This is a genomic window from Roseivirga sp. YIW32 (genome assembly GCF_057219245.1).
On the sequence record NZ_JBXVVG010000001.1, the window covers coordinates 1148598 to 1379283 of the forward strand.

General features: G+C 44.0%; 212 protein-coding genes, 1 tRNA gene and 1 riboswitch (2 of these 214 only partly in view). Of the genes, 139 read left to right on the top strand and 74 right to left on the bottom strand.

Features of this window, described 5'->3' with window-relative positions; all coding sequences use genetic code 11:
* Positions 1 to 161, top strand: partial view of a sterol desaturase family protein gene (locus tag AC2D6U_RS05565; protein WP_484719958.1) — the 3' portion only. 1081 nt of this gene lie to the left of the window's left edge; only the last 161 of its 1242 coding nucleotides appear in the window; the start codon falls outside the window, past its left edge; it ends in the stop codon at positions 159 to 161.
* Positions 158 to 520 (top strand): hypothetical protein, encoded by a 363-nt coding sequence (locus tag AC2D6U_RS05570; protein ID WP_484719959.1) that lies wholly within the window; start codon positions 158 to 160, stop codon positions 518 to 520. The genes AC2D6U_RS05565 and AC2D6U_RS05570 overlap by 4 nt, the downstream gene beginning before the upstream one ends.
* A gap of 253 nt (positions 521 to 773) precedes the next feature.
* Here the strand turns inward: AC2D6U_RS05570 and AC2D6U_RS05575 are convergent, their stop codons facing one another.
* Positions 774 to 1616 carry a CvfB family protein gene (locus tag AC2D6U_RS05575; RefSeq protein ID WP_484719960.1) on the bottom strand — a complete coding sequence of 281 codons (843 nt, stop codon included), beginning with the start codon at positions 1614 to 1616 and terminating at the stop codon, positions 774 to 776.
* Between the two features lie 44 nt (positions 1617 to 1660).
* Between AC2D6U_RS05575 and AC2D6U_RS05580 the strand changes: the two genes are divergently transcribed.
* Positions 1661 to 2725, top strand: a complete 1065-nt coding sequence (locus tag AC2D6U_RS05580) for an endonuclease/exonuclease/phosphatase family protein (RefSeq protein WP_484719961.1) — start codon at positions 1661 to 1663, stop codon at positions 2723 to 2725.
* On the opposite strand, the gene AC2D6U_RS05585 is transcribed toward AC2D6U_RS05580, so the two are convergent.
* Positions 2693 to 3388: a copper homeostasis protein CutC gene (locus AC2D6U_RS05585; protein ID WP_484719962.1), complete on the bottom strand. Its 696-nt coding sequence runs from the start codon at positions 3386 to 3388 to the stop codon at positions 2693 to 2695. The genes AC2D6U_RS05580 and AC2D6U_RS05585 overlap by 33 nt on opposite strands.
* Before the next feature lie 190 nt (positions 3389 to 3578).
* Between AC2D6U_RS05585 and AC2D6U_RS05590 the strand changes: the two genes are divergently transcribed.
* Together AC2D6U_RS05590 and AC2D6U_RS05595 are read left to right on the top strand one after the other, a co-directional pair.
* The gene (locus AC2D6U_RS05590) at positions 3579 to 4469 is read left to right on the top strand and encodes a 3-hydroxyacyl-CoA dehydrogenase family protein (RefSeq protein ID WP_484720583.1); all 891 of its coding nucleotides are present in this window, start codon (positions 3579 to 3581) and stop codon (positions 4467 to 4469) included.
* Between the two features lie 171 nt (positions 4470 to 4640).
* Positions 4641 to 5171, top strand: coding sequence for a hypothetical protein (locus AC2D6U_RS05595; protein WP_484719963.1), 531 nt, complete (start codon positions 4641 to 4643; stop codon positions 5169 to 5171).
* Between the two features lie 55 nt (positions 5172 to 5226).
* On the opposite strand, the gene AC2D6U_RS05600 is transcribed toward AC2D6U_RS05595, so the two are convergent.
* A complete protein-coding gene (locus AC2D6U_RS05600) occupies positions 5227 to 5829 on the bottom strand; it encodes a porin family protein (RefSeq protein WP_484719964.1) in 603 nt (200 codons plus the stop codon).
* A gap of 55 nt (positions 5830 to 5884) precedes the next feature.
* On the opposite strand from AC2D6U_RS05600, the gene AC2D6U_RS05605 reads away from it, so the two are divergent.
* A complete protein-coding gene (locus AC2D6U_RS05605; RefSeq protein WP_484719965.1) occupies positions 5885 to 6139 on the top strand; it encodes an acyl-CoA-binding protein in 255 nt (84 codons plus the stop codon).
* Between the two features lie 105 nt (positions 6140 to 6244).
* Positions 6245 to 6709 (top strand): hypothetical protein, encoded by a 465-nt coding sequence (locus tag AC2D6U_RS05610; RefSeq protein WP_484719966.1) that lies wholly within the window; start codon positions 6245 to 6247, stop codon positions 6707 to 6709.
* Between the two features lie 52 nt (positions 6710 to 6761).
* On the opposite strand, the gene AC2D6U_RS05615 is transcribed toward AC2D6U_RS05610, so the two are convergent.
* The gene (locus AC2D6U_RS05615) at positions 6762 to 8243 is read right to left on the bottom strand and encodes a hypothetical protein (RefSeq protein ID WP_484719967.1); all 1482 of its coding nucleotides are present in this window, start codon (positions 8241 to 8243) and stop codon (positions 6762 to 6764) included.
* Positions 8244 to 8293: 50 nt separating this feature from the next.
* Between AC2D6U_RS05615 and AC2D6U_RS05620 the strand changes: the two genes are divergently transcribed.
* The 6 genes from AC2D6U_RS05620 (at position 8294) to AC2D6U_RS05645 (ending at position 16055) form a co-directional block, all read left to right on the top strand.
* The gene (locus tag AC2D6U_RS05620; RefSeq protein WP_484719968.1) at positions 8294 to 8992 is read left to right on the top strand and encodes a 16S rRNA (uracil(1498)-N(3))-methyltransferase; all 699 of its coding nucleotides are present in this window, start codon (positions 8294 to 8296) and stop codon (positions 8990 to 8992) included.
* A gap of 14 nt (positions 8993 to 9006) precedes the next feature.
* The gene (locus tag AC2D6U_RS05625; protein ID WP_484719969.1) at positions 9007 to 10242 is read left to right on the top strand and encodes a nucleoside recognition domain-containing protein; all 1236 of its coding nucleotides are present in this window, start codon (positions 9007 to 9009) and stop codon (positions 10240 to 10242) included.
* Positions 10243 to 10300: 58 nt separating this feature from the next.
* Positions 10301 to 10864 carry a DUF2911 domain-containing protein gene (locus AC2D6U_RS05630; RefSeq protein ID WP_484719970.1) on the top strand — a complete coding sequence of 188 codons (564 nt, stop codon included), beginning with the start codon at positions 10301 to 10303 and terminating at the stop codon, positions 10862 to 10864.
* A gap of 140 nt (positions 10865 to 11004) precedes the next feature.
* Positions 11005 to 13335, top strand: a complete 2331-nt coding sequence (locus AC2D6U_RS05635) for a S9 family peptidase (RefSeq protein ID WP_484719971.1) — start codon at positions 11005 to 11007, stop codon at positions 13333 to 13335.
* 143 nt (positions 13336 to 13478) lie between these two features.
* Positions 13479 to 13625: a PLD nuclease N-terminal domain-containing protein gene (locus AC2D6U_RS05640; RefSeq protein ID WP_484720584.1), complete on the top strand. Its 147-nt coding sequence runs from the start codon at positions 13479 to 13481 to the stop codon at positions 13623 to 13625.
* A 54-nt stretch (positions 13626 to 13679) separates the two neighbouring features.
* The gene (locus tag AC2D6U_RS05645) at positions 13680 to 16055 is read left to right on the top strand and encodes a penicillin acylase family protein (RefSeq protein WP_484719972.1); all 2376 of its coding nucleotides are present in this window, start codon (positions 13680 to 13682) and stop codon (positions 16053 to 16055) included.
* 62 nt (positions 16056 to 16117) lie between these two features.
* On the opposite strand, the gene AC2D6U_RS05650 is transcribed toward AC2D6U_RS05645, so the two are convergent.
* Complete coding sequence (locus AC2D6U_RS05650; protein ID WP_484719973.1) at positions 16118 to 16528, bottom strand: DUF4399 domain-containing protein; 411 nt, start codon at positions 16526 to 16528, stop codon at positions 16118 to 16120.
* A 161-nt stretch (positions 16529 to 16689) separates the two neighbouring features.
* Here AC2D6U_RS05650 and AC2D6U_RS05655 point away from each other — a divergent pair, with 161 nt between their 5' ends.
* Positions 16690 to 17286 (top strand): TlpA family protein disulfide reductase, encoded by a 597-nt coding sequence (locus AC2D6U_RS05655; protein WP_484719974.1) that lies wholly within the window; start codon positions 16690 to 16692, stop codon positions 17284 to 17286.
* On the opposite strand, the gene AC2D6U_RS05660 is transcribed toward AC2D6U_RS05655, so the two are convergent.
* The 4 genes from AC2D6U_RS05660 to AC2D6U_RS05675 form a co-directional block, all read right to left on the bottom strand.
* The gene (locus AC2D6U_RS05660; protein WP_484719975.1) at positions 17283 to 18698 is read right to left on the bottom strand and encodes an alanine/glycine:cation symporter family protein; all 1416 of its coding nucleotides are present in this window, start codon (positions 18696 to 18698) and stop codon (positions 17283 to 17285) included. The two genes, AC2D6U_RS05655 and AC2D6U_RS05660, sit on opposite strands and share 4 nt — an antisense overlap.
* 159 nt (positions 18699 to 18857) lie before the next feature.
* Entirely contained in the window at positions 18858 to 19868 is a 1011-nt protein-coding gene (locus AC2D6U_RS05665; RefSeq protein ID WP_484719976.1) for an agmatinase family protein, read from the bottom strand.
* Positions 19868 to 21142 (bottom strand): polyamine aminopropyltransferase, encoded by a 1275-nt coding sequence (gene speE, locus AC2D6U_RS05670; RefSeq protein ID WP_484719977.1) that lies wholly within the window; start codon positions 21140 to 21142, stop codon positions 19868 to 19870. Before speE ends, AC2D6U_RS05665 begins: the two co-directional genes overlap by 1 nt.
* A gap of 59 nt (positions 21143 to 21201) precedes the next feature.
* On the bottom strand, positions 21202 to 21681 hold the full coding sequence (locus AC2D6U_RS05675; RefSeq protein WP_484719978.1) for a SixA phosphatase family protein: 480 nt from the start codon (positions 21679 to 21681) through the stop codon (positions 21202 to 21204).
* Between the two features lie 145 nt (positions 21682 to 21826).
* On the opposite strand from AC2D6U_RS05675, the gene topA reads away from it, so the two are divergent.
* The 5 genes from topA (at position 21827) to AC2D6U_RS05700 (ending at position 27271) form a co-directional block, all read left to right on the top strand.
* Positions 21827 to 24307, top strand: coding sequence for a type I DNA topoisomerase (gene topA, locus AC2D6U_RS05680; protein ID WP_484719979.1), 2481 nt, complete (start codon positions 21827 to 21829; stop codon positions 24305 to 24307).
* A gap of 75 nt (positions 24308 to 24382) precedes the next feature.
* Complete coding sequence (locus AC2D6U_RS05685; RefSeq protein WP_484719980.1) at positions 24383 to 25351, top strand: alpha/beta hydrolase family protein; 969 nt, start codon at positions 24383 to 24385, stop codon at positions 25349 to 25351.
* On the top strand, positions 25348 to 25887 hold the full coding sequence (locus AC2D6U_RS05690) for an HD domain-containing protein (protein WP_484719981.1): 540 nt from the start codon (positions 25348 to 25350) through the stop codon (positions 25885 to 25887). The genes AC2D6U_RS05685 and AC2D6U_RS05690 overlap by 4 nt, the downstream gene beginning before the upstream one ends.
* A gap of 117 nt (positions 25888 to 26004) precedes the next feature.
* Positions 26005 to 26694, top strand: a complete 690-nt coding sequence (locus tag AC2D6U_RS05695) for an SIR2 family NAD-dependent protein deacylase (protein ID WP_484719982.1) — start codon at positions 26005 to 26007, stop codon at positions 26692 to 26694.
* A 241-nt stretch (positions 26695 to 26935) separates the two neighbouring features.
* On the top strand, positions 26936 to 27271 hold the full coding sequence (locus AC2D6U_RS05700; RefSeq protein ID WP_484719983.1) for a hypothetical protein: 336 nt from the start codon (positions 26936 to 26938) through the stop codon (positions 27269 to 27271).
* 105 nt (positions 27272 to 27376) lie between these two features.
* Here AC2D6U_RS05700 and AC2D6U_RS05705 read toward each other — a convergent pair whose 3' ends face one another.
* On the bottom strand, positions 27377 to 28462 hold the full coding sequence (locus AC2D6U_RS05705) for an o-succinylbenzoate synthase (RefSeq protein ID WP_484719984.1): 1086 nt from the start codon (positions 28460 to 28462) through the stop codon (positions 27377 to 27379).
* A complete protein-coding gene (locus AC2D6U_RS05710) occupies positions 28462 to 29046 on the bottom strand; it encodes a riboflavin synthase (RefSeq protein WP_484719985.1) in 585 nt (194 codons plus the stop codon). The genes AC2D6U_RS05705 and AC2D6U_RS05710 overlap by 1 nt, the downstream gene beginning before the upstream one ends.
* 107 nt (positions 29047 to 29153) lie before the next feature.
* Here AC2D6U_RS05710 and AC2D6U_RS05715 point away from each other — a divergent pair, with 107 nt between their 5' ends.
* The 3 genes from AC2D6U_RS05715 (at position 29154) to AC2D6U_RS05725 (ending at position 31033) form a co-directional block, all read left to right on the top strand.
* The gene (locus AC2D6U_RS05715) at positions 29154 to 29798 is read left to right on the top strand and encodes a protein-L-isoaspartate(D-aspartate) O-methyltransferase (RefSeq protein ID WP_484720585.1); all 645 of its coding nucleotides are present in this window, start codon (positions 29154 to 29156) and stop codon (positions 29796 to 29798) included.
* A 115-nt stretch (positions 29799 to 29913) separates the two neighbouring features.
* Positions 29914 to 30444: an acyl-CoA thioesterase gene (locus AC2D6U_RS05720; RefSeq protein ID WP_484719986.1), complete on the top strand. Its 531-nt coding sequence runs from the start codon at positions 29914 to 29916 to the stop codon at positions 30442 to 30444.
* A 49-nt stretch (positions 30445 to 30493) separates the two neighbouring features.
* Entirely contained in the window at positions 30494 to 31033 is a 540-nt protein-coding gene (locus AC2D6U_RS05725; RefSeq protein WP_484719987.1) for a DNA polymerase III subunit psi, read from the top strand.
* Here the strand turns inward: AC2D6U_RS05725 and AC2D6U_RS05730 are convergent.
* From AC2D6U_RS05730 to alaS, 3 genes are read right to left on the bottom strand one after another with little or no spacing between them, the layout of a single operon-like run.
* The gene (locus AC2D6U_RS05730; protein ID WP_484719988.1) at positions 31030 to 32163 is read right to left on the bottom strand and encodes a redoxin domain-containing protein; all 1134 of its coding nucleotides are present in this window, start codon (positions 32161 to 32163) and stop codon (positions 31030 to 31032) included. The genes AC2D6U_RS05725 and AC2D6U_RS05730 overlap by 4 nt on opposite strands.
* On the bottom strand, positions 32160 to 33620 hold the full coding sequence (gene gatB / locus AC2D6U_RS05735) for an Asp-tRNA(Asn)/Glu-tRNA(Gln) amidotransferase subunit GatB (protein WP_484719989.1): 1461 nt from the start codon (positions 33618 to 33620) through the stop codon (positions 32160 to 32162). Before gatB ends, AC2D6U_RS05730 begins: the two co-directional genes overlap by 4 nt.
* Complete coding sequence (gene alaS, locus AC2D6U_RS05740) at positions 33617 to 36301, bottom strand: alanine--tRNA ligase (protein WP_484719990.1); 2685 nt, start codon at positions 36299 to 36301, stop codon at positions 33617 to 33619. Before alaS ends, gatB begins: the two co-directional genes overlap by 4 nt.
* A gap of 110 nt (positions 36302 to 36411) precedes the next feature.
* Here alaS and AC2D6U_RS05745 point away from each other — a divergent pair, with 110 nt between their 5' ends.
* The 3 genes from AC2D6U_RS05745 (at position 36412) to dprA (ending at position 38907) form a co-directional block, all read left to right on the top strand.
* Complete coding sequence (locus tag AC2D6U_RS05745) at positions 36412 to 37404, top strand: peptidoglycan DD-metalloendopeptidase family protein (RefSeq protein ID WP_484719991.1); 993 nt, start codon at positions 36412 to 36414, stop codon at positions 37402 to 37404.
* A 64-nt stretch (positions 37405 to 37468) separates the two neighbouring features.
* A complete protein-coding gene (locus AC2D6U_RS05750; protein ID WP_484719992.1) occupies positions 37469 to 37807 on the top strand; it encodes a MerR family transcriptional regulator in 339 nt (112 codons plus the stop codon).
* Complete coding sequence (dprA, locus tag AC2D6U_RS05755; RefSeq protein WP_484719993.1) at positions 37804 to 38907, top strand: DNA-processing protein DprA; 1104 nt, start codon at positions 37804 to 37806, stop codon at positions 38905 to 38907. The genes AC2D6U_RS05750 and dprA overlap by 4 nt, the downstream gene beginning before the upstream one ends.
* On the opposite strand, the gene AC2D6U_RS05760 is transcribed toward dprA, so the two are convergent.
* The 5 genes from AC2D6U_RS05760 to AC2D6U_RS05780 all read right to left on the bottom strand — a co-directional run bounded on the left by AC2D6U_RS05760 (position 38904) and on the right by AC2D6U_RS05780 (position 43206).
* On the bottom strand, positions 38904 to 40280 hold the full coding sequence (locus tag AC2D6U_RS05760) for a serine hydrolase domain-containing protein (protein ID WP_484719994.1): 1377 nt from the start codon (positions 40278 to 40280) through the stop codon (positions 38904 to 38906). The two genes, dprA and AC2D6U_RS05760, sit on opposite strands and share 4 nt — an antisense overlap.
* Positions 40281 to 40284: 4 nt before the next feature.
* A complete protein-coding gene (locus AC2D6U_RS05765) occupies positions 40285 to 41136 on the bottom strand; it encodes a hydroxymethylglutaryl-CoA lyase (protein WP_484719995.1) in 852 nt (283 codons plus the stop codon).
* Positions 41137 to 41243: 107 nt separating this feature from the next.
* Positions 41244 to 41693 carry a fasciclin domain-containing protein gene (locus AC2D6U_RS05770; RefSeq protein WP_484719996.1) on the bottom strand — a complete coding sequence of 150 codons (450 nt, stop codon included), beginning with the start codon at positions 41691 to 41693 and terminating at the stop codon, positions 41244 to 41246.
* Positions 41694 to 41806: 113 nt separating this feature from the next.
* The gene (locus AC2D6U_RS05775; RefSeq protein WP_484719997.1) at positions 41807 to 42649 is read right to left on the bottom strand and encodes an anti-sigma factor; all 843 of its coding nucleotides are present in this window, start codon (positions 42647 to 42649) and stop codon (positions 41807 to 41809) included.
* Positions 42649 to 43206 (bottom strand): RNA polymerase sigma factor, encoded by a 558-nt coding sequence (locus AC2D6U_RS05780; RefSeq protein WP_484719998.1) that lies wholly within the window; start codon positions 43204 to 43206, stop codon positions 42649 to 42651. The genes AC2D6U_RS05775 and AC2D6U_RS05780 overlap by 1 nt, the downstream gene beginning before the upstream one ends.
* 97 nt (positions 43207 to 43303) lie before the next feature.
* Between AC2D6U_RS05780 and AC2D6U_RS05785 the strand changes: the two genes are divergently transcribed.
* Entirely contained in the window at positions 43304 to 44563 is a 1260-nt protein-coding gene (locus AC2D6U_RS05785; protein WP_484719999.1) for an aminotransferase class V-fold PLP-dependent enzyme, read from the top strand.
* A 25-nt stretch (positions 44564 to 44588) separates the two neighbouring features.
* Here the strand turns inward: AC2D6U_RS05785 and AC2D6U_RS05790 are convergent, their stop codons facing one another.
* A complete protein-coding gene (locus tag AC2D6U_RS05790) occupies positions 44589 to 45413 on the bottom strand; it encodes a dienelactone hydrolase family protein (protein WP_484720000.1) in 825 nt (274 codons plus the stop codon).
* 160 nt (positions 45414 to 45573) lie between these two features.
* Between AC2D6U_RS05790 and AC2D6U_RS05795 the strand changes: the two genes are divergently transcribed.
* Positions 45574 to 47322 (top strand): DUF885 family protein, encoded by a 1749-nt coding sequence (locus AC2D6U_RS05795; protein ID WP_484720001.1) that lies wholly within the window; start codon positions 45574 to 45576, stop codon positions 47320 to 47322.
* Between the two features lie 55 nt (positions 47323 to 47377).
* Here AC2D6U_RS05795 and metF read toward each other — a convergent pair whose 3' ends face one another.
* The 3 genes from metF to AC2D6U_RS05810 are packed head-to-tail and all read right to left on the bottom strand — an operon-like array spanning position 47378 to position 52072.
* A complete protein-coding gene (metF, locus tag AC2D6U_RS05800; RefSeq protein ID WP_484720002.1) occupies positions 47378 to 48331 on the bottom strand; it encodes a methylenetetrahydrofolate reductase [NAD(P)H] in 954 nt (317 codons plus the stop codon).
* Between the two features lie 41 nt (positions 48332 to 48372).
* Positions 48373 to 51063 carry a methionine synthase gene (gene metH / locus AC2D6U_RS05805; RefSeq protein WP_484720003.1) on the bottom strand — a complete coding sequence of 897 codons (2691 nt, stop codon included), beginning with the start codon at positions 51061 to 51063 and terminating at the stop codon, positions 48373 to 48375.
* Positions 51056 to 52072, bottom strand: a complete 1017-nt coding sequence (locus AC2D6U_RS05810) for a homocysteine S-methyltransferase family protein (protein WP_484720004.1) — start codon at positions 52070 to 52072, stop codon at positions 51056 to 51058. The genes metH and AC2D6U_RS05810 overlap by 8 nt, the downstream gene beginning before the upstream one ends.
* A 42-nt stretch (positions 52073 to 52114) precedes the next feature.
* Positions 52115 to 52219, bottom strand: a riboswitch (SAM riboswitch).
* A 113-nt stretch (positions 52220 to 52332) separates the two neighbouring features.
* Between AC2D6U_RS05810 and AC2D6U_RS05815 the strand changes: the two genes are divergently transcribed.
* A complete protein-coding gene (locus AC2D6U_RS05815; protein ID WP_484720005.1) occupies positions 52333 to 53229 on the top strand; it encodes a Ppx/GppA phosphatase family protein in 897 nt (298 codons plus the stop codon).
* Between the two features lie 42 nt (positions 53230 to 53271).
* On the opposite strand, the gene gyrB is transcribed toward AC2D6U_RS05815, so the two are convergent.
* The gene (gene gyrB / locus AC2D6U_RS05820; RefSeq protein WP_484720006.1) at positions 53272 to 55230 is read right to left on the bottom strand and encodes a DNA topoisomerase (ATP-hydrolyzing) subunit B; all 1959 of its coding nucleotides are present in this window, start codon (positions 55228 to 55230) and stop codon (positions 53272 to 53274) included.
* A gap of 107 nt (positions 55231 to 55337) precedes the next feature.
* Positions 55338 to 55703, bottom strand: coding sequence for a CoA-binding protein (locus AC2D6U_RS05825; protein ID WP_484720007.1), 366 nt, complete (start codon positions 55701 to 55703; stop codon positions 55338 to 55340).
* A 96-nt stretch (positions 55704 to 55799) separates the two neighbouring features.
* Here AC2D6U_RS05825 and AC2D6U_RS05830 point away from each other — a divergent pair, with 96 nt between their 5' ends.
* A complete protein-coding gene (locus AC2D6U_RS05830) occupies positions 55800 to 57011 on the top strand; it encodes a thioredoxin family protein (protein ID WP_484720008.1) in 1212 nt (403 codons plus the stop codon).
* Here AC2D6U_RS05830 and AC2D6U_RS05835 read toward each other — a convergent pair.
* The gene (locus AC2D6U_RS05835; protein WP_484720009.1) at positions 56998 to 58581 is read right to left on the bottom strand and encodes an NAD(P)/FAD-dependent oxidoreductase; all 1584 of its coding nucleotides are present in this window, start codon (positions 58579 to 58581) and stop codon (positions 56998 to 57000) included. The genes AC2D6U_RS05830 and AC2D6U_RS05835 overlap by 14 nt on opposite strands.
* A gap of 54 nt (positions 58582 to 58635) precedes the next feature.
* Positions 58636 to 59601: a tryptophan 2,3-dioxygenase family protein gene (locus tag AC2D6U_RS05840; protein WP_484720010.1), complete on the bottom strand. Its 966-nt coding sequence runs from the start codon at positions 59599 to 59601 to the stop codon at positions 58636 to 58638.
* Positions 59602 to 59666: 65 nt separating this feature from the next.
* Between AC2D6U_RS05840 and AC2D6U_RS05845 the strand changes: the two genes are divergently transcribed.
* The 11 genes from AC2D6U_RS05845 to AC2D6U_RS05895 all read left to right on the top strand — a co-directional run bounded on the left by AC2D6U_RS05845 (position 59667) and on the right by AC2D6U_RS05895 (position 69361).
* Positions 59667 to 60881, top strand: coding sequence for an acyl-CoA dehydrogenase family protein (locus AC2D6U_RS05845; RefSeq protein WP_484720011.1), 1215 nt, complete (start codon positions 59667 to 59669; stop codon positions 60879 to 60881).
* An 11-nt stretch (positions 60882 to 60892) separates the two neighbouring features.
* On the top strand, positions 60893 to 61969 hold the full coding sequence (locus AC2D6U_RS05850) for a DUF4421 family protein (protein WP_484720012.1): 1077 nt from the start codon (positions 60893 to 60895) through the stop codon (positions 61967 to 61969).
* 94 nt (positions 61970 to 62063) lie between these two features.
* Entirely contained in the window at positions 62064 to 63422 is a 1359-nt protein-coding gene (locus AC2D6U_RS05855; RefSeq protein ID WP_484720013.1) for an MATE family efflux transporter, read from the top strand.
* 130 nt (positions 63423 to 63552) lie between these two features.
* On the top strand, positions 63553 to 65232 hold the full coding sequence (locus tag AC2D6U_RS05860; RefSeq protein ID WP_484720014.1) for a formate--tetrahydrofolate ligase: 1680 nt from the start codon (positions 63553 to 63555) through the stop codon (positions 65230 to 65232).
* 90 nt (positions 65233 to 65322) lie between these two features.
* Positions 65323 to 65637 (top strand): DUF7009 family protein, encoded by a 315-nt coding sequence (locus tag AC2D6U_RS05865; protein ID WP_484720015.1) that lies wholly within the window; start codon positions 65323 to 65325, stop codon positions 65635 to 65637.
* 36 nt (positions 65638 to 65673) lie between these two features.
* On the top strand, positions 65674 to 66495 hold the full coding sequence (fdhD, locus tag AC2D6U_RS05870) for a formate dehydrogenase accessory sulfurtransferase FdhD (RefSeq protein WP_484720016.1): 822 nt from the start codon (positions 65674 to 65676) through the stop codon (positions 66493 to 66495).
* The gene (gene mobA, locus AC2D6U_RS05875; RefSeq protein ID WP_484720017.1) at positions 66440 to 67021 is read left to right on the top strand and encodes a molybdenum cofactor guanylyltransferase; all 582 of its coding nucleotides are present in this window, start codon (positions 66440 to 66442) and stop codon (positions 67019 to 67021) included. Before fdhD ends, mobA begins: the two co-directional genes overlap by 56 nt.
* Positions 67022 to 67061: 40 nt before the next feature.
* Positions 67062 to 67451: a hypothetical protein gene (locus tag AC2D6U_RS05880; RefSeq protein WP_484720018.1), complete on the top strand. Its 390-nt coding sequence runs from the start codon at positions 67062 to 67064 to the stop codon at positions 67449 to 67451.
* 141 nt (positions 67452 to 67592) lie between these two features.
* Positions 67593 to 67766: a hypothetical protein gene (locus tag AC2D6U_RS05885; protein WP_484720019.1), complete on the top strand. Its 174-nt coding sequence runs from the start codon at positions 67593 to 67595 to the stop codon at positions 67764 to 67766.
* Between the two features lie 44 nt (positions 67767 to 67810).
* Positions 67811 to 68548 carry a 3-keto-disaccharide hydrolase gene (locus AC2D6U_RS05890; protein WP_484720020.1) on the top strand — a complete coding sequence of 246 codons (738 nt, stop codon included), beginning with the start codon at positions 67811 to 67813 and terminating at the stop codon, positions 68546 to 68548.
* 36 nt (positions 68549 to 68584) lie between these two features.
* Positions 68585 to 69361: a tRNA pseudouridine synthase A gene (locus AC2D6U_RS05895; protein ID WP_484720021.1), complete on the top strand. Its 777-nt coding sequence runs from the start codon at positions 68585 to 68587 to the stop codon at positions 69359 to 69361.
* A 96-nt stretch (positions 69362 to 69457) separates the two neighbouring features.
* Here the strand turns inward: AC2D6U_RS05895 and AC2D6U_RS05900 are convergent, their stop codons facing one another.
* Positions 69458 to 70927, bottom strand: coding sequence for a YfcC family protein (locus AC2D6U_RS05900; protein ID WP_484720022.1), 1470 nt, complete (start codon positions 70925 to 70927; stop codon positions 69458 to 69460).
* A gap of 126 nt (positions 70928 to 71053) precedes the next feature.
* Between AC2D6U_RS05900 and AC2D6U_RS05905 the strand changes: the two genes are divergently transcribed.
* The 7 genes from AC2D6U_RS05905 (at position 71054) to AC2D6U_RS05935 (ending at position 77805) form a co-directional block, all read left to right on the top strand.
* Positions 71054 to 72193 (top strand): Re/Si-specific NAD(P)(+) transhydrogenase subunit alpha, encoded by a 1140-nt coding sequence (locus AC2D6U_RS05905; RefSeq protein ID WP_484720023.1) that lies wholly within the window; start codon positions 71054 to 71056, stop codon positions 72191 to 72193.
* Positions 72194 to 72505, top strand: coding sequence for an NAD(P) transhydrogenase subunit alpha part 2 (locus AC2D6U_RS05910; RefSeq protein ID WP_484720024.1), 312 nt, complete (start codon positions 72194 to 72196; stop codon positions 72503 to 72505). It begins immediately after the preceding gene.
* A 3-nt stretch (positions 72506 to 72508) separates the two neighbouring features.
* On the top strand, positions 72509 to 73915 hold the full coding sequence (locus AC2D6U_RS05915) for an NAD(P)(+) transhydrogenase (Re/Si-specific) subunit beta (RefSeq protein WP_484720025.1): 1407 nt from the start codon (positions 72509 to 72511) through the stop codon (positions 73913 to 73915).
* 124 nt (positions 73916 to 74039) lie between these two features.
* Entirely contained in the window at positions 74040 to 74630 is a 591-nt protein-coding gene (locus AC2D6U_RS05920) for a hypothetical protein (RefSeq protein ID WP_484720026.1), read from the top strand.
* Positions 74627 to 75796: an acyloxyacyl hydrolase gene (locus AC2D6U_RS05925; RefSeq protein ID WP_484720027.1), complete on the top strand. Its 1170-nt coding sequence runs from the start codon at positions 74627 to 74629 to the stop codon at positions 75794 to 75796. Before AC2D6U_RS05920 ends, AC2D6U_RS05925 begins: the two co-directional genes overlap by 4 nt.
* Positions 75797 to 75944: 148 nt before the next feature.
* Entirely contained in the window at positions 75945 to 77084 is a 1140-nt protein-coding gene (locus tag AC2D6U_RS05930) for an acyloxyacyl hydrolase (protein ID WP_484720028.1), read from the top strand.
* A 4-nt stretch (positions 77085 to 77088) separates the two neighbouring features.
* Positions 77089 to 77805 carry a pseudouridine synthase gene (locus AC2D6U_RS05935; RefSeq protein ID WP_484720029.1) on the top strand — a complete coding sequence of 239 codons (717 nt, stop codon included), beginning with the start codon at positions 77089 to 77091 and terminating at the stop codon, positions 77803 to 77805.
* On the opposite strand, the gene ppk2 (AC2D6U_RS05940) is transcribed toward AC2D6U_RS05935, so the two are convergent.
* Positions 77762 to 78553, bottom strand: coding sequence for a polyphosphate kinase 2 (gene ppk2 / locus AC2D6U_RS05940; protein ID WP_484720030.1), 792 nt, complete (start codon positions 78551 to 78553; stop codon positions 77762 to 77764). The two genes, AC2D6U_RS05935 and ppk2 (AC2D6U_RS05940), sit on opposite strands and share 44 nt — an antisense overlap.
* Positions 78554 to 79453: a polyphosphate kinase 2 gene (gene ppk2, locus AC2D6U_RS05945; RefSeq protein WP_484720031.1), complete on the bottom strand. Its 900-nt coding sequence runs from the start codon at positions 79451 to 79453 to the stop codon at positions 78554 to 78556.
* Between the two features lie 131 nt (positions 79454 to 79584).
* Between ppk2 (AC2D6U_RS05945) and AC2D6U_RS05950 the strand changes: the two genes are divergently transcribed.
* Positions 79585 to 80361, top strand: a complete 777-nt coding sequence (locus tag AC2D6U_RS05950) for a hypothetical protein (protein WP_484720032.1) — start codon at positions 79585 to 79587, stop codon at positions 80359 to 80361.
* Here AC2D6U_RS05950 and AC2D6U_RS05955 read toward each other — a convergent pair whose 3' ends face one another.
* Positions 80362 to 81384 (bottom strand): DUF1573 domain-containing protein, encoded by a 1023-nt coding sequence (locus tag AC2D6U_RS05955; protein WP_484720033.1) that lies wholly within the window; start codon positions 81382 to 81384, stop codon positions 80362 to 80364.
* A gap of 89 nt (positions 81385 to 81473) precedes the next feature.
* Between AC2D6U_RS05955 and trpS the strand changes: the two genes are divergently transcribed.
* Together trpS and AC2D6U_RS05965 are read left to right on the top strand one after the other, a co-directional pair.
* Entirely contained in the window at positions 81474 to 82445 is a 972-nt protein-coding gene (gene trpS, locus AC2D6U_RS05960) for a tryptophan--tRNA ligase (protein ID WP_484720034.1), read from the top strand.
* A gap of 38 nt (positions 82446 to 82483) precedes the next feature.
* A complete protein-coding gene (locus AC2D6U_RS05965; RefSeq protein ID WP_484720035.1) occupies positions 82484 to 83011 on the top strand; it encodes a hypothetical protein in 528 nt (175 codons plus the stop codon).
* A 75-nt stretch (positions 83012 to 83086) separates the two neighbouring features.
* Here the strand turns inward: AC2D6U_RS05965 and AC2D6U_RS05970 are convergent, their stop codons facing one another.
* A complete protein-coding gene (locus AC2D6U_RS05970) occupies positions 83087 to 85303 on the bottom strand; it encodes a translocation/assembly module TamB domain-containing protein (protein WP_484720036.1) in 2217 nt (738 codons plus the stop codon).
* A gap of 119 nt (positions 85304 to 85422) precedes the next feature.
* Positions 85423 to 85767, bottom strand: a complete 345-nt coding sequence (locus AC2D6U_RS05975) for a hypothetical protein (protein ID WP_484720037.1) — start codon at positions 85765 to 85767, stop codon at positions 85423 to 85425.
* 412 nt (positions 85768 to 86179) lie between these two features.
* On the opposite strand from AC2D6U_RS05975, the gene AC2D6U_RS05980 reads away from it, so the two are divergent.
* The 3 genes from AC2D6U_RS05980 (at position 86180) to AC2D6U_RS05990 (ending at position 91176) form a co-directional block, all read left to right on the top strand.
* A complete protein-coding gene (locus tag AC2D6U_RS05980; protein ID WP_484720038.1) occupies positions 86180 to 88222 on the top strand; it encodes a M3 family metallopeptidase in 2043 nt (680 codons plus the stop codon).
* Positions 88219 to 89391, top strand: a complete 1173-nt coding sequence (locus tag AC2D6U_RS05985; RefSeq protein WP_484720039.1) for an MFS transporter — start codon at positions 88219 to 88221, stop codon at positions 89389 to 89391. Before AC2D6U_RS05980 ends, AC2D6U_RS05985 begins: the two co-directional genes overlap by 4 nt.
* A gap of 108 nt (positions 89392 to 89499) precedes the next feature.
* Positions 89500 to 91176 carry a hypothetical protein gene (locus AC2D6U_RS05990; protein WP_484720040.1) on the top strand — a complete coding sequence of 559 codons (1677 nt, stop codon included), beginning with the start codon at positions 89500 to 89502 and terminating at the stop codon, positions 91174 to 91176.
* Here the strand turns inward: AC2D6U_RS05990 and AC2D6U_RS05995 are convergent.
* A complete protein-coding gene (locus AC2D6U_RS05995; RefSeq protein WP_484720041.1) occupies positions 91173 to 91763 on the bottom strand; it encodes a peptidylprolyl isomerase in 591 nt (196 codons plus the stop codon). The two genes, AC2D6U_RS05990 and AC2D6U_RS05995, sit on opposite strands and share 4 nt — an antisense overlap.
* A 54-nt stretch (positions 91764 to 91817) precedes the next feature.
* On the opposite strand from AC2D6U_RS05995, the gene mog reads away from it, so the two are divergent.
* A complete protein-coding gene (gene mog / locus AC2D6U_RS06000; RefSeq protein ID WP_484720042.1) occupies positions 91818 to 92366 on the top strand; it encodes a molybdopterin adenylyltransferase in 549 nt (182 codons plus the stop codon).
* 93 nt (positions 92367 to 92459) lie between these two features.
* Here the strand turns inward: mog and AC2D6U_RS06005 are convergent, their stop codons facing one another.
* Complete coding sequence (locus AC2D6U_RS06005; protein ID WP_484720043.1) at positions 92460 to 93341, bottom strand: TolB family protein; 882 nt, start codon at positions 93339 to 93341, stop codon at positions 92460 to 92462.
* A gap of 86 nt (positions 93342 to 93427) precedes the next feature.
* Between AC2D6U_RS06005 and AC2D6U_RS06010 the strand changes: the two genes are divergently transcribed.
* Entirely contained in the window at positions 93428 to 94438 is a 1011-nt protein-coding gene (locus tag AC2D6U_RS06010) for a pirin family protein (protein ID WP_484720044.1), read from the top strand.
* On the opposite strand, the gene AC2D6U_RS06015 is transcribed toward AC2D6U_RS06010, so the two are convergent.
* From AC2D6U_RS06015 to AC2D6U_RS06025, 3 genes are all read right to left on the bottom strand, one after another.
* The gene (locus AC2D6U_RS06015; RefSeq protein ID WP_484720045.1) at positions 94439 to 95356 is read right to left on the bottom strand and encodes a class I SAM-dependent methyltransferase; all 918 of its coding nucleotides are present in this window, start codon (positions 95354 to 95356) and stop codon (positions 94439 to 94441) included.
* A complete protein-coding gene (locus tag AC2D6U_RS06020; RefSeq protein ID WP_484720046.1) occupies positions 95353 to 96666 on the bottom strand; it encodes a M20/M25/M40 family metallo-hydrolase in 1314 nt (437 codons plus the stop codon). The genes AC2D6U_RS06015 and AC2D6U_RS06020 overlap by 4 nt, the downstream gene beginning before the upstream one ends.
* 83 nt (positions 96667 to 96749) lie before the next feature.
* Positions 96750 to 97172 (bottom strand): hypothetical protein, encoded by a 423-nt coding sequence (locus AC2D6U_RS06025; protein ID WP_484720047.1) that lies wholly within the window; start codon positions 97170 to 97172, stop codon positions 96750 to 96752.
* Positions 97173 to 97347: 175 nt separating this feature from the next.
* On the opposite strand from AC2D6U_RS06025, the gene AC2D6U_RS06030 reads away from it, so the two are divergent.
* From AC2D6U_RS06030 to AC2D6U_RS06050, 5 genes are read left to right on the top strand one after another with little or no spacing between them, the layout of a single operon-like run.
* On the top strand, positions 97348 to 99066 hold the full coding sequence (locus AC2D6U_RS06030) for a phospho-sugar mutase (RefSeq protein WP_484720048.1): 1719 nt from the start codon (positions 97348 to 97350) through the stop codon (positions 99064 to 99066).
* Positions 99063 to 99512, top strand: coding sequence for a DinB family protein (locus AC2D6U_RS06035; protein WP_484720049.1), 450 nt, complete (start codon positions 99063 to 99065; stop codon positions 99510 to 99512). The genes AC2D6U_RS06030 and AC2D6U_RS06035 overlap by 4 nt, the downstream gene beginning before the upstream one ends.
* Complete coding sequence (gene murB / locus AC2D6U_RS06040; protein WP_484720050.1) at positions 99509 to 100522, top strand: UDP-N-acetylmuramate dehydrogenase; 1014 nt, start codon at positions 99509 to 99511, stop codon at positions 100520 to 100522. The genes AC2D6U_RS06035 and murB overlap by 4 nt, the downstream gene beginning before the upstream one ends.
* Before the next feature lie 21 nt (positions 100523 to 100543).
* Positions 100544 to 101773 carry a TCR/Tet family MFS transporter gene (locus AC2D6U_RS06045; protein WP_484720051.1) on the top strand — a complete coding sequence of 410 codons (1230 nt, stop codon included), beginning with the start codon at positions 100544 to 100546 and terminating at the stop codon, positions 101771 to 101773.
* A gap of 15 nt (positions 101774 to 101788) precedes the next feature.
* Positions 101789 to 102658 (top strand): dimethylarginine dimethylaminohydrolase family protein, encoded by an 870-nt coding sequence (locus tag AC2D6U_RS06050; RefSeq protein WP_484720052.1) that lies wholly within the window; start codon positions 101789 to 101791, stop codon positions 102656 to 102658.
* A gap of 2 nt (positions 102659 to 102660) precedes the next feature.
* Here AC2D6U_RS06050 and AC2D6U_RS06055 read toward each other — a convergent pair whose 3' ends face one another.
* The 4 genes from AC2D6U_RS06055 to AC2D6U_RS06070 form a co-directional block, all read right to left on the bottom strand.
* Positions 102661 to 103659 (bottom strand): OmpA family protein, encoded by a 999-nt coding sequence (locus tag AC2D6U_RS06055; RefSeq protein WP_484720053.1) that lies wholly within the window; start codon positions 103657 to 103659, stop codon positions 102661 to 102663.
* Entirely contained in the window at positions 103617 to 104708 is a 1092-nt protein-coding gene (locus AC2D6U_RS06060; protein ID WP_484720054.1) for a tetratricopeptide repeat protein, read from the bottom strand. The genes AC2D6U_RS06055 and AC2D6U_RS06060 overlap by 43 nt, the downstream gene beginning before the upstream one ends.
* A 77-nt stretch (positions 104709 to 104785) precedes the next feature.
* Entirely contained in the window at positions 104786 to 105784 is a 999-nt protein-coding gene (locus AC2D6U_RS06065) for an ABC transporter ATP-binding protein (protein ID WP_484720055.1), read from the bottom strand.
* Positions 105785 to 105796: 12 nt separating this feature from the next.
* Positions 105797 to 106951 carry a PQQ-dependent sugar dehydrogenase gene (locus AC2D6U_RS06070; protein WP_484720056.1) on the bottom strand — a complete coding sequence of 385 codons (1155 nt, stop codon included), beginning with the start codon at positions 106949 to 106951 and terminating at the stop codon, positions 105797 to 105799.
* A 103-nt stretch (positions 106952 to 107054) separates the two neighbouring features.
* On the opposite strand from AC2D6U_RS06070, the gene AC2D6U_RS06075 reads away from it, so the two are divergent.
* Positions 107055 to 108947 (top strand): ABC-F family ATP-binding cassette domain-containing protein, encoded by a 1893-nt coding sequence (locus AC2D6U_RS06075; protein WP_484720057.1) that lies wholly within the window; start codon positions 107055 to 107057, stop codon positions 108945 to 108947.
* A 30-nt stretch (positions 108948 to 108977) separates the two neighbouring features.
* The gene (locus tag AC2D6U_RS06080) at positions 108978 to 110228 is read left to right on the top strand and encodes a type IX secretion system plug protein (RefSeq protein ID WP_484720058.1); all 1251 of its coding nucleotides are present in this window, start codon (positions 108978 to 108980) and stop codon (positions 110226 to 110228) included.
* Here AC2D6U_RS06080 and AC2D6U_RS06085 read toward each other — a convergent pair.
* From AC2D6U_RS06085 to AC2D6U_RS06095, 3 genes are all read right to left on the bottom strand, one after another.
* Positions 110225 to 111037 carry a CRISPR-associated endoribonuclease Cas6 gene (locus tag AC2D6U_RS06085; RefSeq protein ID WP_484720059.1) on the bottom strand — a complete coding sequence of 271 codons (813 nt, stop codon included), beginning with the start codon at positions 111035 to 111037 and terminating at the stop codon, positions 110225 to 110227. The genes AC2D6U_RS06080 and AC2D6U_RS06085 overlap by 4 nt on opposite strands.
* Positions 111038 to 111164: 127 nt before the next feature.
* Positions 111165 to 112262, bottom strand: coding sequence for a redox-regulated ATPase YchF (gene ychF, locus AC2D6U_RS06090; RefSeq protein WP_484720060.1), 1098 nt, complete (start codon positions 112260 to 112262; stop codon positions 111165 to 111167).
* Positions 112263 to 112359: 97 nt separating this feature from the next.
* The gene (locus tag AC2D6U_RS06095) at positions 112360 to 112698 is read right to left on the bottom strand and encodes a DUF3276 family protein (protein ID WP_484720061.1); all 339 of its coding nucleotides are present in this window, start codon (positions 112696 to 112698) and stop codon (positions 112360 to 112362) included.
* Positions 112699 to 112864: 166 nt separating this feature from the next.
* Between AC2D6U_RS06095 and AC2D6U_RS06100 the strand changes: the two genes are divergently transcribed.
* Complete coding sequence (locus tag AC2D6U_RS06100; protein ID WP_484720062.1) at positions 112865 to 113770, top strand: DUF58 domain-containing protein; 906 nt, start codon at positions 112865 to 112867, stop codon at positions 113768 to 113770.
* A gap of 40 nt (positions 113771 to 113810) precedes the next feature.
* On the top strand, positions 113811 to 114536 hold the full coding sequence (locus AC2D6U_RS06105; protein WP_484720063.1) for a hypothetical protein: 726 nt from the start codon (positions 113811 to 113813) through the stop codon (positions 114534 to 114536).
* A 57-nt stretch (positions 114537 to 114593) separates the two neighbouring features.
* On the opposite strand, the gene AC2D6U_RS06110 is transcribed toward AC2D6U_RS06105, so the two are convergent.
* Positions 114594 to 114938 carry a 4Fe-4S dicluster domain-containing protein gene (locus AC2D6U_RS06110; protein ID WP_484720064.1) on the bottom strand — a complete coding sequence of 115 codons (345 nt, stop codon included), beginning with the start codon at positions 114936 to 114938 and terminating at the stop codon, positions 114594 to 114596.
* A 141-nt stretch (positions 114939 to 115079) separates the two neighbouring features.
* On the opposite strand from AC2D6U_RS06110, the gene AC2D6U_RS06115 reads away from it, so the two are divergent.
* On the top strand, positions 115080 to 116093 hold the full coding sequence (locus tag AC2D6U_RS06115) for an acyl-CoA reductase (RefSeq protein WP_484720065.1): 1014 nt from the start codon (positions 115080 to 115082) through the stop codon (positions 116091 to 116093).
* Here AC2D6U_RS06115 and AC2D6U_RS06120 read toward each other — a convergent pair.
* On the bottom strand, positions 116086 to 116811 hold the full coding sequence (locus AC2D6U_RS06120; protein WP_484720066.1) for a hypothetical protein: 726 nt from the start codon (positions 116809 to 116811) through the stop codon (positions 116086 to 116088). The two genes, AC2D6U_RS06115 and AC2D6U_RS06120, sit on opposite strands and share 8 nt — an antisense overlap.
* A 69-nt stretch (positions 116812 to 116880) precedes the next feature.
* Here AC2D6U_RS06120 and AC2D6U_RS06125 point away from each other — a divergent pair, with 69 nt between their 5' ends.
* The 5 genes from AC2D6U_RS06125 (at position 116881) to AC2D6U_RS06145 (ending at position 122537) form a co-directional block, all read left to right on the top strand.
* Positions 116881 to 118212, top strand: a complete 1332-nt coding sequence (locus AC2D6U_RS06125; protein WP_484720067.1) for a short-chain fatty acid transporter — start codon at positions 116881 to 116883, stop codon at positions 118210 to 118212.
* Position 118213: 1 nt separating this feature from the next.
* The gene (locus AC2D6U_RS06130; protein WP_484720068.1) at positions 118214 to 118957 is read left to right on the top strand and encodes a hypothetical protein; all 744 of its coding nucleotides are present in this window, start codon (positions 118214 to 118216) and stop codon (positions 118955 to 118957) included.
* A 122-nt stretch (positions 118958 to 119079) separates the two neighbouring features.
* Positions 119080 to 121341 carry an aconitate hydratase gene (locus tag AC2D6U_RS06135; RefSeq protein WP_484720069.1) on the top strand — a complete coding sequence of 754 codons (2262 nt, stop codon included), beginning with the start codon at positions 119080 to 119082 and terminating at the stop codon, positions 121339 to 121341.
* Between the two features lie 171 nt (positions 121342 to 121512).
* A complete protein-coding gene (locus AC2D6U_RS06140; protein ID WP_484720070.1) occupies positions 121513 to 122283 on the top strand; it encodes an FkbM family methyltransferase in 771 nt (256 codons plus the stop codon).
* Between the two features lie 131 nt (positions 122284 to 122414).
* Positions 122415 to 122537: a hypothetical protein gene (locus AC2D6U_RS06145; RefSeq protein ID WP_484720071.1), complete on the top strand. Its 123-nt coding sequence runs from the start codon at positions 122415 to 122417 to the stop codon at positions 122535 to 122537.
* A gap of 2 nt (positions 122538 to 122539) precedes the next feature.
* Here AC2D6U_RS06145 and AC2D6U_RS06150 read toward each other — a convergent pair whose 3' ends face one another.
* The 3 genes from AC2D6U_RS06150 to AC2D6U_RS06160 form a co-directional block, all read right to left on the bottom strand.
* A complete protein-coding gene (locus tag AC2D6U_RS06150; protein ID WP_484720072.1) occupies positions 122540 to 124570 on the bottom strand; it encodes a prolyl oligopeptidase family serine peptidase in 2031 nt (676 codons plus the stop codon).
* A 60-nt stretch (positions 124571 to 124630) separates the two neighbouring features.
* On the bottom strand, positions 124631 to 125071 hold the full coding sequence (locus AC2D6U_RS06155) for an energy transducer TonB (protein ID WP_484720073.1): 441 nt from the start codon (positions 125069 to 125071) through the stop codon (positions 124631 to 124633).
* A 514-nt stretch (positions 125072 to 125585) separates the two neighbouring features.
* Complete coding sequence (locus AC2D6U_RS06160) at positions 125586 to 126848, bottom strand: hypothetical protein (RefSeq protein WP_484720074.1); 1263 nt, start codon at positions 126846 to 126848, stop codon at positions 125586 to 125588.
* Positions 126849 to 127058: 210 nt separating this feature from the next.
* Between AC2D6U_RS06160 and AC2D6U_RS06165 the strand changes: the two genes are divergently transcribed.
* The 9 genes from AC2D6U_RS06165 (at position 127059) to AC2D6U_RS06205 (ending at position 138298) form a co-directional block, all read left to right on the top strand.
* Entirely contained in the window at positions 127059 to 129767 is a 2709-nt protein-coding gene (locus AC2D6U_RS06165) for a WD40/YVTN/BNR-like repeat-containing protein (RefSeq protein ID WP_484720075.1), read from the top strand.
* A gap of 233 nt (positions 129768 to 130000) precedes the next feature.
* On the top strand, positions 130001 to 130534 hold the full coding sequence (locus tag AC2D6U_RS06170; protein WP_484720076.1) for a hypothetical protein: 534 nt from the start codon (positions 130001 to 130003) through the stop codon (positions 130532 to 130534).
* Positions 130535 to 130572: 38 nt separating this feature from the next.
* Positions 130573 to 133014: a ligase-associated DNA damage response DEXH box helicase gene (locus AC2D6U_RS06175; protein ID WP_484720077.1), complete on the top strand. Its 2442-nt coding sequence runs from the start codon at positions 130573 to 130575 to the stop codon at positions 133012 to 133014.
* 216 nt (positions 133015 to 133230) lie between these two features.
* Positions 133231 to 133605 carry a hypothetical protein gene (locus AC2D6U_RS06180; RefSeq protein WP_484720078.1) on the top strand — a complete coding sequence of 125 codons (375 nt, stop codon included), beginning with the start codon at positions 133231 to 133233 and terminating at the stop codon, positions 133603 to 133605.
* Between the two features lie 30 nt (positions 133606 to 133635).
* Entirely contained in the window at positions 133636 to 134442 is an 807-nt protein-coding gene (locus AC2D6U_RS06185) for a CHRD domain-containing protein (protein WP_484720079.1), read from the top strand.
* A 102-nt stretch (positions 134443 to 134544) separates the two neighbouring features.
* Positions 134545 to 134823, top strand: coding sequence for a DUF3817 domain-containing protein (locus AC2D6U_RS06190; protein WP_484720080.1), 279 nt, complete (start codon positions 134545 to 134547; stop codon positions 134821 to 134823).
* Between the two features lie 64 nt (positions 134824 to 134887).
* Entirely contained in the window at positions 134888 to 137254 is a 2367-nt protein-coding gene (locus tag AC2D6U_RS06195; protein ID WP_484720081.1) for a TonB-dependent receptor, read from the top strand.
* A gap of 1 nt (position 137255) precedes the next feature.
* Complete coding sequence (locus AC2D6U_RS06200) at positions 137256 to 138083, top strand: alpha/beta fold hydrolase (RefSeq protein ID WP_484720082.1); 828 nt, start codon at positions 137256 to 137258, stop codon at positions 138081 to 138083.
* Positions 138080 to 138298 carry a hypothetical protein gene (locus tag AC2D6U_RS06205; protein ID WP_484720083.1) on the top strand — a complete coding sequence of 73 codons (219 nt, stop codon included), beginning with the start codon at positions 138080 to 138082 and terminating at the stop codon, positions 138296 to 138298. The genes AC2D6U_RS06200 and AC2D6U_RS06205 overlap by 4 nt, the downstream gene beginning before the upstream one ends.
* A 1-nt stretch (position 138299) precedes the next feature.
* Here AC2D6U_RS06205 and AC2D6U_RS06210 read toward each other — a convergent pair whose 3' ends face one another.
* A complete protein-coding gene (locus tag AC2D6U_RS06210) occupies positions 138300 to 138725 on the bottom strand; it encodes a DUF2147 domain-containing protein (protein WP_484720084.1) in 426 nt (141 codons plus the stop codon).
* 42 nt (positions 138726 to 138767) lie between these two features.
* Between AC2D6U_RS06210 and pdeM the strand changes: the two genes are divergently transcribed.
* The 28 genes from pdeM (at position 138768) to AC2D6U_RS06350 (ending at position 164923) form a co-directional block, all read left to right on the top strand.
* Positions 138768 to 139412, top strand: coding sequence for a ligase-associated DNA damage response endonuclease PdeM (gene pdeM, locus AC2D6U_RS06215; protein ID WP_484720085.1), 645 nt, complete (start codon positions 138768 to 138770; stop codon positions 139410 to 139412).
* Between the two features lie 82 nt (positions 139413 to 139494).
* The gene (locus AC2D6U_RS06220; RefSeq protein ID WP_484720086.1) at positions 139495 to 140400 is read left to right on the top strand and encodes a cell division protein FtsX; all 906 of its coding nucleotides are present in this window, start codon (positions 139495 to 139497) and stop codon (positions 140398 to 140400) included.
* A gap of 1 nt (position 140401) precedes the next feature.
* Complete coding sequence (locus AC2D6U_RS06225; RefSeq protein ID WP_484720087.1) at positions 140402 to 140620, top strand: DUF3098 domain-containing protein; 219 nt, start codon at positions 140402 to 140404, stop codon at positions 140618 to 140620.
* Positions 140617 to 141411, top strand: coding sequence for an undecaprenyl-diphosphate phosphatase (locus AC2D6U_RS06230; protein WP_484720088.1), 795 nt, complete (start codon positions 140617 to 140619; stop codon positions 141409 to 141411). The genes AC2D6U_RS06225 and AC2D6U_RS06230 overlap by 4 nt, the downstream gene beginning before the upstream one ends.
* Positions 141411 to 142130: a tRNA pseudouridine(55) synthase TruB gene (gene truB, locus AC2D6U_RS06235; protein ID WP_484720089.1), complete on the top strand. Its 720-nt coding sequence runs from the start codon at positions 141411 to 141413 to the stop codon at positions 142128 to 142130. The genes AC2D6U_RS06230 and truB overlap by 1 nt, the downstream gene beginning before the upstream one ends.
* Positions 142108 to 143052, top strand: coding sequence for a bifunctional riboflavin kinase/FAD synthetase (locus AC2D6U_RS06240; RefSeq protein ID WP_484720090.1), 945 nt, complete (start codon positions 142108 to 142110; stop codon positions 143050 to 143052). The genes truB and AC2D6U_RS06240 overlap by 23 nt, the downstream gene beginning before the upstream one ends.
* On the top strand, positions 143049 to 143747 hold the full coding sequence (locus tag AC2D6U_RS06245; protein WP_484720091.1) for a CoA transferase subunit A: 699 nt from the start codon (positions 143049 to 143051) through the stop codon (positions 143745 to 143747). Before AC2D6U_RS06240 ends, AC2D6U_RS06245 begins: the two co-directional genes overlap by 4 nt.
* A 91-nt stretch (positions 143748 to 143838) precedes the next feature.
* A complete protein-coding gene (locus AC2D6U_RS06250; protein WP_484720092.1) occupies positions 143839 to 144498 on the top strand; it encodes a 3-oxoacid CoA-transferase subunit B in 660 nt (219 codons plus the stop codon).
* A 1-nt stretch (position 144499) separates the two neighbouring features.
* Positions 144500 to 144838, top strand: a complete 339-nt coding sequence (gene gldC / locus AC2D6U_RS06255) for a gliding motility protein GldC (RefSeq protein ID WP_484720093.1) — start codon at positions 144500 to 144502, stop codon at positions 144836 to 144838.
* Positions 144839 to 145086: 248 nt separating this feature from the next.
* Entirely contained in the window at positions 145087 to 147810 is a 2724-nt protein-coding gene (locus AC2D6U_RS06260) for a TonB-dependent receptor (RefSeq protein ID WP_484720094.1), read from the top strand.
* A 14-nt stretch (positions 147811 to 147824) separates the two neighbouring features.
* Positions 147825 to 149495 (top strand): hypothetical protein, encoded by a 1671-nt coding sequence (locus AC2D6U_RS06265; RefSeq protein WP_484720095.1) that lies wholly within the window; start codon positions 147825 to 147827, stop codon positions 149493 to 149495.
* A gap of 475 nt (positions 149496 to 149970) precedes the next feature.
* Positions 149971 to 150711, top strand: a complete 741-nt coding sequence (kdsB, locus tag AC2D6U_RS06270; protein ID WP_484720096.1) for a 3-deoxy-manno-octulosonate cytidylyltransferase — start codon at positions 149971 to 149973, stop codon at positions 150709 to 150711.
* A gap of 10 nt (positions 150712 to 150721) precedes the next feature.
* Complete coding sequence (locus AC2D6U_RS06275; RefSeq protein ID WP_484720097.1) at positions 150722 to 152548, top strand: sialate O-acetylesterase; 1827 nt, start codon at positions 150722 to 150724, stop codon at positions 152546 to 152548.
* Positions 152549 to 152627: 79 nt separating this feature from the next.
* The gene (locus AC2D6U_RS06280) at positions 152628 to 153512 is read left to right on the top strand and encodes a sugar phosphate isomerase/epimerase family protein (RefSeq protein WP_484720098.1); all 885 of its coding nucleotides are present in this window, start codon (positions 152628 to 152630) and stop codon (positions 153510 to 153512) included.
* Between the two features lie 8 nt (positions 153513 to 153520).
* On the top strand, positions 153521 to 153964 hold the full coding sequence (locus AC2D6U_RS06285) for a GNAT family N-acetyltransferase (RefSeq protein ID WP_484720099.1): 444 nt from the start codon (positions 153521 to 153523) through the stop codon (positions 153962 to 153964).
* A gap of 36 nt (positions 153965 to 154000) precedes the next feature.
* The gene (locus AC2D6U_RS06290; RefSeq protein WP_484720100.1) at positions 154001 to 155347 is read left to right on the top strand and encodes a sugar porter family MFS transporter; all 1347 of its coding nucleotides are present in this window, start codon (positions 154001 to 154003) and stop codon (positions 155345 to 155347) included.
* Between the two features lie 94 nt (positions 155348 to 155441).
* Positions 155442 to 157400 (top strand): LVIVD repeat-containing protein, encoded by a 1959-nt coding sequence (locus AC2D6U_RS06295; protein WP_484720101.1) that lies wholly within the window; start codon positions 155442 to 155444, stop codon positions 157398 to 157400.
* 24 nt (positions 157401 to 157424) lie between these two features.
* Complete coding sequence (locus AC2D6U_RS06300; protein ID WP_484720102.1) at positions 157425 to 158579, top strand: YncE family protein; 1155 nt, start codon at positions 157425 to 157427, stop codon at positions 158577 to 158579.
* 73 nt (positions 158580 to 158652) lie between these two features.
* Positions 158653 to 158725, top strand: a tRNA-Gln gene (locus tag AC2D6U_RS06305).
* A gap of 219 nt (positions 158726 to 158944) precedes the next feature.
* Complete coding sequence (locus AC2D6U_RS06310; RefSeq protein WP_484720103.1) at positions 158945 to 159649, top strand: SIMPL domain-containing protein; 705 nt, start codon at positions 158945 to 158947, stop codon at positions 159647 to 159649.
* Positions 159650 to 159712: 63 nt separating this feature from the next.
* Complete coding sequence (locus AC2D6U_RS06315) at positions 159713 to 160648, top strand: ribose-phosphate pyrophosphokinase (RefSeq protein WP_484720104.1); 936 nt, start codon at positions 159713 to 159715, stop codon at positions 160646 to 160648.
* A gap of 10 nt (positions 160649 to 160658) precedes the next feature.
* Positions 160659 to 161285: a 50S ribosomal protein L25/general stress protein Ctc gene (locus AC2D6U_RS06320; protein ID WP_484720105.1), complete on the top strand. Its 627-nt coding sequence runs from the start codon at positions 160659 to 160661 to the stop codon at positions 161283 to 161285.
* Positions 161286 to 161354: 69 nt separating this feature from the next.
* Positions 161355 to 161915: an aminoacyl-tRNA hydrolase gene (pth, locus tag AC2D6U_RS06325; RefSeq protein WP_484720106.1), complete on the top strand. Its 561-nt coding sequence runs from the start codon at positions 161355 to 161357 to the stop codon at positions 161913 to 161915.
* Between the two features lie 239 nt (positions 161916 to 162154).
* Complete coding sequence (locus AC2D6U_RS06330) at positions 162155 to 162721, top strand: class I SAM-dependent methyltransferase (RefSeq protein WP_484720107.1); 567 nt, start codon at positions 162155 to 162157, stop codon at positions 162719 to 162721.
* 144 nt (positions 162722 to 162865) lie between these two features.
* Positions 162866 to 163150, top strand: a complete 285-nt coding sequence (locus AC2D6U_RS06335) for a thiamine-binding protein (RefSeq protein WP_484720108.1) — start codon at positions 162866 to 162868, stop codon at positions 163148 to 163150.
* Between the two features lie 77 nt (positions 163151 to 163227).
* Positions 163228 to 163566: a PadR family transcriptional regulator gene (locus AC2D6U_RS06340; protein ID WP_484720109.1), complete on the top strand. Its 339-nt coding sequence runs from the start codon at positions 163228 to 163230 to the stop codon at positions 163564 to 163566.
* Positions 163563 to 164255 carry a hypothetical protein gene (locus AC2D6U_RS06345; RefSeq protein ID WP_484720110.1) on the top strand — a complete coding sequence of 231 codons (693 nt, stop codon included), beginning with the start codon at positions 163563 to 163565 and terminating at the stop codon, positions 164253 to 164255. Before AC2D6U_RS06340 ends, AC2D6U_RS06345 begins: the two co-directional genes overlap by 4 nt.
* Positions 164252 to 164923, top strand: coding sequence for a hypothetical protein (locus tag AC2D6U_RS06350; protein ID WP_484720111.1), 672 nt, complete (start codon positions 164252 to 164254; stop codon positions 164921 to 164923). The genes AC2D6U_RS06345 and AC2D6U_RS06350 overlap by 4 nt, the downstream gene beginning before the upstream one ends.
* Positions 164924 to 165078: 155 nt before the next feature.
* Here AC2D6U_RS06350 and AC2D6U_RS06355 read toward each other — a convergent pair whose 3' ends face one another.
* Both AC2D6U_RS06355 and metG read right to left on the bottom strand, forming a co-directional pair.
* Complete coding sequence (locus AC2D6U_RS06355; protein WP_484720112.1) at positions 165079 to 166311, bottom strand: M20 family metallo-hydrolase; 1233 nt, start codon at positions 166309 to 166311, stop codon at positions 165079 to 165081.
* A 106-nt stretch (positions 166312 to 166417) separates the two neighbouring features.
* On the bottom strand, positions 166418 to 168478 hold the full coding sequence (metG, locus tag AC2D6U_RS06360; RefSeq protein ID WP_484720113.1) for a methionine--tRNA ligase: 2061 nt from the start codon (positions 168476 to 168478) through the stop codon (positions 166418 to 166420).
* An 88-nt stretch (positions 168479 to 168566) separates the two neighbouring features.
* Between metG and AC2D6U_RS06365 the strand changes: the two genes are divergently transcribed.
* The gene (locus AC2D6U_RS06365) at positions 168567 to 169001 is read left to right on the top strand and encodes an SRPBCC family protein (protein ID WP_484720114.1); all 435 of its coding nucleotides are present in this window, start codon (positions 168567 to 168569) and stop codon (positions 168999 to 169001) included.
* A 21-nt stretch (positions 169002 to 169022) separates the two neighbouring features.
* Complete coding sequence (locus AC2D6U_RS06370) at positions 169023 to 169595, top strand: carbonic anhydrase (RefSeq protein ID WP_484720115.1); 573 nt, start codon at positions 169023 to 169025, stop codon at positions 169593 to 169595.
* Positions 169596 to 169603: 8 nt separating this feature from the next.
* On the opposite strand, the gene AC2D6U_RS06375 is transcribed toward AC2D6U_RS06370, so the two are convergent.
* Both AC2D6U_RS06375 and AC2D6U_RS06380 read right to left on the bottom strand, forming a co-directional pair.
* The gene (locus tag AC2D6U_RS06375) at positions 169604 to 170545 is read right to left on the bottom strand and encodes a universal stress protein (RefSeq protein ID WP_484720116.1); all 942 of its coding nucleotides are present in this window, start codon (positions 170543 to 170545) and stop codon (positions 169604 to 169606) included.
* A gap of 3 nt (positions 170546 to 170548) precedes the next feature.
* The gene (locus AC2D6U_RS06380) at positions 170549 to 171508 is read right to left on the bottom strand and encodes a sodium-dependent bicarbonate transport family permease (RefSeq protein ID WP_484720117.1); all 960 of its coding nucleotides are present in this window, start codon (positions 171506 to 171508) and stop codon (positions 170549 to 170551) included.
* 89 nt (positions 171509 to 171597) lie between these two features.
* On the opposite strand from AC2D6U_RS06380, the gene AC2D6U_RS06385 reads away from it, so the two are divergent.
* From AC2D6U_RS06385 to AC2D6U_RS06400, 4 genes are all read left to right on the top strand, one after another.
* Positions 171598 to 172524 (top strand): LysR family transcriptional regulator, encoded by a 927-nt coding sequence (locus tag AC2D6U_RS06385; RefSeq protein WP_484720118.1) that lies wholly within the window; start codon positions 171598 to 171600, stop codon positions 172522 to 172524.
* A 39-nt stretch (positions 172525 to 172563) separates the two neighbouring features.
* On the top strand, positions 172564 to 173481 hold the full coding sequence (locus AC2D6U_RS06390) for a DUF6268 family outer membrane beta-barrel protein (RefSeq protein WP_484720119.1): 918 nt from the start codon (positions 172564 to 172566) through the stop codon (positions 173479 to 173481).
* A gap of 535 nt (positions 173482 to 174016) precedes the next feature.
* On the top strand, positions 174017 to 175822 hold the full coding sequence (typA, locus tag AC2D6U_RS06395; RefSeq protein ID WP_484720120.1) for a translational GTPase TypA: 1806 nt from the start codon (positions 174017 to 174019) through the stop codon (positions 175820 to 175822).
* A gap of 129 nt (positions 175823 to 175951) precedes the next feature.
* Positions 175952 to 177043: a 6-phosphofructokinase gene (locus tag AC2D6U_RS06400; protein ID WP_484720121.1), complete on the top strand. Its 1092-nt coding sequence runs from the start codon at positions 175952 to 175954 to the stop codon at positions 177041 to 177043.
* A gap of 39 nt (positions 177044 to 177082) precedes the next feature.
* Here the strand turns inward: AC2D6U_RS06400 and AC2D6U_RS06405 are convergent, their stop codons facing one another.
* The 4 genes from AC2D6U_RS06405 to AC2D6U_RS06420 all read right to left on the bottom strand — a co-directional run bounded on the left by AC2D6U_RS06405 (position 177083) and on the right by AC2D6U_RS06420 (position 182729).
* Positions 177083 to 178138 carry a phytase gene (locus AC2D6U_RS06405; RefSeq protein WP_484720122.1) on the bottom strand — a complete coding sequence of 352 codons (1056 nt, stop codon included), beginning with the start codon at positions 178136 to 178138 and terminating at the stop codon, positions 177083 to 177085.
* A gap of 47 nt (positions 178139 to 178185) precedes the next feature.
* Complete coding sequence (locus AC2D6U_RS06410) at positions 178186 to 180918, bottom strand: TonB-dependent receptor (protein ID WP_484720123.1); 2733 nt, start codon at positions 180916 to 180918, stop codon at positions 178186 to 178188.
* Positions 180919 to 181261: 343 nt separating this feature from the next.
* Entirely contained in the window at positions 181262 to 182131 is an 870-nt protein-coding gene (locus AC2D6U_RS06415) for an SDR family oxidoreductase (protein WP_484720124.1), read from the bottom strand.
* A 142-nt stretch (positions 182132 to 182273) separates the two neighbouring features.
* Positions 182274 to 182729, bottom strand: a complete 456-nt coding sequence (locus tag AC2D6U_RS06420) for a hypothetical protein (protein ID WP_484720125.1) — start codon at positions 182727 to 182729, stop codon at positions 182274 to 182276.
* Positions 182730 to 183029: 300 nt separating this feature from the next.
* Here AC2D6U_RS06420 and AC2D6U_RS06425 point away from each other — a divergent pair, with 300 nt between their 5' ends.
* From AC2D6U_RS06425 to AC2D6U_RS06435, 3 genes are all read left to right on the top strand, one after another.
* On the top strand, positions 183030 to 183443 hold the full coding sequence (locus tag AC2D6U_RS06425) for a hypothetical protein (protein WP_484720126.1): 414 nt from the start codon (positions 183030 to 183032) through the stop codon (positions 183441 to 183443).
* Positions 183444 to 183610: 167 nt separating this feature from the next.
* The gene (locus AC2D6U_RS06430; RefSeq protein ID WP_484720127.1) at positions 183611 to 184567 is read left to right on the top strand and encodes an OmpA family protein; all 957 of its coding nucleotides are present in this window, start codon (positions 183611 to 183613) and stop codon (positions 184565 to 184567) included.
* A gap of 31 nt (positions 184568 to 184598) precedes the next feature.
* Positions 184599 to 184862: a hypothetical protein gene (locus AC2D6U_RS06435; RefSeq protein WP_484720128.1), complete on the top strand. Its 264-nt coding sequence runs from the start codon at positions 184599 to 184601 to the stop codon at positions 184860 to 184862.
* Here the strand turns inward: AC2D6U_RS06435 and AC2D6U_RS06440 are convergent.
* Positions 184859 to 186112: a DUF819 family protein gene (locus AC2D6U_RS06440; protein WP_484720129.1), complete on the bottom strand. Its 1254-nt coding sequence runs from the start codon at positions 186110 to 186112 to the stop codon at positions 184859 to 184861. The genes AC2D6U_RS06435 and AC2D6U_RS06440 overlap by 4 nt on opposite strands.
* A gap of 178 nt (positions 186113 to 186290) precedes the next feature.
* Between AC2D6U_RS06440 and AC2D6U_RS06445 the strand changes: the two genes are divergently transcribed.
* From AC2D6U_RS06445 to AC2D6U_RS06455, 3 genes are read left to right on the top strand one after another with little or no spacing between them, the layout of a single operon-like run.
* The gene (locus AC2D6U_RS06445) at positions 186291 to 187688 is read left to right on the top strand and encodes a sodium-dependent transporter (RefSeq protein WP_484720130.1); all 1398 of its coding nucleotides are present in this window, start codon (positions 186291 to 186293) and stop codon (positions 187686 to 187688) included.
* Between the two features lie 53 nt (positions 187689 to 187741).
* Positions 187742 to 188827, top strand: a complete 1086-nt coding sequence (locus AC2D6U_RS06450; protein ID WP_484720131.1) for a carbohydrate-binding family 9-like protein — start codon at positions 187742 to 187744, stop codon at positions 188825 to 188827.
* The gene (locus tag AC2D6U_RS06455; protein ID WP_484720132.1) at positions 188824 to 189900 is read left to right on the top strand and encodes a family 10 glycosylhydrolase; all 1077 of its coding nucleotides are present in this window, start codon (positions 188824 to 188826) and stop codon (positions 189898 to 189900) included. The genes AC2D6U_RS06450 and AC2D6U_RS06455 overlap by 4 nt, the downstream gene beginning before the upstream one ends.
* A gap of 45 nt (positions 189901 to 189945) precedes the next feature.
* On the opposite strand, the gene AC2D6U_RS06460 is transcribed toward AC2D6U_RS06455, so the two are convergent.
* The 6 genes from AC2D6U_RS06460 to AC2D6U_RS06485 all read right to left on the bottom strand — a co-directional run bounded on the left by AC2D6U_RS06460 (position 189946) and on the right by AC2D6U_RS06485 (position 199714).
* On the bottom strand, positions 189946 to 193125 hold the full coding sequence (locus AC2D6U_RS06460) for a WD40/YVTN/BNR-like repeat-containing protein (protein ID WP_484720133.1): 3180 nt from the start codon (positions 193123 to 193125) through the stop codon (positions 189946 to 189948).
* Between the two features lie 159 nt (positions 193126 to 193284).
* Positions 193285 to 193629 carry a hypothetical protein gene (locus AC2D6U_RS06465; RefSeq protein WP_484720134.1) on the bottom strand — a complete coding sequence of 115 codons (345 nt, stop codon included), beginning with the start codon at positions 193627 to 193629 and terminating at the stop codon, positions 193285 to 193287.
* 179 nt (positions 193630 to 193808) lie between these two features.
* Entirely contained in the window at positions 193809 to 194177 is a 369-nt protein-coding gene (locus tag AC2D6U_RS06470) for a hypothetical protein (RefSeq protein WP_484720135.1), read from the bottom strand.
* A gap of 236 nt (positions 194178 to 194413) precedes the next feature.
* Entirely contained in the window at positions 194414 to 195556 is a 1143-nt protein-coding gene (locus AC2D6U_RS06475) for a cystathionine gamma-synthase (protein WP_484720136.1), read from the bottom strand.
* A 3-nt stretch (positions 195557 to 195559) separates the two neighbouring features.
* Positions 195560 to 197170: a mechanosensitive ion channel family protein gene (locus AC2D6U_RS06480; RefSeq protein ID WP_484720137.1), complete on the bottom strand. Its 1611-nt coding sequence runs from the start codon at positions 197168 to 197170 to the stop codon at positions 195560 to 195562.
* Positions 197171 to 199714 carry a hypothetical protein gene (locus tag AC2D6U_RS06485; RefSeq protein WP_484720138.1) on the bottom strand — a complete coding sequence of 848 codons (2544 nt, stop codon included), beginning with the start codon at positions 199712 to 199714 and terminating at the stop codon, positions 197171 to 197173.
* Positions 199715 to 199964: 250 nt separating this feature from the next.
* Here AC2D6U_RS06485 and AC2D6U_RS06490 point away from each other — a divergent pair, with 250 nt between their 5' ends.
* Positions 199965 to 200483 (top strand): toxin-antitoxin system YwqK family antitoxin, encoded by a 519-nt coding sequence (locus AC2D6U_RS06490; RefSeq protein ID WP_484720139.1) that lies wholly within the window; start codon positions 199965 to 199967, stop codon positions 200481 to 200483.
* A 44-nt stretch (positions 200484 to 200527) separates the two neighbouring features.
* Here the strand turns inward: AC2D6U_RS06490 and mdh are convergent, their stop codons facing one another.
* Both mdh and tilS read right to left on the bottom strand, forming a co-directional pair.
* Positions 200528 to 201448 (bottom strand): malate dehydrogenase, encoded by a 921-nt coding sequence (gene mdh / locus AC2D6U_RS06495; protein WP_484720140.1) that lies wholly within the window; start codon positions 201446 to 201448, stop codon positions 200528 to 200530.
* Positions 201449 to 201531: 83 nt separating this feature from the next.
* On the bottom strand, positions 201532 to 202872 hold the full coding sequence (gene tilS, locus AC2D6U_RS06500) for a tRNA lysidine(34) synthetase TilS (RefSeq protein ID WP_484720141.1): 1341 nt from the start codon (positions 202870 to 202872) through the stop codon (positions 201532 to 201534).
* On the opposite strand from tilS, the gene AC2D6U_RS06505 reads away from it, so the two are divergent.
* The 12 genes from AC2D6U_RS06505 (at position 202871) to secG (ending at position 215004) form a co-directional block, all read left to right on the top strand.
* The gene (locus tag AC2D6U_RS06505; RefSeq protein WP_484720142.1) at positions 202871 to 204418 is read left to right on the top strand and encodes an OstA-like protein; all 1548 of its coding nucleotides are present in this window, start codon (positions 202871 to 202873) and stop codon (positions 204416 to 204418) included. The genes tilS and AC2D6U_RS06505 overlap by 2 nt on opposite strands.
* A gap of 105 nt (positions 204419 to 204523) precedes the next feature.
* Positions 204524 to 205357 (top strand): outer membrane protein assembly factor BamD, encoded by an 834-nt coding sequence (locus AC2D6U_RS06510; RefSeq protein ID WP_484720143.1) that lies wholly within the window; start codon positions 204524 to 204526, stop codon positions 205355 to 205357.
* Between the two features lie 2 nt (positions 205358 to 205359).
* Positions 205360 to 205686, top strand: a complete 327-nt coding sequence (locus tag AC2D6U_RS06515; RefSeq protein WP_484720144.1) for a DNA-directed RNA polymerase subunit omega — start codon at positions 205360 to 205362, stop codon at positions 205684 to 205686.
* Positions 205687 to 205691: 5 nt separating this feature from the next.
* A complete protein-coding gene (coaBC, locus tag AC2D6U_RS06520; RefSeq protein WP_484720145.1) occupies positions 205692 to 206885 on the top strand; it encodes a bifunctional phosphopantothenoylcysteine decarboxylase/phosphopantothenate--cysteine ligase CoaBC in 1194 nt (397 codons plus the stop codon).
* Positions 206872 to 207774: a type IX secretion system protein PorD gene (gene porD, locus AC2D6U_RS06525; RefSeq protein WP_484720146.1), complete on the top strand. Its 903-nt coding sequence runs from the start codon at positions 206872 to 206874 to the stop codon at positions 207772 to 207774. The genes coaBC and porD overlap by 14 nt, the downstream gene beginning before the upstream one ends.
* 37 nt (positions 207775 to 207811) lie before the next feature.
* The gene (recN, locus tag AC2D6U_RS06530; RefSeq protein ID WP_484720147.1) at positions 207812 to 209464 is read left to right on the top strand and encodes a DNA repair protein RecN; all 1653 of its coding nucleotides are present in this window, start codon (positions 207812 to 207814) and stop codon (positions 209462 to 209464) included.
* Positions 209465 to 209745: 281 nt separating this feature from the next.
* Entirely contained in the window at positions 209746 to 210249 is a 504-nt protein-coding gene (locus AC2D6U_RS06535; protein ID WP_484720148.1) for a pyridoxal-phosphate dependent enzyme, read from the top strand.
* Between the two features lie 257 nt (positions 210250 to 210506).
* The gene (gene miaB, locus AC2D6U_RS06540) at positions 210507 to 211976 is read left to right on the top strand and encodes a tRNA (N6-isopentenyl adenosine(37)-C2)-methylthiotransferase MiaB (RefSeq protein WP_484720149.1); all 1470 of its coding nucleotides are present in this window, start codon (positions 210507 to 210509) and stop codon (positions 211974 to 211976) included.
* A gap of 11 nt (positions 211977 to 211987) precedes the next feature.
* Positions 211988 to 213253: a sigma-54 interaction domain-containing protein gene (locus AC2D6U_RS06545; RefSeq protein WP_484720150.1), complete on the top strand. Its 1266-nt coding sequence runs from the start codon at positions 211988 to 211990 to the stop codon at positions 213251 to 213253.
* Positions 213240 to 213767, top strand: coding sequence for an LPS assembly lipoprotein LptE (gene lptE, locus AC2D6U_RS06550; RefSeq protein ID WP_484720151.1), 528 nt, complete (start codon positions 213240 to 213242; stop codon positions 213765 to 213767). The genes AC2D6U_RS06545 and lptE overlap by 14 nt, the downstream gene beginning before the upstream one ends.
* 36 nt (positions 213768 to 213803) lie before the next feature.
* Complete coding sequence (locus AC2D6U_RS06555; protein WP_484720152.1) at positions 213804 to 214634, top strand: hypothetical protein; 831 nt, start codon at positions 213804 to 213806, stop codon at positions 214632 to 214634.
* Positions 214627 to 215004 carry a preprotein translocase subunit SecG gene (gene secG, locus AC2D6U_RS06560; RefSeq protein ID WP_484720153.1) on the top strand — a complete coding sequence of 126 codons (378 nt, stop codon included), beginning with the start codon at positions 214627 to 214629 and terminating at the stop codon, positions 215002 to 215004. Before AC2D6U_RS06555 ends, secG begins: the two co-directional genes overlap by 8 nt.
* A 44-nt stretch (positions 215005 to 215048) precedes the next feature.
* Here secG and AC2D6U_RS06565 read toward each other — a convergent pair whose 3' ends face one another.
* Positions 215049 to 215765: a hypothetical protein gene (locus AC2D6U_RS06565; RefSeq protein ID WP_484720154.1), complete on the bottom strand. Its 717-nt coding sequence runs from the start codon at positions 215763 to 215765 to the stop codon at positions 215049 to 215051.
* Between the two features lie 226 nt (positions 215766 to 215991).
* Between AC2D6U_RS06565 and AC2D6U_RS06570 the strand changes: the two genes are divergently transcribed.
* The 5 genes from AC2D6U_RS06570 to AC2D6U_RS06590 all read left to right on the top strand — a co-directional run bounded on the left by AC2D6U_RS06570 (position 215992) and on the right by AC2D6U_RS06590 (position 220258).
* On the top strand, positions 215992 to 216276 hold the full coding sequence (locus tag AC2D6U_RS06570; RefSeq protein WP_484720155.1) for a co-chaperone GroES: 285 nt from the start codon (positions 215992 to 215994) through the stop codon (positions 216274 to 216276).
* Positions 216277 to 216306: 30 nt separating this feature from the next.
* Positions 216307 to 217941 (top strand): chaperonin GroEL, encoded by a 1635-nt coding sequence (groL, locus tag AC2D6U_RS06575; protein ID WP_484720156.1) that lies wholly within the window; start codon positions 216307 to 216309, stop codon positions 217939 to 217941.
* A gap of 193 nt (positions 217942 to 218134) precedes the next feature.
* Positions 218135 to 218734: a porin family protein gene (locus AC2D6U_RS06580; RefSeq protein WP_484720157.1), complete on the top strand. Its 600-nt coding sequence runs from the start codon at positions 218135 to 218137 to the stop codon at positions 218732 to 218734.
* A complete protein-coding gene (locus AC2D6U_RS06585) occupies positions 218734 to 219687 on the top strand; it encodes a hypothetical protein (protein WP_484720158.1) in 954 nt (317 codons plus the stop codon). The genes AC2D6U_RS06580 and AC2D6U_RS06585 overlap by 1 nt, the downstream gene beginning before the upstream one ends.
* Before the next feature lie 220 nt (positions 219688 to 219907).
* Entirely contained in the window at positions 219908 to 220258 is a 351-nt protein-coding gene (locus AC2D6U_RS06590) for an alpha/beta hydrolase family protein (protein WP_484720159.1), read from the top strand.
* A gap of 69 nt (positions 220259 to 220327) precedes the next feature.
* Here the strand turns inward: AC2D6U_RS06590 and AC2D6U_RS06595 are convergent, their stop codons facing one another.
* Together AC2D6U_RS06595 and AC2D6U_RS06600 are read right to left on the bottom strand one after the other, a co-directional pair.
* Positions 220328 to 222532, bottom strand: a complete 2205-nt coding sequence (locus AC2D6U_RS06595) for a xanthine dehydrogenase family protein molybdopterin-binding subunit (RefSeq protein ID WP_484720160.1) — start codon at positions 222530 to 222532, stop codon at positions 220328 to 220330.
* Between the two features lie 11 nt (positions 222533 to 222543).
* Positions 222544 to 222999: a (2Fe-2S)-binding protein gene (locus AC2D6U_RS06600; RefSeq protein WP_484720161.1), complete on the bottom strand. Its 456-nt coding sequence runs from the start codon at positions 222997 to 222999 to the stop codon at positions 222544 to 222546.
* 201 nt (positions 223000 to 223200) lie between these two features.
* Here AC2D6U_RS06600 and AC2D6U_RS06605 point away from each other — a divergent pair, with 201 nt between their 5' ends.
* On the top strand, positions 223201 to 224841 hold the full coding sequence (locus AC2D6U_RS06605; protein WP_484720162.1) for an AMP-binding protein: 1641 nt from the start codon (positions 223201 to 223203) through the stop codon (positions 224839 to 224841).
* Between the two features lie 2 nt (positions 224842 to 224843).
* On the opposite strand, the gene AC2D6U_RS06610 is transcribed toward AC2D6U_RS06605, so the two are convergent.
* From AC2D6U_RS06610 to AC2D6U_RS06620, 3 genes are all read right to left on the bottom strand, one after another.
* Positions 224844 to 225464 (bottom strand): trimeric intracellular cation channel family protein, encoded by a 621-nt coding sequence (locus tag AC2D6U_RS06610; protein WP_484720163.1) that lies wholly within the window; start codon positions 225462 to 225464, stop codon positions 224844 to 224846.
* Between the two features lie 360 nt (positions 225465 to 225824).
* A complete protein-coding gene (locus AC2D6U_RS06615; RefSeq protein ID WP_484720164.1) occupies positions 225825 to 228668 on the bottom strand; it encodes a M16 family metallopeptidase in 2844 nt (947 codons plus the stop codon).
* Between the two features lie 90 nt (positions 228669 to 228758).
* Entirely contained in the window at positions 228759 to 230297 is a 1539-nt protein-coding gene (locus AC2D6U_RS06620) for a peptide MFS transporter (RefSeq protein WP_484720165.1), read from the bottom strand.
* Positions 230298 to 230521: 224 nt separating this feature from the next.
* Between AC2D6U_RS06620 and pckA the strand changes: the two genes are divergently transcribed.
* Positions 230522 to 230686 carry the start of a phosphoenolpyruvate carboxykinase (ATP) gene (pckA, locus tag AC2D6U_RS06625; RefSeq protein WP_484720166.1) on the top strand. It continues 1455 nt past the right edge of the window, so the window shows 165 of its 1620 coding nt (coding positions 1-165); its start codon is at positions 230522 to 230524; its stop codon lies off the right edge, out of view.

Below are 230686 nucleotides of genomic sequence, written 5' to 3' on the forward strand. Positions count from 1 at the left end.
CCTTACGGCAGATTGCACTCGTAGGACTTACCCTATACCTGACCATTGGCTTTAATGAACTTTCAGTTGTTGTTATATCGGGCAGTATTTCTTATATCCTTTTCTCGATTTTATGGTTATACAGGTCAACAGAAAAAAGGGTGACTCCTTCAACAACATGAGAAATCTAACGTATTTGGTTTTCATTATTCTCTTTCTCTCCGGATGTTTGAAAAAAGTGGATGTAGGCTCTTTCGACACTGAAGTCTGGAAAAAAGACCCCAAAGGTTGCCTCGTCCAGCGCCCATCGCTGATCGAAGAGCTGAACAAGAATAAAAAAGGCTTGCTCGGACTATATCAAAAAGATGTGCTGAAAGTGCTCGGGCCACCAGAAGAGCAAGAGCTATACAAGAGAAGCCAAACCTATTACATTTACTACATAGATGCGGCGGACAATTGTGACATGCCTGTTGAAAACCCTCGAAAATTATACATTCGATTTACCTCTCTTGGCATCGCCAATGAAGTGACGATCAGGTGATTGGCTGGGCCAAAATCCATTAAATAAGTCATTAACCCTTACTTTTAGAACAATGTTCGTTCAAAATTCAATTAACTAGAATAAAATTTCCTTATTCCGAAATTTGACCTAAATTAAAGTATCGATTCAGATCTAGCGAAACGTTAGCTTCCTTGACATTGCAATCGATTTACATCGATGCAGTCAATGATCATAATGTTAGCTTAGGTTAGTTTTAGTTTTATAGGTAGTTTAGGTGAAGGTTGGCTATTCCTCAGGCCGACCTTCCGCTTTTTAGGGCTATTTGGAAATCGTTGATCTCAATCTCTCCTGCCTTATAGAGTCCTCCCAGTATTTTCTTGAAATTCTTCTTACTCATATTGAAGTGTTCCTTGATTTCCTCAGGACTGCTCTTATCGCCAATAGGCAATACACCACCTGCGTCTTTGATCGCATTCAAGACAAGGTCCGTAGAATCAATAACTGCTTGATAGCCCATTTTATTGAGCGTTATATCAATTTTACCATCCGGTCTTACCTGTTTGATATAGCCCTTTCGCGTATCACCGGCAAAAAGCGGTTCATACACCTCATTGGCATAAAGCAAGCCTAAATATTCCTGATCGATAATGGCTTTGAATCCCAACTCTGTCGGATGCCAAATGAGTAAATCTACTTCATCTCCTGGTGCGTAAGGTGGCTCCTCCTGCGAAAGAAATGCCCCGAGTTTGGTCGAACCAATGATGCGCTCTGTCATGTGATCCATCACAAGCTTTACCGCATAGCGTCTACCCACTTGCATGGGCTTACTTTGTTCTTTATTGGGGACCAGTACATCTTTTTCTAATCCAATACTGACAAACGCCCCAAAATCCGTCGTATGTGTGACTTCAACCCCCACAATATCGCCCAATTCTCCTACCGGCATCTTCGTTACAGCAACGGGTCTGTTCAAATGATCTTTGTAAACGAAAACCTCTAATTCATCCCCGATCTGAGTGCCTTCTGGAATGTATTTCTGCGGCAAAAGTACTTCTTCTTCTCCCTGATGGAGGTAAAGTCCAAAATCGACTTCCCGTTTCACCCTTAAAAGTTGTCTCTTACCGATCGCTATCATTTTCTTGAAATCTTAGTATTTTGATGCAAAGAACACACAAAAAAATGGCACGCACAGCATTTGCGCTCATTATTCTGAAACGTTTAGTATTCAGTGTAGCGCTTGTTTTTATTACAAGTCACGTCCGAGGACAGTCTTCACCCTTTCTGGCGAGTGCGGGGTATATCGATCAAGCAAGGGGCAAGCAAGCGCTTCGCATGGTCAGTTACAACGTGGAGAATCTCTTTGACTACTACGACGACAGCGTGACACAGGACGATGAATTTCTCCCCCATAAAGGCCGCTATTGGAACAAAACCAAGTACCAAAAGAAAACCCATCAGATCGCCCAAGTGATCATGGCCATTGGTGGATGGGAAGCACCGGCTGTGGTTGGCCTTTGTGAAATTGAAAATCGCTATGTCCTTCAAACGCTGACACGATTTACAGTACTCAAATCTGTTGGTTATGAGATCATTCATAAGGATTCACCGGATGCGAGAGGGATTGATGTCGCCCTACTCTATCGACCGGAGAAATTCCAATTGATCGACTATCAATTCATTGGAGTTGAACATCCGCAAGACACCACGTTTAGCACACGGGAAATACTCTATGCGAAAGGCATTGTATCCAATGGAGACACCTTGCATGTATTTATGAATCATTGGCCGTCAAAATATGGGGGTGAATTCGAAACCGCCGAAAAAAGACAAATTGCTGCTCAACAACTCAAGCTGAAAATGGATTCACTTGGTCAGATTCATGAAAAAGCCAAGATCATTGCAATGGGTGACTTTAATGATACACCAAGGTCCGAAAGTATGCTTTTCCTTACCAAAGATGGTGATTACGTGAATTTACTTGAAGAAGCTATGTATCAATATGGTACGCACAGCTTTGCGAACGAATGGACGATGATTGACCAATTCGTGGTGTCCAAAACTTTGCTAAACCGCACGGAACCTACCTTCATCAACGAGGCTTCGGTCAAGATCTTCAATGCTGACTTCCTTCTGACAGAAGGCGCCTTGGGTAATAATCGGCCTTTCAGAACCTATCAGGGACCAGCGTACTTAGGTGGCTTTAGTGATCACCTACCAATTGTCCTTGACCTCATCCTCAAATAACGCAATGGTCCTTTTCATTAGACGAATCTGTTCCAGGTCTGGGCATGACTGATCCTCTTTAAGACAAGAACTGTGGACCTCCTGAATACCAAGACGTAGAAAATCAGTAACTGTTTCCGGTCGGATTCCACCACCAGGCATGATGAGCATTTCATCTCCTGCTTCTTCGATCAATTCGCTCAGTAATTCTACATGATCCATCGCCTTTCCAATACCTCCTGAAGTAAGGACCCGTTGCACACCCAATTCCTTCAATGCGTCGAGTGCTTCAAAAGGATTCGTGACTGCGTCAAAGGCTCGATGGAAGGTTACATCCATATAATTGGCCGCCTCCATCAGCTCAGCCACCATGCGTTCGTTTACAGTTCTTTCACTCGTTAACGCACCAATCACAACACCATCGATCCGTTCCTGAGCACAAAACATGATATCTTCCTTCATTTGCTCAAGCTCTAGGAGATTGTAATTAAAGTCACCAGAGCGTGGCCTTATGAGCACATAAATTGGAATATTGACCAACTCTCTGGCCAGTTTGATCATGCCATAACTTGGCGTTAAGCCACCAACAGACAACTCGGTACACAGCTCTATCCTATCCGCGCCGGCATTCTGCGCATTTATGGCACTTTCCATATTTCCAGCACATACTTCTAGCTTTACCATGTTATCCTGTGGTCAATTGTTTACCCTTAAAGAAAAAGAACCTTTACGTCTTTCGAGAAACTGATATCGAAAAACCATGTCTCTCATGTAAAATTCAAGTATTTGAGCTGAAATATGTAGAATTGGACGCAAACAATTTCAAGCTAATTATCTTTGTTGAGAACGTAGAACTATAAACTGAAGAGAAATGATAAAGCAAGTTGCCGTGATCGGATCAGGTACCATGGGTAATGGTATTGCACATGTTTTCGCCCAAAGTGGATTTAAAGTGAATTTGGTAGACATCTCCCAAGATACTCTCGACCGCGCGATGAAAACAATCGAAAAGAACTTAGACAGGATGTTGGTGAAAGAAAAGATCAATGAAGCCACCAAAAGCTCAACGCTCAGCAACATTACGACTTTCACAGATATGAAGACGGGTGTTTCTTCCGTCGACCTGGTCGTCGAAGCAGCAACCGAAAACATTGACATTAAGTTGAAGATCTTTGCCGACCTGGACACATTTACGAAACCCACGTGTATTCTTTCTTCAAACACCTCCTCTATCCCAATCACAAAGATCGGTGCTGCTACGAAAAGAGCCAATCAAGTCATTGGCATGCATTTCATGAACCCAGTACCCGTGATGAAGCTAGTTGAGGTAATCCGAGGTTATGCCACCTCCGATGATGTAACCAACTTGATCATGGAAACTTCTAAGCAATTGGGAAAAGTGCCTGTCGAAGTGAATGATTATCCTGGCTTTATTTCCAATCGCATCTTAATGCCAATGATCAACGAAGCCATCATCTCACTCTTTGAGGGAGTTGCAGGAGTTGAAGAGATCGACACCGTCATGAAATTGGGAATGGCACATCCTATGGGACCATTGCAGCTTGCCGATTTTATTGGGCTCGATGTCTGTCTCTCCATCATGAATGTGCTTTATGATGGCTTTGGTAATCCAAAATATGCCCCTTGTCCTTTACTCGTCAATATGGTGACCGCAGGTTATCTGGGTGTTAAATCGGGCGAAGGGTTCTATAGTTGGTCGCATGGCTCCAAAGAACTTGTGGTTTCTGACCAGTTTAAAAAGTAATCGTTAATAACCTAGCATTTCATTGGAAAGCCACCCTAGCGGTGGCTTTTTTCATGATTTTAAGACTTCATATCGGTTTAGCCTCTTTTTGAGTGACAAAAGTTACATCACGGCGAATTTCTTCAGCTTAATCTTGTTCCATCAATTTGACCTGAAGTGTTATTGTCGACTATGAAAACTGTTGTCCTTATTCTGACTTTTTTTATCAGTGCGCAGCTGATTGGACAAGATCATCATCAAGAAACAAGCGGGAAATCACTTGACGGACTGCATTTCACTTTGGTGATCTCGCACACCTTCCTGCCCGAAAGTACGGTTGATGGAAAATCAACTGTCGCCATTCCTTCCATCGGGTTTGATATTGAATACTTCCTTAACAAACGAGTGGGAATAGGCCTGCATAATGACCTTGAACTACTTGTCTATGAAGTAAAAGAGAACAAAAGTACTTACCTCAAAAGAGAGTTTCCCATCTTATTAACTGCTGATCTGCTCTACAGTGTTACACCTGAATTAATTCTTTTTGCAGGACCCGGCATAGAGTTGGAAACGGAACGCAACATTCCGGTGGTGAGAATGGGCCTTGAATACATGGCACATATAGGTAAAACGCTCACATTCTCCCCTATTCTTTCTTATGACCATCGCATCGACGCTTTCGATTCTTTCTCTATTGGCATCGGCATAGGTTTTGGATTATAGCTTATAGTGACGGCAAACGCTATTCCCGAATTAAATTAAGCCCGACAGCTATGACTCATTGCCGCTGTCTGGGAATAAATTCCGTTCCAATTAGGTTACTTAAACTCTCACCTGTTTTGCTCAAACCAAATTCGTACCTCAGGTCCAATGAGATAGGATCAAAAACACGCCCTAGACCGAAGTGCCATAGCATATTGAGGCTATTGTATTCTTCAGTGACTTTTTCTACCTGATTGAGAAAGGCTCTTTGGCCAGAGATCAAAAAGCTAAAGCTCGGCCCAGTATTGATTCTCAGTTGACCAAAGCGCATGCCAATATCTATCGGCAATTCCAAGGTATTGAATTCAAAACTGGCCACAGGATCAAAGCCCGAAACCTGACCAAAATCTTTAAAAACCAATTGCGTCTTGATTGTTGAAAATAAGAGTTGAGGCTCTACATAAATGTTGTCGACATTGATACGAAAAAAGCCACCAAATTGATAGCCTATCTCAGCTTCCATATCAGATGTGGCGACCAAATCACTCGTTATGGTCATGCGTGCACTGACCACTTTTGCAGTTAATCCACCCTGAAACCATGTGTCATAGTCTTGACCGATTAAGGAAAATGGCACAAGCATCAGTAAAATCAGGGTGTTTTTAAGTTTTCTTAACATGTAATTCTACTGAAATGGATTAGATTCGCACACATCAATCTTTAAAAGTAAACCGATGACATTAGAAGAACAATTTAAAAAAGCTTCTGCAGATGTAAATGGTCTTTCGGAAAGACCTAGCAATGAAGACCTTTTGACACTTTATGCGCTGTATAAGCAGGCAACAGAAGGCGACAACACAACTGAAAGGCCGGGTGGTTTTGACTTTAAAGCAGCGGCGAAATATAATGCCTGGGAAAAGCTAAAAGGGACATCAAAAGATCAGGCAATGGAACAGTATATCGCACTGGTCGACCGTTTAGCGAATTAATGCATCTTTCCAATGCAACTTTCGTTCAGTTTAGGGGTCTATGTTTTGAACTCTTTTTCGTAGGTTTTTAGCATATTGCAATAGGTTAACTCAAAATACAACAGCATGGGATTATTTAGTTTCGGTAAAAAGAAAAAGAAACCGGTCAAAGCGTGTGACCTTGAAGGTTCACGATTAGAATTTGGAGAAGGCTATTTGCTCACTTCAGCTCAGATCATTAAGTCTAAACGTTTTTGGGACAATAAGATGATTGAACCGGAAACGCTCGCCTACTCCAAGGCGCATTTTGAGAAAAAGGACGAGATGGGTACGAAAATGCGTACCATGATCTTTCAAAAGTACGCTACGAAAGAACAGCCTTGGCTGATCGGTGATGGTCAAGTCAATCAGTTTGAAGTCAATAAGGAAGAAGCCAGAGAACACGCCAGGCTATGGTGGGAATCTGATTTTACCTTTGCGCCACCACAATTGGGAGCTGCAGAACAAGTATTAGATGCCGCTGAGTATGCCCAATGGAAGGAATATGCCATTATGAAAGCCGGAGAAGAGCAATTGAGAAAGTTGGGCTGATCATCCTGATTGAAAGAGAACTTCTAAGCCACACCTGAGCGTGTGGTTTTTTTTATGGTGTAATTCTACACAACTGCACCTGGCCCTCTGCTTGACAATTCAGAGACCAGCCCGATCGACTAATGAAGGACTTCAGCTTTTCAATGTGTTCAACGTCTTGATACCTGTTATTCAGAAAAGCAGGATTGATCAAAAGATAATCTCCCACCTTTGCTTGAGACAAGTCTGCCTCAAACCACCAGGCATAGCTTAGGTTCGATCGCTTAAAGTCATAAAAGTATGGATAACCGTAACTTATCAATCCGTCTGTAAAAACCGTATGCCGTTCCGTTGGGTTCAGGGCCACCAGTTGTTCTTGGAAGATCAATTCGAGTGAGTCAAAATGACGGTCATTTGCTTTCGACAGTTTGAAAAGTGGTATGGCAAAAAGGAGGGTGAATAAAAATAGTGGCCATTTTTTATTGACTAGTCCTTGGAACAAAGTGGTTTGTTGCCACCAGTAAAGTCCTGCCAGGATGAACAAGGGAATAAGCAAGGTAATGTGTCGAGTGTCTACTGGCATTGGACTATAGTATTTCCAATTCGTACTCATGAACCACCAGGATGTCAAAATTAGCAATGCCGAAACGGCCCACAGTTTTGAGGGATCATCTAAGCGCCAGTCTCTTTTTTTAATGGTTAGCATAGCGGGTAAAGCCAACAAAAAAGGAATGAAAAAACCACCCCGTAAAAATCCCAAAAATGGAAGGTAGGTCAATCTTTTTAGGGTGTCTTGCCACGGTTTATCGAAGAATGTCTTTACTGTAGCTTCATGGTTACTGGATATGTTGTTAAGTCTAAAAAATGCATCTCCAGTTGTTTCATAATAATGCAACAAATTCAGTACTAGGAAGAAGAATAAACAGCTAATGGTTATGGTCCAATAAGAACCATTTCTTCTCCTTCGTAATCTATCATTAAAGAAGAGATACAGAAAAAGTGGAATCAGCAGAAAGACGGTTGTCTTGATCAAAAATGCTGCAAACAACGACAAGGCAGTCAAAAGGGCTAAAAAACGATGGTCCCCTTCTTTCCTGTTCATGAGGTCGTAACTCATGAGTGCTAAGAGCGTGCAAAAGGCAACAGGTAACTCCGGAAAAAGGTGGGTAGCAAAATGTAGAAAGTGATAATCGCAGATCAAAAACAGCCCCCCTAGAACACCGACTAAAAGCGCCGCACGTTTACCATACCACATCAGCAGATTAAGTGAAAACAAGGCCGTTAGCAAAGGAACGATCGTAATGGTGAGTGCATTGATCCCTGTCCACCGTATGATCCAAGCAACAGGGTAAATCAGGCCAACGCGACTCGTAAAGTGGTTTCTAGTGACCTCGAATAGGTCGTAGTTCACCTGATTAGCGAAATTGAGGTAGGTGAAATCATCCCAAAACGCGAGACCATCGTTCGAAAAGTACCAAAACCCGATAAACAACAAATTGAACAGCAACTGTATCCAATTGTAATAAGGGTAAATAGTCTTTTCTAGTTGGTTCATTTCAACGAAGATAGCTTTTTAGCAGAATCAATTCTTATTTTAGCGAAGAGATGGCATTGTTTTATCAAGAAGACTTTCATAAGGAATCCACAGCGCTGGATGCATCTGAATCTCAGCACCTCGCCAAGGTATTACGAATCAAAAATGGCGAGATGATCGAAGTCACCGATGGAAAAGGGAGTCTGTATCGTTGTGAAGTAATCTCTGTGAGTCCAAAGCTGACAACCGTCAAAGTAGTTGAGCAGGATTTTTTCGAAAAATCAGCTACCCTTAAGCATTTGGCTATCGCCCCTACTAAGAACCTCGACCGCATCGAGTGGTTTGTGGAGAAATCGGTGGAGTTCGGAGTGGATGAATTGAGCTTTCTACTTTGCCAGAACTCAGAACGGCGCGTTTTAAAAACGGATCGCTTGAAGAAAAAGGCGATCAGTGCCATGAAACAGTCGGGCAACCTGCATTTACCAAAAATCAATGAGCTCACAAAGTTCGCGACATTTTTGACGGAACAAGAAGCCGAGAACCAATGCATCGCCTACGTTGATTTTCAGAACACTACCTTTTTCAAAGATGTGCTTGTTTCCCATCAATCCCATTTGATCCTCATTGGACCTGAGGGTGATTTTTCAGAAGAGGAAGTAAAACAAGCAGAGCAAAGTGGGTATAAGAAAGTTTCCTTAGGAAGTACTAGATTACGAACAGAAACGGCGGGCATCGCGGCTGTTCATCTCATGAATATATTTTGCGATTAGAACATCATGATTAAATGGCATTAAACTACATCTGGATCGGTTTCTTCATCATTGCCTTTGTCGTGGCACTGGTCAAACTTGTTTTCTTTGGAGACACAGGGGTGTTCCCGGCCATCATGGAAAGCACTTTTGCCATGGCCAAAACAGGCTTTGAGATCTCCTTGGGTCTAACGGGTGCACTCACCTTGTGGATGGGCATTATGCGCGTTGGTGAAAAGGGAGGCGTTGTTGCCCTTATTGCGAAAGGCATCTCCCCACTCTTCACCAAGATCTTCCCTGATATTCCAAAGAATCACCCCGTTTTTGGTCCGATGTTGATGAATTTCTCAATGAATTTTTTAGGCCTCGACAATGCCGCCACTCCTCTTGGGCTGAAAACCATGGAAGGGCTACAGGAGTTGAACCCGGAAAAAAAGACGGCCTCCAATGCGCAGATCATGTTTTTGGTGCTGAATACCTCTGGTCTGACGCTGATTCCCGTTTCCATTATGGCCTACAGGGCTACTGAAGGGGCGGCTAACCCGGCAGATATCTTTATCCCGATTTTGCTGGCTACCTATTTTTCAACACTTGCAGGGCTTATCACAGTAGCGCTTTTTCAAAAGATCAACTTGCTGAACAAAGTGGTCTTGGCTTATTTGGGTAGTCTTACCTTACTCATTTTGACGGCACTTTGGTATTTCCAGACCATTTCACAAGAACAGGTTGAGGTCATTTCAAATGTTGCATCCGCCATGATCCTGCTGACCATTATCATGGGGTTTATATTGCTCGCCGTTAAGAATAAAGTCAACGTCTACGATGCCATGATAGAAGGTGGTAAAGATGGCTTTAATGTCGCCATCAAGATCATCCCATACCTTGTCGCCATCTTGGTGGCCATCGGTGTTTTTAGAGCATCCGGCGCCCTAGACTACATCAACGACCTCTTCCGTCTGCTATTTGGAGCGCTCGGCTTTAATACCTCGTTCGTCGATGCCTTACCTGTTGCTTGGATGAAACCCCTAAGTGGTTCCGGTGCAAGGGCCGCTATGCTAGAAACCTATACCACCTTTGGAGTTGACTCCTTCCCTGCCCGTGTTGCTTCCGTTCTTCAGGGATCAACAGAAACCACATTTTACGTGCTTGCCGTCTATTTTGGCTCCGTCAAGATCAAAAACATACGCTATGCCGCGACTGCAGGTTTGATCGCAGATGGCGTTGGCATCATTGCGGCCATTATCATTTCTTATATTTTTTTCTATCAGTAAACTGAACCAAACCCAGCGTGTAGCGGTTTGACTTGGTGGTTTAACCATTAACAAAACCATGAAAAGAACATTATTCACATTGGCGCTTACTTTTTTCGCCATCCTTGCGCAAGCACAAAGCTTTCCCGGATTAGATGCTAGTCCTTTAGATGCCGCTTACTTCCCAGATCAGCAACCTCTAGACGAGTTAATGGGCAGACCGGTAAGGGACTTAAAAATCAAATTATACTACAGCAGACCTCAGTTGAAGGGTAGAAAAATGTTGGGAGAAAAGGCCGCACCTTATGGCCAAGTATGGCGTCTTGGCGCTAATGAGGCACCTGAAATCACCTTTTACCAAAGCGTGAACTTCGGAGGTGTCGACATTGCCGCTGGTACGTATGCCTTATTTGCTGTTCCTGGAGAAAAGGAATGGGAGTTTATTTTGAGCTCTAAACTGAACACTTGGGGAAACTACACCACCAAAGAAAATCAGTTCGTAGCCAGAGTTAAGACCAGCGTAATAAGTTCTCCGGATGAGCCCATTGAAGCACTTTCAATCATGTTCAAAGAAGTTGAAGGCGGTGCTCACCTAATGGTAGGATGGGAAAACACCGTTGTAGAATTACCGATAAAGATGTAATTCACACCACAGAAAGACAAAAGCCACTTTTCCAAGTGGCTTTTTTTGTTTCCGCCCATCCCTGCATTTAGCTGATTATCAAATCAAATTGTTTTGTGCCTTGCTGTCGATTATTTTCAACTCGCCAAACAAATCTAATTATGAAGAAAATCCTATGCTTAGCACTCGGCATGATGCTTCTTTTTCCTGCCTTAGGACAAGAGCACAAAGCCAACTTTAAAGCTGCTGAAAAATTCAAATCGAGCAACATTCGAAAAATGCTCAAAAGCACGAGAGTCAATCCGATCTGGTTTAAGGACTCTGACAAATTCTGGTACAGCTATACCACTACAGAAGGCAAAAAATTCTATGTGGTCGATCCGGCAAAGAAGACCAAACAGCCGCTCTTCGACAACAAGGACTTTGCGGCACAATTGAGTGAATTAACGGCTAAACCCTGGAATCACAACGACTTAGATCTTAAGGATTTAGAACTTGAAGACGACAACAAAACACTAACGTTCACAGTCGACGATTTTGACTTCCATTTCGACCTGCAAACCAAAAGAATCACCAAAGGTGACTCGACTGAGAAAGAGGATGAAAGAACCAATTGGGCGTACTACTCTCCTGACAGTACCTACATCGCCTTCGCTAAAAACCACAATTTGTATTTGATGCGCAGCGATGATGCTGACTCCACTGAAATACAGCTGACCACGGATGGCGAAGCCTATTTCAGCTTTGCTGCAGGCCGTGATGCTCAGACTGAGAATGATACAACCAAAAGGTATCGTCCGGTAGCGCGATGGTTCAAAGATGGCACGAAACTTTATTCCAATCGAAGTGATTCAAGAAAGGTAAGCGAACTATGGGTTATCGATGAGCTTGCTAACCCAAGACCTGAACTCGAGTCCTACAAATACGCCATGCCAGGCGACCAAGAGGTGCCTCAAGAACACCTTAGCATTTTTCATGTCGAAACACAAGAGCGACTAGATATCGCAATCGATAAATACACCGACCAAACGATCAGCACCTATTTACCGGGAGAAACATCTGACAAGCTGTTTTTTACCAGAATGAACAGGACAAGCGACACACTCGATGTTGCTGTGATCAATACATCAAATGGTGAAGTAAAAACACTTTTCACAGATGTCAACCACCCCTACTTCAACTGGGAATGGCAAGGCTTATGGATCCTGAACGAGGGTGAAGAATTGGTCTATTGGTCTGAAAAGAGCGGTTGGGGACAATTGTATCTGTATGACGGCCAAACAGGCGCACTCAAAAATAAAATCACCAACGGAGGCTACTTCGTTACGGGTAGTGTCCAACGTATCGATACGGCGGCGAGAAAAGTATTCTTCGAAGGTTATGGAAGAGAAGAAGGACAAGATCCCTACCATGCCAAGATCTACCGAGCGAATCTCGATGGATCTGATTTCCGCATGGTCGCTGGTGAAGAGGGCAATCACACCACACGCTTTTCAGAATCCTCAAAGTATTTCGTCGATAATTACTCTGCATCCAATGTAGTACCTAGGTCGGTGGTTAAGGATGCCAATGGCGTCGTACTCATTGATCTCGAAACGGCAGACATTTCCTTATTGGAACATGCCGGATGGCAAATGCCAGAGAAATTCACCGTGAAAGCGGACGACGGCATCACTGATCTGCATGGTATCATGTTCAAACCCTTTGATTTTGATTCCACCAGGAAGTATCCCATCATCTCGTATGTTTATCCCGGACCTCAAGTAGAATCCTTTGGCGGTAGTAAAGAATTCACGATTACTGGTGGGTACAACACAGCACTGGCTCAACTTGGCTTTATTGTGGTAAGCATGGGTCATAGAGGCGGTTCTCCAAAGCGATCTAAATACTATCATACCTATGGCTATGAAAATTTGAGAGACTATGCTCTCGCGGATGACAAGCGCGCCTTGGAGCAATTGGCCGAACGCCACGACTTCATCGACCTTGATAACATCGGCATCTTCGGTCATTCCGGTGGTGGATTCATGTCCTCAGCTGCCCTATTGAGCTATCCTGATTTCTACAAAGCGGCCGCTTCCTCGGCTGGTAACCACGACAACAACGTGTATAACAAATGGTGGAGTGAAACCCACAACGGGGTCAAGCGTGTTGAGAAAAAGAAGAAGGATGACGATGGAAATGAGACGACTGAGATCTCTTGGGATGCTCGTATCAAAACCAATGCTTCGTTGGCCAAGAATTTAAAGGGGCATTTGTTGTTGACTCATGGTACGCGAGACAACAACGTTCACCCGGCAAACTCCATGCGATTGGCAGATGAGCTAATGAAAGCTGGTAAACGATTTGATTACATGCCAATTCCAGGTTCAAGACATGGTTATGGCAGTAAGCGCGATTATTATGAACAAATGATGTGGTATTTCTTCTCTGAGCATTTGCTGGGGGATTATCGCAATAATGTTGATATCGATCTACCGGATAACAACTAGATCAGTTTTTGAAATCAATAGAAAAGGTGTACTTTAAAGTGCACCTTTTTTGTAACACACATATGAACTATTTTCTCGCTTCAGACATACCTGGAGGCCCTGAACTTCTCATACTTCTATTCATTTTTGGTCTTCCCTTTCTCATGCTCATTATTGCATTGGTCGACATTCTTAGAAGTGAGTTTGAAGAGCCTAACAATAAAATCGTATGGTTATTAGTAGCCATTCTATTACCCTTCATTGGAAGCCTGCTCTATTTTTTAATTGGCCGCGGACAAAAAGCTCGATAGACTTAGCTTCGATTCTCTGATGTTTTATTAGTTTGAGGGGCTAATACAAACCCTATGAAGATCCTTAAAAGAGTACTCGTCGCTCTGTTCGTGCTTTGCACTTTCCTTTTTCTAATTGCCTATTTCTATACGCAATCCATTGTTCCTCAGTATGAAGGAGATCTGCAGCTTGATGGACTAAAAGACAAGGTCGAAGTGTATTTTGATGATTACGGTATTCCTCATGTCTATGCAACCAATGATGAAGACCTGTACTTAGCTTTCGGGTATTTGCATGCACAAGAGCGTCTTTGGCAAATGGACCTTTTGAGAAGAATAGCCCCAGGTCGTCTTTCTGAATTTTTTGGTCCTGAAATGCTCGAAATTGACAAATTCTTCAGAACACTTTCCATCGATCAGTACTCGGAAAAAATGGCGCAACAGCTGCAGAGACAAAAGGGATCACCGGTCCTTCAATTGAGTGAGCAATACCTTAAAGGAGTCAATTTATTTGTTGAACAGGGCTACACTCCAATTGAATACACCTTAGCTGGACTTGAAAAAAGTCCTTTTGACTTAAAGGATATCTACAATGTGATCGGTTACATGTCTTTCAGTTTCGCACATGCCCATAAGCTTGACCCTTGGGCAACTACCATGATGGATAAACTGGGACCTGAGTACCTGGCAGATTTAAGTCTATCTGTCGATCCTAAGACCACATTGATTCGCAATTATCCCAACGCCGATGCCTATATGGCCTTAAGCACTCATACCCAGAACCTACTTGAACAGCTCCCGGTACCAAAATGGCTGGGTAGTAACAGTTGGGTCATTTCTCCTGAGCGATCTGCCACTGGTGAAGTACTCTTTGCTAACGACCCCCACATTGATTATGCGGCTCCTTCTGTCTGGTACGAAGCACACCTCAACAGTCCTACCCTAGAAGTCTATGGATATTTTGTTGCCGGACTGCCCTTTGGTTTACTTGTGCATAATCAAGAAATGGCCATGGGCCTCACCATGTTTGAAAACGACGACATCGATTTCTTTCAGGAACAAATAGACCCAAATGACCCGAATGCCTATCTATTCAACAAGCAATCAAAGCCTATTACCCGCAGAGAAGAGCTGATCAAAGTCAAAGATGCCGAAACGGTCACCATAACAGTGAGAAGTACGCACCATGGCCCAATTGTGAATGATGTGGTCGATGGCCTCGAGAGTGCACCACCGACTAGTATGTGGTGGGCCTTAACTGCGTTTGACAATTCCATGCTCGATGTGGCCTTCGAATTCAACAGGGCAAAAGGAATGGACGATGTGCGCAATGCTGCCGCTAAGATTCATGCCGCCGGCTTAAACGTCATGTATGGTGACAAGGCAGGCAACGTGGCTTGGTGGGCGTCTGCGAAATTGCCGAAGCGTCCTGCTCAAGTAAATTCCAAATTGATCTTGGATGGCTCAGGTCCTGATGAATACGAAGGATTCCTAGACTTCAGTCAAAACCCACAAGCGGAGAATCCACCTTGGGGCTACGTCTACAGTGCGAATAATCAGCCTGACTCGATCGATAGCGGACTTTATCCGGGTTACTACTTGCCTGAAGACAGAGGGCGCAGAATAGTCGATTTAATTGAAAACAAAGACAAAATCGATTTGAGGTACATGGAACAAATGCTAACAGATGATATTAATCCTGTCAGCATCGAACTAAAATCCATTTTGGTCAATCAATCAGAGCCTACAACAGAATTTGAGCGGAATCTTTTGACGACTCTAGAGCAATGGGATGGTTCACATGGATTAGAAGCTAATGCCCCTGTGATTTACAATGCGTTCATCTATCAAGTGATGAAAATGACCCTGGCAGATGAAATGGGCGTCGACAATTTTGAAGCGTTTACCAACACCAATGCTTACAAGAGAAGTATGGCCCAATTACTTGAAAATGAATCCTCTATTTGGTGGGACAATATCAACACAGAGAAAGAAGAAACACGATCGGAGACGATCAATCGTGCCTTGAAACAAACAGCAGAACTGATCAACGGTACCTTTGGAGAAGACATCGAATTGATCGAATGGGGAAATCAACACTTATTGGAGCATGATCATCCTTTTGGTCAAATAGAACTTCTGCGGCCCTATTTTAATGTCGGCCCTTTGAAAGCACCGAGCGGTTCTGAAGTACTGAATAACATTGGATTCCCTTTGGATGGAGACCTCACCTACCATGCGACTTTTGGACCTTCTACCAGAAGGATCATCGACTTTTCGGATCAAAGTAACAGCCGCAGCATTTTGCCTACCGGGAATTCAGGCAACATCTTTAGCCCCCATTACAAGGATCAGGCAGAAATGTACGTCAAAGGAGCATTCAGACCGATGCACTTAGATCAGCAAATGATCCATAGTTTTAAGCGAAAACTCGTGCTCAGGTCGAAGTAGCGCTTTAAAAGAAAAGGCTCCTTTTGGAGCCTTTTCTTGTTTATCGCTTATATTCTAATGCGTTATTGAACATTCACAGTAATGGTCTTGCTCCACGCCTCTCCATAAGATTGGTGCAAGCCATTGGCAAATTGTAGAGTAATGGTATGTTCTCCCGGAGTTGTGATATTCTCCTCTGTCAATGTCACTTCCGTTTGACCCTTTCCATAGTGAATTACCGTGTTACTGGCCCCTACGGTCTCACCTGTTTTCAACCAAGAACCATCAATAATGATGTGATGATGTCCTTTGTCCTTATTCATTTCACCTGCCGGCTCAACTTCCATTCCGACGACACCCATTTGCACCGTTAATGGAAGACTTACCGTTTGGCCATCTTCTAGGTTTTCAAAATATACACCCTCGGCAGGACCGCAGGCATTGAGTGTGACTAAAAATGTGAGTACTACGACTAGTTGTAAGAATTTCTTCATGTTTTGTTAAAAGTTTAGCCCAAGTTAAAGGGCTAACAAGAAAACACCATGAGTAGTTTTGCAAATGGTCGGATTTCACCAAAGAAGGTACTGAATGCAACACAAGTCACAGAGAAGGGAAACGAAATGAACTTATTTCCAGTAAATTTGGTCCATTAACCATGAAGGAAAGATTTAAAGTCAAAAAAAGAGACCTCATTGAGTTCAGCATTGTGGTGGTCATCTTCGCCGTGATCTTTTTGACCAATTCTCAAGCTGAGGTATTTGGCAGAGTGCAGGGTGTTGTGCTAAAAACAGGCCTTCTCAATGCAGGAAGTTTAGAAGAAAACGAATACCTCAACGCAGTTTATAACTTCAAACTTCGCAATGAAAATGACCAAATCATCGACGTTGAAACCTTAAGGGGTAAAACCATTTTTATCAATATTTGGGCAACTTGGTGCCCTCCATGCGTAGCTGAAATGCCCAGCATTGATGCGCTCTATCAAGATTTTAAAGAAAATGATGAAATTGTTTTCTTAATGATTTCAGAGGATAGAGACTTTTCAAAGGCTAAAGAGTGGATGGCAAACAAGGGACTTGACCTACCGATCTTTCAATTGGCAAGTCCTTTACCTGACTTGTATGAAACGGGTTTTGTTCCTTCCACCTTTGTCATCTCACCAAAGGAAAAAGTAGTGGTCCGAAAAACAGGCATGGCCAACTATGACACCAAGCGCTTTCGCAAACTACTCAAGCGATTGGACGCTCAACGCTAATTGAACTCTCCCTTTTTGTACCTGGCGAAATAATCTTTAGAGGCTGCCAATGCTTTTGGCGCTAGTAGAATCGCTGAGACCATGGTAGGAATGGCCATTAAGGCAAAGCTGCTATCGATCAAGTTGACCACAAAGCCCAAAGAGGTCACAGAGCCCAAAATGATCGTCCCGATATAAATGTAATTGTAGATCCCTCCTCTTTTCACACCCAGCATGAATGACATGCTCTTCACTCCGTAATAGGAATACGAAAGCAGTGAACTAACGGCAAACACCAAAATACATAGACCAAGTAAATATCCTCCAACTCCAGGAATGGCTGCGTTAAATGCTTCCAAGGTTAAGGTCACTCCTAGCAATCCAGTGTCTTCGGCACCAAGGTATGCCTCGTGAACACCGGTACCCAAAATAACCAATGCCGTTAAGGTACAGACCACTAAGGTGTCGATGGCCGGTCCGAGCATGGCAACCAAGCCCTCTCTGACAGGTTCATCCGTTCTAGAATCTCCATGCACCAATGGTGCAGTACCGATACCAGCTTCATTTGAAAAAGCTGCTCGTTTTGCTCCCACAATGATGACAGCACCCAAGCCTCCTCCTAAAACAGCACTACCGGTAAAGGCTTCTTCCAATATCGAAGCAAAAATGGCCGGAACTTCAGTAACGTTCTGAAGGAGAATATAGACAACCAATAAGAAATAGAGCACAACCATTGATGGCACCATGCGTGAAGCCACCTTGGCGATCTTTTGAATCCCGCCGAAAATAACCGTAGATACAAGTACCGTCAAGATCAAACCAATGAGCGCAGAAGCGTAGGAAATATTGGTACCCAACAGCATAAAGGAATTGGTTGGGTCATAGCCAAGGCTCGGACCAAGTACCACGTTCAGCGCAGCGGTCAATTGGTTTGCCTGAAAAATAGGCAGCGCTCCGATCAGGGCGAAAATACAGAAGAATACAGCGAGTGGTCGCCATTTTTGGCCTAAACCTTCCGTGATGACATACATAGGTCCGCCTCGCACTTCACCATCTTCTTCACGCTTTCGGTACATCACGGCTAAGGTACAGGTATAAAACTTCGTGGCGATACCAAAAAAAGCCGAGACCCACATCCAAAAGATAGCCCCTGGGCCTCCCATCGTAATGGCTACGGCTACACCAGAAATATTCCCCATACCGACTGTTGCCGCAAGTGCCGTAGAAAGGGCTTCGTAATGACTGATCTGACCTTCTTTATCATGTTCATCGTACTTGCCCATCAACACGCGAATCGCGTGTCTGAAGTAAAGAAATGGCATAAAACGGCTATAAACTATGAAAAAGAGCCCTCCGCCCATCACTAAGATGAGTAAAGGAAAACCCCAGATCCAACCGGCAAAATCACCTACTGCGTCGTATAGAAAATTCAATTTGCTGTTCGTTAAGAAAGGTCAATAATACAGCAAAGGGGTTTAGGCATCAAATGGTATCGCCATTTTCTGATCATTGGCAGACGAATGGTCTTAAAAGTTGAGGAATCTTCTCGAATAAGTGCATGCCCTTTTGCTGCAATAACCCCTTCCATGAGATCATTTCATCAATTGAATAAGTTGCCACAAGACCCTCGCCCCAACATTAGCATCCCATTCATTGGCACCTACCTCTACTAAATCGGCACCGACGATTTCTTTTCCTGAGGCCTTCAATTGATTGAAAAGAAAAACAACTTGTTCAAAGCTAAAGCCTCCAGGTACAGGAGTACCGGTGTTTGGACAATACTGAGCCTCTAAACCATCGATATCCACACTGATGTAGACTTTCTGTGGCAATGCATTGATGATCTCTTTGCAGAGAATTGACCAATATTCCCCATTGAAAAGTCGTTCTTTCAATCGTTGGTCGTAAAAACAGGTGATACGGTCTTGTTCCTGAATGAGTTGCGCCTCCGCTTCGCATAGGTCCCTGATCCCTACTTGCACCAAATGAGCATTCTCAATTTGATCGAGCACATTCCACATAATGCTGGCATGAGAGTAGGTGAACCCTTCATAGGCTTTCCTTAGGTCAGCATGGGCATCGATCTGCAAAATACCGACCGAGTCGGTCTCTGTAGCGAGAACGGATTGGATATGCCCTAAAGGCGTGCTATGGTCTCCTCCAAGCAATATCGTCTTTTTACCTTCCTGGTGATAGTAGGCGGTTTCTTGTGCCACATACTCCATCAATTGAGAAGTTTCTTCATTTATGGCTCGCAGCACCTTGGCCATCTCTTCTTGCTGTTCGCGTGGACTACCCTCTTCGAGCCAAGCGATATAGTCTTCTGCTTTGATTCTCAGTTCTAGACCTAATGCATCCCAAACTTCAGGAATATCTGCCATGGCAACCTTCATTTGCCAGGCCTTTGGATTGTCTAATAGAAAATAATCTAGTTGACTTGATGCCTCTAGGATCGCTTCCGGTGCTTTGGAAGTACCCGCCTGATAAGAAACCGTCACGTCCCAAGGAACTGGCAACACGACAATGTCCGCATCATCTAGGGAATAAGGTAAACCAAACAAGCTTCCTTTTACGCCTACGCCATTGGGATCAAAACCGCTCATTAGATCATTTCTTTTACGAAGGAAGGTAGAGCGAAAGCGGCCCTATGGATTCCTTCATTGTAGTATTTCAACTTATTCTGATTGGTAAACGTCATTGCAGCTTCTTCATTGAGGTCCTTTAAAGGATGTGCGTTTCCTTTTGATGAATAAGAGAATGACCACATGCCCGTTGGATAGGTAGGAATATAGGCTAAGTAACAATGCACATTCTCTTGACCAAAAATTCCTCGGTAGGTCTGGTAGATCTCTTTAAACACCTGACTATTAAAGCGAGGAGATTCACTTTGTGTCACCATGATCCCATCAGCGCTCAGGATCCTGTGCACCTCTTTGTAGAACTCCACGGTAAATAAGCCTTCAGCCGGTCCCACCGGGTCTGTTGAGTCAACGATCACCAGATCAAAGCTGCCATCAGCCGATTCGTTGACGTATTTGATGCCATCATCAATGATCAGGTTAAGTTTCGGATGATCTAAAGCCGAGGCAATGGAAGGTAAATGCATTCTGCTGGCTTCAATCACTTTTTCATCGATCTCCACCATCACTACTTCATCCAACCCGTCGTGCCGAAGTAACTCCCGAGCAGTTCCTCCATCTCCACCACCAATGATGAGTGCTCTTTTAGGTTTGGGATGAGTCAACATGGGAACATGCGTGATCATCTCATGATAAACGTATTCGTCCTTTTCGGTAGTCATGACCATGCCATCTAAGGTCAGCATGTTGCCGTAAGCTTGTGTCTTGAAGACCGAAACCTTCTGAAAATCCGACTGTACATCGTAGAGCTTGCCGTCATGTTTCAATGATAAAGCGATTTGATCATCCCGTTCAGTGAACCAAACATCTCGTGTTCTGATCGGATCGCCTTCTATGGCACTCTTCTCATCCCTCATCGCTTGTAGATTGAAGTTCTTTCGTTTCAACAAGGCCATTTCTCCTCGCGATAGCTCTACAGCAGAACCATGCCCTGCTTGAAAGGCTTCTTTTAATGCCTGATAAGAAACCCAAGGATTCACTGTATCTCCACAGGTGAACAAATCCACCGAAGCATAACCATATTCGGGCCAGGTATGAATGGCCAAATGACTTTCTTGTATGACCACCACTCCTGAAACTCCATAGGGAGAAAAATGATGAAAAGTAGAGTTTATTATTGTAGCGCCTGCCTCTTCAGCAGCACTTTCCATGCTTTTTTCAATGCCCACAACGTCGTTGAGCAATTCAGGAGTACAGTCGTAATACTCCACGATAATGTGTCTTCCTAATGATGCCATTGTACGAAATTAGCGCATTATGACATATTTCAGTCACCCTTGCGTTAATTATTGAAAATTTAAGGTTCGAAAATGCCGTGGACCTTTCCACTATTGCTTGAAATCTCTTGCCAATCGTCGACTTCAAAACTCATCCATGCACATGTGCCGGGGGTAAAAGAACAGAAATCCGTACTGAGGTAATTAAAGAGTCCACTGACCGATGGATTGTGGCCAATCAAAGCGACCGCATTAAACTCTTGATCAAAGCGATTTACCACCGCTTTCAATACATTTTCTGTGGCTTCGTACAATTCTTCTGCGTCCATCAAGCGAGGGGAAGCTGTTAAGGCTTGCATTAGTAAGGATGCCGTCTGCATGGTTCGTTTTGCCGGACTGACATACAGCGCATCGAGCTCTAGCGATAAGCCCTCTACGTGTTCGCCCAGGCGCTTGGCTTGCGCTTCACCTTTCTTGGAAAGCAGTCTGTCAAAATCTCTTCTGGAAGATGAGTCCATCTCTGCTTCACAGTGTCTTATAATCAAAATATTTTTAACCATCTCGTTCTATTCTCAGTTGAACAACCACTGACTTGAAGAAAGACAAATCGTCTACCTTTCAAAAGGGTCGGCGTGAAGATATTTGTTTTTTTGAAAGTTTTATAGCCATCTTTGGGGCACCTTAGTACAACATCAAACAGCACTTATGTCAAAAAATCTAGTCATTGTAGAGTCTCCTGCTAAAGCCAAAACCATTGAAGGATATCTGGGTAAAGACTTCAAGGTGGTCTCTAGCTACGGCCATGTGAGAGACCTACCTAAGGGTGATAAAGCAATTGATTTTGACAATAATTTTGAACCCACGTACGAGGTAACGGCAGACAAAAGAGATGTCATCAAACAGCTGAGAAAACTAGCCAAAGATGCAGAACTTATTTACCTGGCCAGTGATGATGACCGTGAAGGAGAGGCAATCAGTTGGCATTTAAAAGAGGCTTTAAAACTAGACCCCGCACAGACCAAACGGATCGTCTTTCGAGAGATCACTAAATCGGCGATTCAGAAGGCATTGAATAATCCACGTGAAATCGACATCGACCTGGTCAATGCGCAGCAGGCGCGACGTATCCTAGACCGTATCGTAGGGTATGAATTATCGCCTGTACTTTGGAGAAAGGTCGCCCCTAAATTATCGGCCGGACGTGTACAATCGGTTGCTGTTCGTTTGGTTGTCGAAAGAGAACGCGAAATTGATCAGTTCACCGCAGAGAGCAGCTTTAAGGTCACCGCTTTCTTTGAATTAGAAGGCAGAACACTGAAAGCTGAGCTACCCAAAAAACTCAATACGAGAGCAGAAGCGGAAGCGTTTTTAAATTCTTGTATTGATGCAAGTTTCAGCATCGATAATTTGGTCACCAAACCGGCAAAAAGAACACCTGCGCCCCCATTTACTACTTCCACGCTTCAGCAAGAGGCGAGCCGTAAACTGGGGTATTCTGTATCAAGAACCATGAGTTTAGCTCAGAAACTGTACGAAGCAGGTAAGATATCCTACATGAGGACTGACTCGGTCAATCTTTCTGACGAAGCCATTCAAGGTGCGAATAATGAAATCAAAAGTGCCTACGGCCAAGAATACATTCAAAACAGAAAATTCAAAACGAAAAGTCAAAGTGCGCAAGAGGCGCACGAAGCCATTCGACCCACCAACTTTGCGGTGCATTCGACAGGTGCCAATTACGACGAGTCAAGACTTTACGAATTGATCTGGAAAAGAGCTGCTGCTTCGCAAATGGCGGATGCTCAACTAGAAAAGACCACGGCTACCATTGGCATCTCAACAACGAGCGAAACCTTAGTTGCCCATGGTGAGGTGATCAAGTTTGATGGGTTCTTAAAGGTATACATGGAATCATCCGATGATGATGGCGAAGAAGAAGCTAAGGACATGCTCCCTCCAATGACCATTGGACAAGAGATCCATTTGGATAGAATCTACTCAAGGGAAACATTTTCTCGTCCACCGGCAAGATACACCGAAGCCAGCTTGGTAAAGAAATTAGAAGAAATGGGAATAGGTAGACCATCAACCTATGCACCCACCATTTCTACTATTCAAAAAAGACAATACGTACTAAAAGAGAACAGAGAAGGTGTAGAGCGTCCGTATGAGGAATTAATTCTCAAAAACAATCAAATCAGGACTAATACGAACATAGAAACTACAGGGACGGAGAAATCGAAGTTATTTCCGACCAACATTGCCATGGTGGTGAACGACTACCTCACGGAGCATTTCGAAGATGTATTGGAGTACTCATTCACGGCAAATGTGGAAGAACGCTTCGACGGAATCGCACATCACAAAGAGAACTGGCAGGAAATGATCAAGTCATTCTATGATCCTTTTCATTCTTTAGTTGAAAAAGCGCTCGAAGATGATCGACCGGATACGGGAAGAGTCTTAGGAAAAGATCCTAAAACAGGCAAACCCGTTTCTGTTCGTTTGGGTAAATACGGTCCCTTTGCCCAATTGGGTGAAACAAGTGAGGAAGAGGACGCGCCTAAACCACAATACGCCAGCCTAAAACATGGGCAGTTTCTAGAAAGCATTTCACTCGAAGAGGCACTTGACCTTTTCAAATTACCGAGAGAGGTTGGAGATTATCGCGAAGCCACAGTAGTTGTTGCCGATGGACGATATGGGCCTTACATCAAATACGATGGAAACTTTGTTTCTCTACCAAAAGGTGCTGACCCCCTCAGCATTAGCTTAGAGGATTGCGTCGATCTTATTCGTCAAAAAGAAGAAGCTGACGCTCCCATCTACACCTACAAAGAAAAACCTGTGACCAAGGGCAAGGGTAGATTTGGTCCTTTCATCAAGTGGGACAATATGTTCATCAATGTGAACAAGAAATACGATTGGGACAACCTATCCAATGATGATATTGAGGAACTCATTGAAGAAAAGCTCCAAAAAGAGCGCGACAAACTCATCCATCATTGGGAAGATGCTGAAATCCGTGTAGAAAAAGCGCGTTGGGGAAGGCACCATGTCATCAAAGGCAAAACGAAAGTAGAATTGCCTAAAACGGTCGACGTGACTGAGATGACCTTGGAAGAGGCACAGGCACATATTGAAAGCAAAGCTCCAAAGAAAAAGAGCAAAGCAAAGAAGAAGTAAGCCCTGACTTCTTCATGATAGACTTTGCGGTTGAAGACTATTTTGTTTCCATCGATTTCATTAGATTTCGCTCATATGCAGCGAAAAATAGCTCTTCTGACAGTGCTTGTACTTATGAGTTTGTCTCTTTCGGCACAGTCATATCAAGAAGAAAATATTGAGATCTCCATGTCCTATGGAACCCTAGGAGGTGTATTGACCTATCCTACAGGTGTGAAGAAAATGCCGGCGGTCTTGATCATTCAGGGCTCTGGTCCAACCGACAAAGACGGCAATTCAGCCATGCTTCAAGGGAAGAACAATTCATTAAAACTACTGGCAGAATCATTGGCAAAACAGGGAATTGCCTCTTTGCGCTATGATAAACGTGGAATGGGAATGAGTGCCCAGGCTAAAGTTGTAGAAGCTGAACTTAGTTTTGAGGATTTCGTCCAAGATGCTGAGCAATTCCTACAGTACCTCTTAGCCGATAAACGCTTCAAACGAATCGGAGTAGCCGGACATAGCCAAGGCTCACTAATCGGCATGCTGATCAGTCAAAAACATCCGGTCGATGCTTTCGCTTCAATTGCGGGACCTTCTTTTTCTATCGATGAAACGCTAATGACTCAATTCAAGGCCAATCCATACAACCCTCCGAGGTTGTTAGAGGAAGCTGAAACGATTCTTTCCTCATTAAAAAAGGGTGTTCCAAAGGATACCGTCTCCCCTTTCCTACAGAACATTTTTCGACCAAGTATTCAGCCCTTTATGATGTCATGGATGAAGTACGATCCAACCGATGAGATCAGTAAGCTCAAAATGCCGATTCTGGTTATCAATGGATCAACCGATCTACAAGTAAGTGTTGAAGATGCACAGCGCCTGCATATTTCGAATGACAAGTCTCAATTGGTGATCATCAAAGGCATGAATCATGTATTGAAAGATGCCACCGCTAACCCGGTGGAGAATAATGCGACCTATGGGAACCCAAACTTGCTGCTGAATCAGCAATTCGAACAAGAGATCACTTCCTTTTTTATTCAACAGTTAAAGAAATGACAAAGCCTGAAGCCCAAGAGATCCTGCGATTAATGACAAAAGGAGAAAGTTTGCTTAGGCACGCCAGAACCGTAGAATTGGTCATGGAAGCCTATGCTGAACATTTTGGAGAAGACCAACAAGAATGGGCCATCACAGGCTTATTGCACGATGCCGATTATGAGGCCTTTCCGGAAGAACACCCCAATCGGATTGTAAATTTAATGAAAGAAAGGGGTGAAGAAAAGATAGCGCATGCCATATCGGCCCACTACACCAAGTGGAACGTTTCATACGAGACACTGTTGGACAAAGCACTTCTTGCCTGCGATGAGCTGACCGGTTTCGTCGTTGCCTGCTGCCAGGTAAGACCTGATGGAATAGAAAGTTTGACTCCAAAATCGGTGAAAAAGAAGCTCAAATCGAAAGGCTTTGCGGCAAAGGTCGAGCGAGATGAAATTGATAAGGGAATTGAGCTATTGGGAGTAGATCAAACTGCACACATACAATTCATTATTGATGTATTGAGGAAAAACCGGGAGGAATTAGGCATTTAACCAAACCGAATTAAAACCAAAGGCATCTAAGAAAAGGGCTTATCATCATGCGCACAGAGGATTTAGATTCGTGCAATAGGTTGATGACGACAAAGAACTGAATTACCTTAAACAGAAATGAAAAAACTGGTTGTGTTAACAGGAGCTGGCATCAGTGCCGAAAGTGGCTTAAGCACTTTTAGGGATGCGAATGGCCTTTGGGAAGGACATGATGTCACCGAAGTAGCCTCTCCTATCGGATGGCAACAAAACCCTTCCATGGTCCTCGAATTTTACAACCAACGAAGAAAACAAGCATTAAGCGCATCGCCAAACAGCGCACATCAACTGATGGCATCGCTGGAAAAGGAGTTCGATGTTCAAGTCATCACACAAAATGTAGATCATTTACACGAGGAAGCAGGGTCCACTAATGTCCTTCATCTTCATGGAAAGTTGTTTGAATCGAGAAGTACCTTGAATGAAAACTTGGTTTATCCCATCAAGGGTTGGGAATTGAAACTTGGCGATACTTGCGAACTTGGTGGTCAACTGCGACCGAACATCGTGTGGTTTGGAGAAGCTGTGCCGGCCATGGAACAAGCCATTGAACATGCAGCCGAAGCTGATCTCTTCCTGGTGGTAGGAACTTCTCTTCAAGTGTATCCTGCAGCAAGCTTATTGGCCTATACACCGGCAGATTGCTCAATCTACTTAATTGACCCAAAGGAAGTAAGCTATCCGGCCAACAGAGAAGTGACGATCATTAGAGCAAAGGCCACAGAGGGTATGGCTCACTTCATTAATGAGCTATCGAAGCTAACCTGAAGCTACGTTGTCCTGAATATTCTGTGTAGATATGAATGAATATTTATGCATCCGCTCTCAATGAATACATTAGATTTTGTATAATTGAATCATGAAACCTTTGACTATGAAAAAAATACCAAGTACCCTTTTCGTGCTACTGTTGGTTGCATCATCTGCAATGGCATAACATGAGTCTGAGATCGCTGCTATTCAAGCGCATTTCAAAGACAACAGCAAAAAGAACATCATTCGAAAGTACATGAGGCTCGAAGGCGAGACCGCAATCAAATTTTGGGCGATTTACGACGAGTATGAAGCTGCAAGACACAAATATGTTGAGGTTCAACAGGAAACGCTTGTTAAATATGTAAAGGAGTTTGATACCATGACGGATGTTCAAGCAGAAGAAATTCTTGATGCCGTAATGGAAAGAAGAGTTGCCGAAACGGCACTTCGACAGAAATACTTGAGAAGAATGGAGCGTGAACTTGGGGGACTAATTTCTTTGAAGTTTGCTGAAATAGACCATTATGTTGATTTGGTGACCGAAAAAGCATTTTCCGAATCCATTCCATTTATTGGAGAAGCTTGGTGAAATCCCATACCATCTAAAAAAAGCAGTCAATGACTGCTTTTTTTTTGCGCTCTCCTTCTACAACGATCATTAGGATAGTCCGAATAATGAATACTTATAGGGTATTCAAGAAACCAATTCACCGATCTGAGCCCAGCTAACGGGTTTATTATAACGCAACTGGCCGTTCTTGATCTCTAAAGGAGAAGGCCAATTATTATGATATAATTGTCCTGTCCCTAATCCTTGGGGCAAGGTGGGACGATATTGAGCTGTAAATTGCGCTATGGCATTCAATCCGATGTTGGATTCAAGCATGGAGGTCATCCACCAACCAATACCTCTGGACTCGGCCAGTTGAATCCACTCCTTTGTTGATAAGATCCCTCCCAACAATGAGGGCTTCAACACGAGAAACTGTGGTTTTATGTGATCCAATAAAGCTTTGCGCTCCTCAAAGGAGTGAACGCCAATTAATTCTTCATCCAAAGCGATGGGAAGGATTTCTTCTGCACAGAGTTCAGCCATTACATCCGTGAGTCCTTTTTTAACGGGTTGCTCAATGGAATGGATCTCCAATGCCGCTAAGGCCAATAACTTATCGCGGACTTCATCAGGCCCAAAAGCTCCATTGGCATCCACTCGAAGCGTGATTTCATTGGCCCCATAATGTTGTCTAATGTTCTCTAAAAGCTGTATTTCTCTGTTAAAACCAATGGCACCGATCTTCATTTTGATGGTACTGAACCCTGCCTTGAGTTTTTCATCGATTTGTTGCTGCATGAACTCTTCATCACCCATCCAGATCAACCCGTTGATGGGCATACGATATCGTCCGTCAAAAAAATCGCTTCGGAAAATACATTTGTCTCCCCCATTGATCAGATCTAAAAGCGCCACCTCAATTCCAAACAAGACAGAAGGTAAGTCTACCGGCACATGCTCTTTTAAGTACAAGAGGATTTCCTGTGCCGTCTCTGGTAGTTCTAGCGCCTCAAGTCTGTCTAAATGCATTCTCAAACCTTGGCCATAGGTTTCCTTATAATCAATGCTTAAGCCTTTCAAAGGACTTGCTTCCCCAATTCCCTGTCGACCGTGCTGATCACTGGCGATAATATACCAGGTAGGCTTTTCCGTGAAACTACCTCGAGACGTACCCGCCTCAAACCGAAAAGTTAACACATGAGGTACTATTGTAAATTTGACCTTCATTATTTACCTAACAGGCGTTTCACATACTTGCCGATAATGTCAAATTCTAAGTTTACCTCATCCCCTACTTTCAACTGATGAAATGAGGTGTGCTCATAGGTATAAGGAATGATGGCCACTCGAAATTTTCCTTCCGCTGAGTTAAAGCAGGTTAAACTTGTGCCATTGATGCAAATGGATCCTTTCTCAACCGTCACATTACCATATTGGGGGGCGTAGCTAAAATCAAATAACCAGCTCCCTCCTTGTTCCTGAATCGCTTCTACTGTACCAATCTGATCAACATGCCCTTGTACAACGTGGCCGTCAAAACGACCGTTGGCTACCATGCAACGCTCCAGATTGACCTTAAAGCCGGCATTCCACTGCGCCAAGTCGGTCTTCTTTAAGGTTTCGTCAATCGCCGTGACCGTGTGTTTTCCCTGATCAACTGCCACAACCGTTAGGCAAACCCCGTTATGTGCGACCGATTGATCTACTTTTAACTCATCGCTAATGGCGCTTTTGATGTCAAAATGAATGTTGCCTTGTTCTCTTGTCACTTGAACTACTTCTCCAAGTGTCTCAATAATCCCTGTAAACATGTTTCAATGTTAATTAATATCAGGGAGTAAATAGAATAGCACTCGGATTTGTTTGCTTGAAAATTCACTATGCCGAACTAAGGGAAAAAGCTATCTTCGAACCCAACATGGAAGACAGCTATAGACATAAGGGCATGCGCCGACAATTGGTGAAAACTGTCGCCGATAAGGGGATTCAAGACCAACGGGTGCTTGAAGCCATTGGAAAAATTCCACGCCATTTCTTTTTCGAAAATGCCTTGGTTGAACATGCCTATCAAGACAAAGCTTTTCCCATTGGTTCCGGGCAAACCATTTCGCAGCCTTACACTGTAGCTTTTCAAACGGAATTATTGCAGATAAAACCAGGAGATAAAGTCTTGGAGATTGGCACAGGGTCAGGTTATCAATCCATTGTCCTGCTAGAATTAGGCGCTCGCGTATACACGATCGAGTATCAAAAAGCACTCTATCAACAAACCAAAAGGCTCTTGCCTCAAATGGGTTATTCGCCACAGTTTTTTTACGGTGATGGATCGAAAGGTCTACCTCTTCACTCCCCTTATGACAAGATCATCGTCACTGCAGGTGCACCTGGCGTACCCGATAGTCTGATCGACCAACTGGCCATTGGTGGCATTTTGGTGATTCCTGTTGGTGATGAAAAAACACAACAAATGTTGCGCATCACGAAGTTGTCAGAGCAGAAAGTGCGTTCAGAAAAATTTCAGAACTTCCGATTTGTCCCACTCCTTGGACAAAAAGGATGGTAAATTTTTATATTTATATATGTTTATTTATTCATGCAAATTTTATTCTAAGTAGAGAGCTATATCCTGACAAACATCTCGTTTTCATTGCTTACCTTTGCCGATAAAAGAATATAATATGGCAAAACAAAGCAAAACTCCTCAGGCCTCTTGCGTCACAATGACGGAATTGGTCCTACCTAACGACACCAACACATTGAATAATTTAATGGGTGGTAGACTAATGCACTGGATGGATGTTGTGTCTGCCATAGCAGCTCAAAAGCATTCGAACCGCATCGTGGTCACCGCATCTGCTGATAACATTTCGTTTAAAAACCCCATTCAACTAGGAGATGTGGTCACCCTAGAGGCAAAAGTCACTAGAGCATTTAGTTCTTCTATGGAGGTGTACGTAGAAGTCTTTGCAGAGAATATTCCGTCCGGCACCAAATTCAAGAGCCATAGTGCCTTTTTCACTTTTGTAGCCGTTGACCAGGGCGGTAGGCCAATAGATGTTCCTCAGTTAGTACCTCAAACGGAAGAAGAAAAGGAACTCTATGCAGGGGCCTTGAGGAGACGACAATTGCGTCTAGTCTTGGCTAAACGAATGAAAGCAGAAGATGCCACTGAACTGAAGAGTTTATTTTTCGACCCCACCAGAAGATAAATCCTCCAATGGCAATGGTCTTTCGTCTTTCACTAGCTATTTTCACTTTATGGAAGAAGGAAGTGCATACCTCCCCTATTTAATCGATGAGCCCATTTATGTGATCGCTGAGGACTCGATCAAGAGTCAAGCGACCGTTTCATCAAAGGAAGCTGACTTACCAAGTGAGCCGACTCAACAAAGAGAAAAAGAAACCGAAGAGATAACCCTTAATCCCATTGTCACCTTCGGCGAGAATTTAAAGCATTGCATTGTGCTCTTCAGCGCAGAGGGTAAGATCTCGGCAGACTCAAAAGCGTTGTTGTTTAAAATTCTGGAGGCCATTAATCGAAAACCAAAAGATGCGTTAATGGCAAATGTTTATGGATGCTCTCCCGAACAGTTTAATGCCCTACTAGCAGAGCATCAGCATAGACACCTTATCAGTTTTGGGGTACGCACGATAGAGCCATTAGCGCAAAGTGCAGTCTATGCTCCAATAGAACTCAAAGGAAAGCACTACATACTTTCGGATCATTTAGAGGCTGTCGCCACAGATATGGATAAAAAAAGAGCGCTTTGGAAAGCGCTCAAGGAAGTTTTTCACTAAGGAACGGAAGGCTCCCCGAATATACTCTCCAGCTTTTTACGTAATCGAATACCCCTTAGGTTCTTTCCGATCACTCTTCCCTCAGGATCCAAAAGCAAGGCGTACGGAATAGCATTTACTTTGTATTTCACTGCTGCTGCTGATTGAAAGTACTTCAAGTCAGAAACATGTGTTGGCCAGATCAGGCCATCTTTGGCAATAGCATCAACCCAGCGGTCTCTTGTTCTGTCCAAACTCACTGAAAAAACCGTGAAACCGTCGTCGTTGTACTCCTTGTAAAGACTTACCACATTTGGGTTTTCTTTTCGACATGGACCGCACCAGCCGGCCCAAAAATCTAAGAGTACGTATTGTCCTCGGAGATCCGACAAGCTCATTGGCTCGCCTTGTGGGTTAGGTAATGTAATGTCTGGCGCAATATCACCGATGCTTACCGCAGGTCTGAAATTGTCGAGCTGAGCAGCAAAGAATTGCACATCCTTGGCCTCCGGCATTTGTTTCTGGAGTTTATTAATCAACGAGTCAAGGAAATTGAACTCATCCTCCTTGTCGGGGATATAATCCAGCACAAGCAAAGACACCAGGCTATTTTCATAGCTCCATGCCTTCTCTTTTAATTTTTTGATCTTTTGCTCTTCGAGCATCATCCCTTCATTGGTTAGCTCTTCCACCTTTTGAGCATCTCCGCTGTTACGCGCTGCGATGTAGCGCTGATTGAAATCGGTTACCACTTGTTGGTAGCCTTCCATGTAGCTGTAGAGATCGTCGAGGTATTTCATGTCATCTGAGCCCGTAACGGTCACTGGCGCTCCTTCAACACCTGTTGCTTTTACTTGAAGATCTTCATCTGATAAAACAATGGTCTCGAACTGTTTGCCGTACACATTGAGACGATAAAACCCTGGTCCATCAATTTCCGCTTCAATTTCAAAATTGCCCTCATGATCAGAATAGGCAGTCTTCACTGGGCTGATCTGGCCTCTTTCGTAGCGCTCCAGAATCACTTCACCTTGAGGAATGGCCTCATCGATCTTACCTGTTATAGTAATGAGGTTATCATTTTTAACACTACTGCATGCCCATGTGCCAATGGCAAAGAGTAGGAATAGACTTAAGGTTCTTTTATTCATTTCGATAGTTCTTTACGCAAAGCTTCTAGAATTAGTTTGGGATCAAGTGTTTTCCCTCCCCGTTTCATCACTTCACCCATGAAAAGACCGAAGAGTTGTTGTTTGCCCTTGCGGTATTTTTCTACTTCATCCGGTAAAGATAACAACACCTCCGATACAATCCGTTCCAATTTATTTGTATCCTTAGTTATCAGCCATCCACCCTCTTGGGCAATGTCCCATGCTTTTTGGGTAGACGCCATCAGATGTCCGAAGATTTGATGAGCAGAAGCTCTTGTCACTTGCCCTTCCTCTTCCATTCGAATCAATTCAGCAATTGCTTTTGCCGATCGTGGCAATTCGTTAAACGTGCGATTGTTATCATTACAGTATACCTTAAGGGGGCCTTTCAGCCATTTAGTAGCCTCTGCCGCTTTGTTGACATGCTCGATCAATTCAAGAGCAAAATTCGCTGTCTGGATGTCTTCACTTAAAAAAGCAAGATCTTCTTCTTTCAAGCTAAATTGATCCCGAAACATTCCTCTGACTTGTGCAGGAGTCCGATCTAACCCTTGTGCTATTGCTTGAATTTGTTCCGAACTGATGGCGAGTGGTGGCAGATCAGGGCATGGAAAATACCTGTAATCATTTAGTTCCTCCTTGAACCGCATGCTTTGCGTTATTCCTTTATCTGGGTCAAAGGTTCTCGTTTCACCGATCACCTTGTTACCTCGCTTTAGTTCATGCAATTGTCTTTTTAATTCATGATCAATGGCCCTTTTGACATGATTGAAAGAATTCATGTTCTTGATCTCCACTCGAGTACCAAGTTCTGTACTACCCTCCTTTTTGATCGAGACGTTAGCATCACAACGAAGCTCACCCTTTTCCAAATTGGCATCGCTTATACCCAAAAAACGAACGATACGGCGGATCTCCTGCAAAAAAGCTGCTGCTACCTGTCCCGATTTGATACAAGGGGTGGTGACTATTTCGATCAGCGGCGAACCCGCTCTATTCAAATCAATACCGGTTATTTCCGAGGCATCATGAAGCGATTTGCCGGCATCTTCTTCCAGATGTGTATGATGCAATTGAACCAACGTCCCTGCGGTTCCTTTTGCATAAGCTTCAACTACGCCTCCCAAACAGATCGGAGCGCGATCTTGGGTGGTTTGATAGCCTTTCGGTAAATCTGGATAGAAGTAGCTCTTCCTGTCGAAATATATACGTTCATTGATCTCGCTACCTACGGCGATTCCAAATTGAATGGCTTTGTTTACGACTTCCTCATTCAAGACAGGCAAAGTGCCCGGAAGGCCTAAGGAAACAGGTCCGATGTTGGAATTGGCCATCGTTGCCTGTCCATTCGCTTCAGAAGAAAATATTTTTGTTTTCGTATTGAGTTGCACGTGGACCTCAAGGCCTATTGTGGCTTCAAACCCAGCCTCCTTCAATATGGCAGTGCTATCTGTCAAAGAGCTGCAATTAGCTGCTTCGCTTGCTTCACTACCTCGTCCAGACCTCCTAAGTCTTTTCCTCCAGCTGTAGCAAAAAATGGCTGGCCTCCGCCTCCACCTTTGATATGCTTGGCCAACTCTCTGACGATATTTCCTGCATTTGCTTTTTTGGTTGTCACCAATTCGTCATCGACGATCACCGCGATTTGTGGTTTCCCTTGTATATCTGCGGCCAACACACCAAAAAATCCGTTGACTTCATTTTTCAATTCGAAAGCTAACTTCTTTAAGGCATCTGCATTGGGTAGCACCACCTTTTCAATAAGGACATTCATATCCCCAACCTGCTGTAGTTTATTCAAAAGCCCTTCTTTGACTTGATTGGCTTGTTTTGCATGTAAAGACTCTATCTCCTTGGTTAGCCTTTTTTGCTCCTCAAGAAGTGACTGAATGGCCTTTTCGATGTCTTTGGGGTTCTTCAAAAGGTCTTTCACTGCCGACAGTGACCTTTCTTGGTCTTGCACGTAGTCGAAGGCTTTCGGACCAGTATAGGCCTCTATCCTACGCACTCCGGCCGCGACGGCACTTTCTGCAATGATCTTGAAGGTTCCGATAACACCAGTGGCCGGCACATGTATTCCACCACACAATTCAACCGAATTCTCCGGATCGAAGGTGATCACTCGAACAAAATCGCCGTATTTTTCTCCGAATAAAGCTGTGGCCCCTAATTTTTTCGCCTCGTCAATCGGAACATTCCTTTTTTCATCTAAGGCGATGTTCTGTCTAACCCGTTGATTCACAAGCTGCTCGATCTGTTCGATCTCCTCAGCTGTAACCTTCTGAAAATGTGAAAAATCAAACCTGAGCACCTCGTCCGACACCAACGAACCCTTTTGTTGCACATGGTCACCTAATACTGCTCTCAATGCGGCATGCAAAAGATGTGTTGCTGAGTGGTTGTTCTTGATCAAATCTCGACGAGCAGTATTCACAGAAGCAGTAAAATCTGCCTCAACATCTTGAGGAAGTTTTTTGGTGAAGTGAACGATCAAATCATTCTCCTTTTGCGTATCGTAAATGAATACTTCATCCTTGGCTGATCTTAAGAATCCCTGATCCCCAATTTGACCACCACTTTCTCCGTAAAAAGGGGTCTTATCAAGTATGATCTGGTAAACCTTTCCCTTTTTATCCAATACCTCTCTGTATTTTAAGATCTTTGCGGAAGACTCGACATGATCATAGCCAACGAATTCGGAAATGTCATCATTGAGCACTACCCAATCCCCTTTATCAGAGGCAGCATCAGCTTTAGAACGTTCCTTTTGTGCTTTCATCGCCTGCTGGAAACCTTCAGCATCTACCCCCAGGCCATTCTCTCTGGCGATCAGTTCTGTAAGATCTAGTGGGAATCCGAAGGTATCGGATAATTCAAAGGCAACTTTACCGTCTAGTTGAAATTGCGCTCGTTCCGAAGAGTCCTGAGTCTCGTTTAAAAGTGCTTGCGCATTCTTTATTGCTTCCTTGACCTCTGGCTTTTCAAACTCTTCACTTAGTCTTTTCAAGCCTTTCTCCAACGTGCGTAAAAAGGCCAATTCTTCTTCTTTGATGACTTTTGTAATAAACTCTCGCTGACTTACCAATTCATCAAAAAAGCCTTCGTATTGCTCCGCCAATACATCAACCAATTGATGGATAAAAGGCGATTTCAGCTGTAAGAACGTATAGCCATAACGTACTGCTCTTCTCAAGATCCTTCTGATCACATAGCCTGCCTTGTTATTGCTTGGCAATTGGCCATCAGCGATGGCAAAAGCAATGGCTCTGACATGATCTACGATCACACGTATGGCGATATCCGTTTTTTCAGACTCACCGTACGCTACTCCAGAGTATTCCTCTATCTTGGCAATAAGAGGGCTAAATACATCCGTATCGTAATTCGACAATTTCCCTTGCAAGGCCATTGCCAAGCGCTCAAAGCCCATTCCGGTATCGATATGTTGGGCGGGAAGGTCTTCCAAATGACCATCGGCTTTCCGATCATATTGCATGAACACCAAATTCCAGATCTCCACCACTTGCGGATGGTCTTGGTTGACCAGGTCTTTACCCGGAACTTTCGCTTGCTCCTCTGCTGACCGAAGGTCGATATGGATCTCGGAACAGGGCCCGCAAGGTCCTGTGTCTCCCATTTCCCAAAAATTATCCTTTTTGTCTCCGTTGAGAATGCGTTCTTCTTCGATCAGCTCTTTCCAATGATCAAAGGCCTCTTGATCAAAAGCTAAATTGTCGGATTGATCTCCTTCAAAAACCGTTACATACAACCGGTCTTTCGGTAATTGGTAAACTTCTGTCAACAGTTCCCAGGCCCATGAAATGGCCTCTTTTTTGAAATAATCGCCAAAGGACCAGTTGCCCAGCATCTCGAACATGGTATGGTGATAGGTATCTATTCCAACCTCTTCCAGGTCGTTGTGCTTGCCAGAAACACGCAGACATTTTTGTGAGTTTACTGCGCGCTTGTAGTCTACTGCTGCATTTCCAAGAAATAAATCTTTGAATTGATTCATCCCCGCATTAGTAAACATCAACGTAGGGTCGTTTTTAAGCACCATCGGTGCAGAAGGAACATAGCGATGTCCTTTTGCCTCGAAAAACTTGATGAACTGCTTCCTGATCTCTTTTGACTGCATGTTGGGAACCCTAGTTAGGTCGTGAACGTTTGACTAATTTTATTACTTTTGTTTTGCTATCGATGCTAACAAGTGGACAAAATTAGGAGAATTTCAAAAAAGGACTCCCAATGAGTAAGATAAAATATTACTACGATACCGAGACCTGTAAATACGAACGGGTAAGAGTTAAAAAACGCGATGTGGTGATCAATGCACTGGGTTTTCTCTCTCTTTCGATCGTTCTGGCCGTTAGCATAATTCTGGTTCTCAGCCAGTATTTCGACTCTCCTAAAGAAGCGGCCTTAAAACAAGAAAATGCTGACTTGCGCCAGTATTACGGCCTAATGGAATCTCAATTGAACAACATGGAAGACATGTTAGAGGTATTGCAGGCGAAAGATGATAAGGTCTACCGCGCTATTTTCGAAGCAGAACCTATTCCAACCACTGTCCGGGAAGCTGGATCAGGCGGTGTATTGAAATACAAAAACCTGTTAGAAAGTAAGCTGGAGAACAAGGAACTCATCATTGGTAATTTGAATAAGTTGGATAAGGTCAAAAAGAAAATTTATATCCAAACCAAGTCATACGATGAGATCTTGGCTCTTGCCAATAGCAAAGAAGAGTATTATGCAGCGATGCCAGCCATCCAACCGATCAAGAACGACGACCTAAGACGTTTTGCTTCTGGCTTTGGCTATCGAACTGACCCTATTTTGAAAGTAAAGAAGATGCATTACGGTGCGGATTTTTCGGCTGAACAAGGGACACCAATCTATGCCACAGCAGATGGCGTCATTTCACGCACAAGAAAGTCCGTAACGGGGCTGGGCTGGAACATTAAGATCGATCATGGTTTTGGAATGGAGACGCTCTATGGTCACATGAGTCGTTTTGCAGTGAAAGCTGGTGAGAAAGTTAAACGTGGGCAAATCATTGGTTACGTAGGCAACACGGGGAAATCTACTGCACCTCACTTGCATTACGAAGTACACATCAACGGGCAAGCGAGAAACCCGGTTTATTATTTTTATCAAGACCTGAATGCTGATGAATTCGATGAGATCCTTAGGTTATCGTCCATTGAAAATCAATCGTTAGGATCTTATTCAAATCGTTAATGTTTGAAGCAAGAATTAAAAATAGTTAAAGTAATTGTTTTAATATTTTTTCTAACTTGTTGATATGCCGTATAAAGAGAAGCCAATTGTAAAAAAATACTTCACCATAGGTGAGGTCGCCAAGGAGCTGGGTGTGGCCACATCTTTGATTCGTTTTTGGGAATCTCAATTCGATTTCATTCGCCCAAAAAAGAATGCCAAAGGCAACCGTAAATTCACACAAGAAGACCTCAAGAAACTTAAGTTGGTTTATCATCTGGTCAAAGAAAAAGGCTTCACCTTAAGTGGTGCACAAGAGCACATAAAACACAGTAAGGGAAGTATTGACGATAAAGCCGAAATGGTAAACTCACTGAAGAAGATACGTTCATTTCTAGAGGAGATGAAACGTAATCTTCCATGACAACAACACAGCACTACCTCCTCTCCCTTAGTTTAATTCCTAAAATCGGACCTGTTGCCGCAAGGCAATTGATCAAGCATTTCGGATCGGCAGAAGAGATCTTCAAAACCCCCAAGACCAAACTCGCCAAGCTACCCGGCATTGGTCCAAAATTAAGTGAATCCTTGCATGCCAATCAGGTAGAAAAACAAGCTGAACAGATCATTCAAAATAGCGCGAAAAGCGGAATCCGAATTCATTACTTCACAGATGAGACCTACCCCAAAAGACTAAAGGAGGTGAATGATGCACCCATTGTGCTTTATAGCAAAGGGAACATAGAGCTCAATCCCAAAAAGAGCATCGGAATTGTGGGCACTAGGCGGGCTACGCGCTATGGACTGCAGACCACCTCTACCATTGTCGCAGAAGCCCTACCAAGTCAGCCTACGATCATTTCAGGCCTGGCCTTTGGCATTGATGTCAAAGCACATGAGGAAGCGCTCAAGCAGTCTCTACCTACTATTGCAGTATTGGCTTGTGGGTTAGACACCGTATACCCTTCTACGCACCGGCATATCGCGCGCCAACTTGTCCACAACGGTGGGCTGATCAGTGAGTATCCTGTGGGAGTCAAGGCCGATCCACGCCATTTCCCAGCCCGCAACCGGATCATTGCAGCCTTATCAGATGCCGTTATTGTTGTTGAGGCTGCTAAAACAGGGGGCGCGCTGATCACGGCGAACATTGCGCATAGTTACGACAGACCCGTATTTGCTGTACCCGGTGAATTGGCGAAAAAAAGCTCTGAGGGCTGCAATCTATTGATAAGAAACATGAAAGGTGCCATTTACACTAGTTTCGATGACGTGGTCAGAGAATTGAATTGGGACCTTGCTCGAGAGAACCGCCAGCAAGAGTTGTTTACTGAGCTCGCCTCGCTCAAAGGAATGGAAAAACGCGTCATGGAAGTACTGATAAAAAACCACCACCAACTGCATATCGACGAATTAGCTTATCAAACTCAATTCACGCATACCGATCTTGCTGGACTGCTCTTGCAATTAGAGTTCAAAGGCTTGATCAAACCCCTGCCCGGAAAGGAATTCAAGGTTGTTTAATTTTCTTCCCGATAACCTATCGAGTAAGTACCTCTCCCTGCTTTAAGCAACTCATAAACAGCATTATGGATAGCCGGTCTTACACCTAAGGTATAGATCTCACTATTGTTTCTTGTTGGATGAACACGGTTGGAGAGGAAAATAAAAAGCAAGTCGTTTTCAGGGTCTGCCCATACCAAGGTACCCGTGTAGCCACTATGCCCAAAACTAGCCGGCGATGCTTCACGAGCCACACTACTCAACCATTCATCATAGGTCAATAATGGTTTGTCAAACCCCAGGCCTCTCCTATTGTCATTTTCAGGAAACTGCACTCGCGTAAATTCCGCAATTGTCTCTGGACTTAAATACCGACGCCCTCCGTAAACCCCGTCATTCAATAACATCTGGTAGACTTTAGCCAGATCTCGCGCATTGGCGAATAAACCTGCATTTCCAGAAACCCCAAGCATCATGGCTGCTCCTTCATCATGAACGACACCGTGTAGGGTTTGCATTCTGAAAAAAGTATCTTCCTCGGTGGGGACGATGCGGTCTAAAGGAAACTTCTCACCCGCATTAAAGCCAAGGGTTCTCGCGCCTAGCGGGCTGTAGAATTCTTTGGCCAAGTACACATCAAACGGCTGTCCCGTTGTGCGCTCCACGAACTCAGGAATCAAATAAAAAGCAAGTCCTGAATACAGGTATTTCTTCTCATCACTAACCTTTGTCCGCTTGATCATGCGGTAGATCTTTTTTTCCTTAAAATCCTTGTGCATCCAGAGTCCTGCATCTGATAATTTATAGGGGAAGCGCCTGCTCGAATCAGACTTCACCGTATTCCAACGATACTTTCCATTCCTTCTTTGTGATTCGCTCCAATACGGAATCCATGCCTTTAAACCCGCTTGATGCGCAAGCACATCACGCATGACCAAGTCATCCTTGCCTCTCTTTGCAATTTTCGGCCAATAGTCTCCCATCGTCTTTTCCAAATCAAACTGACCGTTTTCGTAGAGTTTCATTAAGGCCAGGGTCGCAGCCGTTGTTTTGGTGACAGACGCTAAATCGTAGATATCTGTGGCATCTACGCTGTTTTCAGCTGCATAGGTGTGATAACCGTAGGCTTTCTCGAAAAACACCTTTCCATCTTTCGCCAAAAGTACAACAGCACCAGGAAAAGCAGCCGAGTCAAGGGCCTGCCTCATGATACGATCGATATTCAAATGTAAAAGTGCAGAATCAATCCCTACGTCTTTTGGACTGGCATCCATCAAGCGATCGCTCCTTTGTTTTAACCCGAGGTCCTGGCTAGAATGATTAAGCGGAATGTCTTGTGAAATGCCATGACGAACAATTGAAATGAATAAAAGAAATGACAATAAATGCTTCATTGATCTAGCCTTGAGGAAAAACGTTCAAACTTTTGTGCATGGACTCAGCAAATGCCTGACGATCTAAGGATGTTTTTTCATTAATGGAATCTAAGTAAGCCAGTAGCGTTTCCGTAGCCAAGTTACCGGTCAAGTCATCTTTGGCCATGGGGCACCCACCGAAGCCCTTAATTGCTGCATCGAACCGCCTGCATCCGACCTGGTACGCCGCTTCAATTTTTTCCATTGCTTTGTCGGGTGTAGAATGGAAATGTGCTCCAATTTCCGTAGTTGGATAAGCAGTTATGCTAGTATTAAAAATCTTCTTAATTATCTCTGGTTCAGCTACTCCTATTGTGTCAGCTAAACTAATAGTTTTGATTCCTAGTCCAACTAAGCGATCCACGAATTCGGCAACGATCTCATCATTAAATGCCTCTCCGTAAGGGTTACCAAAGCCCATAGATATGTAGACCACCTGCTCTTTTCCCTTCGCTGTGACCATCTCTTGTATATCGCTGACCACACTCATGGCGTCTGCAATTGACTTGTTGGTGTTCCTCTTTTGGAACTCTTCAGAAATACTCAATGGAAAACCCAAGTAATTGATCTCCTCATACGCGACGGCTTCCTCTGCTCCTCTTTTGTTAGCAACTATCGCCAGTAGCTTCGAATTGGATTTATCAAGATCCAATGCGGCCAACACTTCAGCGGTGTCCCGCAATTGGGGAATTGCCTTGGGAGAAACGAAACTCCCAAAATCAATCGTATCAAAACCAACTTTTAACAGTTGATTGATGTACGCTATCTTTACTTTCGTTGGAATAAAGTCATGCAACCCCTGCATGGCATCTCTTGGACATTCAATGATCTTCACAATACAATCTTACTACTCTATCTTCGGATTAAAAATGCCACTAACAAAAAACCCCCAACTTCATCTCAGAGAAGTCGAGGGTTTCAACAACCAAAATCAAAACACTATTATTGCATGTTAGGCGGCAATATCACTTTGTCGATCACATGCACAACACCATTTGATGCCATCACATTTGCAGCAACTACTTTTGCACCACTGATCGTTACATTGCCGTAAGAAATGGCCACTTTCACGTTTTCGCCTTGCACTGTTTTCGCCATCTGACCATTTGATAAATCTGATGACATCACTTTACCTGCCACTACGTGATAGGTCAAAATGGCCACCAACTTATCCTTATTCTCTGGCTTCAATAGCATTTCGAGAGTACCAGCCGGTAGGGCTGCAAAGGCTTCATTTGTTGGTGCAAATACAGTAAATGGTCCTTTACCTTGCAATGTTTCAACCAGCCCTCCTGCTTTTACGGCAGCCACTAAGGTGGAAAGGTTTTCGTTGCCAGCAGCAAGACCTACGATGTCTTTCGACTGTGCATTAACTGATAGATTTACGAACATTGCCAAGGCAATGCTTAAACATACTTTGAAAAGATTTTTCATTTTTTGGATAGTTTTTTTGAGTTACAACTATCCTAGATACGACCGCTAAGATCTGTTTGGATTTTTGCTGTTTAACTTTTTTTCAAAAATCCTTTAACAAAGGTCTTTTCCACTGTGGCAATTGGACTACCACCTTCTTTTTCGAGTGTAACGGCAAATGCGGCAACATCTCCTTTGATCACCTTTAGTTCTTGGACCCGTTGGTTGTAATCAAACACGCCTGCATCAATAGGTGCTTGACCTGGCTTGATTGCCCAAAGCTGATACTGATGCCCATGAGGAGGCTCAGGTAGATTGTCCACACTTATGAATACTGCATTGCTCTTCGTGTTCCAAAAGACATTGGCATAAGCGTCTGGAGAGATCGGTAATCCATCCATTCGGACATGCACATTTTCCTTATTCAAAAAATGTGCTATCCTCAGGTTGGCATATTCGAGATTCACCTGCTGATCTTTCGTCCGCTCAGCCAAGATCATTTGATCCTGCTTTAGTGACTCCATGTTAGCCCGTAGCTCGTTTACCTGATCTTTTGCCTTTTTAAATTCTATGAAGAATAAAAAGTTAAAGCCCGCGCTAACCACCAGTAAGATACTCGCTGCAATACTCCATACGGGCACCACATTGACTCGCTTCAACACAACTTCCTTTTGTTCGTCTTCCAGGCTTTCAATGAAGCGATCCTTATCAGATTCATTAATTTTTTGTGCTGCCTGCGCTAAAACACTTGCGTTCGGTGCTTGATTAGTCAGTTTAGCGAATTCTTGAACCGCTTTCCGAATGTCATCTAACTCCGCCTTAATGATTGGATGCAATTCGGCCATTCGATCCACTTCTTGCATCCCCTCACTAGTTAATTCCCCTGCCCAATAAGCCTCAAGAATTCCTGACTCTATGTATTCCCTTGTATTCACTAAACTACTGACCTTAAATGTTTTATGGCTAACCTGATCCTTGTCTTGACAGTCCCAAGTGGCATATTAAGCTTCTGAGCGATCTCTTGATGTGTGTAACCGCCAAAATAAGAAAGATCGATTAATTTCTTCTGCACATTCGGTAACTGATTCAACAACTGCTTGACGTACATTTTTTCAAGCTCATCGTTTTCATCAGATTTGTTATAAATAGATACGAGCTCAAGACTCCTTTCAGATTCTTTGGTTAGTCTAAAATCTTTCGTCCGTGTTTGGTCTATTGCCGCATTTCTGCTGATGCTTACTAACCAGGTAAAAAGTGACCCTTTGGCATGGTCATAGGCGTCCGCATTCCTCCAGATCTTGAGCAATACTTTCTGCAAAACCTCTTCTGCCATCATGGGGTCATTAATTACTCGCTTAATGATATTTAGCAATAGCGACCCATAGTTATCAAAAATGAGGGTAATCGCCTTTCTATCTCTGTCGTTGAGTAAATAAACAATGCGTTCCTCAACAGAACTCTTGGCAGATAAGTATGGAAGTGGCTCTGACACAATTTGAAGAACAGGCTTTTCGGTGAATTGTTTCTTTGGTGACAGCTTCTATTTGAACTAAGCCTTTATCTTTTTACTTTGAAGAAAAGCTCCTCCAATGAATAAACGTGACTTCTTAAAAACAGCTGCATTAGGCTCTTTTGGTACTTTCCCCTTTCTGAGCCAATTGGAAAACCTCATTGAAACTTCAGAAAAAAATCAACCCCTCACCCATTCAAATGAAGACTTTTGGGCAAAAATTCGGCAAGATTATCTATTAAAAGAAGATTACATCAATCTTGAAGGAGGTTATTACTGCATGACTCCACAGCCCACCTTAGAGCGTCAGATCGAACATATTCGAATGCTGAACAAGGAGGCCTCCTACTACATGCGAACTGTTCAGTGGGAAAACAAGAAGAAGGTCACCGAGGCACTTGCTCAGGTCTTGGACGCCTCTGCAAAAGAAATATGCATTACACGGAATACGACCGAATCGCTCGACCTGATCATTGGTGGTTATCCATGGCAACCGGGTGACGAGGCTTTAATGGCCAATCAGGACTATGGGGCCATGTTGAATCAATTCAAAATGGCCGAAAAGCGTTTTGGCATTAAAGCCAATACGATCGACGTGCCGATGAATCCGTCAACCGACGAAGAAGTGGTTGAAGCCTATGAAAATGCTTTAACACCCAACACAAAGCTGTTGATGATCTGCCATATCATCAATATCACGGGCCATATTCTACCCGTTCAAAAAATTTGTGAGATGGCACACCGCAAAGGAGTTGAGGTCATGGTCGATGGAGCACATGCTGTTGGTCATTTTGAGTTCTCGCTTCAAGAGCTCAACTGTGATTATTACGGATGCAGTTTACACAAATGGCTCAGCGTACCTCTGGGAGCGGGTTTACTATATGTAAAACAGGATAAGATTGATAAAATTTGGCCCCTGATGGCTGAGGGCGAGACAAGAGCTGGAGATATTAGGCGTTTGAATCATATCGGCACACACCCCTGCTCAACCGACTTGACCATCTTAGATGCAATCGATTACTATAAGGTTCTCGGTCCTAGAAGAAAAGAAGAACGGTTAAGGTACTTACAGAATTACTGGGTTAATCAAGTGAAAGAGCTAGACCATGTGGTGTTAAACACCCCTACCGACCCCAAACGTTCGTGCGCTATCGCCAATGTTGGTATCAAGGGCATGAAACCTGCCGACATGTCGAAGAGGTTGTTAGAAGAATATAAGATCTGGACAGTTGCTATTGACAGAGGTCCTATCAAAGGTTGCAGGATCACTCCTAATGTGTACACGTCAATGGAAGAACTGGATCAATTTGTTGAGGCGCTAAAACAATTAAAGGCATAAAAAAAGAGGCTCTCGCCTCTTTTTCTTAGTTAAAAACATTATTGAATAGCTTTTTCATTTCTTCCCATGAAGCTTTGTCCGCGGACTCGTTGTACTTCAATGGTAAATCAAATTTTTCTCCCAGCGCGTCAGCCCCTTTGGACGTAAACGCGTGAACGGCCCCTGGATAATCAATGTAGGTATAATCAGCACCTACCTCATCCATGCTCTTTTTGTAGGCCACTACGGACTCGGGTGAAACAAAAGGGTCGTCAGCGCCATTGGCTACTAGGATTTTGGCTTTTATATTCTCTGATGGAGGCACGGGCAATTGAACGCCTGAATGAAATGCCACTGCGGCATCCAAATCGTAGCCAGCATTTGCCATTGACAAGACCACGCTTCCTCCAAAGCAATAACCGATCGCTGCAATTTGTTCCTGATCGACATAAGGATTATTCTTAAGTGTTGCCAGCGCAGCATCAAATCGCGCTTTTGTTTCATCGATGTTCGACATCACCATGCTTGAGAACTTACCCGCATCTTCTGGATGCATGGCTTGCTTTCCGTCTCCATACATATCTACGGCCAAAGCCACATAACCCAATTCGGCTAGCATGTCTGCGCGCTCACGGGTATACTCATTATGTCCCCACCATTCATGCACAACAATGATGCCTGGCCTTTTGCCTTCTTGCGCATCATCATACGCGATGTAACCCTTCATTTCCGTAGTTGGAGAAGAATAAGTGACCATTTCACCTTTAATATTCACCTCCTCTTCAATGGTTACCTGCTCATTAGCCCCTTTATTTCCTCCACAAGCACTAACCAGTGCAACGAGTAGAACAACAATAACATGCTTTTTCATATTCTTTCCGTTTTAAGTATTTCAAATTCAACAGTAAAACACACCAAAAAACTGAAGGTTTCATAAAAACCGACCAACCTTCAATGATTGTGTTCGTCCATCAAATTTTGCGTTAAAAGTTCAGAATAGCTTATAAATTGAATAAAAATCATTCTTCAGCATGAAAAGACTTTGCATAATCCTGACTTTATGTTTGACCCAACAAAGCATTTCCGCTTTTCAACTAACTCCGACACAAGCACAAGTAAGCGAGCTTTATGAGCTGGCCACACAATTACGTGCTGATTACGGTAGTCTGGCTAGATTTTACGCCATCCGCAATTCTCCGGAACGAAGGGAAAGAATGGAAACCTTTTTCACTAACTATTTGAAACGACTTGAATCGCTCAATTTCAACCAACTCTCTAAAGCGGGTCAAGTCGATTATATTTTAACCAAACAGTACATCAACGATAACCTTTACCAACTTCAACAAGAAAAGCAAGAATATGAATCAATGAGTAAATGGGTGGGGTTTGCCACACCCATTTACGAAATAGAGAAGCTGAGAAGACGTGGAAAGCAACTCGATTCCGAAGCTACCGCAGCACAATTGAATGAGCTATTGGAACGGCTCAATGCACTTAGTGATGAATTAAATTCAGGAGATCACCGTTTTCCAAAAAACCTTACCGATCGAGCATATGGCATTATCAGAGGGCACAGACAGGCCTTACAAATTGTTTACGAATTCTATAATGGGTATGACCCTAGCTTTAGCTGGTGGGTCACAAAACCCTATCAAAAGTTGGATGAAGCGCTTGATCAATACGCTCGCCTGATCAGATCAAAGGTCGATCGGGCCACACAACCGGAAGATGATGGCAGCGGTATCATTGGAAATCCGATCGGACGGGTTGAACTCATTCGGCAACTGGAAAATGAAATGATCCCCTATTCTCCTGAAGAACTGATCGACTTGGCCATGAAAGAATTTGCTTGGTGCGATGAAGAACTCCTAAAAGCATCAAATGAAATGGGTTTCGGTGACGATTGGAGGACAGCACAAGAAAAAGTAAAAATGTCCTTTGTTCCACCAGGGCAACAGCCAGAAGCCATGCTGGAACTGTACGATCAATCTGTTCAGTTTCTTAAAGACAACGATCTGATCTCCATCCCACCCATTGCCGAAGAAACCTGGCGTATGACGATGATCTCACCAGAAAGACAATTGATCAGCCCCTTCTTTTTAGGTGGAGAGGTTCTACAGATCTCCTATCCCACCGATGGTATGGAGCATGAGGATAAACTTATGAGCATGCGCGGAAATAATCCGCATTTTTCCAGATCAACCGTTCACCATGAACTGATCGCTGGGCACCATTTGCAGCGTTTTATGAATAACCGATACAAGGATTATCGCTTTTTTGGTACACCCTTTTGGACAGAAGGTTGGGCTCTTTATTGGGAACTGTTGCTTTGGGATCTTGACTTTCCGCGATCTGCAGAAGACAGAATCGGTATGTTATTCTGGAGAATGCACCGATGTGCAAGGATCATTTTCTCTCTCAACTACCACCTTGGTAATTGGACTCCCCAGGAGTGCATTGACTTTTTGGTAGAGCGGGTTGGTTTTGAACGAGCGAACGCCGAAGCGGAAGTGAGACGATCGTTTACCGGAAATTACGGTCCTCTCTATCAGATCGCCTATATGGTCGGTGGGCAACAATTCTATGCGCTTAAAAGAGAACTTGTCGACAGCGGCAAAATGACCTACAAAGAATTTCATGACGCCGTCATGAGAGAGAATGCAATGCCTGTAGAAATGGTGCGCGCACTGCTGACTGACCAAAAACTCAACAAAGACTTCAAAACAACTTGGAAGTTCTACAGCAATGAAATGAATATGAAGAGCATGAAAAAGTATTAAAAAAAGCCCTGAGCGCTGCAAAGAACTCAGGGCTTCTGTATTGACTTCAGCTCATTTAAAAAAGCGCTTCAGCGACTCGTTTTACGATCTTAGATTTACTCATTGTGTAATAGTGCAATACAGGAGCACCATTCTCCATCAATTCTTTTGATTGGTGGATGGCCCATTCTACTCCAACCTCTCTTACATCGTCGTTCGACTTGCATTTCTCCAGCGCTTCCACCAATTCATCAGGTAAATCAACATGGAAAATACTCGGCAGGATGGTCATATGTTTTAGCGTGGTAATCGGCTTTAATCCTGGTATAATGGGAACATTGATGTCCATTGCACGACATTTCTCCACAAAGTCAAAGTACTTCTGATTGTCGAAAAACATTTGAGTCACAATATAATCGGCACCCAAATCCACCTTTTGCTTCAGGTATTTCATGTCTGAGTTAAGCGAAGGTGCCTCAAAATGCTTTTCTGGATAGCCTGCAACTCCCATGGAAAAGTTTGTTGGGTGTCGTGTCACCTCATCATGCAGGTAGATGCCATTATTGAGCTCATTGACCTGGCCCATTAACTCTGTTGCGTAAGAATGACCCTCTGGATCAGCTTCAAAGCGTCCTTCCGATTTGATGGCATCACCTCTGAGCACCAAAATGTTGTCAACACCGAGGAAATCGAGGTCGATCAAGGCATTCTCCGTCTCTTCTTTGTTAAATCCTCCACAGATGATATGCGGTACCGGATCCACATGGTACTTGTTCATTATAGCCGCACAAATACCAACAGTACCCGGTCTCTTTCTTGTGGTTACCCGCTCTAAAAGACCATTCTCCCGCTTCTTATAGATATATTCTTCTCGATGGTAAGTAACATCGATGAAGGGCGGCTTAAATTCCATCAAAGGATCAATCGCATTAAAAATATTTTGCACGCTCTCTCCCTTCACTGGTGGCAATATTTCAAAGCTGAATAAGGTTTTTCCTTTTGCTGCTTTAATATGTTCGGTGACTTTCATGATCTTCTGTCGTCTCGATTGGGGTTCAACTATTTTGGGAACTAAATGTCATAACTTAGGTTAGGCGCTAACCATTTTTCTGCCTCGTTCAGGCTTTGCCCTTTTCTATTCGCGTAATTTTCAACTTGGTCTTTTTCAATCTTACCCAAACCGAAGTATTTCGCTTCTTCGTGCATGAAGTAAAAACCAGAAACAGAAGAAGCCGGATACATAGCAAATGATTCAGTCAAACTGATTCCGGTGTGTTTTTCGGCTTCTAACAAATTGAAGAGTGTTTCTTTCTCCGTATGGTCAGGACATGCCGGGTATCCTGGTGCCGGACGAATGCCTTGGTACTTTTCTTTGATCAAGCTATCGTTATCGAACGCCTCGTCCTTGGCATATCCCCACAGCTCTTTTCTAATCTTTTCATGCATCAATTCGGCAAAAGCTTCTGCCAATCGATCAGCAACTGCCTTTAACATGATGCTGTTATAGTCGTCATGGTCTTTCTCGAACTTCTCGATCATCGATTCAATACCGATTCCCGCTGTGACGGCAAAAGCACCAACATAATCAGGCTTTCCGGAGCTTACGGGAGCCACAAAGTCTGCTAAGGAAAGGTTAGGTAACCCGCTTCCTTTCTTCCCTTGCTGCCTCAGCATGTGGAAGACCGTTTTGATCTCATTTCGATCTTCGTCTTCGTAGATGATCAAGTCGTCTCCATCCGAATTTGCTGGATAAAGCCCCACAACCCCATTCGCATAGAGCAAATCACCCTCTACTACCTCCCTGAGCATTTGTTGCGCATCATTGAAGAGCTTTTGTGCTTCCTCGCCAACTACATCATGCATCAAAATCTGTGGGTATTTACCTTTCAGCATCCAGGTATTGAAGAAGGGCGTCCAGTCAATGTATTTGGCAATCTCTTCTATTGAATAGGCATTAAAGACCTTATTGCCAATAAAACTTGGTTTCACGAAGTCCTTCTCTTCCCAATTTACTTGAAGTCGATTTTCAAGTGCTTTTTGATATGGGATGAATGCTTTTGTCTGTTTTCTATTGGCGTGGTCTTCGCGTAATTGGATGTATTCGTTCTTTGTACGTAAGAAAATATCCTCATAGCTGTCTTTGCCGATCAACTCCCCTGCTACAGGTACAGACTTGGAGGCATCTAACACATGAATTACTGCACCTGAATACTCCGGGTCTATCTTTACCGCCGTATGAATTCTAGAGGTTGTTGCACCACCGATCATCAATGGAATCTTCAAGCCTCTACGCTCCATTTCCTTCGCAACATTGACCATTTCGTCCAAAGAAGGAGTAATTAAACCACTCAATCCGATGGCATCCACTTGATGTTCTACTGCCGCATCTAAAATTTTCTCGGCAGGCACCATCACTCCCAGATCAACGATATCAAAATTATTACAGGCCAAAACTACACCTACGATGTTCTTACCGATATCGTGTACGTCACCTTTTACTGTTGCCATCAAAATCTTTGCGGCGGAGCTTGTGTCTTGATTGGCTGCTTTCTCAGCTTCTAAGTAAGGAAATAAATAGGCGACAGCCTTCTTCATTACCCGAGCACTTTTCACCACTTGAGGCAAGAACATCTTACCGCTTCCGAAAAGATCTCCCACCACGTTCATGCCATCCATGAGAGGCCCTTCTATGACATGAAGCGGTTTCTCATGCTGCTGCCGAGCTTCTTCAGTGTCTTCTTCTATGAACTCAATGATTCCCTTCACCAAAGCATGCTCCAATCGCTTCTCTACCGGACCTTTTCTCCAGGCATCATCCTTTAACTGAATCTTACCTGATGCTTTGTAGGTTTCTGCAAAATCTAAAAGTCTCTCGGTTGAGTCGTCTCTTCGGTTCAACAAGACATCCTCAACACGCTCCAAAAGCTCTTTTGGAATATCATCATAGACCTCCAGCATGGTCGGGTTAACGATTCCCATGTCCATTCCATTCTTGATGGCGTGGTATAGAAAAGCAGAATGCATCGCCTCACGTACCGGATTATTCCCACGAAACGAAAACGATACGTTACTCACACCTCCGCTTACGTGTGCGCCCGGAAGGTTCTCCCTTATCCATTTCGTAGCTCTAAAAAAGTCTAGCGCATTGTTATTGTGTTCTTCAATACCCGTGGCAACAGGGAAAATATTCGGATCGAAAATGATATCCTCCTTAGGAAACTTCACTTTATCCACTAGAATACGATACGAGCGCTCACAGATCTCAATTCTGCGTTCATACGAATCGGCTTGTCCTTTCTCATCAAAAGCCATGACAATCACAGCAGCACCATATCGTTTGACCTTGGTAGCTTGTTCTATAAAAATCTCATCGCCTTCCTTTAAGGAAATAGAATTCACTACCCCTTTTCCTTGAATACACTTCAATCCGGCCTCAATGATCTCCCATTTCGAGGAATCGATCATAATCGGAATCCGCGCAATGTCTGGTTCCGCCGCAATGAGGTTAAGAAACTTCACCATGGCTTCTTTGCCATCGAGCATCCCTTCGTCCATGTTGACGTCAAGAATTTGCGCACCGCCTTCAACTTGATTGCGAGCCACCTCTAAGGCCTCTTCATACTGTTCCTCTTTGATCAATCGAGCAAAACGCTTCGAACCGGTCACATTGGTTCGCTCTCCCACATTGACAAATGGAATCTCAGGTGTCACAATTAATGGCTCCAATCCGGAAAGCCTTAGTCTAACCTCCTGCTTACTCATTGATTACCTCCTCTTGATTAATTTTTCTTGGATTGATCTTAGCTGCTGCTTCGGCGATCTTCTTGATGTGTTCGGGTGTCGTTCCACAGCAGCCACCTACAATATTCAAGAACCCATCATTTAAAAAACTCTCGATTTGGGTGGCCATTTCTTCTGGTGTTTGATCGTATTCGCCAAACTCATTAGGCAAGCCTGCATTGGGGTGAGCACTGGTGTAGAAAGGTGCTTTTTCCGCAAGCGTTTTTAAATAAGGTCTTAATTGCTCGGCTCCCAATGCACAATTCAATCCAATAGACATAATGGGCATGTGTGAAACAGATATCAAGAAGGCTTCCGTGGTTTGACCGGAAAGGGTTCTCCCGCTCGCGTCGGTAATTGTTCCTGAAACCATGATTGGCATCCTTAACTGTTTTTCATCGAAGGCCAATTCGATCGCAAACAAGGCTGCCTTTGCATTCAAGGTATCAAAAACGGTTTCAACTAATAAAAGGTCTACGCCACCTTCGATCAAGGCAATGGTTTGCTGTTTGTAGGCTTCAACTAAATCGTCAAAGGTAACTGCGCGATAGCCTGGGTCGTTCACATCAGGAGAAAGTGAGGCTGTTCTATTGGTAGGCCCCATTGAACCTGCTACGAACCGAGGTTTCTCAGGTTCTATTTCCGTAAACGCGATAGCGACTTCTTTGGCTATTCTGGCCGACTCAAAATTGATGTCATAAACCGCCTTTTGGAGATCATAATCCGCCTGAGCGATCGTCGTACCACTAAACGTGTTGGTTTCTACAATATCAGCGCCCGCAGCAAAGTATTGCTCATGAATATCTTTGATAATATCTGGACGAGTAATCGACAACAGATCGTTATTGCCTTTCAGGGGCTTGTGATGGTCCTGAAACCTATCTCCCCTGAAGTCCTCTTCTTCCAGTGTATGTCGTTGAATCATGGTGCCCATGGCCCCATCAAGAACAAGCACTCGTTCTTTTAGTAAATCTTCTATGTTAACTGCCATATGATCAATCTATGGCCTATCGAGAAAGTGGAAAGGGTTTCATTCTCATCTTTTCTCCGATAGCTCGGAGCTAGGAATTAGCACCTGGTCCCACCCAGGTTGCTAAGGCATCTAAGGGCCTAGTCCCTCCGCCTTTCTTGATAAGCAGTGCAAAGATGTGCATAAATGAATTAAAGTCTTAATCCAACGGTAAATTTTTAACATCGCGACACACCAAGTAACATTGCTTAAGACCTTATTAAAGACTAAATTCCATCGATTTGATATTAGCAGCAATAGACATCGGCTCAAATGCCATTCGCTTTCTCGTTTACCGTGTGGTGAGTTATCAAGGCATTGACCGCTTCAAGAAGGTAGAATATGTCAGGTTCCCCCTACGCTTGGGACATGATGTATTTACTGAAGGGAAAATCAAGGTAAAGAACAAGAAGAAGTTCTATCGCTTAATGAACGCCTTTAAACTCCTCATTGACCTATATGAAGTAGATGCCTATTATGCCTGTGCTACCTCTGCCCTTCGGGAAAGCGAAAACGGTCGAAGTATCATTAAAGAAGTACATCAATTATACGACCTAAAGATCCATTTGATCAGTGGTGAGGAGGAAGCTCGACTCATCAATTCTGTGGTGATTGGTCAATTGGACGTTGGCCAATTCTTACATATCGATGTTGGAGGCGGAAGTACTGAGCTCAATATTATTCAAGACGGCAAAGTCAACCATTCCACCTCCTATAAGCTTGGCTCAGTTAGAGGACTAGAGCTTAAAAATTCAGGTGAAAAACTCAGAGATATGTTTGAATGGATTCAAAAGCATATTGATCAGAGTAGCCCCATAAAAGCGGTAGGTACAGGCGGAAATATTGCCAAGCTTTATGAGTTATCTACTGATGCCGGACAACGCGTTCTCTCATTAGAGCAGCTTTACAAAACCCAACAGATGATCGATCGATTAAGCATCGATGAACGTATTTATCAGCTTGACCTGAATCCTGATCGTGCCGATGTCATCGTGCCTGCGGCTAAATTATATGCCCATGCCATGGAGTCGGCGAACGCCGCAGAAATTACCGTTCCAGACGTAGGACTCAAAGATGGCATCATCCACATGCTTTACCAAAAGCAAAGACCCCAAAGCAAGCTCATCTTAGGGAAATAAAAAAGGGGCAAAAGCCCCTTCTAAAATTGTAACCCGTAGGTCTTAAATATCCACTTTGGCGTACTTGGCATTACGCTCAATGAATTCTCTTCTTGGAGCTACCTCATCACCCATCAGCATAGAGAACAAATGATCTGCCTCAGCAGCTGATTCTACACTGACTCTTTTCATACTTCTCGATTCTGGATTCATGGTCGTTTCCCAAAGTTGTTCGGGATTCATTTCTCCAAGTCCTTTATAGCGCTGAATATTCACTGAATCTTCCTTGCCATCTTTGGCCATTTCTTGAATAAGCTGAGCACGCTGGGTCTCGTTCCAGCAATAGCGTTGATCCTTTCCTTTCTTTAATAAATAAAGTGGTGGCTGAGCGATGTACAAATATCCTTGATCGATCAGCGGTCTCATATAACGGAAGAAGAAGGTCAGAATCAAAGTACGGATGTGACTTCCGTCAACGTCCGCATCTGTCATGATCACGATCTTGTGATAACGCAACTTCGTCATGTTGAGGGCTTTGTCATCGTCCTCCGTACCAAAGGTCACACCCAAGGCGGTGATCATGTTCTTGATCTCATCATTATCATAGATCTTATGCTCTTGCGCCTTCTCTACGTTCAAGATTTTCCCTCTTAACGGAAGGATTGCTTGGAAATTCCGATCCCTTCCCTGTTTAGCGGATCCTCCTGCCGAATCACCCTCTACGAGATAGAGTTCACATTCCATCGGATCTTTAGAGGAGCAATCGGCTAGTTTACCGGGAAGACCGGTTCCTGACAGCACATTCTTTCTTTGCACCATTTCGCGCGCTTTGCGAGCGGCATGACGTGCCTGGGCAGCGAGGATAACCTTCTGTACGATCTGCTTGGCATTTTTCGGATTCTCTTCCAAATAGGTATTCAAAACTTCACCAACTGCAGTTTCAACCGCGCCTGTAACTTCTGAATTACCGAGTTTGGTCTTGGTTTGGCCTTCGAACTGCGGCTCAGCTACCTTTACGGAGATTACTGCCGTAAGCCCTTCTCTAAAGTCATCGCCGGAAACCTCAATTTTCACCTTATCCAATTGACCAGATCGCTCAGCATAGGATTTTAAAGTTCTGGTTAGTGCCCTTCTAAAACCTGACACATGGGTTCCGCCTTCAATGGTGTTGATGTTGTTCACATAACTCACCACATGCTCAGCGTAAGACGTATTGTAGCTCATCGCAACTTGAACAGGTACACCATTCTTTTCGCCTTCAACAAAAATGGTTTTATCGATCAATGTCTCCCTGGAATCATCTAGGTATTCAACAAACTCAACCAAACCTCCTTCAGAATGAAAGTCTTCGGACAAATCGTTGCCATTTTCATCCTGCTCACGTCGATCCGTCAACTTAATGGTAATACCTGCATTCAGATAAGCCAACTCTCTTAATCGACCCGCAACTGTTTCGTATCTGTATTCACTCACAGTAAAAATGTCAGTGTCTGGCAAAAAGTGAACTTTGGTTCCAGTCTCTTCTGATTTCCCAATTTCTTTTACAGGGTACTTCGGCGCTCCTCGAGAATACTCTTGTTCAAATACTTTTCCTTCTCTTTTTACTGTTACATGAAGCATGGACGATAATGCGTTCACACACGACACACCAACACCGTGCAAACCACCTGAAACCTTATAGGTATCCTTATCAAATTTTCCACCGGCGTGCAAAACGGTCATCACTACCTCTAAAGCAGAGCGATTTTCTTTGGTATGCATGGCAGTAGGTATACCACGACCATTGTCTTCTACGGTAATGGAATTGTCTTTCTCTATGGTGACAGAAATGGTATCACAGTGACCAGCCAAGGCTTCGTCAATAGAGTTATCGACTACCTCCCAGATCATGTGATGGAGGCCTTTCACCCCAACATCTCCAATGTACATGGCAGGTCGTTTCCTTACTGCCTCTAATCCTTCTAAAACTGTGATATTGTCGGCGCCATAGCTGCCTTGATTCTTCTCTTTGTCTTGGCTCATACGTAATTCAAACAACAAAAATTCTGAAGCGATGAATGACTTGCTAGAAACAGGTCAAGTGGGTTGTGCATCGCCCTAAAACAACGCACGAATATAAAGAAATTTGATCAGTAATTCCCTACCGAAAGCATAACTAAAGTGCATGCTTCCAGGCATTCTATACCCTTGGCTTCTGCCTGCTTTTTAAGTTCTTGATTCTCAGCTCCTGGATTAAAGATAATCCTCCTTGCATTCAAGGAAAGCAAGTAATCCATACACGTTTTTTGTCTTTCGGCATTGATGTAAAGTGTGATCGTGTCTACGTGATCGATCTTGGGTTGGTCCTTTATATTCAAAATCTCCTTTCCCAAGATCTCCCCTTCCTGAATTCCTAACGGAATAAAATCAATCGCTCTTGAGTTGAGCATTTCTGCTGCCTGATATGCATAGCGATAAGGTTTTGGTACGGCACCAACAATGACGGTCTTTTTCATTTACCTATTTTAACCTTTTTGGAACGATAAGATCACTATTTTTGTCAACAAAATACGGAATAGAACGAATTCGCGTTTTTCTGGCAGAGCAAATACATGAAACAAATAACCCTACTCTTATTTTTCATTCTAACGTTCAACGGGAGCTTCGCCAATGACGTCAACTCCATTAGGTTTATTGAAGTGGAGAGTGTGGCCCAATGGAATGAGGTATTCGAGCAAGCCAAAAGCGAGGGTAAACTAGTTTTTGTTGATGTCTATACCGATTGGTGCGCTTATTGTAAAAAACTGGACAAGGAAGTGTATACAGACTCGGAATTGATCACCTATTTCGAATCGAATTTCATCAATGTAAAGTTCGATGCCGAGACAGAATTTGGCTACACCAAGGCAAGACAGTACGGCATTGACGGTTACCCCACTCTCCTTTTCCTGACCACTAATGAAGGTGTCTTTGAAGAAATCAATGGCTTTATTCCGGTGCCTACACTCATGGCTTACGCAAGTCAATCCCAAGAAAGTTGGGCCTTATTACCCGAATTAGAATCTTCCTACGCAAATGGCAACCTCACAAAAGAAGAAAAACTTGCCTTGATCGGGATTCTGGAAAAAACAAATTATGAAGAAGCGGCTGTTGTGGCGAAAGAATACATTGCCAACTTGGTTCCAGCCGACTACTTGAGTATTGAGACCTTATGGTTGGTCTCACGATTTGAGAATCAACTCTCCTCAGCATCCTTTCAGTACATTCTGGAAAATAAAGCGTTGATGATCGACACACATGGTCGTTCGGAGTTTGAAGACTACATGAAAGCCGTCTACAACGACAACTTGGAGCTTGCCATTCGCTATGGTGCTTTGGATCTTTTGAATCAACTGATCACTAATGTATTGCCTGAATTCACACCCATAAACGATCAGGCCGAAATGGCCTACATCACCAAATCCATGTATTATGGGCAACGGGAAGAGTTTGACAACTACATTTTCGAGAACAATGCCTACATCAATAACCACTTACTTTCTATCGACAAAAAGGATTGGTTGATTCGAGAAGCACTAGAGGTCATCAATAACTTTCAGAATGAACAGATGCACGAACACGCCCTAGATCTTCTGCAGCAAAGCATTTCAATAGACGATCAGAATTTTCAATCACAAGCGCTGGCAGGTTATGCCTGTGGCCTGCTTCGTGACTTCAATAATGCCTCCACCTACCTAGCTAAAGCAGAACGCCTGGCAAATGGCAATGAAGAAAAGGAAATTATCGAAGGATTAAAGCAAGCCGTAAAGGCTATGCAAGACTAGGCTGCTTTCCATAGGCCTTGATCAACGCATCTGCGCATTTTTCACCGTCCATGGCTGCAGATAAAATGCCTCCGGCATAACCTGCACCTTCGCCAGCCGGATAAAACCGTTTGAGCTGCACGTGTTCACAACTTTCTTTATCGCGAAGAATTCGAACTGGAGATGATGTTCTGCTCTCTACTCCTACCAATTGTGCTTCGTTGGTCAGGTACCCCTTCATTGTTTTGCCAAAGGCCCTAAAGGCCTTGTCTAGACGGTAGGCTACGGATTCAGGGAGAATTTCTCTCATGTCCATGCTATGGAGTCCTGGCTGGTAAGAGGTGTCTGGTAGAGTACTTGAGACTCGTTTGTTGATAAAGTCTCCCATGCGTTGTGCCGGCGCAGTTTGATTCCCCCCAGCAAGTTGACAAGCACGTTGTTCAATTTCCTGTTGAAAAGCCAGACCAGCGAGCACCCCATGACTTTCGTAAGCGCCGAGATCCTCTAACTCAATAGCGGTGACAATGCCTGAATTCGCATACTTAGAATCTCTTCTGGAAGGGCTCATCCCGTTAACCACTATTTCACCTGGTGAGGTGGCGGCAGGAACAATAAACCCACCCGGACACATACAGAAGCTAAAGACTCCTCGTTGCTTTCCTTCGAAATACGTTTGATGAACCAATGCATAACTCGATGCTGGTAACCATGGTCCGCGATCAACAGCACAATGGTATTGAATCTGATCGATCAGCTGCTGAGGATGTTCAATGCGTACGCCTAGAGCGAAGGGTTTGGCTTCAATGAGCACCGATTGCTTCGCGAGCAAGGCAAAAACGTCACGTGCTGAATGTCCTGTGGCCAAGATCACACCAATTCCCTCAACTTGAGAACCATCGGTTAAGACGACCCCTTTCATCTCACCTTCTTGGATAATGAAATCAGCGACCTTCGTATCGAAGTGAATTTCGCCGCCTGCGCCAAGCACTGATTCACGAATTTCTTGGACAACTTTTGGTAACTTATTGGTACCAATATGAGGATGAGCATCCACGAGAATCTCATCTGTAGCACCATGCGCCACAAGGATCTCTAGCGACTTTAGGATGTCTCCTCTCTTTTTAGAACGGGTATAGAGCTTTCCATCCGAATAAGTGCCTGCACCTCCCTCTCCAAAGCAGTAATTTGATTCTGGATTGACCACATGGTCTTTGTTGATTGCAGCGAGATCTCTTCTCCTTTTTTGAACGTCACTTCCTCGCTCTAGGATGATGGGTTTGTAACCCAACTCAATACACCTCAAGGCAGCAAACATACCTGCAGGCCCAAAACCCACGATCACCACTGGGTCAGCATGCGTTACGTTTGGGTAGTCTTTGGAGTAGGAGATCTTTGGCGGAAGCGCTGTATCCGAAAGCAGTGCCTGAATGTTCACCTTGACCTGTTTTGTTCGCGCATCAATGGATCGCTTAAGGGCCCTAACCTGTACCTCTGGCCGGTTCATCCCCGACTTTTTCTTAACTACCTCCTCAAAAACAGATTCGTCGAACGCCTCCTCTGGCTTGAGCACTAAATTGATGCTTTTCTCCATGTATTCTTACTATACTCAAAGGTGGTCAAAACCGTTGAGATTCACCTGATATTTCTAGTGCTTACTTCCTAATTGATCGAGGACCCAATGCTTACCCCATGTTTCTTGCTCCTCTTTTTTCCATAATTCTGGAAAGAAGATCACTTTTTGAAAACGTGGCGGCAAGTATTTCTGCCAATTCGTTCCCCCAGTTGCCGCTATATCGACCGGGTCTTTTTGCAAGTATTTAACGGCAGAGCGATAATGCGCCAAGGGCCAATCAACATTTGCCAATAGGTCGAGTTTTCGTAATTCCGTTACCAGTTCTTCATTATCCCCATTTTGGTAATGCGTCAAAAACAGTTGGTAAAAATTACTTTGTTCGGTGTCTTTGGCAAGGTGCAAAAAATCGTTGGTGTATTTCTTTTCGAAATGCTCGAGTGTCAAGGTTTTTTTGCCTGAACTGAGTTCCGTAGCTCCCGTTTTCCAATAGATATTTTCGTATAGTTCGGTCAAAGAAGCATCCTTTGATACGTTTTTGCGCAGCTCGGAGTTGATCAAGTTATGCAGGCTTGTGCAACCAATCTCAATCATGCGGTATTGCCCAGACTGAAAGCCTGAGGACGGTAACAAGGCCATTCTGAACTGCAAAAACTGCTCTCTTTCCATCCCCTCCGTCATGATCACAAAAGAATGACAGAGATGCGCAAAGTAATTGTTGATGCGCTTGACACGCATGGTGAATTCACCAGCATTGGGATGAACTCCTTCATGCACTTGCTTCATTTCCCATCGAATCAGCTTAAAGTAAAGCTCAGTGATCTGGTGGTAAATAATGAAGATCATTTCGTCAGGGAACCCTGTTTTTGGCTGCTGAAGCCCAAGAAGTGAGTCAAGGTTAATGTAATCCCAGTATTTTAAAAAGTCTGAGTGCAGCAAGCCGTCCAAATACGACTCCAAGTCTTGCCCCATGGCATCATACTTTTCTGCTAATTGCTCAATCTTCTCGAGTATCTTTTGGTCTATATTAGACTTGTTCATACGTTTGCACAGATTAAAAAGTGGTTGCAAATTTGAGTACAAATCATTCGGAAAACAAATCACCCATGAGTAACAACAAGGCTTCTCTCATTCAAAAATCCTCTAAACAAGACAACTTCGATCATCCTGACTTTTATGGCATGGATGCCCTACTGACCGAAGAACATAAAATGGTTCGTGGAGCCGTACGTGATTTTGTCAAGAAAGAGATTTCTCCATACATCGAAAGTTGGGCTGAGCATGCGTATTTCCCAACGGACATTGTGAAGAAATTTGGTGAAATAGGAGCATTTGGCCCTCAGCTACCAGCTGAATATGGCTGCGGTGGTATGGATTACATTGCTTATGGCCTGATCATGCAGGAGATTGAGCGTGGTGATTCCGGCATGCGTTCAACCGCTTCCGTCCAGGGTTCATTGGTGATGTACCCGATCTACAAATTTGGAAACGAGGAACAGCGAAATAAATACCTCCCAAAATTAGCTTCAGGTGATATGCTGGGTTGTTTCGGCTTGACAGAGCCGGATCATGGGTCTAATCCTTCTGGCATGACCACCAATTTTAAAGACATGGGCGACCATTACTTATTGAATGGTGCCAAAATGTGGATCTCGAATGCGCCTCATGCGGATATCGCTGTCGTATGGGCGAAAAACGAAGAAGGAAGAATTCATGGGTTGATCGTTGAACGAGGCATGGAAGGGTTCTCAACCCCTGAAACCCACGGCAAATGGTCATTAAGGGCTAGTGCTACCGGTGAATTGGTCTTCGATAATGTAAAAGTCCCTAAAGAAAATCTATTACCAAACAAAAGTGGTTTAGGTGCGCCGATGATGTGTCTCGATTCGGCACGCTATGGCATTGCATGGGGTGCTATTGGAGCCGCCATGGACTGCTATGAATCTGCTCGTAGATACACACTCGAAAGAGAACAATTCGACAAACCCATTGCCTCTTTCCAGTTGCAACAGAAAAAATTGGCTGAAATGCTCACAGAGATCACCAAGTCTCAGCTCTTAAATTTCAGATTGGGGCAACTCTTTAATGAAGGAAAAGCGACCACCGCACAAATCTCAATGGCCAAAAGAAATGCCGTTGAAGTGGCGCTGAACATCGCACGCGAAGCACGGCAAATGCACGGCGGCATGGGAATCACGCAGGAATATTCGATGATGCGTCACATGGCAAACTTGGAGTCTGTGGTCACTTATGAAGGCACGCATGACATTCACCTCTTGATTTTGGGTGCGGAAATAACAGGCATTCCGGCTTTCAAGTAAATAAGCATGAATTGAAAGCAAGTAATAGGTTGTTAGGTCTTCTTCCTCAACTCATCAGGAAGTTAACGGGCAGATACGTTCATCAGATGGCTTTGGCCATGTGGGGCATCACTGCAGCACTCAATCTGACAGCACAAACAGTACCTGCTAAGGACAGTACGGTGTATTTCATCAATCTGGACGACTATTTCAATTTATCCGCAGACCTTGAAACTGATTTTGAAACCTTTAGTCTGGAAGGTGATAATTTCTTTTATGACATCCGTCCCAATTTCAGCTATTACAATAAGATCGGTATAGACTATCGGGCGCTATCAGTCTTTCTATCCTTTAAACCACCTCTAGGACAAAACCAAGACGATGACCTTAAGGGTGAAACCAACATCAACGGTTTTGGCTTCTCATTCAATACGTCTAAGCTCATCAACCATTTCAAATGGAACACGGCATCCGGATTTTATTTAGATAATTCGGCGGACTATGTTCCTGATTTTGTCAAAGATGAAACGCCTTATATTCAATTCCCTGAATTGAATTATACCACCTATCGCGGAACACACTACTACAAATTCAATCCTAACTTCTCCTATACCGCTTTTAATGTCCAAATGGCTCAGCAACTAAAGAGTTCAGGGTCATTTGCCTCTGGAATAAGTTGGAACTACTCCATCATTGATAATAGAATCCCTACAGGACAAAAATCAAATAACCTTCAATTGCTGGTTGATGTCGCCTATTATTATACCTGGGTACTTAAAAGAAAGTGGTACCTCAACGTGGGCCTGATCACAGGAACCGGTTTTCGCTTTACGGAACTCCAAACACCTGTCAATGGCGACATTGTGGAATCTTCCTATCGTTCGTTCAACTTTAGGTCAAAAGGCATCATTGGATTGGGATACAATTCAAAAAAGATCTTCAGTGGTGTTGACTTCAGGTACCTGCACGAAATACAAGAACAGGGTACCGGTCAAGTGCATGAAGAATTGGATGGTTATTCCTTCCGGATTTTCTTTGGTTTTCACATCCTCGCTCCTCGTTTCATCAATAAAACCTACGACCGTGTAGAAGGATTTTTAGGCATGTAGCAAGTCGAAATTCTACCATAAGATCGACCCTCCAAAAACGAACTTGATATCATTCGCTTGACGCTTGCCGCTATTCGTTTAGCTTTGCCTTTTCATGGCAAGACAAAAGATCGATCTCACTCAAGGCAACTTGCTCAAAGGCTTGATCGCATTGGCATTGCCCATCATCGGGGCCAATTTGCTACAAACCGGTTACCAATTGGTTGATGCTTTTTGGGTCGGCCGCTTAGGGGCCAATGCCGTGGCCGCTGTTTCCATCTCCTACCCAGTTAATTTCTTGCTGATCTCTTTAAGCTCTGGCTTTGCTTTTGCCGGCAGCATTCTAGTCGCTCAATATGCAGGAGCAAAGAATAATGCCATGGTGAATCACGTGGCAGCCCAAACACTGAGCATGGTGGTCTTGATGTCCTTTGTGCTTTCTGGTATTGCCTATTGGCTCAGCCCAGACATTCTGCTCGCTTTGGGGGTTGAGGACATCATTTTTGATGACGCCAACTTCTTTCAGCGCATGATCTTCGTGGGTTTGGTGTTCAATTTCGGATTCATCATGTTCCAGTCCCTTTTGAGAGGAATCGGAGAAGTACGAATTCCACTCTACATCAACGCCGCCACTTTAGCGCTGAATTTTGTCTTAGATCCTTTGTTCATTTACGGTTGGGGACCTATTCCTGCCTATGGCGTCGCTGGCGCTGCGGTTTCAACCTTGTGCACCTTGATGCTTTCTGCAGCCATCGGACACTACATCCTATTCAAAGGAACTACAGACATCAAATTGAGCCTCAAGGGATTCTCCTTCGATCTACCCCTTTTAAAAAGGGCCTTTAAGATCGGTGCTCCCTCCTCCATTGAGATTTCTGCCAGAGCCCTAGGCCTAACGCTAATGACGGGTATAGCCGCGAAATTTGGAACAGAGGTTTTAGCAGCTTATGGTGTTGGCTCACGGCTGATCAGTTTTGTCGTGATCTTCGGTCTGGGGCTATTGAGAGCTTCCTCGACAGTTGTCGGTCAAAATATGGGTGCTCAACAGATCGAAAGGGCTGAACGGGGCGCCGTGTATGCGGCATGGATTGGCTTCGTTGGACTCTCCATAATTGGCATTCTTTTTTACTTCTTCGCAGAACCGCTAGTGATCGCCTTCATGGATGCCGAGGACCATGTCGTTCAAATGGGGGTTGATTTTATCAAGATCGTTTCGCTGAGTTTTGGCTTTATGGGAGCTCAACTGGCGCTGGTTGGCACACTGCGTGGTTCTGGCAACACAGTGGAGTCCATGATCTTGACCATTATCGGAATATGGGCCATTCAGTTTCCTTTCGCTTGGTTTGTGTCGGGGTTGGAAGACTATCAGGAACTTGGTGTTTGGTGGTCCTTCCCCGTTAGCTATGTGATTCCCTGTTTGTTAACGGTCATCTGGTTCAAACGAGGAAAATGGAAAGAGAAGAGACTGGTTTGACCCTATCGGCTGGTCGGATCCTGAACTGGACATTGCATGAAGTTTTGAACTAGGATAGCACCCGCCTGACAGAAGTCAGTTTGTGCTCTCAAGAATTCCTTTAATTTCATCCCTCGTAAACAAACGCCCTATGGAAAAACACCTTTCAGACATTGAGATCGCTCAAACGGCCTCAATACGCCATATCAATGACATCGCAGCAAACATTCACCTTCAACCTGATCAATTAGAGCATTACGGAAAATACAAGGCAAAACTGCCATTAGACCTGATCGACCCATCAACAATTGAAGAAAACCATTTGATCTTAGTGACTGCCATGACGCCAACACCGGCGGGTGAAGGCAAGACGACCACGTCAATCGGTCTGGTAGAAGGACTTAATCGCATTGGCGAACAGGCAATCGCTGTACTCAGGGAGCCCTCTCTTGGGCCCGTTTTTGGCATCAAAGGTGGTGCAGCTGGTGGAGGCTATTCGCAAGTGATCCCCATGGAAGACATCAACCTCCATTTTACCGGTGATTTCGCTGCCATAGAAAAAGCCAACAACCTGCTCTCCGCCTTGATCGATAATAACATTCAAAGCAAAACACAAAATTTAGGCATTGATCCGAGAACCATCACCTGGAAGCGTGTGATGGACATGAATGATCGGGCCTTGCGCCAGATCACCATTGGTTTGGGAGGAACAGCCAATGGTATTCCTCGCGAGGACGGTTTTAACATCACCCCTGCCTCAGAGGTCATGGCTATTCTTTGCATGTCAGAGAACTTTTCAGATCTGAAAGAACGCCTCGGGAACATATTCATAGGCTATACTTTTGACAAGCAGCCTGTTTTTGCAAAAGACCTCAAAGCGGAAAATGCGATGGCCATCTTATTGAAAGATGCCATCAAGCCAAACTTGGTGCAAACCTTAGAGGGCAACCCTGCCATTATTCATGGTGGTCCTTTTGCCAATATCGCTCAGGGAACCAACACAGTGATCGCAACGAAAATGGGGCTATCATTGGCTAAATATGCCATCACCGAAGCAGGCTTTGGCGCCGACTTGGGCGCCGAAAAGTTCCTTGACATCAAGTGCGTTTCTGCTGGTTTAAAACCCAAGGCCGTGGTATTGGTCGCCACCATACGAGCCCTTCGTCACCATGGAGGTGCATCAAAAGAGGAGTACAATACGCCATCAATAGATCGTGTAGAAAAGGGCTTTGCCAACTTGGCCAAACACATTGAAAATGTTCAAAAATTTGGCATTACTCCGATTGTGGCCATCAATGCTTTTCCATCAGATACCGCTGAGGAAGTGCAATTGATCCAAGAAAAATGTGCTGTGCTTGGTGCGCAGGCCATCGTTGCCGACGGATGGGCAAAAGGTGGAGAAGGCATGACGGACCTAGCCAAGGGTGTGGTAAAAGTGGTCGCTGAAAAGGGAAGTAACTTCAAGGCATTGTACGATTGGAATGCCTCGATCGAAGACAAAATTGAAACGATCGCCAAAGAAATTTATGGTGCCACAAGGGTGGATTATTCGAAAACCGCCAAGCTTCAAATTCGAAGAATGGAACAACTTGGCTTCGATAAAATGCCGATCTGCATGGCGAAAACTCAGAAATCGTTGAGCGACAATGAATCGCTTCGTGGACGACCAGAAGATTTTGAAGTAACCGTACGAGAGTTTGAGTTCGCTGCCGGAGCCGGCTTTATCATCCCTATTTTAGGGCAAATGATGCGTATGCCTGGCTTACCTGCTACTCCTGCCTCTGAAGGCATGTTCATTGACGACAACGGATTAATATCAGGCCTTTCTTAACACTTCAGTTGTTTTTAGAAGGATATTTGTAGTACTTTTTATGAGAGGGAGAGGAAGTCTTCCTCTCAAAACCACAGATTTTTTTAACTAATGAAATTACGTATTGAAGGCAACAGCATCAGATTTAGGCTGACGCCAAAGGAAGTCAACCACCTTTGTAAAGAAGGGATGGTTGAAGAAAAATGTAAGATTGGAGACTACACCTGTGTATATCGTGTCGTTAGCGGTAACGAAGAAGCCATTTCTGCACGCATGATGAACGGACAAGTACAACTCAACTTACCCGCCACATTGATTAGAGGCTGGCAGTCGGACGATAGAATAGGATTTGAAGCGACAGACCACAACGAATTACACATGCGCGTAGAAAAAGATTTTCACTATTGGCCGAGCTTAAAAAAATGAAACACAATATACCCACTACCCTAATCACACCACCCATTGGATAAGGCATCAAAAGGTATCCATTCTTATCGAATCGTTCGATGTCAAGGAAATGAAGCGCAAGCGATCGAAGATCAATTGGCGATCGAAGCACCCCTTGAAATCCGGTTAAAAAAAGAGGGGGACACAATGGGAAAGTCCGTTGCGGTAACCATGAGAACTCCTGGAGACGATATCTCCCTAGCCTTGGGTTTTCTTTTTACCGAAGGCATCATCCGTGAGCGAGAAAGCTTCCTTAGTGCACATCATAAAGAGGAGAATACCGTTGAAATTACAGTCACAGAAGCAGTGAATACGGATTTGAAAAATGCAGATCGAAACTTTTATACAACATCGAGCTGTGGGGTTTGTGGAAAAGCCTCCATCGAGGCGATCAAAGTAGCTCCTGCTTCGCGGCAACCTGTTTCTATCCACATCGACAAAACCCTGATTCACCAGCTCCCCGAAAAAATGAATGCGATTCAAAGCGCATTTCAAGCCACCGGAGGAATTCATGCCTCAGCCCTATTTGATGAAAACGGAGAATTAGCGATGATCAAGGAAGATGTTGGTAGACATAACGCGCTGGACAAAGTCATTGGCGCCTATTTCAACGAAAACATGCTTCCTTTGAGGCAACATGTACTTTTGCTCAGTGGGCGGGCGAGTTTTGAATTGGTGCAAAAAGCGGCAATGGCGGGCATACAAGTCATCGCGGCAGTAGGCGCACCTTCTTCATTGGCCATCGATCTAGCGATAGAACATGGCATCACACTGGTCGGCTTTGTTAGAAAAGAAAGCTTCAACTGTTACAGCGGGAATGAGCGGATCGTCTATTGATGAAGAGGTTGCTATTGTGATCCTCATGGGAGGAGAAAGCAAGCGCATGGGACGTGACAAGGCATTTGTGGAATGGCAGGGAAAGACTTTCCTGGCTCATCAGCTGGAAAAGCTTGCTGTTTTCAAGAAAAGGATTTTCCTTTCCGTTAATGCCGTGCAATTTGATCTTCTTTCATCTCAATTCGATTGCATTCTTGATCATTTCCCTAACAAAGGGCCCCTTGGCGGTATTTACAGTTCCTTGAATGAACGAAAGCAACCACTCATCTTTGTACCTGTCGATATGCCGAATGCACATGTCCTTATTGAACGGTTATTAAAATCCCCAACCTCGGCTTGCTTCCAAGCTAATGATCAAATGCAACCCTTCCCAATGAAACTATATCCCGTATTAACAACTGAGATAAAAATGAGATTAATGGTTGATAAAGTGACACTTAAGGACTACATTAATCATGCAGGGATTGAATTAATAGCTGCAAACAACATAAAAGCCTTTATCAATGTCAATACATTACCGACTTGATTTGGGCGTGCTGTTGGGAATTTTTTAGTCTAATACACACATGGTTGAGGTCAAAAACAAAGAGATCATAAAGTTCAGCATCGTAGGTGATGTTGACCAAGAATCTCGGAATACGCTGACTAGTGCATATAGCTTAGTCAATCCATCGAGTTATACACTTCGTTTTACCAATGAGGAGGATCAACTGATAAGAAAATCCACGCTAAAGACATTATTAGATCAATTCAAATCCTATATCCTAGATCATCAAGAGTTGAGCTTAGAGTGGGTGGATACTAATAGCAGAGAGAACTGTTGCTCTTTAGATTTTCAAACCCTCGTCAACGATTTCTTCTTGGCGATATTCTTCCTTCCTCAAATTAAACTCAAAGAGGAATGCTATTACGCCTATGGTAACCAGAAAATCACTAAACATCTGATGCAAGGTTAGGCTGAGCTATTAACACCTGAAGGAATAGTCAAGCGCCATGAAATTGAAAACTGCCAAGCCAATTTACTCTACCACGAAGATTGGGATTGAATGATGTCTGCATGGCATAAACTAAGGTCTATTGCTAGAACGCATGGTCTGATGATCAACAAGCAAATAGACGATATCTTTGGTGTTTCAATTCAAGTTTATACTGCCGATGGCCGGTTTATTCAATTCGATGATGACCAAAAGCAAGGATTAAAGTCATTATGGCGTACGACAGTTAAATACATTCTGTGGTTCGAAAATGAATTGAAAAACAAGCGAGAGTAACTGCTCTTCCCAACGATTTTATATCTTCACATAAATTGTGAATTATGAAACATTTCCTCTTTACCTTATTGCTCGGCTGTTCTTGCCTGCTAATTTCCTGCAGCAATGACAAGTCAGATCAACAACAAAATGATGAAACGACTAAGGCTACCAATGATTGGATCACCTTATTCGATGGAAAGACCTTTGAAGGATGGAAGGTCTACGGCAGTGACTCCATCACCAGCGAATGGGAGATCATAGACGGAGCAATTGTTTGTCATAATGGAGCAGGAGAAGAAAACAGAGGCTTCTCTCCTACTTCTTTGAGGACGCTAGACAGCTTTGGTAATTTTGAATTTGAACTTGAATACAGAATTGGTAAAGGAGGCAATAGTGGGATCTTCTATCATGTAGTCGAAAGCGATGCCTATGGGTATGACTTTCAAACGGGTCCCGAATTTCAATTGCTCGACGACGAATTCTCGCGCTCAGAGTCAGAACCCTTCAAGATGGTGGGTTCAAACTATGCCATGCATGCACCGACAGTTGAAAAACAAGTGAATCCGGCCATGGAATGGAACAAGGTCAAGATCGTTTACGACAATGGACATGTGGAGCATTGGTTGAACGGCATCAAATTACTCGAATTCGAGGAAGGCTCTGAAGATTGGAAAGCAATTAAGGCCAAAAGCAAATGGGCAGATACGGATAGCTACGCCAAATACAAGACAGGAAGCTTCAGCCTTCAGAATCATGGCGATGAAGTACACTTCAGAAACATACGAGTTCGCAAACGTTAATTTGAAGGCTTCTTCTCTGGAGGAAGCCTTTTTCATATGCAAGCCAAGTACTTTTACCTCCTTCGAATACAATATCTAGGGTTTCGCTATCACGGCTGGGCCAAGCAACCCAAGCTCAAAACGGTGCATCATATGATCGATCGCACGTTAAAATTTGTACTTGGAGAACAGCCTTTCAAGACTTTAGGAGGAAGCCGTACGGATGCCATGGTCTCCGCAGAAGAGTTTGTGCTTGAGTTGTTCCTTGATCGACCCTTGAATGAGCCAAACGAGTTTCTTCATTCCGTCAACAGAAACCTCCCTGCTGACATTCGGGCCTTAGGTGTGGAAGAAACAACGGCGGAGTTCAACATTATTCAACAGCCAAAAATAAAGGTCTACCGTTACTTTTTCGCACATGGTGAAAAGGCCCATCCTTTTGCCGCTCCTTTCCTCACCACCATACCTGAAGTCCTTGATATCAATACCATGCGAGAAGCAGCTGCGCTTTTTCAAGGAACGCATGAGTTTAGGGCCTATTGCAAAAAGCCAAAATCGGATACAAATACCTTGAGAACAATTGAGCGATGCGAATTAATGAACAATGATGAATTTACCGCCTCATTCTTTCCTCAGCAGACCTACGTCGTTTATTTCGAAAGCAAGGGTTTCATGCGGAATCAAATCCGTCTGATGATGGGCCAATTGTTCCGCATTGGAAAAGGTGAAATCGATGCAAATTATCTGAAGAACTCTTTAACGGCCAATTTCGCTGAACATCTCGAACATGTGGCACCGGCCTCAGGTTTGCAATTACAGACCGTATCTCTCTAACATATGCTGCCTGCTTTCTAGAAATACTTCTATGCTGAGAAGAATGCTAAGCATCATTTAATTGAGCTACCGCTTTTCTCCTACGAAAAAACCACTTCAGAGCAAATATCCGATGATCAAGATCACCGCAGCAACTGAGCCTAAAATAAGCAGCAACTTGCTCATGAATTTTAACCAAACGTTATAGGGCACGTTGACCATTGCCAATGAAGGCAGCACGACGCCTGAGGGCGTAATGAACATCATCAAACCAGAACCAAACAAGAAAGCATTGACTATTTCTTCGGTTGGAACGCCCACAATATTGCCAAGGGCGCCCATGATCGGCATACTGACCAGCGCTAAACCAGAGGTAGAGGCAATGAACAGGGTCATAACAAAGAAAATGAGCATAAGGACAGGGAGAAATACCACACCACTGGTGTTTCCAACAACTGCGGCGGCTTCATTAAGTAGGGTTCCTGAAATATTTCCGTCGTTCATCACTATCGTAATTCCTCGAGCAATTCCAATGATCAATGAAACGCCAAGCAAATCACGTGCGCCTTGCACGAAAGCCTGCACAAAAACCTTTTCTTTGGCTCGTTGAACCACTCCTAGCACGATAGCCGCTACAAGAAAAAGAGCTGTCATTTCTTCAAACCACCAATCCAATTGCGACACACCGTAGATCATCACTAAAAAGGTAAGGGCAAATAAAATGAGCATGAACTGATTGACCTTGGATAAGTATACCACTGAACGTTCAGCTGCCTTCTTCACACGCTCTCCTCCTACCAAGGACTGCTGGGGATCTGCCTTCACTTTTTCTGCATAGCGAATCAAATAGATACAGACCACCAATACGCCAAGAATCAACATCGCGGATCGGCTATAAAAACCCAGTGTCCAATTCACCCCTGCAGCATCCGAGGCGATGATGGTGCTGAAAGGATTTATGGTTGCCCCCATATACCCTACGCATGAACCACAGTAAATTGCCCCTACCGTGACCAATCGATCATATCCCGCAGCCAAAAAGATGGGCATAAGGATGGGATAAAAAGCCAAGGTCTCCTCTTGCAAACCAAAGGTGGTCCCCCCCAGAGAGATCAAGACCACGGTGATAACGATCAACCATTTCTCTCTACCTTCCATGCGCTGTGAAAGAACTGCTATCCCTTTATCCATAGCTCCTGAGTGTTGAAACACACCAATAAAACCTCCTATGATCAACACAAACAAGATGATGTCTATGCTTTCATAAATCCCTTGGATCGGTGCATACAGGATGGCAAGAAGTCCTTGAGGTGCTGCAGGAGAGAGATGATAGGTACCGGGAATAGAAACAGGCCTTCGAATCTTTCCTTCTTCAAACTTAGACAGCTCCATCTTAAGTCCGAGAGAATCGAGCGTACTCTGCTCTGCCGCCAGATCAAGGCTACGATTACCGCTTATCTGAAAAGAGCCTTCCTCATAGCTCAATTGATCAAAACTACCGGCAGGCAAAAACCAAGTGGCCAACGCAGAGAGCGCAATGATTACCATGAGCGTGGTATAGGGTGTGGGGAAACTGAAGCTTTTCATCTAGCCAAAGATAAAAATGCTTTGCGCTACTCACAGAATAATTTGAATTGAGTGCAACACCTGATGAAAGTCAGTTTTATTCTCACAGAATAGTGATACATTTTCGGAGAAATCATTCTCAAGAAAATGACAATAGGCCTTTTAAAAGAACCCGAAGTTGAGCATCGGGTCGCACTACTACCCGAAAGTGTCAAAACTCTCCTCGATTTAAACGTATCGCTGCTCATTGAAAAAAATGCAGGAGCACGAGCATTTGCTACAGATGCTGACTATGAAGCCCTTGGGGCAAGCATGGTCACCAGAGCAGAAGTACTCGGGGCAGATGTGGTGCTTTCCATTCATCCGATCACGGACAGCGAATTGCAGCAGCTAAAACCTGAGCAAGTGATGATCTCTGCTTTTCAACCCTTAAGCAATAAGTCGATGGTTGAAAAGCTTTTGACATTAAAAACCACCTCCTTTAGCCTTGACAACATTCCAAGAACCACTCGAGCACAAGCCATGGATGTCTTGTCATCCCAGGCAACAGTCGCGGGCTATAAAGCGGTCTTATTGGCTGCAGCCACTTCTCCTCGCTTTTTCCCGATGTTTATGACAGCCGCAGGGAGCATCATCCCTTCTAAAGTCCTGATCCTAGGTGCAGGTGTAGCGGGATTGCAAGCCATTGCCTCTGCAAGACGCCTGGGCGCTGTGGTCGAAGCCTTTGATGTGAGAACAGCAGCTGAAGAGGAGGTGAAGTCGTTAGGCGCTAAATTCGTTAAGGTAGAAGGAGCAAAAGACGAAGCCTCCGCTGGTGGTTATGCTGTGGAACAATCTGACGGCTACAAGCAAAAACAGCAAGCATTGATCCAAGAGCATGCGAAAAAATCGAACATCATCATTTGCACAGCGCAAATTCCAGGTAGAAAGGCACCAGTACTCATTACCGCAGAAACGGTCAAAAACATGCCAGCAGGCTCGGTCATTGTTGACTTAGCCGCATCGACAGGAGGAAACTGTGAGCTGACGGTCAATGAACAGACCGTCATGAAGCATCAAGTCACCATCATTGGCGATTCAAATCTCCCCTCCTCCTTGCCCAGTGATGCTAGCAAGATGTTTGGCAAAAATGTCGTCAACTTTTTAAAGTTGATCATTGGACCTGAAGGAAGTCTCAATCTGAATTGGGAAGATGATATCGTACAAAACACTTGCGTTACACACAATGGCGAGATCCGAAGTGAACGCGTCAATTCAATACTATTTCCACAAGAAAAAACTGCTTAAATGGAAGACATACTTACGCTATTTTATGAAAACAGAGAATTCATATTTCTTATCATTGTCTCCATTTTCTTGGGGATAGAAGTGATCTCGAACGTGCCTGCTGTACTCCATACCCCGTTGATGTCTGGTGCAAACGCCATTCACGGAGTTGTGATCATCGGGTCGATCATCATCATGCTTCAAGCCTCACCCGATAACTACTTGGCCTTAGGACTAGGTTTCTTGGCCGTCGTATTGGGCACCTTAAACGTGGTTGGTGGTTTTGTCGTCACCAATCGCATGTTGGAAATGTTTAAAAAGAAGGAGAAGTAAGCCATGACATCATTACTCGGATTGAGCGTTCTTGAACTCTGTTACATCGCCGCTTCCATCACCTTTATTCTTGGGCTTAAAATGCTCAGCAGTCCTGATAAAGCAAGAAAAGGCAACCTGATTGCAGGATATGGCATGGGGCTGGCGATCATCGCAACGATACTATTTAAAGAAGAATTAACGGCTGACAAGTGGATCAACTACGCGTTGATCTTAGCAGGGCTTATCGTCGGCACGGTCATTGGCATGCGCATGGCGCTGAAGGTTAAAATGACAGCCATGCCACAAATGGTCTCCTTTTTCAATGGAATGGGTGGCGCTTGTGCGGCAGTTATCTCCTTGGTGGAATTCGACCATTTGGCCCATGGTGGCGCTGTTGACATCGGCATGTTGGTGGTCATCGTATTGGGTTTGATCATTGGCTCTGTATCCTTCTCCGGAAGTATTGTGGCTTATGGCAAACTGGAAGGTAAAGTAGGTGACAAAGCATTACCTGCGGGGCAAGTGATCAATATTCTGTTGTTAGTCGCCATGTTTGGCTTAGGGGCTTACATTGTGCTCGGACATGCGGAAGCCCTCTACATTTACCTCTTGCTAGCGCTTTCCCTTTTCTACGGCGTACTTTTCGTCATGCCTATTGGTGGAGCAGATATGCCGGTGGTGATCTCCCTACTCAATAGTTTTACCGGTATGGCGGCTGCTTTTGGTGGATTCTTATACGGCAATCAAGCCATGTTGACTGGCGGTATACTGGTCGGTTCGGCTGGAACCATTTTAACGGTTCTCATGTGTACTGCCATGAATCGCTCCTTGATGAATGTGATCATAGGTTCTTTCGGAGGGGGCGGTGCGGCAGCGGCTGCTGATGGAGAACAAGGAACCATCAAAGAGATCAATGTGACCGATGCTGCCATACTGCTGGCCTACGCCAATAAAGTGGCTGTGGTACCCGGCTATGGACTTGCGGTAGCGCAAGCTCAGCATACCATTCATAACTTAGAAAAAATACTGAATGAAAAAGGCGTAGAAATGAACTATGCCATCCATCCGGTGGCCGGTAGAATGCCTGGACACATGAATGTGCTCTTAGCTGAAGCCGATGTCCCCTACCCCAAGCTATTGGAAATGGAGCAAGCCAATGACGACATGGCCAATACCGATGTCGTGCTGGTCATTGGCGCAAATGACGTGGTCAATCCGGCGGCGGAGAACGATCCGACCAGTCCAATCTATGGCATGCCGATTTTGGATGTATTAAAGGCCAAGAACGTCATTGTGATGAAGCGATCTATGGGAAAAGGTTATGCTGGAATCGAAAACAGTCTATTTTTCCATGACAAGAACAGAATGCTCTTTGGTGATGCAAAAGACTCCATTGAGAAATTGATCAGTGAGGTAAAAAGTCTTTAAACGCTAATTTTTGAAAAGTTCTGTGGGCTATAAAAAGTTGAATTATCTTCGTGGCATGAAAACATCGCATCTTCTGGGCATACTTTGCCTTACCTTCTTTTGCTCTTGTGCTGGTCCCATTCAAATGAAAGATTCATGGACCGCACCCAATGTCGAAGCCAAAAAATTCAATAAGGTGGGTATCGTCATGGTCGCAGACAATGAAGAAACAAAGGATAAAGTCGAAAGCTATATCTCGGATGAGATGAGAACGAAAGGATATCCTGTTGTTCCTACTTTTACCCTATTCCCATTCGCGGGGAATGAAGAGGTAAAAAAGGGAATGAACATGAACCCTGAAGAACAGCAAGCCTACATTCGGGAACGCATCAATAAATTCAATTTCGATGGACTGATCATCGTGACCATTTTAGGGTCGGAAGAGAACATCAAATCCAAACCCTCAGTGGGTGTCGGTGTTTCAGCACCCATGACTTATTACGATGCAAATTATACCCAGTATTGGTCTTACGCGAATGTTTATGCCTCCACCCCTAGTTATTACTTAGCAAAGGATTATTATATCGAGGCTTCTCTTTTTGATGTAGCGACAGAGCAAATGCAATGGACCGCACAATTCGATATTTCCGACCCAAAAAGCATCAGCAGAACATCAGAACAATTCGCCGATCGCTTAATTGAGGTACTCATCAAGGAGGGCATACTGCTAAAATGATGGCAAGAATACGACTCATTTGTTGTTTCTCCTTTTTGGTTTTGGCGCATACCCTTTCCGCTCAGAAGGATTCCGTCAGCATGCCTTACCGGGTTTTTGAAGTCAAGCTACACGGCGGCAACCATATCTACACGGGTCGAACGCTTGAAGAGTTGCTTGAGAATGGTTATGGTGCACTAGAGCTCAGGTATGGCTGGCAAATGAGTTCAAATGACGAATGGGCCGCTGCTCACAAGTACCCAACTTGGGGCGTTGGATGGTATAGCGGCTATATCGGTGATCCCGACGTTTTTGGTAATCCTAATGCCTTGTTCGGTTGGATTAATTTTCCATTGACTGAGGCATTGAAAAGAAACCAATTTGAGCTTGGGCTTGGATTTGGACTTACGTATAACCTCATTCCTTACGATGAAACCAATAACGCCATCAACGATGCGATAGGTGCTCGATTTGCAGCCTATTTCAATGCGTCCATCGGCGGGGCTTATGCAGTCAATCGTGAAATGGACTTCACTTATGGGTTCGATTTGACCCATTTTTCGAATGGCCGCACCTTTCAACCCAACTACGGCCTCAATATGGTAGGACTTAATGTTGGTTTGAGGTACCATTTCAATAGAAACAACAAATTCAATGAAAACAGAATCAACCCATCAAAAATACTAGTCGTAAGGCCGGATGTATCGAACACTCGAAAGGCGAAGAAAACCGGAATTCATACAATTCAGTTCTATCAGGCCATAGGCACAGTTCAAAATAGAGAAGATGCTGGTACTAGCAGAAGGTATGTGACTTCATCATCCGTAGTAGAGTACAACTACTCAATATCAGAACGAAGCGGGCTTACCATCGGCTTCGACTATTTCATAGACCCTAGTGTTTCCGACGTTAATGCTGAACCTGCTTACTCAGAACACCAAACAACGCAATTTCCTGGTGTTCACTTAGGCTACGATTTTAGTTTCTGGAAGTTTACCATCAGGTTACAAACCGGAACCATGATCATTGAAGCGGGTCAGGACATTAAAGATGGGGCTTACCTAAGACCTGCTTTGAAATATGACATCTCCGATAGAATTTATACTCAATTAGGACTTAAGACCTATAGAGGAGCTACTGCCGATTGGTTTGAATTTGGCATGGGATTAAAGTTGTTCACCTTTTAAATCTCCTCTGGCATTAGCACCAGATCTTTTAAAAAGTCCATTCCATTGAGAAATCGTTTGTCAATTAAAAGATGATTTTCTTTTGATTTAATGCCCTTTTACGACAGCTTCACTAAGCTAAAAACTTGTACCTCATTAAAAATCACACGTGAAAGCACTCCAGATAAAAGTATGCTACATCTTGGCTCTTTTCTGTGTTGTCTCCATGAGCAACACGGCGGATGTTTATGCTCAAGGGAAAAGCAGTACTTTTTTCGAGTTTAACGTGCATGCAGGGGCGAATTATTACCCTGGCGGGGAATTAGAAGATGAGCTTGATAATGGCTACGAAGGCTTCGATTTACGATACGGCTGGCAATCCTATGATCAAGCGAGCTGGACTTCAATTTTCAACTATGCAAATTACGGGGTTGGTTATTGGGCTGCCCACATTGGCGATACTGATATTTTCTCTCACCCTGTGGCGCTGTATGCTTTCATAAATTTCCCGATCTATCGGGGGAAGAACGTGGAAGTACAATTCGGGCCAGCACTCGGCGTAGGATTTAACATCAAACCTTACGATCCCATCACCAACCCACAGAACGACCTTACTGGAGGACGACTCGCAGGCTATTTAAACCCCTCCCTTTCTGCAGCTTTTGCGCTTTCTCCTAATTTGGATTTGAAACTAGGGGGCAATTTTATCCATATGTCCAATGGTGGATTGAAACAGCCCAACACAGGCTTCGACATGTATGGTGTCAATTTTGGCGTCCGATGGCATTTTAATCGTGCACTTGATGCCAACGGAATTGATTATGAGAAAATATTTCAACCCAAAAGAAAAAGAAATGACACAAAATCAAGTAGCATTAATCTATTTCAAGCCATAGGGGGCGACCAAAATGCTGAAGGACAAGGAGATTTTACCACCTATTTGGTAACCACCACGACCGTAGAATACCAGCGGAAATTCAACGAAATTTATGGCTTTTCTGCCGGATTGAATCTGTTTCATGATGAAAGTGCACACCTTTCTATGCACTATCCGAAGCACGAAACAAAATTCTTCCCAGGACTTCATGTTGGCTATGACTTTCATTTCTGGCACCTTGCGATTCGTCAGCAATTCGGTTACATGCTAAGCGAAGCGGGCCGAGACATCAAAGCAGGATTCTTTATGCGACTTGGACTCAGTGCCGACATCACCAAGACGCTCTATTTTCAAGCAGCTGTAAAAAGCATGCACGGATTCAAGGCGGATTGGGCAGATTTTGGATTTGGCGTCAAGCTTTGGAAAAGATAAGTCTATGCTAGAGATCCTTTACCAAGATGAATATCTGGTTGCCATCAATAAGCCCCATGGGCTGATGGTGCATCGTTCAAAAATGGCAGGAAACACGGACGAATTTGCTCTGCAATTGTTAAGAGATCAGATCAAACAACGCGTCCACCCCGTTCATCGATTAGACAGAAAAACTTCAGGTGTCTTGCTTTTCACCTTATCTCAGGAACTTGTCGCTCCCATTCAGAAGCAATTTGCGGCGCATGAAGTAACAAAGACTTATTGGGCCATTTTAAGAGGATACGCACCAGATAGCGGTGAGATCGATTACGCCTTAACCAATGAAAAGGGCACGTCGCAATCAGCGATAACCCATTACAAAATACTGGCTCGAACCGAAATCCCATTGCCTTTTGGGAAGTTCAGCACGTCGCGCTACTCTTGGGTGGAGGCCAAACCAAAAACTGGACGCATGCATCAGCTCAGAAAGCATTTTGCCCACATCAATCACCCGATCATCGGTGATCGACCCCATGGCTGTAACAAGCAGAATAAACTGTTTTTGACCCAATGGAACATGGCGTCCATGTTACTCCACGCCCGTCAGCTTGAACTTAAGCACCCCATAACAGACCAGCCGATACAGCTGCAAGCAACTCCATCAGAAGAATTTAAGCGAATGTTAGCTGTTTTATCCTTTAATCGGATGTCCGATAAGGAACAAGCCTTAGCAGGTGTTTGATGACCTCAACACGAGCCATGGTTTTTCGATTCGCCTTTAAAATGATCCATGGATTTCGTTCGGTATTGGTTTCTTCAAACATGCGCTCCTTGTATGTGGTATACACATCCCAAAGTTCTTGTGCCTTGGCATCAACTGGAGACATTTTCCATCGCTTCAATGGATTAGAAGAAATGTCTTTAAACCTTGCCGCTTGCTCTGTTTTGGTGATGGAAAAATAGAACTTGATCAAAATGATTCCATCTTTGGTGATCATCTCTTCAAATTTATTTACCTCAGACATGAATCGCTCGTATTCTTCGTTGGTACAAAATCCATTGACTGGCTCAACTACGGCTCGATTGTACCAGCTTCTGTCGAACAGCACGATCTCTCCGGGGTTGGGCAGTTTATTGATGTACCGTTGAAAGTACCATTGCCCCTTTTCTTGTTGTGTTGGCTTTGGCAATGCCACAACTCGGTAGTTTCGAGGGTTCAAATGGTGTGTAACACGTCGAATAGCTCCTCCTTTGCCTGCGGCATCTCGGCCTTCGAAAAGTAAGCATACCCGTTGATTATGTTTGATCACCCATTGCTGCATTTTAATGAGTTCCACCTGAAGGTCTTCCAGCGTTTTTTCATACCGCACATAGCGCAATACTTTCTGAGGGTTGATCTCATCTCCTTGTTGAAGCATAAGCTTAATGGCCTTATTGGAATTCAATAAGCGCAGATTCTTATCCGAAAAATTATAGGGTTTTTTCTCCATCTAGATCAAATGATAAATTGAACGGTGAAACCTCATCACCACATTAGGGTCTGGGAGGATGGTGGTATTGGCATTCTCTTTCCCATGATATTCAAATTTCGATAGCATGAAGCGAATACTCTCCAGACGAGCGACCTTCTTTGTATTGGTTTTGATGATTGTCCATGGACAGAAAGTGGTGTGGGTACGAGCAAACATTTGCTCCTTGTAATAGGTATATTTCTCCCACATTTCTTGTCCCTTTTCATCGACAGGACTTAACTTCCATTGCTTGAGTGGGTTATTTCTTCTGGCGTCAAAACGTCTGCTTTGCTCATCTTTATTGATGGAAAACCAAAGCTTGATGACATGCACACCGTCTTCAAATAGCATGTTTTCAAATTCAGGCACCTGACGCATGAATTGTTGATACTGTTCCTCAGAACAAAACCCCATGACCGGTTCTACCACTGCTCGGTTGTACCAACTTCGGTCAAAAAAGACAATTTCACCCTGGTTGGGCAACTCTTTGATGTATCGCCTAAAGTACCATTGACCTCGCTCCAGATCGGTGGGTTTGTTCAAGGCCACCACGCGTAAGGAACGGGGGTTCATGTGCTCAATAAATCGCTTGATCGTCCCTCCTTTTCCGGCGGCATCTCTACCTTCAAAAATTACCGCTACTCGTTGTCCTGTATCAGCAATCCATCGTTGAAGCTTGACCAATTCTACTTGAAGTTGCTCAAGTTCTTTTTCATATTGAAGGTTGAATAATGCCTTGTCATAGCTGCGTTCCTTTAACTTCAGCACTTCCTCCAAATCTTGTCGGGTTTTAATTTGGTTAAGGTCCTCATTCGTCAACCGGGTGGAAGGGTCAATTCCTTCTTTTGTGTACTTATCGGTTATTAAAAATTCACTCATTGTCCACTAAACTTCGCTTGCGAACAAGATAGGAAAAACGAATTATTCTACCTTCATTTCATACATTTGAATCCTTGTACCATATTGCATTTCTTTTTAAGCATTATCTAATTGATTGGATCAAGATGAACATGAAACACCTATTCTGCTTTATACTACTCGCCTTCGGCATTACTACACAAGCCCAGTCTTACCTCATCACGGTAGAAGGAGATAGTTTAACTGGGAAATTCAAGATCTTAAAAGACGATGTCCAGGGAGAATTTGTGCGATTTAAAGCGAAGAAAAAAAAGTCCATCGCCTTCAACCCGACTGACATCAAGCGAGCTGTAACAAAAAATGGCCTGACCTATAAACCGATAAAAATTGACGGCAAGTACAAATTTTGTACCCTAGAACTATCCGGATATGCCAATCTGTACTCCTTTCGCATAAAAGAAGGCGCTGAAACATTCAACCGACAGATCATTGAAAAAGTGGATGGCACCTCACTGGTTGTACCGGGATTGATCGGTCAACGAAAAAGAATTAGTGAATTTCTATATGAATGCAGCTCCGTATCAAAGGACATTCTGGATAAAGAAAAGTACAAGCGCACCGCCTTGGATGAAATGGTGAATGATTTCAATCAGTGTCTGGCAAACCCTTCAAATCAGCAAGTCATAAGGGTTGAAGCTCCAATGGACACTAAAGAAGTACAAACTAAACGAATTGAGGATTTTAAAACACTTCTATCCTATTCCGATAAAGTGAAACGAAAAGACATCGTGCTAGAGGAATTCAATAAACTCTTGGAAAGCTTATCCAACGGATCGGAAGTAACTTCTAAAGACCGAAAAGCCTTCATCAAATCGTTAAAAAAGGATCAAAAACTCATTGAACTATTCGAGGAGATCATATCTTTTTGATCATTTGACATGCGCTTTGATCACAATGGTCTTGACGGGTTGAGTAGGATCATTTGTGAATAAGGTGATCGTTTTTCTTTCCAATCCCCCTCTATCCGTGGTATCAAATCGCAAACGCAATTGGGCATTCTGTTGAGGTGCGATGAAGCGATTTGAAAGACTTGCTTTAAGGCAATCGCAGTTCGTTTCTACTTTGAAAATTTCAAGCAACTCACTGCCCTCGTTTGAGACCAAGACCACCTCGGTAATCAAATCTCCTTTTTTGACCACCTTATAATCCAGTTCACTGCGCGTCATATTCAGCATAGGACCTTCTGCCAAAGGCGCCGGAAGTAAACTGTATTGAATGGGTATGAAAGCCAGCGTATCTTCTTTACTCAACAACAGCACCTTTCGTCTAGAAAACCCAAGACTACTGCTGTCTTTACTCACCATCCGCAAGGACATTCTGGTAAATGAATTGTGTTCAACGTGCTGAGGTTCAAATGAAACATCAAGTGAATCTGACGCACGGATCGATGAAAGGTCTAGCGATTTTCCACTAAAATTCAATAAGTCAAATGATTGTGCTAAGGTATCTCCTGCATACGCAATTTGAAGATTGAAGACCTGGTTTTGACTCTTAAAAGGCCAAAACTCATTTCTATAGGACTTGAATACATCTCCAACTGGGCTCAGTACTTGATAAGTTAGTAAGTAGTCCTCTTTGATAAATCCATCCCCAGAGAGCACGTAGAGAGTATCTGTAAATGAACCTAATCGATCCTTTACATTGACACGAAGGATGACGCCAGTCTTCTCAAGCAAAGAATCGTAGGCATAAGAGGTAACTTCCATTGCTTCATTAGACAGCCTCAATTCTTCTCCCATCACTTGTTGGGGCAGGTACACTTGTCGTTGGAAAGACTTCAACTCTCCATTGACCACGCCGAGGTCAAAGGATAAGGAATGCATTTGTGCAAATACAGACAACGGGTTGAGACCAATTCCAATCATGATCCATGTCCATACAACCTTAAGCATGCGCCCTTCCCTTCTCATGTTGTCAAAATTAATGTCCTTTTGTTGAATGCTCAGGCGCAATGTTATTTATTTGCCTCAAATTTGTTTGAATGGCCAGAATACTCACCGGAATACAAAGCTCAGGAAAACCGCACCTTGGAAACATTTTAGGTGCCATTAAACCTGCAATAGAACTTTCGAAAGATCCGAACAATGAATCCTTCTTTTTTATAGCAGACCTGCATTCCTTGACTAGTATCAAAGATCCACAACAACGAATTGAAAACACCAATGCTGTAGCTGCTGCATGGATCGCTTTTGGTTTTGACACGGAAAAGAACACCTTCTATCGCCAGTCAAAAATTCCTGAGGTTTGTGAATTGAATTGGTACCTGAATTGTTTCACTCCTTTTCCTATGTTGGCCAATGCACATAGTTTCAAGGACAAATCTGATCGTTTGGCTGATGTGAATGCCGGTCTGTTTACCTATCCTGTTTTAATGGCTTGTGACATTTTGCTCTATGACGCCAACATTGTACCGGTAGGTAAAGACCAAAAGCAGCATTTGGAGATGACCCGAGACATTGCCAGTGCCATCAACCACCAGTATGGTGAAGTATTTGTCTTGCCCGAAGCAAGAATAGATGAGAATGTTATGACAGTACCTGGCCTTGATGGGCAGAAAATGTCGAAAAGCTATGGCAACATCATCGATATTTTTCAACCCGATAAAGCACTTCGCAAAAACATCATGAAGATTGTGAGCGACAGTAAATCGTTGGAAGACCCAAAAGATCCTGACAGCGACAATACCTTTGCGCTTTATTCACTCCTTGCCCCTTCTTCTGACGTTGAAGAAATGAGAAAAAAGTACCTATCGGGTGGTTTTGGCTATGGACATGCGAAACAAGCGCTTTACGAGTTGATCTTGGATCTCTATGGTGAGGAAAGAAAAGTGTACCAATACTACATGGAAAATCCACAAGAGCTTGAAGAAAAGTTAGCCATTGGAGAAGCAAAAGCTAAGGTTATCGCTACAGAAACCCTGGCTCGCGTGAAGAAAGCCATTGGTTTTGCATGATTTTTGCACCATTTGAAGAAAAATAACGTTCTTTAAGTATGCATAAGGTGACGACTCTCTTTGTTTTCTTTCTTGGGATAGTGCTTTTGGGTTGCCAAAATGAAGCCACAAGTGAATTCACAAGCAATGAAATCAGTATCCCCATGATCGGCGGACAAGTCAATGGTAATTCTACCTCTGGTATTTTAACGATAAAAGAACGGATCGACGGCACTGCCCAGATCGAAATAATTGTTCAGCACGTACTGCCAAACGCGGTGCACCCCATTCATTTACACTACGGTTCCTTGGAAGACGATGGTAATGTCGCCACCTTACTAAATGAGTTAAGAGAGGTCAACGGCACAGGCAGAAGCGTGACCCTTTTGACCACGCTAGAAAACGGTCAAGCCATTACCTACCAAGACTTGGTGAACATGGATGGGAGTATAAAGATCCATTTTGAGGCTTCTGGACCACTTGAAAACGCACTTATCGCATCTACCAATATCGGCATCAATCAAACCGAGAATGGCGCTTATTTAGAAGGTTCAAAGTCCATAACGGAGTGTAACGACCGTTACTAACTCACCTCATCAATCCGTAGAAAAAAGCATGCTGAAAAGATATGTTGGTTTTGGTAGTCCTTAGATTCTGAGCATTTACAAAACCAATATCTTGATGGCTTGTCGCTTACCCCCAATAATTATATTGAGCACATAGAGGCCTGACTGATTCAGCCGAATGGTTCCATTAAGCAATTCATTTAAAGAGCCTTTTGATAGTTGTTGGCCATTGATCTTCATGAGCTGATACTCACCGTCCGAGTCATCTAATGAAGAAATAAATCTAAGGGGCTCTCCTACGCTAACAGGGTTCTTGACTAAACGCAAACGCTCGGTTTTATTCGCAATTGGCCTAAAGTCTACTAACTCAATCGGCGAATAAGTAAATTCACCGGAAAAATCTACCTGCTTAAGTCGATAGTAATCCTTGCCTACTTCAGGAAAGGCATCAACGAACTCGTATCGGGTAGTACTCGCTGTACTTCCAACGCCGATAACCTCGCCTAGCTTTAGCCAATCGTTCCCGTCGGTAGATCGCTCAATGATAAAGCGGTCGTTATTTTCTTCCGATGCCGTATGCCACCTTAATATAACGCGACCATTTTCAATAGATGTTCGGAACGAAACCAACTCAACAGGCAAACGGCTCAAGTCATTATCCATGGCATAAACATCTCCCCAGTTGTCGGCTCCTGAAATCGTGATCGTATTTGTAGCCGCATTCACTGTGCCGGTTTCAAACCAATCCAAAAATGACTCCCCTTGTGGTATTCGATAGAGCGTTCCTACAAGATTAGCTTCTGTCCCTACAACATCGGCATTGAGGTAAACCGCACTAACATCGTAGCTAGGATTGCTGATGCCATTTGCAGAAATGGTCCAAAACCGATTGATAAAATCTGTTGCTGCCGTTCCATCGTCATCTCCATTGGGTGTATTGGCCGTACTTCTATTCGGATGCGGAGATTCGGTCAAACTAATGTCCAGGTAGTCTCCACCAACAAAAGAGGCAGAATTGATGGTCAATGCTGTGATCGGTGAGTAGCCTGCACTCCCTAAAGGAAAGTTCAAGGTCGCTCCAGAAGCCGTATAAAACTGCCTGATCACCCCTGACCCATTCACCACAATAAAACTTGAGGAAGAACCACCTGTGATCGTTGCCCCGTCCAGTAATTCAACATTACTGTTTCCTAATTCCAAATTACCATCAACCAAGTTGAGGACTCCGCTAATGCTGATCATATTCGTCAAGACTAGGTCAGAAGAACTATTCAGGGTCAGATCCGCAAAAGACCAGTCTGGTGTATTTGCTCCATCCTCAAAGATGATCTGACCTTCAACTATTGCCTGACCCGTCGAATTGAAGGCCACCAATTCTCCCAAATCAATTTGAGCAGCGCTTCCCACTGTAAAATCAACCGTTTGAATATTGCCTTGCGTGAATGCTATGCTCCCAGAGGTCGTGAAATTCGTTTCGCCTCCTACGGTCAAGTCAGCAGAATCTGCACCTCTATTCCCGCCTTGCGAAAAACTACCTCCACCCACATTGAGGTCACCATCAATAATGGTTGTTCCTTTTTTGAGTTCTAATACACCTGCGCTCGTATCGACATTGCCTTCTACAGTAAATAGTGTATTTGCATCATCTGTTTTAATGGTGCCACCATCCATATCTACATTACCTGAAACTGTAAAGATTGAATTCTTGACTTTGAACTCATCAGAATTGGCACCGATGATGAGGTCGCCTCCAACGTTAATGACTGAACCAGCATCCGCCTCTATCTTTCCATCTGTTAAAATCAGGTCATTATTGATGGTGACATTTGCGTCCATGTTCAGCTTTTTTCGATCATCTACAAAAGAAACTTCTACATTGTGATAAGTTCCTGCGGGGAGATCTACATCAATGTCTCCTTCAAAAACGAGATCATTCGAAGCGATGCTAAAATCGTAAGTGAGCTCATCTAAGGCCACACCGGCTTTCAAGCGAAGTTTAGCACCATTTCCATTGACAAAGTCTCCTGATCCTGTTAAATCATTTGTCACTGACAGATCTGTTAAATTCGTCACGCTGGCTGGTGAGTTCAATTCAATCACTGGTAAAGAAATTGCAGCGCTTCCTCCAATTTGTCCAGTTGTTGATGTAAATGCATAGATGCACGTCGTGTTTGAGCAAGCGGTAACCACACCGTTGGATGTAAGATTTCCACCAATGCTGAAATTCCCTCTGTCCGTATTGTTCCATGTGCCGGTAGCCGAAACAGTCACATCACCGAATACATAATCACCGTCATCATCATCGAATGTCAAAGTACCATCTATAGTGGTCAGGCCGTTGAAGGTCAGACTTTGTTTTTGAATGGTTAAGGTGGTACTCGAATTTATCGTGGAAGTTCCTAAGACCTCAAGAGTAGTGTTTCCCTGATCACCTATGAGAACAGGAGATGTACCTGAGGCAGTAAATTTCCATTAACGCGCAGCGTTTCATTGCGATCGAAGGACAATGAACCGATTAGAATCAGGTTATTCACCTGTTCTAAGGCATTTCGCACTTCAATGTCGTCTCCCGATAGAATGGTCACATTGTCATTACTGTCTGGAATTCCATCCACGTCACTGCCTGTGATGAGCTGCCAAGAGCTGGCATTTTTAAATCTCCCCCCACCGGTGCCATTGCTCTCAAAAGTTGCTTGCGCATAGGCAGACTCCCTTAGCAGGGCAAGCATGCCCATAAGGATCAACAACTTAACATATCGTCTAGCAATCAGTGCCACTTTGTGTTTAGGTTTCGTTTAGTTTCGCCTTTTCCTGTTATTTCATTCACTTTAAAGCATAACCGGCAAAGCCTAAGCCAAAACGATGAATACACCAGCTTGATACGTTTTAGGGCATTTTCTCCCTACTGGAAATCCATCGCCAAGACATAATTCTCTATTTGGGAATTTCAAGCCAACAAGGAGGCCTCCGTTTCCCCCAGCAGAGGCGCATACACAGGTCTCAATTCTACTGAAAGCGTTCCCAAGGTGGATACATACGGAGAACCAAGAACATTTAGATCGAGGGACACAAAAAATTATAACACCTGCTCTCACATAGTGTTTCTATTGAGTCATAAGACGAGCGATTACACTGAAATCAACTACTTTTGTGGTCGCGTTATTCACTAAAAAAGAAAACACAAATACAATGGCGAACAACCCTCTTCTGAAGCAGCAAAACTTGAATCATCCACCCCAATTCACTGCTATTTTTAATGACCATTACCAACCCGCGATCATTGAATTGATCGATCAAGCGAAGAAAGAAATTGATGCCATTACAGCTCTTTCGGAGCCGCCTTCCTTTCAAAACACCATAGAAGGGCTTGAAAAGAGTGGTAAGGCGCTCGACAGAGCCTCGGCTATCTTCTTCAATTTGAATTCAGCAGAAACAAATGATGAGTTGCAAGCCATCGCTCGAGAGATCTCGCCTCTCCTTACCGAGTTTTCGAATGATATTTTATTAGATGAAGCCCTATTTCAAAGGGTAAAGACGGTCTATGAAAATGAAGACAGAGAGCAGCTAAGTCCTGAACAGCGAACACTTCTAGAAAAGACGTTCAAAGGCTTTAAGCGAAATGGTGCCTTGCTTAATGAGGAACAAAAGAAGAAACTCAGAGAGATCGATGTTGCTCTTGCACAAAGATCTTTACAATTCGGTGAAAACGTACTGGCTGAAACCAACCAGTATGCACTCATCATCGATGACGAAAATGATCTAGACGGCCTGCCTGATTTCGCAAAAGAACAAGCCAAAGAAACAGCTGTGGAGAAAGGACTTGGTGACAAGTGGGTGATCACCTTACACTACCCTAGCTACGTGCCATTCATGACCTATGCGAAGAATCGAGCGCTCAGAAAAGAATTGGCGATAGCCTTCGGCTCTAAGGCCTTCAAAGGCAATGAACTAGACAATCAACAAAATATGATGGAGATCGTGCGTTTGCGACATGAACGGGCACAACTATTGGGCTACCCAACGCATGCGCATTTTGTACTGGAAGAACGGATGGCCAAGAGTCCTGAATCGGTCATGAGCTTTTTAAAGGAGATCGAAACATACAGTAAACAAGCCGCTGAGCGTGACGTCGCTGAAGTAGCGGCTTTTGCCAAAAAACGTGATGGCATTGAAAAACTCGAACGCTGGGATTTCGCCTACTACTCGGAGAAGTTAAAAATGGAAAAATACGCCATTGACGACGAGTTACTAAAACCTTATTTCCAATTAGAGAAAGTGGTCGATGGGGTCTTCCTCACGGCCAAGAAACTATTTGGAATTGAGTTTAAAGCCAATGCAAACATTGAAGTGTATCACCCCGATGTGAAAGCATACGACGTGGTCAATACAGACGGTCAAGCCATTGCGACTTTCTATGCTGACTTTTTCCCAAGAGCCGGGAAGCGTGCTGGCGCGTGGATGACCTCATATGCAGGCCAGTACAAAGATGAGCTAGGAAATCATCGTCCGCTAATTTCTATTGTTTGCAACTTCACCAAACCATCAAAGGACACCCCTTCACTCTTGACTTTTAATGAAGTCACCACGCTTTTTCACGAGTTTGGACATGCGTTGCACGGCATGCTAGCCAATGGACAATATGAAAGCCTTTCAGGAACTAGTGTGTTTTGGGACTTTGTTGAATTACCCTCACAAGTTCTTGAAAACTGGTGTTACGAAAAAGAGTGTCTTGACTTCTTCGCTAAGCATTACAAAACGGGAGAATCCATTCCACAAGAATACATCGACAAAATTGTAGAGAGCGCAAACTTCATGGAAGGCTACCAAACCCTGCGCCAATTGAGTTTTGGTATGCTCGATATGGCTTGGCATGGGCAAGACCCAAGGGATATTAAGGATGTTGCCGCATTTGAGGACAAGGTCTTAGGAGAGTTCAACGTACTTCCTCCTATTCCGGGCACCAATATGAGCTGCTCTTTTTCGCATATTTTTCAAGGAGGATACTCTGCTGGCTACTACAGCTACAAGTGGGCAGAAGTGCTAGATGCCGATGCCTTTGAGTTTTTTAAAGAAAAAGGAATTTTTAATGAAGATGTGGCCAATGCGTTTCATCAGCACATTTTATCTGCCGGAGGCAGCGAGCACCCAAGTGTCCTCTATCAGCGTTTTAGAGGCCAGGAACCAGATGTAAAAGCCTTGCTGAGAAGAGCGGGCCTACTAGCAGAGGAATGAAAATCCCAAAAAGGATCTTACCGGTAATCGTATACTCACAGTTTGCAGGCACCTCTATGTGGTTTGCCGGCAATGCCATATTACCCCAGATCCAGGAAGCTTGGGATTTACCTCAAAGTGCCATTGCCCATGTCACCTCTATGGTGATGTTGGGCTTTATTGCAGGAACTTTTGCCTTTGCTCTGCTGTCCATCGCCGATCGATTCAGTTCGACAAAAGTGTTCTTTCTATCATCTGTATTGGGTGCCGTTTTTAACCTCTCTCTTATTTTCTTGCCTGAGTCTTTTGCCATGCTACTGAGCATGCGTTTTTTGACAGGTATTAGTCTTGCGGGCATCTATCCGGTGGGCATGAAGATCGCATCGGACTGGTATAAGGGCAAGCTTGGACAAGCATTGGGCTATTTGGTGGGTGCACTGGTCTTAGGATCTGCATTTCCTCACCTGTTAAATCATACTGGGGGGCAACTTTCATGGGCCTTCGTCTTAACCGCCACTTCCATCCTATCTGTTAGTGGAGGCTTGGCCATGTTTTATCTTGTGGGCGAAGGTCCCTATCGTACCCAGGGTGCTCAATTCCAACCTAAAAAGATGTTCGAAGTATTTCGAAAGCCTGAATTTCGCGCTGCCGCCTTCGGTTATTTTGGGCATATGTGGGAGCTTTATACCTTATGGGCTTTCCTTCCTATCGTCCTGACCTATTACAACACGGTTCACGGTACCGACATAGCGGTGAGCCTTTGGACATTCTTGATCATGGCAGCAGGAGCGATTGGCTGCGTCGCTGGTGGTTATGTCTCTCAACGAAAAGGCAGTGCTAAAGTGGCCTTCTTCTACTTGACACTAACGGGCATTTTATGTCTGGCCTCACCTATGTTCTACGACTTGCCGCAAGAAATTTTCCTTTTTCTTTTCATCATTTGGGGCATTGCCGTCATAGGAGACTCGCCACAGTTCTCGTCATTGAACGCATTGACTGCTCCTGTCGCTTATCGGGGCACAGCCATCACCATAGCGGTAAGTATCGGGTTTTTATTAACGATCCCGAGTATTCAATTGCTTGGCTTACTGAGTTCGTATCTTGATCCAAAATGGCTCCTTTTCACCTTGATTGTCGGCCCTATCTTTGGATTGCTCGCTACAAAAAAACTATTGACCTTGAAATTTTAAATCTCAATCTCACATGATCGTGCATCAGATTATAAAAATTGATTACATTTTCAATAGATCCGCTTCCACCAAAACTCAAGAATAATTGCTTATTGGATTATTCTAGGATTGACTTTCCTGCCTATTGACCTTTTAAGTTTTCAAGAATCAATAAGACTCTCTGAACTTTATCAACTCATTTCTTCTACCAATGAATCCGAGATAATCATTAAAAACAAAAGGCTTATTGATGATCTCCCTAAGCAATTCGACCACTCTATTGATGACTTTATAGTACAACTATCATCAATTAGTGGCGTTAGTATTCCTTATGACTCCAATGGTATTGTAACCAATGTCAAGTCTATTGCATTTATTGATACTTACGGCAAGGACGTGACTATTCGTGGTTTAAATATTGATGATATTTCGATGCTGCGAGGAAATTTTCAAAACCTCACCTTAGCCAATCTAACGACCAAAAGCCTAAACGTTGATTCAACCAGTGCAAATGATGCATATGAATTAGCGAACAGTTTTATTCAGGATTACGGTGAGTTTGAAAATCAATTTGGTAGCTCTTCGCTCGCAGAAAATGAATTTTCAGATTTTGCATACATCTCTGGCTCTGTTGTTCAAAATGAGTATTACGTTACCGATAACTATTTTGAAAATGGAGCATATTTTGGAGTTGACATGGGTGAAGGATTTACTGACTTCAGAATGTTTGACAATACATTCGAACCCATTAAAAGGGAGGTCATTCAGTATAATTCAGACAGTACAGACAGTCACCTATTTAAGACCCAGCTAAGCATAGTCCATTTTAAACCTGTTGCTCAATGGGTTTTGGAAGGAAATACTTTTATCGAGGGATATGAAGAAGAACTGATCCATCTTGATGGCAACGTCGAGACCTTAATTATTGGATCTAATGACTTTGGAAATACACTAATGCTTGACGTTTCAATTAATAAGCATTGGACATTTGTTGAGAACGATTTTAAGGCTCATTTAGACATTACAAAAGTTGTACTTGGTGCGACAAATAACAACCTGGGTTGGGCCAGCATGTCAGGTTTTAAGCTCTCCTCGAGCATTTATAAATCAGATATAGCACTCGCCTCGGTCGATTACTCCGACACAACCAGACTTTGGAATGAACTTTTTATGCAAAGTGCTGATCTATTCTACGACATCTACACTGCCCAAACGGACGAAGAGCTCGCTCAAGAAGCTCCTTATCAGGAATTGATCTCGAGCTACTACAGATTGTATAAGGTCTTTAAAGAAAATGGACAAATTCAAGACGACAACAAGATATACGTCGAAATGAAGGATGTCCAAATAAGGGAATTAGAGTACCTGTGGAGAGTAGCAGGTGGCCGAGAAAATTTTATTAATTGGCGATTGAATAGTTTATTGAGGTTTTATACTGATTATGGAACAAACCCTGCACGATCCATCAATATTTCTATTCCTGTACTGCTCATATTTAGTATTATCTACTTCTTCTACCCGAGTGAATGGGATGCTAAAAGTAAAGCTCAACTGATTCAAGACTACAAGCAGTTCATAGAAAAGAACGAAAAAGGTTATTTCAAGCCATTTCTAATATTGTCCTTCGGTATTGGCAAAAGCTTACTAAATGCCTTTACACTGAGTTTGAATTCATTCGTTACGCTAGGCTTTGGCTCGATCCCAACTACAGGAGTAGCACGATACATATGTATACTTCAAGGATTCTTGGGATGGTTCTTACTTTCGATATTTACAGCCAGTCTGATCAATCAAATTCTATTCTAATAGTCAAGTGAAGAGAATGGATCAAAACCCAAGGATTTAAGTTCACTAGTGGTCATTTCAACCACACTCACTTGTAATGGAATATCGGTTAAGGGTGCGTTTGATTCATCTGTCTCTACCTTGACAATTTGATCGACAAGGTCCATGCCCTTGACGACATGCCCATAGATCATGTAATTTCCATCCAAGCGAGACAATCCCGCTTTGTTCTGAACGATGTAAAACTGACAAGCAGCCGACAGCTTTTTGGGGTTATCATCTCTGCCCGCTCCAAAGGCACCATAAACATGTTGGTGTCCTGCTTCAAACTCCGGCTCCAACAGATTAACAGAGTAAGCAAACCCCTCAGGGGTATCCGGACAACCTCCTTGCGCCACAAAATTATCGATCACACGATTGAAGGTATAGTCATTCCAATAACCTTCATTTGCCAATTCAATGAATGCTTCCTTATGTTTTGGTGTATCGTCAAATAGGAAGACAAGAATTTCTCCTTGAGGGATAACGATCTTACCCAAAACATGCTTCTTTTCAGGCTCACAGGCAACTGCAAGGACGAGCGTCACAAGCAACAATAGTTTCTTCATGCTTCAATATATACAGTATGTTGCAATTGTTGAACGAGCACACTTTATTTGATCATGGAATTGGATGGCATCAGACCCGTTAAAATTGGCATCATTACGGTGTCAGATAGAGCAAGTGAAGGCAAGTACGAGGACATTTCTGGTCCTGCGATCATTGAAACACTTAATGAATACTTAAGAACGAGTTGGGAACCAGTGCATCAAGTAATTCCTGACGAACAGTACCTTATTGAAAGCACGATGAAGCAAATGGCGGATAAGGAACACTGTGCGCTGATCGTTACGACGGGAGGAACAGGCCCAGCTGTTCGGGATGTAACACCCGAAGCAACAGCCGCGGTTTGCGACAAAATGATGCCCGGCTTTGGGGAATTGATGCGTCAAGTGAGCCTACAGTACGTGCCAACTGCCATTTTATCGAGACAAACTGCAGGCATAAGAGGAAAAAGTCTGATCATTAACTTACCCGGAAAACCAAAATCAATTCGAGAATGCCTCGATGCAGTATTTCCCGCGGTACCTTATTGCATTGATCTCATTGAGGGTCCTTATTTAGAAGTCAACGAATCGGTCATTCAAGCATTTCGTCCTAAATCGAAGTAATTGTAGTCCTCTTTTATAAAGTGTTCCGAACCGCGAGAATAATGAAAAGTTCATCTTCCATTTAGAGGAAATTGCATCCCAAACCACCTATTGTTAACGAACCTCAATCCACTCGGGTTCAGCATGATAAAAATTACCTGAGGTGATCTTCGTGAATTTACCATCCTCCAGATCGATCGTATAGATCTGCTCTCCATCGGCGCTTGATGTTCCGTGGAAAGCGATCTTCTTACCTGAAAGTGACCACGCGATTTCTTTCTCCGAATAAGGCGTATTCGTGAGTCTTTCTAGGGTTTCTGCCGTCAAGTCATAAATAAAAATGTCCCAATTTGGGTTTGCACCTGGTTCAGCCAGGCAGACGGCTATCTTGTCACCTTCAGGGGAGAACGAATGGTATTTGGCAACTACGGGAAGATCGGTGATTTGCTTGACTTTTCGACTGGCTAACTCCATCACAAACAATTGGTTGTGACCCGTCTGGTCGGATGTGAAGGCCATTTGTTGATGTTGACGATCAAAACCAAAGCGACTACGGTTGCCTTCTTCATTGGTCAGGAACTCATCTTCGGTGCCATCGTATCGTCGCCTTTTGATTTGTATCCCCTTCTCATTCTCGTAGGCATAATACAGGTAGGCTCCATCCGGAGAAAGCCGAACATTGATCAGGTCACCAAATGGTAAAGTATCTGCTTTTTGACTCCCTAAGCTTTTTTTGACCCATGAAAATCGACCGAGGTTATCGTGCATGAAATAAGTCAATTGATTTTGAGCGGGTATCCAGTCCGCCCCCCAGTCCATGCCCGGATTCGTTGTAATTCTTTCTTCCCACTGGCCTAACACATCACTTTTGTAGAGGTCGAGGTTTCCGTTCATACTTTTCGTATAAACCAAGGCCTCGTCTGTTTTTACATCGTTACCTGATGTTGTACAAGCCATTACGAAAACCAGCAATAAAAACCACGGATTAAACTTCATGCATCAATTTATAACCAATTGTTGAAAAATACTTTTTGATGAACCATCTAAGCCCTATCATGTTTTGTAATTAAGACTAGACCACTATGAGCCCGATAAAGAGTTTAGAAAAATTAAGCTTCCCTTGGCAAACACAAGACCCTTTTTTGTTTTGTGCCTTTCATAATGACCATTTCCCAAAAGGTAATGGAAAAATGGGACCTGATGCATCCCTTGCAGGTCGACAATTGGGCTCTGATTTTAGTGGAAAAGATGGCTGGAGTATGTATCACGGTCAAAGCGTTCCGGGTTTCCCATCTCACCCTCACAAAGGTTTTGAAACCATTACGATTGCAGAAAAAGGCTTAGTAGATCATTCGGATTCCTTGGGGGCGGCTGGTCGCTTTGGTGAAGGTGATGTTCAATGGATGACAGCAGGAGCTGGTGTCCAGCATTCGGAAATGTTTCCATTGCTCAAGGATGATGCAGAAAACCCACTCCTGCTGTTTCAAATTTGGCTGAATTTACCAAGAGCAAGTAAGAACGTTCCGGCCTATTTCGGCATGCTTTGGCATGAGGACATACCGGTGGTTAGTTCCGCTGATGAAAACGGTAAAAAATCGCACATAAAAGTGGTCACGGGTCAGTACAATGACGTCAATTATCCACCCCCTGCACCAGACTCCTTTGCAGCCAATCAAGAAAACGAAGTGGCCGTTTGGATGATCACCATGGAAGCGGGTGCAAGTCTAGCACTACCCAGCGCTAGCGAAAAAGCAAATCGCAGCATCTACTGCTATGCCGGCGAATCCACCACCATAGAAGAAAGGGAGTTGGCGACGGGATTGATGGCAAAACTTAATGCCAATCAAGAAACAGTGCTTAAAAATGGTTCGACAGAAGCAAGATTTCTCTTGCTACAAGGCCGACCAATCGGAGAACCTGTTGTGCAGCATGGCCCTTTTGTGATGAATACTGCTGAAGAGATCAGACAAACGATGATGGATTATCAGCGCACGCAATTTGGTGGATGGCCTTGGCCAAGTTATGCACATACGCATGAGCCAGGTAAAGGCAGGTTCGCAAAACATGCCGATGGTCGACTGGAAGAACGTTAATCACGTTGCTCGTCGTCCATAAAGTCTAATGATGCCTCCTTTTTGAAAAAGTACGGCAAGTCCTTCCAACACCAAAGCTAATGGGAAAACGAGTGCAGTAGCAATTATGAGTTTCTTGGTTCGATTGAACTTCAGGTCTTCAATGTAATCTCCTCTATAACCGACACGTGATAACAGACTCTGGATCATACCAAGAAGTCCTAACTGCAGCGAAAAAGTTTGCGACTTGTATACTGACAAACCTAAGCTGTCAAAAAACTGGGACAAGCTTTGTTTGTCGAAGTGAGAGACATGCAAAGGAGGATCCAGTTGTATCCAGTTCCTTCCTGCGATCCTTGATTGCCAGCTAGAGAATAGCGGGACTTCAATGATCAAGGTGCCTTCTTCCCTCAGGTTAGTCGCAATAAGTGCCTTTAAAAGTTCTTTTGGTTGCTCCAAATGTTCCAGCACATGGAAGAGAGCGATGACATCAAAAGGGGCATCAGGTAATTTACCGGACGTATACATTTTCGTATCAATATCCACCTGATATTGCTTTCGCCCAAAATTTGCACGAGCTTCCGCTGTCTCTATCCCTTTACCCTTCCAAAAAGTACCTTTTAGCGTTGACAAGAACAGTCCTTTTCCACAGCCAAAATCAAGTAGATTTCCTCCCTCTTTGTATCGTCTATTAAGCACCTTAAGGACTTGTCGTGCATCCCAGGCTTTGATGCGATCAAAAATACTTTTTCGTGTATCAAGCAGCTGATATTTGCCATCCTCAAAATAAGCGGTAGTCTTGCCTGGCTCTTTCAAGATGAGGTAATGATGTGCACAAGATGTGCACCTGACTAGATCTGATCGATCATCGTATTTACCAATACCAGCATATTTCTGCAAAGGCGAATAGGACTTATTGTGACATAAAGGGCAGCTCATTTCTGTTGGATGGGTAGTCCTTTTTGAAGTCGATACAGCAGAATAGCGGCACGTTTTGCTTGCTTAGGAAGTGCTCTAAGATCGCCTGTTTCGTCAATGGTATGATCATTTTCACCACTCATGCCCATGCCATCGATGCCCATTTGTACATAAGAAGAGGTAAAACTGATATCTGCTGCGCCAGCATCCGCAGGATTAACAGGTCCGACTTCACCAAAACCCAAATCCTGACTCACTTGACTGAACATGTTCATCAGGGCGTAATTGCTCTCTTTTGGCGCAAATGGTGGGTACCCCTCCGAAAAAACGAGCTCAGCTGAGGTTTGTGGTAAATTATTCTTCACGATACGCTGCATGGTCGCTTTGGCATTTGCCAATTGTTCCGGTGACAAGGCTCTTATGCCTCCATGGACAACCACATCTTTTGAAACCACATTCGTTTTGCCAAATGCCTTTCCTGTATTGGTTGTCTCGTCATACGAAATCTCGGTTCCACCAACAATGGTGCCCGGGTTAAATGTTAAAAACTCCTCTTTGGCTAATTCGGTGTAGAAGGCATGTAGAATTCTGCTGGCCTCAAAAATAGCTCCTGCACCAACTTCGGGTTTAAAGATCTGGGAAGAATGCGCCGCCCTTCCTTTCACCGTCAAGGTCCAACCAGAAGAACTTCTTCTCGCTACATTCACGGTAGCTGGATCTCCGTCTCCATTTTCAAAACCTAAGGCAATATCAGCCCATTCGGCTGCGTCAACCAAGGCTTTTTTGGAAGCGGATAATGGACTTCCACTCTTTTCTTCATCCCCAGTCATCACCACCCAAATGTTCATGTTTTTCAATAAGCCTCTTGCCTCTAAGGCTGCCAAGGCCTGAAGAATGATCACATCCCCTCCTTTCATGTCAGCTATACCAGGACCCGCAACGGTATTTTCATCAAGTTGCCTCCACTCTTGATTTGGGCTATCCGGTTCAAAAACCGTATCTAAGTGCCCAATCATCAAGATCTTCGGTCCTTTACCTCCTTCAATTTTTGCGATCAAATGCCCTGCTCGATTAAATGCACTACCATCTTCCCACCAGGTTTCCATTCCTAATGCCTTGAATTTGGGCATTAACACATCTCCGACAGCGCGTACCCCTTCAAAATTCATGGTGCCGCTATTGATATTGATCAGCTCTTTCAATAACAAGAGCGCCTCTTCATTATGCGCATCCACCCAATCCGAGATTCTCTGCTCCTCACGGTTCAATTGACCGAAGGCAGACAGGTTAAAAAACAGTAGGCAGCAGAGTATGGATAGGGACTTAAGCATAGAAGAATAGTTGAAGCTCATTGTTAAAAAGAAAGTTATTCAATAAATAAAAAAGACTCCCAAGGGAGCCTAAATTTTGTTCTTTATTTTGCCATCCAAACGGTCTGTTTGGCTGTTTCACCTACTGAAACAACAAGCCGTGTGGCACCTGGAACTAAGGCTAAATACACCTCTTGATCAGGAAAAGTATCGGATTCAATAGGGATTCCTTCTCCAAACTCAACATCGTAACTGTATCTGCCCTGATTATCTTTTTGCTTACGAATGTAATGCTTGGCGATGTAGGCAGACGGTAGAAGGACATCTCCGTCGGGACAAAGGTTGTCGTAAACACCTGCGATGGCCTTTTCTAGGTAGTCGCCAAATTCTTCCATCATGGTGTCTTCCAGATCATGTAGCTCCTCTTCTAGATCATCATACTTTTCGTCACTGTAGTCCATGCTATCCAATTGAATCACGAGCTCAGCAACTTTTGCAAAATCATCATTCAGTTTGTCTATATCCATTATTCCGCTTTTGCCACAAAACAAGCCACTTCTTTGCTAACATCCAAAAGTTCCTTAGGTAGAGTCGGCCATTGGCCATGGAATGTAACTTTTATAGAGCCAAGGTGAATTTCTTGCGCACATCAGTTCCTCCTTTCCTCTTTTTTTTCAAAATTCACCGATCAAATAGAATCCCATGATCACTGAACAAATACAAGCAAAGATAGACAGCTGGGTCAATGGCCCATATGACGAAGAAACCAAAGCGGAGATTCACAAAATGTCTGAGACGGAATTGGCTGATGCTTTCTATAAGGACCTGGATTTTGGTACTGGAGGCCTTCGGGGCGTCATGGGAGTCGGCTCTAATCGAATGAATAAGTACACGGTCGGGATGGCCACTCAGGGACTGGCCAATTACCTAAAAAAGGCGTTTCCTGACATTTCGATAAGCGTTGCGATCGCTTACGACAGCAGAAACAACAGCCACTACTTTGCTGAAGTAACAGCCGGAGTCTTTTCCGCAAATGGCATTAAGGTGTACCTATTTGAAGGACTACGCCCTACACCGGAGCTTTCCTTTGCGATCAGAAAACTTGGCTGTCAATCCGGTGTCGTGTTGACTGCTTCACATAATCCAAAAGAATACAATGGCTACAAAGCCTATTGGGACGATGGTGCTCAAGTGATCGCCCCGCATGATAAAAACATCATTGCAGAGGTCAACCACATTGCCTCCATCAATGAGGTCAAATTCGAAGCCAATCAAGACCTCATTGTGCCTATCGGAGAAACCATTGACGAGGCCTATCTCCAAGAGATCTTAGCCCTCACCCTCTCACCTGAATTAATTCAACGACAAAAGGACTTAAAGATCGTTTTTTCTCCCATTCATGGCACAAGCATTACTCTGGTGCCCGAAGTTTTGAAGAGGAAAGGATTCGAGCAGCTCACCATTGTAGAAGAACAAGCCACTCCTGACGGAAATTTCCCAACAGTGGTTTATCCAAATCCGGAAGAAAAAGAAGCCATGTCAATGGCCCTGACAAAAGCAAAAGCCATTGATGCAGACCTGGTCATGGCCACTGACCCCGATGCAGACCGCGTGGGCATTGCCGCGAAGAATGCCCAAGGTGAATTCGAATTATTGAATGGAAATCAAGCCGCTACTCTCTTGATCTACTATTTGCTGGTCAAATGGAAAGAAAATGGGAAATTGAATGGCCAACAGATGATCGTTAAGACCATTGTCACCACTGATCTTCTTGATCGAATGGCTGAGAGTTTTGGTGTTGACTGTCCAAATACCTTGACGGGATTCAAATTCATCGCAGCACTGATCAAAGCGTTGGAAGGTAAAAAAGAGTTTATTGGTGGCGGTGAAGAGAGCTATGGTTATATGATTAGCGACTTCGTCAGGGATAAGGATGCCATCGCGTCCTGCGCAATGTTGGCAGAAATGTCTGCTTGGGCAAAAGACCAAGGCATGTCTGTCTTCGAGCTCCTCGCAGCAATATACCATCAGTTTGGATTCTACTTAGAAAGACTCATTTCAATTACCAAGAAGGGCATGCAAGGAGCTCAGGAGATCGAAGAAATGATGAAAAACTTCAGGGCAAATCCTCCCAAAGCCATCGATGATAGCGAGGTGGTGCTGATCATGGATTATTTAGCTTCAGAGCAGAAGGATATAAAAACGGGCGTCACGACACCCATTGATCTGCCAAAATCTAATGTTCTCCAGTTCATGACCGCAGACGGCACGAAAATATCGGCCAGGCCTTCGGGAACAGAGCCGAAGATTAAGTTTTATATCAGTGTGAATACTGCTCTCGGTAATGTGGCCGACTTCGCTGCAGTAAAAGCCAGCTTGGAAGAGAAAATTGGTCGAATAGAAAAAGCGCTGGCCCTATGAGCAGTGTTGCTCCATTAGCGGATCTATTTGATCGGGACATTGGAAAAGCGATCGTAGAATTGAAAGCTTATCTTAAGGAAGAAAATCTTTGGATGATCGATGGTGAGATCGCAAATAGCGCCGGTAATTTATTGCTTCATATTTGTGGAAATCTCAGACATTTTATCGGGTCCACGCTGGGAGACTCCGGATACATAAGAAGAGAAGATGAGTTTAGTCTTCAAGATGTCAAACGCTCAGAACTTTTAGCAGAATTAAAAACAACGAAAAAGATGCTGAGAGAAGTGCTGCCCTCACTCTCTGAAGAATCCCTTGATGCTCCCTACCCGATTCAGGTTTTTGGAAAAGAAATGACCACTCGATTCTTTTTATTCCACTTATACGGTCATCTGAATTATCATTTGGGTCAAATCAACTACCACCGCAGGTTATTGGATAAAAAATGATCGAGATCAAAGAAAACGTATCCTTAGCGCCCTTCAACACCTTCGGTATTGAGGCAAAAGCACAATATTTTGGTGTTTTTCGATCCATAGACGACCTGAGAGCAGGGCTACAATTTGCAGCAGACAAGCGGCTTTTGCTGCTAGGTGGTGGAAGCAACATCTTACTCACTCAGGATTTTAAGGGGGTAGTGCTAAAAAACGAGCTATTCGGCATTCGTCAGATCCGAGAAGACGACCAACACATCTGGGTGAACGCCATGGCCGGACAAAACTGGCATGAGTTTGTGCTTCACTGTCTCACCAATGATTGGGCAGGTGTAGAAAATCTTTCGCTAATTCCCGGAACTGTCGGTGCTGCACCCATGCAAAACATCGGTGCCTATGGCAAGGAGATCAAAGAAGTATTTGAGGAATTGCAAGCCCTAGAGATTGCCTCAGGACAACTCAAAACATTCAAAAAGGAGGATTGTCAATTTGGCTATCGAGAAAGTGCATTCAAGAAAGCCCTCAAAGGACAATACGTCATCACAGACGTGACCTTTAAATTGAATAAAACACCGGAATTCAATACGTCGTATGGAGCCATTCAGCAGACCTTGGACGACATGGGGGTAGAAGCACTCTCCATTCAAGCCATCAGTGAGGCGGTGATTCGAATCAGGCAGTCAAAACTACCTGACCCAGCGAAGATCGGTAACTCGGGAAGCTTTTTCAAAAACCCGGTGATCGGTCCCATTGATTACGAAGGCCTTAAAATTGAGTATGCTGACTTGCCGGGATACAAATTGCCCAATGGTGATATAAAGGTGCCTGCTGCCTGGCTCATTGAACAAGCAGGCTGGAAAGGCAAACGATTTGGGAATATCGGGGTACACAAAGATCAGCCCTTGGTATTGGTCAATTATGGCAAGGGAGAAGGAAAAGCACTCGAAAAACTATCCCAAGACATCAGAACTTCCATCGCCGAAAAATTCGGAATCGAATTAACTCCCGAAGTAAATATCATTTAAGGAATAGCCTAACTTAGTACGATGGCGAAAAGAACCCCTGCATTAGGTTTCATCCTGATCACCGTTTTGCTCGACGTAATTGGAATCGGAATTATCATTCCAATTTTTCCGGATCTATTGAAGGAGATCGGCAACCTCTCCACAGGAGAAGCCGCTCGTGTGGGTAATCTACTGGTGACAGCCTATGCTTTGATGCAATTCATTTTTGCACCAATCTTAGGGGGAATAAGTGACCAATATGGACGAAGATCCGTTCTGCTTATTGCCCTTGTAGGTTTCACCATTGACTACTTGTTCTTAGCTTTAGCGCCAACCATCGCCTTGTTCTTTGTAGGCCGACTATTTGCCGGTTTCTGTGGAGCAAGTTTCACTACCGCCTCTGCTTACATTGCAGACGTCAGCCCTGCTGAAAAAAGAGCACAGAATTTCGGTTTATTGGGAGCCGTATTCGGGCTCGGCTTTATCATCGGTCCATTGATCGGTGGTTTTCTTGGGGGTATCAGTGTAAGAACTCCATTCTATTTCGCTGCCGGAATTACATTTCTGAATTTCTTGTATGGCCTATTCATTCTTCCGGAATCGTTACCGAAGGAGAATCGACGTGCCTTTAGCTGGAAACGTGCCAACCCAATTGGTTCATTAAGAAAATTAAAAAAGAACGAAACCATCCTGGGTTTAGCTTCTGCACTCTTTTTTGTTTACATCGCGGCACATGCCGTACAAAGCAATTGGAGTTACTTCGGCGATGAGGTACTGGATTGGGGCCCCAAGGAAATCGGTATTTCACTCACCGTCGTTGGGGTTTTAGTGGCACTTGTACAGGCTGTATTGATTCGTTTTGTAACAAAAAAATTAGGCTCCGTAAAGACCATCTACCTCGGGTTGGCATTTAACAGTCTAGGCTTAGTGCTATTTGCCCTATCAACAGAGGTTTGGATGATTTATTCCTTCTTAGTAGTTTACGTCCTCGGTGGTTTAGCCGGCCCGACGATACAAGGCATTATTTCGTGGCAGGTACCAAATAGTGAACAAGGCGAGCTTCAAGGCGGACTTACGAGTTTGGTAAGCCTCACTTCTATTTTTGGTCCATTGATCATGGGATTTGTGTTCTTTTATTTCACAGAAACCTCTGATCTCTATTTCCCAGGGGCATCATTTGCTTTGGGAGCCATTCTCTCGATCATTTGCATCGTTCTCACCTATCGGACATTGCGTAGTTATCAGGACCCCTTAGGGGTGAATGAACAATGAAAGAAAGCATTAAGCATGAAACGAAAATTATTTGTTCAAAATGAGACAGGCCAACTCAAAACGGTCATTCTTGGAATAGGTAAAGATCAGGGGGAACAACTGGATATTAACCCGGTGTCAAAATATCACATGGAAAAGGGAACCTATCCATCTGAATCCGATACCATCCGTGAGCTTTATGCCATGGAACGAATCCTGAAGGCTGAAAACGTGGAGGTTCTGCGGCCACAAAACCTTCCCGAAACGGAGCAGATCTTCACCCGTGACATCGGTTTTGTGATCGATGATCGATTCATCATCTCCAATATGAAAGAACCGGTCAGACAGCCTGAAATTGAAGGTATTCGTTGGCTATTGGATGAATTCAATGAAGACCAACTGCTGCATATGCCAGAGGGCGCCATTATTGAGGGTGGTGATGTATTGCTTTACAATGAGCATGTCTTCGTTGGCATTGGAGCGAGAACCAATATTCATGGGTTTGACTACCTCAAACAGCAATTCCCATCGAAGCAATTTCACGCCTTAATGCTACAAGTGACATCCGATCCAAAGACCAATGTATTGCACTTGGATTGTACATTTCAGCCGATTGGGGATGGCTTAGCCATTATTTATGAAAATGGATTTAAGGAATATCCATCAATAGTCGATGAGCTTTTTGGACCGGAGAACCTGATTAAGATCACACAAGAAGAAATGAACAGCATGTTTCCAAACGTCTTTTCTATATCTCCTCAGAAGGTGATCGTTGAAGAAAATTTCACACGGCTTATTCAGGTACTCGAAGGCAAAGGCATTACCTGCTTAACGGTTCCTTATGCGGAAACCTCTAAACTGAGTGGTCTTTTGCGATGCAGTACCCTCCCACTGTTAAGGTCCTGATACTACTCGATAAAACTCAGTTCTACCCTTCTGTTGTAGGCTCTGCCTCGTCTGGTATTATTTGACGCGATCGGAATATCTTCACTAAAAGTGCCTTTTTCCAGTTGATCCGGATCTGCTCCTTTTTCCACCAGGTAGTCCATCACAGCCTGTGCTCTTCTCATACCTAGCGCAACGTTGTACGTGTTGTCTCCAAAAGCATCCGTATGGCCAGCTACCAAGATCCTGAAGGACGGATTATCTTTCAAAATGGCGGCTGCATCATCAAGCTTATCAAAGAAGGCCTCTTTCACGATGCTTTTGTAAAAATCAAAATAAACGATCGGCAGCTGGATATCTGGTAATGCCGCTATGATCACTTGTTGAGGAGCAGCGGGCGCCATTGGCTCTGCTGCTTTAGGCGTATCCGGTTGCACCGGAGTTTCTACAGCAATAAGTTCTTCAACCGCTTCTTCAACTACTTCTACAACCACACCGTCGGTTGATGGCGCTGGAACAGCCAAATTCAATGGGTCCAAATCATAGGAATTGACCATGGTAAGGTAGACTTCATCAGTAAACCCTTCACATCCTCCGATTCTGAAATCATGCTCGACATTGGTTTGATCCCTAAACAAGATCTTAAACTGATGTGGTTGATCATAAACGACCTCGTCTTTATGAGTGATCACTACCTGAACGTCTTGCTCAACCGGAATATTCAAGTAATAAACACCATATTCATTGGCGAGGGTATCCACTTCCTCACCTGTTTTCAAGTTTTTAACAGTGATTCTGGCATTAGACAAGGCGGTCATGTCACAATTGATCAGTTTACCCTGAAGCTGTGACTGATTGAACATCAGCACCTTGTAAATATCATTCTCGCCATAGCCGTCTGCTCTACTCGAAGAGAAATATGCAAATTGACCGTTACGTGTGAAAAAGGTATCGTCTCCAGGAAGATTGATGGGAACACCTATATTCTGAGGAGGAGAAAACTTCCCGGTTGCGCTATCCAATCTGGTTTTAAATATATCGTAGCCCCCATGGAATCATGTCCACGGGATGAAAAGTACAAGGTCCCATCTTCAGCAACGAAAGGTGCGTCTTCATTGTATTCCGTATTTAAGCCCTCAAGTGCTACTGGACGAGACCAGGCACCATTAGACTGCTTATGCGAGATGAAGAGATCTGACTTTCTCTCTTCGCTGTTCCTATCAGAAGAAAATACAATTGAATTTTTATTGTTATAGAGGAAAGCATGTGCTTCCCAACCATCGGTGTTGATGTGTAGGTCTTCTGCCCCTTCATAAGTGCCTTCGGCATTCATACGCCCAATAAAGATGTCGTCATTCTTAAAATATAGAACCGTGCTGTCATTATCGAGCAACTGCAATGGAGCAATAAAGTCCTCACCAGCATTGTATCCCTTAACTTCCTCATCCTTAGCCCATTTATCCAGCTCATTCATCTTGGATTTCATCAAGTGCTCATAGTATTCACCATCATCAGCACGCTCTCCAAGCCCTTCTCTTCGAGCCGTAAAATAGATCCCTCTTTGGTCGGTCGTGACCACTTGACTGTATTCATTCCCATCCGTATTGATACTGGGTCCAAGATTACTGACCACAACGTCTTCCGGCGCTGCCATATAGCGCTTTGCTGAACGAATCTGATTCATGACCATTACATAATCCTTCTTGGAAAAATCATCAATCTCAGAGATACTCGCCCTTCTCAACACTTGCTCGGCTTGATCAGGATCTCCACTATACAAATAGGCTTGCGCATATGGCACATAGAAAAACGGATCTGTTTCAGCATGAGGCTCCGCCTCTTTGAACAATTCGAAAGATTCCTCAAAACGGTAGCGGTGCATGTGACAGATGGCTGCCAACCAACGTGCCTCGTAGTTCTTCTTCTTTTTGGAAATAATTGGTTCCAGTTGAGCCAGAGCAACTTCCCAATCGCCCTCTCCCATGCTTTGATAAACACCGTTTAGGTTTTGTGCTTGCACGGCAAAAGTCAGGAACAAAGAGATGCAGGTGAATAGAAAGATCTTCTTCATAATCCTAAAAATTCTAATGCTCGTAAGCGTATGTTAGTAAAATCAGTTATATGCAATATATGAAATTTCTTTCATGTTTAATCTATGAAAGAAATCAAATCCGTCTCATCATAGCCTAAATCACATGATTTTCCTTTTTTCAACCAGCTGGTCGTGTAAAACCATATCGGTTGGCCCTGCTCATCTTTTGCGGTAGTTAAATAATCCCTGCCAAGTAAAACACAAGCTTCTATGACTACCCGAACGACCCATTTTTTCTTCCTGTCAAGATGCAGGTGTTCTGCACGTATGTAGGCGAACTTTCCTTTATGCTGAATCGTATTGAGCCGACCAAAAAACTGTCCGATGGTCAAGGACAACGGATGGCGATAGATCTCTTCTGGATTTGCTAATTGGAGAAGTCGACCCTCTTCAATATAACCAACGCGATGGGCAACCTTTAGGGCATCAGAGGTGTCGTGCGTAACCAATATAAAGCCAATGTGCTCGGTTTCCGCAATATGCAAGAGATCAAGAAGTAAGTCTTCTTTGGTCATGGGATCCAAACTGCTAAAGGGCTCATCTAATAAGAGCAACTTAGGCTCTTCTGATAAAGCCCGTGCTATCGCTAGCCGTTGCTGTTGCCCTCCCGATAATTGATCAGGTCGTTTGTCTTTAAGCGCAGTCAGCTTGCACAGATCCATCAGCCCTTGCGTTCGTTCATGCTGGTAGCTTTCGTCATAACGCAGCAATTGGTAGTTGATATTCTCCCAAACGCTCATGTTGGGTTTCAATCGGTAATCTTGATGGACCAATTTGATTGAGCGATGCCCAGCAATCAGCTGATTCTCGGGGTTTTCTAGGATTTCATTCTCAAAAAAGACCGCGCCATTATCTGGTTTGATCAAGCCCGCCAACATACGTAGCAGTGTGGTTTTTCCGGAGCCACTATAGCCTACGAAAGACAGGACCTCACCCTGTGCCATATCGAAGCTGATATCAATGACGGCACCTAACTTTTCCCCAGGATATTTTTTTGAAAGATTCTTTACTTCAAGCATAAAAAAAGCCACTCCTACTAAGAGCAGCTTCGTCAAATGTACGATTGCTTAATCGCTATACGAAATGCGGTAGATGCAATGTGCCACGTCATCGGAAACCAAGATGGATCCGTCCGGCATTTCCATGATGTCCACAGGCTTTCCCCAACCTTTATTCTCTTCCTGATCGAGCCAGCCGTCAGCAAAGATCTCGCTATTGACCACTTGTCCATTTTCGATCTCAACAAATCTCAGTTGATAGCCGATATGACCCGCTTCTGGGCTACGATTCCAGCTACCATGCTGCGCTACCAACAGCTGACCGCGGTATTTTTTGGGAAACATCTTGCCTTCGTAAAAACGCAAACCTAAAGGAGCTGAATGAGGCTCAAATTTGTACATCGGCTCTTTGAATTCAGCCCGCTTCCTCTGTGAACCGAAATCCGGATCAGGAATATCCCCCTGATGCCAGAAAGGAAAACCAAAATGAATGCCTGCTTCGGGTGCATGATTCAATTCGCAAGCCGGAATGTCATCACCTAGCAGGTCTCGACCGTTGTCCGTGAACCACATCTCTCCAGTTTCTGGATGCCATGTAAAGCCTACGGAATTTCTTACGCCTTTTGCGTAGATCTCCATGTTGCTGCCGTCAGGATCCATTCTGGTAATGGTAGCGTAGACCTCGTTTTCTTCTTCTTTATCACAAACATTGCAGGGAGCACCCACGGGAACATAAAGCTTCCCATCAGGACCAAAAGCAATAAATTTCCATCCATGGTGTCGATCGGTAGGATAATCATCAAAAATAACGGTAGACTTGGGTGCTGTTAGATTATCCATGATGTTCTCAAATCGATGGATTTGATTCACCTCAGCCACGTAAAGATCACCTTTGTGATAGGCAACTCCATTGGGCATAGTTAAACCTGTCGCAATGGTGTCGACCCGATCAGCACGCATGTCTCCATCTGTATCGGTCAATGCGTAGACATTTTTTCTTCGTCTGTTACCAACGAAAATGGTCTTTCCATCTTCCGTTCGGGCCAAAGATCTCGCATCGATGATATTTTCTGCATAAACATCTATTTCAAAACCTTCTGGAAGATTGATCTTCGCCAAAAGAGAATCGTAAGAGGAGGGCTCTCGTGTACTCACCGCTTGCTCATTGCAAGCAGAAAGTGCTAGAATCGCCAGAAATCCGATGATGCTCAAGGTTCTTTTCATATCTCAATTTTTTTCGAATGTATTAAAATATATAAAAGGAATTAATCTCCTTTTTATGTGTGGTTATTCTATTTTTTGAATGCATGAAAGCTATTTTTGCCACATGATCGCAATCAACAACCTTTCTTACCTAATTGGCGGCAGAGTCTTATTTGAAAATGCATCGCTTCACATTAAGCCAAAGGATAAGATTGGACTAATCGGTTTGAATGGCAAGGGCAAGTCAACCCTATTGCGGATGATCAATGAGGAATTTGCCCCAAGTTCAGGTGAGATTACCAAAAGCAAAGAGTGCTCCATCGGATTCTTAAATCAGGACCTGCTCTCCTATCAGACAGAAGAATCCATTCTTGCCGTCGCCATGCAAGCCTTTGAGCAAGCCAACGCCTTGCAAACTCAGATCGATAAACTGTTGCATCAAATGGAGGTCGATTACAAGGATGAGTTGGTCACCAAACTGACCAAGGCGCAAGAACAATTTGAAGCCCTGGGTGGATATAGCATGCAATCTGAAGCGGAAGCCATTCTTGAAGGTATTGGATTCAAAACGAGCGATCTTCAACGGCCTTTGAAGGAGTTCTCAGGCGGCTGGAGAATGCGGGTCATGTTGGCCAAGCTCTTACTTGAAAAGCCCTCGCTTTTGATGCTCGATGAACCGACCAACCACTTAGACCTTCCGTCGATACAATGGATCGAGAACTACCTCAGAACCTATGAAGGCGCCATTATCGTTGTCTCGCACGACAGACGCTTCCTCGATGCGGTAACGACCTCTACAGTAGAAGTTGCGCGACAAACCTTGACGCAGTATAGCGGTAACTACAGCTTTTACCTTCAAGAAAAAGAACTGAGGGAGGAAATTCAGAAAAACGCCTACGAAAACCAGCAACAGCAGATCAAACAAACGGAGCGCTTCATCGAACGATTTAGGGCAAAATCGACCAAAGCCCGACAGGTACAATCAAGGGTGAAAGCCTTAGAACGGATGGACTTGGTCGAAGACGTGGTGGATGATGCCATGGTAATGAATTTCAAGTTCGGCTTTAAGCAAAAATCAGGCAGGTTCATCACTGAATTAAAAGACATCTCTAAAGCATACGGTCAATTAACCATCTTAAAAGAAACCACTGCAGCCATTGAACGAGGTGATAAGATCGCGTTGATCGGTGCAAATGGAAAGGGAAAATCAACCCTCTTGCGCATCATTGCAGGGTCTGAAAAGGCGGAAGGAGAACGCAAAGAGGGATTCAATGTGATCACCGCTTTTTATGCACAGCACCAGCTCGAAGCCTTAACAGTGGAGAATGAGATCCTTGAAGAACTCAAACAGGCCGGTAGCAACAAGTCGGAATCTGAATTGAGAAGTATTTTGGGCTGTTTTCTTTTTCAAGGGGACGATGTTTTCAAAAAGATCAAGGTATTGTCCGGTGGTGAAAAATCAAGGGTCGCTTTGGCCAAAACCCTCTTGTCAGAAGCAAACTTCCTCATGATGGATGAACCGACCAACCACCTCGACTTCCTTTCTGTCAATATTTTGGTGCAGGCATTGCAGCAGTACGAAGGAAGCTTTCTCATTGTATCACACGACAGACATTTCATTAGTCAGATCGCCAATAAGATCTGGTACATAGAAGACCAGCAGATCAAAGAATATCCGGGAACCTATCAGGAATACGTTTATTGGCAAGAGCAAAGAGAGGCAGAAGAAAAACCCAAGGCTGTCGAAAAGGCCAAACCAACAAAACAGGCCAAACCGAAGCCCAAGACCGACGATGCCGAACTGAAACGATTGAAAAAGGAACTTTCCACGATTGAAAACAACATTGCCAAGCAAGAAACCTTGATCAAGGAGCTTGAAAACGAGATGGCCAAGCCTTCCGTTTACCAAAACCATGAATTGCTGCTGGAGAAAACCCAAGCTCATGAGGTAGCAAAAGTGGCACTTGACGAGCTCAATGAACAATGGGCAGCACTCGCTGAAACCATTGAGCTTTAAAAGTGGCTAAGTTTTTGCAAATTGAACGGGATGAGAATTAGCCTTTTGACCTTTTTTTTATGGCTCAGCCTCCATGTCTCTGCCCAGCAGAAATCCCTGCTCTTTTCCAATCAAGTCTATGAAGAGCAGATCAAGACCGTGCAGCTTTATCCTAATGATCCTAGTATTCAGGCGGCTCTTGAGCCTGCTGTGATCAAATTAGACGACCGAAAAACACTCAGGCTGGAGTTTGATGACTTGCGTAACGATGCCGATTACTACTATGTTTATTTCGTCCATTGTAACTATGACTGGACACCTTCAGACTTGAGGCCCAACATGTACCTGAATGGCTACAATGAATTCGAGATCACCGATTTTGAATTCAGCTCGGAGGCAAGAATAAACTACGTTCACTACACCTATCTCTTTCCACGATTCAAAACCTCTGGTAATTATCTGGCGGTGGTCTACCGAGATCAAGACAAGTCCGATATCGTGTTATCTCAGCGCTTTCATGTTTACGAGAATAAGGTAGGGCTTGGCGCAAGAGCTGACCGATCGGCGAGCGTCACAGATCGACGAACGCACCAACGGATTGAGGCCACCGTAAACTATTCAGAACTAAAAGTCATCGACCCCAAGCAGCAATTCAAATTGGTTGTGCGACAAAATGAGCGACCAGACCGCCTGAAGCTATTGCCCCTCACCTATATCGACGATAATGCCAAAACGCTAGGCTATCAGAATTTAGGCGAGGATAATGAGTTTTATGGAGGGAATGAATTTCGTTTCTTCGACTTAAACACGGTAAACTTTGGTGGACGTAATGTTGAAAACACCACGTTTATAAATAATAAACCCTACACCAAGCTAAGACTTGACCAACATCGGGATGTGGCCTACCTCCTCAACCTTGACCTTAACGGTAATTTTTACATCAGAGACCTCGAAGGACGAGATAGCCGACTAACGGCTGAATACGTTGATATTCAGTTTTCCCTTGAAACCAATGAAGATCAAGCCGATATCTACCTGATTGGTAGCTTCAATCATTGGCTAAAAAATGCTGACTCTAAAATGATCTATAACCCGTTGACCGATCGCTTCGAAAAGCACCTCCTCCTTAAACAAGGCTGGTACGATTATGCCTATGAAACAGAACGTGATCCCACGCTATTCGAGCGGTCATTCTACGAGACTGAGAATTTGTATGAAGTTTTTGTCTACTTCCAGGCCATGGGTGCCAGAGGTGACAAGCTCGTCGGTTATTACCGGTTAAACCTAAATCGCAGGCGTTAAGCCGTTTCCAGGTTTTTAGCGAAAACGTACTTTTCTGTCCGGTCTACCGGATTGGCATGCGCAATATCCATCATGCCAAATCCCTTGTGTGCGTAAGCACCTAAGCCACAATTGAATAAGAAAGCTTGGACCTCTTTTGCTGCATATAAAGTAAATGGCAAGGTATAGCCTCTTACTTCGTATTTTACGTCTTGATCGAAGAGAGAATAGATACGAGCGAATTTCTTCTCTCTGGCCCTTAACTTATTGAGGTATTCCACATCGGGCACAAATTGAAACTTACTAAAGGAAGCCAATTGCTCATTGCTAAACTGTCCAGAAGCCTCTAAGCGCTGCATAGTGGACTCGTATAAATGATCTGAAAACTCATCCGCCTCCGGTAAAATGAATTGCTTACTTGTCGGATCGTTAAAACTAGCCTTGATCGGAACAATCGGAGAAATGCAGATGTACTTCATTTCATGTTCGAAATCAGGTTGCTGTTCAATTTCTGTATACAAAGGAGCCACGATCAGGTTGCCTAGCTGTACTTCCTCATAGGTAAAGATGCGCTCCAATAAATGATCCAGAAACTCTTTGCTGTCTGACGATAATACAAGCGTAACGAGAGTTGAAAAATAATGAAGGCCATTTCTCGACACTTTTGTTTGACCCTTGAGTCCAGAGAAATTCAACCTATCGTACTGGACGAAATCAGCGTTTCCGCCCTCTAATAGTACTCCTTTAAGGAATTGTGCTAAAATATACTGATGGTGAAAAGGAAGGTGTGTTCCTTTGTTCTTTAGCTTAAAAATAACTCTTACTCTCAAGACAAAAATGGTTTAAATGGCTTATCTATCAACGAGTTGAACCGTTTCTCTCGAAGATGTTGCCTAAACCTTTCGTCTTTATTAATTGTTCAGCCGTTCAGAAAAAATTGTCTGGGGCTTTGTCTGACTACACATTGAAACGGAAATGCATGACATCTCCATCTTCCACTACATAGTCTTTGCCTTGGATCATGAGCTTACCCGCTTCTTTGATCGCCACCTCTGTTTTGTAGGCCTGATAATCTGGAATTTTGATCACTTCCGCTTTAATAAAGCCCTTTTCAAAATCGGTATGGATCACTCCAGCTGCTTTGGGAGCCTTCCACCCTCTTTTGATCGTCCAAGCACGAACCTCTTGCGGTCCAGCTGTAAAATAGGTTATGAGGTCTAGCAGTTCATAGGAAGCCCTGATCAGCTTACTCAAGCCCGATTCTTTCAAACCGTATTCTTCCAAGAACATTTCCTTCTCCTCGACCTCTTCCAATTCTGCGATCTGCGATTCGATTGATGCCGATATCATGATCACATCTGCTCCCTCTGCCTTGATGGCTTCTTTTAAGGCCTCCACATGTTCGTTGCCCGTGTGAATAGCGGTTTCTTCCACATTGGCTACGTAGATCACCGGTTTGATCGTGAGCAAAGACAAGTCTCTCACATGCTCCAAATCATCGGCGTCTGCCTCCACTGCTCTTGCATTTTCACCGGACTCAAGCGCCGTTTTAAAACGTTCAAGGACTTCGATGGCCTTTTTTGCTTTTGCATCTCCTGATTTAGCGATCTTGATGTTGCGATCGATTTTTTTCTGAATAGACTCCAGATCCTTTAGCTGTAGCTCGTTATCGATCACATCTTTGTCAAATGCGGGATCAACGCTACCTGCCACGTGAACAACATTGTCATCCTTGAAACAACGGATCACGTGAATGATCGCATCAACTTCTCGGATATTGGCCAGGAACTTATTGCCAAGACCCTCCCCTTTGCTAGCTCCTTTTACCAGACCGGCAATATCAACAAACTCTATTACCGTAGGCAGTACTTTTTGCGGGTTGACAAGGGCAGAGAGAATGTTCAGCCGTTCGTCGGGCACCGTAACGACACCCACATTTGGTTCGATCGTACAAAACGGAAAATTAGCTGCTTCAGCTTTTGCACTTGATAATGCATTGAAAAGAGTTGATTTACCGACATTCGGCAATCCCACAATACCACATTGAAGTCCCATAGAATTAAAAGGATAGCATTAAACGGCGGCAAAGATAAGAATAATTGCAAGCCAACCTATGGAAGACAGACAGTCAACGAATAAGAAATTGCACGAATTAATCCCAGCTGAGGTCAGTATCCAATCCGCTATCGCCGTTCGATAGTACCTCTTCTTCTGAGTTGTTGAATTGGTCAAAGTCTACTTCTGGCATTAATTCTTCTTTTACATGACTCACCGTCTCGTTCAGTGCATCCATGAACTTGCCAAAATCTTCTTTGTATAGAAAGATCTTATGCTTCTCGTAGGTGAAGCCATCTTCCTTGTATTTTCTTTTGCTCTCTGTGATCGTTAAGTAGTAATCGTTAGAACGGGTAGCTTTAATGTCAAAAAAGTACGTCCTCTTTCCAGCTCTTACCCTCTTTGAAAAAATTTCATTCCTATCCTTATCTTCCACTATCCAATAATTTCGAAGGTTTTTAAAGTATGTAAGCTCTAATATAAATGAATATTCAGAAGGAAAGCAAAAAGGAAAAAAATATTAGAAGAAACTCTTTAGGAAGAAACAGTGCGGCTTTTCTTACACTTTATAACAGATAAAACCTATACTTGAAAAAAGTCTTATGCGATTCACACTAGAGGACGTCAATAAATTTGGTAATGTCGAAGTACTCGCCAAGCAAATGGTGGAAGGATTCATCACTGGATTGCACAAATCACCTTATCATGGCTTCTCTGTAGAATTCGCTGAACACCAGTTGTATAACAATGGGGAGAGTACGCGCCACATCGATTGGAAACTCTATGCGAAAACTGATCGGTTATACACCAAACGCTATGAAGAAGAAACGAACCTCCGCTGCCAGATCGTCATCGATCAATCTTCTTCTATGTATTACCCGGAGAAAACCTATGGCAAAATGAAGTTTAGCGTGATGGCCGCCGCTGCCATTACCTATCTTTTACACAAGCAGCGCGATGCAGTGGGCTTGTACACTTTTTCCGACCAATTGGAAATCGAGACTGCGGTAAAATCATCAGCCACACACATTCATAAACTCTTTCTGCATTACAATGACCTGCTGAATTCACCAAAGAAAGAACAACGGACCAATGTGGCCAACATCCTGCACCAATTGGCCAAAAAGGTACACCGCAGATCACTCGTTGTGCTCTTTTCCGATATGTTCGACAACGATTCCAATGATGCAGAGATCATGGCGGCATTGCAGCATTTAAAACATAATAAACACGAAGTACTCCTCTTTCATGTGACGGATCGGGAGACAGAATTGGATTTCAATTTTGAAGACCGGCCTTATGAGTTCATTGATTCCGAAACCAATGAGCGGATCAAACTCAACCCTGCCACCATTAAAAAAGAGTTTAAAGAACAAATGGATGGCTATTATCACGACCTCTATCTGAAATGCGCACAACTAAAAATCGACTTGATAGAAGCCGACATCAACCAAGGCTTTGAGCAGATCATGAATGCCTATCTGATCAAGCGCCAGAAGATGAGATAATCAATCATAGGTACCTTTTTAGCAAAAAATAGTAAGCACAATGAAACACATCAATTGTCAACATCCGACCATTTTATTCTTTGTTTTTCTTTTATGCTGTTCCTGTGTTTCGGACCAAAAAGAATTAGTCTACAGCATTGATGAACCCACTTTAAAAGTTGAGGTTTGGGAATACGACCTTGGTTTATTGGAGACTCAGAATGCCGGCACAAGTGACATCAACATCACTGCAAAAGACAGCTTAGCATTTGTACTTACCAGCGCACATAATTCAGAAGATGCCGATCTAGATATTTCAACCCTTGAGAATGAGAATCAAGGTGTTGAGCTGACATTAGAAACACCTTTAGCTCCTTCAGCAAAAGAGAAAATCAATGAATTATTGGCGAAATTCGCTGAGGCAACTGATCATCGGGTTTTTTATGGCATGGAACCCGCTGAAGTGCTCATTTTAAGAGTGTCAAATCCTGACTTGCTGAAAAAGCATGCTTACGAAGCAACCAATGGCGTAGAAAGTAGTGTATCACGCATTAATGAATCAATCAAATCACGCGGAAACTTGAGCAAACTAATCCAAGTATTGAACAAAAAGGTGCTTCCATTGCCATTAGAAGCAGAAATACCCGATGAGTTAGATGAGCTCATGTTCAGCATTGAGATGAACTGGAGTGATGGTTTTGACCAGGCCTATGAAGAGCTAGAAAGGACTTATGGTCTGAGCATCAAAGAAGAGTCTCGCATGAGAAAGGTATTGCGAATCGAATAAAAAAAGCCCCCATTCGGAGGCTTCATTTATCATTCAACATTAAGCATTCAACATTGCTTAAACGTGTAACCACTCTTTCTTGGCGTACAATTCCTCTTCTGTTTCTCTATAATCAGGATCATCTACACAGCAATCTACCGGACAAACAGCCGCACATTGAGGCTCCTCGTGGAAGCCCATACACTCGGTACACTTCCCTGAAACTATATAGTAAAATTCGTCAGAAACGGGTTCTTGAGGCTCCTTTCCATCCACCTTTGAACCATCTTCCATCTCTATCTCTGTCAAGTCTGTTCCACCAGACCATGTCCATTCTTCTCCGCCTTCGTATATCGCTGTGTTTGGGCATTCCGGCTCGCAAGCTCCACAGTTAATACATTCGTCAGTGATCATTATCGCCATAATACTACTCGATTTTCGTCAGTACATATAACACCTTTCCGCCCAAAGGGTTTCAGGTGCCTTCTAAATTAACCGCAAAAGTAATCATCAAAACTTCTTTGACGGAAACAATAGCTGTATTTTTGATGCAACCGATAGAAAATGACTCTTCAGGAACGGAAAAATGCCTTGATCGCTTTAGGAGAACGGCTACAGCACATCCCACAAGATGAATTGGAGCAGTTAGCCTTACGCACCATTAATGAAAACAATTGGTTCAACCTTGCCAATGTGACTCGTGCAGTGAAAGCATGGGGTGAAGCACTTCAAGCGGAAAAAGTAGATTTTTGGTTAAAGGATCTGAAGGAGGAACCCAGCCAAACTGCCACCATTGGGTTGATCATGGCCGGTAACATCCCTTTGGTTGGTTTGCACGATCTGTTGACCGTTTTGATGGCAGGGCATCGGGCAGCGGTGAAGTTTTCATCTCAGGACAAGGTCTTGATGCAATTCATCATGAGCGAACTGCTCAAACTGGCCCCTGCTATTGAGAAGCAAATCGAAGTGGTTGAGCAATTAAAGGGCATAGATGCCGTCATTGCGACGGGTTCAGACAATACGGCAAGGTATTTCAAGCAATATTTCGGGAACAAACCACATGTTATTCGCCAAAACAGGACCTCAATCGCTGTCGTTACAGGCAATGAAGACAAAGAGGCCCTCAATAAGCTCGGCAAAGACATTTTTACCTATTATGGGCTAGGTTGCCGCAATGTCTCGAAGATCTTCATTGACAAAAATGCTGACATCACCCAACTCATAGACGGTCTGATGGACTATGAAGATGTTTTGACTCATCACAAATACCTTAACAATTACGACTACAACAAGTCGATCTATTTAGTGAATGGCGAACCGCATTTGGATAGTGGTTTCTTTCTGATGCGTGAAACTGAGGAGTTGGTCTCTCCTATTTCGGTCATCTACTACGAGTATTTCGAAAATGAAGCCCAATTGGCACTCAGGCTTTCGACTTTTGCTGACAAAACACAATGTGTCGTGTCTGATCAGGGTTGGTATCCGCATAGCTTGAACTTTGGAGACGCCCAATCGCCCGAACTGTGGGACTATGCCGATGGGGTGAATACCTTAGATTTTCTGACCTCACTTACTTAAGCTGATAGTATTTGCGAAAATCCTTGGCAAAGGATTTGAACCCACCCGGATAAGATGAGAGCAATTGCATAGGCGAACTCCCTTCCTCCAGGCCGTAGATCAACGCTATAAAAAAGGCCCTGTTTTCTTCATGTAGGAAATTAACCAGTGCCCAAGCAAGCCCATACGAAGCATTCGTGGAAAGACTGGCCCATTGAGCCTCATCGGCCTCCATAAAAAGAGTCAATTGTCTTTTGGACAGGTTTATATTCAATTGATCTATGGGATACAGGTTTCGTTTGTTCAACTGTCCGTTCGGTAACCAGTAAAAGGCACCAAGATAGTCTGCCAAGCCCTCGCGCAACCAAGGAATATGATCCATTCGGGATTCTCGTGTGAGCGCGTGGACCAATTCATGCGCAAAAGTGAATTCAAATTCTTCGTTTTTATAAAGGGTGATCTGATCTTGTACTGGCGAGTAAAAGCCAGTAGCTGTTGGGTTCTGACGACAACAATCCTTTAACACACGACTATAATCTAGAAAATCGTCATAGACCGATAGGCTGATCATTCGTGTTTGCTCTTGGGCAACTCCTAACTTTTCCAAAAACCGCTTTTGAAAACCAAGGTGCATTTTCACCTTATTCAACTCATCGGGTGACAAGTTAGCGGCACTGTTCAATTGTACTTTCTGCCCATTGAGGCCAAGGCTGATCATCAGGAAAAAGATGAAAAACATGCCTTTTGGCGCATCGATTTTTGATATTGTCTGCAGATTGAACATTTTGGCTTTCTCGAATCGCAACTCATGAAGAGGATCAAATTTGGTATTCCCAGTCCATTCTCCATTGCTTTACTACTGACAAGTATAACAGTTTTGTTAGCAATTGTTCTTACTCAAAGACCGGAGAATAGTGGCAGTGCTCATATTTTGACGATACTAGACTATTGGCAAATCGGTTTTTGGGAGCTTTTGAGCTTCACGATGCAGATGGCGCTTATCCTCATACTGGGCCATGCCCTTGCCTTGAGTCCACTGTTTGAAAAACTGATCGGAAAACTTACCACATATTGCGATACATCAGCGAAAGCAGCCCTGTTGGTCAGTCTTTTTGCCATCCTGATGAGCTTTCTCAATTGGGGCTTATGCCTTGTTTTCGGAGCTATTTTTGCTCGAAAAGTAGCTGAAGCCGCTCAGCTTGAAGGCCGCAAGCTAAATTATCCCTTAATTGGCGCCGCGGGATACGTCGGAATGATGTGCTGGCATGGAGGCTTTTCAGGCTCTGCACCGTTGACGGTCTCCGGAGCTGACCATTTCTTGGTAAAGGAGATCGGCCAGATTCCGATCAGTGAAACGCTCCTTTCCCCGATGAATCTTGTAACTTCCTTGGCCCTTTTGCTGATCATTCCTGCCGTATTTTATGTGCTTGGCCTCCGCTCCTCGGAGCAGTCAATCAACTTACCACCTCGTTCAAAAGGCCATGCTACTCCCGTCAGGCAGCTTACAGGTATCGAACGCATCGATTCTTCAAGATTATTCGGTGGTTCTTTCGGATTACTCATTTGTTTTTTAGCCATACGAAAGATCATTACCATGCCCCCAGGCTCGGGTTTGGGCTTTATTGACCTCAATTACATCAACTTCTTTCTATTTGGTCTGTCCATGCTTTTTCATGGGTCTGTCATGCGATTCATGCAAGCACTGGCTGAGGCGGTTAAAGGAGCGCTTGGCATTATTATTCAGTTTCCCTTGTACGCGGGCATTATGGGCATCATGAATTATTCGGGCCTTGGCGCGGTCATCTCTCAAGGCTTTATCAATATATCCACTGCCACCACCTTGCCCATCTTCACGCTGCTCAGTGGAGGTTTGGTCAATATCTTCGTGCCAAGCGGCGGCGGTCAATGGGCTGTCCAAGGGCCTATCATCGCCGAAGCAGCACAATACCTTGGTGTGGCTATGCCCAAAATGGTCATGGCCCTTGCCTATGGCGACCAGCTGACCAATATGCTGCAACCCTTCTGGGCTTTACCCCTTTTGGGCATTACCAAACTGAAAGCCAAAGAGATACTTCCCTATAGCACGGTGATGCTCTTGATCGGATTGCTTATCTTTAGCTTCACCCTGATGATCTTTTGATATGTCAAATAAGTACAGTTTTGGAGAAAGTGGCAGTAGAAGAAGGCTTCCTTTTTTGGGCTTTTTTGTAGAAATATTAGTGATCGTCATCGGTATTTATATCGCCTTCTTAGTGAATGAATGGGGTGAAAAGAAAAAAGAAAGACAACTTGAAGCAAACTACTTGCGCGAATTAAGAGAAGAAGTAGAGATCAATTGGCAGGAGCTAGAGGTTGATCAAAATTTCAGAAGAGCACAAGAAGTATTTTTACTAAAGCTGATGGATGCCAGGAACCGTAGAGTTGACTTGGACACCTTGCGCGAAGCCTTTGAGTACCTGATGATCTATCGATTCTACTCCCCAACCAAAGCGGTGTATAACGACCTAATCTCATCTGGAAACTTAGGCCTTATCCAGTCAGACACCATTCGGCATTTGATATTAACGGACCATCAGCGGACAAGCAGGGCGCCTGTCTCTGAACTTAGCGAACGAAAGTATGTGGAGGATGAACTCACACAGTATTTAGTCAGAAGACGCGTCTATAGTTTACTTTCATTGAAAGAGGACATCGAAGAGATCCAAACATCACAACGACAGAAAGATCAGATGATCAACTCCTTGTTGCAAGACACTGAATTTTTTGACCATGTTTATGCCCGTCTAGGCCGTTTAAAAACGGTGCTTTATTTTGCCAACCCCATTCAATGGAACCTCCGTGCACTCAGACGCAAATTGGATGAAGAATTAAGTCGTCAGGGCTAAGATTCTCCGTACATGGAATTTAGACGTCTTCTCATGTCAATTTTTGCTGAAATTTAATAACTTGCGCAGCCCTTACAAGAAGGGATTGAATAAGTTGAAATTTCACAAAAAACCCAGTTTAAATGGCTTTTGACATAGATATGATCAAGGCTGTGTATAACAGAATACCCGCTCGGGTGAACGCAGCCAAAAACCTCGTAGGTAAACCGTTAACCTTATCCGAGAAGATTTTATACTCACACCTTTGGAACGGCGAGGCCTCAGAAATTTTTGAGAGAGGCACCTCCTACGTAGACTTCGCACCTGACCGCGTGGCCATGCAAGACGCAACAGCCCAAATGGCCTTGTTGCAATTCATGCAAGCAGGTAAGGACAAAGTAGCAGTACCTTCAACGGCACACTGCGACCACCTCATTTTAGCGAAAGAAGGAGCTGCTGATGACCTCAGAAACTCTCTGACCGCATCTGGTGAAGTGTTCAACTTCCTGGAGTCTGTTTCAAACAAATACGGAATCGGTTTCTGGAAGCCAGGTGCCGGAATCATTCACCAAGTTGTTTTGGAAAACTATGCCTTCCCTGGCGGTATGATGATCGGAACGGATTCTCATACCGTAAATGCAGGAGGTCTGGGAATGGTAGCTATCGGTGTTGGTGGTGCTGATGCAGTGGACGTTATGGCGGGCATGCCTTGGGAGCTGAAGTTCCCTAAGCTGATCGGTGTCAAGCTGACCGGAAAAATGAACGGCTGGACTGCACCTAAGGATGTGATCTTGAAGGTGGCTGGTATCTTAACCGTAAAAGGAGGTACAGGTTGCATTGTTGAATACTTCGGTGATGGAGCCAAGTCAATGTCAGCCACTGGTAAAGGAACGATTTGTAACATGGGTGCTGAGATCGGCGCGACAACCTCCACCTTCGGTTACGATGACTCCATGGAGCGCTATTTGAAAGCAACAGGCCGAGCCGACGTTGCTGAAATGGCCAATGGGATCAGAGAGCACTTAACAGGTGATCCTGAAGTATATGCTAATCCGGAACAATATTTTGATCAAGTGATCGAAATCGACCTGGATACATTAGAACCTCATGTGAACGGTCCATTTACACCAGATCGTGCCACTCCGGTTTCTCAAATGAGAGCGGAAGCCGAGAAGAATGGATGGCCAACCAAAGTAGAATGGGGATTGATCGGTTCTTGTACCAACTCATCTTACGAAGACTTGTCTCGTGCTTCTTCGATCGCGCAGCAAGCCGTTGATAAAGGATTGAAAACCAAAGCAGATTTTGGAATCAACCCAGGCTCTGAGCAAGTACGCTTTACGGCAGAACGTGACGGCTTATTGAAGATCTTTGAAGACCTCGATGCCACCATATTTACCAATGCCTGTGGACCGTGTATCGGCCAATGGGAAAGAACAGGAGATAACAACAGGACAAACACCATTGTCCACTCGTTCAACCGTAACTTCTCGAAGAGAGCGGATGGCAACCCCAATACGCACGCTTTTGTGACCTCTCCGGAAATGGTAGCAGCGATCGCAATTTCAGGCGATTTGGGCTTCAACCCGATCACTGATACCTTGACCAACGAAAAGGGCGAACAGGTAAAACTCGACCCTCCCGTTGGAGAAGAACTACCTGATAAAGGCTTTGCCGTGGAAGACAACGGCTACCAGGCACCTGCCGAAGATGGTAGCCATGTGGAAGTAAAAGTCAACCCGGACTCTAAAAGGTTACAATTATTAGAACCTTTCGATCCTTGGGATGGCCAAAACATCACTGGTGCTAAGCTATTGATCAAGGCATTCGGAAAATGTACCACTGACCATATCTCAATGGCAGGTCCATGGTTACGTTTCAGGGGTCACCTCGACAATATTTCTGATAACTGCCTCATTGGCGCTGTCAATGCCTTTAATCAAGAGACCAACAAAGTCAAAAACCAATTGACGGGTGAATATGGCCCAGTTCCGGCTACGCAAAGACAATACAAAGCAGAAGGCATTCCGACCATCGTTGTGGGCGACCACAATTATGGTGAAGGTTCTTCACGTGAACATGCTGCCATGGAACCAAGACACCTTGGTGTGCGTGCGGTATTAGTGAAATCGTTCGCGCGTATTCATGAAACGAATTTGAAGAAACAAGGCATGTTGGGGCTAACCTTTGCCAATGAGAATGATTACGACAAAGTGCAAGAGGACGATACCATCAACTTCTTGGATCTTGATCAATTTGCTCCAGATAAATCCTTGCACATCGAATTTGTGCATGCTGACGGTACTAAGGATGTGATTGAAGCTAACCATACCTATAATGAACAACAAATTGGTTGGTTTAAGGCGGGATCAGCCTTGAACTTGATCAAACTTCAGAATAACTAATAGGAAAAAGTACCTAGTGCTCGGTGCCTAGGTATTCACAATACTTTAAGCCTCATTTCAGAAATGGAATGGGGCTTTTTCTTATCAGAGAAGAACTAACATCTAACGTAGATAATTAACCACTCGTCTAGTATTCCTGAAGGGCAATGAGGCATTATAGACCTTTGTTCTATGACCGAGCTAAAGAAATATTTACGATCTATTCAGACCTTTTTTCCATTCTTGCATGACCTCAGGTTCAACATCAAGTTCATCTTGCTTCGAATGCTGAAGAAACCACATGAATCGGATTTTGAAGCACTGAAGTATTTCAGACCAGAAAAAGACGCCACCTACGTTGATATCGGCACCAACAGAGGGGAATCCCTTCTCTCGATTGACATCATCAATGGAAACAAAAACAAAGTGGTTGGATTTGAACCAAATCCTCATGTTTACGAGCGGGCACAACGGGCTTTAGGCAAGAGAAAACACATCGAAATACATAATGTCGGTCTTTCCAATACCCATGGGCAATTTGAACTGAATGTTCCTTTCTACCGTAACTGGATGTTCGACGGACTCTCCTCGCTGGATTATTCAAGCGCTCACGATTGGCTTGAGCATCGCTTATGGCGCTACCAAGAAAAACACCTTGATGTGAAAAAGGTCCAATGCGAAGTAAAAAAACTGGACGACTTTGACCTCTCCCCCTATTTTGTGAAAATTGACGTGCAAGGATTGGAATTCGAAGTGTTGCAGGGTGCCCAAAAGACCTTGAAAAAGTTTCGGCCCATTTTACTGATCGAGTCACTGGATCAGCGCATCTTAGACTACCTAAAACCTTTGGGTTACAAGTGTTATGCTTATGAATCAGGGAATTTCACGGAAGGAAGAGGCAAGCTCAATACCTTCTGCATCACGGACGATAAGTTTGAAACCATCCTGCAGCAGGCTGCTTAAAAAGGCCATTTGAACGAATTTTACTTAGTCATTACGTTGTTTACCGATTATTGACCTGCATTGACCGATTAGTCAAACGTAATCCATTTGCCATGTTGCACCTTTGTACAAGGTCAATAACTCAAACAACAATGAAAAAGGTCATCTTACTTCTTGCACTGCTAAGCCTCGGCTTTTTTGTCGAAGCAAAATTGGCAGTTAAAAAACAGGCAAACGAACAAGCAACCACGTCTATCGAAGTTCCTTGTGAATGAAACTATCGATACTGCCTGAACCAAGCCAATATGTTATCTACTTTAGCGATCAACTGACTTGGTCGGTTGGCAATGCCATGTGACGCACCTGGTAATTCAACAAGGGCTGTCGGTATCTTTCTGATCTTAAGCGCCCCGTAATACTGTTTGGCTTCCGACGGAGGAGTTCGCTTATCTTCCATCCCCACCATCACCAGCGTTGGCGTTTGCACATTCCCAACTAGGGAGATGGGTGAAAATTTCATGTACGTCTCGATATTCTCCCAAGGCTGGCCGGGAAAGCGCGAATTAGCATAGCCATAGTAATTATCCGCCATTAAGGTTTTGCTGACCCAGTTGATCACGGGCTTGATGACGGCGGCCGAGCGAAAGCGATTATTCTTACCGATCATCCATGCGGTCATGATCCCTCCGGCACTTCCGCCGGTAACATAGAGTTGGTCTTCGTCAATAAATCCTTTAGCGATCATCTCGTCAACACCTGACATCACATCATCATAGTCGTTGCCCGGATAATTATGGTAGAGCAAGTTGCCGAACTCTTCACCATAGCTCGTACTCCCTCTCGGGTTTGGATAGAATACCACATAGCCATCTGCAGCATACAACTGAACTTCCAAAGAAAATCGATCGCCATAATTAGAAATAGGTCCTCCATGGTTTTCAACCAGCAAAGGATACTCTTTGGAAGGATCAAAATTGGGTGGTGTCACAAACCAACCCTGAACTTTTCTTCCATCAAAACTGGAATTATACCAGACCTCTTTCACTTCTCCCAACTCGATCTGATCCAACACATCTGCATTCAAATCCGTCAGTTTCTTCATCCCTCCTCCTGTGGACACCGTTGCCACGTCAGAAGGTCTGTACGCTGTGCAGGCTGTATAGGCGATCAGGCCATTCGTGGCCAAGGAATAAGAACCGCCGCCATAAGGTCTACCCAACGAAGTTCCACCGACCGATTGAGCGATCTCCCTGGTCTTGCTGCCCTTGAATTGGTGAAAACCGATGCGTGTGTTACCAAAGTCATCGTACATGAAATAAAATCCCTTACCATCGGCAGACCAAGTCAAACTCGAGGGACTTCGATCGAGCCCAAGCATGACTTCTTCCTTTCCTGAACCGTCGAGATTCATGAGGTACACTTTTGACACTTGATAGGTCTGCACACGGTCATCATAGCCCGTATACAGTATCTTTTTGCCATCAGGAGAAATGACGGGACTTCGGTCAGGTCCGTTCCTATCGGTTAATGCATTGATCTCACCCGTGGCAATGTTGAGGTGATAGATCTCGGAATTTCGAAAATCATACTCCCACTCCTCGTTGAGGTTGCCACTAAAGATCAATCCTTTTCCATCTTTGGTCCATTGTGGTGTGCCTGAAAAATTGAAGTCACCAGAGGTCAGTTGACGTTCTGTTCCGCCGGCTGCCGGCACCACAAAAAAGTGAGAAAAGCCATCTGGCAGGTACCCTCTTCCATCGGCTTCATATTTTAATCGGGTGGTCACACGAACCGGGTCTGCCCATTGAGCTCCTCTAGGTTTTGCCGGAGCCTTTGCTAAAACGGGTGGCGCGGCAGGCATAAACATGGAGAAGGCCAACCATTGGCCATCAGGTGACCAGGAGATTCCTCCTGGAGAGCGTTCCAGGTCGGTGATTCTAGTGGATTGCTTAGTGGCAAGATCATAGACATAGATCTCCGTCCCTTTCTCTCCACCTGTCCTGTAGGCCAGTTTGGTCCCATCGGGAGACCAAACAGGACTTGACTCTCCTTGCTCTCCTTCAAAAAGCTTATGATGACCCGAACCATCGGCGTTCATGATCCACAAATGTCCAACTGAACGGTCTGTCATGATATCAAAGCCCTGACGTTGATAAACGATCTGGCTGCCATCCGGAGAGATCTGCGGATCGGAAGCCCATTCCATATCGAAAACGTCGAGGTTCTGAAGCGATCTTTTTGCCTGACCCCAGCTGTTATTGGTGAAGGTCAATAAGGCGAGAATGAAAAGAGGAAAATATGATTTCATGGGAATAGGTTTAGTCTTGAAGATAAAGATAAATCCCAAAAACCTGCAAGCCGTTTTTTGTCAGTCAGTTGAGGAACCAAATGTCAACGTGTAGGTGATGTTGGCCGCTTTCTTTTTCGCTTTTTCCTTTTGGGCAGGCGCATTCACCAGGTGGTAATTGATCTGGGTTTTCTTCTCTTCCTTTTTGGGAAGGGTGAAGTTCACCTTGGCTTTTCGATGTAAGGTGACGTTTCTACCCTTATTGTATGCCTTTTCATATTTCAAGAGACCGACAAGTCGGATGACCTCTTCATCACAGCCGTAGCCCAATGAACTCACTATTTTGATGTTTCGAGTTCTGCCCAAGCCATCGACATCATATCTTGCCTCTACTACTCCTTCCACCTGAGCTGTCAATGCTTCCTGAGGGTAATTTAACTGGGTACGGATAAATTGACGCGCCTCCTCGCCCCCTTTGTAGTAGGGCATTTTCAGGGGCTCATCTTTCCTAGGCTTGCTCAAGGCTTGGTTAACGGTTAATAGTTGATTAGTAAATAAGTGTGTTTATATCCAACTAGTCAATCTATAGCTATTTTTAATATTGACTGTTCCAGAGGATGCTGGGGTGAATGAAGGGCAAAAGAAACCAAAAGAACAATTTGACGGACATCTTAGGTGAAATCAAAAAAGTTCATCTGAGAAAAATCTGGAATAATGAACTTCCTATTCTTCCATCCTGAGCCTACCGAAGCCTGCCTGCTGTAAGCAGGGATCGCCAGTTTCCTCGTCTAGCTAAGAAAAAGAAAGACAATGTGCATCTAATTCAAGTCTCGCGACTCAGAACTCGGGACTCAAGACTTAATACAGCCTCTACCCCAGCCCTAAAGGGTGACAAATGCTAGAAGTTCGAATTCTAGACACAAGCCCAGATAATTTCTAATTCCTAAGTGACATTTGAATCATCGCAATACGCAATACTTAATACGCTTCTCAAGACTCGAGACTCAAGACTCAAGACTCAAGTCAAGACTTCCTACTAATCCAACTTAATCCTTCGAATCTCAATAGGCCCCCAATCCTCTACATTGAACTCACCGTTTGCATAGGCCGCCCATGGTGAATTGGCTAAATAATAAAAATATCCGTCTTTTAGTTGACCCAAGGTGGGCTCACCCAAGCTCTCTCCTCCTCTATTGATGACATGTTCCAAGTCAATAAAATTTCCTTCCTCATTCAAAAAATACTGCACCACCTTATACGGTTTGGTTCCGTTATGAATCGCGATCAGGCTATTCTTATAGGCATACAAGCCATCGATACCCTTTAACAAAATGCTCTCATCAGAAAAGATAGGTTCGATCTCACCCCATTCAATATCGATGCGATAAAGACCTTTGACGTAATCTGAGAAATAAAGAAACTTTTTGTCTTCAGATAAAGTCAGGCCCTGAAGATTGAAATGACTTAAACTGAGATCAAAAGACAATCGCGTGAATGCCCCTAATATCTGTGTGGTATCGGTATCATCCCTACTCAAAAAAGGCTCAAAGCTATTCGATAGCCATAGGCGCTGGCTACCGTCAGGTTCAATATCTCCAATGGTCGAACCTTCATCGTATTCAAGTCCTTGGAGGATCAACCCCGCTGACAGATCGACCTGTAGCACAATGGATTTTCCTTTGTCCAATGGCGTATAGCCCAACATCTCAGGCAATGCAGCAGTGGCCACCCACAAGGTGTTGGTGACCTCATCGATCTTCATGCCCATGACCCCATAAGGTGTCTCGAGCCAATTGACATAGCTGCCATCGGGCAGAAGTTTAACGATACGCTTTTCTCGTATACTGCCCAACAAGACCGTACCATCCGACAAGATCACAAAGCTTTCCGGGTGCAACTCGCTAGCCTCGACGCGCAAAAACACTTCATCGTAAACTTCCCTTCTGCTCAGCTCCTGTTGCAAGGTCAATAAACGGTCATAGCCGCGTCTGTCGCGAATTTCTTCAAAATCAGGGTCCTGATCAAAGGCAATGGTGGCATCCATCAAAAGCAATTGATTCAAGGTTTGGATCGCCCGTGTTTTCCGCTTATTCAGCGCATAGGCTTTGGCAAGTTCGTAAACAATGGTTGGTTCATTGGGCCTCAATTCATTAGCTGCCGTTAGATAAGACAGGTACGCCTCGTATGCTTTTTCCGATTTGGCTTGCTCCGCATCTTGGAGTAAACGCTGCAATTCTTGTGCTGATAAACTCTCACAAAGACAAAACAGACTGATCAAAAGCAAGGCAGGTCTCAACATCAGGGGAAGTTAAAAAAGATTTCACAGCCAAGCGAGGACTCTCCTGAAATCAGTCGTTGGAGGTGATTCGCTGGTATAAACTTCATAGAAATCAACAGACCCACCCTTCTAAAAGCCATAAATTCACTACCATTCATATAATCTTCTTGTGGGTCTTTTGGCATGGCCTATGAATACGTTAATTTGGTATGTTTAACACTTAGCTAAGAAATGAAAACTAATTACATCTTCAGAGGGCTCTTTAGTGCTCTCGTACTTTTAAGCACAGGCTGGCTTTCCGCCCAGCAAATTCCCGCGAATGTGGTCGAAAAGATCGAATTCCGCGAGATCGGTCCTACCCGTCAAGGTGGGCGTTATGTAGAATTCGCAGTGGTGGAAGAATCACCTAAAGTGATCTATGCGGCAACGGCCTCAGGTGGTCTTTGGAAGACAGTGAACAACGGGCAAAGTTGGCAACCGATCTTCGATAATGAGAACATCATTTCCATCGGTTCTGTTGCTGTGGATCAGCAAGATACGAGCATCGTATGGGTAGGAACGGGTGAAGCCAATAACTCAAGAAGTTCATACTGGGGCAATGGTATCTATAAGTCGACTGATGGCGGTGCTACCTGGACCAACATGGGCTTACCAGAATCTGGACACATCGGAAGGATCCGTATTGACCCAAACAACTCTGACGTGGTATACGTCGCAGCATTGGGCCACTTGTATTCAGATAATGAAGAAAGAGGCCTCTACAAAACCACAGATGGTGGCAAAACTTGGGATAAGGTGCTGGAAGTGAAAAAAGGGAAGAAATTCATTGGTGTGGTGGACGTAAGCATGAGTCCTGACGATCCCAACACCCTGATTGCTGCAGCATATGATAAGATCAGAACGCCTTGGACCTTCAATGAAGGAGGTGAGGGTTCTGCCATTTATAAGTCAACCGATGCCGGTAAGACATGGAAAAAATTAGGTGGCGGACTTCCAGGCGGTTTCCTAGGAAGAATCGGCGTTGCCCATGCACCGGGCAATAGCGATGTGGTCTATGCCAACATCGAAAACGTAAATGTTGAAGGTGTTTCTACCAAAGAGAGAAGAGAGCAACTTGAGGTTGGAATTCCATTGAAAAGAGGCCAGCAAGTTGCTGGAGTAGAAATGTATCGCTCAGATGATGGAGGTGAAAACTGGAGAAAGATCAGCCCTGATGGAGAAGATATCGGAGGAGCTCCTTCTTATTACTACCAGCAGGTTCGCGTAGATCCAAATGATGAAGACCATGTGTATGTCGTTGGTATTCGCGTCTGGGAATCAAAAGATGGCGGCGATAGCTGGGGTGTACCGTTCCGTTTTGGTGGCGACAACCACGCCATGTGGATAGATCCGGCCGATTCAGAGCACATGTTGCTCGGATATGATCACGGGATGGGCATCACTTATGACGCGGGTAAAACCTGGTACCATCCTGACGAAATTCCATTAGCACAGTTCTATGCTGTAGACGTTGATATGGCTTATCCTTACAATGTATACGGTGGATTACAAGATAACGGCTCAGTAAAAGGCCCAAGCACCACACGTGACGGACGTCCGATCACTATGGAAATGTGGTCAAGAGTTGGCGGTGGTGACGGCATGTACAACGTTCCTGACAAAAGCAATAACCGCTACTTATACAACGAGTCACAATTCGGTCCGATCCAACGATTAGACATGGAAACCGGTGAGAGCAAAAGCATTCGCTACAGAAACGCCAGGAACATGCGTTGGAACTGGAACTCTCCTATTGTTGTCTCTCAACACAACTCTGACGTGATCTATCATGCTGGAAACATGGTACTGAAGTCAACCTTTAGAGGTGAAAACTGGGAAGAGATCTCTCCTGATCTCACTAAAAATGACCCAGTTAAATCGGCCGGAACAGGCAATATCCAGTATGGAACCATTACTTCTTTAGAAGAATCTCCATTGAACGCTGACGAACTTTGGGTTGGTACCGATGATGGCAATGTGCAATTGACTCTTGATGGTGGTAAAAACTGGACAAAACTGAACGATAACATCACCGGTAACCCGGAATATTGGGTCAGTAGAATTGAAGCTTCTTCTCATTACGAAGGAACAGCATACCTAAGCTACACCGGGTACAGACGAGATGATTTCAGACCATTCCTTTACAAAACCACTGATCATGGTGCCACTTGGACCTCTATCTCCAATGGATTGCCAAATGAGCCCATCAATGTGATCCGTGAGGACCATAAAAATCCAGATCTCTTGTTCGTAGGAACTGAGTTGGGTGTGTACGCGAGTATTGACGGAGGTGCGAACTGGACCAAGTTCATGACCGGCATGCCGACAAATCCTGCCTACGATATGGTCATTCATCCTCGTGAAAATGAATTGGTCGTAGCGACACACGGTAGAGGAATCTTTATTGCGGACATTACGCCTCTTCAAGGCATGACAAAAGAGTCAATGAATGCCTCTGTCTCCTTGTTCGATGTACAACCTGCTGTTGATTACGTCAGTGGACTATCCAATAACTCAGCCTATACCAACTTCAATGGTGAAGCCAGACGTTTGGGATCTCACCTTTGGATGCACAGCAAAAATGCTGGCAAGGCGAAGGTCACCATTAAGCAAGGAATGAATGAAGTTTTCTGGGCTGAAATGGATATGGAAGCAGGATTGAACCACATGGTTTGGGGTTTCCAAAAAATCGTTGAAGAAAGAAGTGCAGAAGATCTTGAAGGATTCGCTGAACGATTTAGACGTTTTGGTATGTCAGAAGATGATATTGCCGCTCGTATGGAAGGCATGAGATACGTTACAGAACCTGCTCAGCCTGGTAACTACAAGGTGGTGGTTGAAATGAACGGCCAAACGGTAACAAAAGACCTTCAGGTCCTAAAAGATTATTGGAATAAATAAAAAACGAAACCTAATGAAAGCCTGTCTGCCTTAGCAAACAGGCTTTTTTTTTGAACACTTTTATTTGACAGCCTGTATTTCGATTGAACTTTTATTGTTAGGAAGTTTATGACTCTTCGTAGTCAAGAGCCGAGTCGGTCGACTCGGCTTTGTTCTCTATTTCAAAATCTTTAACAGGTCCTCCTCCCAATTGGCATAATTATTTCTTTATTTCGTGCGCAGAACAATCGGATATGAAAAAAGGAATAGTTGCATTGAGTTTTTTGGCCTTGCTACTGGGTTGTAAGAAAAACAGCACACCAAAAAGTGCAGATGGTTACTTTTTCGATTACAAGGTCAGAATTGATAATGACATCAATGAACCGACGATCATCAACGGATACTATGGACTCGTCAGAGAGTATAAGGGAGACTTTATGCCGGACCCTACCGCAACTACGCAACGAGAACCTAAAGTAGCCACGAACCGATTGGTTTTTTATGAAGCCGCATTCAAAGACGAGATTGCTGATGCTGCCATTGAAAGAAATGGCCGTACGTTCTACGACATGTCAAAGATCCGAAACCAAGAGATCGAACCGAAAATTTATATCTATCCTAACCGTAACGGATTCTATCAGATCGACACCAATGGCAAAAAATACATTGGCTTCATTCAGGTCAGTAAGCGCTTATTGTACCTGAATGGAGGGCTCACCGAATTCGGTGGACTCAACAATGAATTGATCAATTTTGACATGCGCATCGATTACGACGCCACATTCTAAGCTAGAATTCTCGAACAAAATGGCTTTCTTCGTTCGGTATGCATCGCTCCATGAAGGCCGTTAATCCTGCAATAGACTGGTTTACCTCCAAAGGATGGGAAGCCTATGCTTTTCAGCGAGAAGCATGGGAAGCCATTCTGAATAAGAAAAGTGGGCTGCTCAATGCACCAACAGGAAGCGGTAAGACCTATGCCATTTGGTTGGGCTGCGTAATGCAAGCCTTGGCCAGCTCCAAAAAACAAACCGGACTTCAGGTCATCTGGGTCACTCCTCTTCGAGCTTTGGCCAAAGACATTTGCCACAACATGCAATTGGCCTGCGACGAAATGGGCCTCGATTGGCAAGTGGGTTTGCGTACAGGAGATATCAGCCAAAAGGAAAGAGCTGCACAGAAACGTAAAATGCCTCAGGCACTGGTGACTACACCAGAAAGCATCCACGTTTTGCTTGCTCAAAAAGATGCACCAAACACCTTCAAGCACCTCCAAATGGTGGTCGTCGATGAATGGCATGAGCTCATTGGAGGAAAAAGAGGGGTTCAACTCGAACTCGCCTTGGCGTATTTCAGGCACTTGACCAAGGTGCCCATCCAAACTTGGGCCATTTCGGCCACCATTGGGAATTTGGAAGAAGCCACCAAGGTCCTTCTCGGAGACCTCTACCAAGATGCTGCCATCATCAAAGCCTACCTCGACAAGAAAATAGAAATAGCCTCTATCCTACCAAAATCAGTCAATGAATTGCCCTGGTCGGGACATCTTGGTACGAACCTATTGCGGCGCATCTTGCCGATTTTAGAAGAGAACACCTCTACCCTTCTCTTTACAAACGTGCGCTCTCAAACGGAGATATGGTACCAAAAACTAATGGAAGAAGCACCAGAATTGGCAGGATTGGTCGCCATGCACCACGGTAGTTTAGACATGGAGGTGCGTACCTGGGTAGAGAATGCCTTGCATGCGGGTAAGCTAAAATGCGTCGTATGCACATCAAGCTTAGATTTAGGTGTGGATTTTCACCCGGTTGACATGGTGATTCAAGTTGGTGGACCCAAAGGAATTGCGCGTTTTTTCCAGCGCGCAGGCAGAAGCGGTCATCAACCCGGCGCGACTAGCAAGATCTATTTTTTACCCACGCATTCACTCGAATTGATAGAAGCAGCCGTCTTGAAAGAAACGATCGCTAACAAGGAATTTGAGTCTCGCCATCCATTGACACGCTGTTATGATGTGCTCATACAGTATTTGGTGACCTTGGCAGTCGGCCCTGGTTTTTACCCAGAGGAAACACTGCAGCACATTCGAAAAAGCCATGCCTTTCAAGAACTTACGGATAAAGAATGGGATTGGTGCTTAACCTTTATCACTACCGGAGGCGCTTCACTTTCAGCTTACGATGAATATGCCAAGGTTGAAATTGAAGCCGACGGACGTTATAAGGTCAATAACCGAAGAACTGCCATGCGCCATCGCTTGTCCATGGGAACCATTGTCTCAGACCCCATGGTTAAGGTCAAGTATGTGAAAGGAAGTTACATCGGTACGGTAGAAGAAACCTTCATCGCCCAATTGAAAGAAGGTGATACCTTTTGGTTTGCCGGTCGAAATCTGGAGCTTGTTCGCGTCAAAGACATGACAGCGCAGGTCAAAAAATCAAACAAGAAAACAGGTCCTATACCACGATGGGGCGGTGGAAAAGCCTCCTTCAGCTCTTTGCTTTCCAATAAAATGCGGCAAAAGATAGAGGAAGCAGCGAATGGAAACTACAAGGGTCCGGAAATGTCTTGTTTAAGACCGCTTCTCGAAAAGCATCAACAGCTCTCACACCTGCCACAGTCGAATGAACTCCTCATCGAGCAGATCAAATCGGACGAAGGAACACACATTTATTTTTACCCCATGGAGGGCAAGTATGTGCATGATGTGTTGGCGGCACTGACAGCATACCGCATTTCCCTAAGTCAGCCCATCTCCTTTTCCATGGCGTCCAACGATTATGGCTTTGAACTATTAACGGATCAAAACGTCGAAGTAGAGGATTTTTTAGAATTGGACTTATTCAGTATGGAGGGCTTGATGGATGACCTAACCGCAAGCATCAACAATACGGAGATCGCCAAACGTAACTTCAGGGTCATCGCTTCAATCGCAGGACTCATTTTCCAAGGGTATCCGGGTAAATCGATGACCTTCAGGCATCTTCAGGCTTCATCAAGCATGATCTTTAAGGTTTTCGAAGATTATGACCCTGACAATCTTCTGCTCCAACAAGCCAAGGAAGAAGTGGTTTCACTTAATTTTGAAAAAGAGCGCCTCACTAAAGCCATCAAACGTATCAATGAACAACAATTCGTGATCAAACGCTTGAGGCAGCCCACCCCTTTCTGTTTTCCGATCATGGTCGATCGTTTACGCGAGAAGTTTACATCAGAAATGCTTTCAGAACGCATTGCCAAAATGCAATTGGTCTTCGACGAATAAAAATTCTCGATAGATCCAAACAATGCATTTCACCCGTATGTACATCTAGACATAGCGTATGTTTTAGTTGATAAAGGTTGGGAGCCTCGGGTCTATCGATCTGAGGCTCTTTTGTTTATTCCTCGACCTAACCGAAAGAATTACAATTTTTTTAGGCGACTAGATCCAAGCAGCTCATCAACTCCGTAGGTAGTATAAATCGAAAAATAACTACTTATGAAAAAACTAACCGCAACGTTAAAATTATGTATTGTCCTATTGGGCCTGATCATGCTCCATTCCTGTAGCGATGACGATCCTACACCGGCACCGCCACTGACCGGCCAACAAATGATGTTCAACTTGATGACCGTTGGAAACTCCGGTGTAATGGGTAATGCAACCTTTGCCATGAGAGAAGATGGCGCCACTGTTTTGACGCTTGCATTAACAGGAACATCTTCTGGAAATATGCATCCTGCACACATCCACTTCAACACAGCTGCTGAAGGAGGAGACATTGCCGTTGGACTCACACCTGTGGATGGAGCTACTGGTGAAAGCGTCACTGTAATCACTGATCTAGAAGATGGTACGAGCATTAGCTACTAAGAGCTGATCGAATTCGATGGCTACATCAACGTGCACAACAGCATAGACGATTTGGCTACCTTACTCGCCCAAGGAGATATCGGACAGAATGCGCTAACTGGTGAGTCAAAAGCCTATCCATTAGGTGAAAAAGACATCGATGGCGTAAGCGGAACGTTTAGCCTATTTGAACGACGAAATGGTGAGGCCTTGGGAATCGTCATGCTTGATGGCACCATGGCCGGCAACTCGCATCCTGGACATATTCACTTCAACTCAGCTGTAGAAGGTGGGGGCATTGCCTATTCTTTTGTGCCCGTAGACGGTTCAACCGGTCGTTCGGTGAATAACATCGCGATGCTTGACGATGGAACGATGATCACCTATGATCAATTGCTTGACTTTGATGGCTATGTGAACATTCACAACAGCGCAGACGACCTGGCTACATTGGCAGCGCAAGGAGATATCGGATCAAATGAATTGACCCGTGAAATGGTGAGCTATGCATTGAACGAAGTGGACCAAGCTGGAACCATGGGTACCATCACATTCATGGAAAGAAAAGACGGATCAACCCTGTCTACTATTGAATTGATGAATACAGTGGCCGGTGATATGAACCCGGGGCATATTCACGAAAATTCAGTAGCAGAAGGAGGAGGCATCCTGTTCACTTTTAATCCAGTGAATGGCGATACGGGTCTCTCAATGACCAACATTGGCATGCTTGATGATGGCACAATGATCACTTACGAGCAGCTATTGACCATTGACGGCTATGTGAATATCCACAAAAGTATGACCGAACTGGCCACATTGGTTGCCCAAGGCAACATCGGTGCAAACGTGAACTAATGACATCATACAATCTGGAAAGGTCGGCTTCTCTAAGGGAAGTCGGCCTTTTTTTATGCCTCCATACTTAGCTCGTCTTTGATTACTACCTATTTTTACCGCATGAAATTCTTTCGCCTCATTGCTATTCTTGAAGGCATCAGCTATCTCCTCTTACTGGGTGTCTGTGTGCCCCTAAAATACCTCTTCAATATCCCTGAACCGACCTATCCTGTTGGCTTGGCGCACGGTGTGCTCTTCGTCATGTATTACGGAATGGTGGTGTTTGTTGCCTTTAATCAAAAATGGAGTGCCAAGAACACCCTGTTGGCCTTGGTGGCTTCTCTTCTTCCCGTAGCTCCTTTTTATGTGGAGAAAAAACTACTCAGGCAAGCTGAATAAATCTCCAAACTTTTGTGAACCCTTTTGAAACTTGGTTGTTTCTAGTGTTTAATCTAAACAAGTCATGAGGTCACTACTCGCATTTTTTCTACTACTCACCATTCATGCATCTGCTCTAGCCTTTCAAGCTACCGGTACCCTTACTGGCTACGTTCGCAATGCCCGCTTGCAAGAATCCATACCGGGAGCTACAGTTTTGCTTGAAGGCACGCAACTCGGTGCTATCACCGATGAAAACGGCTTTTTCAGAATCAACAACGTTCCGGCAGAAACCTACACGGTTCAAGTCTCTTTTGTCGGCTACGAAACTGAAGTACGGTTTGGGGTGGTTGTGCGTTCTGGTGGCACACCTGACCTGATCTTTGAATTGAAAGAGTCAGTGGAAGAACTAGAGGAAGTTGTCGTGACGGCCAATCCCTTTAGAAAAACAGAAGAAACGCCGCTATCGATCCAAAAACTATCAAGAGAAGAAGTTGCCACCTATCCGGGAGGAAACAACGACATTGCCAAAGTGGTGCAATCTCTCCCGGGGGTACAAGGTTCAATTGGAGGGTTCAGAAACGACATCATTATCCGAGGTGGCGCCCCTAATGAAAACGTCTATTACCTCGACGGAATCGAGATTCCAAACATCAACCACTTCTCCACACAAGGGAGTGCCGGTGGTCCTGTCGGTCTATTGAACGTTAGTTTTTTCGAAGGCGTAACCCTTTCATCAAGTGCTTTTGGCGCCCAATACGACAACCCACTTTCGGGTGTTTTGCAATTTGATCAACGGAATGGCAACAACAGAAATTTCAAAGGGAATTTTCGCTTAAGCTCAAGTGAAAGTGCCTTTACCTTTGAAGGTCCCCTTTTCAAAAAAGGTGCAGAAACTGGAAATACGACCTTCATCGCCTCCGTTCGTCGGTCTTATCTGCAGCTTTTATTCACCTTGATCGATCTTCCCTTCCTTCCCGATTACTGGGATTATCAGTATAAGGTCAATCACAAGATCGATGACTACAATGAGATCATGATCACTGGAATCGGTTCGATCGACGATTTCCGCATCAATGTACCCGATGAGTATGATCCGGAACAGCAAGCCACGCTCGATCAGGTGCCTGTGATCCAACAACGCACCAATACCGTCGGGGTAAGCTGGACCAACCGGTTCAAAAATGGTTCTGGCTTTTTGAGAACTATCTTAAGTACGAATTACCTCGAGAACGAATTCAGACGTTATGAAGACAATGTCAGCGAGACAGGACTTTTCTTTGAAAACATCAGTTCAGAACAAGAAACCAAGCTTAGGGTAAACCATACCAAGTTCAAAAATGACTGGACCTTCACCTCTACTGCTAGTCTCCAGGCTGTGGGGTATGAAAACAACACATTTGACGTAGTGAATAATGTGAACTACAACACGGCTATTAATTTCCTGAAATATGGACTCTCGTATCAAGCATCAAACACCCGAGTGTTGCCGAGGTTAGGAATAAGTGTTGGGGCTCGAATTGATGGCAATAACTTCACAGATACCGGAAATGAACTTTGGAGAACCTTCAGCCCAAGAATTTCATTGAGCTACCAGCTAGACAAAGCAGAACGATGGAACCTGAATGCCTCAGCTGGTCGGTATTTTAAGATTCCGCCATACACGATCTTAGGTTTTCAGAACCTCACCGGTGAGTTCAGCAATCAAAATGCAGAGTATATCGAGAGCGACCACTTGGTGCTGGGCCTTGAGCATTTGCTCACGCCATCTTCCCGAATTACCGTTGAGGGTTTTTATAAGAAATATCGCAATTACCCGGTTTCAGTCATTGATTCTGTTTCTCTGGCCAACCTTGGAGGTGATTTCTCAGTGCTCGGCAACGAAGACATCGAAAGCGTGGGATTAGGTCGTACCTACGGTGTTGAATTCTTGTATCAGAAAAAATTCACCAATAACTATTACGCCATTCTCGCCTATACCCTCTTCTGGTCGGAATACACCGCCTTTGATGAAGACAACTACCTACCAAGTGCTTGGGATAGCCGCAACTTATTGACCTTTACCGGTGGGTATAAATTCGGTAATAACTGGGAAGTAAGTGCACGCGTTCGATACTTAGGAGAAACACCATTTGCTCCTGTTGATGAAGCAGCCACCTTGGCCAATTACCCGGCCATCATCAGAGACTACGAGCAGTTGGGAGCCGTTCGCCTCTCCACCTTCAACCAAACAGACCTTCGCGTAGACAAGAAGTGGAATTTTGACAATTGGACATTCAACGTATTCATCGAGATTCAAAACTTATTTGGACAAGATATTCCAAACGAACCGCAGTATGGACTTGATCGAGATCCCGATGGAACCATTACCTTGCCTGAAACATTGATACAAATACCGGCCGCAGATAACTCAAGTACTTTGCCGTCGATCGGGATTGTGATCGATTTTTAAGATGCCTTTTTATATCAAAGCATACTTCAAATTACTGGCAGCGATTTCACCTCGACTCGCAGCGCAGAAGATCTATGACTTTATGTCCAATCCAAGGCTCATCAAGCTGCGCGATTTTGAACTAGACATGCTGGCAAAAGCGGAAAAGACCACATTAGACTTCAGAGGATTCCGTATTCAACGCTACCAATGGGGACAAAGTGAAAGAACATGCTTATGCATACATGGCTGGGAAGGCCAAGCTGGGAATTTTGGAGGCATGATCGACACCTTGCTCGATCTAGGCTACCAAGTGATCGCATTCGATGGGCCTTCGCATGGAGCAAGCTCCAAAGGAAGAACATCGTTTTTTGATTTCATCGACCTAGCAGAACAGATTGCACTCGAGGATAAGCCGGAATTGATCATCAGCCATTCCTTCGGAAGTATTGTTACCTCCTCTTTCTTGAGAAAACGCCCGTCATTCCGATTAAAGCATTGGGTCATGATCACTTCTCCTCTGAGTGCTAGAGAACGGATGAATGATTTTACCATTCCACTTGGCGTGACACAAGAAGTTGTAGAAGCCCTGGTGAAATTAATTGAAGACGAATACAACGAGTCCATTGAAGACCTAAATGTCCCCAAGTTTGTAGCAGAACTTCAAAATGTGACGCAATTGACCATGATCCATGGTCTTGCGGACAGTGTTTTGCCCTACTCTTTCTCTGAAAAAATACAGCAAGGTTTTGAGGGAGCCGAACTCATCGGGCTTGAAGGACTTGGGCATTACCGAATCCTATGGTCTGAGCAAATTCAGAAGGTGCTAAAAAACAAACTTACTATATGACCAATTCGCTGCGTAAATTTCTGAAGATCTCTTGTGGAATTAGTACGATTTCATTCCTGATCAGCTTGTTTTATCTTCTTTACGGCAACGATGTACAGCGTGACCCAGACCGAATGCTATTCAGCATGCTCTTGGTCATCTTTACAGCAGTGGCCTCCATCATTCAAGCCTTGATACTCTATTTTTTGCACAATGGAGAAGAAAAAACTCCTTGATCTATAGACTGGTCTTTGTCCAAATGACGGTCCTTCCAAACATGGGCGAACCTATATAGCCACGCACCTCGAGTTTCCCTCTTTTTAATCGCATGCGGCAAGCGTAGGTTTTACCCTCTTTCGGATCGTAGATCTCTCCATCCTCCCATTGATCATCGTCAAACACAAAACCTGACACCAGGTTCAAGCCGATCAAAGGACGCGAACGCAGCGACCTCTCAGGATTTTCGGTATCCGTTATCGGTTTTCCGTTTTTATCATAAGGGTCCGCTAACCAAACGATCTTACCATTGTATCTCCCCCCTTCTTTGTAGATCTTGATTTTGGCTTGGGCATCATCGGTCAGCCAATAACCCAGCACATCATCGGCGCGCTGAGCGTTGAGAAACGAAGGAATTAAAAGTAAAAAAAGGGAAAATGCTTTCATGCTATAGGAATACATTTTTGTTTCGATATTCGATGCGAAGAAATGACAGAACGAGGAATCAACCATAAGGTTTGTGAAGAAACATTTCACCTCCTTCCAGAAAAAGCGATTTTTTGGGCAGAAAAACAGCTATTGATCCTGGCTGATCTTCATTTGGGAAAAGCAGGACACTTTCGGAAATCAGGCATCCCTGTTTCTGATTTGGTACATGCAAAAGACATGCTGAATCTGGACCGATTGATCAAAAAAGTACGCCCTGCACATGTCGTTTTTCTAGGCGATCTTTTCCATAGTGAGCAGAATCAAAGCTGGCCGGCCTTTAAACATTGGATGCAATCCATGGCTCCATTGACCTTTACCTTAGTTCTGGGCAACCATGACGTATTGCCTGCTCATGAGTACCAGTTGTCCAACTTAGATGTTGTCAATCAATTGCGAATCCCTCCTTTCCTCTTCACACACATCCCCGAAAGCACCAGTTTGTATAATATTGCCGGGCATGTACATCCAGCCATTCGATTGAAAGGTAAAGGCAGACAAAGTTTGAAGGCCCCATGCTTCCATTTCGATGACCTGCGAGGCTTAATGCCAGCCTTTGGTGCTTTTACCGGTACTGCCCAACTTCAGGTCAAAGCAAGTGATCAGGTTTTTGTGGTTGCAGACGATCAAGTCATTCGTGTCAATTGAACCGAAGGCCTTAAACAATATTAACATTCAGCCTCAGTTTATCTTTTGAATTAATTAGTATTTTTGAACGAAAAAGAGGGAATTGAAGCAAGAACGAAAAAGAGTAAAACCGAAGAAAAAGCTAGGCGCCTACCACTACGGAAGTGTACTATTCAGCGTAACCTTGGCCCTATTTGTGATCGGACTATTTGGTTTGCTGCTCTTGCAGGCCAACAAGCTCACCTCTGTCATCAAACAAAACATTGAGTTACAGGTCTACCTCAACAAAGAGCTGAGTCAGAACCAATTGAATCGAATCGCCTCTGAACTCAAAAACGCTCCTTATACTAACCGAGATGAAGAGCGTCAGGAAGCCGCCATTCGCTTTATATCTGAAGAAGACGCTGCCAAGCAGTTTGTGGAAGAGACTGGAGAAGAATTTTCAGACTTTCTCGGAGAAAACCCGCTGAGAGCCGCCTATGTGATCAACTTAAATCCCTCCTATCAGACCAACCAGAAAATGGATAGTGTCAGTCGGGTAATCGAAGGGATCAATGGCGTTTTTGAAGTGACTTATGTAAAGAATTTGGCCGACTCCATTACCGAGAACATGACAAAGGTCTCCTTGGTTTTGATTGGAATTGCCACCCTAATGATCGTAGTGGTGACCTTACTGATCAACAACACCATTAAATTGGCTTTATTCTCGCAGCGCTTTCTCATTCGAAGTATGCAATTGGTTGGCGCCAAAAGTAGTTTCATCAGAAGACCCTTTTTAAAAAGATCCTTTACCTATGGTGCAGTTTCGGGTGTACTCGCCTCAGGATTGCTCTATGGAATTCTTACTTTCGCCAATCAAAAGGTTGAGCGACTGGAAGAATTACAACAAATTGAGATGATCCTGTTGCTTTTTGTGGTCTTGATCGCCTTGGGTGCAGTCATTTCGTACGCCAGCACGGCTCGAGCCATGAACAAATACTTAAATATGTCGCTAGACGAACTTTATTAATATGCCAGATAAGAAGAATAAATTCGCTTTCACTAAAGAAAACTATCGTTGGATGCTCATCGGCTTGGCCGTTTTGGTGTCAGGGTTCATTCTGATGTCTCTGGACAGCACCAGACATGGCCAGGGTGTTCTCGGCCTATGGGTGGGTCCCATCGTGATCATGGCCGGGTTCATCATCGAGTTTTATGCCATCTTTAAAAAGTCAAGCGTCGATCAATGACCATTGTTGAAGCGATCATTTTAGGCATTGTCCAAGGCCTAACCGAATTTCTACCGGTAAGCAGTAGCGGACACCTGGAGTTAACCAAAGTGATCTTTGGAGACAATTCGGTTCCCGAGGAAAGTCTGATGATGACGGTCGTACTACATGCGGCTACGGCGCTCAGCACAATAGTCATCTTCAGAAAAGATATTGCCACTTTACTGACGGGTCTTTTTCAATTCAAGAACAACGAGCAGTTCCGCTATTCGCTAAACATTGTGCTGTCGATGATACCGGCAGCTGCTGTGGGCGTACTTTTTGAAGAACAAATCGATCAGCTCTTCGGAGGAAGGGTATTGCTAGTCGGTGTGATGCTGCTATTTACGGGTTCGCTCCTTTTCTTAGCCGACAAAGCAAAGGATACCCTCAATTCCGTGACAACGAAAAGCGCCCTATTGATTGGTATTGCACAAGCCATTGCCATTATGCCGGGCATCTCACGTTCCGGAGCCACCATATCCACCTCAGTTTTGTTAGGTATAGACCGGGCAAAGGCGGCACGATTCTCTTTTTTAATGGTGGTGCCCCTCATCTTAGGTAAAATGGCAAAAGACATCCTGAGCGGAGAGTTGGCCAGTACCCAAACAGATACCACCGTACTCTTAGCGGGCTTTGGCGCGGCCTTTCTTGCGGGCCTAATTGCTTGCCAATGGATGATCAAACTGGTCAGAAAAAGTCAATTGAAGTATTTTTCATTCTATTGCTATGCCGTTGGCCTGGTAGCAATTGCCTATGCCCTATTGAGTTGATGCTATCCCTCGACCCTGACCTTAGTCTACAAGAGAATTTTCTTCAAGGCAAAGTCCTACTCATCGACAAACCCTTAGATTGGACCTCGTTTGACGTGGTCAAAAAAGTACGGAATGCCATTAAGATCAAGAAAGTGGGGCATGCAGGGACCTTAGATCCCTTAGCGAGCGGACTGTTGATCGTTTGTACGGGTAAAAAAACCAAGACGATCGAGTCATTGATGGCTGAAGAAAAAGAATACACCGGCACCATTACCCTAGGTGCGACAACTCCCACCTACGACCTCGAAAGCGAACCTGAGAATTTTCAGCCTTTCGACCACATAAGTGAAGAGCTTATTGAAGAAGCCAGAAAAAAATTTCTTGGCGACCTGATGCAAATGCCTCCCATTTATTCAGCCATAAAGATCAAAGGCACAAGACTTTATGACCTCGCCCGAAGGGGTGAAAAAGTGGACTTAAAACCCAGGCCCGTCACTATTTCAGCATTTGAGCTAACAAAGATCGCGCTTCCGAGTATTGAGTTTAGGGTGGTCTGTTCCAAAGGGACCTACATCAGAAGTTTGGCACATGATTTTGGAGAACTTTTACAAGTTGGTGGGTATTTATCTGCACTCAGAAGAACTAAAATTGGTAACTTTGAGGTTAAAGACGCTTATGAGCTACCGCTACTTATTGATACCATAAAAGCATTCAATGAAAATTCACCTGGGAACTGAGAAGATTGAGGAGATTAAAAATGCGGTGGTTACCAGCGGCACTTTCGATGGAGTGCATCTCGGTCATCAGAAAATATTAGACCGTGTGAATAGATTGGCCAAAAGCATCGATGGTGAATCTGTCCTGATCACCTACTGGCCTCATCCACGTTTGGTATTGCGACCATGGGATAATTCCCTGCAACTACTGAGTACTTTTCCTGAAAAAGCCAACCTGCTCGAGCATTACGGAATCGACCATTTGATAAAAATTCCTTTTACCCATGAATTTGCCGACATGTCGCCCGAAGATTATGTCCGCATCATTTTGGCTGAACGCATCAGTACCAAAAAAATGGTGATCGGCTATGACCACCGTTTTGGAAAAGACCGTTCAGGAGGACTCCCTGAGCTGCAGCGGCTCGCCCCTACTTATGGCTTTGAGGTGGAAGAAATCTCAAGGCAGGACATCGATGAGATCGGCATTAGCTCGACAAAAACGCGTCGTGCCTTGGAAAGTGGTGAAGTAGCAACAGCCAATGCATTCTTGGGAAGACCTTACAGTATCTCAGGAGTGGTTTCGCGTGGAAGCCAAAACGGCAGAAAACTCGGCTACCCTACTGCCAACATCCGAATCAAGGAAAACTACAAATTGATACCAGCCGATGGTGTCTATGCCGTAAAGGTCTGTAGTAAATACAAAAAGCTAGATGGCATGTTAAACATAGGCCATCGCCCAACAGTAGGCGGTGACCATAAAACCATCGAAGTCCATATCTTTGAATTCAATGACGACATTTACGATGCTGAGATCAGCATTCAATTCATCGAACGCGTCAGAGAGGAACAAAAATTTGAATCGCTCGACCATCTTAAACAACAGTTGAAACAAGACGAAAAAGAGGTAAAAGCGATCTTAGTAAACTATAAAGAAACGTTATGATCAATAAAGTTTGCGCCAATGCCGAAGAGGCAACACATGACATTCCGGACAACGCCACGTTAATGCTTGGCGGTTTTGGATTGTGCGGGATTCCCGAAAATTCCATTGCAGCATTGATCAAAAAAGGTGTGACAGGCTTGACCTGTATTTCAAATAATGCCGGAGTAGATGACTTTGGAATCGGTTTGATGCTCAAAACCAAGCAAGTCAAAAAAATGATGTCTTCCTATGTTGGTGAGAATGCCGAATTCGAAAGGCAATTATTGTCCGGAGAACTTGAAGTGGATCTGATCCCGCAAGGAACACTGGCCGAACGCATCAGAGCCGGAGGAGCAGGTATCCCAGCCTTTTTCACACCGGCGGGCTATGGAACTGAGGTTGCTGAAGGCAAAGAGGTGCGTGAGTATGAAGGCAAAAAATACTTATTGGAAGAATGGCTCCGTGCCGATTTTTCATTGGTAAAAGCCTGGAAGGGTGATAAATCGGGAAACTTGGTTTTTAAGGGCACGGCCAGAAACTTTAATCCCATCATGGCTGCCGCAGGCAAAATCACGATCGCCGAAGTAGAAGAGCTGGTAGAGGTGGGTGAATTAGACCCGAATGAGATCCATACACCGGGAATTTATGTGCAGCGCATCTTTGAAGGTCACGATTACGAAAAAAGAATAGAGCAACGCACGACTCGAATTAAGTGATGAGATGATTCCTTGGGATAAGGCTCTTTGAGCATGTTGTCAAACAAAAATCATCAAATCAACAAAAAACCAAATCTTCAAATTGAATGGTATGTTAGATAAAGTAGGAATTGCACAACGAATCGCACAAGAGGTAGAAGACGGCTCATACATCAATTTGGGCATAGGCATCCCTACCCTAGTGGCAAACTTTATACCTGATAGCATAAACGTTGTGCTTCAATCTGAAAACGGTCTCCTTGGCATTGGGCCTTTTCCCGAAGAGGCCGACGTGGATGCGGATTTGATCAATGCAGGAAAACAAACCATCACCACCATAGCCGGCTCATCTCTTTTTGATTCGGCAGAAAGTTTTGCGATGATCCGTGGCGGGCATGTCGACCTTACCATTCTAGGCGCCATGGAAGTCTCAGAGAATGGTGATATCGCCAACTGGAAGATCCCTGGCAAAATGGTCAAAGGGATGGGCGGTGCCATGGACCTGGTGGCTTCAGCCGACCACATCATTGTGGCCATGCAACACAAAAGCCGCAACGGAGATTCAAAACTCTTACCAGCCTGCACACTGCCCATCACAGGCATCAATTGTGTTAAGAAGATCGTCACCGACATGGCCGTACTCGATGTATTGCCCGAAGGTGGTTTTAAACTCATTGAAAGAGCCCCGGGCGTTTCTGTGCAAGAAATTCAAGAGGCGACGGAAGGAAAACTTATTGTAGAAGGAGATATCCCTGAAATGCAAATCAACTAACATGAAAGAATCTAACATCAACATACGCGTACTGCTCGATAAGGACAGTGTACCCGAGAAAATCCTTTGGGATGCTACCGACAAGGACGGCGGCGAAGAAGAAACCAAAACCTTTAGCTTATCGATCTGGGATGCCCCTAATCAAAGCACGCTACGAATTGACCTTTGGAATAAAGAAATGCCCGTAGACGAAATGAAGCGATTCTACATTGACTGCTTAGGCGGCCTGGCACAGAGTATCCTCAATGCAACAGGCGATGAATTCATGTCCTCATCGATGAATCGATTGTGCGATAAGCTGGTGAAGCACCTAGAAGAGGAACAAAAAAGCAACAGCTAATTGCTTTATAAAGAATATAATACGCGTTTGAGAGCTAAAAATATCCTTTGTTAGCAGAAGACTTTTTGTTTCATACGCATTGATAAGTCGAAAATCATTGTATTTTTGACCAAACACGCACGAAAAGGGTCCTGAACTTGATCCTTGCCAAACTTTATTTGTTTTAAACCAAACAACAAACAATGAATTTGAAGACGATTATTAGAAGTCTGTTTGTCGTTGCACTATGCATGCAATCGATAGCATTAATGGCTCAAAATCAGACAACTATCTCGGGAACCGTCACGGACGACTCCGGAGAAACCCTACCTGGTGTGAACATCAGAGTAGATGGAAAAGTGGTAGGTACCATTACCCAAGCGGATGGCACCTACAGCTTGACGGTGAATCAGGCCCCACCCCTAACCCTAATATTTTCTTATGTGGGCTATCAAACGCAATCGATTGAGATTACGAATAGCTCAACCACCAAGCTCGATGTTACCATGCAAGAGCAGGTGATCTTCGGTCAAGAAGTGGTTGTTTCCGCATCAAGGATCGAAGAAAATGTATTGACGTCGCCGGTGTCGATCGAAAAGATGGACATCTTGGACATCCAAAACACGGCCTCTCCTTCATTCTATGAGGGTTTGGCAAATTTGAAAGGTGTTGATTTCAGTACACAATCCCTCACTTTCAAATCGGTCAATACCAGAGGCTTTGGTGCTAATGGAAACACACGATTTGTTCAATTGATCGATGGTATCGACAACCAAGCACCAGGGTTGAACTTCTCTGTTGGAAACATTGTCGGTATCAACGACTTGGACCTTGAAAGCGCAGAGATGATTCCTGGAGCTGCTTCTGCCCTATACGGACCGAACGCGATCAATGGTATCTTACTATTGACTTCTAAAAACCCCTTTGACTACCAAGGCTTGAGCGTTTATGCCAAAACAGGTGTAAACCACGTGGATGAAGAATACCATCCAATGTCGCTCTACCAAGATTATGGCTTCCGCTATGCCAAATCGGTCAATAACAAATTCGCCTTTAAAGTGACTGCTTCTTACCTCAATGCACAAGATTGGGTGGCTGCTGATTACAGAGACCAAGGACCTGCTTCTTTTGGCGTCTTGGAAAGAGGTGCGACAGAAAGAGGAAATAACCGATTCTATGATGGATTGAATACCTATGGTGACTTCCAGATCACGACAGGAACCATTGCTGACATTGCAGGACCGGCAGTTGCCCCTATCAGAAACCTTATTCCTGATGGGCTAGATGGCTTATTTACACCTAACGGATTCAGAGAAGTAGATTTCGTGGACAACACCACAGAAAGCATCAAATTCGGTGGTGCCTTGCACTACAGACTCAATGACAACTTAGAAGTCTTTGGACAATTCAACTACGGTTCAGGTAGCACAGTCTATACAGCCAATGATAGATTCGTGTTAGATAATTTCTCGATTACCACCACCAAATTAGAATTGAAAGGATCTGAGTTTTACGTAAGAGCATACAATACCCGTGAAAATTCGGGCGATAGCTACGCAGCCAACACCTTGGCTTCATTGATCAATCAACAAACCTACCTCTCTCCTTACTTGACCACCTTCGGTGGTGCAAGACTACAAGGGGCTGACATCAACGCGGCACATGCAGCTGCAAGAGTAGCTGCGAACGCGACACAACCCCAACCAGGTACCGCTGCATTTAACACGCTGGCCGACCAGATCAGAGGTGTTTCTATCGCTCAAGGTGGAGCTCAATTCTTAGACAAGTCTCAAATGTGGCATGCAGAGGGTAGCTGGGATCTTTCCAACAGAATTGACTGGGCTGAAGTTGTGGTAGGTGCAAACTGGAGACAGTACTCACTCAACTCTGAGGGCACACTATTCGCTCTTGACAATGATGGCGAAGAGATCAGCTTTATGGAGTATGGAGCTTATGGTCAGATAACAAAAAGATTGTTGGATGACAAATTGAGATTGCAAGGTTCACTTCGTTATGATAAGAATGAAAACTTTGACGGACAGTTTTCACCAAGAGTTTCTGCTGTCTATTCTCAAGGAAACCATAACTTCAGAGGTTCATTCCAAAGAGGCTTTAGATTGCCTACAACACAAGATCAGTTCATCGATTTGGACGTAGTAACCAGAAGATTAATTGGTAGTAACCAACTATTGGTTGACCGATACAACTTCGACCCGACCAATTCTTATGTGAGTACTTCTGTTGATGCAGCAAGAGCTACTGGCAATGCAGCTGCATTTGCTTTGGAAGACAGAGTAGCGAATGATTTCAAGCCAGAGAAAGTAAATACCTACGAAGTGGGTTACAAAGGCTTGTTCGCTGATGGCCGTCTTTTAGTGGATGCCTATTACTATTACTCTGCTTATACAGATTTCATCGCTGAGATCGATTTCACGCAAGCGGTTCCTAATGGATTGACCGGACCTAAAGTGTCGGATTCTCCTCAATTGAGACAAGACATCATCAACGGAACAGTACCTACCCAACGCTTTGGTTTTGACATCAATGCAACGGGTGAAGTGCAATCACAAGGATGGGCGTTACAGTTAGATTATAGCTTACCAAGTGGTTACACTATCGGAGGTAACGTAGCCTACAACGAGTTGATCTCTCAGGACGATTTGATCGCTCAAGGTTTTAGAGCTGCTTACAATACGCCGAAATACCGATACAACATCAAATTTGAAAACAGAAAAGTAACTGACAGATTAGGCTTCAACGTTACTTGGAGATGGCAGCAAGCCTTCTTATGGGAATCGTCATTTGGTGTAGGTGTTGTGCCTTCATTCGGGACCCTAGATGCTCAAGTGAGCTACAGAGTACCACAGTGGAAGTCGATCTTCAAGCTAGGTGCTAGCAACCTATTGAACGACTATTACACCACTTCAATTGGTAACCCAAGCATTGGAGGTATTTACTACATCCAGATCACGTTTGACGAATTCTTCAATTAAAATCAACCATGAAAATGAAAAAATTTAATAGATACTTAGTTGCTGCGCTAGCCGCTACCCTCGTTTTCACAGCTTGTGACGAAGAAGATAAGCTCATCGAGCAACTGGAAGAACAAAATCCAATTCCTGGACCTGTTACAGGTGACCCTGGGGCATTGAATTTCACAAAATTCGTTTCCATTGGTAATTCAATCACAGCGGGTTACCAAGACGGTGCCTTGTATGACCAAGGTCAAGCACTTTCATTTCCTGCCTTGATTGCAGAACAATTGAAAACACCAGGTATTGATGGTGGCGATTTCAATCAGCCTGACATCAATTCGGCTATTGGATTTTCTAGTGCAAGAGCTGACGGTGGAATAAATGGCAGGCTTGAACTATCCTTGAGTTTACTCAGACCAGTCCCTAATCCAAATGGTGAGCAATTCGGCCCATATACAGGTGATAAAGCGGCTTTGAACAACTTCGGTGTGCCAGGCATGCGCGTCGTAGATGTGGCGGACCCTGCTCTTGCGAGTAATCCGTACTTCGCACGATTTACCACGCAACCAGGAACGTCAACCGTGCTGGGCGATGTATTGGGTACATCCCCTACCTTCTTTACCTATTGGTTAGGAAATAACGACATCTTGGGATACGCTGCAGGCGGTGGATCAAATGATGCGGCCATCACACCACAGCCGGCCTTTCAAGCTGCATTGACTCAATCTTTGGGTGCATTGGTGCAGTCCGGAGCTCAGGGTACCGTAATGACACTTCCCTTATTGGTGACCTTACCTTACTTTAATGCAGTTCCTTACAATGCCATCCCCTTGACCGAAGCAGGACAGATTGCTGTTTTAAATGCAGCCTTCGGAACACCAGGAAATTCGCAATTTCAAGGTGTGAATGGCGCTATAATGGCAGCTGCCGGGCAAGGTTTTATCACTCCAGAAGACGCACTGGCCAGACAGGTAAGTTATGCCACGGGTGCCAACCCGATCTTAATGCTGGACGATGCATTGACTGACCTCGGTCCGTTTTGGGACCAATTGGTACAAGCGCAGCTGATGTCACCTGCTCAGAGAGCTGGGCTTGAGCCTTACAGACAGTCAAGACCGGCAACAGCGAACGACAGACCTGTGTTGACTGCCGCCACAGTCTTAGGAACAATTGTTGGGGGTAACCCACAATTGATCACTGGTGTGACAATTCCGGTAGCAGATCAATTCATTCTTTCTGCTGCTGAAACGCAAATTGTGGTAGGTACAAGGGCAGCTTTCAACTCGACTATTGCAGGTGTTGTTGCTGGTATCAACCAACAAGCTGGAGCTGAGGTGCTCACCTTGGTGGATGTACAGCCTGATTTCGCCGATATTGCAGGCTTAGATCCGCAAACAGCAGCCGGTTTAGTAAATCCTGCACTGATCCCTGGTTCTGGATTCCCTAATCTTCCATTCTTAGCTGATATGGCTACAGCAGCAGCTGCGCGAGCAGATGGTGTGCAAGGAATTGAGGTGCAAGGAGTCAACCTAGCACCGGACTTCTCTCCTAATGGTATCTATTCAGTAGACGGTATCCACCCGAACCCTCGAGGTGCTGCCATCATTGCCAATAGAATCATCGAAGCCTTAAATGCTACTAAAGGAGCTGATATTCCAACGGTCAATGTATTGGCGTTGAGAAGTATTATTGCTACTGAATAAGCATCTATAAATGATCATAAAGCAAAAAGGCCTCCCTTATGGAGGCCTTTTTTTTCAACCAAAACATATATTGCTCACCGCATGAAACGGTGTGTATATGTCAACCAACTTACTTTTGGACTTGGGCCACTTTTTACAACTCTCTGCACAAGCATTCAAATACATGCTAGTAAGAAATTGTAAAAAAGACCCCAGGGTCTCCCCCGGGGCCACCTCAACCAAATAGATCTAGTAGCGTCCAACTTCACATTCCCACAATTCGCTATTTGCTCTTAAACCTTTAGCATTGAATACAAGCATCCGGCCAATCTTACTTCATTCTCTATCTCCTTGTTTATCAATATTTTATAAATTCATCTACCGCTTGGAGTATGTGGAAATAGTCCAAGTTCAAGACATTTTCTCCCATTATGGGATTTTTACTGCTTATGACGCCTCAGACTTTCTCTCTATTTTTGGTATTCAATAACATGATATGAAAGCAATCGCCTTAATCCCTGCACGATACGAAGCTTCGCGTTTTCCGGGTAAGCTTATGGCCTCATTAGGCGGAGAGCCCGTTATTCTGAAGACCTATAAGGCCGCTTATGCGACAGGCTTGTTCGATGCAGTCTATGTCGTGACCGATTCTCAGGTCATCTTCGATCTGATCACGGCACAAGGAGGTCAAGCGATGATGAGCAAAAGAGCACATGAATGCGGCAGCGATCGCATCGCAGAAGCCGCAGCATCCCTCAACGCAGACGTTATGCTCAACGTACAAGGCGATGAACCCTTTATTCGTAGGGAACCACTAGCCAAACTACTTCAAGTCTTTGAAGAAGACACAAACCACACCATTGACCTGGCTTCGCTCATGCAGGTAATGACAGAGGAAAAAGAGATCAATGATCCTAATAACGTTAAGGTGGTAGTAGATGAACAGAACAATGCCCTCTTATTTTCCAGATCGCCTATTCCTTACTGGAGAGATCAATCAACACCGCGAAGAGCACATCGTCACATTGGCGTTTACGCCTTTCGTAAGCAAGCCTTACTGGATTTTTACAAAACCTCATTGACCCCGTTGGAGAAAGTCGAAAAAATTGAAGCACTCCGGCATCTTGAGATAGGTAAAAAAATTAGGATGGTAGAAAGTGAAGGCATGGGCATTTCTATCGATAGTCCTGAGGACCTTGCCAGTGCAGAAGCCTTCCTTAATGCAAATAAACCATGACCGCTAGCAATTGAAATGCCTTATTCGTCATAGTGCGGGAGTAGCTTACCTCCTTTTTTTGATCTGCTTCCCCTTCCATTCCATACAAGGGCAAGAAGAGCATGGAATTATCCTGACAGAAGCACCGACGAGTAACCAACTTTACCCGAGGGACCCTTTGTATAACCTGGCCCTTGTTTCATTCAAAGGAAATACGAGCCCAATACCATTCGATTCATTGATCATACGACATTGGGATAGCCAAGGAAACGAAGAGGTTCACCGATTAGTGGTTTCAGCAGATAAGTACTTCCAAAAAAGCTTCCTGCTCGAAGCAGCCCTTGTTAACCATGGGTTTGAGTTGATCACCTTTCAAGGTGGTGTGGGCGAGGTCGTTCACCGTGCGATCGACGTGGTGGTAGGCGACGCCTTTATGATCTATGGACAAAGCAATGCGGCGGGTGGAAGATCAGACACCTTGAAGCACCAGTTCATGCGCACCTTTGGCCTCTCCACTCAAAATGGACGATCAGCGCTCCGTTGGTATGCACTAAAAGACGATCGAACCGGGATGACATATGCCGACAAGGACATCGGGATTTGGGCTCAGCAGCTCGGGCATGAATTGATCCAGAAAAAAGGTATCCCCGTTGCTTTCATTAATGGAGCGGTGGGTGGCATGAGCATACAAGAATTGCTACCTGAAGATCACCAAAGCGCCATCCCCACAAAACACTATGCACAACTGCTAAAGCGCATCGATGAAGCCCAATTGAAAGGAAAACTGCGAGCGATCATCTGGTGGCAAGGTGAATCTGATGGCTTTCCCTGGTTCTGCCGGTCAGTTGACGAATACCAATCGCTTTTTCAACTGATGACGGACGAATGGTGGCGGGATTTTGGTCCTTACGAAGATCTCTTTCTGTTTCAACCTCAATCATGCGATGGTTTTGGCATCACACCCGATTGCATGGTACAAGTTCAAGAGGCACAACGACAATTTGCAAAAACGAACGAACATACAACCTTGCTTCCAACCGGCCATTTGGAGAAATCGAGCGATCTATGCCATTTCACGGAATCTGGGTATCTAAACGCTGGGAAAGACATGGCCAACATCATGCGTTCAAGGCTTTATGGCGACTCCTTAGATGAGCCTTTTGCCTCTTTGGCTAGCCTGAGCTATTCCGATTGTCAGCGAAATGGACTTGTCATGAGCTTACAAAACACAAGCACTATCCTACTCGATGAAACCCAATTGGATAACCTAAGTTTTGAAGGAGACAGCACCATTCAAGTACAAGAGATCATTGTTACAGGAGATCAGATCACCTTGCAGTTATCCGGCACGCTCAATGATCAGTTTACTGGCTTGACATATCGTTCTTCCTCTCCTGGGCTTCCTCTTTTCCGCATCAATAACAAAAGCATTGCCCAATTTTTCAATCTGAAGCCCAAATTCCCTGATAGCGATCAAGACGGCTACAGCTGCGTCGTAGATTGTAATGATCAAGATGCGAGAATATATCCGGATGCGCTAGATTTTTCCGTAAATGGTATCGATGAAGATTGCGATGGCTTTGACGGCCCTTTTGATTCCATGGCACATGAATTAGACTTGAAAACGAAGGTCTTCCCACTGCCCACCTACCGTACGATTGATCTCTACTTTGGACTCGAAGGCACCTATCAGATCACCTTGATGAATAATAACGGAGATAAAATAAAACGAGTTGATGCAGTCACGCAAGATATGCTCGAGATCGATCTATTAGGGCTTACACCAGGAAACTACTTTTTACAAGTTCATCACATCGAAAGCAACACCTCTATTATCAAAAAAATATTGAAATTTTAAGCCTTCTTATCGGTAATGGAAGAATACTTCTTTTACCCTTTTTCTTTTTTTACTAGTTTGAATATTCAATTGATAAATAATGGATAGAAGACGATTTTTGGGTCAATCTGCCTTGGCAACGGCTGGTATAGCTGCCTCAAGTCAACTCATGGCGAAGGCCTTCGAGGCCCGCATAGAAGAATTTGGTTTCCAAGCCTATACTGTCAGGGATGTCATCTACAACAACATGGCCGGAACACTCAAGCAATTGAGGAAAGCCGGTTACGACTACATGGAAGGCTTTGATTTCGGTAATGGGAAACTCTTGGGAAAACCAGTTGCAGAAGCAAAGCAGATCATCGAAGACTCTAAGATAGACCTCAGAAGTATCCATGTGATGACAGGTGCTGCTGCACCCGACATGAAAGGTACCATGACCAAGGATTGGGAGATGGCCGTAGACCAAGCTGCTGATCTGGGGGCAAAGTACATCGTCTGTGCTTATTTGATGGATTTTGAACGTCAATCAATTGACCAATACAAAGAGCTTAGTGAGCTTTTCAACAAGTGCGGCGAAACCGCTCAACGGGCAGGCATCCAATTCTGCTATCATAACCACGAATTTGAGTTCATGGAAATTGATGGACAAGTACCGATGGATGTCATTCTATCAGAAACAGACGAAGACAAAGTAAAGATCGAATTAGACATTTATTGGGCACGTTATGCCGAGATCGATCCAATCCGCTTCTTCTCAAATAACTTAAAGAGAGTTCCCCTATGGCATGTCAAGGATCTTTCATTAGCTCAGGATAGGCTCATGACGGAAGTTGGCAATGGCGATATCGATTGGAAACAGATCTTTAGATATCAAGAAAACGCTGGACTACAGTCCTTCTTTGTAGAGCAAGACCGCAATTTTGCTGAGGACTCCGTGAGTAGCTTAAAAACTAGTGCTAAATTCCTCAAGAAGCTGAGCTTCTGATGAACCACATGAAGATAAAAAAAGCATCCTCTTGGGATGCTTTTTTATTGACCAGCATTGCTAAAAGTGCCAAGGCCATTTGGAATTACCCACAAGAATGGTTGGAAATCTGGGAAGACGACCTGACCATTACGCCTGATTTGATCCGTCAATACCCTACCTACATGATCCTGATGAACAATGAAATTGGAGGCTTTTGTATGCTGAAAACACGGGATTCCGGCGTAGAAATAGAACACTTTTGGATTCATAGTTCCTTTCAACGTAAAGGTTTGGGTAAAGAATTGCTTTCGTTCATACTCAGCCTCCTGAAGGGGCAATGCGCCTCCATCGGTGTTTTATCAGACCCCAATGCCAAGGGCTTCTATGAAAAATTTGGTTTTGTAGAAACCCATCAGGTAGCTGGTATTCCCAGGGGTCGCCAACTTCCTTATCTACTATTCCAGTACTAACAGGAAATCCACTATATTAAACGATCAACTTTGCTTATGAACACGAAAAAAGTTTATCTCTGGTCGATTGCCAGTGCTTTGGCAGGCTTCCTTTTTGGCTTCGACACCATTGTGATCAATGGGGCTGAACAAGAACTACAAGCACTCTGGTCGGATTTCACCTTGAACGGAAGCAATGACCTGTTTCATGGTTGGATCGTCGTTGGCTCTGCCCTTTGGGGAACAGTGATGGGTGCCATGTTGGGTGGCTTTCCAAACGACAAACTCGGACGAAAAAAGACCCTTATCCTGATCGGCGTATTGTATACGATCTCTGCCCTAGGCTCCGCAACAGTGAGTGACCCTTGGTTATTTGCCTTCTTTCGTTTTTTGGGTGGATTAGGAGTTGGCGCCTCAACTATTGCTGCCCCAGCCTTCGTCTCTGAAATTGCACCCGCTGATAAACGTGGAAGATTGGTGGCCTTGTACCAACTCAATATTGTGTTTGGAATTCTGGTTGCTTTTGTATCCAATTACCTGATCGCCATTAACATCGACGCAGAAGCTTGGCGATGGATGATTGGCATTGAAGCACTGCCTGCCATGATCTATACCCTGATCGTGTTTACCGTACCCAAAAGTCCTCGTTGGCTATTATTGACCAAGAATGACGAAAGTGGTGCAAGAAAAGTGTTTGAAAAGATATATCCCAAAGAGCAGATCGATGAACAGATCTTGGCCATAAAAGCATCTGTGAATCATCAAACAGACCCTGGTGAGAAGCTTTTCTCCAAAAAATATAAATTCCCATTGATGCTCGCTTTTGCCATATCCTTTTTCAATCAATTTAGTGGCATAAATGCACTCCTTTACTACGCAAGACGTATCTTTTCTGCCGCAGGGCTCGGTGAAGATGCTGTTTTTCTGAGCACGGTAGGGATTGGTATCGCCAATTTGATCTTTACGCTTCTTGGCGTTCTACTTATTGACAGATTAGGCCGAAAGCAATTGATGTACATAGGATCTGTGGGCTATATTCTGACCTTAGCGACCACCGCCTTGGCCTTTGCCTTTGGTTGGTCGAGTGTGATACCCCCTGCTTTATTCCTGTTCATTGGAGCACATGCCATCGGGCAAGGTGCCATCATCTGGGTATTCATCTCAGAAATATTCCCCAATCACTTGCGATCAAAAGGACAATCATTTGGCACTTCGGTACATTGGTGGTTGGCTGCTATTATCCCTGCCATGGTCCCTTCCCTTTTCAACTCCATCGGTCCGGCCTGGGTATTCACCATTTTTGCCGTGTTTATGGTCTTCCAATTAGTTTTTGTCTGGAAGTTGATGCCTGAAACCAAAGGCAGGTCACTCGAAGAGTTAGAAAAAGAACTTGTAAAAGGCTAATCACCTACCGCTGAACAAAATTTTGCTGAGCTTTTCACAACTGATTTGAGAATAAGCCCATCTGTGTGTAGATTATCCATTCAAATAAATGATTATGAAGAAACTATTCCTCTTTAGTGCGTTACTGACCTTGGCGATTGGCCTGTCAGCTCAAAAAGAAATTGTGATAGAACCTGCCCAAATCAATATGGAAGTAGGTGATCAACTCAAAGTAAGTGCTTATGTGACTGAAAATGGGAAAAAGACCTCTGATCAAGTCACCCTGAGCTTTGGGCGTCGAGACAGAAGAAGCGTTGCGGTAGATTCTACCATGACCATTACGGCCTATCAGGCAGGTGAATTCAATCTATTTGCCATCACAGATGGTGCAAGAAAGACGTTTAGCGTTTCTGTGAAACAACCTCCCATTACGGAGATCAGAGTGGAGGACATTCCAAATAGGGTCTTTTCTAATGTGCCTTTAAAACTGCAATACAAAGTCATCGATAAAGGTGGGTTTGAACGCGACGAAGTTGCCGTTAGTTTTTCATCTAGCAATGAAGCCATCGCTGCTGTTAATGACTTTGGTATCGTTAATACCGTGGGCAAAGGCAAAGTGACGGTGACGCTTAGTGCTGAAAGCATCAGCAATACAGTGACCTTAAATGTGATTGAAAACCCAGTGGCAACCATCCAATTGTCGGCTGAAGGCAATCAAGCCCGAACCGGCGATGTGTTTCATTTTGAAGCAAAGGCTTTCGACAAAAAGGGGAATGAAGTATCAGATGCCCCGATCTCCTACTCCTTTACAGGTGTTTCAGACAACACCAGTCAGTCAGCTTCGGGCTTGATCAAGCAAGATGGACGCTTCGTTGCTGATGAGGCCGGTATGTATACCGTAACCGCTTCTTGCGGAACGGCTGCTGCCTCAGAAACCTTAAAGATCACTGCCCGTGATGTGGCGAGAAAAATCGAATTGGTTGGTCAGGGATCCGTCAACGACAAACACACCTCAGACCTTTGGATCTGGGAAGGTGTCGATGGACGTGACTATGCGGTCACCGGAACTTGGGGTGCCGATGGCAAAGCCTATTTCTGGGATGTAACTGACCCTGCAAGCATCATTAAGATCGACAGTGTGCAGGTCGACGCCAGAACAGTGAACGATGTCAAAATCTCGGCAGATGGCACCATTTGCGTGATCTCCAGAGAAGGTGCTTCTGACAGAAAGAATGGTTTGGTCATCATTGATGTGAAAGACCCACGAAATGTTGAGATCGTTTCTCGTTTCGACGAGAACATGACTGGCGGTGTGCATAACGTCTTCATTTATGAAGATCACGTATATGCCTTAAGTGCGGGTCAAAAATATTATATCATCAACATTGAAGACCCAAAAAACCCATATGCAGTAGGGAAATACGAGTTGGACACACCCGGCCATTCCATTCACGATGTATGGGTAGAAGACGGTATCGCCTACTCTTCCAACTGGGGAGACGGGATTCATATGGTTGATGTTGGCAACGGAATTGCCGGTGGTTCGCCATCAAATCCTGTCAAAATCTCAAGCTACGCTTATCCCAATAAGGCCAATCATGCCGCGTTCCCCTATAAAAGTAAGACCGGCAGGTTCTACGTGATCGGTGGTGACGAGATCTTCCCTTATGGCTTGAATACCGGAAAAGGCGGTGTGAACATGGCAGGAGGTTATTTGCACGTGGTTGATTTTACCGATACAGAAAATCCTGAAGAGGTCGCTCGCTTCGAAATCCCGTATGCTGGTTCCCATAACTTCTGGATCGAAGACGATATTTTATACGTTGCTTTCTACAATGCGGGGGTGCGCGTCGTTGACCTCAGTGGTGAGTTAATGGGTGATTTGAGAGCCCAAGGACGTGAGATCGCGTGGATCATTCCAAACGATGCTAACGGGTATTCACCTAATGCACCTTTTACCTGGGGAGCCCAATTGCATAAAGGACATATCTTCTACTCGGATTGGAACAGTGGGCTCTGGTCTGCTAAACTGGAACCAGTGAAGCCTAAAGAAACTCAGATCCAGTCGAAGTAAGACAAAAGCGAAATGGACAAGCTTATGAAGAAGTTAATATTGAGTTTAACCCTGTTCATGTCGATGGCGGTGGTGCATGGACAAAACTATTACATCTATGTCACAGCCGAATCGGATGATCAGGTTGCTTTGATCAAATTCGATGGCAAGAAGGCGGAAACGGTCAAAAACATCGATGTGGGTGTATGGCCGGCAGAAATTGAAGGCCCTCACGGCATCACAGTGGGTCCGAACGGTGACTACTGGTACTTGAGTTTGGCTCATGGCAACCCCTATGGTACCCTGTACAAATTCAAGACAGGGACAGATGAAGTCGTCGGCACCACTGAATTGGGTTTGTTTCCTGCGTCCATGCAAGTTTCGGCCGCAACAGGTTTGCTCTATTGTGTGAACTTCAACCTCCACGGAGACATGGTGCCAAGTTCAGTTTCCGTAGTGGACGTAGAAACCATGACGGAATTGGATCAAATCACCACAGGTGCGATGCCTCATGGGAGTCGACTATCCGCTGATGGCTTAAAGCACTATTCAGTCGCTATGATGTCAGGCGAATTATTCGAAATTGATGCCTTGGGCCTTAAAGTGAGCAAGTCATTTGATTTGGATAAAGCATCGGCCTCTTTGATGGCAGGTGAAATGGATCATTCGAAAATGGACCATAGCACCATGGATCATTCGAAAATGGATCACGGCGATGGCATGAAAGGGATGTCAGGAATGGAAGGCATGAAACACTCTGCCTTTAAACCGACCTGGGTTAGTCCACATCCCACCAAAGACTTGGTCTATGTAGCCGGCAACGGTGCGGCAGAGGTCTTGGAGATCGACACCAAGGATTGGAAGGCCACTCGGAAATTCAAGACGGGTAAAGGACCTTACAACATCGACCTCTCTCCTGATGGAAAATACATGGTGGTTTCCTACAAATCGGATGCACAGACAGGTATTTGGGATTTAACCACGGGTAAAGAGATGGCCCGTTTGGCGAATAGTCAAAAAGTAACCCATGGTGTTGCTATTTCAAGTGATGGTAAATACGCTTTTGTCTCTGTTGAAGGGATTCAAGATGACCCAGGCATGGTCGATATCATTGATTTAGAAACGCTAAAAGTAGTGGACACTGCTCATTTGGGTAAACAAGCCGGAGGAATCGCTTTTTGGAAAATCAGTGACGACTAAAAAAGTCAAAAATTTTAGTGAAAAGGTTTTCAAATAAAAAACAGTGGACTACTTTTGTACTCCGATTTCAGGATGGTCTATGGTGTAACTGGCAACACGTCTGATTTTGGTTCAGAAGAGTCTAGGTTCGAGCCCTAGTAGACCAACAAAAGATGAAAACCCTGCCCTTGCGGTGGGGTTTTTGTTTTTTATAGGATTTTATGGGCGAGAAGCCTGTCCCGATGGAGTGTAACGAACATCGGGAAGCCCTAGTAGACCAACAAGAGCCTCACAAAATGTGATGAATTTTTTATGCCTAGCTACAAAAAGCTTACATTTCATGTACTAATTCTTAGGCATGTAAGTTATTAACTAAAACACTAGTAATGAAGATCAATTGGACAGCCTCCCTCCCCCTAGCCATCGCGATTATTTTGGCCGGACTTTTTATTGGCGGTATGCAGCGCAATGCCATCATGACCAATCGAAGTGTAGAGGTGAAAGGATTAGCAGAACGTGAGGTACCTGCAGACCTCGCCGTATGGCCAATTGAAGTGACCATTGCATCCAATAGCCTGACCAGCTTGAAGGCACAGATCGATGGACAGAAAAAAGAGGTCATTGCTTTTTTTACCGATCGGGAATTCACCTCAGATGAGTTTTCAGTTGGTCCTACCAATATCCAGGACGCCAAGGCCAATATCTATGGAGGGAATGCCAATCAGCCCTTTCGCTACATTGCTAAAATGGAGTTTACCATCAGAACGAATCAAATTGCTAAACTACAACAAGCTTTAACCGCTTCATTGGACCTGATCGAAGACGGTGTATTGCTTTCTTCAAAAGACAATTGGCGCCCGATCACGTATTTATTCACAGGCCTTAATGGCTTAAAACCTGAAATGATCGAAGAGGCCACAAAAAATGCACGGGAAGTGGCTGAGAAATTCGCGATGGACTCCAATTCGGCCGTTGGCAAAATCAAATCGGCTCGACAAGGCATTTTTTCTATTTCAGACCGTGATCAAAACACCCCTTACATCAAAACAGTCCGTGTCGTGACAACCCTCGAGTACTTCTTGAAAGATTAGATTTTAGTGATACATATATTTCAATAAAAAATCACTAATTTTGCAGCTCGAAAAAAGCGCATCGTGTCATACACTAGAGAAAACAAAATATTTGCGGGAAATGGCTCAGCAGACCTAGGGAAAAAAATTGGAGAATTTTTTGGCCAAGGCTTAGGTGAGATCAAACTGCAGAAGTTTTCTGATGGTGAAATGGCCCCCTATTACAACGAATCTATTCGTGGGGCGAATGTTTTTCTGATCCAATCAACCATGGCCCCAAGTGATAACTTGATAGAGCTTTGTTTGATGATCGATGCAGCGAAGCGCGCAAGCGCTTACAAGGTCATTGCAGTGATGCCTTACTTTGGTTATGCACGTCAAGACAGAAAAGACAAGCCCAGAATAGCGATCGGTGCCAAGTTGGTGGCTAACATCCTAACGGCAGCCGGTGCAGATCGCATCATGACCTGTGATTTACACGCCGGTCAGATCCAAGGGTTTTTCGATATCCCGGTAGATCACCTGGACGGTTCGGCCATATTTGTTCCTTACCTAAGGAGCTTGAATTTGGACAACCTATTGTTTGCATCGCCAGATGTAGGTGGTGTAAAAAGAACCCGATCATTTGCGCAGCATTTCAACTCGGAAATGGTGGTGATCGACAAGCACAGAAAACGTCCGAATGAAGTGGCTGAAATGCGCATCATCGGTAATGTGGAAGGCAGAAATGTAGTGCTTGTAGACGACCTGGTCGATACAGGGGGCACCTTGTGTAAGCCCGCACAGATCATCATGGAGCAAGGAGCAGAATCAGTTCGTGCCGTATGTACGCACCCCGTATTGTCGGGTAAAGCGTATGAGAATTTGGAGAACTCAGTTTTGTCTGAGCTCGTGATTACCGATACGATTCCATTGCAACGAGCATCCGATAAGATCCGGGTGTTGACCGTAGCCGAACTATTTTCGAAAGCCATCACCAACATCACAAAAGATGGTTCAATAAGTCAATTATTTATCTAATTATACAAACATGAGAAAAGTAGAGATTATAGGGTTTAAAAGAGCAAATCTCGGTAAATCTGAAGCAAACAAGTTAAGACAAGAAGGTATGGTACCGGGTGTCATTTATGGTGGTGAAGAACAAATTCACTTCTATGCACCTGCCATTCAGTTCCGTTCGGTATTGTATACACCGGAAGCTTGTTTCATTGATGTAAACATTGAAGGACACGTGGTTGAAGCCATCGTTCAGGAAACACAATGGCATCCAGTAAGTGAGGTGTTATTGCACGTCGACCTACTTCAGTTGCACAGAGGAACTCCGATCAAAATGAATATTCCAGTGAAAACAACTGGCGCTGCGATTGGTGTGAAGAATGGTGGTACCTTGATCATCAAAAATCCAAAATTAAGCGTAAAGGCTTTGCCTAAAGACATGCCGGAAGTGATCGACATCGACGTAACGAACTTACGTATCGGTAAAGCGATCAAAGTAGGCGAATTGGAAACCAACAACTTTGAATTCTTGACGAGCCCACTCGTTACAGTTGTGAATGTGGCCATTCCAAGAGCTCTTAGAGGCAAAACGGCTGAAGAGCTTGAAGCAGAAGAAGCTGAAGCAGAAGAAGCTGGCGAAGCAACAGCAGCAGCTGAATAAGCCAACTTTTTTAAGAGATACATTAACGATCCTACTCCAATTTGGGGTAGGATTTTTTATTTTCGCCCCATGAAGTATTTGATCATAGGTCTAGGTAATATCGGTGCCGAATATGAACTCACACGTCATAACATTGGGTTTTTGACACTTGATCGATTGGCCGATCAAAAAGGAGTGAATTTCGAAATGGATCGGTTGGCCTATCATGCAGAAGTCAAGCACAAGGGACGCAGCCTTCATTTGATCAAACCCACCACTTACATGAACCTAAGTGGCAAAGCCATGCGCCATTGGATGAACGAGCTAAAGGTGCCCAAAGAAAATTGCCTCGTGGTGGTGGATGACATTGCCCTCCCCTTTGGGAACATGCGATTACGTGCCAAAGGATCAAGCGCGGGACACAACGGCCTAAAGAACATCGAAGACCTGACCGGTGGACAAAATTATCCTAGATTAAAAATGGGCATTGGCGATGACTTCTCGAAAGGGCAACAAGTCGATTATGTACTTAGCAAATTCACTCAAAAAGAGTTCGATGAACTACCCTTTGCCATGGACAAGGCCATTGACATGATCTTTGCCTTTACCACCATCGGCATCAACCGCACCATGTCGGAGTTCAATGATTAGGGAGTCTAAGGACGAGATTCTTGATGCTTGAATCTTGAAGCTTGATGAATAAAATCTCACTCAAATTCCCATGAATTAGCTGTTTGTAAACACCTACAAACACAAAGTAAAAGCGCACGTCATACAAAACAAAACGCTACATTCAGTGGCGTTAATGGTACTTTTTGATTAATTATATGCGCTATATAAGGTATAAAAGTTCCTTGTAGCTTACGCTATGCTTCATGTAAAAAAGACGAATGAAAACAGCATACGACACCTACTATGAAACAGAAGACTTGTTCGGAGCACCTTATCCGGAGTTGATTTCGTTCTTTGAGCAATATCCAAAAAAAGGAAGCGTGCTTGATTTGGGCTGTGGCCAAGGTCGAAACACGATTGCACTCGCTCGGCTTGGTTATGCGGTAACGGGAATCGAACATTCAACGGTTGGAATCGACCAAATGAATCATATCGCGCAAGCTGAAAACCTAAATTTGAAGGGACAAGTTGAAGACATTTACGCTTTTAACTCATTTGAGAAGTTTCAGATCACTCTTCTCGACAGCATGTTTCATTTCAGCAAAAAAGACAGGGCTAAGGAAACGCGCTTGATCCAGAACATTGTCTTGCAAATTAAAAAAGGGAGTTTAGTAGTGGTTTGTATTCAAGACAGCGGACAAAAAGTGCACTTGCTCAATGAGGCCATTGACTTCGAACGAAAACTAAACAGGCTAATGGATAAGAAATTCAGCTACATTTTCGAAGACAAAAGTAGTGGGCATAAATCGCATACAGCGTATCGAATGATCGTGGTAGAAAAATAAGGCAAACTAGCGCCAAAGCTGATTGTCCTTTCTGAATTCAACTCCTGAAGAGTAGAGTTGAACAGAATTCAATAGACCGCCTTGCTGATCAACCATAGTTTCCACTTATTTGGACTACGAATCGTTTCAAAAAGTATTCTGAACATGAAGATCAACCTAGGCATACAAATCGCTCCCATACTCGAAAGAGAGAAAGGATTCCCTATCATCGATACATGCATTCACATAATCCAGTCATCGGGTATTCCTTACACGGTAAGCCCCTTTGAGACCGTGCTTGAGGGAGAGTATGACGAGATCATGAAACTCGTCGATATATTGTACCACAAGGTCAATGAACTAAGTCCTGAAACGGTCATCAATATCCGGATTCATACCCGCAGAGATGCCGATGTGATTGCTAAGGAAAAAACGGAGAAGTTTTCTTAGTACTTAGTACATAGCAATTGATCGATTAAATCGATACCTAAGTTTCTTATACATAAGAAAATTATGTATACTTGTGCATGTCTTCGAGTAAACTATTGAAAGGAAGCTTAGCCACCATTGTCCTTCGGTTATTGGAATCCAATGATCGCATGTATGGCTATGAGATCACACAAAAGGTAAAGGAACTGACAGCTGGTGAATTCAAGATCACCGAAGGTGCCCTCTACCCTACACTACATAAACTAGAAGCTGAAGGTTTCCTTTCTACTGAAACGCAAGCGGTTGAAGGAAGAGTACGCAAGTATTACTCCCTTACACAAGAGGGCAATGCAGAAGCCAAAGCCAAAGTTTCAGAACTAGAGGAGTTTATCCTTAGCCTTCAGCAAGTGTTAAACCCTAAACTTGGCATGGGATGAGACAGTATACGGAGTCGGCCGTCGTCACTTACCTGAAGAATCTTGACATCAAGCACATGGAGTTCTTCGATGAACTCTATGATCATATTTTGTCATCTTATGAAAATCGCTTAGATCGAAATCAAACCATGAAGGAACATATCGTTGATGTGGTTCAACCGAATTTCGGTGGTGCCAATGGCATCAAACGCATCATGAGCGCTCAACAAAAACTAAGGCAAAAGAGTATCAACCGGAGATTTGCTCAACTCTTTCGTGCATACTTCCTGGGATGGCCTTCAGTTTTGACCACCCTTTCAATCACCACCTTGATCATCTTGGCCAACTCACTTTTTCCTACAAGACAGGTGTTCCTTATCTCTATTGTGACCAGTATTTTTATCCCTTTTCTCATTGTAGGCTGGAAACAACTCCAGTTCTACGTTCAATGTAAAAAACTCGACCTACCCTATCGGAACAGCGACTTAAATACACGAATTTTCGAGCTTTCGCGACTAGGCATTACGGGGTTCAATATTTTCGTTTACCTGCTCGGGTTGATGACCTGGGGCGCTCCAAAGGCATCAATTGACAAAGCCGTACAATACCCAGTGATCAACATCACCATGTGCGTCCTTTTCATTTTGTATGGCTTGATCTGCCTAAAGATCTTTCGAGAGAAATTCACCTTCAAAATCTCCCTAAAATGAAGTTAACGACTGAACAAATCGAACAGATCAAGCAATTCATTCACTCCCGAGGCTTTACCTACATAGAAGTAGAAATGGAGATTCTCGATCATGTGGCTTCAGCCGTGGAAGGAAAACTCGAAAAAGAGCCAACAAAACCAATAGAACAGGCTATTCGAGAAGTGCATAAGAGTTTTGGACCTTTAGGTTTTAGTACATTCGAAGACTCTTTTCACAAAAGCTTCCGCCAACATTACTGGACTATTCAAAAAAATGTGCTGCGTCAGTACTTTTCTTTGGAAAAAGGTTGGATCACTCTTTCAGTTGTGCTAGCATCGATTTCGCTAAGCTTTTTGCTCAGAGAGCTCCCAGTTGAAGCAAAGATGGTCTTTGTTTTAATCATTTCTACAGCGTTATGGCTTATGCCCTTTCTCTATTTTAGAAAACGTTTCAAGCAATGGCGCAAAAAATCAATTGTAATAGGCACGCAACTATCTAGAATTGGCTTGGGCATGTACATCATTAATTACTCCTACTACTACACAAATGAGTTCCTGGATGCCCAATTGAATACTTTACCAATACTCACCATTGTGTTCAGTCTTGTTACAATCTTTTTCTTATTCACCAAGGATTGTATTGAGCAAGTCTATACATGGGCAAATGAACGCTATCTAAAGTATGCCTAGAAAGATCTTTTAGTACATGGTATTTGGCTCGAGCATACTGTGTGCAAAAGGTTAAGAGCCTAGACATATATCATCACAAGCAGGTCAGAACAGCAAAAAAGGACTCATTCCCATAAAACAGTCAAAGTTAACGTCTTTTGTCTCAGGTCTAGCGTCTAATATCTAACCCCAGCCTTCTCGATAACGGCATCGAAGAGTACTTGCGCACCGTTGGCTACGTCCTGATCTGTCGAATACTCTTCCACATTATGGCTGATTCCACGGACGCTTGGGATAAAGATCATTGTAGCAGGACAAACAGAAGCCATCATTTGCGCATCGTGGCCGGCCCCGCTAGGCATTCGTTTATAGGTCAGTTGATTTTTTACCGCTGCGTTTTGAACGGCATTGGTCATTTCGGTTGGAAAATGAACGGGCGCAAATCGTACCATCTCCTCGATCTGTAATTTCATATTTTGTGCTTTGACCAAGCCTTTGATGAAGCTATTGATCTCTTTTTGAGCCCCCTTCAATGTGTCAAAGGCTGTGCTTCTTAGGTCTAGTGTAAAAGTGGCCTTATTGGGTACAATATTAATGGTATTCGGTTCAAAGGCCACGCTCCCTACTGTGGCATAGACGTGGTTATGTGCTTTTCTACAATAATCCCCCACAAATTGAATGACCTGTCCTGCCGCATACCCCGCGTCTTTTCGGTATTGGATGGGTGTGGTTCCGGCATGATTTGCCTCTCCCTCTATTGTGTAGCGCGTCCAATAAATACCTTGCACCATCTCTACTACACCAATGTTGCGTTTTTCCATCTCCAACACAGGGCCTTGTTCGATGTGTAATTCAAAGAAACAGTCAAAACCAATGGCCCCAGGAGTCATTTCTCCCTTGTAGCCAATGGCTTCCAAGCCCTTTTCTACTGTAAGCTCTGGATCGTCATAAGCCGGAGCTGAATAGATCTCTGCTAGTTTATCAGGATTTGCATATACATAGCTGCCCATCATATCCGGTGCAAAGCGTACACCTTCCTCATTAGTGAAATTGACAAGGGCTAAAGGTTTTTCTGTCTCGATGCCTTGCTCATTCAACCGATGAATCAGTTCTAAGCCTGCAAGCACACCCAAGGGCCCGTCATATCGACCACCGGAGTAAACGGAATCTAGGTGCGAACCGAAAGCTACCGGCTTTCCCTTTTGTCTCCCTTTCCTAATGCCGATCATGTTACCCATTTGATCTACATGAACATCTAGACCTGCTGCTTGCATTTGCTCCTGCAGCAGATCACGTGCCACTTTGTCTTCCTGTGAAAGCGCAATGCGTTCAACACCAATTCGCCCTTTCTGCCCTATTTCGGCATAGCGTTCGATGTTTTGTAATAAACGTTTGGTGTTGATCTTCATCTCTCACTTTTCGTCACTCAGAACGAAGCGAAGAGTCCTCCGAACTGCTATGAAGATTCTTCAGTCGTCTTTTCAAGACACCTTCTGAATGACGTGCAAAACTAATTTAACTCACAGTAGATCCCGGATTTACCTTGGCATTAGGTTCGATCAACCGGAGATTTCCTTCAGCATCTTCTGCCATTAGGATCATGCCTTCAGAAACGGTCCCCATCATTGGTCTAGGGGCCAAATTCGCCACAATGGTGACCTGTTTACCGATCATCTCTTCAGGAGAATAGTGTTTGGCAATTCCACTCAGTATTGTACGCTTGTCGTTGCCGGTATCTACCAAAAACTTCAACAGCTTATTCGATTTCTCTACTTTCTCAGCTTCTAGAATGGTTCCTACTCTTAGATCCAACTTCATGAAGTCGTCAAAAACGATCTCATCTTTGAACGGTGCTACCGTTACTTCCTGGTGTTCCATTTCGTTCTGTTTTTTGGTGTTTTCTAATTTTTGTACTTGTTCTGCAATGGTTTGATCTTCAATCTTTTCAAACAGCAATTGTGCTTGTTCTAATGGATGACCTGAAACCAAAAGCTCGTCGTTTCCTGCTTTCGACCAATCTAATTCCTCCATATTTAAAAAGCCTCTTAGCTTTTCTGCACTGAACGGAATAAATGGCTCGGCCACGATGGTCAGGTTAGCCACGAGTTGTAGAGCAACGTTCAGGATCGTCTTTACCCGAGCTTCATCTGTTTTGATCAGCTTCCAAGGCTCCGTGTCGGCCAGGTATTTATTTCCCATCCTTGCCAATTCCATCATTTCGGCAAGCGCCTCTCTGAATCGATAGCGCTCTATGGCGTCACCTATATTTGCGGGCACTTTACCGAGAGCATCCAACATGTCCTTATCGATATCGAATAATTCACCTCGCTCAGGTACTTTACCCTCAAAATACTTATGCGTCAAGACCACCGCACGGTTGACGAAATTCCCTAGTATGGCAACTAGTTCGTTATTATTTCTGGCTTGGAAGTCCTTCCAAGTAAAATCATTGTCTTTCGACTCCGGTGCATTGGCGCACAACGTGTAGCGCAATACATCCTGCTTACCCGGAAACTCCGCTAAGTATTCATGCAGCCAGACAGCCCAGTTCCTAGAGGTAGAGATCTTATTATTTTCCAGGTTCAGGAATTCGTTCGCCGGTACATTATCGGGTAAAATATAGTCTCCATGAGCCTTGAGGATGGCAGGAAAAATGATGCAATGAAAGACGATATTGTCTTTTCCGATAAAGTGTACCAATTTGGTATCCTTTTCTTGCCAGTAATCCTTCCAGTCTTTTCCTTTTGCTTCCGCCCATTCCCTTGTCGCGGAAATATACCCTATGGGTGCGTCAAACCAAACGTACAGGACCTTACCATCAGCCCCTTCAACAGGTACTTTGATTCCCCAATCCAAGTCCCGTGTCATGGCCCTTGGCTGTAAACCTCCGTCAATCCACGACTTACATTGTCCCCAGACATTCGGCTTCCAATCACTTTTATGCCCTTTGACGATCCATTGCGTCAACCATTTTTCATAGTGCTGTAGAGGCAAATACCAGTGCTTCGTTTCCTTTAGAACTGGTGGATTTCCAGTTAAGGTTGACCTAGGTTCAATCAGATCCGTGGCATTCAAAGAAGAACCGCAATTCTCGCATTGATCACCGTAGGCTTCTTTATGCCCACATTTTGGACAGGTCCCAGTGATGTAACGATCGGCCAGGAATTGCTTTGCCTCCTCGTCATAATATTGCTCACTGGTTCGTTCCTCAAATTTCCCATTCGCATGCAACTGCTTAAAGAATTCTTGAGCCGTCTCGTGATGAATTGGCTTTGAAGTTCTCGAATAGATATCAAAAGAAATCCCTAACTGATCAAAACTCTGCTCGATCATCTGGTGGTAACGATCAACGATTTCTTGAGGCTCAACTCCCTCCTTTCGCGCACGCATCGTGATGGCCATACCGTGTTCGTCTGAACCACATATGAACGCCACATCTTCACCCTGTGCCCTCAGGTAGCGAACATAAATATCAGCAGGTACATAAACACCCGCTAAATGCCCGATGTGCACAGGTCCATTGGCGTATGGTAAAGCTGCCGTCACCGTGTGCCTTTTGAAATCCGTTTTTGTCATGGCTGCAAAGATAATCCCTTAGATTTTAGATGTTGGTTTTTAAGCCTTAGATTTCATTAAGAAAAGGCAAACCCCTTAGCATCGAATCATGAAGCATCTCCAAACTGAAATCATCATAGAACAATCCATTTTCAAGGTATGGGACGTATTAATGGATTTTCAGGCATATCCTGAATGGAATCCGTTCATACGATCGATCAAAGGGCTAAAACAAGTGGACAAGCAACTTCAAGTTGATGTTCGGACCCTTAAGGGAAGAAACATGCGTTTTGAACCCATCGTGCTCAAATACGAGAAGAATGATGAATTTCGATGGAAAGGGAAGCTGGGTATTCGCGGCATCTTTGATGGAGAACATTACTTTATGGTAGAAGAGCGAGGTGCACAACAAACCCGCTTCGTTCATGGCGAATTCTTTAGTGGCCTCTTGGTTGGCATCATGGGCGCCTTATTGAAAGATACCGAGAAAAGCTTTGAAGAGATGAATAAAGCCCTTAAACTTAAATGTGAAAGCCTCACTTAATTTTTTTAACCTCAAAAAATCATGACAGCAGACGAAGCCTTACGCCTCCTCAAGGAAGGAAATGAGCGTTACGTGAAGGGAGACTTGAAGCACCCTCATACTGACCCCGACAGGCGTTTTGAAACGAAAGGGGCACAACATCCTTTTGCTGTGATCCTAAGCTGTGCAGATTCTCGAGTGGTGCCGGAACTTTTATTCGATCAGGGATTGGGAGACTTATTTGTGATACGCGTGGCAGGCAATGTTGCTAAGGACAAAGTGTTTGGGAGTATCGAATACGCCATCAAATTCTTAAACTCTAAATTGATCGTTGTCCTAGGACATGAAAATTGTGGTGCTGTAAAAGCTAGTTTGGGAGATATTGATCCTGGCGGCCATATTGGCTCTATCATTCAACGCATCAAACCTGCGGTGTACATGGCCAGAAGAATGAAAGGCGACCTCCTGACCAATGCGATCAAAGTGAATGCTGAAATAGTCGGGGAAGAGATCAAAGAGACCAAGCCCATCATTTCAGAAGCGGTAAAGTCTGCTGGTGTTAAAGTAGTTTCGGCCTATTATCAGTTGGAAACCGGAACGATCGAGTGGCTATAGGCAAGCTTTCAAGCTAAAAAACTTTTGAGGAAGCCTTTATTCTCTCCTTTCTGCTTAACCACCAAAACGCTGCAGGCTTGATCCCCTTTGACAAACTCATCTGCCGTGTCTCCCATCAAAGACGCGATCGATTTACCCTTGCCTTTAGAGCCTATGATCAGTAGATCTGCAGGCTCTTCAGAAAGCTCCTTTTTCAACACATCGGCCACTGTTTTATCTCTGCCGTGCTCAACCAATTTCGCTGGTACGGGTTGGGTGAAATGGGTATCCAAATACTCCACCATCTTGGCATAAGCATACTGTTCGAGTTTTTTATTTACCAACGACTGTTTCTTCAATGCGATATTTACCTCATCCACTGTTTCGAATACTTGATTTAAGTAGCGAGATCCGTCTTCATACACATGGATAAATTGCAACTCCGGATCCATTTCCTTTGCCAATTGAATTTGTTTGGCCACGCGTGTCGCCAATAAGGAGTACACCGAAAAGTCTACAGGCAATACGATCTGCTCCCAAACCAAGCGATCGTTTGGATCAAGCATAAGCACGCTAGCTCCCGTTTTGCGAGCCACTTTTAGCGTTAAGGTTTTTAACTCTGACTGTTTGTCATTTGAGAGGATCAACAGCTCAGTTTTTAGCTCCGCTATTGCCTTCAATAAATGACCAATTTTTACTCTACTCACTTGTTGGATCTGGATCCGATGATCCGGATGAAACTTTTCTTGCACAAGAGACTGGAACGTTCGGTAGCGTTCGCTGGCTTCGGTTTCAACCAAATCAGGCAGATCTGCCAACAGCTCTTTGGGTAGATCCTCCTTGCTATCCAACAACAGAAAATGTATTTGTTTCGGAATGAATTGATTAGCGAGCTGTGCGATCTGCTCCACCAAAACCTCATTCGGTTGATGTTGCTCTACAAGAATTGACCACGTGTTGAAATTTTCCATGACTTAAAAGTTTTGAACGATGTAAAAATAGATGGGAAGCCCTAGGGTGATGTTCACCGGAAAAGTAACCGCAAGGGCCATCGGCAAATACAAGCCTGGACTAGCCTTCGGTACCGTCATTTTCATTGCAGCCGGAACAGCAATGTAAGAAGCACTGGCTGCCAAAACAGCCAGCATGAAGCGATCGCCGATGGCATCCGTCACAAGCCCGCTGAGTACGGCTACTATAGTGCCATTGAATAGCGCGATAAAAATGGCAAAGAACGTCGTAAACCAGCCATTATCAAGAAAGGACTTGAGGTGTTTACCACTGCTTATGCCCATATCAAGCAAGAAAATGGCTAAAAAGCCTTTGAAGATATCTGTCGTGAACGGTGCAATGCCCTCTGCTTGTTTGTCACTTGCCAACAAGCCTATGATCAAGCTGCCAATGATCAAAAGCACACTGCCGTTGGTCAGGGCATGTTTTACAATGTGCGAAATACCACCATTTACTGAAGACTTCGAAAATTTCTTGACTAATACTACGCCAACCACAATGGCAGGAGCCTCCATTAAGGCCATAATCGCCACCATGTGTCCGCCAAAGGAAACGGCTTGAAGCTCCAAAAACGATACTGCGGTAACAAAAGTGACAGCCGAAATAGATCCATAAGCCGCAGCAATGGCTCCTGAATTTTCTATAGACAGCTTTCTTTTCAGAATAAAGAAGGTGTAAATGGGAATAACAACCGCAGTCAATAATCCGAACGCAATGGAAAGGACAATCTCACTGGTGATGGTGCTGTGTGCCAGCTCCTGTCCACCCTTGAAGCCAATAGAGAATAAAAGATATAAAGAAATAAATTTTGACGAAGTCCCTGGTATTTCTAAGTCGCTCTTGAATTGTACGGAAATGATCCCAAGGATAAAAAAGAGCAGCGCTGGGTTTCTAAGGTTTTCTTCTAGTAACTCGAAACTCATGCCATTGATCTATTCATTTATGACAAAAGTGCTTTATTTCAATCATATATTTTTATTTATATTTATTATGCAATACATAAATAGTACTTATGAACTATACACTGCACCAACTTCGTGTTTTTCTTACCATTTGTGAATCCAAGAGCATTACCAAGGCGGCGGAAGTTCTTCATCTGAGTCAACCTGCGGTTTCCATTCAGCTCAGGAATCTACAAGAGCAATTTGATATTCCCTTGACAGAGGTTGTACGCAGAAAACTATACATCACGGAATTTGGTCAAGAAATTGCCGAAACCTGCGAGCGTATCTTGAACGAGGCAGAGACCATTAATCAAAAGATTCAATCATATAAAGGTCAGATCAGCGGAACATTAAAACTTTCTGTAGTGTCAACAGGGAAATACGTCATGCCCTATTTCCTCAGTCAGTTTTTGCTCGAGAATCCGGCCGTTAAACTGAAAATGGATGTCACCAACAAGGCACAGGTGGTACAAAGTCTTGAGGATAATGCTGTCGATTTTTCTTTGGTCTCCATTTTGCCGGAACGCATGAGTTTAGAGGCCATCCCTTTGATGCAAAACAAGCTTTACCTGATGGGCAATGCGGCTTTCATAGAGAAGCACCCTGTTCGAAGCATCGAGGACCTTGAAAATGTTCCCCTCATTTTTCGCGAGGATGGATCAGGCACCCGTCAAACGCTCGAGCGGTTTACCTCATTTAAAAACCTCACCATTCAAAACTCCATGGAACTAACTTCCAATGAAGCCGTGAAACAAGCTGTGGTAGCAGGTCTTGGCTATTCGATCATGCCCCTGATCGGCACCAAGAATGACCTTCAATTGAAGCACCTGGAGATCGTACCCATCAAAGGCTTTCCCTTGACCTCTCAATGGCAATTAGTCTGGTTGAAAAACAAACGATTCTCTTTGGCAGCTCAAGCCTACATTAGCTATGTTGAAAAACACAAAGCAGAGATTATTCAGCAGAAATTTGATTGGTATGAAGCCTATCCATGATAGAAAGACTTATCTTCTGCCTTTAAACCACTTTCAACCTTGAGACAAACGATTTTTTTCCTCTGCTGCTTTTGCGGCTCACTTTTCTCCATAAAGGCGCAGCAATATGTTGACATCGGCAAGCTATTTTACGCCAACACCCCTGTTAACCATTTTGACACCTTGACCAACGGAACGCGTGTTGAAGAATTCGGCTTGGACTTGAACATTCCTGTACCGCTTCAAAATGGACACGCTCTCCTGTTTGGCTTTTATGGGGAAGGCATTTCTACGGCAGTAAATCCGGTTGAACCGAATTTAACGTCAGTATATACTTTGAACCCTCGACTAGGTATCAATTACCAGCATTCAGTAAAATGGACCGGCACCTATTTATTACTTCCTAAACTATCGTCCGACCTCAAGCAAATCGGTCGAAATGATCTTCAATTGGGTGCCATTGCCTTATTGAAGTACAAAAAGCATCAGCGCTTCGCCTGGCAATTTGGACTTTATTACAATGGAGAACGCTTCGGTCCCTTCTTCGTGCCACTCTTCGGTTTTTATCACCTGAGCTCAGATGAGCGATTCGAAATGAATGTACGACTACCGCTTGCCGTGGATATGAATTATCGACTGAATGCACGTCTCAAAGCGGGTCTTGAGTTTTCTGCATTTGTCAGGTCTTATCATTTAAATGAACCCTATAGAGGGAATCCTGAAAACTATTTAGTGAAGGCGTCAAACGAGCTCTTTGCCTATCTCCATGTCGATTTGACCAAAAACCTCCTACTGAAAACAAAAGCCGGGTATTCCATTGGTCGAAACTTCAGGGTATATGATTTGGAAGACCGGGTGACCTGGGGGCTTTCTGCTTTTCGATTTAATGACGAACGTCAGCAGCTGAATGCCGATTTCCGCGATGGATTGGTCTTTCGTGCAGAATTGATCTATCGTTTTCGATTGGATGATAACTGATCAATTGGAAACTCTTTACCCGTGTTGAACCTTCAATAAAGCCAGATTAATCGAGAAGTGTTTCAGCATGGTGTCAAACAACCCCGAACGGAGTGCGCGACACCCAGAATCACTCTAGATATTACGCCCATCATGAATCGCAATACGAGTCTTAGGGAGACCCTAAGACCAGAAAAGCGTTTCGGAATGGTGTCAAACAGCCCTAAATGGAGTGCTCACCGCCAAGCACACAACTCCTCATATTCCGCGCATCGCAATACGCATTTATTAAGGTGAAAAGGCCTCAGGGAGACCCTAAGACTAGAGAACGGGTTCTTAGGGAGACCCTAAGACCAGGGAAGGGAGACTCATTTGTGCAATACCTAAATTCAAGCACATCACTCTTCGTATTCCGCAAGACTCAATACGCAAGACTCAAGACTCAATACCCACTACTAGAGACTATCAGAACAATCGTTTCACCAATAACTTTTCTCCCCTTAACCAATATCTAATTTTAAAGACCTACCTTTGCGGCTTGAATTGAGAAGCCAACATGAAGAGCATCAGAAATATTGCCATTATTGCACACGTTGACCATGGCAAAACTACCCTAGTGGATAAGATCATCCATGCCTCTAAGCTGTTTAGAGATAACCAAGAATCAGGCGACCTGATATTAGACAACAACGACCTGGAGCGTGAACGAGGGATCACCATCCTATCGAAAAACGTTTCCGTTGTTTACAAAGACGTTAAGATCAACATCATCGACACCCCTGGTCACGCAGACTTTGGTGGAGAAGTAGAGCGCGTATTGAAGATGGCTGATGGTGTGTTGCTTTTAGTAGATGCATTTGAAGGCCCTATGCCTCAAACACGCTTTGTATTGAGCAAAGCATTAGCCCTTGGCCTCACTCCTATTGTGGTTGTGAACAAGGTAGATAAAGAGAATTGTCGTCCAGATGAAGTCCATGAGCAAGTATTTGACTTGATGTTCAACCTCGATGCCACAGAAGAGCAATTGAATTTTGAAACCATGTATGGCTCTTCAAAAATGGGTTGGATGAGCGATGATTGGCAGAAACAAACCGATAGCATTACTCCTTTATTGGACAAGATCCTCGAGACCATACCTGAGGCACCAAGTCCGGAAGGAACTCCACAATTCCAAGTCACTTCGCTTGACTACTCTTCTTATGTCGGTCGTATTGCGATTGGCCGCGTATACCAAGGCAAGCTTGAAGAAGGCAAGTCTATGGGCATGACAAAAGCTGATGGCACGATCAAACGCGTGCGGATCAAGGAACTACAGACATTTGAAGGACTCGGCAGACAAAAGGCAACCGAAGTAAAAGCAGGCGATCTTTGTGCCATTGTTGGATTGGATGATTTCGACATTGGTGACACCCTTACCGATTTTGAAAATCCTGCGCCATTACCACGTCTTTCCATTGACGAACCCACAATGAACATGTTGTTCACCATCAACAACTCACCAGGCTTTGGTTCTGAAGGTAAATTTGTTACTTCTCGACACCTGCGTGATCGTTTGATGAAAGAAACCGAAAAGAACTTGGCACTACGCGTTGAAGAAACCGATTCCGAAGATAAGTTCTTGGTCTATGGTCGCGGCATTCTCCACTTGTCTGTCCTTATTGAAACGATGAGACGTGAGGGTTATGAATTGATGGTTGGACAGCCTCAGGTGATCTTCAAAGAAATTGATGGACAACGTTGCGAACCTATCGAGTCCTTGGTGGTGGATGTTCCTGAAAGTGTCTCTGGAAAAGTGATCGAATTAGCCACCCAACGCAAGGGAGAGCTTAAGATCATGGAACCGAAAGGCGATCAGCAGCACTTAGAGTTTGACATTCCTTCAAGGGGGTTGATCGGATTACGAAACAACGTGTTGACCGCTACAGCAGGTGAAGCCGTCATGAACCACCGCTTCAAAGAATACCAACCCTACAAAGGCGAGATCAAAGGACGATTGAATGGATCATTGATCTCGATGGAAAATGGCCCCGGAACAGCCTATTCAATGGATAAATTGCAAGACAGAGGCACTTTCTTTGTTGCTCCTGGTGAAGAACTCTACACCGGACAGGTCATTGGAGAAAACTCAAGAGAAAACGACATCGTCGTGAATGTTCAGAAGGGTAAGAAACTGACGAACATGCGAGCTTCAGGATCTGATGACAACTCGAAGATAGCTCCTCCAAAGCGTTTTTCTCTAGAAGAGGCCATGGAATACATTCAAAAAGATGAATACCTGGAAATTACTCCGCTAAGTATGCGCATGCGTAAGATCTACTTGGATGAAAATACACGTTTACGAATGGCCAAAAGCCAAGGTTAATACGAGGGGCTAGCGCCTCATCATTTCACTTAAATGGTTCATTTACTTCTGTAGGTGAACCATTTTTAATTGTATTCATTGGTGTGATCGATGCTTCTTGGTTAATTTAAGAGAAGAACGACATGGCACATGAAGAAATTATTAGTACTCACTGGCGGCGGAGATTGTCCTGGTCTAAACACTGTGATCAGAGCGATTGTCAAGAAAGCTGAGCGAGAAGGGATTGAAGTATACGGGAGTATTGAAGCCTATAATGGTCTGTTGCGGCAGCCACAGGAGATCATCCGTCTAACGAACAAAGAGGTAGCCGGTATTCACGTCAAAGGTGGAACCATTATCGGCACGACCACGAAAGGTGGCCCATTCAGTTGTCCAACACAACGACCGGATGGCTCATGGGAGGAAGTTGACCGATCGGCAGAAACCGTCGAAATGGTGCGAGAAATGGGCTTTGACTGCGTCATCAGTATTGGCGGTGACGGATCTCAAGCCATCAGCCAACAGCTATTCGAAATGGGCATGCCGGTGATTGGTGTGCCGAAAACCATCGACAATGACCTGTCAGCAACAGATTACACCTTCGGTTTTCAAACCGCGGTGCAGGAAGCGACCGATGCAGTAGACAAGCTGGTTTCAACAGCTGAGAGTCATCACCGCGTCATGATCTTAGAAGTCATGGGGCGTAATGCGGGTTGGATCGCCCTGCATGCTGCCATTGCAGGAGGCGCAGAAGTATGCCTGATTCCTGAAATACCTTACACTATCCAAAAAGTCAAAGAACGTATTGAATCGAGATACAAAAATGGAAAAGGTTTTGTCATCGTCGTCATTGCAGAGGGAGCCTTTCCGGTTGATGGACAGATCACGGCCAAAGAAAGTGATGAGGTAGGCTATGAAAATGTACGTTTGGGTGGTGTAGCCCATATGCTTACCCAGCAGTTGAAAAATGTAGGCTGTGAGGCGGACATTAGAGAAATGATATTAGGGCACTTGCAAAGAGGAGGCACGCCTGTTTCTTTTGACCGTGTACTGGCTACTTTGTATGGCGTAAAAGCGCTAGAATTAGCAATGGCCAAAGACTTCGGCAAGATGGTGATCTTTAAAGACCATCAGATCTCTGCTGTGCCGATCAAAGAAGCCATTGACTCTTATAAAACAGTCGAGCCGGAAGGCTACATGGTCAAAACAGCCAAGAGTGTGGGCATTTCTTTTGGGGATTAAAAAAGAGCCACTGATGTGACCCTTTTTGAAAAACCAATTTTAATCTAAAAGATCGCCTAGAATCTCCTCTATTCTATAGTATTGAAATGTTTTATCATCTGACATAGCTACGAACAAACCCTTAGGATATGCGGAACCTAGAGCAACATTGGTTACTTCAGAACCATCACTCTCCATTGTCGAAACATAGACCTTTTTGATCAAGGAATGCTGATGCGCTCTACCATTATCTCCTTCTCTACGGTAGATATTAAAAGCATTATCCTGCTGGTCTGAGACGATCAAAAAACCTGTACTTGGTCCTGTTTTGTAGATGGAGATTCCTTCATGATCTTTTTTAAAATCATTCTGACCAAAAAAGGCCAATTCTTCGTTGCCTTTTTCCGGATCAGCGTAATACTTTCTGATGCCCACCGTTTCGTCGGAATAATAGACATATCCCATCTCTGCATCCACGGCAATCGCTTCGATCTCCTTCTTACCCGAGAACTTACCGAATTTTCGAACCAGCTGAGCCTGAATGGTACCAAGGCTGTCCATTGTTAGCTCATATTGCCAAAGATAATCGGCCAATGGCCCCGTTTTTCTCCCCATAAAAGCGAAGACTTTGCCGTCCTGCTGTCGATGATAAAGAGCCACCCCCATTAAATCTCGATATTCTAGCCCTTCTTCGCCTACATAAATAGGAATTCCACCATTATCAAGTGGCTCCATATCGGGAACAGAGAAAACCCGCATATTGTGGGTCATTCGCTCTCCCGTTACAACTATATCCAATGTATCTTCATTAAAAACCACACCTTGTAATAGATCTACATTGTTCGGTCTTTTTAGACCACTAACTGTTTTTTCTGCGAGGATCTTACCATTGAGGTCAAAAACGAAAAGACCACCATCTTCATTTTTATCTGTTCCAATGATCAAACTGTTTAAAGGCATTGTGGGATGAATCCAAATAGCAGGATCGTCCGTGTCGTATTTCACTGGATCCGTTGATAATACAGGTTTAACAGCGTCGGGATGGATCTTAGGTTTTTGCTCACAAGCCATCATTAAGATCAATGCCAAACAGGATAATAAAAATTGTTTCTTCATTTTAAAAGTTTGAGGTGGCCTAAGCCACCTCTTTTTAAGTGTACAGATTAATTATCTCTCCCGAACAAGTCAAACTTGACTCCAGCATTAAATCTCACATTGTAGTATTCCATTTGCATCGTTCTGCTGCTAATGCCTTGGTAATACCTCAATGGCTGATTCGTTAAGTTGTTGACTTCAAAGAAAAACCTCCAGTTTGGCGTGAAGGCATAAGAACCATTCAAGTCAAGGAAAGTCTGTTTATCATAGAACCTATCTTCAAATGTATCACCACCCAACTCATCGATATAGTCACTTGCATAGTTCAAAGAGGCCCGCAGAACAAGTTTGTCTGTTTCCCACGAAAGCGATGCATTGAACATGTTCTCAGCAGTTCCAGGCAAAGCCAAATCATCGTTCTCCCTACCTTGAATACCCGTTGTGCTAGACTGAGTATAAGTATAATTCAAATAAACACCCAAGCCTTTCCAAATCTGCTTTTGAAAAGCGAATTCAAGCCCAAAGATCTCTGCCGTACCGCCATTTAAGAATGTGGTAAACTCCAGGTCAGGACCATACTGTGGGTCTGTGTAGTCTTCAACGACCCGCTCATAGATAAAATCGTCTACATCTTTATAAAAAGCTCCTGCTGAGAAAAGTCCAATATTCGTAAAGTAATGCTCGAACATCAGATCGAAGTTCATCGATGTGGTTGGATCAAGCTCTGGATTACCTCTTGTTAACTCATCATCTTCTTGCACGAATTCTGCATAAGGAACCAAATCAAAATAGTTTGGTCTTGCAATGGTATTCGTCCATGCGAATCTCAAAACGGTATAATCTGTAAAATTATAATTCAAGTGAACCCCTGGCAAGAAGTTGGTATAGTTCTGGGAAGCCGTTTCTTCTGTGATGATATCATTATCAATATCATACTCATTACCAGTGTACTCAATTGCAGTAGATTCTACTCTTACGCCTACAATACCCGACAATTTACTATTTAACGTAACGTCTGCCATCACGTAACCGCCGAAGATGTCTTCATCAGCTTCGAAATTACCTGGGATGTATTCTTCTCTCTCATCTGACTGATCGAAGAAATTACCATTAGTTAGGTCTAAGCCGCCTAAGAACTGAGGCGTCACGAAATATCCGGCTCTGTACTGACTTCCTGCCAAATAATCTGGATTCGTTATGTCTGTATTTGGTACGTCCCCTAGTGTTGCACCAAAGGCATCTTCATCAAGTGGTTCGTAAGAGAAAAAGGAATTCTCTCTTACTTTATTCTTTGTTCTTAGCCGACCACCAAACTTTAGAATGGTGTTCTGCGAAGCGGGAAGTGTAAAATCTAAGCGCGCATTAAAGTCTTCATCGTACGTGTCTTGGAATTCCTCTGTAATCTCATTGAAACCAATACCAAAATTATCTGCAGGATTTGTCAAAAAGGCATTTGGGAACTCTGGATTTCTAAGGTCTAGCGTTACGGCTTGATCTGATTCTCGATATTCAATATATCGTTCGTTAGGGCGCTTTTCTGAAGCTCTAGCATACGTGGCAGACCAATCCACGCCAAGCTTACTGAATTGATGCTCACCCCTTAAGCTTATATTTCTGTTTCGTTGATCTTCTAATCTTCGGTTATCTACTCTGTTATTCCCAATCCCTCCTTTGGTCTGGAAACCAACCCTTGCAGGCATATTCCACACGTTAGTACCATCAGGAATCGCCAAACCATCATCGAAAGCATCATCCATTTGTGATACTCTCATTCTATAGCGGGTTTCCCAATCATCCCTCCAGTTGTAAATACCAGATAGATAAAGCTTATGGTTAGGATTGATCTCGTAATCAAGGGCAAGATTGAAGCTTCTCCTTCTCCTTTGCACGTAATATTGTCTAACATCAAACTCCTCTAATACAGCTTGTCCTTGATCATTTTCAAACCAAACTGCCTCTACGTTGTCTGAGCCAAAATCGTGATCATTGTAACTGACGGAGGCCAATACTCCTAGCTTGTTGTTTATAAACCTATCACCTGCAATTAGAGTACCTGTCCAGATCGGCTTTTGTGACAGAAAGTTATAACCAGAAGCCAACGTTCCTGATATCCGTTGTCCGCTCGGTGCTGAACGTGTAACCAAATTCACAGATCCACCAATCGCGTCAGCATCCATATCAGGAAGCACAGCTTTATTTACTTGAATTGTTTGGATTAAATCTGAAGGGATCAGATCCAGCTGAATATTTCTATTGTCGCCTTCGGCCGAAGGAATTCTCTCTCCATTGAGCATTACTGAATTCAATTGAGGCGCTAAACCACGTATGATGAAATTTCTAGCTTCACCTTGATCATTCTGAATCGTAATACCAGGAATACGTTTTAATGCGTCACCCACATTTGCATCTGGAAAACGCCCGATTTGATCTGCTGCCACTATGTTCGTAATGTTGGGCCGAGTTCTTTGCTCATTCAATGCTTTTGCTTGTCCCTTCAGCCGGTCACCAATGACCATAACCTCCCCTGCAGTAGTAAAACCAGGAATCATGCTAAAATTCAACTCCAAAGTTGCCCCAGATGTAATAGATACTTGTTGTTCTATCGTTTTATAACCGATAAAAGTGACTTTTACAGTGTAGTCTCCATTGGCCAACTCTAGCAATTTGAAGTAACCGTTTACGTCAGTAGGTACTCCTTTATTTAGTGTGTTTATCTGTATGCTCGCTCCTGGCAAACCTAGTCCAAGTTCATCGGTCACACGACCGGTCAATATCCCTGTCTGAGCCAAAATAGGGCTCATACAGAGTGAAAAAAGTAGGCAAATAATAAAGTGTTTTCTCATCGTTTTTGGTGTTTACCCAAAGCTGATGATCCAATCCAACATTATCGTGACTTGAATATTATTTAAAATTGAAATCTAGCAGTCTCTCTTTAAGCCTGTGTGACGTAGGCTTTTTAGAAATTAATTTTAGATTAAATAACGCGCAAAAATACCCTTGTCAAATAAAAAAAAAGCTCTGTAAAGGTTACTTGCTTTTATATATCGGTATAAAATCGTATTGCGGTAAAGTCTTTTTTACTTTAAAATTCTATTTTCTTGATTTTTCTCTTCGCTTTCCAATAGCCCCAAAGCAACTTGGGGCTTATCCCTTTTTTGTGCGTGAGGCTTCAAGCATGTCCCACATCTCCTGGGGTATCTTCTCGAGGTGACTGAACTCACCTGCCCCCATCAACCACTCCCCACCATCAATGGTAACCACTTCGCCATTGACATACGCCGAATAATCCGACATCAGATAAGCCGCCAGGTTGGCGAGCTCTTGATGGTCTCCTACCCGACCAACGGGTACCAACTTCGCCGGGTCGAACTTCTTGACTAAATCACCAGGCAGCAACCTGCTCCATGCACCTTCCGTTGGGAATGGCCCCGGTGCAATGGCATTCATTCTGATCTTGTACTTTGCCCATTCAACTGCCAATGACCTTGTCATGGCCAAAACTCCAGCCTTAGCACATGCCGAGGGCACCACATAACCTGATCCAGTCCAGGCATAAGTAGTCACTATGTTAAGTACGGTACCGGGTTGCTTTTGGTCAATCCATCGCTTTCCGAGGGCCAGCGTGAAGTTTGTTGTACCTTTTAATACAATGTCAATGACCGTATTGAAAGCATTCGGCGATAAACGCTCTGTTGGGCTGATGAAATTCCCCGCGGCATTATTGAGCAAACTGTGTATTTGACCAAAATGGCTTTCGGTTTGTTTGATGACATTTTCTACCTGGGCGTAATCACGGACATCGCATTGCACTGCCAATACCTTTCCCCCTGTCGCTTCCATCATTTCGTCAGCGGTTTGTTTCAGCACATCAATTTTTCTACTGGTGATGACCAAGTTGGCTCCCAATTCCAAAAAATAGGTACCCATGGCTCTTCCCAATCCGGTGCCACCGCCGGTTACAATGATCGTTTGGTCTTTTAACGCTCCTTCTTTGAGCATTCCATCAATTCGCATAGTGAGTTTGTTTTGATTCTTTAAGATAGGGATTAAAAATAGTGATGGATGTTTTGACCTGTCAATTTTAAAACTAAAGTGTTCTGGCTTTGTCTAAAATCATGCGTTTGAACTCACCATCATCCTCCAAAATACTGAAGAATTACAGTATATATTCCCTGGTATCATTGAAATTGCGCTGATTGATGAAATCCTCGGCATAGCCATCGATCATATTTAAAAAGACATCTTTTTGACTCAAATATTGTTGCCTGACCTGCTCAAATAAAGCATCATCTCTTTTGAAACCTCTAAATAAGCGTTGTTTCACATCCGTGATATTCACTTCCTCTCCAGGTATTTGAGACACCACCGCATAGCTGGCATCCACCATTCCTGACATATCAAAATCATAGGGCACAGGAATGGCGTTTTTCCCTTCAATAAAGATCATCTTTTCATTGTGCTGGTAGGTGGTGGAGTAATCTGTATTACCGATCATGAATTGAAAGAAATCATTTTGAATGGAGGTGATATCGTCCTGATTTAACGGGTGTACCTTATTCTTGACCCTCTTGCCATCATTTCGTTTGGCCACTTCAGAAATATCTTCGATCACGAAGCCTGTCAGGGCATAAGCTTTGTCCTTTCGTTTTTAGTGACTTACTTGTCCATTCAGTATAATTTGGGGTATAATGTCGATCTCACTTTACTGAGTATTGCCATCATTTTCCCCTTGGTGTTTAATATTCGAGGGGCTTTTCGAAGGCGTGAAAAAGCACTTGAGCATTTAAGTCAATAACGAGCTGCTCTCAAAACCATTTACTTTTACCTGCAACTTAGCTTCGACCTCACCCCCGATGATAAGCAAAAGCTTGAATCCATAGTAGAAAACATCAGTGAAGAAGTCATCATTCACTTGCGCAAAAACACGGAAGGCACAGACGATATTGACCGTTCGATTGATGAACTGCAAGAGTTTGTGATCCATTTGAAAGATGGTATTCCGCGTCGTATTCGCGATCGGATCTTCAAGTACATGAATGGATTGCAGGAAGGCTTCGAGAACGTGCATGCCATCAATATTCACCGTACCCCTAGAGCCTTGAAGGCCTATTGTCTGGTGTTCATTTTTGTTTTCCCTATCATATATGCGCCAACAATTGTATACAACATTGGCGCTAAAGAAAACACCTCTGTGGTTTATTTCATTGTCGTGGCGACGCAATTCATTTTAATGTCGCTTTACAACATTCAAGACCAGATGGAATATCCTTTTGATGATGTAGGCGTTGATGATATCAAACTAGAAAACTTCAAAATCAATCGATAGCGACTTACTTCGTGAAAGGTGTTTATGCCTTGTCACGCTAAATGCACTGGATAGATTTTCCTGTGAAAGATTGTGAGCCCTTTTCCTTATTTTCCATTTGACGCGCGAAGTAGGATTGCCTTGTATCGAAAGACATTATATTTACTGAACAAACGTTCACCAGTGTTATGAAAAAATTAGCTTCAATAGTTTTTATAGGATTAACATCGAGTTTTTTGTTGGCTAGTTGTGTTGCACAGAAAGAATTCGATGCGCTCTCAAATGAGAAAAACGCCATCGAAAACGAAAACACCAGACTGCAAGAGGAATTGGCCATCACTGAGGAAAAAATCGATCGACTTGAAGTACAAGTAGACGACCTGAAGGGTCAGACCACTGCTCAAAAAAGTGACATTGAGCTATTGAGCAGGGAATTGGAAAGCACTCAGGGTGAATACAATCGAATAAAGCAACTTTATGATAACCTGTTGGCCAATAGCGGAGAGTTGAACTCAGACTTGGCACAACAGCAACAGCGTTTATTGGCCATCGAAGATGATCTGGAAATTGAACGTAAAAAGAATCAAGAGTTAGCCCAAGACCTGGCCAAACGTGAACAGCGCGTATTGGAATTGGAAAAAGTACTCGCTGAAAAGGATGCTGCCGTTCAAGAATTGAAAAGGAAAGTGACTGATGCTTTACTCAATTTCAACAATGATGAATTAACCGTAGAAGTGAAAAATGGCAAGGTGTATGTCTCTTTATCTGAAAAACTTCTTTTCCAATCGGGAAGCGTAAAAGTAGATGCAGCAGGCCAAAATGCTTTAAAACAATTAGCCGCAGCATTAAAAGGTAACCAAGATTTGAATGTCTTGGTAGAAGGACATACCGACAATGTACCCATTGGACGTGGAACGCAATACATGAATGACAACTGGGATCTCAGTGTCATGAGAGCTACATCTATTGTACGCATTCTCACCAACAACGGGCTCGACCCATCCATTATCACCGCAGCAGGAAAAGGTGAATTTGCCCCGGTGGCAAGCAACGATTCTGCTTCAAATAAAGCACTCAACCGCCGGACAGAGATCATCCTCACTCCAAAACTTGATGAGCTCTTCGAGATTTTGGAAACCTACTAAACAATTCTATTCAGAACTCGCTTTATAGCACATGGCTAGGGAAAATGAATATGAGCAGTTCTCTATTGAGGAATTGAACAACAAAGCAAACCGTTACAAAAAGATCCAATTCGGCATGATGATCATGTCTATTCTCTTTGCTGCCATTATCGCAGGTGTTACTTACGCCAAAGGCGGAGGAAGTGGTTATCAAATGATACCTATCTTATTGTTGGCAGGTATCGTCTATCCGCTGCTTACATTCGGCAGCATGCGTAAAAAAATCCTGAAGGAGATCGGTAACCGCAAAGACTAAGCAGAAACGCTTGACATCAATTGTGCGCATAGTAGAGCGCCATAAGTGCCTAACGCATACCCAAGCACTGCTAATAATACTCCTACAGGAGCCAATGCAGGACTAAAAGCTGATGCCACTACCGGAGCTGAAGCCGCCCCTCCAACATTCGCCTGACTGCCCACCGCGACAAAAAAGAAGGGCGCTTTGATGAGTTTCGCTACGACGATCATGATGATCACGTGCACCAGCATCCATGTGATGCCTATAGAGAACAGGCCGAGGTTATCAAAAATCTCCCCCACATTCATGTTCATGCCAATAGTCGCCACGAGAATAAAAATGAATATCGAACCCCAGCGAGAAGCACCCGCCCCTTCATAGCTGCGGAATTTTGTAAAAGACAAACCGACCCCAACCGTAGTGGCAATGACCACGATCCAGAAAAAACCGGATGCCAATGAACTCAAGTTATAACGTTCGAGCCACTCCATTTTACTTTCCATAAATGGGCTGATCAAATCGGACCCCCAGTGCGCTAAGGCTGTACCTCCAAAACCGATCGCAATGATCATGAAGGCATCAGACAGTGTCGGAATCCTTGCAATGCTGGCTGCATAATCCTCTACACGCTTCTTCAAGTCGTCGATGGCGCTGGTATCTGATTTTAACCAACGATCTACCTTATGGCTGATGCTCGCTCCATAGAGCAAGAAACCAGTCCAAATGTTAGCGCAGATCACATCCACAACGATCATGGTGGCAAACAAATCATCGCTCACTTCAAAGATTTCTTTCATCGACGCTTGATTGGCTCCCCCACCGATCCAACTACCAGCAACTGTCGAAAGCCCTCTCCAGACCTCCTCGCCTCCCCCAATTTCCAAAACACTCGGAGCAATGGTCGAAATCAGAAAAATAGCAATGGGTCCGCCCAACACGATACCCACGGTGGCGGCAAAGAACATGATCAAGGCCTTGGGACCCAAATTCAAAATACCTTTCAAGTCAATGCTTAAGCAAAGCAAGATCAAACTGGCTGGTAGCAGGTAACGTGAAGCAACAAAATAGAGCCTAGACTCTTCTCCGGAGACCAAGCCAAGCGGCCAGTTGAGCAAACCCGGTAAGAAATAGCATAACAAAATGCTGGGCACGTAAGTGTAGAACTTTTTCCAAAAGGGTTTATCTGAGCTCGAGGTTTTGAATACCCAGGCCACTAAAAGCATCAAGAGGCCAAAAACGATCGCATCATTAGTAAAAAAAGGCTCCATAGGCAAAACTTAAATCCAATGATAAGGAAAAACTGAAGATTCGCGGCATCGTATCTGTTCAAATCTATCGATTGCTCATGGAGCAGGGCAACCGTTAAGATAAGGTGCTGGACTTTTTTACCAATTGGTTCATGTAGGAAAGAATAATCCTATATATTCGAGTTTTTAAATAATGGGTATGGCAACCAGAGGAGGTTTTTCAAGTCGATTAGGATTCATAGCTGCAGCTGCAGGTTCAGCAGTAGGTTTAGGTAATATTTGGGGATTCCCCGCAGAAGTAGGCGCCGGTGGTGGCGGTGCGTTTGTGTTGATGTACCTAATTTTCTGTTTCATCCTTTGTTTCCCTGTCATGGTGACGGAGATCGCCATAGGAAGAAAAACGCAGAAAAACCCAGTGGGTGCTTTCAATGCACTCGGTTTTCAAAAATGGAACTTCGTTGGTAAAATAGGGATTCTCAGTGGTTTCTTGATCCTCTCTTTTTACAATGTCATTGCGGGCTGGGCCTTTGGATACATTTTTGAAATGGCCACTTCGAATTTTGGCGTTGCCGAACAATTCTCTGAATTCAAGATGCAAGTCTTTAAAGTAGGTGGTTATGGTTTAGTATTTATGGCAGTCACTGCCTACACCGTTTCCAAAGGCATCTCAGGGGGTATTGAAAAAGCCGCTAAGTTTTTAATGCCAGCATTGATCATCATGATGTTAGTGCTTATCGGCTACTCATTTACGCTTGAGAATTCAGGTGCCGGCTTAGCCTTTTACCTTCTTCCAGACTTTTCCAAGATCAATGGCGTTGTGATGTACAATGCATTAGGCCAAGCGTTTTTCTCCTTGTCGTTGGGAATGGGTGCCTTGATCACTTACGGTTCCTATGTAAGCAAAAAGGACAACATCATCAGCTCTGCGGCTTTGATCACACTGGCCGACGTTGGTGTGGCGGTATTGGCAGGTATGCTCATTTTCCCTTTGTTGGGCTTCATTACGCAGGGTAATATTGGCAATGGTCAAATGGCTACCGCAGGGCCGGATTTGATATTCGTTACCCTACCGAAAGTATTTGAACAGATCGGTTCTTTTGGCGCCGTAGTAGGTGCAGGCTTCTTTATACTCCTTTGCTTCGCCGCACTGACGTCGACGGTTTCTTTGCTCGAAGTACCTGTCGCCTACGTAGTTGATGAAAAAGGCATTAGAAGAAACAGAGCCGTTTGGATGGTTGCCGGACTCATTTACTTGATCGGTATTCCCTCATTGATTGGCAATGGTTACTCAGAATTCTTCACCAACTTCATCACCTACATTGGAGCAGATGCACCAACCAGTTTCCTTGGGTTCATTGGTAGCGTAGCGAACGATTCGTTGCTACCCTTAGGCGGCTGTTTGATCGTTTTCTTCGCCGCTCATGTTTGGAAAAAACACAATTTGGATGCTGAACTATCAGAGGGTAACCCGGGCTATGAAGGTTCATTCCTTCAAAAGTACCTGAACTTTACGATCTCCTACGTGGCTCCACTGGCGCTCGGTGTGATCTTCATTTTAACTGTTTTAGGCACATTCTTTGGCATTCATCTCATTTGATTCAGAAGAATTTAAGATATTCAATCCTTCCATTCACTTGGAAGGATTTTTTTATGCAAAAATTTACCTACATACTCCTCGCGCTATTTGCGCTATCAACTTGCCAGGGACAGTCTGGAATTGTGGAAAATAGGATGTACATCTGTAAAGAAGTACCTCCCCTTTCCATTTCCATTGATGGCCTCATGGATAGCCTATGGACACACGCTGAGTGGTCGAGTTATTTCGTTGATATCGAAGGAGCTAGAAACCCAAACCCATACCTCGACACCCGAGTGAAAATGCTCTGGGACAGCGCCTATTTCTATATTCTGGCAGAACTTGAAGAACCGCATGTTTGGGCAAAATTAACCGAACGCGATGACATCATCTTCTACGACAATGACTTTGAAGTCTTCATTGATCCGGATGGTGACACGCACGGTTATACCGAGATCGAACTCAATGCATTCAACACTGTCTGGGACCTCTTCCTCACCAAGCCCTATCGCGACAATGGGAATGCCCTGCATCAGTACGATATCAAAGGGCTAAAAACGGCAGTCCACATCAAGGGCACACTGAACGACCCTAGTGATGAAGACGAAGGTTGGGTCGTTGAAATGGCCATTCCTTGGAATTCATTCGGGGAAACTACCTCTGCAGATTGGCCACCGGAGAATGACCATGTTTGGCGTGTGAATTTTTCACGCGTTCAATGGGAAACTGAAATCGTTGAAGAAGAATATGTCAAAGTAATCGATGATGCCACAGGCAAACCGAAAAGGGAAATGAATTGGGTATGGTCGCCGCAGCGGGCAATAGCCATGCACGAACCTGAGTTTTGGGGTACGGTCGTCTTCAAAACAGAAGCACACGCGAGCGAGGCTTATTATGCTGACTTTCTTTCAGAAGAAATCCGGCAAAGACTATATGAGATCCATCGCAATCAGCGAAACCACTACAAGAAACACAAAAGCTTTAAAACCACAACAGACAGCCTACTAAGTGTTCAGCGCTTTATTACCGGTGACGAGATCGTTTGGGACATGAGAGGTGACGAACGAACCTATCACCTCATTATGCAACATCCACAGGACAGGATGTTATTGTGGCACTTAGACCATACAGGGAAAATCTGGAAGGAGATCAGAGAATGAAAAAAAGGACATTTTTAAAACAATTGGGATTGGGTACTGGAGCAGCTTTGGTCCTTCCTTCTCTACTCACAGGTTGTGAGTCGACATCGAACGATTTCGAGTTATGGGTATGGACCGGCGGAAACAAAGAAGTGGCGCAATGGGACCAAGAATTCAAAAGACTAGCAGATGCTGGCTTTCATGGTGTGCTCTGTGGAGGTGGTGAATCCGTATTGGAGAAGACCATTCCCATCGCCAAGAAATATGGCTTAGAGATCCATGCCTGGATGTGGGTAATGAACCAACCCGGTAATACAGAAACACAAGCGCATCCTGAATGGTATGCTGTCAGCAGAGAAGGCAACTCGAGTTTAGATGTAAGGCCCTATGTGGATTATTACCAATGGCTTTGCCCAAACAAACCTGAAGTACAAAACTATCTTTTTGACCGCATGATGAAGGTCACTGAGCTCAATGGATTGGATGGCATTCAACTCGACTATATCCGCTTTTGTGATGTGATCTTACCACGAGGCCTTTGGAGTAAATATGACCTTATTCAAGATCATGAAATGGCCGAATTCGACTTTTGTTATTGCGATACGTGCCGAAATAAATTTGCCACTGCACACGGCTTCGACCCCCTTTCTCTAGAGGATCCATCAAGCAGTGAGGAATGGAAACAGTTTCGGTATGATTCCATCACTCAGGTAGTCAATATGATCGCTGAGGGAGTACATGAGCGAGAGAAAAAGATTTCTGCTTCAGTTTTCGCCACCCCAACTCGAGCAAGAAAACTAGTCAGACAAGCATGGGACGAGTGGGATTTGGACTTCGTATTTCCCATGATCTACTATAAGTTTTATGATGAACCTGTGAGTTTTGTGCAAAGCGGAACTGCCGAAGGGGTCCAAGCCCTAAATGGAAGAATACCGCTGTATACGGCACAGTATCTTCATGACAAAACCAACGAGGAGGTGCAAGATTTCATTGAGGCTGCCAAAGCTGGTGGTTCAGCGGGGCTCGCCCTATACGATTATGGACTGATGAATGATTCGTTTCTCGCGACGATCAGCGCAAGTACAACCCAATAAAAAAGGGCTGCCAAATGGCAGCCCTTTTTTTATGAATCAATTGAGTCAATTGTTGTCAGATGACGAAGACGTTTCCTCATCCGAATCAACTTTCTTCTTTAGAATGATCGCGTCTACTGACTTCTGCTTAACCAGATCATTGAAGGCCGGTAGATCATTTTCCATCAACCTAGACAAGATCGCCAACTGTGCATCGATCTGCTCGGTTAACAGTACACGCACTTCTTCTGCCTGTTTCGTTGGTCCCCATTCTCCACTACCTGCAACGCCCAATAGCGCAGCAAGCTTGTTGTTCAATCGAATTGGGAAATTCAACGGATCCTGACCAGACCTGTTTTTCGTTTGATAAAGCGCCTCCTCTATTGTCGTCATTTGTTTCATTAGGGTGTCTCCCGCAGCCACGACTTCAGTATATCGCTCATCGCCTTTGATCTTATCCATCAAGGTGCTCATTTGCTCACGCACTTCACGAATGTCTTTAATCGCCTGGTGCGTCTCCGTCACCTTATCACAAACTTTGATCAAGAAATCATACTGTGCTTGAATATCAGCATCTGTTGAAGGGTAACGTGGATCTTTGATCAACTTGAAGGTTGTTTCCATCGTTTCGTCACCAGCCTTCATCACGGCTTTGTATTCACCCGTTGGCGCCATTGGACCAGGCCCGCGAACAGAAGCTGCCCACATGATCAAGCCTTCAAAACCTTCAGCACCTTCGGCTCTCATGTCCCAATTGAACATATTCAAACCTGCTTGTGCTTTCTGCTTGTATGTCTTGAATAGGTCACCGTTTTTGTCATAGATCTCTATTTCAACACTTCCTTTTGGTGCTTCTTTCAAATAGTAGTAGATCATCGGACCGGCTGGTTTATTCTGTCCATAAAGCAGGGCAGCATTTCCACCACCACCAAATCGTCTGCTGCTTCCACCAAGGCGGTACGCATCCATTGGTTTGAATACGTAAGCATTTGAAGAAGTGACTTCGTCACTCAATTGATGAAGAACAGTCAAATCATCGATCATCCAAAAGCTTCGCCCTTGTGTGGCAGCAATTAGATTATTCTCCTTGATGGTCAAATCTGTGATCGGAACAATCGGTAAGTTCATTTGGAATGGCTTCCATGATGCACCATCGTCAAAAGAGATGAACATCCCTCTTTCTGTTCCCGCATAAAGTAATCCTTCTCTTTCTGGATCAGCTCTTACCACACGTGTGAAGTAATCATTTGGAATACCCGATGTGATCTTAGTCCAGGTTTTTCCATAGTCCTTTGTTTTGTACAGATACGGCTCGTAATCACCTAACTTGTATTGTGTACCGGCGATGTATGCCCCACCCTTCACGAATGGATCTGGATCTATGCTATTGATCATTAAATACTTAGGGAAATCTGGAGAAGTCACATTCTCCCAATTCTTACCACCGTCACGGGTTACATGCACCAATCCGTCATCAGAGCCTGCCCAGATGAGTCCTTCTTCATAAGGAGACTCTGCTGCTGCAAAGATCGTAGCGTAATACTCAACAGAGGTGTCATCGTAGGTAATCGGACCGCCCGATTTACCCAATTTGTCAGGCTCTGCTCTCGTTAGGTCAGGACTGATAAGTTCCCAGCTACCTCCCTCATCGTAAGACACATGCACATGGTTCGATGTAGTATACAATTTATTCGGGTTGTGCGGAGAAAAGAAAATCGGGAAATTCCATTGGAACCTATACTTATAATCCTCTGCCCCATGTCCCATTGGGTTATCTGGCCACGCATTCACGTTGCGATCAATGCCTTTGTCGTGATCGACTCTCGTCAAGAACCCCCCATAACTACCTCCAAATACGATATCAGGATTATCTGGTTTTGGAGCAATGTGAGCTGATTCACCACCGGCAGTAGACTCCCAATCATTTTCCGTAATTGCAAAACCGAAAGATCGGTGATTGATACGCACAGTCGAGTTATCCTGCTGAGCGCCATAAATGCGATAAGGAAATGCATTGTCCGTAGTCACACGGTAGAACTGAGCAGTAGGTTGATTCATCATGGTCGACCAATTCTGACCTCCATCGTATGAAACTTGTGCACCACCATCGTCAGCGATCACTAACCTCATGTTATCCTCAGGCGCGATCCAAAGGTCATGATGGTCTCCGTGAGGAGCTCTTCTGGCTTGGAACGTTCTACCTCCATCTTCGGACACGTGGTAAGCCACATTCATTACATATACTTTGTCCTCGTCTTGTGTATCGGCATAAATTCTTGAGTAATACCAAGCTCTTTGGCGCAATGCGCGATCAGAATTGGTATTTCTCCATGTTTCGCCACCATCAGTAGATTTATACACTCCGCCTTTATTGGCTTCAATGATCGCATAAACAGTATTTGGATTGGCTGGTGAAATGGCTACACCAATGATTCCGATAGGTCCTTGAGGCATGCCTCGTTTATTCATGACATTTTCCCATGTCTCTCCCCCATCAGTAGATCTCCACATGGCAGAACCTTCTCCGCCGGAGGTCAAACTGTAAGGTGTTCTTCGAACCCTCCACGTACTGGCAAACATGTAGTCGGGATTATTAGGATCTAAGGTCACATCCACAGCACCTGCGTCAGCATTGGCAAAAAGCACACGCTTCCATGAGTTTCCACCATCCGTTGATTTATAGACTCCACGTGTTTCTGACGACTTGAACAAATCGCCCATTACGGCTGCCCAAACCACATTTGGATTTTCAGGATGGACCTGAATTCGGCCGACATGCATGGCATCCTTTAATCCGATATTCGTCCAGGTCTCTCCAGCATCAGTAGACTTCCACATGCCTTCAAAACCTGAAGACACATTACCTCTTACAGTTTGTTCGCCCTGACCCACGTAGACCACGTTAGGATCTGAAGGACTTACCGCAACGGCACCAATAGAGCCACCAAAAAATCCATCGGAAACGTTCTTCCAGGTTGCACCACCGTTGTCAGTCTTCCAAACACCACCTCCGGTAGCGCCCATATAGAAGACATTGGGCTCTCCTACTACACCACTCACCGTAGAGGCTCTTCCTCCCCTGAATGGTCCTATGGAACGCCACTCGATGCCTTTGTAAACCTCTGTTTTCGGATCAGCTTGAGGTTCCTCATTTTTCTTCCTGTTTCTGCGCTGTGCGTCTACATCCTGCATAGAACAGAACAGAAAAAGTAGCGCAAAAAGCAACGACCCAACAGTTTTTTTCATTAGAGTCATAGTTATGTTATTTAGTTTATACAGTTGACTTATTTGTAAGGTAGAATTTAGCAAGTCCTTTCACAAGAGGGAAGCACCAGAATTAATTTTACATGAATGGAAATAAAAAAAGGAGCTAAGGCTCCTTTATGTTTCGATCTTGGATGATGTTTACTTTACTCTGTAAATCACACTGTTGTTGAACTCTGCAATCAGAGTAGATTGATTGATGAGCTGATTGAACTCACGATCAGCCAACTCATCAGGTCTTAATACCCGCTCGTCGATCAATTCGTTATCTTCACTAAAGACCTTGATCACCTTAATGTCATCCTCCGTATAGACAGTTGTTTTGTCTTCATCAGCAATAACATCCTGGTATGCCCGCTCAAGCACTTGGCCTTTTATTATTACTGTTTCCTCTGCCTGATCATAATGATAAATAACAGAGACACCGATCACCAGTAGCAAACCCATTAGAACAACAGGCATGTAATATTTACTAACGATTTTCATTGTATCGGATTAAGACATACAATATAGTGTTTATATTTATTTATACAATATATAATTTTGTTATAATTTATTAATTCAATAGATTATTTACTATCAATCGATTACATGACAAATATTATTCCAATTAAAAAGGGAGCAATGCTCCCTTCTTAATCAACCTTAATTAATCTACTAACTAATCAATTCACTAATCTGTATACTCTTGTATTGCTGTAAGCACTTAAAAACTCTGCTTTGTTCATCAATTGCTGCGTCTGTTCATCCTCGATAACATCACCTGATGTCAGCGCAAGTTCTTTGATCAATTCGTTGTTCTCATTAAAGATTTTAATGACTTCAACCGTTTGAATTTCTTCAGGTGCGATGTATTCATACTCCACAATTGATTCATAGGCATCAGCTAATGCTTCTTGAACTTCTGCCTTCTTAATAGGATCGATCGAAGCGTCTCCGTAGGAATCAATCGCTGCGAAAAATGTTACCACCATTGCAAGTGCCAATGCGACTATCGCCGATACTTTTCTTCTCATTTCTAACTCGTTTCTCATGACCGTGTTGTTGTTTTGACTTTACTTTTGTGTCTAGGTTAAGTATTTCTAGAGTTCCAAAATTATCTTTTGTTTCCCTATACTATTATGACGACAAAGTTCTGAAAAGGTTTAGTCTAAACCACTAAAAAAATATATTATTTTCCCAATCGGCACAATTCACGGATGAACTGTCATTTTTGAGCGCTGAAAATTCCTAGTAGAAAGGCGCTGAAATGGACACCACTAGTTTTTGCTTAAGCTAACGCTTGCTCGAGGTCAGAAATAAGGTCCTCAGCATCCTCTATGCCTACACTCAATCGGATGAGTGAGTCCAATAGGCCAATCTTTATGCGTTCCTCTTTCGGCACACTTCCATGGGTCATGGTTGCGGGGTGATTGGCAAGCGACTCTACTCCTCCCAAGCTTTCAGCCAAGGCAAACAGTTGAAAGCTCTCAAGCACACGAAAAGCACGGGCTTGATCATCCCCTTTGATGGTAAACGAGATCATTCCACCAAAGCCTTTCATTTGTCTTTTTGCTAATTGGTGATTCGGGTGATCTGTGAAACCGGGCCAATAGACCTTTTCGACCAAAGGATGTGTTTTCAAATAGTTCGCAACCCGCTCGCCGTTTTCACAATGGCGTTCCATTCGAATAGCGAGGGTCTTTATTCCCCTTAGTACGAGAAAGCAATCTTGAGGGCCAGGAATTGCCCCGGTAGCATTTTGTATAAAAGTTAATTGCTCCGTGAGTATAGAATCGTTTATCGCTAAGGCACCCATGACGACATCGGAATGCCCGCCTAAGTATTTGGTCACTGAATGCATGACAATATCTGCACCTAAATCAATGGGTTGCTGCAAGGCCGGAGAAGCAAAGGTATTGTCTACGGCAAGTAACACCTGATGCTTTTTCGCTAAAGCAGCGATCCCTTCAATATCGACAATCGACATCATCGGATTGGTGGGTGTTTCCAACCAGATCAACTTCGTCCGTGGATTGATCGCTCGTCCAATTGCCAGATGGTCTTGCATATCCACAAAATGGAACTGGATTCCCATCCCCGCGAAAATTTGCGTAAAGAGGCGGTAGGTTCCGCCGTACAAATCATTTCCACTGATCACCTCATCACCTGGCTTCATTAACCTAAGCACGGCATCAATGGCGGCCATACCAGAAGCAAAGACCAATCCATGCTCCGCATTCTCTAAGGAAGCAATACTTTGTTGTAAAGCCTTCCTAGTTGGGTTCGATGAGCGACCGTAGGCAAAACCTTCGTGCTTTCCGGGAGAGGTTTGTACATAGGTAGAGGTCTGAAAAACCGGTGTCATGATGGCACCTGTCGATGGGTCCGGCTGTACCCCAGCATGAACTACTTTGGTGCCAAATTTTGCCATGGGTTACTTTTTGTTTTTCTGTTCGAAATAGTCATCCAGCTGAGCCCGGTACTTCTCTTCTGTTTCTTTGTAGTGCGGAGTCAAAGAAAGCTGACCAGGCATTTCCTCTAAGTGCAATGTCTGCGTTGGGAAGGCAAAACGAACGCCGAGATGCTCCGCCAACTTATTGATCTCGAGCATGACCTCTTGTCGACACCTGAGCTCATTGGGCCAGTCCGGCACAGCAAAAAAAACATAGAACATGATCTTTAATGAACTGTTCATGTAATCATTCAGGTAAATATTATAGTAATCCTTTCTTGTATCAGGATGCTCATCCACGATCCGGCGTAGGCCCTCGATAAACACCTCAATGACTCGTGCCGGAGTGTCATATGTTATGTTAATGCTGGTATTAAACCGCCTGTATCGCCTCAGCCCATGATTATCCACCCTTCCATTGGCAATTTGCGCATTAGGAACATAGACCACGCTATCGCGGAAGGTTCGGATACGAGTAGACCGAAGGCCTACCTCCTCCACTGTTCCATCAATATCATTCCCTTCTGTGATCCAATCACCGATCTGAAAGGGTTTGTCTAAAAAGATCATCAGAGAACCAAAGAAGTTCTTGAGCGTATCTTGGGCAGCCAAAGCAAATGCCAAACCACCAATTGATATACCCGTTAAAAGCGGTAAGATCTCAACACCAATAGCATTGAGCATGGCGATAAACCCGACAACCACAATGATTCCTTTAAATACTTTCGCCAACAAGGGAACGATGTGATCGTCTAATGTGCTTTCGCTCTTCTTTGCCAAGATCACCCCGTAAAACTCACCCACATTTGTTAACCGGAGAAAAAAACCGGTGGCAAACACCACAAAAAGCACTTTGATGCTACCTAAAAAGAATTGACCGATAAACGGTGGCATTTGAAGAATAGGAATCGCCCGGAATAGGATCATCAATACAATGATGTAGACCAATGGAGACGCTAAAGGGCTCAGCTTCTTTTGCGCCACTTCAACATGGACCAAGTCTGCCAGTTTTTTTAGGAGAAGCCGTTTGAAAACAAAAAGCAGGATGTAATAGATGATCAGTAGCCCTACGATCAAAACGAGCGCAAAAATGTATTGCCAGTAGTAAACTCCTAAAAACTTGTTCTCCTCCGAAGGCCTAAACTCTTTGAGCAATTTGCTAGCTCCAAATGGAAATAACTTGTTATGCAGTTCATCAATTGCTTTTACAGTTTCTTGGGAGTAGAGCCAAACTCGACCATATTTCTGCACATAGATCTGCGGAAATTCCTCAGTTAAAATGTATTTATGCTCATTCGAAAGTGAATCAAAATAATCGGGATCATCAGGCACCTCATCCAACTCAATGTAATTGGCCGTACCATCAAGGATCTGTTTGATTTCAAGGGCCAACTCTGCTCGTTTGGAGCGTGGCAAATTCGTTCGGGCAAGTGACTTCGCTGATTGCAGATCATTGAACGTATCGTCTTGCAGGTAATAAAGGTGATTATAAATCGCATCCTTAGGATTTAGAAACACATCAGGAAGCGTATCCCGTTGGGCCTGTGTCCAAAAACTACATAGCAAAAAAAGAAAGACCGAAATTCGTTTCATTTATTCAACAGCTGATGACTGATAGATTCTTACTTGACCATCGAAATTAGTAAACAATTGATAATTTCCCGCTCGACTAAAATAAAGAAGCGATGGTCGATAAGAGGATCTCACACCTTGCAACAGTTCATTGCCCTTTAAATCAAACAAAGAAACATTGGCAGTGGCTTCATCCCAAACCAAAAGAACCGATTTCCCGGCTCCTAAACGGTAGTAGAAAACAGACGAATTGTTTGAGGTCAGTGGAATTGTGCACAACTCCGTTTCGTCTTCCGTCATCACCGTCGCCACGCCTTTATTCGCCCTTAAGATGACGAAGCCATTACCTAGCACATCATTCACGAGGCGGTAGCTGTCCTGATTATCCTTTTTCAAGAATTGCTTTTGTGCGATAACCTTGCCTAACAAGTTCACTTTTTTTAACAAACCATTGTCTGAGATCACAGCAACAGAGGAGGTGGCGAGTGACGGTAATTTCTTGAAATATTGATCTCCCGAAAAACGTTGCTCAAGGTTGATGGGAAAACCCGAATACTCCTGAGCCATTCGGTTCAAGAGATGAATTGTCTCAGAACGTTCAATGGCCAAAAAGAAATCCTTGCCCGAGACGCGGTCGTGAAATGGAGTAACCGCCAGTTGAGCATCCAAGGTTTTCGGAGTCCAGTTTTCTAAAGGTCTTACTTCTTTATCAAATAAGTACAACTCCCCCCTCCCGGCAGAGATAAGGTAGCGATAGCGTTTGGTATTGTCATAGTCAACCAAGCTTAGGCCATTTATGGAAGCCGTTATTCCGTGAGGCTTAGGAAAACCCTCGATCTCATCTCCGTTACGGTCAATAATGTGCACCAGTGAATCAGTCGCAAAGAGATATTGCAGCTTTTGATTATTGTAATAGTCAACTTGAACGATATCCGTCGCAATTTGAGCTTCCAATTGACGCTTCCAATTGATGCTGCCCTGCAGACCAATTTGATAAAGCTGTAGACCAGCGTCTTGTAGAACCACCTCGTTTGCATTCGTTAAATGATTACGTAAGATAAATGGTCGCGTACTGGCTTTCTGGTCTAGTAGCGCATTAGCGAATAGACTCGGCTCTTCCGAAAAGACCTCTTTTTCCATCTTCACTCGTGTCTGAAAGGACACCTCTCCTGCAAATAGAAACCCTGAATTGGTACCATTGACTTGGAAGGTGGAATAATTCAATTGTTCCAAAAGGCCTTCTACCAGGTCGGCATATCTCGGACGCAGCTGTTCTGAATTCATGGCGCCTTCTTCGAAGTTGTGAATGGTCGTAAAGTAGCTGTCTTGAATCAAGCTGGCCAAAAAACTCCTCTTTTCTACAGATTGACCGTATGTGGTTTCGTCGAAGTGGGCGGCTAAACTCTTTCTCAGCATTTCGGCACTAGGTGAAAAAATGAGTCCTTCATTGGTGAGTGCATAATAGGCCCCATCACTGAGGTATTCCTCCTTCGAACGCGTTAGCTTCTGAAAAAAGTCATTACCAATATAGCCTATGGTCTGGGAAGCATATTCTTCTTGATAAACCGTTGAATCTCCAGGTAATTTTGCTTGCTCAGCCATCTGATCCAACTGTTGCACTAATGCCTCTTTGTCTTCAACCGGCAGCAAATACAGGGTTTCTGATTGATCGAACACATCGAATGAGGCCAACGCCATAAAGTCACCTATAAGGGCCTCTTTTGACGCTTCAATCATTTGCCACTTCAGTTCTGTAGCTTGTAATGGAATAAAAGACTCGCCAAAAAGCAGCGCATTGTCATTTTTCGCCATGTTTATCCCGACGGTCTCCCCGCTATACGATAAGCCTTTCGGCGTTACCTCTACATCGAAAAGCATGACGCCCTCCTCAAAAACAAAAGGCGCTACCTCCTTCATGAACTTGGTTGCCAATTCGTTATAGCGAGGTGCATTGATAAAGACCTTGTTTTGTAACAAGCCCTCCACAATTTGTTTCTCGAATAAGCGAAAATCGGTGTCATTGAAGCTACGGATAACATCTTCGATCAAGATTTCTGCAGTTGAAAGGACCAGCAAATTATCCGATATAAGATAAGACCACTGCTTGCCATTCGACTCAAGTAACCAAACCTCATAATCATCAAAATACTTGCTTGTCAAGTTCGCTTTGTTGGCCAAAAGTCCTGTTAACTTTTGCTCTATTGCAGATGGCTCGAGCGACTGATTGAAATGCATAATGGCCAAAGGGGCCAACTTGTCACCACTTACGGAATGCCAGGAAACCGTCAAGTCTTGAATTTCGGTCGTCCAAGAACTTAAAGAATCCGGATGAAGAAAGCCGCTTTCATGAGCCTCATAGAAGGACAAAAACTGCTGGTTCAGTAATTCGTTTTGTTGCAATGAAGACCTAAAGCCTTCCACATCTTGGACGTGTAAGCCCGCAAGCGCAGTTTGGGGGACATAGGCAATGGATTCTTCAGGTTTTTCTAGGATCTCCCCTAAGTCACAGGAGAACACCAATAAACAAAAGGTGGTTATGCAAATTATAAGTCTAAGTCTATTCACTTCAACAAGGCTGTTCTTTTGACCAAATACAAATGCTAAGGTAACGCTTGTTGGATTGATTCAATACAACTCTGGCAATTTTAGCACCATCCGGTACGAACCACAAACTATCGGTTAGATCTTACATTTTCTACTATTGGTAGACACCTATCAAATCAAGAACTTTATTATCGGGTTTAACTTTCACTTAGCACAGCGTTGGATGACAACTCCTCGATTGGCAAAACATATATTTTTTGTATTCACTTGCTTGACACTCTCAGTCATAAGCAGTTCAGCCAAAGAATACAACATCAAATCGGTCAGTTTCAATAAAGGAATTTACCAAGTAGATCAGCGTCCGATCAATGGCCAGATCATTGATTATTATGAAAACGAGCAGTTAAAATTTCGTTATACAGTATTGGAAGGGCGGCTTCATGGAAAGGCCATTGAATTCTTTCCCAATGGCACCATCAAGGCCGAACGAAACTACATCTTTGGAAAACTCTTTGGAGAGTATGTACTTTATTTCAAAAACGGTTCACAGCATTTAACCATGACTGTTGAGCGTAACCGCTACGGTCAAGGAGAAGAGGTTGTTGACATTCGAATGGCAAAAAAGCCAGGAAGAAAATTGAAGAAGCTTGGCGATGGCTATATCCTCTTTTTTGATCAGCAAGGCAATCCTTACAAAAGCAGTGAAAACCTGCCCATCGAAGAACAATCAAATTTCAAACTGTACCACGACGATCAGGAGATTTACCGCAACCTGATTCCTGAACCATAAAAAAAGCCTCCAATTGGAGGCTTCCTAAGTAATTCAATATTAGTTTATAATAAGCTATTTGTCTTTCGAACGGCTTCAGCACTATTCGTCAACTCCTGTTTCTCCTCAGCTGTCAATTCAATCTCAACAATCTCCTCAACTCCGTTTCTTCCGATTAAAGCCGGAACACCAATACAAATGTCTGTCAAGCCGTACTCTCCTTCTAATAAACAAGAAGCAGGGAACATTTTCTTGGCATCATTTGCAATGGCCTGTACCATTGCTGAAACAGCGGCACCTGGTGCATACCACGCGGATGTTCCTAACAATTTCGTTAAGGTTGCCCCTCCTACTTTGGTTTCTTGCTTAACTTCTTCCATTCGCTCCTCACTGATGAACGAGCTCACAGGCACTGAATTTCGAGTTGCCAAACGTGTCAACGGAATCATTCCTGTATCACTATGACCACCAATAACCATTCCATCCACATCAGAGATCGGTGCCTCTAGGGCTTCCGCTAAACGGTACTTGAAGCGAGCAGAATCGAGTGCACCACCCATTCCAATAATTCTATTCTTTGGCAAACCAGTGGCCTGATGCGTCAAATAGGTCATGGTATCCATTGGATTAGACACCACAATGATAATGACCTCAGGTGAGTGCTTGATTAAATTTTCGGCTACAGACTTTACAATGCCCGCGTTTGTACTGATCAACTCTTCTCTGGTCATTCCGGGTTTTCTTGGAATACCTGAAGTGATCACGGCCACATCACTACCGGCTGTCTTGCTGTAATCATTGGTTGTACCGACGATCTTGGTGTCGAACGCGTTCAAGGACGCACATTGCATCAAATCCATTGCCTTCCCTTCAGCAAAGCCTTCTTTGATGTCGATCAAAACGACTTCAGAAGCAAAATCTTTAATAGCGATATATTCTGCACAACTGGCACCTACTGCTCCGGCACCTACTACGGTAACTTTCATGTTTTTCTGTTTGAAATTGAGGATCGATTAACGGGGCAAAGGTAAGAAGTGAACAGCCCAAATAAAAACCCAGACGCCATATATTAATGTGTCGAGGAAAGCCCGCCTTGACTTGAAATATAGAGGACTTCCTTGGTATTAGTCCTTACCTTGGCGTGCTCTGCGATACGGTAGCCAACTACCCAGATAATTTCATCATGGGAAACTAATACGTACACCTTACCCTTCTGGCTCAAGGGCACTTTTTCATCGATCAAAAAATCACTCACTAATTTACTCCCTTTCATGCCTAGGGGCTGAAACCTATCACCTTGTCGCCAAGGCCGTAAATGCAGTGGAAAACGGATTTTTCCCCAATCAAAAAGGGCATTTTTCGGATTGGTGTCGATGGTCAATCCCTGAGCACTCAGCCTTTCGAGTTGATAGCCAACACCAAATGGAATAGAAGACTGCCCTTCGTTGATGGTATAGGTCAATTGATCTTTTTGGCCTCTGGGAATCAACCGAAGGTCCTTCCGCTCCACGAACAACTCATAATGTTCAGACTCGAAATGAATTCCCAACCTGCCATCAAGTCCCTCAAGAATGGCTGCACATTGATCGTAGTTGAATCCATAAGGAAGCAAGAGTTCTTCCAATTCGAAAGCTGAGACCTGTGCTTTTTGCACCGCTTCTTTGTTGATGATGACTGTATCATCCACTTCATCAAACAAGGAACCCCTCAAGGCATCCATGTGCTTTCCAAAAACCTGTTTGACCACCTGATTCTTTTCTGCTAACCGTTCTATCTGTTTTAAGAATCCCGGATTGATCTCCTCCAGCACCGGAACAATCTCATGCCGGATCTTATTTCTTCGATAGTTTGTACTTGCATTGGAAAGATCTTCTCTCCATTTGACTTGGTGGTTAACGGCATAACCCAGCAACTCTGACTTGGTAAAAGGCAGCAAGGGACGGATCCGGCCTTTCTCTGCAATGGGAATACCCGCCAGGCCATTGATAGATGTACCCCTTGTCATGTTTAGCAACATCGTTTCGGCAAGATCATTTTTATGATGCGCTGTCAAGAGATGATCAATCCCTTCTTCCTTCATAAGTTGCTCAAACCACTCGTAGCGGAGTTCCCTGGCCGCCATTTGGGTAGAAATTTTATGCTGCTGAGCATATGCACGCGTATCAAAAGAGGCAGAAAAAAAAGGAACATCGATTTTTCGAGCATAGGTTTCTACAAACTCCTCATCAAGACTGGAGTCTTGGTTGCGTAAATTGAAATTACAATGGGCTATTACGAATCGGTGCTGTGATGCCTTTAGCAACTCACAGAGAACTATTGAGTCCACACCTCCACTGACCGCCACCAATAACTTATCTGTGGGTAGAAAGAGGGCATGTTTTTTGATACACTGCAAAAAGCGCTCAAGCATGATTCAAAAATACGACAATTCGCTAATTTTGGCGCTCCTTAGCATGAAGCGATACCTGTTACTTACTGTTCTTTCTTTCCTTGGGCTATCCGTCTTCGGACAGACACGCGTACAATTGAAACGGGCAGAAAAGTTAGCGCAAGACATTATTGAAGGTCAACCCATCCAAAAGCTTATCGGCAATGTGTGGATCGTACAGGGATCGACTAATATTTTTTGCGATTCAGCATACCTCAACAAAGCATCCAACTCAGCGCAAGCTTTTGGCCATGTGAACATCATCGATACAGAAGATTCCATTGACGTAAAAAGCGATTACATGGAGTACGAGGGAAGCACTGGGCTGGCAAGGTTACGAGATAATGTCATTTTAAGAGACAGCTCGGGAGTTCTTTACACCAACTACTTGGATTATGACAGATCAACAAAAACAGGTTATTACGAAGGCGGAGGTAAGCTGATCGACCCATTGAATGAGGTCACCAGTTTGAGAGGAGAATACTATCCTGACCAGGACTTGGCGCATTTTTTTGATTCAGTAAGAGTAAAAAATGTCGACTTTACATTAGAAACGGACACACTTTTCTATGAAACGGTGAGTCGAAAAACAAGAACCTACGGGTTCACAAAAGCCATTACTAACGATGGTGACACCTTGCTCTCGCAGCACGGCTTGCTTTATGATGCGGAAAGCCAATATGCTGAGGTCTATCAGGGCGAAGTACGCAGCGCGGATTACACGATGAAAGCCGACACCTTGATCGCCGACGATCTGAAGCAAGTTTATCGAGGTATTGATAACATCAGGTTGTATTCGGTGGCCGATTCATTGACCATTTTCGGAGACGTGGGCGTCTACAATAAAGAAGAAGCCTATGGAAAGGTCTACGAGAACGCCTATTTAAGAAAGCTTATCGATGGCGATTCCTTGTTCATCAATGCGGACACACTTTTTTCTAGTCAGAAGGAAGAACAGAAGTACCTTCTCGCCTATCACGGTGCAACTCTTTACAAAAGTAACCTGCAGGGAATTGCTGATTCCGTGAGCTATAATTTTTCCGATAGCACCATCTACATGTTTCAAGACCCCGTCATTTGGAGTGATGAATCACAGATCAGTGCAGACTCGATCCACATTGAGGTGAAAGGCAACCGCATCGACAAAATGGTGCTGAGACAAAAAGCATTTGTGATCAGCAAAGACAGTCTTGAAAACTTTAACCAGATCAAAGGAAGGGACATGGATGTCTATTTCAAAAATGGAAGTATTGATCATACAGACATCAACGGCAATGGAGAAAGCATCTATTTCGTGATGGAAAGCCCTGGAGTAACTTCAATGAATAAAATGAAGTGTTCCAACATGGGCATCTATTTCAAGAACAACTTTGTGAGTGAATTAAAAGCCTACAGAGAAATAGATGGACGACTCATTCCCCCAACAGAGATCCTAGGCCCAGATAAACGCCTGCGAGGCTTTGCATGGCGTGTGGAGGAAAAGCCTAAGTTACGGGAGGTGGCGCTGCATTTGCGGTATGATCGTTAAATACAGTTAAAGGCAATTTATTCTCTTTCAAAGTGTTTTTCTTTGCGTCATTGCCCAAATCAATACATTGGATTTGTAAAACATTACAGGTAAATTTGCAGGCTTATGAAAAAACCCGTCCAAATCTTCATTTTTGGCCTTTTTACAGTCTTTCTGATGAGCTGCAGCACGACGCGCATCACAAAAATTGAAAGAAGCAACGATTATGAAGAATTGTACCAGGCAGCAGTGGCCTATTACGAACAAGGTCGGTACGATAAATCCAAATTGTACTTGGAACGGGTAACACCTTACTACAGGGGCTCATTGGAGAGCGAAAAGATCTTATTGTACTGGGCATATAGTGAATACTACTTAGGCTTTTATCAATTGGCCGCCTACCAATTCAAAGAATTTTACCGCACTTATGGCAGAAGTCCTTTTGCAGAAGAAGCGCAATTTATGGAGGCCTACTCCCTTTACCTCGATTCTCCTGATGCCGAATTAGATCAGAGCAGCTCGGAAGAAGCCGTGGTCGCCATGCAGAATTTCCTGAACAGATACCCCGCAAGCGAGCATTATTTAGAAGCAAACGACATGATCGATGAGCTACAGGTAAGGTTTGAAAAGAAAGCCTATGAAACCGCAAAGCTGTATTATCGGTTAACTACAGGCTTGTCGTACCGAAATTACTTAGAAGCTGCCTTGATCACGTTTGAAACGTTTAAGAACGACTTCCCTGACTCTAACTACAACGAAGAGCTCTTGTATTTGTCTGTGGATGTAAGTTTTAAACTAGCGGATAACAGCATCAGAAGTAAAAAGAAAGAGCGTTTCGATAAAATGTACGATCTTTACGACGAATTCCGGGTGAAATATCCCGAAAGCGAATACATGAGCAAAGTGGAAGAGTACTTCCAACGCTCAAAAGAAGAATTGAATAGAATTAAAACATTATAAAAATGGCTGCAAACCCATCAATTATCACAAGAGACACAGACAAGTTGTCTGCACCTACAGGCAATATTTATGAAGCTGTCGCAATCATCTCGAAAAGAGCGAAGCAGATAGCCGGCACAATGAAAGAAGAGCTGAATAGCAAACTCGCTGAATTTGCCACAACTGTTGACAACTTAGAAGAGATCTTCGAAAACAGGGAGCAAATCGAAATTTCAAAATTCTACGAAAGAATGCCAAAGCCTACAGCCATGGCAGTCGAAGAATATTTGAATGGCGAAATTTATCATAGATACAAAGAAGCAGAAGAAACTGCTGCTGAAGAGGATTAATCCTCATGCTAGAGGGAAAGAACATATTGGTAGGTGTTACCGCGAGTATAGCAGCTTACAAGGCTGCTATTTTCGTTAGGTTGCTGGTGAAAGCCGGGGCCAACGTCCGAGTGGTCATGACCTCTTCTGCCAAAGAGTTTATTACACCCCTTACGCTTGCCACCTTGAGCAAGCAACCTGTCCTTTCTTCTTTCACTGATGGTGACCAAGGAGAGTGGAATAATCACGTCGAATTAGGTCTTTGGGCTGATGCAATGATCATTGCTCCTGCCAGTGCCAATACCATTGGTAAAATGGCTAATGGCATCTGTGATAACCTGTTGCTAGCCACTTATTTGTCTGCTAGATGTCCGGTTTTTGTAGCTCCTACCATGGATCTCGACATGTATCAGCATCCCTCCGTTCGCTCAGCAATCGATCGGTTGGCGTCATTTGGAAATCACATCATTGATGCCGAGGACGGCGAGCTGGCCAGTGGCCTTTCTGGTGTTGGTCGACTAGCAGAGCCTGAGCATCTGATGGAAGCACTTGATCAGTTCTTCAATTCAAAAAAAAAACTTAAAGGCAAACGCGTACTGATCACCGCAGGGCCTACCTACGAAGCCATTGACCCTGTACGGTTCATTGGGAATCACTCGACAGGTAAAATGGGCTACGCCTTAGCAGAGGCAGCACGAAATGAAGGTGCTGAAGTAACGTTAGTCTCTGGCCCCTCCTTTTTAACCCCTCCTCAAGGTGTTCTCTTTCAACGGGTCACTTCAGGTCAAGAAATGTATGCCGCAGCCAAAAATTTCTACGAAAAGGCTGATATCGCAATTTTCGCTGCGGCGGTTGCTGATTACACCCCTAAAGATGTTGCCGAACAAAAGATCAAAAAGGCTGGAGAACACCTAAACATTGAGTTGGTCCCCAGTGTAGACATTGCACTAGGTCTGGGGCAATTAAAGCAAAAACATCAATTGCATGTAGGTTTCGCGTTAGAGACTGAAAACGAGATCGCTCATGCCCAAGCCAAGATCAAAAAGAAGAACTTCGACATGATCGTACTGAATTCGCTTAAGAATGTTGGTGCTGGTTTTGGGCATGAAACCAACAAAATAACAATCATCGACAAAGCCAATAATCTAAACGAATTTGAGTTAAAGTCTAAAAAGGAAGTTGCCCAAGACATCATTGACGCCATCTGTGAAAAGCTATAGCCTTACCTTATTCGTTCTCCTATTGACCTCATTCAGTTTATCTGCTCAGGAGTTGCAATTCAATGTGAGCATAAATGCCGAGGTGGTGCAGACTACCGAACGGGCCATTTTTACCGAAATGGAAAATGCCTTTGAACGTTTTCTGAACGACACCGAATGGACGAATGATCCTTTCCGAAACAACGAGCGCATCAAAGGCAATCTCTTTCTGACCATAACGGATCAACCACAAGTAGGACGTTTTACAGCAAATGCACAAATACAGGTCATACGTCCAGTATATGGCACGAATTACGAGTCCTTACTCCTTAATTTTGCAGATCGTGATTGGGACTTTACGTATACCCAATCGCAGCCACTGCGCTTCAACGAAACCATCTACACAGACAACATCACGGCCATGCTTTCTTTCTATGCCTACATCGCCTTGGGCTTGGACTATGATTCGTTCAGTCCATTAGGAGGAAGTCGTCATTATGAAAAAGCACAAAACATTGTCAACGTAGCGCAAAACAGTGGTGCCACAGGTTGGGGGCAGTTCCAAAACAGGAGAAACCGGTATTGGCTAATCGAAAACCTTTTCATCAACAAACAATACGAACCCTTGCGACAAGCCATTTACACCTACCATCGACAGGTGATGGACAAATTCACTGAAGATCCAGTCACTGCCCGAGAGCAAGTGTTGGAATTGTTAAAGCAGATCCAGGCGGTCAACCGTGTGCTACCCAATTCCATTGGGATCATTGCTTTCCTAGATGCAAAAAATGACGAGATCGTGAATATGCTGAAAGAGGGCGATATGGGTCTGCGCAGAAATGCCTACAATGAATTGCTTAAACTCGATCCAAGCAGGCGGTCAAAATATCAACAGATCGTCAGAAACTAGTATTGTTTTCGCTAGGGTGAATTGATACATTTGCTACATGCTCACCAAGCTCTATATCCAGAACTATGCACTTATTCGGTCCTTAGAGATCACGCCAGATCATGGATTGAACATCATTACGGGTGAAACAGGAGCAGGGAAATCAATTATGCTCGGTGCTGTGGGGCTGCTACTTGGTCAGCGTGCAGACAGTTCTGTCATGTTAGACACAGAGACCAAATGTGTGATTGAAGGCACTTTTGATATTAGGGCTTATCGCTTGGAAAAACTCTTCGAGGAGTTCGATGTCGATTATGAAGATGAATGCATCATCAGAAGAGAGATCAACACCAAAGGAAAATCCAGGGCTTTTGTGAATGATAGTCCTAGTAATCTTGACTTCCTCAAAAAACTAGGCTTACAACTGATGGATGTGCATTCGCAACATGAAACACTTCAGTTGGGCGCTCAAGCCTATCAGCTCGAATTGATCGATGCCTTGGCCAACAACAAGGAAATCCAATCGGCTTACGCCTCAGCCTATCAAACGTGGAAAACGAAGCAACGAATATTTCAAGAACTCACTGAAGAAGGCGAGCAATTACGCAAAGAAGCTGATTATCATCAGTTCTTATTTGAAGAACTGGAGCAAGCGAATTTCCAGCCCGGTGAGCAAGAGGAACTAGAGGATGAGATCAATAAACTCGAACATGCCGAGGAGATCAAAACCAAGCTTTTTCAGGCAGTCCAGCTCTCGGACCAGGCAGAGATCAACCTCAGCAGCATGCTAGCAGAACTCAAGCAATTGATTCAGAGCCTCAGTACCTACGGTACTGCATATACCAAGCTTAGCGAGCGCATTCAATCGACAGCCATCGAGCTGCGTGATATCATCGATGAAATTGAAGCTGAAGAGCAGCAGGTAGAGGTGAATCCAGAGCATTTAGTAGCCTGTCAGGACCGCTTGAGTTTACTGTACAAGCTACAGCAGAAACACCAAGTCTCCACCATCGAGGACTTATTGAAAATTCAGGAAGAACTCAGTGACAAAGTACTGAAAGTTAGCAATTTAGACGAAGCCATTGAAGCTGCAAAGCAAGAACAAGAACAAGCTGAAAAAGTGGCTATCGCTCAAGCCGAAAAACTCAGGGAAAGTCGACTTTCCGTATTTGAAGGTTTTGAACAGGACGTTATCAACTTGATCGTTGAGTTGGGTATGCCGAATGCGCAATTTACCATTACTCATGAACAGATCGCATTGAGCAAAACTGGAGGTGATCAAGTGGAAATTCTTTTCTCAGCCAACAAGGGTATAGCCCCTACTCCAATCAAGTCGACCGCTTCTGGCGGAGAGTTTTCACGACTGATGTTTGCTGTGAAGTACGTGCTTGCCGGTAAAACAGCGCTGCCTACGATGATCTTTGATGAAATCGATACTGGAATCTCAGGGGAAGTAGCTATTCAAATGGCCAAAATGATGCAGCGAATGGCTGCAAAACATCAGGTCATTACCATCACACATTTACCTCAGATCGCTGCGAAGGGCAAAGCCCATTACTTTGTTTACAAAGATGAAAGCGAAACCACCTCTGCGAGTAAACTGAAAAAGCTTAACGAAGACGAACGATTAAAGGAGTTAGCTCAAATGATCGGAGGCGCAAACTTCACAGACACGGCCCTCAAATCGGCAAAGGAATTGATGGCAGACTAAGCAGCGGCAACCGCATGAATCTTGTCTCCATCACCTCGACGCATAAAACCTCCAGACGGAGACCTCGTACCTAGCCTTTTCTACTCTAAATCGCTTTTTATGCGTCACAATTCACTATAAAACACCTGCTATGACGGTCTTTCCTAACGAGATATTTTTTAAGCACAAAAGCAAGAATGACGACTAAAGGTCGTAGTTTTCGTTAGTTGCAACAAACAGATGAAGTCCACGAATAACCTCCTTGATGGTGTACAATCCCCGTAATTAAAGACACTACGGAGGTGAAAAAACTGCGTGCCGTAGTGAAGAATAAATCACTCGGCATAGTTGTACGAACCGAAGCATTTGAAGACATCATTGACCTTGAGGTCGGAGACACCAATTTGGCTCGAGCGAGAACACTCGAGCGAGAATACGATATCCGTCAATTATTTATCAAGTATGAGGGAAATAACCCCTCAGGAACACAAAAAGACCGAATAGCCTTTGCTCAAGTCTTGGATGCCATTAGAAGAGGATTCAACGAAATTGCATTGGCTACCTGTGGCAACTACGGCGTTGCTTGTGCCTATGCAGCTAGTTTGGCCGGGTTGACCTGCAAAGTTTTTATGCCTAGTTCTTATCATTCACAGCGTACGCAAGAAATTGAGAACTTAGGCGCTGAACTGATTCGGCTTGACGGTACCTACTCCGGCCACCAAGGCCCCAAACGTAAAGCTGCTATCAAAGCGGGGCAAACACATCCAATCGATGTTGGTGTCTTTGCCGATCAGAGCAAGGAATGAGCAATTACCAATAAGTCCGTAATCATAAGTATGTCGTTGTGCCATAAATAGAGCATTCGCTGATGAATCCATAAACTATGATTTATTCTGCAAAGGCGCCCTGTTTCACGCGTTTTTATCTGCACACGATTGTCATGTCTTTTCGAAACGGCTCCTTTTGACCTTAATCCATTTCCTTCTCCCTTCTTTCTGCCAATCTGGCAGATTTTCTCTTATTTTGACTTATATTTGCGCCTCAAATTAGATAGAGCATACGGATGGATCAGATCATACAGGACATAGACTTGGTTGACAGAAACAGCCAAGAGGCGATGGAAACGGTAAAGACTTCGAAGGAAGAAAACACCGGTAAAACCAAAAAACTCTACATTGAAAGCTATGGCTGTCAAATGAATTTCGCCGACAGCGAAGTCGTAACGGCCATCATGAAAGAGAATGGCTATGACACCACGAGCGAATTTGAAAATGCAGATGTCGTTTTTTTAAATACCTGCTCCATTCGTGAAAAGGCAGAGCAAACTGTCCGGAATCGCTTGAACCACTTCAATGCCGTAAAGAAACGTAAGCCAGAAATGACCATTGGTGTGCTCGGTTGTATGGCGGAACGACTGAAAGACAAGCTCTTAGAAGAAGAGAAGATCGTTGATGTAGTGGTTGGACCGGATGCTTATCGAGACCTACCCAAACTTGTAGAAACTGCTGAAGATGGACTAAAGGCGGTAAATACCTTCTTATCTAGAGAAGAGACCTACGCCGACATCTCTCCTGTTCGACTAAATTCCAATGGGGTGACTGCCTTCATTTCCATTATGCGAGGCTGTGATAACATGTGCTCATTCTGTGTTGTCCCATTTACAAGAGGTAGAGAAAGAAGTCGTGATCCACACTCAATCGTTAGAGAAGCACAAGAATTATTCGACCAGGGCTATCGTGAAGTAACCCTCCTTGGACAAAATGTCGACTCCTACAAATGGTCACCTGAAGAAAATAACAAGGCATGGTTGGAGAAAAAAGAAAAGCAAGGTAGCGAGGTCGAGGTGATTAATTTTGCCAACCTGATTGAAATGGTCGCTCAAATCTCACCTGATCTCAGGATTCGTTTCTCCACATCACACCCAAAAGACATTACGGACGAAGTACTTCATACCATGAAGAGGTATGATAACATTTGTAAATACATTCACCTACCTGCGCAAAGTGGCAATAGTCGTGTTTTGGAGCTAATGAACCGAACGTACACGCGCGAATGGTACATCAATCGCGTTGATGCCATTAGAGACATCCTCGGAGAGTCGTGCGGCATCTCCTCCGATATGATCGCGGGTTTTTGCACCGAAACAGAAGACGAACACCAAGAGACACTCACCTTGATGGATTACGTGCAGTATGATTTCTCCTACATGTTCTTTTACTCAGAACGTCCGGGCACACTCGCTGCCAAAAAATATGAAGACGATATTCCTCTGGATGTAAAAAAGAGACGCTTACAAGAGATCATTAATAAACAGCAAGCCATTTCTTTAGAGCGTAACAAGCTCGACCTTGGTAAAATACACAAGGTATTGATTGAAGGCACCTCGAAAAGGTCTGAAGAGCAAATGCAGGGTAGAAATACCGCCAATAAGGTGATCATCTTCCCACGCGAGAACCATAAAAAAGGCGAGTATGTTAATGTATTGGTAGAGGACTGTACTGCAGCAACTCTCTTTGGCAAGGTGGTCGACTAAATTTTTACGATTTGAATAACAAGGAAGTTCTAAGTATCAAACAACGCTTTGGCATAATTGGGAATAGTCCCAAACTGACTCATGCCATAGAGGTAGCCGCTCAGGTCGCTCCCACTGACATGACCGTTCTGATCACTGGGGAAAGTGGAAGTGGAAAGGAATCCTTTTCTAAGATCATTCATCAGCTCAGCCCAAGAAAACACGGCAAATTCATTGCGATCAACTGCGGTGCCATTCCAGAAGGCACAATCGATTCCGAATTATTTGGACACGAAAAAGGATCTTTTACCGGAGCCTATGAGGCCAGAAAGGGCTATTTTGAAGTAACCAATGGAGGCACCATTTTTTTGGATGAAATTGGAGAAATGCCCGTTCAGACACAAGCAAGACTTTTACGTGTTCTCGAAAATGGTGAGTTCATCAAGGTAGGTTCATCGAAAGTTCAAAAAACCGATGTCCGAGTGGTCGCGGCCACCAATGTCAATCTTGCGCAGGCTGTTGAAAGAGGGAAATTCAGAGAAGACCTCTATTATCGTTTGAGTACGGTGCCCATCTTCGTTCCCCCCTTGCGAGAACGAGGGCATGACATTGACCTTTTGTTCCGAAAATTCGCCACAGACTTCGCCGAGAAGTATCGGGTCGAATCAATCAAACTGGATGAAGAAGCCAAAGCGACATTGTTGCGCTTTAGATTCCCAGGCAACATTCGCCAATTGAAGAATTTGGTTGAACAAATGTCGGCGCTCGAAATGAATAGGATGGTCGACAACCAAACCCTATTGAAATACCTTCCTGGCGCCACCAACAGTTTACCGGCCATTTATAAGAACACAGATTTCGGAAATAGAGAAGAAAGTCTGAACGAACGAGACATCCTCTACAAAGTGCTCTTTGATATGAAAAAGGACATGACTGATTTGAAAAAATTAGTCCATGGATTGATTGAGAATGGAAACCTCGACACCAGTATCATCAAAGAAAACCCGAACCTATTTGATACGACAGAAAGCACTTCTCTCGTTCCATCAGAAAGAAAGCCTAGTCCTGAAAAACCAGCGCCGATCTACTTGAATGCAGAACCGTCTACTTATGACTATGACCAGGTAGAAGACATCTTACACGAGGAAGATGAATCTTTATCGATCGAAGAAAAGGAAAAGGAGCTGATCAAGAAGGCCTTGCGTAAAAACAACAACAAGCGAAAATATGCGGCACAAGATTTGGGGATTTCCGAAAGAACACTCTACCGAAAGATCAAGCAGTATGAGATCGAATAATATTATTCTCGCAATTTTTGTCCTTTCCACCGTTGTTTCTTGCGGCATCTATTCATTCAATGGAGCATCCATTGACTACAACCAAACCCGAACCTTATCCATTGCGAATTTTGTGAATGATTCGGGGGGTGGACCACCCAATATGGGACTAACCTTCTCAGAAGGCTTAAAAGATTATTTTCAACGTCGCACCAAATTAGAATTGGTGGCGAGCAAAGGCGACATGCAGTTTGAAGGCATCATTGGCAATTACGTGGTGAGGCCACAGTCAGTAACCTCCTCAGGCAATAGCAATGTGGCAGATGGTACTGGCCTTATGCGTTTACAGATCAGCGTGAACGTTGTGTTTACCAACAACAAGAAAGAAGAGGAGAGCTTTGAACGGCAGTTTTCATTCTTTTCAGATTACGACCCTTCAGCCAATAGCCTCAATAGCATTGAGAATGATTTGGTGGAAGAGATCTTTGAGCAGATTTATTTCGACATTTTTCAGGCTTCGGTTGCCCAATGGTAAAAATCCTTCTAATTTCATCCTTCAACCAACTATCGAGTGAACCGCCAACGATTTAATCAACTCCTGCACGACCCCTCCCTCGTCGAAAACAATGACATTCAGCAGTTGAATGAATACCGCAAGAAATACCCTTATTTCCAAGGATTGTATGTGATCGTAGCCAAGGCACTCAACGAAAGAGAACATCCAAAAACAGAGGCATTTATTAAAAAAGCCGCCATCTATTCGGCCAACAGAGCCCATCTAAAGGCCATTATCGAAGGAGATTACTTATTCGAAAAAGTTGAAGCGATAGTCGAAGAGCAAGTAGCTGCTGATCAGGAAGAAAAAACCGACTCAAAAGACCCAAAAGAGCAAGCATCCTTAACAACCGAAACCCAGAACGAGAATAAGGTAGAAGAAGTAGAGTCCTACGGCGATGATCCGGTGCTCAATGAATTAAAAGCCACCAAAGCGAGAATTGATGCGCTGTTAAGAGGTGAGACGCCCCAATCTAATGAGGAAAACACTGAGTCCATTGCCCCTGAATCGACCAACGACTCCAAGGCAATCCCAACTCGAGGGCCTGTCAATCCTCGAAAGACCAGTCAGGTCGAAATCATTGAAAAGTTCATCGCAGATGAACCAAGAATAGACATTCGGCGCAAAGCCTTAGCAGAAGGCGACCAGCATCAAGAAGACTTGGCTCAAAAATACTTGGCGCCACCTGAGCAATTCGAGACAGAGACCGTAGCTAAATTGATGATCAAACAAGGGAAGGTAAAAAAGGGCTTGGCCATTTATGAAAAACTACGTTTGAAGTTTCCTGAAAAAAGTAGTTACTTTGCGACCCAAATTGAAAAAGTAAAGGCTAAACACAATGTTTAAATTATTTATTATCCTAGCTGTCATCGTTGCAGTATTATTGATCTTGATCGTTTTGATGCAAAACTCAAAAGGAGGCGGATTATCGAGCCAATTCGGCGGTGGTGGCGCCCAGCAGGTCATCGGCGTGAAGAAAACCACTGATATCTTAGAAAAGGCAACTTGGGTCTTCATTGGTGCCATGATCGTGTTTAGCTTATCATCGAGTTTACTCATCAATAAAAGTGCGAATAGTGAATTCGTCAATCCTAACGTGGATGCTGCCTCTCAGGACACAGGAGCTCCACTAGAGCAAGTACCGAATAACATGATGCCTGTTGATACGGTGAACACCGGAACATTGCAAGCTGTCCCAGATACAACAGGGCAGTAAATCAAAAAAACTAAAAGAGAAGCCTCGATTGTTCTAGGCTTTTTTTATTGCATTTTGGTGATGGTTTGAAGAAGCAATTGCTTACTCATGGGCACCATCGTTTCTTCAAAAGGCAAGGCTTTCTTGCTATGGATCACAAAGGTCGCCGGATTGGGTAATGCCTTATAGGTTTGGATCATTTTGAGCTTTAAATGCTCGAAGGTATCTCCCACTCCCCTTACCAATCGGTCCAGCCACTGAAAATGTATCCCACGGAACTGCTCGTTGTGAAGTATGAATTTTTTCATCCTGAACTGAAACACTTCTGTCAATTGTCTCGAACCGTTTTCCAGAAATAAGTACCCTTCTTCTTTATACAATGGAATGATGCCTACCGTGTCGATTTCGATAGCCGAGGTCACGATATCATGCAACTCTTTGCCTTTGCCCAAGGTGTTTTCCATCGTTGGTATCGCATAATCAATCAATTCAAGTACTTCTTCGGGTAACTCATCATCCTCATAGATCTTACGGTAAATGATTTCCAATTTATTCAGATCAAGTCGTGAGATCTCTTTTGGAAATTCCCCTTTGATGCTTCTCTTTTCCGACTTTAAAAGTTGTAGGTCCTCATACCGCTCGATCAGGTCAGTCATGAACGGGTAGAGTTTATCTTCATCAAAATGTTGTTCGACATGTTTGAGATAGGCCAACAAAATATACTTCTTGTACTCGAAATCGAGTAAGCCTTCTGTTATCCAATCTTTCCTAAGTTTTTCCATTGAAAGTTCGTTTGGTTAAAATCCAATAGTTGATGATACAGAAGATAAATATTCGCGCGGTAGAATGGAAAAAACTGACATAAAAAAATGCAAATCTGTCAGTATTGACAGGTCAATGGCAGTCATCAGTCCTAAAGAAACTGTCAAATATGCATATTCTTGACTTGGCACATAAATCGCTAGCTAGGTCGTGTAAAACTGAAATTACATTAACCTTTAATTAAAAATGTCAAACGTAAACATTACTCCATTGGCAGACAGAGTTCTGGTAGAACCTGCTGCAGCTGAAGAAAAAACTGCATCAGGAATTATCATTCCTGACACCGCAAAAGAAAAACCACAAAGAGGTGTTGTAATTGCTGCCGGTAACGGCAAGAAAGATGAGCCTTTAACCGTGAAAACTGGTGACACGATCCTTTACGGAAAGTATGCCGGTACTGAAATCACTGTTGAAGGAAAAGACTACTTGATCATGAGAGAGTCTGACATTTTCGCAGTAATCAACTCATAATTTTAATTCAAAACATTAACAGATAAAGAAATGGCTAAAGAATTATTCTTTAACAACGATGCTAGAGATCGACTGAAAAAAGGTGTTGATACCCTAGCCGATGCAGTAAAAGTGACATTAGGCCCTAAGGGTAGAAATGTGATCATCGACAAAAAGTTCGGTGCTCCTACCGTAACTAAAGATGGTGTTTCTGTAGCGAAAGAAATTGAATTGGCAGAGCCGATCGAGAACATGGGTGCTCAATTGGTGAAAGAAGTGGCTTCTAAGACGGCCGACAGCGCTGGAGACGGTACCACTACGGCTACTGTACTCGCTCAAGCGATCTTCGCAGCTGGTATTAAGAACGTAGCTGCTGGAGCAAATCCAATGGATTTGAAAAGAGGTATTGATAAAGCGGTAACGGCAGTTGTTGCTGATCTTCAGGCACAATCTAAAGCCATTAAAGACACCAACGAGATCAAGCAAGTAGGTACTATCTCAGCCAACAACGATGCTGAAATTGGTGAAATGATCGCCAATGCGATGGAAAAAGTGGGCAAAGACGGTGTAATCACTGTAGAAGAAGCCAGAGGTACTGAAACTGAAGTGAAAACTGTGGAAGGTATGCAGTTTGACAGAGGTTACCTCTCTCCTTACTTTGTGACCAACACTGAAAAAATGGAAGCCGAACTGGATGATCCATACATCTTGATCTACGACAAGAAGATCTCTTCAATGAAAGAATTGCTTCCTGTATTGGAGCCGGTTGCTCAGTCTGGAAAGCCATTAGTGATCATTGCAGAAGATGTTGATGGTGAAGCATTGGCTACACTTGTGGTGAACAAAATTAGAGGTTCTTTGAAAATCGCTGCTGTAAAAGCTCCTGGCTTTGGTGACAGAAGAAAAGCAATGCTCGAAGACATCGCAGTGTTGACTGGTGGTACTGTGATCTCTGAAGAAAGAGGTTACAAACTAGAAAATGCAACGATGGAGTACTTGGGTACTGCTGAGAAGATCAACATCGACAAAGACAACACAACGATTGTTAACGGTGCTGGTGAATCAACTCATATCGAAGCAAGAATCAAAGAGATTCAAACGCAAATTGAGAACACAACTTCTGACTACGACAGAGAGAAATTGCAAGAGAGACTTGCTAAACTTTCTGGTGGTGTGGCCATCCTTTACATCGGTGCGGCTACTGAAGTTGAAATGAAAGAGAAAAAGGACAGAGTTGACGATGCATTGCACGCAACCAGAGCGGCCGTTCAAGAAGGCGTAGTTGCTGGTGGAGGTGTTGCGTTGATCAGAGCTGCTGCTGCTTTGGCTAAAGTAAAAGTGGATAATGAAGACCAAGAAACTGGTGTGAACATTATTCGCATGGCAGTTGAATCACCTTTAAGAACAATTGTCGCCAACGCTGGCGGTGAAGGTTCTGTCGTGATCAACGAAGTGAAAGCTGGCAAAGCAGACTATGGTTACAATGCCAGAGAAGACAAGTATGAGAACTTGATCGCAGCTGGTGTGATCGACCCAACAAAGGTGACTCGATTGGCACTAGAAAATGCTGCTTCAATCGCTTCTCTTCTATTGACGACCGAGTGTGTTGTAGCAGAAGAACCAGAAAAAGAAGGTGCTTCGGCCATGCCTCCAATGGGCGGCGGCGGAATGCCAGGCATGATGTAATTTTCTAGTACGTAGTACTTAGATCATAGATAAAAAGCCTCTTCAACCGGAGAGGCTTTTCTTTTTCATATAGCTAACGAGTGGCTTAGGTTAAAAATTATTGACAAAAATCAGTATTTGACGATTGTTAATTTCCGATCTTCATACCTCGTTTGAAAAATGTTCATGAGACTATTTTTACTATCTCCTTTTTTTGGTTTTAACACTCCAATTAGTAGGTCAGTCTAGCTTCGGACTTTCTATAGGCTTGGATAACACAAAATTTAGTGGGGACAGACCGAATCTAATCACTTACGAATTCAAGAGCGGATTATCACTCATCGCTTTTGGGGATTTTCAATTAACCGATCAGGTTGAATTCTCCCTAAGGGCTGGATATGCCCAAGGAGGCGTCAACATAGCCTTCAAAGACAATATACAAGTAGATGAGGAGGACCCATTCATCTTTCCTATCAAAGACAATTATTTTAGCATTGCCCCACTATTTAAACTCTATAACAAAAAAAGGATCTATGCCTTCGTGGGACCTGAACTGGGTTATTTGTTAACCTCTGATGCACAAGTGAATGGGCAAAAGATTGATCTGAGCGATCGATTGAATGAATTCGCTTTGGGGCTAGACATTGGTTTGGGGTTAAATTTCAATATGCTGAAACAGGCTTGGGCGGTTGAATGGCAACTGAATCAAATGCTGACCACCTTAACCCTCAAAGAAGAAATTGACAACGGAACCGCACCGAAACTGAGAACCACCCGAACAAGAGTAGCATTGGTGTATAAATTCAAGAAATAATGATGAATATCAAATCCTGGATGCTCATTTTAATGCTTGGTATTAGCCAGTTGAGTTACGCACAAAAAGACAGCGTAAGTACACCATTGATCAATGGACATCGTTTCGTTTTAAATGAGCTGATCAGTAATCCGTTCATGTACACCAGCTTCTCACTCAATATGGGCTATGGAGTCAGTGATGGTTACGCGTTCCCCACTTTTGAATTAGGTGGAAGAGAAATCACTATTCAATCAGGAGAACTGTTGTTCGCTAGTTTACATACCTCCTACGCCCAGCAGATCAATGAATGGTCTATGGCCTTTATCAACATTGGTTTTACGGGCAGGTTGGGTACAGATCCAGCCAGCATGCTGAGTCAGGGCATCAATTCGATCACCGGATTATCTTATGGCATGCGTTTTAAACTGTGGCAAGGTCAAAAAAGCATGCTCAGCACCGAATTTCAAATTAGGAACTACTCCATTGCTTATGTGAATTTATTTAAATACATCCGGGACTTAATTGAAGACGATCCAAGCGCTAGTCTCGCGCAGAATAATACTTCTCTGGCTGGCAATATTTCGTTGAACTATGCATATGCCTTAAATGATATGATCGGCTTTTATGGAAATGTAAAATACTTCTTGGGTGACAACTTCATACGAGGCGAAACGATCAATGCATTGAACTTCTCTGGGGCCATCGATCTTAACTTTTTAAACCGTACAAAAATTCCTCTGGGAATCAATTTAGGTTTTAGTTCATCCACAGTCCCTGAATATACCTTGGCCAGAGAGACCACCTCTACCATATACACGTTGCAAATCACTTATGTGGGCAGAGAAGACCTACAAATAGGTATTAACACTAGTTTTTTCAACACCCCATTAGAGGTAGAAGAATTGCCAATCACGACGGGTCTGGAAACCAATGTCAGTAACCTCTCTCTTGTGATGCGTTACTTCTTTTAAGTAACCTATCCCTGTGAAAACTGGGCCTGTCACTCATACGAACAAAGTGACTAATCTCGTCCATCTAGCAACACCTTAGCTTCCGTTTGTTGACAAAAGAGAATTCTGCTAACAACTACTGTTGAATAAAGAGCAAAAGTTTTTTTAAAACCTTCTCAAAGCAAACAACCTGTTTGCACTCATAGCGGAAGTTGGAGACTGTATCTTTCCGGCTCATTCAATGAGCGGTGTGACCGGAGTTGAAGCCATCAAAGAAAACAGTAGGCACATCAAAGGGTTTATTGTGGTGGAACCGGTTGGCTCACCTACAGATAAAAAATCCATTGAAGAACACTTTGCCGCAATTCCCTTTTTAGGTGTTTATGGTGACTTTATTGATGAACGAAGACAAACAGGGAGAAAGGAGGCCGTTCAAAAAACGATTGAGCTCATCAGAAAACACAAGAGTCAAGCAGAAATGATCGATTTACCAGCCCTCGGGATCAATGGCAACACCCACCTCATGATGCAGGATTACAACAATCAGGAGATTGCCAAATTGATTATGGATTGGATCAAGAAAGCAGGTTAAAAACATTCTGTTGAACGAAAAAAGCCGAAACTCGCGTTTCGGCTTTTTTATGGTTACTAGTATTATGGTTTAGCCCAAATTGATCTGCACGTCGTTTTGAGCAAAGGGCTGATCGTACAGGCGCTTACCAGAAGCTTTATAGAGGGCATTGGCCAAGGCACCTACTGCAGGTGGAAGACCTGGCTCTCCTAAGCCTGTTGGGTTGATCTCGTTTTCGACGAAGAATACCTCAATTTCCTTTGGCGCCTGATTATGCCTAATCAACTTATACGTGTTGAAATTCTTATTCACGGATTCTCCATTTTCGAAGGTCAATTCGCTGTACATGGCATGGCCAACTCCATCCACAACACCACCTTGTATGATATTGATCGCTCCTTCTTTATTGACCACTATTCCACAGTCCACAGCACACCAAACCTTCTGTATGCGCGGTTTATTGTTTTCCATCACCACATCCATCACTTGGGCCACATACGACTGATGACAGAAATACGCAGCAACTCCTCTGAACACTCCTGGCTTTTCTTCTCCCCAATTTGATTTCTCTTTTACCAGCTCGAGGACGCCGGCATAACGCTTTGCATCATATTCCAAGTTCTCACCAACCGGGTCATTGATCGCTCGGTCGAATAAGGTCAATCTAAAATCGATCGGATCTTTTCCGGCAGCTTCCGCTACCTCGTCAAGAAACTGCTGCTCTGCTCCTGCCGTAAAGTGAGAACGCGGAGCTCTCCAAGCGCCAGTTGAAATGTTGGTACTCGACATTTTCTTTTCGGCCAAATAGTTAGGTACTGCTCCGGCAGGAAATCTATTAGGGAAGATCGGTCCTTCCGGTAAGCCCACTCCTTTAGCAGAGAACGCAATAAGATTCCCCTCTTTATCAAGACCTGCTTTATAGGTCGAACGATAAGGTGGTCGATAGGTCCCCTGGGTCATATCATCCTCTCTCGTGTAGATCAATTTAATGGGAGCACCTGCTTTTTTAGATATCGCTGCTGCCTCCAAGCCCGTGTGGTTATAGAGCCTTCTTCCAAAGCCTCCTCCCATGCGTGTCATTTCGACTGTGATCTTCTCAATAGGCATATCAAAAAGCTGAGCAAGGGAATCTTCCAAAGCCTTAGGGGTTTGGGTTGGTCCTACCATCTCTATCTTTTCGTCCGTCACGTGCGCGAAAAAGTTCATCGGCTCCAACGTATTGTGCGCCATGAAAGGCGATGTATAGGTACGTTCGATGACTTGAGCAGCAGTGGCAAATGCGGCCTCCACATTTCCGTCTTTTCTGCTCTGCTGCACCTGGCCTTTCTCCAGGTCTTTAGCCAAGCGCTCTTCATGCATCGCTGAACTTTCCAATGGACTGACTTGCTTCCAATTTGCCTTAATGGCCTTTTTCGCCTTCATCAGTTGCCAGGTAGATTCCCCAACAATCGCAATGAGCTGATTAAATGCGTTGACATCGGACCATTGAGGTTGTCCCATCGAAGTGTCAATGATGAATGCATCTTTCACCCCATCCATTGCTTTGATCTCTTCGGCATTAAAGTCTTGTATTTGCATGCCGAATGCAGGCGGATGTTCGATCATGGCATAAAGCATACCCTCTCTTTTGTAATCCAGTCCAAAGAGTGGTTTTCCCGTTACGATTTTAGGTCCTTCTACATTCTTTTGGTAGCTACCCAGCAAGGTGTACTCTTTTGGCTCTTTCAGTTCCAGTTCCTCAGGAACTTCGATATTCACTGCCTTTGACGCTAATTCGCCATAGCCCAAACTTCTTTTCCCGTTACGTTCACGTACAATGCCTTGTTTTGCCTCAAGAGTCGATGCGTCTACACCCCATTCTTGAGCTGCTGCTTGGATCAACATGTACTTTCCTGCAGCACCCGCCATCCTTAAGGGATCCCATCCATACAAAATCGATAAACTGCCTCCAGCAAACTGCGGATTCTTAAAGGCATCTTCATCCAAAACTCCTTGTTCAACGACCACATGCTTCCATGGTACATCTAACTCCTCTGCAACGATCATTGGCATAGAGGTCATTACATTTTGGCCAATTTCCGGATTTGGATTGTATATAGTGACCAATCCGGTATCCCCGATTTTGATGTATCCATTGATTTCGAACCATTCGTTGGGTACATCAAGGGTCTCGTTTTCTGTAGATAAGGTCGAGCAACTGGTCAACCAACTAAAGCCGATCAACATCCCCCCTCCGGCTGCAGTTGATGTTTTCAGAAATGATCTTCTTCCTAATTTTGTCTTAATTACTGTCATAAGCTGAAAATTTAGGCCTTAGCGGCGGTTTTAATGGCTTCTTTGATCCTTACGTATGTGCCACAGCGGCAAATATTTCCACTCATAGCAGCTTCAATCTCTTCGTCTGAAGGCTTCTGGTTATTGTTCAATAGTGCTGCTGCACTCATGATCTGACCTGCCTGGCAATAGCCACACTGGGCAACATCGACATCGAGCCAGGCCTTTTGTAACGGGTGATCACCAGCGGTGGAGAGCCCTTCAATGGTAGTGATTTCCTGTTCTGCAACTGCGGAAATGGGCAAAGAACAAGACCTGACCGCAGTACCATTCAAATGCACTGTACAAGCACCACACTGCGCAATTCCACACCCGAATTTCGCTCCTACAAGATCGAGATGATCTCTTAGTACCCAAAGTAAGGGGGTTGTTGGATCGACATCAACAGTTCGTTGTTCTCCGTTGATCTTTACATTTATACTGGCCATAAGCTTTTTAATTATCGTTCTAGAATAGACTATTCAATATAACCATTAATTCTAAGGGTGATATCAAATCTTACATAAGTTGAATTATGCTGTTAAAAGCGGCAATTGCTCAACCCATCATTGTTTACCTCTTGAAAAGAAAATCATTCGGACGAATCTGTTTTTTTCATAAATTCCGTACAAAACCAATCGTAACTCATCATGCAACTGAACTCACCATTAGAAGCCTTTCATTTCTGGACTAAAAAAGACCCCTCATTTACATTTCTTCGTCAGCCCGTCAACAGGGAATTCATCACCTACACCTATGGTGAGGCCGATCAGCAAGTACGTTCCATGGCCACTGCACTGCATGCCCTAGGCCTGAAGCCGGGTGACCACGTGGCGCTCCTCTCGAAAAACTGTGCCCACTGGATCATGGCGGACTTGGCGATAATGGCAGCGGGTTGTATATCCGTTCCTATCTATCCAACATTGGCGGGAGAATCTATTCACGATATCCTTGTGCATAGTGAATCCAAGGCGGTAATCATCGGGAAATTGGATGATTATTCTGCTCAGCAGTCTGGTATCCCTGACATCATTAAGATCGGTGTCGACCTATACGACATTCAAGAAGACCATAGCTGGGAAAAACTTGTTGCCGAACATCCTCCAATGGCGGAATTCCCTGAGCAGAAACCTGAAGACCTACTGACCATCATGTATACATCGGGAACAACAGGTGATCCTAAAGGCGTGATGCACTTGGTCGGTTCTTTCGGTCAATTGATCAATACCGCGATTGACCAGATCAAACTTCCGGAAAGACCACAATACTTCAGCTACTTACCCATGACCCACATAGCGGAGCGCGCGGGTATCGAAATGTCAGTCATTTTTAGAGGAGCAACCGTTTCCTTCCCTGAGTCCCTGGATACCTTTGCTGAAGACCTTTCAAGTGTGCAGCCGCATACCTTCTTTGGAGTTCCTCGTATCTGGCAAAAATTCCAAGAAAAGATCTTGGAAAAGATGCCTCAGAAAAAATTAGATCGCTTATTGAGTATCCCATTTGTGGGTGGACTGGTCAAGAAGAAGATCCAAAAAGCACTAGGACTCTCTCGCTCGGCAGCCAATTTTTCCGGAGCTGCACCGATTGCGGTAAGCTTACAGGAATGGTACCAAAAGCTTGGTATCGAAATCTGTCAGGCCTATGGGATGACAGAAGATTGTATTCTCTCTCATTTTAACTTACCGGGCAAGAACAAATTCGGCACTGTCGGTGCGCCACTGCCAGGTGTTGAAGGTAAATTATCTGAAGAAGAAGAAATTCTGATCAAGAGCAATTGCCTAATGACCGGCTATTACAAAAACCCTGAAAAAACAGCAGAGATGTTTACGGAAGATGGGTTCTTAAAGACCGGTGACATTGGAGAATACGATCATGATGGATACTTGAAGATCACTGGCCGGATCAAAGATCAGTTCAAAACCGACAAGGGAAAATACATTTCGCCTGCCCCAATAGAGTTAGCATTAAGCAAGAATACAGATCTCGAGCATGTTTGTATTGTAGGCACAGGAATTCCTCAACCCATTGCGTTAATCATTCCTTCTGAAAGCGGTCGAGCGAAAGAACGCGCCTTATTTGACGAGTCTGTGGCTTCGACTATATCAGAAGTGAATAAAGGGCTTGAGAGTTATGAAAAAATCTCAAAGGCAGTAGTCATGAAAGAAGAATGGTCTGTGGACAATGGTTTGATGACGCCAACATTAAAAGTCAAAAGAAACAGAGTCGAAGCGATTCATTTGCCTATGTACCCGGCTTGGTTCGAAAGAAGCGAAAAGGTAGTCTATGAATAACCTTATTTCACTGCTTTAAAGGTCCAGTTGTAGACAACCGCTAAGATTCGAACAGTGATGATCACACTGATGGTGATCACTACATCCCAATCTTGGGCTAAGCCAAGTTCCTTAAGCAACAAGTAAAGTAAACCGCCACCAAGACAAATGGTGGCGTATATTTCTTTCCTAAAGATCAATGGAATTTCGTTGACTAAGGTATCTCTAAGTACTCCGCCAAAGACGGCAGAAATGGTACCCATCATTACAGCAATAATAGGTGCAAGACCAGTTGCCAATGTCTTTTCCAAACCCAAGATGGTGAAGAGTCCAATTCCTATGGAATCGAATAGGAACATCGTTTTGCGCAATTTTTCAAAAACCCTTCTAAAAAATACGGTGGCAAAAATGGCGGCAAGGATTGCATAGAGGTAGTTGATGTCTTGCATCCAGCCGACCGGTGTGCTACCAATGAGCAAATCTCTCAACGTACCCCCACCAACTGCGGTAATGAACGAAATGACAGTAGCTCCAAAAAAATCAAGTTCCTTACGCGAAGCCAATAACCATCCACTGACAGCAAAAACAAAGGTTCCGGTTAGGTCCACATAGTAAATCAACTCGGCAGAAGACAACTCAGTCATTGTTCAAATGTAATTCATAAATAGCAGCTTAAAAACGTAAGAATATCAGAATTTTAACTCGCTGATAACCTGAAAGTTAACCACCAAATTAAATAATTATGAAGGCTTCAAAGATCCAAACACCCTTCTTTCTTCGTTAATGAAGTAACTATTCATCGGGGTGGTCTGACTGTCATTCACCTAAACACGAGACCTCGCCATCTGTTCACCTAAACATAATCCGCGGCACTTTATCGTGCCGCGGTATTTTCCTCAACATTCAATTGAACAATAACATTTGGCCATCGGGCCGTTCCGCGCCTCTATAAAACAAAATGCCCCGCTAAATCAGCAGGGCAAATTGGGTTGACCTCGAAGAGTCTACTTTTCTATAACCAAGGATTCTTTGTCTTTATTGACTAACACTGGCTTTCCTAAGCCTGTATTTCCTAGCCTTGGCAATTGAGTTCTACCGTCTCCTACCACCACATAGACAAGATTGTCGGGGTTCATGTACTCATCGACAAGTGCTTTGATCTCAGCAAGATCCATGGCTTTTAATTTCGCCTCATCCTTTTCAATGTAGTCCAACTCAAGTCCATAGGTCGATATGTTCTGCAAAATGCTCAGCAGGCTTCCGTAGGTCTCATAAGATTGCGTATTGCTTCTTAAAATGGAGTTCTTCGTCACGTTCAAGTCATCATCAGAGAAATCGGCACTATAATTATCCAAAAGTTGTTTGAACAGTTCGACTGACTCTTTGGTCACATTACTTCTTACACTAGACGAAGCTTGGAAAACGGCTCCATCCATGGTCCTGTTATAACCTGAGTACGCTCCATAGGTATATCCCTTTTCCAGTCTTAATTCTTTGAAAAGAATAGAACCTGATCCTGACCCTAATCGGTAATTAGACACACCTGCGGCAGCAAAGTCATCACTTCCTTCTTCCATGGCAATTCGGCCAATATTGATCACTGACTGTTTCGCATCAGGATAATCAACAAAATACAACCTCGAATTGTCCATTTTTGTGTTGATCTCATAAGATGGGAATTCCACTTCTTTGGGCTCCCAATCTTCGAATGGAGCTAAGGAAGCGATCACATCTTGTTTCATAATCGCTCCAACAAAGTGGAATGACGCGATGGTCGGAGAGAAATTCTTTTCATAATAAGTCTTGAGATCATCAAGCGTTATCGAAGAAACGGAGCTCAACGTCCCTGAAGCTGGTTTTGAGAAAATATGGTCGTCCCCATACAATACTTCGTTGAATACTCTCGCCGCAATGGCATTAGGATTTGCATTGGACTGTTGGATCGAATTGAGCGCTGAACTTTTCACTCTCTCGAACTCTGCCTCATCCCAACGAGGTGATAATAAGATCTCATGAACGAGGTCCAAAACCTCCGTATAATTCTTCGCCAAGGAGTTCCCTGAAATGGTGATGTATTCTTTGGATGAAAAGACAGATACTCTTGCCCCTAATTGACCAAGGGCCTCTTCCAATTCAGCAGGCGTTTTATTCGCTGTTCCCTCCATCAACATGTTATCGAGTAAAGAGGCTATACCAACCTTGTCCGGATCATCCAAATACATGCCTCCTTTTATCCGAATGCTAAACTGTGCCATGGGCAACTCATCCTGATAAATATGATAGATCTTCATGCCGTTAGAGAGCTCATCGGTTTGGATGGCCGGTGGAGCAAATGAAAGTTCACCATCCAATTCCGGGATCACGCTTCTGTCAATAGCCGAGCTCGTTTTGACAAAGTCTACTTCACGCTCGTATTGATCAAGATTGGCTTCGGCTCCTTGAACGATCGGCTCTTCCACCACTTCTGCCTTAACAGAACCTTCCAAGACCAATTCCTGTTGGCCAACAGGCACAAAGCTAGTCGCCAAATAAGGTTTTCCTTTGATATAGGTAGTGTAGACCCTCATGATGTCTTCCCTGCTGACATTTAGGGTGTTCTCCAAATTTTTAGTGATGTAACCAGGGTCATTGGCAAAGGTGTTGTCACTCGCCAATTGATACGCCTTACTGAAGACGCTCGAAACTGAATTATAGACGCCTGTCTCCGCGCCTACTTTTATTCTTGCCAGGTCCGAATCGGTGAAGCCTTCCTTCTCAAATTTCTCAAAGCCTTCGAAAATGGCATCTCTTAGCTCATTCAAGTCTACCCCATCAAATGCCCGCGCCCCCACACTGAAGGTACCGGCAATTTCGTTTGAGCCATTGTAAGCGTAAATGCTTGGCGCCAATTTCTTCTCTTCTACGATCACCTGGTAAAGTGGCGCTTTCTTTCCATCAGTTAATAATTGTCCGAGCATATCCAATGCCCACATGTCCTTGTGGTATTGCTCTACGGTAGGGTACATCATTTGTAGATCGGGGAGATTCGCAAACTTGTCTTCGTGATAAAAAAGTTTGGTCTCTTCTAAAACTGCGGGCATGGGCTCAATAGGTTCCACCGCAGGACCTGAACCGATCTCTGCAAAATACTTTTCAACCAATTCTTTCGCTTTGGCCAAGTCAATGTCACCAGCAATCGCCAATGTTGCATTTCCTGCCCCATAGTAGTTTGCGTAAAACTCTTTTACGTCGCTGATGGTCGCGTTTTGCAAATCTTCCAAGCTCCCAATGACTTCCCAGCTGTAGGGATGACCTTCAGGGTAAAGGTTTTTGAGTTGCACATAGGTCTTGTGCCCATAAGGCCTATTGTCTACCCCCTGGCGTTTCTCATTTTTAACCACTTGTTTTTCATTCTCTAGGCCCCATTCTGAAATGGTGTTGATGAAAAAGCCCATCCGATCCGATTCCATCCAAAGCACCTTCTCTAATGCGTCGCTTGGAACGGTTTCAAAATAGACCGTCTGATCAGGTGAGGTTCCACCATTAAATGTACCGCCTAGGTCGTTGATGTATTTGATGAAATTACCGGCACCAACATTCTCGGAGTTTTGAAAGAGCATGTGCTCAAAAAAGTGAGCAAAGCCTGTCTTTCCGGGGGTTTCCCTGTTAGACCCCACGTGGTAAAGGACCGCAACGGCAACCTTCGGATCTGATTTATCTTGATGAAGCACGACATCTAAGCCGTTGGCTAAGGTGTATTTTTCGTAATCGAGAGAAAATTCTTCCTGGGTTGAATTTTGGCAAGCTGAACTGATCGCTAGGAATAAGAGTAAACTTAATCCTTGACCTATCTTAAAAATCTTTTTCATGGTTTAAAAAATTATCGAAACTAAAGCTAACAAAAAAGTCACCCGTTTTCGAAGAGTGACTTTTCTATTTGATGGATGGGAGGGCCTACCTTAATGGACGTCCCCCATGAGTTTTCTCAGTGGCTTGTTTATGGCCAGTAGTAAGAGGGCTGCGCCGAATGTGGTCAACACAATGGTCATGTACTGATCCGGCATATTGGCCAATGCTTCCGCATCACCACCGCTGGCTTCGCCTGCGATCAGGCCAGCCAACAGATTACCCAAAGAAACCGACAGGAACCAGATGCCCATCATTTGGCCCTGGAATTTCTTAGGTGCTAGCTTAGTTGTTAAACTCAAGCCTACTGGACTTAAGCTCAATTCGCCCCATGTATGAAACAAATAAGTGAAGATTAACCAAGTTGGTGCTGCCATATCTCCAGAAGCAGCAATCTTTGCTGCAAAGTACATCACAAAGAATCCTAGGGCTACCCCTACTAATCCAAAAACAAATTTCAAGGGTGAACTAGGTTCCAAATTTCTTTTGGCCAACCAAATCCACATCGCCCCAAAGAACGGTGCAAAAAGAATGATAAAGGTAGAGTTCACAGATTGGAACATACCGGCTGGAATTTCCCAACCAAAAACGGTTCTATCCGTAAATCGCTCGGCAAACAAGTTGAGTGTTGACCCTGCCTGCTCGAAACCTGACCAAAAGACTGCCGAGAAAATAAATACCACACCAATGGCTCCTACTTTCTTTTTATCGACAGCGTCAAGCCCACCGAATACAATCACGTAAGCGAGATAGGCAAACGCAATGATAGCAATGACCGCTCCCGAAGCATTCGCAATGGCCAAGGCATCAAGTTCGATAACTCCGGCAAATAAGAGTACCAGAAGCAAGCAAAGTACCACAGTAACGATTGTTGTCCACTTCTTTAGACCTGATCTTTCGGCTTCCTCTTCTTGTGTTTTTGGAATTTCCAGGTTGCCAACATCTTCCAAGGAACCAGCAGTTAATCGGTATTGAATCAGCCCTAAGACCATACCGAAACCAGCCAAGCCAAATCCTAAATGCCAGTCATAATCGGCCAAAGCACTAGTAAGCAATGGGGCAGCAAAGGCTCCAATGTTAATTCCCATGTAAAAAATGGAGAAACCCGCATCGCGCTTAGCATCTCCAGGAGCATACAATTGACCAACGATAGAGGAAATATTGGGTTTAAGTAACCCCGTTCCAACTACGATCAAAATCAACCCTAAAAAGAAAGAATTGGTATCCAGTGCAGTCACTTCCGTTCCGAGACTCCCCATTCCTAAGAGCTGAGCAATTCCCGGAATACCCATGGTAAAGTGACCCAAGGCAATGATGATACCTCCATACCAAACGGATTTCTTCAATCCAAAAAGTCGATCTGCCAACCAACCACCAGGTAGGGCCAATAAATAGACCCCCATGGTGTAAAGGCCATAAATAGCTCCTGAAGTCTGATCGTCAAAGCCAAGTCCACCTTCTGATGCGGCGGTTGCCATGAATAAGATCAAGAGAGCCCGCATTCCATAGTAGCTGAACCTCTCCCACATTTCAGTAAAAAAGAGCGTAGCCAAGCCTCTCGGATGCCCCCAAACCTGTTTCTGTTCTGACATAGTAGTTGTTTAGTTATTTAAAAATCCGTTCAATCTAACAGGACACCCACCTATTTACAAGTTGAATTTTGTAAAAGACATCGATTTCAATCGATATACTTGCTGAGAGCTCAGAAAACTGCATGACCAAAATCATGAATTAGTCTGCATTAATTATCGTTTTTTGACGAGTGATAAGTATTATTGCAAACGTTTTCACAATCATTGAACAAACCACGAAAACCATGTTAGAAACTGGTAGAAAATCAAACAAAGCTGGTCTTGAAACGGCCGGTATCAAAAAAGTTAAAGAGGCCCATTGGAACCTCACCCAATCGGAGCTCATCGAAGAATCATTAAAAAACGGAGAGGGTCATTTGGCCGATACAGGAGCACTTACTGTTGATACA

Coding starts and splice junctions, on each gene's coding strand:
- AC2D6U_RS05570 (WP_484719959.1), top strand. CDS start 158: ATGAGAAATCTAACGTATTTGGTTTTCATTATTCTCTTTCTCTCCGGA.
- AC2D6U_RS05575 (WP_484719960.1), bottom strand. CDS start 1,616: ATGATAGCGATCGGTAAGAGACAACTTTTAAGGGTGAAACGGGAAGTC.
- AC2D6U_RS05580 (WP_484719961.1), top strand. CDS start 1,661: ATGGCACGCACAGCATTTGCGCTCATTATTCTGAAACGTTTAGTATTC.
- AC2D6U_RS05585 (WP_484719962.1), bottom strand. CDS start 3,388: ATGGTAAAGCTAGAAGTATGTGCTGGAAATATGGAAAGTGCCATAAAT.
- AC2D6U_RS05595 (WP_484719963.1), top strand. CDS start 4,641: ATGAAAACTGTTGTCCTTATTCTGACTTTTTTTATCAGTGCGCAGCTG.
- AC2D6U_RS05600 (WP_484719964.1), bottom strand. CDS start 5,829: ATGTTAAGAAAACTTAAAAACACCCTGATTTTACTGATGCTTGTGCCA.
- AC2D6U_RS05605 (WP_484719965.1), top strand. CDS start 5,885: ATGACATTAGAAGAACAATTTAAAAAAGCTTCTGCAGATGTAAATGGT.
- AC2D6U_RS05610 (WP_484719966.1), top strand. CDS start 6,245: ATGGGATTATTTAGTTTCGGTAAAAAGAAAAAGAAACCGGTCAAAGCG.
- AC2D6U_RS05615 (WP_484719967.1), bottom strand. CDS start 8,243: ATGAACCAACTAGAAAAGACTATTTACCCTTATTACAATTGGATACAG.
- AC2D6U_RS05620 (WP_484719968.1), top strand. CDS start 8,294: ATGGCATTGTTTTATCAAGAAGACTTTCATAAGGAATCCACAGCGCTG.
- AC2D6U_RS05625 (WP_484719969.1), top strand. CDS start 9,007: ATGGCATTAAACTACATCTGGATCGGTTTCTTCATCATTGCCTTTGTC.
- AC2D6U_RS05630 (WP_484719970.1), top strand. CDS start 10,301: ATGAAAAGAACATTATTCACATTGGCGCTTACTTTTTTCGCCATCCTT.
- AC2D6U_RS05635 (WP_484719971.1), top strand. CDS start 11,005: ATGAAGAAAATCCTATGCTTAGCACTCGGCATGATGCTTCTTTTTCCT.
- AC2D6U_RS05640 (WP_484720584.1), top strand. CDS start 13,479: ATGCTCATTATTGCATTGGTCGACATTCTTAGAAGTGAGTTTGAAGAG.
- AC2D6U_RS05645 (WP_484719972.1), top strand. CDS start 13,680: ATGAAGATCCTTAAAAGAGTACTCGTCGCTCTGTTCGTGCTTTGCACT.
- AC2D6U_RS05650 (WP_484719973.1), bottom strand. CDS start 16,528: ATGAAGAAATTCTTACAACTAGTCGTAGTACTCACATTTTTAGTCACA.
- AC2D6U_RS05655 (WP_484719974.1), top strand. CDS start 16,690: ATGAAGGAAAGATTTAAAGTCAAAAAAAGAGACCTCATTGAGTTCAGC.
- AC2D6U_RS05665 (WP_484719976.1), bottom strand. CDS start 19,868: ATGAGCGGTTTTGATCCCAATGGCGTAGGCGTAAAAGGAAGCTTGTTT.
- speE (WP_484719977.1), bottom strand. CDS start 21,142: ATGGCATCATTAGGAAGACACATTATCGTGGAGTATTACGACTGTACT.
- AC2D6U_RS05675 (WP_484719978.1), bottom strand. CDS start 21,681: ATGGTTAAAAATATTTTGATTATAAGACACTGTGAAGCAGAGATGGAC.
- topA (WP_484719979.1), top strand. CDS start 21,827: ATGTCAAAAAATCTAGTCATTGTAGAGTCTCCTGCTAAAGCCAAAACC.
- AC2D6U_RS05685 (WP_484719980.1), top strand. CDS start 24,383: ATGCAGCGAAAAATAGCTCTTCTGACAGTGCTTGTACTTATGAGTTTG.
- AC2D6U_RS05690 (WP_484719981.1), top strand. CDS start 25,348: ATGACAAAGCCTGAAGCCCAAGAGATCCTGCGATTAATGACAAAAGGA.
- AC2D6U_RS05695 (WP_484719982.1), top strand. CDS start 26,005: ATGAAAAAACTGGTTGTGTTAACAGGAGCTGGCATCAGTGCCGAAAGT.
- AC2D6U_RS05700 (WP_484719983.1), top strand. CDS start 26,936: ATGAGGCTCGAAGGCGAGACCGCAATCAAATTTTGGGCGATTTACGAC.
- AC2D6U_RS05705 (WP_484719984.1), bottom strand. CDS start 28,462: ATGAAGGTCAAATTTACAATAGTACCTCATGTGTTAACTTTTCGGTTT.
- AC2D6U_RS05710 (WP_484719985.1), bottom strand. CDS start 29,046: ATGTTTACAGGGATTATTGAGACACTTGGAGAAGTAGTTCAAGTGACA.
- AC2D6U_RS05715 (WP_484720585.1), top strand. CDS start 29,154: ATGGAAGACAGCTATAGACATAAGGGCATGCGCCGACAATTGGTGAAA.
- AC2D6U_RS05720 (WP_484719986.1), top strand. CDS start 29,914: ATGGCAAAACAAAGCAAAACTCCTCAGGCCTCTTGCGTCACAATGACG.
- AC2D6U_RS05725 (WP_484719987.1), top strand. CDS start 30,494: ATGGAAGAAGGAAGTGCATACCTCCCCTATTTAATCGATGAGCCCATT.
- AC2D6U_RS05730 (WP_484719988.1), bottom strand. CDS start 32,163: ATGAATAAAAGAACCTTAAGTCTATTCCTACTCTTTGCCATTGGCACA.
- alaS (WP_484719990.1), bottom strand. CDS start 36,301: ATGCAGTCAAAAGAGATCAGGAAGCAGTTCATCAAGTTTTTCGAGGCA.
- AC2D6U_RS05745 (WP_484719991.1), top strand. CDS start 36,412: ATGAGTAAGATAAAATATTACTACGATACCGAGACCTGTAAATACGAA.
- AC2D6U_RS05750 (WP_484719992.1), top strand. CDS start 37,469: ATGCCGTATAAAGAGAAGCCAATTGTAAAAAAATACTTCACCATAGGT.
- dprA (WP_484719993.1), top strand. CDS start 37,804: ATGACAACAACACAGCACTACCTCCTCTCCCTTAGTTTAATTCCTAAA.
- AC2D6U_RS05760 (WP_484719994.1), bottom strand. CDS start 40,280: ATGAAGCATTTATTGTCATTTCTTTTATTCATTTCAATTGTTCGTCAT.
- AC2D6U_RS05770 (WP_484719996.1), bottom strand. CDS start 41,693: ATGTTCGTAAATCTATCAGTTAATGCACAGTCGAAAGACATCGTAGGT.
- AC2D6U_RS05785 (WP_484719999.1), top strand. CDS start 43,304: ATGAATAAACGTGACTTCTTAAAAACAGCTGCATTAGGCTCTTTTGGT.
- AC2D6U_RS05790 (WP_484720000.1), bottom strand. CDS start 45,413: ATGAAAAAGCATGTTATTGTTGTTCTACTCGTTGCACTGGTTAGTGCT.
- AC2D6U_RS05795 (WP_484720001.1), top strand. CDS start 45,574: ATGAAAAGACTTTGCATAATCCTGACTTTATGTTTGACCCAACAAAGC.
- metF (WP_484720002.1), bottom strand. CDS start 48,331: ATGAAAGTCACCGAACATATTAAAGCAGCAAAAGGAAAAACCTTATTC.
- metH (WP_484720003.1), bottom strand. CDS start 51,063: ATGAGTAAGCAGGAGGTTAGACTAAGGCTTTCCGGATTGGAGCCATTA.
- AC2D6U_RS05810 (WP_484720004.1), bottom strand. CDS start 52,072: ATGGCAGTTAACATAGAAGATTTACTAAAAGAACGAGTGCTTGTTCTT.
- gyrB (WP_484720006.1), bottom strand. CDS start 55,230: ATGAGCCAAGACAAAGAGAAGAATCAAGGCAGCTATGGCGCCGACAAT.
- AC2D6U_RS05825 (WP_484720007.1), bottom strand. CDS start 55,703: ATGAAAAAGACCGTCATTGTTGGTGCCGTACCAAAACCTTATCGCTAT.
- AC2D6U_RS05830 (WP_484720008.1), top strand. CDS start 55,800: ATGAAACAAATAACCCTACTCTTATTTTTCATTCTAACGTTCAACGGG.
- AC2D6U_RS05835 (WP_484720009.1), bottom strand. CDS start 58,581: ATGGAGAAAAGCATCAATTTAGTGCTCAAGCCAGAGGAGGCGTTCGAC.
- AC2D6U_RS05840 (WP_484720010.1), bottom strand. CDS start 59,601: ATGAACAAGTCTAATATAGACCAAAAGATACTCGAGAAGATTGAGCAA.
- AC2D6U_RS05845 (WP_484720011.1), top strand. CDS start 59,667: ATGAGTAACAACAAGGCTTCTCTCATTCAAAAATCCTCTAAACAAGAC.
- AC2D6U_RS05855 (WP_484720013.1), top strand. CDS start 62,064: ATGGCAAGACAAAAGATCGATCTCACTCAAGGCAACTTGCTCAAAGGC.
- AC2D6U_RS05860 (WP_484720014.1), top strand. CDS start 63,553: ATGGAAAAACACCTTTCAGACATTGAGATCGCTCAAACGGCCTCAATA.
- AC2D6U_RS05865 (WP_484720015.1), top strand. CDS start 65,323: ATGAAATTACGTATTGAAGGCAACAGCATCAGATTTAGGCTGACGCCA.
- AC2D6U_RS05880 (WP_484720018.1), top strand. CDS start 67,062: ATGGTTGAGGTCAAAAACAAAGAGATCATAAAGTTCAGCATCGTAGGT.
- AC2D6U_RS05885 (WP_484720019.1), top strand. CDS start 67,593: ATGATCAACAAGCAAATAGACGATATCTTTGGTGTTTCAATTCAAGTT.
- AC2D6U_RS05890 (WP_484720020.1), top strand. CDS start 67,811: ATGAAACATTTCCTCTTTACCTTATTGCTCGGCTGTTCTTGCCTGCTA.
- AC2D6U_RS05895 (WP_484720021.1), top strand. CDS start 68,585: ATGCAAGCCAAGTACTTTTACCTCCTTCGAATACAATATCTAGGGTTT.
- AC2D6U_RS05900 (WP_484720022.1), bottom strand. CDS start 70,927: ATGAAAAGCTTCAGTTTCCCCACACCCTATACCACGCTCATGGTAATC.
- AC2D6U_RS05905 (WP_484720023.1), top strand. CDS start 71,054: ATGACAATAGGCCTTTTAAAAGAACCCGAAGTTGAGCATCGGGTCGCA.
- AC2D6U_RS05910 (WP_484720024.1), top strand. CDS start 72,194: ATGGAAGACATACTTACGCTATTTTATGAAAACAGAGAATTCATATTT.
- AC2D6U_RS05915 (WP_484720025.1), top strand. CDS start 72,509: ATGACATCATTACTCGGATTGAGCGTTCTTGAACTCTGTTACATCGCC.
- AC2D6U_RS05920 (WP_484720026.1), top strand. CDS start 74,040: ATGAAAGATTCATGGACCGCACCCAATGTCGAAGCCAAAAAATTCAAT.
- AC2D6U_RS05925 (WP_484720027.1), top strand. CDS start 74,627: ATGATGGCAAGAATACGACTCATTTGTTGTTTCTCCTTTTTGGTTTTG.
- AC2D6U_RS05935 (WP_484720029.1), top strand. CDS start 77,089: ATGCTAGAGATCCTTTACCAAGATGAATATCTGGTTGCCATCAATAAG.
- ppk2 (WP_484720030.1), bottom strand. CDS start 78,553: ATGGAGAAAAAACCCTATAATTTTTCGGATAAGAATCTGCGCTTATTG.
- ppk2 (WP_484720031.1), bottom strand. CDS start 79,453: ATGAGTGAATTTTTAATAACCGATAAGTACACAAAAGAAGGAATTGAC.
- AC2D6U_RS05950 (WP_484720032.1), top strand. CDS start 79,585: ATGAAACACCTATTCTGCTTTATACTACTCGCCTTCGGCATTACTACA.
- AC2D6U_RS05955 (WP_484720033.1), bottom strand. CDS start 81,384: ATGCTTAAGGTTGTATGGACATGGATCATGATTGGAATTGGTCTCAAC.
- trpS (WP_484720034.1), top strand. CDS start 81,474: ATGGCCAGAATACTCACCGGAATACAAAGCTCAGGAAAACCGCACCTT.
- AC2D6U_RS05965 (WP_484720035.1), top strand. CDS start 82,484: ATGCATAAGGTGACGACTCTCTTTGTTTTCTTTCTTGGGATAGTGCTT.
- AC2D6U_RS05980 (WP_484720038.1), top strand. CDS start 86,180: ATGGCGAACAACCCTCTTCTGAAGCAGCAAAACTTGAATCATCCACCC.
- AC2D6U_RS05985 (WP_484720039.1), top strand. CDS start 88,219: ATGAAAATCCCAAAAAGGATCTTACCGGTAATCGTATACTCACAGTTT.
- AC2D6U_RS05995 (WP_484720041.1), bottom strand. CDS start 91,763: ATGAAGAAACTATTGTTGCTTGTGACGCTCGTCCTTGCAGTTGCCTGT.
- mog (WP_484720042.1), top strand. CDS start 91,818: ATGGAATTGGATGGCATCAGACCCGTTAAAATTGGCATCATTACGGTG.
- AC2D6U_RS06005 (WP_484720043.1), bottom strand. CDS start 93,341: ATGAAGTTTAATCCGTGGTTTTTATTGCTGGTTTTCGTAATGGCTTGT.
- AC2D6U_RS06010 (WP_484720044.1), top strand. CDS start 93,428: ATGAGCCCGATAAAGAGTTTAGAAAAATTAAGCTTCCCTTGGCAAACA.
- AC2D6U_RS06015 (WP_484720045.1), bottom strand. CDS start 95,356: ATGAGCTGCCCTTTATGTCACAATAAGTCCTATTCGCCTTTGCAGAAA.
- AC2D6U_RS06020 (WP_484720046.1), bottom strand. CDS start 96,666: ATGCTTAAGTCCCTATCCATACTCTGCTGCCTACTGTTTTTTAACCTG.
- AC2D6U_RS06025 (WP_484720047.1), bottom strand. CDS start 97,172: ATGGATATAGACAAACTGAATGATGATTTTGCAAAAGTTGCTGAGCTC.
- AC2D6U_RS06030 (WP_484720048.1), top strand. CDS start 97,348: ATGATCACTGAACAAATACAAGCAAAGATAGACAGCTGGGTCAATGGC.
- AC2D6U_RS06035 (WP_484720049.1), top strand. CDS start 99,063: ATGAGCAGTGTTGCTCCATTAGCGGATCTATTTGATCGGGACATTGGA.
- murB (WP_484720050.1), top strand. CDS start 99,509: ATGATCGAGATCAAAGAAAACGTATCCTTAGCGCCCTTCAACACCTTC.
- AC2D6U_RS06045 (WP_484720051.1), top strand. CDS start 100,544: ATGGCGAAAAGAACCCCTGCATTAGGTTTCATCCTGATCACCGTTTTG.
- AC2D6U_RS06050 (WP_484720052.1), top strand. CDS start 101,789: ATGAAACGAAAATTATTTGTTCAAAATGAGACAGGCCAACTCAAAACG.
- AC2D6U_RS06060 (WP_484720054.1), bottom strand. CDS start 104,708: ATGAAGAAGATCTTTCTATTCACCTGCATCTCTTTGTTCCTGACTTTT.
- AC2D6U_RS06070 (WP_484720056.1), bottom strand. CDS start 106,951: ATGAAAAGAACCTTGAGCATCATCGGATTTCTGGCGATTCTAGCACTT.
- AC2D6U_RS06075 (WP_484720057.1), top strand. CDS start 107,055: ATGATCGCAATCAACAACCTTTCTTACCTAATTGGCGGCAGAGTCTTA.
- AC2D6U_RS06080 (WP_484720058.1), top strand. CDS start 108,978: ATGAGAATTAGCCTTTTGACCTTTTTTTTATGGCTCAGCCTCCATGTC.
- ychF (WP_484720060.1), bottom strand. CDS start 112,262: ATGGGACTTCAATGTGGTATTGTGGGATTGCCGAATGTCGGTAAATCA.
- AC2D6U_RS06100 (WP_484720062.1), top strand. CDS start 112,865: ATGCGATTCACACTAGAGGACGTCAATAAATTTGGTAATGTCGAAGTA.
- AC2D6U_RS06105 (WP_484720063.1), top strand. CDS start 113,811: ATGAAACACATCAATTGTCAACATCCGACCATTTTATTCTTTGTTTTT.
- AC2D6U_RS06110 (WP_484720064.1), bottom strand. CDS start 114,938: ATGGCGATAATGATCACTGACGAATGTATTAACTGTGGAGCTTGCGAG.
- AC2D6U_RS06115 (WP_484720065.1), top strand. CDS start 115,080: ATGACTCTTCAGGAACGGAAAAATGCCTTGATCGCTTTAGGAGAACGG.
- AC2D6U_RS06120 (WP_484720066.1), bottom strand. CDS start 116,811: ATGTTTTTCATCTTTTTCCTGATGATCAGCCTTGGCCTCAATGGGCAG.
- AC2D6U_RS06125 (WP_484720067.1), top strand. CDS start 116,881: ATGAAGAGGATCAAATTTGGTATTCCCAGTCCATTCTCCATTGCTTTA.
- AC2D6U_RS06130 (WP_484720068.1), top strand. CDS start 118,214: ATGTCAAATAAGTACAGTTTTGGAGAAAGTGGCAGTAGAAGAAGGCTT.
- AC2D6U_RS06135 (WP_484720069.1), top strand. CDS start 119,080: ATGGCTTTTGACATAGATATGATCAAGGCTGTGTATAACAGAATACCC.
- AC2D6U_RS06140 (WP_484720070.1), top strand. CDS start 121,513: ATGACCGAGCTAAAGAAATATTTACGATCTATTCAGACCTTTTTTCCA.
- AC2D6U_RS06145 (WP_484720071.1), top strand. CDS start 122,415: ATGAAAAAGGTCATCTTACTTCTTGCACTGCTAAGCCTCGGCTTTTTT.
- AC2D6U_RS06150 (WP_484720072.1), bottom strand. CDS start 124,570: ATGAAATCATATTTTCCTCTTTTCATTCTCGCCTTATTGACCTTCACC.
- AC2D6U_RS06160 (WP_484720074.1), bottom strand. CDS start 126,848: ATGTTGAGACCTGCCTTGCTTTTGATCAGTCTGTTTTGTCTTTGTGAG.
- AC2D6U_RS06165 (WP_484720075.1), top strand. CDS start 127,059: ATGAAAACTAATTACATCTTCAGAGGGCTCTTTAGTGCTCTCGTACTT.
- AC2D6U_RS06170 (WP_484720076.1), top strand. CDS start 130,001: ATGAAAAAAGGAATAGTTGCATTGAGTTTTTTGGCCTTGCTACTGGGT.
- AC2D6U_RS06175 (WP_484720077.1), top strand. CDS start 130,573: ATGCATCGCTCCATGAAGGCCGTTAATCCTGCAATAGACTGGTTTACC.
- AC2D6U_RS06180 (WP_484720078.1), top strand. CDS start 133,231: ATGAAAAAACTAACCGCAACGTTAAAATTATGTATTGTCCTATTGGGC.
- AC2D6U_RS06190 (WP_484720080.1), top strand. CDS start 134,545: ATGAAATTCTTTCGCCTCATTGCTATTCTTGAAGGCATCAGCTATCTC.
- AC2D6U_RS06195 (WP_484720081.1), top strand. CDS start 134,888: ATGAGGTCACTACTCGCATTTTTTCTACTACTCACCATTCATGCATCT.
- AC2D6U_RS06200 (WP_484720082.1), top strand. CDS start 137,256: ATGCCTTTTTATATCAAAGCATACTTCAAATTACTGGCAGCGATTTCA.
- AC2D6U_RS06205 (WP_484720083.1), top strand. CDS start 138,080: ATGACCAATTCGCTGCGTAAATTTCTGAAGATCTCTTGTGGAATTAGT.
- AC2D6U_RS06210 (WP_484720084.1), bottom strand. CDS start 138,725: ATGAAAGCATTTTCCCTTTTTTTACTTTTAATTCCTTCGTTTCTCAAC.
- pdeM (WP_484720085.1), top strand. CDS start 138,768: ATGACAGAACGAGGAATCAACCATAAGGTTTGTGAAGAAACATTTCAC.
- AC2D6U_RS06225 (WP_484720087.1), top strand. CDS start 140,402: ATGCCAGATAAGAAGAATAAATTCGCTTTCACTAAAGAAAACTATCGT.
- AC2D6U_RS06230 (WP_484720088.1), top strand. CDS start 140,617: ATGACCATTGTTGAAGCGATCATTTTAGGCATTGTCCAAGGCCTAACC.
- truB (WP_484720089.1), top strand. CDS start 141,411: ATGCTATCCCTCGACCCTGACCTTAGTCTACAAGAGAATTTTCTTCAA.
- AC2D6U_RS06240 (WP_484720090.1), top strand. CDS start 142,108: ATGAAAATTCACCTGGGAACTGAGAAGATTGAGGAGATTAAAAATGCG.
- AC2D6U_RS06245 (WP_484720091.1), top strand. CDS start 143,049: ATGATCAATAAAGTTTGCGCCAATGCCGAAGAGGCAACACATGACATT.
- AC2D6U_RS06250 (WP_484720092.1), top strand. CDS start 143,839: ATGTTAGATAAAGTAGGAATTGCACAACGAATCGCACAAGAGGTAGAA.
- gldC (WP_484720093.1), top strand. CDS start 144,500: ATGAAAGAATCTAACATCAACATACGCGTACTGCTCGATAAGGACAGT.
- AC2D6U_RS06260 (WP_484720094.1), top strand. CDS start 145,087: ATGGCTCAAAATCAGACAACTATCTCGGGAACCGTCACGGACGACTCC.
- AC2D6U_RS06265 (WP_484720095.1), top strand. CDS start 147,825: ATGAAAAAATTTAATAGATACTTAGTTGCTGCGCTAGCCGCTACCCTC.
- kdsB (WP_484720096.1), top strand. CDS start 149,971: ATGAAAGCAATCGCCTTAATCCCTGCACGATACGAAGCTTCGCGTTTT.
- AC2D6U_RS06280 (WP_484720098.1), top strand. CDS start 152,628: ATGGATAGAAGACGATTTTTGGGTCAATCTGCCTTGGCAACGGCTGGT.
- AC2D6U_RS06285 (WP_484720099.1), top strand. CDS start 153,521: ATGAAGATAAAAAAAGCATCCTCTTGGGATGCTTTTTTATTGACCAGC.
- AC2D6U_RS06290 (WP_484720100.1), top strand. CDS start 154,001: ATGAACACGAAAAAAGTTTATCTCTGGTCGATTGCCAGTGCTTTGGCA.
- AC2D6U_RS06295 (WP_484720101.1), top strand. CDS start 155,442: ATGAAGAAACTATTCCTCTTTAGTGCGTTACTGACCTTGGCGATTGGC.
- AC2D6U_RS06300 (WP_484720102.1), top strand. CDS start 157,425: ATGAAGAAGTTAATATTGAGTTTAACCCTGTTCATGTCGATGGCGGTG.
- AC2D6U_RS06310 (WP_484720103.1), top strand. CDS start 158,945: ATGAAGATCAATTGGACAGCCTCCCTCCCCCTAGCCATCGCGATTATT.
- AC2D6U_RS06320 (WP_484720105.1), top strand. CDS start 160,659: ATGAGAAAAGTAGAGATTATAGGGTTTAAAAGAGCAAATCTCGGTAAA.
- pth (WP_484720106.1), top strand. CDS start 161,355: ATGAAGTATTTGATCATAGGTCTAGGTAATATCGGTGCCGAATATGAA.
- AC2D6U_RS06330 (WP_484720107.1), top strand. CDS start 162,155: ATGAAAACAGCATACGACACCTACTATGAAACAGAAGACTTGTTCGGA.
- AC2D6U_RS06335 (WP_484720108.1), top strand. CDS start 162,866: ATGAAGATCAACCTAGGCATACAAATCGCTCCCATACTCGAAAGAGAG.
- AC2D6U_RS06340 (WP_484720109.1), top strand. CDS start 163,228: ATGTCTTCGAGTAAACTATTGAAAGGAAGCTTAGCCACCATTGTCCTT.
- AC2D6U_RS06345 (WP_484720110.1), top strand. CDS start 163,563: ATGAGACAGTATACGGAGTCGGCCGTCGTCACTTACCTGAAGAATCTT.
- AC2D6U_RS06350 (WP_484720111.1), top strand. CDS start 164,252: ATGAAGTTAACGACTGAACAAATCGAACAGATCAAGCAATTCATTCAC.
- AC2D6U_RS06355 (WP_484720112.1), bottom strand. CDS start 166,311: ATGAAGATCAACACCAAACGTTTATTACAAAACATCGAACGCTATGCC.
- metG (WP_484720113.1), bottom strand. CDS start 168,478: ATGACAAAAACGGATTTCAAAAGGCACACGGTGACGGCAGCTTTACCA.
- AC2D6U_RS06365 (WP_484720114.1), top strand. CDS start 168,567: ATGAAGCATCTCCAAACTGAAATCATCATAGAACAATCCATTTTCAAG.
- AC2D6U_RS06370 (WP_484720115.1), top strand. CDS start 169,023: ATGACAGCAGACGAAGCCTTACGCCTCCTCAAGGAAGGAAATGAGCGT.
- AC2D6U_RS06375 (WP_484720116.1), bottom strand. CDS start 170,545: ATGGAAAATTTCAACACGTGGTCAATTCTTGTAGAGCAACATCAACCG.
- AC2D6U_RS06380 (WP_484720117.1), bottom strand. CDS start 171,508: ATGAGTTTCGAGTTACTAGAAGAAAACCTTAGAAACCCAGCGCTGCTC.
- AC2D6U_RS06385 (WP_484720118.1), top strand. CDS start 171,598: ATGAACTATACACTGCACCAACTTCGTGTTTTTCTTACCATTTGTGAA.
- typA (WP_484720120.1), top strand. CDS start 174,017: ATGAAGAGCATCAGAAATATTGCCATTATTGCACACGTTGACCATGGC.
- AC2D6U_RS06400 (WP_484720121.1), top strand. CDS start 175,952: ATGAAGAAATTATTAGTACTCACTGGCGGCGGAGATTGTCCTGGTCTA.
- AC2D6U_RS06405 (WP_484720122.1), bottom strand. CDS start 178,138: ATGAAGAAACAATTTTTATTATCCTGTTTGGCATTGATCTTAATGATG.
- AC2D6U_RS06410 (WP_484720123.1), bottom strand. CDS start 180,918: ATGAGCCCTATTTTGGCTCAGACAGGGATATTGACCGGTCGTGTGACC.
- AC2D6U_RS06415 (WP_484720124.1), bottom strand. CDS start 182,131: ATGCGAATTGATGGAATGCTCAAAGAAGGAGCGTTAAAAGACCAAACG.
- AC2D6U_RS06430 (WP_484720127.1), top strand. CDS start 183,611: ATGAAAAAATTAGCTTCAATAGTTTTTATAGGATTAACATCGAGTTTT.
- AC2D6U_RS06435 (WP_484720128.1), top strand. CDS start 184,599: ATGGCTAGGGAAAATGAATATGAGCAGTTCTCTATTGAGGAATTGAAC.
- AC2D6U_RS06440 (WP_484720129.1), bottom strand. CDS start 186,112: ATGGAGCCTTTTTTTACTAATGATGCGATCGTTTTTGGCCTCTTGATG.
- AC2D6U_RS06445 (WP_484720130.1), top strand. CDS start 186,291: ATGGCAACCAGAGGAGGTTTTTCAAGTCGATTAGGATTCATAGCTGCA.
- AC2D6U_RS06450 (WP_484720131.1), top strand. CDS start 187,742: ATGCAAAAATTTACCTACATACTCCTCGCGCTATTTGCGCTATCAACT.
- AC2D6U_RS06455 (WP_484720132.1), top strand. CDS start 188,824: ATGAAAAAAAGGACATTTTTAAAACAATTGGGATTGGGTACTGGAGCA.
- AC2D6U_RS06460 (WP_484720133.1), bottom strand. CDS start 193,125: ATGAAAAAAACTGTTGGGTCGTTGCTTTTTGCGCTACTTTTTCTGTTC.
- AC2D6U_RS06465 (WP_484720134.1), bottom strand. CDS start 193,629: ATGAAAATCGTTAGTAAATATTACATGCCTGTTGTTCTAATGGGTTTG.
- AC2D6U_RS06470 (WP_484720135.1), bottom strand. CDS start 194,177: ATGAGAAACGAGTTAGAAATGAGAAGAAAAGTATCGGCGATAGTCGCA.
- AC2D6U_RS06475 (WP_484720136.1), bottom strand. CDS start 195,556: ATGGCAAAATTTGGCACCAAAGTAGTTCATGCTGGGGTACAGCCGGAC.
- AC2D6U_RS06480 (WP_484720137.1), bottom strand. CDS start 197,170: ATGAAACGAATTTCGGTCTTTCTTTTTTTGCTATGTAGTTTTTGGACA.
- mdh (WP_484720140.1), bottom strand. CDS start 201,448: ATGAAAGTTACCGTAGTAGGTGCCGGAGCAGTAGGTGCCAGTTGTGCA.
- AC2D6U_RS06505 (WP_484720142.1), top strand. CDS start 202,871: ATGATTCAAAAATACGACAATTCGCTAATTTTGGCGCTCCTTAGCATG.
- tilS (WP_484720141.1), bottom strand. CDS start 202,872: ATGCTTGAGCGCTTTTTGCAGTGTATCAAAAAACATGCCCTCTTTCTA.
- AC2D6U_RS06510 (WP_484720143.1), top strand. CDS start 204,524: ATGAAAAAACCCGTCCAAATCTTCATTTTTGGCCTTTTTACAGTCTTT.
- AC2D6U_RS06515 (WP_484720144.1), top strand. CDS start 205,360: ATGGCTGCAAACCCATCAATTATCACAAGAGACACAGACAAGTTGTCT.
- coaBC (WP_484720145.1), top strand. CDS start 205,692: ATGCTAGAGGGAAAGAACATATTGGTAGGTGTTACCGCGAGTATAGCA.
- recN (WP_484720147.1), top strand. CDS start 207,812: ATGCTCACCAAGCTCTATATCCAGAACTATGCACTTATTCGGTCCTTA.
- miaB (WP_484720149.1), top strand. CDS start 210,507: ATGGATCAGATCATACAGGACATAGACTTGGTTGACAGAAACAGCCAA.
- lptE (WP_484720151.1), top strand. CDS start 213,240: ATGAGATCGAATAATATTATTCTCGCAATTTTTGTCCTTTCCACCGTT.
- secG (WP_484720153.1), top strand. CDS start 214,627: ATGTTTAAATTATTTATTATCCTAGCTGTCATCGTTGCAGTATTATTG.
- AC2D6U_RS06565 (WP_484720154.1), bottom strand. CDS start 215,765: ATGGAAAAACTTAGGAAAGATTGGATAACAGAAGGCTTACTCGATTTC.
- AC2D6U_RS06570 (WP_484720155.1), top strand. CDS start 215,992: ATGTCAAACGTAAACATTACTCCATTGGCAGACAGAGTTCTGGTAGAA.
- groL (WP_484720156.1), top strand. CDS start 216,307: ATGGCTAAAGAATTATTCTTTAACAACGATGCTAGAGATCGACTGAAA.
- AC2D6U_RS06585 (WP_484720158.1), top strand. CDS start 218,734: ATGATGAATATCAAATCCTGGATGCTCATTTTAATGCTTGGTATTAGC.
- AC2D6U_RS06590 (WP_484720159.1), top strand. CDS start 219,908: ATGAGCGGTGTGACCGGAGTTGAAGCCATCAAAGAAAACAGTAGGCAC.
- AC2D6U_RS06595 (WP_484720160.1), bottom strand. CDS start 222,532: ATGACAGTAATTAAGACAAAATTAGGAAGAAGATCATTTCTGAAAACA.
- AC2D6U_RS06600 (WP_484720161.1), bottom strand. CDS start 222,999: ATGGCCAGTATAAATGTAAAGATCAACGGAGAACAACGAACTGTTGAT.
- AC2D6U_RS06605 (WP_484720162.1), top strand. CDS start 223,201: ATGCAACTGAACTCACCATTAGAAGCCTTTCATTTCTGGACTAAAAAA.
- AC2D6U_RS06610 (WP_484720163.1), bottom strand. CDS start 225,464: ATGACTGAGTTGTCTTCTGCCGAGTTGATTTACTATGTGGACCTAACC.
- AC2D6U_RS06615 (WP_484720164.1), bottom strand. CDS start 228,668: ATGAAAAAGATTTTTAAGATAGGTCAAGGATTAAGTTTACTCTTATTC.
- AC2D6U_RS06620 (WP_484720165.1), bottom strand. CDS start 230,297: ATGTCAGAACAGAAACAGGTTTGGGGGCATCCGAGAGGCTTGGCTACG.